Annotated in this window: 200 protein-coding genes, 1 tRNA gene, 1 rRNA gene, 1 other RNA gene, 3 pseudogenes and 3 riboswitches (2 of these 209 cut by a window edge); of the genes and pseudogenes, 153 read left to right on the top strand and 53 right to left on the bottom strand. The window is 59.6% G+C overall.

The features are described 5' to 3' along the window. From ACP26L_RS35355 to ACP26L_RS35335, 5 genes are all read left to right on the top strand, one after another. Positions 1 to 227, top strand: partial view of an ArsR/SmtB family transcription factor gene (locus tag ACP26L_RS35355; protein ID WP_426450276.1) — the 3' portion only. The gene continues 160 nt to the left of window position 1, outside the view; 227 of the gene's 387 nt are visible here — the last part of the coding sequence; its start codon lies beyond the left edge, outside the window; it ends in the stop codon at positions 225 to 227. Positions 228 to 449: 222 nt separating this feature from the next. After that, complete coding sequence (locus ACP26L_RS35350; protein WP_426450274.1) at positions 450 to 794, top strand: FlxA-like family protein; 345 nt, start codon at positions 450 to 452, stop codon at positions 792 to 794. 137 nt (positions 795 to 931) lie between these two features. Then, positions 932 to 2377, top strand: coding sequence for an S-layer homology domain-containing protein (locus ACP26L_RS35345; protein WP_426450273.1), 1446 nt, complete (start codon positions 932 to 934; stop codon positions 2375 to 2377). Positions 2378 to 2547: 170 nt separating this feature from the next. Further along, positions 2548 to 3492 (top strand): phosphotransferase family protein, encoded by a 945-nt coding sequence (locus ACP26L_RS35340; protein WP_426450272.1) that lies wholly within the window; start codon positions 2548 to 2550, stop codon positions 3490 to 3492. A 42-nt stretch (positions 3493 to 3534) separates the two neighbouring features. Then, a complete protein-coding gene (locus ACP26L_RS35335; protein WP_426450270.1) occupies positions 3535 to 4533 on the top strand; it encodes a glycosyltransferase in 999 nt (332 codons plus the stop codon). A gap of 133 nt (positions 4534 to 4666) precedes the next feature. Here ACP26L_RS35335 and ACP26L_RS35330 read toward each other — a convergent pair whose 3' ends face one another. Together ACP26L_RS35330 and ACP26L_RS35325 are read right to left on the bottom strand one after the other, a co-directional pair. Continuing rightward, complete coding sequence (locus ACP26L_RS35330) at positions 4667 to 5509, bottom strand: 1,4-dihydroxy-6-naphthoate synthase (RefSeq protein WP_426450269.1); 843 nt, start codon at positions 5507 to 5509, stop codon at positions 4667 to 4669. 1 nt (position 5510) lies between these two features. Further along, positions 5511 to 6191, bottom strand: a complete 681-nt coding sequence (locus tag ACP26L_RS35325) for a futalosine hydrolase (RefSeq protein ID WP_426450268.1) — start codon at positions 6189 to 6191, stop codon at positions 5511 to 5513. A 577-nt stretch (positions 6192 to 6768) separates the two neighbouring features. Between ACP26L_RS35325 and ACP26L_RS35320 the strand changes: the two genes are divergently transcribed. The 4 genes from ACP26L_RS35320 to ACP26L_RS35305 are packed head-to-tail and all read left to right on the top strand — an operon-like array spanning position 6769 to position 10253. Continuing rightward, on the top strand, positions 6769 to 7563 hold the full coding sequence (locus ACP26L_RS35320; protein WP_426450267.1) for an SGNH/GDSL hydrolase family protein: 795 nt from the start codon (positions 6769 to 6771) through the stop codon (positions 7561 to 7563). A 15-nt stretch (positions 7564 to 7578) separates the two neighbouring features. Then, positions 7579 to 8490 (top strand): ABC transporter ATP-binding protein, encoded by a 912-nt coding sequence (locus ACP26L_RS35315; protein ID WP_426450266.1) that lies wholly within the window; start codon positions 7579 to 7581, stop codon positions 8488 to 8490. After that, entirely contained in the window at positions 8483 to 9463 is a 981-nt protein-coding gene (locus ACP26L_RS35310; RefSeq protein ID WP_426450265.1) for an ABC transporter permease subunit, read from the top strand. Before ACP26L_RS35315 ends, ACP26L_RS35310 begins: the two co-directional genes overlap by 8 nt. Before the next feature lie 37 nt (positions 9464 to 9500). Continuing rightward, positions 9501 to 10253, top strand: a complete 753-nt coding sequence (locus ACP26L_RS35305; protein WP_426450264.1) for a uracil-DNA glycosylase family protein — start codon at positions 9501 to 9503, stop codon at positions 10251 to 10253. A 16-nt stretch (positions 10254 to 10269) separates the two neighbouring features. On the opposite strand, the gene ACP26L_RS35300 is transcribed toward ACP26L_RS35305, so the two are convergent. Beyond that, the gene (locus ACP26L_RS35300; protein ID WP_426450263.1) at positions 10270 to 10569 is read right to left on the bottom strand and encodes a hypothetical protein; all 300 of its coding nucleotides are present in this window, start codon (positions 10567 to 10569) and stop codon (positions 10270 to 10272) included. A 177-nt stretch (positions 10570 to 10746) separates the two neighbouring features. Between ACP26L_RS35300 and ACP26L_RS35295 the strand changes: the two genes are divergently transcribed. The 3 genes from ACP26L_RS35295 (at position 10747) to ACP26L_RS35285 (ending at position 14930) form a co-directional block, all read left to right on the top strand. After that, on the top strand, positions 10747 to 11523 hold the full coding sequence (locus ACP26L_RS35295) for an AAC(3) family N-acetyltransferase (protein ID WP_426450262.1): 777 nt from the start codon (positions 10747 to 10749) through the stop codon (positions 11521 to 11523). A 176-nt stretch (positions 11524 to 11699) separates the two neighbouring features. Then, a complete protein-coding gene (locus ACP26L_RS35290; protein ID WP_426450260.1) occupies positions 11700 to 13418 on the top strand; it encodes a methyl-accepting chemotaxis protein in 1719 nt (572 codons plus the stop codon). Between the two features lie 156 nt (positions 13419 to 13574). Next, a complete protein-coding gene (locus ACP26L_RS35285) occupies positions 13575 to 14930 on the top strand; it encodes a dicarboxylate/amino acid:cation symporter (protein ID WP_426450259.1) in 1356 nt (451 codons plus the stop codon). Positions 14931 to 15022: 92 nt separating this feature from the next. Here the strand turns inward: ACP26L_RS35285 and ACP26L_RS35280 are convergent, their stop codons facing one another. Continuing rightward, positions 15023 to 15928 carry an SDR family oxidoreductase gene (locus ACP26L_RS35280; RefSeq protein ID WP_426450258.1) on the bottom strand — a complete coding sequence of 302 codons (906 nt, stop codon included), beginning with the start codon at positions 15926 to 15928 and terminating at the stop codon, positions 15023 to 15025. Positions 15929 to 16168: 240 nt separating this feature from the next. Here ACP26L_RS35280 and ACP26L_RS35275 point away from each other — a divergent pair, with 240 nt between their 5' ends. From ACP26L_RS35275 to ACP26L_RS35260, 4 genes are all read left to right on the top strand, one after another. After that, complete coding sequence (locus tag ACP26L_RS35275) at positions 16169 to 16582, top strand: BlaI/MecI/CopY family transcriptional regulator (protein WP_426450257.1); 414 nt, start codon at positions 16169 to 16171, stop codon at positions 16580 to 16582. 54 nt (positions 16583 to 16636) lie between these two features. Further along, positions 16637 to 17440, top strand: coding sequence for a M56 family metallopeptidase (locus ACP26L_RS35270; protein WP_426455224.1), 804 nt, complete (start codon positions 16637 to 16639; stop codon positions 17438 to 17440). 79 nt (positions 17441 to 17519) lie between these two features. Then, on the top strand, positions 17520 to 18200 hold the full coding sequence (locus ACP26L_RS35265) for a YceI family protein (RefSeq protein WP_426450256.1): 681 nt from the start codon (positions 17520 to 17522) through the stop codon (positions 18198 to 18200). A gap of 261 nt (positions 18201 to 18461) precedes the next feature. After that, positions 18462 to 19982, top strand: coding sequence for an extracellular solute-binding protein (locus ACP26L_RS35260; RefSeq protein ID WP_426450255.1), 1521 nt, complete (start codon positions 18462 to 18464; stop codon positions 19980 to 19982). Positions 19983 to 20293: 311 nt separating this feature from the next. Here the strand turns inward: ACP26L_RS35260 and gluQRS are convergent, their stop codons facing one another. Together gluQRS and ACP26L_RS35250 are read right to left on the bottom strand one after the other, a co-directional pair. Continuing rightward, positions 20294 to 21259: a tRNA glutamyl-Q(34) synthetase GluQRS gene (gluQRS, locus tag ACP26L_RS35255; RefSeq protein WP_426450254.1), complete on the bottom strand. Its 966-nt coding sequence runs from the start codon at positions 21257 to 21259 to the stop codon at positions 20294 to 20296. Between the two features lie 146 nt (positions 21260 to 21405). Beyond that, a tRNA-Asp gene (locus ACP26L_RS35250) sits at positions 21406 to 21482 on the bottom strand. Positions 21483 to 21895: 413 nt separating this feature from the next. Here ACP26L_RS35250 and ACP26L_RS35245 point away from each other — a divergent pair. The 15 genes from ACP26L_RS35245 to ACP26L_RS35175 all read left to right on the top strand — a co-directional run bounded on the left by ACP26L_RS35245 (position 21896) and on the right by ACP26L_RS35175 (position 36428). Then, positions 21896 to 22342, top strand: coding sequence for a DUF1641 domain-containing protein (locus ACP26L_RS35245; RefSeq protein WP_426450253.1), 447 nt, complete (start codon positions 21896 to 21898; stop codon positions 22340 to 22342). 31 nt (positions 22343 to 22373) lie between these two features. Continuing rightward, positions 22374 to 23552, top strand: coding sequence for an NAD(P)/FAD-dependent oxidoreductase (locus tag ACP26L_RS35240; RefSeq protein WP_426450252.1), 1179 nt, complete (start codon positions 22374 to 22376; stop codon positions 23550 to 23552). A gap of 246 nt (positions 23553 to 23798) precedes the next feature. Further along, positions 23799 to 24749, top strand: coding sequence for an ABC transporter permease (locus ACP26L_RS35235; RefSeq protein WP_426450251.1), 951 nt, complete (start codon positions 23799 to 23801; stop codon positions 24747 to 24749). Continuing rightward, a complete protein-coding gene (locus ACP26L_RS35230; RefSeq protein WP_426450249.1) occupies positions 24742 to 25692 on the top strand; it encodes an iron chelate uptake ABC transporter family permease subunit in 951 nt (316 codons plus the stop codon). The genes ACP26L_RS35235 and ACP26L_RS35230 overlap by 8 nt, the downstream gene beginning before the upstream one ends. Then, positions 25686 to 26444: an ABC transporter ATP-binding protein gene (locus ACP26L_RS35225; RefSeq protein WP_426450247.1), complete on the top strand. Its 759-nt coding sequence runs from the start codon at positions 25686 to 25688 to the stop codon at positions 26442 to 26444. The genes ACP26L_RS35230 and ACP26L_RS35225 overlap by 7 nt, the downstream gene beginning before the upstream one ends. 78 nt (positions 26445 to 26522) lie before the next feature. Next, on the top strand, positions 26523 to 27488 hold the full coding sequence (locus ACP26L_RS35220; RefSeq protein WP_426450246.1) for a siderophore ABC transporter substrate-binding protein: 966 nt from the start codon (positions 26523 to 26525) through the stop codon (positions 27486 to 27488). A 124-nt stretch (positions 27489 to 27612) separates the two neighbouring features. Next, on the top strand, positions 27613 to 29076 hold the full coding sequence (locus ACP26L_RS35215) for an HD-GYP domain-containing protein (RefSeq protein WP_426450244.1): 1464 nt from the start codon (positions 27613 to 27615) through the stop codon (positions 29074 to 29076). Positions 29077 to 29144: 68 nt separating this feature from the next. Beyond that, positions 29145 to 29720: a glycerol-3-phosphate responsive antiterminator gene (locus tag ACP26L_RS35210; protein ID WP_426450242.1), complete on the top strand. Its 576-nt coding sequence runs from the start codon at positions 29145 to 29147 to the stop codon at positions 29718 to 29720. Between the two features lie 201 nt (positions 29721 to 29921). Continuing rightward, positions 29922 to 30743 (top strand): MIP/aquaporin family protein, encoded by an 822-nt coding sequence (locus ACP26L_RS35205; RefSeq protein ID WP_426450240.1) that lies wholly within the window; start codon positions 29922 to 29924, stop codon positions 30741 to 30743. A 62-nt stretch (positions 30744 to 30805) separates the two neighbouring features. Beyond that, positions 30806 to 32296 (top strand): glycerol kinase GlpK, encoded by a 1491-nt coding sequence (glpK, locus tag ACP26L_RS35200; RefSeq protein WP_426450239.1) that lies wholly within the window; start codon positions 30806 to 30808, stop codon positions 32294 to 32296. Between the two features lie 205 nt (positions 32297 to 32501). Beyond that, the gene (locus ACP26L_RS35195; RefSeq protein WP_426450238.1) at positions 32502 to 34142 is read left to right on the top strand and encodes a glycerol-3-phosphate dehydrogenase/oxidase; all 1641 of its coding nucleotides are present in this window, start codon (positions 32502 to 32504) and stop codon (positions 34140 to 34142) included. 130 nt (positions 34143 to 34272) lie between these two features. Continuing rightward, positions 34273 to 35109, top strand: a complete 837-nt coding sequence (locus ACP26L_RS35190) for a methyl-accepting chemotaxis protein (RefSeq protein ID WP_426450236.1) — start codon at positions 34273 to 34275, stop codon at positions 35107 to 35109. Continuing rightward, positions 35057 to 35734, top strand: a complete 678-nt coding sequence (locus ACP26L_RS35185) for a methyl-accepting chemotaxis protein (RefSeq protein ID WP_426450235.1) — start codon at positions 35057 to 35059, stop codon at positions 35732 to 35734. The genes ACP26L_RS35190 and ACP26L_RS35185 overlap by 53 nt, the downstream gene beginning before the upstream one ends. Before the next feature lie 124 nt (positions 35735 to 35858). Beyond that, positions 35859 to 36059 (top strand): cold-shock protein, encoded by a 201-nt coding sequence (locus tag ACP26L_RS35180; RefSeq protein ID WP_426450233.1) that lies wholly within the window; start codon positions 35859 to 35861, stop codon positions 36057 to 36059. Positions 36060 to 36203: 144 nt separating this feature from the next. Beyond that, complete coding sequence (locus ACP26L_RS35175; RefSeq protein WP_013921467.1) at positions 36204 to 36428, top strand: cold-shock protein; 225 nt, start codon at positions 36204 to 36206, stop codon at positions 36426 to 36428. 281 nt (positions 36429 to 36709) lie between these two features. On the opposite strand, the gene ACP26L_RS35170 is transcribed toward ACP26L_RS35175, so the two are convergent. After that, positions 36710 to 36967 carry a GlsB/YeaQ/YmgE family stress response membrane protein gene (locus ACP26L_RS35170; protein ID WP_013921466.1) on the bottom strand — a complete coding sequence of 86 codons (258 nt, stop codon included), beginning with the start codon at positions 36965 to 36967 and terminating at the stop codon, positions 36710 to 36712. 594 nt (positions 36968 to 37561) lie between these two features. Next, a riboswitch (cyclic di-GMP riboswitch) is annotated at positions 37562 to 37661 on the top strand. A 94-nt stretch (positions 37662 to 37755) separates the two neighbouring features. Between ACP26L_RS35170 and ACP26L_RS35165 the strand changes: the two genes are divergently transcribed. From ACP26L_RS35165 to ACP26L_RS35155, 3 genes are all read left to right on the top strand, one after another. Beyond that, the gene (locus ACP26L_RS35165; RefSeq protein ID WP_426450231.1) at positions 37756 to 43074 is read left to right on the top strand and encodes an OmpL47-type beta-barrel domain-containing protein; all 5319 of its coding nucleotides are present in this window, start codon (positions 37756 to 37758) and stop codon (positions 43072 to 43074) included. A gap of 174 nt (positions 43075 to 43248) precedes the next feature. Beyond that, positions 43249 to 45300 (top strand): methyl-accepting chemotaxis protein, encoded by a 2052-nt coding sequence (locus tag ACP26L_RS35160; protein WP_426450229.1) that lies wholly within the window; start codon positions 43249 to 43251, stop codon positions 45298 to 45300. Between the two features lie 360 nt (positions 45301 to 45660). Further along, a complete protein-coding gene (locus tag ACP26L_RS35155) occupies positions 45661 to 47862 on the top strand; it encodes a putative bifunctional diguanylate cyclase/phosphodiesterase (RefSeq protein WP_426450228.1) in 2202 nt (733 codons plus the stop codon). A gap of 85 nt (positions 47863 to 47947) precedes the next feature. Here ACP26L_RS35155 and ACP26L_RS35150 read toward each other — a convergent pair whose 3' ends face one another. Together ACP26L_RS35150 and ACP26L_RS35145 are read right to left on the bottom strand one after the other, a co-directional pair. Next, on the bottom strand, positions 47948 to 48805 hold the full coding sequence (locus ACP26L_RS35150; protein ID WP_426450227.1) for an ABC transporter ATP-binding protein: 858 nt from the start codon (positions 48803 to 48805) through the stop codon (positions 47948 to 47950). Between the two features lie 223 nt (positions 48806 to 49028). Next, positions 49029 to 49757 (bottom strand): helix-turn-helix domain-containing protein, encoded by a 729-nt coding sequence (locus ACP26L_RS35145; RefSeq protein WP_426450226.1) that lies wholly within the window; start codon positions 49755 to 49757, stop codon positions 49029 to 49031. Between the two features lie 273 nt (positions 49758 to 50030). On the opposite strand from ACP26L_RS35145, the gene ACP26L_RS35140 reads away from it, so the two are divergent. The 3 genes from ACP26L_RS35140 to ACP26L_RS35130 all read left to right on the top strand — a co-directional run bounded on the left by ACP26L_RS35140 (position 50031) and on the right by ACP26L_RS35130 (position 53249). Further along, positions 50031 to 50714, top strand: coding sequence for a response regulator transcription factor (locus tag ACP26L_RS35140; RefSeq protein ID WP_426450225.1), 684 nt, complete (start codon positions 50031 to 50033; stop codon positions 50712 to 50714). Beyond that, entirely contained in the window at positions 50711 to 52390 is a 1680-nt protein-coding gene (locus tag ACP26L_RS35135; RefSeq protein ID WP_426450224.1) for a sensor histidine kinase, read from the top strand. Before ACP26L_RS35140 ends, ACP26L_RS35135 begins: the two co-directional genes overlap by 4 nt. 241 nt (positions 52391 to 52631) lie before the next feature. Beyond that, on the top strand, positions 52632 to 53249 hold the full coding sequence (locus tag ACP26L_RS35130) for a hypothetical protein (protein WP_426450223.1): 618 nt from the start codon (positions 52632 to 52634) through the stop codon (positions 53247 to 53249). Between the two features lie 159 nt (positions 53250 to 53408). Here ACP26L_RS35130 and ACP26L_RS35125 read toward each other — a convergent pair whose 3' ends face one another. After that, a complete protein-coding gene (locus ACP26L_RS35125) occupies positions 53409 to 55721 on the bottom strand; it encodes a helix-turn-helix domain-containing protein (RefSeq protein WP_426450222.1) in 2313 nt (770 codons plus the stop codon). A 658-nt stretch (positions 55722 to 56379) separates the two neighbouring features. Between ACP26L_RS35125 and ACP26L_RS35120 the strand changes: the two genes are divergently transcribed. The 9 genes from ACP26L_RS35120 (at position 56380) to ACP26L_RS35080 (ending at position 65504) form a co-directional block, all read left to right on the top strand. After that, positions 56380 to 57336: an ABC transporter permease gene (locus ACP26L_RS35120; RefSeq protein WP_426450221.1), complete on the top strand. Its 957-nt coding sequence runs from the start codon at positions 56380 to 56382 to the stop codon at positions 57334 to 57336. Between the two features lie 29 nt (positions 57337 to 57365). Continuing rightward, positions 57366 to 58247 carry a carbohydrate ABC transporter permease gene (locus ACP26L_RS35115; protein ID WP_426450220.1) on the top strand — a complete coding sequence of 294 codons (882 nt, stop codon included), beginning with the start codon at positions 57366 to 57368 and terminating at the stop codon, positions 58245 to 58247. 22 nt (positions 58248 to 58269) lie between these two features. After that, positions 58270 to 59715 carry a family 43 glycosylhydrolase gene (locus ACP26L_RS35110; RefSeq protein WP_426450219.1) on the top strand — a complete coding sequence of 482 codons (1446 nt, stop codon included), beginning with the start codon at positions 58270 to 58272 and terminating at the stop codon, positions 59713 to 59715. An 84-nt stretch (positions 59716 to 59799) separates the two neighbouring features. Further along, entirely contained in the window at positions 59800 to 60918 is a 1119-nt protein-coding gene (locus tag ACP26L_RS35105) for a hypothetical protein (RefSeq protein WP_426450218.1), read from the top strand. 73 nt (positions 60919 to 60991) lie between these two features. After that, positions 60992 to 61129 carry a hypothetical protein gene (locus ACP26L_RS35100; protein WP_426450217.1) on the top strand — a complete coding sequence of 46 codons (138 nt, stop codon included), beginning with the start codon at positions 60992 to 60994 and terminating at the stop codon, positions 61127 to 61129. A gap of 63 nt (positions 61130 to 61192) precedes the next feature. Further along, the gene (locus ACP26L_RS35095; RefSeq protein ID WP_426450216.1) at positions 61193 to 62314 is read left to right on the top strand and encodes a glycoside hydrolase family 88/105 protein; all 1122 of its coding nucleotides are present in this window, start codon (positions 61193 to 61195) and stop codon (positions 62312 to 62314) included. 20 nt (positions 62315 to 62334) lie between these two features. Continuing rightward, positions 62335 to 63855 carry a glycoside hydrolase family 28 protein gene (locus tag ACP26L_RS35090; protein WP_426450215.1) on the top strand — a complete coding sequence of 507 codons (1521 nt, stop codon included), beginning with the start codon at positions 62335 to 62337 and terminating at the stop codon, positions 63853 to 63855. 224 nt (positions 63856 to 64079) lie between these two features. Next, positions 64080 to 65105, top strand: a complete 1026-nt coding sequence (locus ACP26L_RS35085; protein ID WP_426450214.1) for a dienelactone hydrolase family protein — start codon at positions 64080 to 64082, stop codon at positions 65103 to 65105. A 186-nt stretch (positions 65106 to 65291) separates the two neighbouring features. Beyond that, positions 65292 to 65504: a transcription initiation factor TFIIIB gene (locus tag ACP26L_RS35080; protein WP_426450213.1), complete on the top strand. Its 213-nt coding sequence runs from the start codon at positions 65292 to 65294 to the stop codon at positions 65502 to 65504. A 240-nt stretch (positions 65505 to 65744) separates the two neighbouring features. On the opposite strand, the gene ACP26L_RS35075 is transcribed toward ACP26L_RS35080, so the two are convergent. Further along, positions 65745 to 66338: a YdeI/OmpD-associated family protein gene (locus ACP26L_RS35075; RefSeq protein ID WP_426450212.1), complete on the bottom strand. Its 594-nt coding sequence runs from the start codon at positions 66336 to 66338 to the stop codon at positions 65745 to 65747. Positions 66339 to 66436: 98 nt separating this feature from the next. Here ACP26L_RS35075 and ACP26L_RS35070 point away from each other — a divergent pair, with 98 nt between their 5' ends. From ACP26L_RS35070 to ACP26L_RS35055, 4 genes are all read left to right on the top strand, one after another. After that, on the top strand, positions 66437 to 66829 hold the full coding sequence (locus tag ACP26L_RS35070) for a Fur family transcriptional regulator (protein WP_426450210.1): 393 nt from the start codon (positions 66437 to 66439) through the stop codon (positions 66827 to 66829). Then, positions 66799 to 67611, top strand: coding sequence for a winged helix-turn-helix transcriptional regulator (locus ACP26L_RS35065; protein ID WP_426450209.1), 813 nt, complete (start codon positions 66799 to 66801; stop codon positions 67609 to 67611). Before ACP26L_RS35070 ends, ACP26L_RS35065 begins: the two co-directional genes overlap by 31 nt. A gap of 276 nt (positions 67612 to 67887) precedes the next feature. Beyond that, positions 67888 to 68349 (top strand): Fur family transcriptional regulator, encoded by a 462-nt coding sequence (locus ACP26L_RS35060; protein ID WP_426450208.1) that lies wholly within the window; start codon positions 67888 to 67890, stop codon positions 68347 to 68349. A gap of 91 nt (positions 68350 to 68440) precedes the next feature. Then, on the top strand, positions 68441 to 68905 hold the full coding sequence (locus ACP26L_RS35055) for a Dps family protein (protein WP_426450206.1): 465 nt from the start codon (positions 68441 to 68443) through the stop codon (positions 68903 to 68905). A gap of 129 nt (positions 68906 to 69034) precedes the next feature. Here ACP26L_RS35055 and ACP26L_RS35050 read toward each other — a convergent pair whose 3' ends face one another. The 4 genes from ACP26L_RS35050 to ACP26L_RS35035 all read right to left on the bottom strand — a co-directional run bounded on the left by ACP26L_RS35050 (position 69035) and on the right by ACP26L_RS35035 (position 73615). Further along, a complete protein-coding gene (locus tag ACP26L_RS35050) occupies positions 69035 to 69277 on the bottom strand; it encodes a zinc ribbon domain-containing protein (protein ID WP_426450205.1) in 243 nt (80 codons plus the stop codon). Between the two features lie 222 nt (positions 69278 to 69499). After that, complete coding sequence (locus tag ACP26L_RS35045; protein ID WP_426450203.1) at positions 69500 to 71374, bottom strand: ABC transporter ATP-binding protein; 1875 nt, start codon at positions 71372 to 71374, stop codon at positions 69500 to 69502. After that, positions 71364 to 73106, bottom strand: coding sequence for an ABC transporter ATP-binding protein (locus ACP26L_RS35040; protein ID WP_426450202.1), 1743 nt, complete (start codon positions 73104 to 73106; stop codon positions 71364 to 71366). Before ACP26L_RS35040 ends, ACP26L_RS35045 begins: the two co-directional genes overlap by 11 nt. Positions 73107 to 73174: 68 nt before the next feature. Continuing rightward, a complete protein-coding gene (locus tag ACP26L_RS35035) occupies positions 73175 to 73615 on the bottom strand; it encodes a MarR family winged helix-turn-helix transcriptional regulator (protein WP_426450201.1) in 441 nt (146 codons plus the stop codon). 164 nt (positions 73616 to 73779) lie between these two features. Between ACP26L_RS35035 and ACP26L_RS35030 the strand changes: the two genes are divergently transcribed. The 9 genes and pseudogenes from ACP26L_RS35030 to ACP26L_RS34990 all read left to right on the top strand — a co-directional run bounded on the left by ACP26L_RS35030 (position 73780) and on the right by ACP26L_RS34990 (position 86293). Next, on the top strand, positions 73780 to 73908 hold the full coding sequence (locus ACP26L_RS35030) for a hypothetical protein (RefSeq protein ID WP_426450199.1): 129 nt from the start codon (positions 73780 to 73782) through the stop codon (positions 73906 to 73908). A gap of 202 nt (positions 73909 to 74110) precedes the next feature. After that, a pseudogene (locus tag ACP26L_RS35025) lies at positions 74111 to 76439 on the top strand (helicase C-terminal domain-containing protein). A gap of 1123 nt (positions 76440 to 77562) precedes the next feature. Beyond that, positions 77563 to 79140: a M4 family metallopeptidase gene (locus ACP26L_RS35020; RefSeq protein WP_426450198.1), complete on the top strand. Its 1578-nt coding sequence runs from the start codon at positions 77563 to 77565 to the stop codon at positions 79138 to 79140. A 190-nt stretch (positions 79141 to 79330) separates the two neighbouring features. Further along, a riboswitch (cyclic di-GMP riboswitch) is annotated at positions 79331 to 79427 on the top strand. Positions 79428 to 79855: 428 nt separating this feature from the next. After that, positions 79856 to 82531 carry a PAS domain S-box protein gene (locus ACP26L_RS35015; protein WP_426450196.1) on the top strand — a complete coding sequence of 892 codons (2676 nt, stop codon included), beginning with the start codon at positions 79856 to 79858 and terminating at the stop codon, positions 82529 to 82531. Positions 82532 to 82603: 72 nt separating this feature from the next. Beyond that, positions 82604 to 83170: a uracil-DNA glycosylase gene (locus tag ACP26L_RS35010; RefSeq protein ID WP_426455222.1), complete on the top strand. Its 567-nt coding sequence runs from the start codon at positions 82604 to 82606 to the stop codon at positions 83168 to 83170. Between the two features lie 472 nt (positions 83171 to 83642). Continuing rightward, on the top strand, positions 83643 to 84734 hold the full coding sequence (locus ACP26L_RS35005) for a nucleotidyltransferase family protein (RefSeq protein WP_426450194.1): 1092 nt from the start codon (positions 83643 to 83645) through the stop codon (positions 84732 to 84734). A gap of 15 nt (positions 84735 to 84749) precedes the next feature. After that, entirely contained in the window at positions 84750 to 85586 is an 837-nt protein-coding gene (locus ACP26L_RS35000; protein WP_426450193.1) for a hypothetical protein, read from the top strand. Further along, positions 85558 to 85842, top strand: coding sequence for a PqqD family protein (locus tag ACP26L_RS34995; RefSeq protein ID WP_426450192.1), 285 nt, complete (start codon positions 85558 to 85560; stop codon positions 85840 to 85842). The genes ACP26L_RS35000 and ACP26L_RS34995 overlap by 29 nt, the downstream gene beginning before the upstream one ends. After that, entirely contained in the window at positions 85829 to 86293 is a 465-nt protein-coding gene (locus tag ACP26L_RS34990) for a S24/S26 family peptidase (protein WP_426450191.1), read from the top strand. The genes ACP26L_RS34995 and ACP26L_RS34990 overlap by 14 nt, the downstream gene beginning before the upstream one ends. Before the next feature lie 160 nt (positions 86294 to 86453). Here ACP26L_RS34990 and ACP26L_RS34985 read toward each other — a convergent pair whose 3' ends face one another. Next, positions 86454 to 88253, bottom strand: coding sequence for an ABC transporter ATP-binding protein (locus tag ACP26L_RS34985; protein WP_426450189.1), 1800 nt, complete (start codon positions 88251 to 88253; stop codon positions 86454 to 86456). Between the two features lie 314 nt (positions 88254 to 88567). On the opposite strand from ACP26L_RS34985, the gene ACP26L_RS34980 reads away from it, so the two are divergent. Further along, positions 88568 to 88972 (top strand): VOC family protein, encoded by a 405-nt coding sequence (locus ACP26L_RS34980; protein ID WP_426450188.1) that lies wholly within the window; start codon positions 88568 to 88570, stop codon positions 88970 to 88972. 128 nt (positions 88973 to 89100) lie between these two features. Here the strand turns inward: ACP26L_RS34980 and ACP26L_RS34975 are convergent, their stop codons facing one another. Continuing rightward, positions 89101 to 89571, bottom strand: coding sequence for a hypothetical protein (locus tag ACP26L_RS34975; RefSeq protein WP_426450187.1), 471 nt, complete (start codon positions 89569 to 89571; stop codon positions 89101 to 89103). Positions 89572 to 89827: 256 nt separating this feature from the next. Here ACP26L_RS34975 and ACP26L_RS34970 point away from each other — a divergent pair, with 256 nt between their 5' ends. Then, entirely contained in the window at positions 89828 to 90373 is a 546-nt protein-coding gene (locus ACP26L_RS34970; protein WP_426450186.1) for a general stress protein, read from the top strand. A gap of 322 nt (positions 90374 to 90695) precedes the next feature. On the opposite strand, the gene ACP26L_RS34965 is transcribed toward ACP26L_RS34970, so the two are convergent. Then, on the bottom strand, positions 90696 to 91193 hold the full coding sequence (locus tag ACP26L_RS34965; protein ID WP_426450184.1) for a GNAT family N-acetyltransferase: 498 nt from the start codon (positions 91191 to 91193) through the stop codon (positions 90696 to 90698). A 286-nt stretch (positions 91194 to 91479) separates the two neighbouring features. Here ACP26L_RS34965 and ACP26L_RS34960 point away from each other — a divergent pair, with 286 nt between their 5' ends. The 3 genes from ACP26L_RS34960 to ACP26L_RS34950 all read left to right on the top strand — a co-directional run bounded on the left by ACP26L_RS34960 (position 91480) and on the right by ACP26L_RS34950 (position 93422). Further along, positions 91480 to 92070 carry a TVP38/TMEM64 family protein gene (locus ACP26L_RS34960; protein WP_426450183.1) on the top strand — a complete coding sequence of 197 codons (591 nt, stop codon included), beginning with the start codon at positions 91480 to 91482 and terminating at the stop codon, positions 92068 to 92070. Between the two features lie 238 nt (positions 92071 to 92308). Further along, positions 92309 to 92686: a PH domain-containing protein gene (locus ACP26L_RS34955; protein WP_426450182.1), complete on the top strand. Its 378-nt coding sequence runs from the start codon at positions 92309 to 92311 to the stop codon at positions 92684 to 92686. Between the two features lie 472 nt (positions 92687 to 93158). Then, positions 93159 to 93422, top strand: coding sequence for a hypothetical protein (locus ACP26L_RS34950; protein WP_426450181.1), 264 nt, complete (start codon positions 93159 to 93161; stop codon positions 93420 to 93422). Between the two features lie 303 nt (positions 93423 to 93725). On the opposite strand, the gene ACP26L_RS34945 is transcribed toward ACP26L_RS34950, so the two are convergent. Continuing rightward, the gene (locus ACP26L_RS34945) at positions 93726 to 95396 is read right to left on the bottom strand and encodes a sigma-54 interaction domain-containing protein (protein ID WP_426450180.1); all 1671 of its coding nucleotides are present in this window, start codon (positions 95394 to 95396) and stop codon (positions 93726 to 93728) included. Positions 95397 to 95780: 384 nt separating this feature from the next. Here ACP26L_RS34945 and ACP26L_RS34940 point away from each other — a divergent pair. The 3 genes and pseudogenes from ACP26L_RS34940 to pruA all read left to right on the top strand — a co-directional run bounded on the left by ACP26L_RS34940 (position 95781) and on the right by pruA (position 99972). Next, a pseudogene (locus ACP26L_RS34940) lies at positions 95781 to 97093 on the top strand (MFS transporter). Between the two features lie 368 nt (positions 97094 to 97461). Beyond that, a complete protein-coding gene (locus tag ACP26L_RS34935; protein WP_426450179.1) occupies positions 97462 to 98376 on the top strand; it encodes a proline dehydrogenase family protein in 915 nt (304 codons plus the stop codon). Between the two features lie 27 nt (positions 98377 to 98403). Further along, the gene (pruA, locus tag ACP26L_RS34930) at positions 98404 to 99972 is read left to right on the top strand and encodes an L-glutamate gamma-semialdehyde dehydrogenase (RefSeq protein ID WP_426450178.1); all 1569 of its coding nucleotides are present in this window, start codon (positions 98404 to 98406) and stop codon (positions 99970 to 99972) included. 156 nt (positions 99973 to 100128) lie between these two features. Here the strand turns inward: pruA and ACP26L_RS34925 are convergent, their stop codons facing one another. Next, positions 100129 to 100917: an MBL fold metallo-hydrolase gene (locus tag ACP26L_RS34925; RefSeq protein WP_426450176.1), complete on the bottom strand. Its 789-nt coding sequence runs from the start codon at positions 100915 to 100917 to the stop codon at positions 100129 to 100131. A 298-nt stretch (positions 100918 to 101215) separates the two neighbouring features. On the opposite strand from ACP26L_RS34925, the gene ACP26L_RS34920 reads away from it, so the two are divergent. The 3 genes from ACP26L_RS34920 to rsgA all read left to right on the top strand — a co-directional run bounded on the left by ACP26L_RS34920 (position 101216) and on the right by rsgA (position 103631). Continuing rightward, complete coding sequence (locus ACP26L_RS34920) at positions 101216 to 101635, top strand: MarR family winged helix-turn-helix transcriptional regulator (RefSeq protein WP_426450175.1); 420 nt, start codon at positions 101216 to 101218, stop codon at positions 101633 to 101635. A gap of 113 nt (positions 101636 to 101748) precedes the next feature. After that, complete coding sequence (locus ACP26L_RS34915) at positions 101749 to 102291, top strand: NAD(P)H-dependent oxidoreductase (protein ID WP_426450174.1); 543 nt, start codon at positions 101749 to 101751, stop codon at positions 102289 to 102291. 266 nt (positions 102292 to 102557) lie between these two features. Then, the gene (rsgA, locus tag ACP26L_RS34910) at positions 102558 to 103631 is read left to right on the top strand and encodes a ribosome small subunit-dependent GTPase A (protein ID WP_426450173.1); all 1074 of its coding nucleotides are present in this window, start codon (positions 102558 to 102560) and stop codon (positions 103629 to 103631) included. A gap of 199 nt (positions 103632 to 103830) precedes the next feature. Here rsgA and ACP26L_RS34905 read toward each other — a convergent pair whose 3' ends face one another. Next, a complete protein-coding gene (locus ACP26L_RS34905; RefSeq protein ID WP_426450171.1) occupies positions 103831 to 104028 on the bottom strand; it encodes a hypothetical protein in 198 nt (65 codons plus the stop codon). Positions 104029 to 104246: 218 nt separating this feature from the next. Here ACP26L_RS34905 and ACP26L_RS34900 point away from each other — a divergent pair, with 218 nt between their 5' ends. Next, the gene (locus tag ACP26L_RS34900; RefSeq protein WP_426450169.1) at positions 104247 to 105362 is read left to right on the top strand and encodes a hypothetical protein; all 1116 of its coding nucleotides are present in this window, start codon (positions 104247 to 104249) and stop codon (positions 105360 to 105362) included. A 372-nt stretch (positions 105363 to 105734) separates the two neighbouring features. On the opposite strand, the gene ACP26L_RS34895 is transcribed toward ACP26L_RS34900, so the two are convergent. Further along, positions 105735 to 107411, bottom strand: a complete 1677-nt coding sequence (locus ACP26L_RS34895; RefSeq protein WP_426450168.1) for a glutamine--tRNA ligase/YqeY domain fusion protein — start codon at positions 107409 to 107411, stop codon at positions 105735 to 105737. A gap of 445 nt (positions 107412 to 107856) precedes the next feature. Between ACP26L_RS34895 and ACP26L_RS34890 the strand changes: the two genes are divergently transcribed. Next, complete coding sequence (locus ACP26L_RS34890; protein WP_426450167.1) at positions 107857 to 108432, top strand: hypothetical protein; 576 nt, start codon at positions 107857 to 107859, stop codon at positions 108430 to 108432. Between the two features lie 110 nt (positions 108433 to 108542). On the opposite strand, the gene ACP26L_RS34885 is transcribed toward ACP26L_RS34890, so the two are convergent. Then, positions 108543 to 108875, bottom strand: a complete 333-nt coding sequence (locus ACP26L_RS34885; protein WP_426450166.1) for a hypothetical protein — start codon at positions 108873 to 108875, stop codon at positions 108543 to 108545. A gap of 398 nt (positions 108876 to 109273) precedes the next feature. Between ACP26L_RS34885 and ACP26L_RS34880 the strand changes: the two genes are divergently transcribed. After that, complete coding sequence (locus tag ACP26L_RS34880) at positions 109274 to 110617, top strand: DUF2252 domain-containing protein (protein ID WP_426450165.1); 1344 nt, start codon at positions 109274 to 109276, stop codon at positions 110615 to 110617. Positions 110618 to 111087: 470 nt separating this feature from the next. Here the strand turns inward: ACP26L_RS34880 and ACP26L_RS34875 are convergent, their stop codons facing one another. Beyond that, complete coding sequence (locus ACP26L_RS34875) at positions 111088 to 111957, bottom strand: EcsC family protein (protein ID WP_426450163.1); 870 nt, start codon at positions 111955 to 111957, stop codon at positions 111088 to 111090. Positions 111958 to 112488: 531 nt separating this feature from the next. Between ACP26L_RS34875 and ACP26L_RS34870 the strand changes: the two genes are divergently transcribed. The 5 genes from ACP26L_RS34870 (at position 112489) to ACP26L_RS34850 (ending at position 118378) form a co-directional block, all read left to right on the top strand. Beyond that, entirely contained in the window at positions 112489 to 114189 is a 1701-nt protein-coding gene (locus ACP26L_RS34870; protein ID WP_426450162.1) for a proline--tRNA ligase, read from the top strand. A 163-nt stretch (positions 114190 to 114352) separates the two neighbouring features. After that, complete coding sequence (locus tag ACP26L_RS34865; RefSeq protein ID WP_426450161.1) at positions 114353 to 115198, top strand: DUF72 domain-containing protein; 846 nt, start codon at positions 114353 to 114355, stop codon at positions 115196 to 115198. A gap of 166 nt (positions 115199 to 115364) precedes the next feature. Then, entirely contained in the window at positions 115365 to 115730 is a 366-nt protein-coding gene (locus ACP26L_RS34860) for a group I truncated hemoglobin (protein WP_426450160.1), read from the top strand. A 675-nt stretch (positions 115731 to 116405) separates the two neighbouring features. After that, positions 116406 to 117311: a cation diffusion facilitator family transporter gene (locus ACP26L_RS34855; protein WP_426455220.1), complete on the top strand. Its 906-nt coding sequence runs from the start codon at positions 116406 to 116408 to the stop codon at positions 117309 to 117311. 17 nt (positions 117312 to 117328) lie between these two features. After that, positions 117329 to 118378 (top strand): flavin-containing monooxygenase, encoded by a 1050-nt coding sequence (locus ACP26L_RS34850; protein WP_426450158.1) that lies wholly within the window; start codon positions 117329 to 117331, stop codon positions 118376 to 118378. Positions 118379 to 118589: 211 nt separating this feature from the next. Here ACP26L_RS34850 and ACP26L_RS34845 read toward each other — a convergent pair whose 3' ends face one another. Then, positions 118590 to 119345, bottom strand: coding sequence for a ZIP family metal transporter (locus ACP26L_RS34845; RefSeq protein WP_426450157.1), 756 nt, complete (start codon positions 119343 to 119345; stop codon positions 118590 to 118592). Positions 119346 to 119584: 239 nt separating this feature from the next. Between ACP26L_RS34845 and ACP26L_RS34840 the strand changes: the two genes are divergently transcribed. Further along, positions 119585 to 120220, top strand: coding sequence for a class I SAM-dependent methyltransferase (locus tag ACP26L_RS34840; RefSeq protein ID WP_426450156.1), 636 nt, complete (start codon positions 119585 to 119587; stop codon positions 120218 to 120220). Between the two features lie 222 nt (positions 120221 to 120442). Here the strand turns inward: ACP26L_RS34840 and ACP26L_RS34835 are convergent, their stop codons facing one another. After that, positions 120443 to 121000, bottom strand: a complete 558-nt coding sequence (locus ACP26L_RS34835) for a helix-turn-helix domain-containing protein (protein ID WP_426450155.1) — start codon at positions 120998 to 121000, stop codon at positions 120443 to 120445. 128 nt (positions 121001 to 121128) lie between these two features. On the opposite strand from ACP26L_RS34835, the gene ACP26L_RS34830 reads away from it, so the two are divergent. The 26 genes and pseudogenes from ACP26L_RS34830 to ACP26L_RS34705 all read left to right on the top strand — a co-directional run bounded on the left by ACP26L_RS34830 (position 121129) and on the right by ACP26L_RS34705 (position 150689). Next, positions 121129 to 121872, top strand: a complete 744-nt coding sequence (locus tag ACP26L_RS34830) for an AzlC family ABC transporter permease (protein ID WP_426450154.1) — start codon at positions 121129 to 121131, stop codon at positions 121870 to 121872. Next, a complete protein-coding gene (locus ACP26L_RS34825; protein ID WP_426450153.1) occupies positions 121857 to 122183 on the top strand; it encodes an AzlD domain-containing protein in 327 nt (108 codons plus the stop codon). Before ACP26L_RS34830 ends, ACP26L_RS34825 begins: the two co-directional genes overlap by 16 nt. Positions 122184 to 122295: 112 nt before the next feature. Then, complete coding sequence (locus ACP26L_RS34820) at positions 122296 to 122892, top strand: hypothetical protein (RefSeq protein ID WP_426450151.1); 597 nt, start codon at positions 122296 to 122298, stop codon at positions 122890 to 122892. A gap of 216 nt (positions 122893 to 123108) precedes the next feature. Then, complete coding sequence (locus ACP26L_RS34815) at positions 123109 to 124233, top strand: ArsR family transcriptional regulator (protein WP_426450150.1); 1125 nt, start codon at positions 123109 to 123111, stop codon at positions 124231 to 124233. Between the two features lie 310 nt (positions 124234 to 124543). Next, entirely contained in the window at positions 124544 to 126364 is a 1821-nt protein-coding gene (locus ACP26L_RS34810; RefSeq protein WP_426450149.1) for an adenine deaminase, read from the top strand. Between the two features lie 161 nt (positions 126365 to 126525). After that, positions 126526 to 126801, top strand: a complete 276-nt coding sequence (locus ACP26L_RS34805; RefSeq protein ID WP_426450148.1) for a hypothetical protein — start codon at positions 126526 to 126528, stop codon at positions 126799 to 126801. Between the two features lie 415 nt (positions 126802 to 127216). Next, on the top strand, positions 127217 to 128716 hold the full coding sequence (gene cls / locus ACP26L_RS34800; RefSeq protein ID WP_426450146.1) for a cardiolipin synthase: 1500 nt from the start codon (positions 127217 to 127219) through the stop codon (positions 128714 to 128716). 135 nt (positions 128717 to 128851) lie between these two features. Then, positions 128852 to 129742 carry an SMP-30/gluconolactonase/LRE family protein gene (locus ACP26L_RS34795; RefSeq protein WP_426450145.1) on the top strand — a complete coding sequence of 297 codons (891 nt, stop codon included), beginning with the start codon at positions 128852 to 128854 and terminating at the stop codon, positions 129740 to 129742. A 4-nt stretch (positions 129743 to 129746) separates the two neighbouring features. After that, positions 129747 to 130412, top strand: coding sequence for a serine/threonine protein kinase (locus tag ACP26L_RS34790; protein WP_426450143.1), 666 nt, complete (start codon positions 129747 to 129749; stop codon positions 130410 to 130412). Positions 130413 to 130495: 83 nt separating this feature from the next. Then, positions 130496 to 131269, top strand: a complete 774-nt coding sequence (locus ACP26L_RS34785; protein WP_426450142.1) for a sporulation protein — start codon at positions 130496 to 130498, stop codon at positions 131267 to 131269. Positions 131270 to 131635: 366 nt separating this feature from the next. After that, complete coding sequence (locus ACP26L_RS34780; protein WP_426450141.1) at positions 131636 to 132076, top strand: Dps family protein; 441 nt, start codon at positions 131636 to 131638, stop codon at positions 132074 to 132076. Positions 132077 to 132217: 141 nt separating this feature from the next. After that, entirely contained in the window at positions 132218 to 134119 is a 1902-nt protein-coding gene (locus ACP26L_RS34775) for a cache domain-containing sensor histidine kinase (protein WP_426450139.1), read from the top strand. Next, on the top strand, positions 134109 to 135638 hold the full coding sequence (locus ACP26L_RS34770) for an ABC transporter substrate-binding protein (RefSeq protein WP_426450138.1): 1530 nt from the start codon (positions 134109 to 134111) through the stop codon (positions 135636 to 135638). Before ACP26L_RS34775 ends, ACP26L_RS34770 begins: the two co-directional genes overlap by 11 nt. A 6-nt stretch (positions 135639 to 135644) precedes the next feature. After that, complete coding sequence (locus ACP26L_RS34765) at positions 135645 to 136823, top strand: response regulator transcription factor (RefSeq protein WP_426450137.1); 1179 nt, start codon at positions 135645 to 135647, stop codon at positions 136821 to 136823. A gap of 213 nt (positions 136824 to 137036) precedes the next feature. Continuing rightward, positions 137037 to 138353: an ABC transporter substrate-binding protein gene (locus ACP26L_RS34760; protein WP_426450136.1), complete on the top strand. Its 1317-nt coding sequence runs from the start codon at positions 137037 to 137039 to the stop codon at positions 138351 to 138353. A 149-nt stretch (positions 138354 to 138502) separates the two neighbouring features. Further along, entirely contained in the window at positions 138503 to 139384 is an 882-nt protein-coding gene (locus ACP26L_RS34755) for a carbohydrate ABC transporter permease (protein WP_426450134.1), read from the top strand. Continuing rightward, positions 139385 to 140269 carry a carbohydrate ABC transporter permease gene (locus ACP26L_RS34750; RefSeq protein WP_426450133.1) on the top strand — a complete coding sequence of 295 codons (885 nt, stop codon included), beginning with the start codon at positions 139385 to 139387 and terminating at the stop codon, positions 140267 to 140269. A 124-nt stretch (positions 140270 to 140393) separates the two neighbouring features. Beyond that, the gene (locus ACP26L_RS34745) at positions 140394 to 141581 is read left to right on the top strand and encodes a PQQ-dependent sugar dehydrogenase (protein ID WP_426450131.1); all 1188 of its coding nucleotides are present in this window, start codon (positions 140394 to 140396) and stop codon (positions 141579 to 141581) included. Between the two features lie 27 nt (positions 141582 to 141608). Continuing rightward, a pseudogene (locus tag ACP26L_RS34740) lies at positions 141609 to 141800 on the top strand (PQQ-dependent sugar dehydrogenase); the annotation flags it as partial. A 748-nt stretch (positions 141801 to 142548) separates the two neighbouring features. Beyond that, entirely contained in the window at positions 142549 to 143751 is a 1203-nt protein-coding gene (locus tag ACP26L_RS34735) for a class I SAM-dependent methyltransferase (RefSeq protein WP_426450130.1), read from the top strand. A gap of 546 nt (positions 143752 to 144297) precedes the next feature. Continuing rightward, entirely contained in the window at positions 144298 to 144738 is a 441-nt protein-coding gene (locus ACP26L_RS34730) for a MarR family winged helix-turn-helix transcriptional regulator (RefSeq protein WP_426450129.1), read from the top strand. 50 nt (positions 144739 to 144788) lie between these two features. Next, on the top strand, positions 144789 to 145229 hold the full coding sequence (locus ACP26L_RS34725) for a MarR family winged helix-turn-helix transcriptional regulator (RefSeq protein ID WP_426450128.1): 441 nt from the start codon (positions 144789 to 144791) through the stop codon (positions 145227 to 145229). Continuing rightward, positions 145226 to 145885, top strand: coding sequence for an HlyD family efflux transporter periplasmic adaptor subunit (locus tag ACP26L_RS34720; protein ID WP_426450127.1), 660 nt, complete (start codon positions 145226 to 145228; stop codon positions 145883 to 145885). Before ACP26L_RS34725 ends, ACP26L_RS34720 begins: the two co-directional genes overlap by 4 nt. Positions 145886 to 145923: 38 nt before the next feature. Beyond that, positions 145924 to 147240 (top strand): efflux RND transporter periplasmic adaptor subunit, encoded by a 1317-nt coding sequence (locus ACP26L_RS34715; RefSeq protein ID WP_426450126.1) that lies wholly within the window; start codon positions 145924 to 145926, stop codon positions 147238 to 147240. Positions 147241 to 147251: 11 nt separating this feature from the next. Further along, positions 147252 to 148895: a DHA2 family efflux MFS transporter permease subunit gene (locus ACP26L_RS34710; RefSeq protein WP_426450125.1), complete on the top strand. Its 1644-nt coding sequence runs from the start codon at positions 147252 to 147254 to the stop codon at positions 148893 to 148895. 69 nt (positions 148896 to 148964) lie between these two features. After that, positions 148965 to 150689, top strand: coding sequence for a hypothetical protein (locus ACP26L_RS34705; RefSeq protein WP_426450124.1), 1725 nt, complete (start codon positions 148965 to 148967; stop codon positions 150687 to 150689). Between the two features lie 293 nt (positions 150690 to 150982). On the opposite strand, the gene ACP26L_RS34700 is transcribed toward ACP26L_RS34705, so the two are convergent. Then, positions 150983 to 151201 carry a hypothetical protein gene (locus tag ACP26L_RS34700; protein ID WP_426450123.1) on the bottom strand — a complete coding sequence of 73 codons (219 nt, stop codon included), beginning with the start codon at positions 151199 to 151201 and terminating at the stop codon, positions 150983 to 150985. Between the two features lie 139 nt (positions 151202 to 151340). On the opposite strand from ACP26L_RS34700, the gene ACP26L_RS34695 reads away from it, so the two are divergent. The 8 genes from ACP26L_RS34695 to ACP26L_RS34660 all read left to right on the top strand — a co-directional run bounded on the left by ACP26L_RS34695 (position 151341) and on the right by ACP26L_RS34660 (position 157102). Beyond that, positions 151341 to 151871: a DNA-deoxyinosine glycosylase gene (locus ACP26L_RS34695; RefSeq protein ID WP_426450122.1), complete on the top strand. Its 531-nt coding sequence runs from the start codon at positions 151341 to 151343 to the stop codon at positions 151869 to 151871. Positions 151872 to 152155: 284 nt separating this feature from the next. Next, positions 152156 to 152851 carry a 5,6-dimethylbenzimidazole synthase gene (gene bluB, locus ACP26L_RS34690; RefSeq protein WP_426450121.1) on the top strand — a complete coding sequence of 232 codons (696 nt, stop codon included), beginning with the start codon at positions 152156 to 152158 and terminating at the stop codon, positions 152849 to 152851. Between the two features lie 33 nt (positions 152852 to 152884). Beyond that, positions 152885 to 153382, top strand: coding sequence for an HAD hydrolase-like protein (locus ACP26L_RS34685; RefSeq protein WP_426455218.1), 498 nt, complete (start codon positions 152885 to 152887; stop codon positions 153380 to 153382). A 284-nt stretch (positions 153383 to 153666) separates the two neighbouring features. Continuing rightward, positions 153667 to 154503: a stalk domain-containing protein gene (locus ACP26L_RS34680; protein ID WP_426450120.1), complete on the top strand. Its 837-nt coding sequence runs from the start codon at positions 153667 to 153669 to the stop codon at positions 154501 to 154503. A 180-nt stretch (positions 154504 to 154683) separates the two neighbouring features. After that, complete coding sequence (locus ACP26L_RS34675; protein ID WP_426450119.1) at positions 154684 to 155859, top strand: FtsW/RodA/SpoVE family cell cycle protein; 1176 nt, start codon at positions 154684 to 154686, stop codon at positions 155857 to 155859. 21 nt (positions 155860 to 155880) lie between these two features. Then, positions 155881 to 156375 carry a hypothetical protein gene (locus ACP26L_RS34670; protein ID WP_426450117.1) on the top strand — a complete coding sequence of 165 codons (495 nt, stop codon included), beginning with the start codon at positions 155881 to 155883 and terminating at the stop codon, positions 156373 to 156375. Positions 156376 to 156491: 116 nt separating this feature from the next. After that, positions 156492 to 156740, top strand: coding sequence for a hypothetical protein (locus ACP26L_RS34665; protein ID WP_426455216.1), 249 nt, complete (start codon positions 156492 to 156494; stop codon positions 156738 to 156740). Between the two features lie 62 nt (positions 156741 to 156802). Next, the gene (locus ACP26L_RS34660; RefSeq protein WP_426450116.1) at positions 156803 to 157102 is read left to right on the top strand and encodes a hypothetical protein; all 300 of its coding nucleotides are present in this window, start codon (positions 156803 to 156805) and stop codon (positions 157100 to 157102) included. 214 nt (positions 157103 to 157316) lie between these two features. Here ACP26L_RS34660 and ACP26L_RS34655 read toward each other — a convergent pair whose 3' ends face one another. Then, a complete protein-coding gene (locus ACP26L_RS34655; protein ID WP_426450115.1) occupies positions 157317 to 157466 on the bottom strand; it encodes a hypothetical protein in 150 nt (49 codons plus the stop codon). A gap of 274 nt (positions 157467 to 157740) precedes the next feature. Here ACP26L_RS34655 and ACP26L_RS34650 point away from each other — a divergent pair, with 274 nt between their 5' ends. The 3 genes from ACP26L_RS34650 (at position 157741) to ACP26L_RS34640 (ending at position 161345) form a co-directional block, all read left to right on the top strand. Beyond that, positions 157741 to 158268, top strand: coding sequence for a hypothetical protein (locus ACP26L_RS34650; protein ID WP_426450114.1), 528 nt, complete (start codon positions 157741 to 157743; stop codon positions 158266 to 158268). 150 nt (positions 158269 to 158418) lie between these two features. Then, entirely contained in the window at positions 158419 to 159498 is a 1080-nt protein-coding gene (locus tag ACP26L_RS34645) for a hypothetical protein (RefSeq protein WP_426450113.1), read from the top strand. Between the two features lie 311 nt (positions 159499 to 159809). Then, the gene (locus ACP26L_RS34640; protein WP_426450112.1) at positions 159810 to 161345 is read left to right on the top strand and encodes an MDR family MFS transporter; all 1536 of its coding nucleotides are present in this window, start codon (positions 159810 to 159812) and stop codon (positions 161343 to 161345) included. Between the two features lie 227 nt (positions 161346 to 161572). Here the strand turns inward: ACP26L_RS34640 and ACP26L_RS34635 are convergent, their stop codons facing one another. Next, complete coding sequence (locus ACP26L_RS34635) at positions 161573 to 161887, bottom strand: hypothetical protein (RefSeq protein WP_426455248.1); 315 nt, start codon at positions 161885 to 161887, stop codon at positions 161573 to 161575. Positions 161888 to 162125: 238 nt separating this feature from the next. Between ACP26L_RS34635 and ACP26L_RS34630 the strand changes: the two genes are divergently transcribed. Beyond that, positions 162126 to 163460 (top strand): MFS transporter, encoded by a 1335-nt coding sequence (locus tag ACP26L_RS34630; RefSeq protein ID WP_426450110.1) that lies wholly within the window; start codon positions 162126 to 162128, stop codon positions 163458 to 163460. 217 nt (positions 163461 to 163677) lie between these two features. Here the strand turns inward: ACP26L_RS34630 and ACP26L_RS34625 are convergent, their stop codons facing one another. Together ACP26L_RS34625 and ACP26L_RS34620 are read right to left on the bottom strand one after the other, a co-directional pair. Next, complete coding sequence (locus ACP26L_RS34625; RefSeq protein ID WP_426450108.1) at positions 163678 to 166116, bottom strand: transglycosylase domain-containing protein; 2439 nt, start codon at positions 166114 to 166116, stop codon at positions 163678 to 163680. 724 nt (positions 166117 to 166840) lie between these two features. Then, positions 166841 to 167299 carry a hypothetical protein gene (locus tag ACP26L_RS34620; RefSeq protein WP_426450107.1) on the bottom strand — a complete coding sequence of 153 codons (459 nt, stop codon included), beginning with the start codon at positions 167297 to 167299 and terminating at the stop codon, positions 166841 to 166843. A gap of 421 nt (positions 167300 to 167720) precedes the next feature. Between ACP26L_RS34620 and ACP26L_RS34615 the strand changes: the two genes are divergently transcribed. Further along, positions 167721 to 168470: an SDR family oxidoreductase gene (locus ACP26L_RS34615; RefSeq protein WP_426450105.1), complete on the top strand. Its 750-nt coding sequence runs from the start codon at positions 167721 to 167723 to the stop codon at positions 168468 to 168470. Between the two features lie 135 nt (positions 168471 to 168605). Next, a complete protein-coding gene (gene rluF, locus ACP26L_RS34610) occupies positions 168606 to 169310 on the top strand; it encodes a 23S rRNA pseudouridine(2604) synthase RluF (RefSeq protein WP_426450104.1) in 705 nt (234 codons plus the stop codon). A gap of 2 nt (positions 169311 to 169312) precedes the next feature. Here rluF and ACP26L_RS34605 read toward each other — a convergent pair whose 3' ends face one another. Further along, positions 169313 to 170005 carry a response regulator gene (locus ACP26L_RS34605; protein ID WP_426450102.1) on the bottom strand — a complete coding sequence of 231 codons (693 nt, stop codon included), beginning with the start codon at positions 170003 to 170005 and terminating at the stop codon, positions 169313 to 169315. Between the two features lie 236 nt (positions 170006 to 170241). Between ACP26L_RS34605 and ACP26L_RS34600 the strand changes: the two genes are divergently transcribed. Beyond that, positions 170242 to 172302, top strand: a complete 2061-nt coding sequence (locus tag ACP26L_RS34600; RefSeq protein ID WP_426450101.1) for an ATP-binding protein — start codon at positions 170242 to 170244, stop codon at positions 172300 to 172302. Positions 172303 to 172327: 25 nt separating this feature from the next. On the opposite strand, the gene ACP26L_RS34595 is transcribed toward ACP26L_RS34600, so the two are convergent. Then, positions 172328 to 173194, bottom strand: a complete 867-nt coding sequence (locus tag ACP26L_RS34595; protein WP_426450100.1) for an AraC family ligand binding domain-containing protein — start codon at positions 173192 to 173194, stop codon at positions 172328 to 172330. Positions 173195 to 173403: 209 nt separating this feature from the next. Here ACP26L_RS34595 and ACP26L_RS34590 point away from each other — a divergent pair, with 209 nt between their 5' ends. From ACP26L_RS34590 to ACP26L_RS34580, 3 genes are all read left to right on the top strand, one after another. Continuing rightward, positions 173404 to 174582: a galactokinase gene (locus ACP26L_RS34590; protein ID WP_426450099.1), complete on the top strand. Its 1179-nt coding sequence runs from the start codon at positions 173404 to 173406 to the stop codon at positions 174580 to 174582. A gap of 72 nt (positions 174583 to 174654) precedes the next feature. After that, positions 174655 to 175647, top strand: coding sequence for a UDP-glucose 4-epimerase GalE (galE, locus tag ACP26L_RS34585; protein ID WP_426450098.1), 993 nt, complete (start codon positions 174655 to 174657; stop codon positions 175645 to 175647). A gap of 88 nt (positions 175648 to 175735) precedes the next feature. After that, complete coding sequence (locus ACP26L_RS34580) at positions 175736 to 177325, top strand: UDP-glucose--hexose-1-phosphate uridylyltransferase (protein WP_426450096.1); 1590 nt, start codon at positions 175736 to 175738, stop codon at positions 177323 to 177325. 199 nt (positions 177326 to 177524) lie between these two features. On the opposite strand, the gene ACP26L_RS34575 is transcribed toward ACP26L_RS34580, so the two are convergent. Next, positions 177525 to 177695 (bottom strand): hypothetical protein, encoded by a 171-nt coding sequence (locus tag ACP26L_RS34575; protein WP_013921320.1) that lies wholly within the window; start codon positions 177693 to 177695, stop codon positions 177525 to 177527. A 272-nt stretch (positions 177696 to 177967) separates the two neighbouring features. Beyond that, entirely contained in the window at positions 177968 to 178177 is a 210-nt protein-coding gene (locus ACP26L_RS34570; protein WP_426450094.1) for a DUF1540 domain-containing protein, read from the bottom strand. 637 nt (positions 178178 to 178814) lie between these two features. On the opposite strand from ACP26L_RS34570, the gene ACP26L_RS34565 reads away from it, so the two are divergent. The 4 genes from ACP26L_RS34565 to ACP26L_RS34550 all read left to right on the top strand — a co-directional run bounded on the left by ACP26L_RS34565 (position 178815) and on the right by ACP26L_RS34550 (position 182523). Then, complete coding sequence (locus ACP26L_RS34565) at positions 178815 to 180281, top strand: circularly permuted type 2 ATP-grasp protein (RefSeq protein WP_426450093.1); 1467 nt, start codon at positions 178815 to 178817, stop codon at positions 180279 to 180281. A gap of 88 nt (positions 180282 to 180369) precedes the next feature. After that, positions 180370 to 181320: an alpha-E domain-containing protein gene (locus ACP26L_RS34560; RefSeq protein WP_426450092.1), complete on the top strand. Its 951-nt coding sequence runs from the start codon at positions 180370 to 180372 to the stop codon at positions 181318 to 181320. Beyond that, the gene (locus tag ACP26L_RS34555; RefSeq protein ID WP_426450091.1) at positions 181317 to 182180 is read left to right on the top strand and encodes a transglutaminase family protein; all 864 of its coding nucleotides are present in this window, start codon (positions 181317 to 181319) and stop codon (positions 182178 to 182180) included. The genes ACP26L_RS34560 and ACP26L_RS34555 overlap by 4 nt, the downstream gene beginning before the upstream one ends. 142 nt (positions 182181 to 182322) lie before the next feature. After that, positions 182323 to 182523 carry a hypothetical protein gene (locus ACP26L_RS34550; RefSeq protein WP_426450090.1) on the top strand — a complete coding sequence of 67 codons (201 nt, stop codon included), beginning with the start codon at positions 182323 to 182325 and terminating at the stop codon, positions 182521 to 182523. A 247-nt stretch (positions 182524 to 182770) separates the two neighbouring features. Here the strand turns inward: ACP26L_RS34550 and ACP26L_RS34545 are convergent, their stop codons facing one another. From ACP26L_RS34545 to ACP26L_RS34535, 3 genes are all read right to left on the bottom strand, one after another. Continuing rightward, positions 182771 to 185677 (bottom strand): ATP-binding protein, encoded by a 2907-nt coding sequence (locus ACP26L_RS34545; RefSeq protein ID WP_426450089.1) that lies wholly within the window; start codon positions 185675 to 185677, stop codon positions 182771 to 182773. A 212-nt stretch (positions 185678 to 185889) separates the two neighbouring features. Beyond that, positions 185890 to 188835, bottom strand: a complete 2946-nt coding sequence (locus ACP26L_RS34540) for a DEAD/DEAH box helicase (protein ID WP_426450088.1) — start codon at positions 188833 to 188835, stop codon at positions 185890 to 185892. Further along, entirely contained in the window at positions 188823 to 190427 is a 1605-nt protein-coding gene (locus tag ACP26L_RS34535) for a hypothetical protein (RefSeq protein ID WP_426450087.1), read from the bottom strand. Before ACP26L_RS34535 ends, ACP26L_RS34540 begins: the two co-directional genes overlap by 13 nt. Before the next feature lie 241 nt (positions 190428 to 190668). Between ACP26L_RS34535 and ACP26L_RS34530 the strand changes: the two genes are divergently transcribed. Next, positions 190669 to 190962 carry a hypothetical protein gene (locus tag ACP26L_RS34530; protein ID WP_426450086.1) on the top strand — a complete coding sequence of 98 codons (294 nt, stop codon included), beginning with the start codon at positions 190669 to 190671 and terminating at the stop codon, positions 190960 to 190962. A 15-nt stretch (positions 190963 to 190977) separates the two neighbouring features. Continuing rightward, entirely contained in the window at positions 190978 to 191304 is a 327-nt protein-coding gene (locus ACP26L_RS34525) for a 4a-hydroxytetrahydrobiopterin dehydratase (RefSeq protein ID WP_426450085.1), read from the top strand. A gap of 182 nt (positions 191305 to 191486) precedes the next feature. Here the strand turns inward: ACP26L_RS34525 and ACP26L_RS34520 are convergent, their stop codons facing one another. From ACP26L_RS34520 to ACP26L_RS34510, 3 genes are all read right to left on the bottom strand, one after another. Then, positions 191487 to 192974 (bottom strand): methyl-accepting chemotaxis protein, encoded by a 1488-nt coding sequence (locus tag ACP26L_RS34520; protein WP_426450083.1) that lies wholly within the window; start codon positions 192972 to 192974, stop codon positions 191487 to 191489. Positions 192975 to 193157: 183 nt separating this feature from the next. Next, positions 193158 to 194021 carry a hypothetical protein gene (locus ACP26L_RS34515; RefSeq protein WP_426450081.1) on the bottom strand — a complete coding sequence of 288 codons (864 nt, stop codon included), beginning with the start codon at positions 194019 to 194021 and terminating at the stop codon, positions 193158 to 193160. A gap of 24 nt (positions 194022 to 194045) precedes the next feature. Continuing rightward, complete coding sequence (locus ACP26L_RS34510) at positions 194046 to 194609, bottom strand: GNAT family N-acetyltransferase (RefSeq protein ID WP_426450079.1); 564 nt, start codon at positions 194607 to 194609, stop codon at positions 194046 to 194048. A gap of 154 nt (positions 194610 to 194763) precedes the next feature. On the opposite strand from ACP26L_RS34510, the gene ACP26L_RS34505 reads away from it, so the two are divergent. Continuing rightward, positions 194764 to 195600, top strand: a complete 837-nt coding sequence (locus ACP26L_RS34505; RefSeq protein ID WP_426450077.1) for a sulfurtransferase — start codon at positions 194764 to 194766, stop codon at positions 195598 to 195600. Positions 195601 to 195746: 146 nt separating this feature from the next. Here ACP26L_RS34505 and ACP26L_RS34500 read toward each other — a convergent pair whose 3' ends face one another. From ACP26L_RS34500 to ACP26L_RS34470, 7 genes are all read right to left on the bottom strand, one after another. Then, positions 195747 to 196085 carry an antibiotic biosynthesis monooxygenase gene (locus tag ACP26L_RS34500; protein WP_426450076.1) on the bottom strand — a complete coding sequence of 113 codons (339 nt, stop codon included), beginning with the start codon at positions 196083 to 196085 and terminating at the stop codon, positions 195747 to 195749. Between the two features lie 214 nt (positions 196086 to 196299). Next, positions 196300 to 196512, bottom strand: coding sequence for a PspC domain-containing protein (locus ACP26L_RS34495; protein ID WP_426450074.1), 213 nt, complete (start codon positions 196510 to 196512; stop codon positions 196300 to 196302). A gap of 246 nt (positions 196513 to 196758) precedes the next feature. After that, positions 196759 to 197301 (bottom strand): FAD-binding domain-containing protein, encoded by a 543-nt coding sequence (locus tag ACP26L_RS34490; RefSeq protein ID WP_426455214.1) that lies wholly within the window; start codon positions 197299 to 197301, stop codon positions 196759 to 196761. A 101-nt stretch (positions 197302 to 197402) separates the two neighbouring features. Next, positions 197403 to 198131, bottom strand: a complete 729-nt coding sequence (locus ACP26L_RS34485) for a deoxyribodipyrimidine photo-lyase (protein WP_426450073.1) — start codon at positions 198129 to 198131, stop codon at positions 197403 to 197405. Positions 198132 to 198278: 147 nt separating this feature from the next. Further along, entirely contained in the window at positions 198279 to 198752 is a 474-nt protein-coding gene (locus ACP26L_RS34480) for a C40 family peptidase (protein ID WP_426450072.1), read from the bottom strand. Between the two features lie 4 nt (positions 198753 to 198756). Beyond that, a riboswitch (cyclic di-AMP (ydaO/yuaA leader) is annotated at positions 198757 to 198891 on the bottom strand. A gap of 277 nt (positions 198892 to 199168) precedes the next feature. Then, a complete protein-coding gene (locus ACP26L_RS34475; RefSeq protein WP_426450071.1) occupies positions 199169 to 199990 on the bottom strand; it encodes a hypothetical protein in 822 nt (273 codons plus the stop codon). Between the two features lie 16 nt (positions 199991 to 200006). Next, positions 200007 to 202208, bottom strand: coding sequence for a M1 family metallopeptidase (locus ACP26L_RS34470; RefSeq protein WP_426450070.1), 2202 nt, complete (start codon positions 202206 to 202208; stop codon positions 200007 to 200009). A 139-nt stretch (positions 202209 to 202347) separates the two neighbouring features. Between ACP26L_RS34470 and ACP26L_RS34465 the strand changes: the two genes are divergently transcribed. Both ACP26L_RS34465 and ACP26L_RS34460 read left to right on the top strand, forming a co-directional pair. Continuing rightward, positions 202348 to 202863 (top strand): YwhD family protein, encoded by a 516-nt coding sequence (locus tag ACP26L_RS34465; RefSeq protein WP_426450069.1) that lies wholly within the window; start codon positions 202348 to 202350, stop codon positions 202861 to 202863. A gap of 263 nt (positions 202864 to 203126) precedes the next feature. After that, entirely contained in the window at positions 203127 to 204572 is a 1446-nt protein-coding gene (locus ACP26L_RS34460) for a PstS family phosphate ABC transporter substrate-binding protein (protein WP_426450068.1), read from the top strand. A gap of 558 nt (positions 204573 to 205130) precedes the next feature. Here ACP26L_RS34460 and ACP26L_RS34455 read toward each other — a convergent pair. Further along, positions 205131 to 206000, bottom strand: a complete 870-nt coding sequence (locus ACP26L_RS34455) for a CHAD domain-containing protein (protein WP_426450067.1) — start codon at positions 205998 to 206000, stop codon at positions 205131 to 205133. 585 nt (positions 206001 to 206585) lie between these two features. Beyond that, positions 206586 to 208649 carry a transglycosylase domain-containing protein gene (locus ACP26L_RS34450; protein WP_426450065.1) on the bottom strand — a complete coding sequence of 688 codons (2064 nt, stop codon included), beginning with the start codon at positions 208647 to 208649 and terminating at the stop codon, positions 206586 to 206588. A gap of 304 nt (positions 208650 to 208953) precedes the next feature. Here ACP26L_RS34450 and speE point away from each other — a divergent pair, with 304 nt between their 5' ends. The 3 genes from speE to ACP26L_RS34435 all read left to right on the top strand — a co-directional run bounded on the left by speE (position 208954) and on the right by ACP26L_RS34435 (position 211598). Continuing rightward, complete coding sequence (gene speE / locus ACP26L_RS34445) at positions 208954 to 209781, top strand: polyamine aminopropyltransferase (protein ID WP_426450064.1); 828 nt, start codon at positions 208954 to 208956, stop codon at positions 209779 to 209781. A gap of 46 nt (positions 209782 to 209827) precedes the next feature. Next, complete coding sequence (gene speB, locus ACP26L_RS34440; RefSeq protein ID WP_426450063.1) at positions 209828 to 210697, top strand: agmatinase; 870 nt, start codon at positions 209828 to 209830, stop codon at positions 210695 to 210697. 235 nt (positions 210698 to 210932) lie between these two features. Then, positions 210933 to 211598 (top strand): DUF2238 domain-containing protein, encoded by a 666-nt coding sequence (locus tag ACP26L_RS34435; RefSeq protein WP_426450062.1) that lies wholly within the window; start codon positions 210933 to 210935, stop codon positions 211596 to 211598. Here the strand turns inward: ACP26L_RS34435 and ACP26L_RS34430 are convergent. Both ACP26L_RS34430 and ACP26L_RS34425 read right to left on the bottom strand, forming a co-directional pair. Then, a complete protein-coding gene (locus ACP26L_RS34430; RefSeq protein WP_426450061.1) occupies positions 211579 to 212460 on the bottom strand; it encodes a metallophosphoesterase in 882 nt (293 codons plus the stop codon). The two genes, ACP26L_RS34435 and ACP26L_RS34430, sit on opposite strands and share 20 nt — an antisense overlap. A 127-nt stretch (positions 212461 to 212587) precedes the next feature. Next, positions 212588 to 213418, bottom strand: coding sequence for an AraC family transcriptional regulator (locus ACP26L_RS34425; RefSeq protein WP_426450059.1), 831 nt, complete (start codon positions 213416 to 213418; stop codon positions 212588 to 212590). Between the two features lie 282 nt (positions 213419 to 213700). On the opposite strand from ACP26L_RS34425, the gene ACP26L_RS34420 reads away from it, so the two are divergent. Beyond that, a complete protein-coding gene (locus ACP26L_RS34420) occupies positions 213701 to 214168 on the top strand; it encodes a DUF1934 domain-containing protein (protein WP_426450058.1) in 468 nt (155 codons plus the stop codon). Positions 214169 to 214180: 12 nt separating this feature from the next. Here ACP26L_RS34420 and ACP26L_RS34415 read toward each other — a convergent pair whose 3' ends face one another. Then, the gene (locus ACP26L_RS34415) at positions 214181 to 215353 is read right to left on the bottom strand and encodes a S8 family peptidase (protein WP_426450056.1); all 1173 of its coding nucleotides are present in this window, start codon (positions 215351 to 215353) and stop codon (positions 214181 to 214183) included. A gap of 470 nt (positions 215354 to 215823) precedes the next feature. Here ACP26L_RS34415 and rpoE point away from each other — a divergent pair, with 470 nt between their 5' ends. The 17 genes from rpoE to ACP26L_RS34330 form a co-directional block, all read left to right on the top strand. Further along, a complete protein-coding gene (gene rpoE / locus ACP26L_RS34410; protein WP_426450055.1) occupies positions 215824 to 216393 on the top strand; it encodes a DNA-directed RNA polymerase subunit delta in 570 nt (189 codons plus the stop codon). A 399-nt stretch (positions 216394 to 216792) separates the two neighbouring features. After that, positions 216793 to 218394: a CTP synthase gene (locus ACP26L_RS34405; protein ID WP_426450053.1), complete on the top strand. Its 1602-nt coding sequence runs from the start codon at positions 216793 to 216795 to the stop codon at positions 218392 to 218394. A 260-nt stretch (positions 218395 to 218654) separates the two neighbouring features. After that, on the top strand, positions 218655 to 219047 hold the full coding sequence (locus ACP26L_RS34400; RefSeq protein WP_013921280.1) for a response regulator: 393 nt from the start codon (positions 218655 to 218657) through the stop codon (positions 219045 to 219047). Positions 219048 to 219281: 234 nt separating this feature from the next. After that, a complete protein-coding gene (fba, locus tag ACP26L_RS34395; RefSeq protein WP_426450052.1) occupies positions 219282 to 220136 on the top strand; it encodes a class II fructose-1,6-bisphosphate aldolase in 855 nt (284 codons plus the stop codon). Between the two features lie 144 nt (positions 220137 to 220280). Continuing rightward, the gene (locus ACP26L_RS34390; RefSeq protein WP_426450050.1) at positions 220281 to 221534 is read left to right on the top strand and encodes a UDP-N-acetylglucosamine 1-carboxyvinyltransferase; all 1254 of its coding nucleotides are present in this window, start codon (positions 220281 to 220283) and stop codon (positions 221532 to 221534) included. An 87-nt stretch (positions 221535 to 221621) separates the two neighbouring features. Then, positions 221622 to 222926 (top strand): transcription termination factor Rho, encoded by a 1305-nt coding sequence (gene rho, locus ACP26L_RS34385; RefSeq protein ID WP_426450048.1) that lies wholly within the window; start codon positions 221622 to 221624, stop codon positions 222924 to 222926. Between the two features lie 13 nt (positions 222927 to 222939). After that, positions 222940 to 224226: a radical SAM protein gene (locus ACP26L_RS34380; RefSeq protein WP_426450047.1), complete on the top strand. Its 1287-nt coding sequence runs from the start codon at positions 222940 to 222942 to the stop codon at positions 224224 to 224226. Positions 224227 to 224296: 70 nt separating this feature from the next. After that, positions 224297 to 224494, top strand: coding sequence for a 50S ribosomal protein L31 (rpmE, locus tag ACP26L_RS34375; RefSeq protein WP_014372606.1), 198 nt, complete (start codon positions 224297 to 224299; stop codon positions 224492 to 224494). Between the two features lie 86 nt (positions 224495 to 224580). Beyond that, the gene (locus ACP26L_RS34370; protein WP_426450045.1) at positions 224581 to 224967 is read left to right on the top strand and encodes a hypothetical protein; all 387 of its coding nucleotides are present in this window, start codon (positions 224581 to 224583) and stop codon (positions 224965 to 224967) included. Between the two features lie 47 nt (positions 224968 to 225014). Beyond that, positions 225015 to 225278, top strand: an RNA gene (ffs, locus tag ACP26L_RS34365) — signal recognition particle sRNA large type. A gap of 167 nt (positions 225279 to 225445) precedes the next feature. After that, positions 225446 to 226549, top strand: coding sequence for an ATP-binding protein (locus ACP26L_RS34360; RefSeq protein WP_426450044.1), 1104 nt, complete (start codon positions 225446 to 225448; stop codon positions 226547 to 226549). Between the two features lie 100 nt (positions 226550 to 226649). Further along, a complete protein-coding gene (dnaX, locus tag ACP26L_RS34355; RefSeq protein ID WP_426450043.1) occupies positions 226650 to 228395 on the top strand; it encodes a DNA polymerase III subunit gamma/tau in 1746 nt (581 codons plus the stop codon). Between the two features lie 22 nt (positions 228396 to 228417). Further along, on the top strand, positions 228418 to 228729 hold the full coding sequence (locus ACP26L_RS34350) for a YbaB/EbfC family nucleoid-associated protein (protein WP_426450041.1): 312 nt from the start codon (positions 228418 to 228420) through the stop codon (positions 228727 to 228729). A 93-nt stretch (positions 228730 to 228822) separates the two neighbouring features. Then, positions 228823 to 229419 (top strand): recombination mediator RecR, encoded by a 597-nt coding sequence (gene recR / locus ACP26L_RS34345; protein ID WP_426450040.1) that lies wholly within the window; start codon positions 228823 to 228825, stop codon positions 229417 to 229419. Between the two features lie 207 nt (positions 229420 to 229626). Then, positions 229627 to 229932, top strand: coding sequence for a DUF2508 family protein (locus tag ACP26L_RS34340; protein WP_426450038.1), 306 nt, complete (start codon positions 229627 to 229629; stop codon positions 229930 to 229932). Continuing rightward, positions 229929 to 230195 (top strand): pro-sigmaK processing inhibitor BofA family protein, encoded by a 267-nt coding sequence (locus ACP26L_RS34335; RefSeq protein ID WP_426450037.1) that lies wholly within the window; start codon positions 229929 to 229931, stop codon positions 230193 to 230195. The genes ACP26L_RS34340 and ACP26L_RS34335 overlap by 4 nt, the downstream gene beginning before the upstream one ends. Positions 230196 to 230479: 284 nt before the next feature. Next, a 16S ribosomal RNA gene (locus tag ACP26L_RS34330) occupies positions 230480 to 230686 on the top strand (it continues 1330 nt past the right edge of the window).

Here is a 230686-nt window from a genome sequence, read left to right as displayed (position 1 = left end):
CGGAAGCGGGTCTGGTCAAGGAACGGAAGATCGGGCGGGAGACCCGCTACCGGATGGAGGCCGAGCCGCTGCTCGAGCTGAAGAAGTGGCTCGACTTCTACGAGCGGTTCTGGGAGAACAAGCTCGAGGCGCTCCGGCGGTACGTGGAGTCGGATGGGCAGGAGACGGGAAGCGCGGCCGGGCCGCTTGGGATCGCGGGTCCCGGCCGGACGGAAGAGCCGTCCTAGCCTGGAAGATGGGTGTGGCGGAAGGGAAAGAGCGTTTGCCTCGCGGCTGACGCTCTTTTTTTTATATTCTGTCAAATTTTGGGCGATGAAGGCATAGGTCGAATTCTCTGTCATCCCGTTGTTCTTTTAAACGAACATTCAACGGACATTCAGCGTTCTTTCAGTTTCGCGTTATATGATGGGGGCGCAGGACCTATTTTGATGACAAGGGAGAGCATGACCATGAACGTATCCTCCGTTTCAGGCACTTCTTACGCCGCAGTGGCGCGCGCCGGCGATACGAGTGATCTGGAGAAGCAGAAAGTCCGGCTGCAGGCCGAAATCAAGCAGTGGCAGGAGAGCAAGGAAGACGAGAAGACCAAGACGCTCAAAATCTCGCAGCTGGAGCTGCAGATCGAGCAGATTGAACGGCAGATCGCAGAAAGGAAGGCCAAGTCTCAGTCGGCTCAGAGCTCATCCGCATCCCCGTCCGAGGAGAGCGGGTCTTCTTCCCTTCTGAAAGGTTTGTACGGCGTGAACACAGGCTCCGCGACGAATCCGAACGGCAGCTTTGACGTGCGAATCTAGCTTGGACCTCTCTCTTTCAGGGAACGTTCAGCGAAGACTCATGAAGCCTTCAGCCGCTCCTCAGGGGAGATTCAGGCAGAGGAGCTATTCTGAGTCTTGTAAGAACAATTCCTTTCGGAGAGGTGGAATTCATAACAATGAAAGCACTCAACCGCAAAATACTTGCAGGAACCCTACTGACATCCGTCGTATTCGGATCCGCACCTGTCTTACATAATGAAGCGTTCGCCGCCACGGCTTCGGCCTCGGTACAAGCCGGGGCGAAGGCCGGGATGCCAAACAGCCAGCGCGGCCCGCAGGTCGGCTTCGGCGCAGCCGGCAGCGAGGTGGTGGCTGAGACGGCCGTTCTGCTTGACGTGGAAGAGAGTGTCATCACGGCCGCGCTCAAAGAAGGGCAGACGCTCGTGGAGATCGCCGCCGAATACGGACTTGGCGAGGAGGACTTCCTGGAGCAGCTGACCGCTGCGCTGACGGCAAAGATCAATGCCGAGCATACGGCAGGGACGATCACGGAAGACCAGGCGGAGAAGCAGAAGTCGGATCTGGCCTCACGGCTGAAGCGCCAGGCGGCAGGTGAATGGGACGGAGCCTCTCCGCTTGGGGAAGGCGGCCGTGGGATCGGCATGGGCTCGAACCTGGTTACCTATGCAGCCGAGGTGCTGGATGTGGAAGAGAGCGTAATCACGGCAGCGCTTGAGGAAGGCCAGACGCTGGCGGCCTTTGCCGAAGCGCAGGGCATGAGCGGGGAGGACTTCCAGGCGGCGGTCCTCGCGGCACTGACATCCGAGATTGACGCGAAGCTGGCGGCCGGCACGTTCACGCAGACGCAGGCCGAAGAGCAGAAGTCCGCTCTGTCGGACCGCGTGAAGCGGCAGATCGAAGGCCAGGCGGGTGTTCGGCCGGAAGGGGCCGGGGAAGTGAAGGAGCCCGGCACGGCGGCCGGACAAGGCAAGGGCAGCGGCGTGAAGCAGAACGGAACAGCACAGGCAGGCCAGGTAGAGCTGACGGATATCGGCAATCACTGGGCGGTCGGCAGCATCCGCAGCCTCGTGAAGAAGGGCATCCTGCAGGGGGATGACAACAAGCGCTTCAACCCGGATAACACCGTAACACGGGAAGAGCTCGCTTCGATGGTGACCCGCAGCTTTAACCTGAGCAGTGAAGCCTCCACCGAGAGCAGCGAGTATGCCGATGTGGATCAGAATCGCTGGTCATACAAGGATATCGAAGCTTCCCGAGAGTTCTTCGACGTGAAGAGCGATGCGTCGGGCAAGGCGAGCTTCCAGCCAAGCGCCGGGGCCAAGCGGGAGGATGTGGCTGTCACTCTGGTGAAGGTGCTGCTGAAGCAGAATCCTTCCATGAAGCTCCTGAGCGAAGACGAGGCTGACGAGCTGCTGCAGAGCCGGTTCAAGGATGCGGACAGCATCCCGGCGGCGCTGCGCCCGTACATCGCTACGGCCGTAGACTCGGAGCTGATCCAGGGCGATGACGAAGGGAACTTCGCTCCATCAAAGACCATTACGCGCGCGGAAGTGGCGGCGCTGCTCGACCGTCTGCTGGGCGATGAGGAAGCGGCGGAGTAAGTCAGAGACAATAGATGCGTTTTCCCGCTCCAAAGTTAAAGCGCAAGCCCGGAGCCGCGGCGGCTGGATGCCGCGGCTCTTTTTGGCGTACATCAAAAAAGATTAATATCAGGCGCAAAGTAGTTTATAATGGGATTTACTATATCTTTACATTCGGGTGGGATGGTGCAATGGGGCTGCCGATCGGCGATGTGGTATTGTCCGGCGGGATTCTGGATGACAGCCGGATCCTCCGGCGGGAGACGCTCTATACGGGGATGAACGGCAAGCGGGTGGAGCGCTTTTATGTGTCTCCGGCGGAGAGCTATGTGTTCAAGCCGCTGACCCACAACGGACAGAGCGGCCGGGAGAGCTGGGTGTACGATCAGGTGCTGCAGAGCCTGCCGCCGATCTATCCCCGCCTGCTGGCAAGGTCCGGGGACGGAGCGGAAGAAGACGGCTGGCTCATCTTCGAGGACATGGGCCCCATGGAGCATACCTTCGGCGAAGAGATTGTGCTCCGGGTTGCCGAGGAGATGGCGGTCTGGCATGCTTCGCCGGCCGACAGGTGGATCGAAGCCCCCCTGAAGGGACAAAAGCCTTCGATGGAGGAGATCACCGGCGAGCTGCTTCGCAGTCGGGACGCGATGGCGGAGCTGCTGCTGCCGCGGCCGGCCGCAGCGGAGCATCTGCAGGGATTGCTCCACCGGCTGGAGAGCTGGGCGTGGAGCCGCAAGCGGGTGCTCTCGCACGGGGACCTTCACCTGGGGAACTACGCGCTGATGAACGGCAGGTTGATTGTACTCGACTGGGAGCACGCGCATCTCAACACTCCCTTCTGGGACCTGTACCATCTTGTGGACTTGTCCCATCCTCTGTTCCCGAAGCAGGTAACGGAGGGAATCCGGGAGAAGGCGCTGGAGAGATATCTCGACTGCACGGGGGCCCCGCCTCTGGAGCGGACTGCGTTCAAGCGGGAGTACTATTTGTTCTCTGCCGCCTTCTCGCTGTGGATGCTGGGGCTGATTGCGGGCGATCTGCAGAGAGGGAGCGGCCCATGGACCCGGACCGAGCTGGAGCGGCAGCGGGAGGAGACGCAGGAGAATTTCATCCAATGCGTACGGCATACCGCCTAGCGCACGGAAATCTATACGGGCAGGACAGGAGTGAAGGCAGGCGTGACCAAAGTAGGCTTGGTAATGAGAAAAATCCAGTTCACCGAAGCGCAGGGCCCCCGGGTGTTCGCGGAGCGGCTTAAGAGGCTGGCGGGGGAGCTCGGCGTGGAGATCGTATTCATCTCGCCGGAGCGGCATGTAAGCGGCTATGATTGGCTTCCGGGGTACGAGCACGAGAAGGGCGATCTCGTGAACTACGATATCGTGCTCGACCAGATCTACCGGGAGAACATCGAGCATGTGATCTATACGGTGTCGGGCTTCACGTTCCTCAAGATGTTCCTGAAGAACAGCGTGCTCTTCCCGCACAGCTTCCCGGATCCCGTGCTGACCGGCTATGAGATGATGAAGCCGTTCTACTCCATCGTGGACAAAGCCGTCGTGTCGACGGAATTCCTGAAGCGGGAGCTCGCGCGCAATTTTGGCGTGACCGATGTGAATGTCATTCCGATCGGCTTCAGCGAGGAGCTCGCAGAGAAGCACTTCGATCCTTCGCAGGTCGTGGAGAACCGGGTGCTGTGGATCGGACGGGACGAGGAGAACCGGCGGCCGGATCTCGTGCTCGAGTATGCGAGGCAGAACCCGGACAAGGAAGTGTTCATGGTGTTCGGAGGCCGGCGGTACGAGGAGAGCATGAAGCGGTACAGCATCCCGAACAATGTGAAGCTGCAGTTCGCCCTGAGCCAGGACGAGATCTTCGCCCTGATGAACACCGCGAAGGTGTACTGGAGCTGTTCGAAGTTCGATACGTTCGCGATGCCGCTGACCGAAGCGCTCGCCATGGGGAAGATCGTCGTGAAGCCGGAGCATCCGTGCTACGATCACATCTCTTCGCGGCACTCGTTTGCCGGCAACGAGAAGAACTGGTTCGAGCTCGTCAATATGGCCGTGGCTTCTCCGATGAAGGCGTCGATGGACAACCGGGAGTATGCGTTCAGCCGGTTCTCGAGCAGGGTCATGAAGGAAGGCTACCGGGACTTTTTCTCGGCTTGGCTGAAGTAGAGCAAGCAGGCACGAAGCCGTACCGGTGGAACGGCGTTCGTTGAGACTGTGGGCCGAGCGTTCATCCAGGGATAAAAAGACAGCAAAGAGCCCCTTTCCGCTTCGATCTGCAGAAAGGGGCTTTGTTATGCGATTAGGACCGCAGCTTCGCAAGATCGAACTCGGGCACGAGGCCTTCCTTCGCCGCCCGGCCGAGCAGTGCTTCGATGGCGCCATAGCCGCTCTCGCCGAGATCCGCCGTGAACTCGTTCACGTAGAGGTCGATATGCGCCTGGGCCACTTGGGGATCCAGCTCCTGCGATTTGCTCAGCACGTAATCGCGGGAGACCTCCGGGTGGGCCCATGCATATTCGACCGAGGCACGGATCCAGCCGGCCAGGGCTTCCCGGTCCATGGACCGGCGGGCGATGATGGCCCCGAGAGGGATCGGCAGACCGGTATCCTGCTCCCACCAGCTGCCGAGGTCGGTCAGCAGGGTGAGGCCGTAGGACGGGTACGTGAAGCGGGCCTCGTGGATGACGAGCCCGGCATCGATCCGGCCGTCGCGGACCGCCGGCATGATCTCATGGAACGGCATGACGACGATCTCGCCTACGCCGCCCGGCACGTTCTGGGCCGCCCACAGCCGGAACAGCAGGTAGGCGGTCGAGCGCTCGCTCGGTACAGCCACCCGCTTGCCGGAGAGGGCTGGCGCCCCGAGTGCAGCCGCATCCGGGGAGGCAGCCAGCACGAGCGGGCCGCAGCCGCGGCCGAGTGCGCCTCCGCACGGCAGCAGGGCATACTCGTCCAGCACCCAGGGAAGCGCCGCATAGGAGAGCTTGATGACGTCCGGGCCTTCTCCGGAGGCGGCGAGCGCGTTGGTAATGTCAATATCGGCGTACAGCACCTCCGGTACCGGAGCGCCGGGCACGAGGCCGTGGACCCAGGCATGGAACACGAATGTATCGTTAGGGCAGGGACTAAAGGCAATCTGCATCTTACAGGACCTCCACGAAAAGGGTACTTGCTGATTCGAGCGCCTTCAGCGCTTCTGGGATGCGCCAGGCGGCGCGGTCCCGGGGACCGACCGCGTTCGAGATGGCGCGGACCTCCATCACGGGGAGTCCGTACTGCGCGGCGGCGGTGGCCACGCCGAAGCCCTCCATGGCCTCGGCGGCAGCTCCGGGCACCCGGGCGATAAGCGCCTCGGCCGTGGCGGCGGAGCCGGTCACCGTCGAGACGGTGAGCACCGGGCCGCTGACGGACGGCAGCCCGGCGGCGGCGAGCGCCTCGGCGAAGCGGGCTGTCCGCGTGCTGTCTACCGCGAGCCGGGAGCTGCCGAAGCCGAGCTCGTCCACGCTGCGGAAGCCCTCGGGCGTCTCCGCGCCGAGATCGGCCGCCACGACGGCCGTGGCGGCGACGATCGAGCCGACGGCCGCCCGGCCGGCGAAGCCTCCGCCGATGCCGGCGCTGATGACGAGGCGGAAGCCTCCGGCGGCAAGGGCCGCGGCCGTACCTGCCGCAGCTGCGGCGGGGCCGACGCCCGCGGCGATGACCTCGAAGCGGCCGGAGCCTCCAAGGCCCCGCAGGACCGCGTCCCGCTCGGCGTCGACGGCAGTAATGATGAGCACGCGTCCACCCTGATCGGCAGAATGGACGCCGCTGATGGAAGGATTCATATGTAAGCGCTCCTTTGCAGGAAGGGTATGCGTAGCGACAAGGTCAAGGATACGCCCTTTTTCGGTATGGGTCAACCGCAGCGGGGAAGCATGGAGCTGCCAGGGAGAGAAGCCTGGCAGGCCAACGGCGGAAGATCTGGGGGGCAGCGACGGCCATCATCTCTTTCTCGCGGGGGGCTCCAATCGACCGTGAACTCTCCTAAGTAACAGAAATAGAGCCGGTTCCAAGCTTCGGATGAAGCGGAACCGGCTCTTCGCATGAAGAGGGAGACTGCGTGGGGGGATGACGCGGGGAGTCGGCATGCGGGGGCATCGGCCTGGGGATGAGGGCGCTCCGGGATGGAGCGGGCCGGGTGCGGGGGCTTCCTGTCTGCTGTATCTCTAAGAAGTATCTTACAGGAAGTCCGGCGGCATTTCAGTTACATATACCACAAAGTTTCGATTTAGGTGAAAGACCCGGTTCCCAGGCGCTTCCGGAGGCTTGTCCGTGCCCTTCGCAGGATTTGGAATTGCATCCTCTTTTGCGGTACAGTTAAGGAAAGAGGAGAGTTACGGACCCACCGGAGGAGGAGCACCTTTGAGAGAGAAAACGTTGCCTTGGCTGATGGCGGTCTCTGCGCTGGCGGCAGCTGTGTGTCTGGCCGGATTGGCCTGGACCTTGTATGACTATTTCCGTGAAGTGACCCCCGTCCCGCTGGCGAAGCCTCCTGAGGCGGTACAGGAGGTGCCGACCGCCCCGGCACAGGATGACGGCAAGTTCCGCGTGCTTGCGCTGGGAGACTCTCTCACCCGGGGATATGGCGACCCGGAGGGCAAAGGCTACCCCGGCTACCTGGCCGACGCTCTGAAGGGGAAGGCGAAGCAGGAGGTTGTCCTAGAGAACCTGGGTGTCAACGGACAAACCTCGCCTCAGCTCGCGCAGATGCTCGGGCAGGAGGCGGTGCAGGGGCAGGTGAAGGCGGCGGACATCATTCTGGTCAGCATCGGCGGCAACGACTTGTTCCGAGGCGGCGAGACGCTGGCCTCGCTGGATCTGGCCGCCGTGGCGAAGATTCAGGAGGAGTACACGAAGCAGCTGCAGGGGATTCTCGGCCGTCTGCGGGAGCTGAACCCTGCGGCGAATATTTTTCTCATCGGGCTCTATAATCCGTTCATCGAGCTCAAGGACACGAATGTGACGAGCAAGATCGTGCGGGACTGGAACTATCAGGCGGCGGAGACGGCGGCTGCTTATCCGAAGACGGTGCTCGTGCCGACCTTCGACCTGTTCCAGCTCAAAGTCAGCGATTATCTGTATACGGACCAGTTCCATCCGAACGTGCAGGGGTACAAGCTCATTGCCGAACGGGTCGCGGCACTGGTGACCTGGTAGAGGGGGCGGAGGAAGATGAGTGAGATTACACTGGCGGTGCGCGGCCTCCGCAAAGTGATCGGCGGACGGGAGATTATCCGAGGCATCGATCTGGAGCTGCGGCGCGGCGAAGTGTTCGGCTTCCTCGGGCCGAACGGGGCGGGCAAGACGACGACGATCCGTATGCTCGTCGGGCTGATCCGGCCGACGGCCGGCACGATCGAGGTATGCGGCTATGATGTCGACAAGCAGTTCCCGCAGGCGATGAGCTGCCTCGGCTGCATTGTGGAGAATCCGGAGCTTTACGGCTATCTCAGCGGGTGGAGCAACCTGCAGTATTTTGCCCGGATGATGGATGGAGTGGATGAGGCCCGAATCCGCGAGGTGGTTGAGCTTGTGGGCCTCAGCGCACGGATTCACGACAAGGTGAAGACGTATTCGCTCGGCATGCGGCAGCGGGTCGGCATCGCGCAGGCCCTGCTCGGGCGGCCGAAGGTGCTTATCCTCGACGAGCCGACCAACGGACTCGACCCGTCGGGCATCCGGGAGATGCGGGAATTCATCCGCTACCTGGCGGAGAAGGAAGGGCTGACCGTCTTCGTCTCGAGCCATCTGCTCGGCGAGATTCAGCAACTGTGCGACCGTGTGGCGATCATCTCGAAGGGGGAGGTCGTCCGGGTGGATGCGGTGCATTCGCTGCTGGCCCGACAGGAGAGGGTGTTGTGGAAGCTCTCCTCCCCCGAGAAGGGCCGGCAGGTCCTCGAAGCGCTGACACCGGAGGTGGAGCTGCAGGGGGTGTATGTCGTAACCCCGTACCGGGAAGGGGAGATCGGCCGTTGGAACCGGGCGCTTGTGGAGGCGGGCGTGGATGTTCTGGAGATGAACCGGAAGCTGCCGTCGCTCGAAGACTTGTTCCTGGAACTGACAGGAGGGCAGAGCATTGATTAACCTGGTCTATAACGAAATGCTGAAGCTTACCGGCAAAAGAAAGCTGCTCGTCGTGACGCTGATCATCGCGGTACTCATCTCTCTCTTCACTTATGCGCAGTACCGGCAGGGGATGGAGAACCTCAAGCGGTTCGGGAATGTGGACTGGCGTACGGCCGTCCAGCAGCAGATCTCGAATTGGGAAAACCGGCTGAACTCCGGCCGGGTGCCGGAGGCCTCCCGCGCGGAGCTGCAGATCCGGATCGCACAGCAGCAGTATTATCTCGATGCCGATGTGAATCCGGCCCTGCCCGGGGCCCCGACGTTCGTCCGCAACTTCGTGGAGAACGCGACGACCCTGCTGCTACCGCTGATGATGATGGTCATCGCATCGGACCTCGTATCGTCGGAGCACAGCGCGGGCACCGTGAAGGTGCTGCTGACCCGGCCGGTGAGGCGCTGGCGCATCCTGCTCAGCAAGTATCTCGCACTGACGCTGGCGGTCTCTTTCATCGTCATGATGTTCGGGCTACTCTCGGCGCTGATCTCCGGGATCGTCTTCGGCTTCCAGGGCTGGGGCGCGCCGGTGCTTACCGGCTTCTCCGCCAGCGGGACAGAGCTTGACGCCTCCCGGGTGCATTCGCTGCCGCAGTGGCAGTACATCGCCATGGAGATGGGGCTCGCCTGGTTCGTATCGCTCGTGGTGGCGACGCTCTCGTTCATGCTGTCGGTGCTTATCCGCAGCACCGCCGCCGGCATGGGCATAATGCTGGCCTGTCTGATCGCCGGCGTCATCCTGAAGGAGATGGTAGCCTCGTGGGAGTCGGCGAAGTACCTCTTCATGGTGAATCTGGAGCTCATCGACTACCTGGAAGACGCGGCACCGCCGATCGAGGGGATGTCTCTTGGCTTCTCGCTTCTGGTGCTGCTGGCCTGGGGCGCGGCAGGGCTGCTGGTTTCGTTCATATCCTTTACCCGCAGGGACGTCTACTAGATCGGATGCCTGCCCGATCGAGAAGGGAGCTTGCCCCGTGCTGCTGACGAGCCGACTGGAGCAATACAGGGAAGCGATACTCTCGCTTCCGGGGGACCGCCCGCTGTCACGGGAAGAGCTGCTGACGGACACATTCCGGCTCCACCGGGAGGGACGGGTGGAGGTGTATTACGCACCGCACGGCGAGTATGTGAATCCCGCCGCCCGGCTCGTGATCATCGGGATCACGCCGGGCTGGACGCAGATGGAGCTCGCCTTCCGCACGGCCCGCCGGCTGCTTGGGGAAGGCGTCCCCCTGGAGGAGACGGCCCGGCTGGTGAAGCGGGAAGCCCGCTTCGCCGGGGGGATGCGGCGGAACCTGGAGGACATGCTGGAGGAGCTGGGCCTGCCCCGGCTGCTCGGAGTGCCGGAGGCCGGAGCCTTGTTCGGCGTGGGCGAGGGGGAAGCGCTGCTGCATACGACCTCCATGCTGCGCGACCCGGTCTTTGCGGGAGGCCGCAACTACACGGGCCACAGCCCGGCGCTGCCGGCCTCCCCGTTCCTGCTGGAGGCGGCGCGGGCCTCGCTCGCCCATGAACTGCCGCTGCTCCGACGTCCGCTGATCGTGCCGCTCGGCAGAACGGTAGAAGCCGTCCTCCAGCACATGGCGGAAGACGGCTTCTTGGACAGCGGTCAGGTCTTGTGGGGCTTTCCCCACCCGTCGGGGGCCAACGGCCACCGGCATGCGCAGTTCGCCGGGAACCGGGTGCAGATGCAGGCGGCGGCCGAAGTCTTCTTCGTCGGGGGCTAGTCCACAGCGTGGCGGCTTACTCCGAAGGAGGCTGCTGCCTCCGCTTCTTCTCGTAATGCCGCGCGGCATACCAGAGGCTTCCCGTGAACAGCGTGATGAGCAGGAGCACGGAGCCGAAGCGCCAGTCGCCGCGCAGGACGATCTGCAGCAGCGTGAGGCCGATGCCGATCTGGGTCCACATCTGGCAGCGCTTGCGCAGTGCCTCCAGGTCAGCGCTGGAGCGGCCGATCGCCCGGATCAGCATGGCTCCAAGCAGCAGAAGAACAACGGCGACGACGAGCAGGCCCATCGCGTCGCCGGAAGAGAACGTATTCAAGGGCGGTAACCTACTTTCCAGGATGATAGAGTCTGAGCTGAGCCCGAAAGCCGGGTTCTGCTTGCATTGTATCCCATGGGGGAGTGTCAAGGCAACCGGATGACGGGCTGCCGCCCTGGCTGCAGACGCAGCAGGCGGCGAATTGTACAGCAGCAGGGGGAGAATGGAGCTATGGGTATGGGATACACACAGGCAGAACTGACTGCCCAGCTTAAAGCTATGGGCATAGATGCCGGGGGAACGGTGCTGATGCACTCTTCCATGAAGAAGATCGGGGATGTGGAAGGAGGGGCGGACACGGTGCTGGACGCCTTGTCCGAATATATGAGCGACGGACTCCTCGTCCTTCCCACGCATACCTGGTCGTATATCAACGCGGAGAATCCGCGCTATCACGTCGCTTCGTCCCCGACCTGCGTCGGGATCCTGACCGAGCTCTTCCGGCAGCGGCCGGGGGTGGTGCGCTCCTGGCATCCAACACACTCGGTAGCAGCACTGGGCCGGGACGCCGCGGCGTTCACGGCAGGGGACGAGCGGTTCGATACGCCGTGCGCCCGCGGCTCCGCCTGGGGGAAGCTGCTTGACCGGGAGGCGGTGATCCTCCTGGCGGGCGTCGACTTCCGCCGGAACACGTATATCCACGGCATCGAGGAATGGGTGGACATTCCGGGCCGTATGACGGACGGTCATGAAGCGCTGATCACCGTACTGCCGGACGGGACGGAGATTCCCGTTCCCTCCCGGCGCCACTGCGGACTGAGCTGGTCCCAGCACTTTTGGAAGGTGGAGGAGGTGCTGGAGCGCCGCGGCGCCTGGTACCGGGGGCAGTTGGGGGATGCGCCGGTGTATGTGTGCAGCGCCGTACGCCTCTATGAAGAACTGAAGGCCATGCTGGAGAAGGACCCGCATCTCTTTTCGGACAATGAACCGCTGGTCCCCGGAGCCTGGGACTGATCGGCGGCGGCAGGATGAGCAGACTCTATCGGAAGATAGGGTCTTTTTGTGTTTGTCTCACTTCCAGGTGCCGGGCAATAAAGTAAACACGGACCTGAGCCGATATACTTCCTATGAGGTGATGCATGTCACAACCGAGTCTCATCACCCCCACTTAGACGAAGGAGAAAAGCGGCATGAAGAAGTTGAAACGCACGCCCGGCATCAAGGCCAAACTGATCCTGTTCATCACCTTTCTGATGTTCGCCGGCAGCGCGATCATGGGTACTTATGCGGTAGCGCATGCGAAAAAGGAGATTTTGGCCGCGGCGCAATCCAAGCTGCTCGGGGACCTGAAGAGCGGCAGTCTGCTGCTTGACAAGGTGTATCCGGGGGCCTGGTCCGTACGTGAGGGGAAGCTCTATAAAGGTGAGACGCTCATGGACGGCAATTTCGGGCTGATTGACGAATTCGGGGCGGATACGAGGGATACCGTTACGATTTTCCACGGGGACACCCGGGTGGCTACCAACGTCAAGAAAGCGGACGGTTCCCGCGCCGTAGGGACGAAGGTGTCGGATGCTGTTGCCGAGGTGACGCTCCGCAAGGGGGAGCTGTACCTCGGTGAGGCCAATGTGGTCGGCCAGATCAACCAGGCGGCCTACGAGCCGATCAAGAACGAAAAGGGCGAGATCATCGGGATCTGGTACGTGGGTGTTCCGAACAAACCTTATGAAGATGCTGTCGCCGCATTCCAGGGCAGGATGCAGTTCTTTGGCGTCATTCAAGTGCTCATCGCGGCGGCGGTGATCTGGTTCTTCGTGGCGCGCAGCACCCGTCCGCTGGTCGCCATCACCAAAGCGGCCGAAGAAGTGTCGCAGGGCAACCTGCGGGTCGAAGTGCAGGAAGTGCGTTCGCGCGATGAGATCGGTCGGCTGTCTGCTGCCGTTCGCGGCATGCTCGGCTCGCTGCAGCGGATGATCCGGGATATCAACGAGCATGTCTATCTCTCTGCGGATCAGGTCGCCGTCTCTACGGAGGGCATGTCCAAGGGGCTGGAGGACATGACGCGGGCCTACAACGAAGTCATCGAGCGCAACCGCAGCGTAACACGCGATGCGACAAGCGGCCATGCCTCCGTCCGGGAGTCCTCCGAGGTGCTGCATGAGTTGTCCGCCCTGATTCAGACCGCGCACAGCAAGGCGGCCGAGGCCCATCGGGACTCGAAGGAGACGCAGGCGATAGCGGAGAAGGGCAGGGAGACCGTGCAGCATACGGTGGACTGCATGTCTTCCATCGAAGCGCGCTCGGCCGAAACGGAGTCTCATATTCTGGAGCTGCATCAATACTCCACAAGAATTGCTTCGATCGCCTCAACCATCACGGAGATCGCCGCTTCGACCAATCTGCTGGCTCTGAACGCTTCGATCGAAGCGGCCCGCGCCGGTGAAGCGGGGCGGGGGTTCGCGGTGGTCGCCGGTGAGGTGCGGAAGCTGGCGGAGCAGTCCGACAGGGAAGCCGCGGAGGCGGGAGAGCTCATTAAGAAAATCACGGCCAGTATTGAGCTGGCCGTGCAGTCCAATGAGCAGGGCCGCGCCGAAGTGGCCAAAGGAAACGTATCGGCTGAAGCGGCCGGAAGGGCGCTCGAGCAGATTCTTGCCGCCATGAACGGTACGGTGAAGAACATTAACAGCATTACGGATGTGACGGCGGAAGAGGTCGCAAGCTCGGAGAAGATCATCGGACTGATCTCGGACGTATCCCATACGATCGAGAACACGCTGCGCAGCTCCGAGGCCGTGCTGGAGATTGCAGAAGGCATCTCCCGGGAGATCGAACAGCTGGCAGCCGGCTCCGAGGAACTGACGGCTATGGCGTCGGATCTGAAATCAACCGTAGGTAAAATCAGCGTCTAAAGAGAGGGCCGAAAGGCTCTCTTTTTATTCCAAAAAAATGGATTTGAAAAGAAAATGAAGGTTTCGTCTTGACAAAACTGGAATAAGAGGAGTACCTTAATGCATATAAATCACTTAATACAGATTAGTTAAGTCGGAATAAAAGGGGTGCTCCATATGCAAAACAATGTCTTCACGGCATTCCAGACGAATTGGATATCACTTCTGGTCTCGCTGGTCATTATCGGATTCCTGTACTTCCTCGCACGCAAGCGCGTGGGCTTCGGCACACGTGTCCTGCTCGCACTAGGCCTGGGGCTTGCGGCCGGGATCGTCTTCAATACCCTGAAGCTCGACTACAAGAGCGTTTCCACGATCGGGACGATCTATGTCAATCTGATCAAGATGCTGGTCATGCCGCTGGTCGTTGTCCTTGTCATTCACAGCATCACATCGCTGTCGAGCCTCGGCCAGCTGCGCAAGATCGGTGTGAAGACGATCTCGTGGTTCCTTCTTACGACCGGGATCGCCGCGGCGATCGGGCTGGCCGTCGCTCTGGCGGTCGATCCGGGCGCAGGAATCCAGCAGGCGGTGCCGAAGGACTTCAAGGCGCGCGAGATTCCGACCTTCTCGCAGGTTATCATTGACCTCGTTCCGTCGAACCCGATCAATGATATGGCGACGGGCAAAGTCGTACCGGTACTCATCTTTGCCATCTTCGTGGCCGTCGCCATCATCCATGTCGGATCGAAGAAGCCGGAAGCCGTTCAGCCGGTGAAGCAGGTCATTGCATCGCTTGCCGATATCCTGCACCAGGTGGTCAAATACGTGATCCGGCTGACGCCGTACGGGGTGTATGCCCTAGTCGGTGCCATGGCCGCCCGCTATGGCCTGGATACGCTGGCACCGCTGGCCAAGATCATCGTCGCATCCTATATCGCCCTCATCCTGCATTTTATCTTCGTGTTCGGCGGCCTGGTCGGCCTGGTGGCGAAGGTCAATCCGCTCACGTTCTTCCGCAAGGCTTACCCAACGGCGGCCGTTGCTTTCACGACCCGCAGCAGCTATGCCACGCTTCCGGTGAACCTTGAGGTGATCACGAAGCGCCTGCGTGTGTCGGACCGGATCGCCTCCTTCGTGGCTCCGCTTGGCGCGACAATGAATTTCAACGGCTGCGGCGGCGTATGGCCTGCCGTGGTGGCGGTGTTCGTGGCGAAGGTCTATAATATCCCGCTCGGCCCTTCGGAGTATATCGTGCTCATCCTGGTTGCGGTGATCTCCTCCATCGGGGTGGCCGGGGTGCCGGGACCGGCGACGATCTCGACTACCGTCGTCCTGACGGCGCTCGGGCTGCCGCTGGAGGGCATGGGGCTGGTCATCGCCGTGGAATCCGTGATCGACATGGGCCGCACGGCGGTCAATGCGACGGGAACCACCGTGACTTCCCTCCTTGTAGCGAATGCCGAGGGAGAGTTCGACCGGGAGTCCTTCGACCGCGGGGAAGAAGATCCGCTGGAGACGGCTACCGCCTAAGGAACAGGGTTGGCCTTGCCCGGCGGGCATAGGGTGAAGAAGGGAGCGGGGCGCATGCCCCGCTCCTTTTTTTACTGGGCTGCGTAGAACGGTCAGCCCCCAATAAAGTCCCCGCCGTTCACATGCATGGTCTCCCCCGTCACATAGCGGGAATCATCGCTGGCCAGGTACACGTAGGCCGGCGCGAGCTCGAACGGCTGGGCGGCCCGCTTCATCGGGGTATCCGTCCCGAAGACCGCCACACGGTCCGCCGCGAAGCTGGAAGGAATGAGCGGGGTCCAGACCGGGCCGGGGGCTACGGCATTCACGCGGATGCCCTGATCTACAAGATTCTGGGACAGGGCTCGTGTGAACCCGACAATCGCCGCTTTGGTAGCGGAGTAATCGAGCAGTGTTTTCTCGCCGCGGTATGCGGTGATGGAGGCCGTATTGATGATCGAGCTCCCGTCTTTGAGATAGGGGAGGGCGGCTTGGGTCATGTAGAAGTAAGAGTACACGTTCGTACGGAAGGTCTGCTCCAGCTGATCTTCCGTGATGCCGGTCAGATGCTCCTGCGGATACTGCACTGCGATATTGTTCACAAGCACATCCAGCCGGCCGAAGGTGTGCACCGTCTTCTCCACGACGGCGGTGCAGGCTGCCTTCATCCGAAGGTCGGTGGGAAGCGCGAGGCAGCGCCGTCCAAGCTGTTCGATACGTGCCTTCGTCTCCATCGCATCGCGGTGCTCCTGGAGGTAAGCGATGGCCACGTCGGCCCCCTCCTTGGCGAAGGCGATCGCCGCGGCCCGGCCGATGCCGCTGTCGCCTCCGGTGATCAAGGCAGTGCGGTTCTCCAGTCTGCGCCCGCCGGAATAAGCCGGATTCTCATAGATCGGCCTGGGCGACATCAGGTATTCCAGACCGGGCTGTTCCTCTTGCCTCTGCGGGGGAAAGGCGACCGGCTTTTCTTTGCATTCGGTAAAGGTGCCGTAGTAAGGGTACACAGGATAGGTGTTCATGAGGACCTCCAAGAGTTAGGGTAACTGCCTATGGCACAGGGTATTCCTCGCCGGGCGGTTGGGTGAGCGGATGGGAAGGAGGGCAGGGTCACCGCTCTGACCGGACTTTCCATTTTAAGCTAAAATTAAGGTTCGCTTCATCCACGCTTCAGGTTAGTGCTGTAGAATACGGAAAGGAAAGTAGGGGTTGACTTTTCCTGCCATTTATCACTACAATGTGTAGTGAAAGGTGTGTATCCTATGCGTACAGGAAAATCGGGTTATCATCAGCGAGGGCTGGAGCGTTTCTTCGGACCGCTCGAGGCGAAGATTATGGAGATCCTGTGGGCCCATCCCCACCAATCCATCAAGGATGTGCAGATCCGCCTGGAGAAAGAGAAGGATCTCAATTACAACACGGTGATGACCGTTATGAACCGCCTGCTGGAGAAAGGGATTCTGACCAAGACGATGGCCGGCCGCACCTCGATGTATTCCCCGGTGCAGTCCAAAGCGCATTTTCTGGAGAGCCAATCGAAGGAAATCTCGCATAGTCTCGTCGAGGATTTCGGTCCCCTGGTTGTCAACCATATGCTTGATGCGCTGGACGAGGCCGATCCGCAGCTGCTCGCCAAGCTGGAGCAGAAAATCAAAGAACTCAAAGAGGGGAAATAAGCGATGTGGGAACGGAGATCGAGGATTCTATTCCTGTTGAGTTTGTGCACCTCGATGTGTTTGCTGACTCAGATGGGACTCTATGTGGTTCAAGGGATTACCGGAAAGTCGGTCGGGTATAATCTGTTCCTGCACTGCACGGCTTTGGCCGCATCGCTCGGTCTCGCTTGGGTGGTCTATGTGCTTGATGGGGTGGTGGTGTTCACGATGCTGCTTCTCTTCTGGGGCGCCGCCAAACAGATCTTCTACTCGCTGCGGGCGAGCGGTAAGCTTGAGCGCCTGCACCATGAGGAGCTGACGGCGCTGCTCGCGGAGCGGTACGGTCTTGGTCCCGGGGAGCTTCAGGTGGTGGAGCATCCGGATGCCATTGCACTGACGATGGGGCTTCTTCGTCCGAGGATCGTGCTGTCCACGGGACTGCTGCAGATGCTGGAGCCGGGGGAGCTTGAGGCGATCGTGTACCATGAGCAGTTTCACATGAAGCACCGCGATCCGCTGAAGACGATGCTCATGACCGGATGTGCCGATATCTTATGGTATATCCCGATTCTGAGATGGAACGCCAGGCAGTACAGCGCCGCGAGAGAAGTATTGGCCGATGCCTCCGCCGTGCGGAAGACGGGCGAGCCAGTTCATCTGGGAAGCGCGCTGCTCAAGCTGCTCAAGCGCAAGCAGGTTCACTCCTATGCCTTTGCCTATGCATCATTCGCCGAAACATCCATCAACTATAGAATCCAACAGCTGATCGACCCGGAGGCCGTACAAGCCTTGTCTTTTCCGCTGAAACGGATGATGATTTCATTGAAGGTTACCGCCGCGCTGACGGCCATGTTTCTTTTCGAATTTCTTTATCTCTAATTTTTTTTAACCAATTACACTACATTGTGTAGTGATGATATGGGTGCTTCATCCAATCTCACTTTAGGAGGGAATAGTTATGAAACAAAAAATGATCGCTTTATCCGCAGGTGTTATCGTCGTACTGATCGGGGCCTATGCTGCTTATGATTACTTTGCCGGCAATCACGTCACGGTACAGGAGGTTATTCCTGCGAGTGCATCCGCTCAAGCTTCCGGCGGTGCGGTGGTGGAAGCGGGCAAGCTGAACGGACAGTGGAATATCCAGCCGGAGTCCAAGGTGTACTTCTCCGTTACGACGTCCAAAGAAACGGTCAACTTCGAAAGCGGCGAAGTGCAGGGACAGTGGACGCTGGATGTGGCCGATCCGTCGAAGAATGCCGCCAGCGCGTCGCTTGAGATCGCTAAGGTTCAATCGGGCAACGCTACGAGGGACAGCCACGTGGCCGGTGAGAAATTCCTGAATGCCGCGGCCTTCCCTAAGGCGGAGTTCAAGGCCAAGTCCTTCGAGGGGCTGCCGAAAGAGTGGAAGGACGGCGAGAAGGTCTCCTTTACTCTTCCCGGTACGCTGACCGTCAAAGGGGTATCGAAGGACGTAACGTTCAAAACCGATGCGTTGTACAGCGGCGGAACGATCAAGCTGGAAGGCAGCACGGTTGTGACCTTCGATGATTTTGGGCTCAAGAATCCCCACGCCGTTGTGGTGGATACAGAGAATAACATTACGCTGCAGCTGCGCCTCGTGCTGGCTCAGAGTTAAGAGAAACCGCGGAGCGCCGGACAACCTTCCGGCGCTTTTTTTGGCTGTGTATGCCATTATCATTTCATTGGAAAGCGGGGTGTATGCCGAGCGGCGCGCCCTCTTCCATGCGGCTCGATTCCTCCCGAAATGCCCCGAAAACCGCGCCCTGACAGGCCTTTGCCAATATCCAATCCCCTGATTATTTACGTAATCGCCCCGTCCCCCCTATAGTGAGGGTAAGTCAGACCACAGCCTATTCAGAGATCAGGGGGAATATCCATGAACCACCGTTTGAAAGCGCTTGTAGTGTCGTCCCTTGCCGTGTCGCTTGCTGCAGGGTGCTCCAATTCGGCCGGTACCCAGCAGCCGGCCGCATCGGGAGGCAGCGAAGCCAAGAAAGGCCCAACGCCGATCACCATCATGGCTAACCTTCATACAGCGGAGGTGCCGAACCCGGAGATCGAGAAGATGATCGAGGAAAAGACGGGAACGGACCTGACCCTTCAGTGGGTCCCGGACGGTAACTACGATGAGAAGCTGAATGCCGCGTTCGCAACGGGAACGCTTCCGCAGGCCGTCTTCCTTCGCAACCAGACATCGCTCATTACCTTCCGGGATGCGTTCCGCAATAATCAATTCTGGGAGATTGGGCCTTACCTGAAGGATTATCCGAATCTGAAGAACCTCGATTCCAAAATCCTGAACAATATGTCGGTTGATGGAAAAGTATACTCGCTCTATCAGGAAAGACCCTGGTCCCGTCAAGGTGTGATCTACCGTAAAGATTGGGCGGATGCACTGGGTTTGGCGGCTCCAAAGACCGTGGATGATTTGTTCAAAATGGCGAAAGCGTTTACGGAAAACGATCCGGACAAGAATGGCAAGAAAGACACGATGGGGATTACCGACCGGAACGACCTGGTCTACGGCGCCTTCAAAACGGTTTCCTCCTACTTCGGCACGCCAAACAACTGGGGTGTGAAGGATGGGGCGATCTATCCGGAATTCGAGGATCCGGCTTACCTTGAGACGATGAAGTGGTTCCAGCAGCTGTTCAAGGATGGCGCCATTAATAAGGATTTCCCGGTTACGAGCAAAAGCGATCAGCAGAACCTCTTCACGACGGGTAAGGCGGGGATTTACATTGGCTCACTGCCGGATGTGCTGACGCTTCATCAGAAGCTCTCTGCTGTGAACAAGGACGCGGTGCTTGATGTGGCCAACCACATCGAAGGTCCGAAGGGGCCGGGGATCTGGGCGCTGCCGGGCTTTGGCTCCGGGGTTATCTTCCCGAAATCAGCCGTGAAGACTGAAGCGGAGCTGAAGGATATTCTGGCTTACTTCGACAAGCTGATGGACCCGGAAACAGCGAATCTGCTGTTCTATGGTCAAGAGGGCAAGCACTACACGATCAAAGACGGCAAAGCACTGCTCACCGACGATGTGAAGCTGTGGGAGCGCGATGTGAAGCCTTATCAGGCGCTGCAGGTAGGCGGCGAGAGCACGATCAAGATGCTGACCTCCGGCTTCACGCTGCCGGTGCGTACGAAGGCAGAGGAGCAGGTGAAGGATAACGAGAAGTTCCTGATCCACGATCCGACACTGCCGCTCGATTCCAAGACGTATACGGAGAAGGGCGCCCGACTGCAGGAAATCATCAAGGATGCAAGCTACAAGTTCATGCTGGGCAGCATCGACGAAGCCGGCTTCCAGAAGGAAGTCGAGCGCTGGAAGAAAGAAGGCGGAGCAAAGATCATCGAAGAGTTCACTGCTTCCTACAAAGCCGTGAACCAGAAGTAATCTGCGGTTTGCGCCGCAAAACGATAGGGCAGCCGGAACTTAAGTTCCGGCTGCCCTATTGTTGCTGCCGCGCCCAGCCCGATGCACCCTGGCAGCTCGTTGTACCGCGCACTCGCCTTGTTCGGGCCTGGGCGACGACGAGAGGCCCAGCGAGGAGGACTGGCTTGGATGCAGAGTGCGGCCGACCGCGCGGCCCCAGAGCATGCCGGCTTCCCGGGAGACGTCCTGCCGCGGTACGCATTCCGTGGGCGCCTCCGAAGCATACTGGCTTACAGTCTGCAGCTGGAGGAGAGCTCCTCGCCGGCGGCGGATCAGGCGCCCGAAGGCAGCTCGGCCCACAGCTCCCGCGGAATGTGGACCGGCGTCCGCGGGATGCGCGCAGGCTCGAAGGAGCCGGCCAGCTCGTGCGCCTCGGCCGGCTCCGGGCGGACGAGCTGGCCGGCCAGATGGGCCAGCAGGCCGAGTACCCGCTGCGGCGGCACTCCTGCCGACCGCAGGGCGGCCAGCGTCAGGCTGCGGTCGCGCTTCGAGAGCCGGCTGCCGTCCGGTGCGCAGAGCAGCGGCACATGGTGGTAAGCCGGCGGACGCAGGCCGAGCGCCTCGCAGAGGAGCAGCTGCCGCGGTGTGGAGTCAAGCAGGTCCGCGCCGCGGAGGACGTCCGTGATGCCCATGGCGGCATCGTCCAGGACGACGGCCAGCTGGTAGCTGAACACGCCGTCGGCCCGCCTCACGACGAAGTCGCCGAGACTTCCTGCGGCCACCTGCTGCCTGCCCTGCAGCCCGTCGGTGAAGACCACCTCCCGCGGCGGGACGGCGAAGCGAAGCGCGGGCTCCTTGCGTGCCGCCCGCTGTGCCCGCTCTGCAGCCGTCAGGTGCCGGCAGAGCCCCGGGTAGGCGGCTCCTTCGGACGCCAGCCCATGAGGGGCCCGGGCAACGGCTTTCAGCTCGGCGCGGGAGCAGTAGCAGGGATACAGCCAGCCGTCCTCCCCGAGCCTTCGAACCGCGGAAGCATAGGCTTCCAGGCGGCTTCTTTGCTCATAAGAAGCATAGGGGCCCCCGATGTCCGGCCCTTCATCCCAGTCGAGACCGAGCCAGGCGAGGTCCTTCAGCAGCTGCTCGGTGTATTCGGGCCGGGACCGAGCGGTGTCGATGTCTTCGATGCGCAGCACGAAAGAGCCTGACGCGGCACGAATCTGCAGCCAGGCAAGCAGGGCAGTGAAGGCATTGCCGATATGGAGGAGCCCCGAAGGCGTCGGGGCAAAACGTCCGCGTCTCATCTATCGTCACCTCGGTCCGAAGTAAAGGCAGGGAGAAGCCGGTCCTGTGTCAGGGCTTCCGGATATAGCAAAAAGGCAGGAATAAATTCCTGCCCGATTCAGTCGGTAGTGATCTTGCCGGCATGAGGCCGGATGAAGTAAAAAAATGGCGGAGCCGACGGGATTCGAACCCGCGGTCTCCTGCGTGACAGGCAGGCATGTTAGGCCTCTACACCACGGCTCCGCGATACAAGGTTGTCCGGTTCATTCGGACAAACAGTATCATAGCACAAAGCGGGTGAGATGGCAATATCTTCTGGGAATGATGGAAGCGCATTCTGTTCGAAGCTGGAAAAAGGCTGGATTGCCGACACAATTTATTCATGCAATGTTCACATTTGTCGGAGAGAGAAGTTTCTCTCCTAAACTTTCCGGGAGTATAATAGGAGGTACATAGGGTTCGGTTCCGGCCTGCTCCCCTTGACATCCGCACGGATCGCAAGGGTATCCCTCCAATAGACATAATCTGACCAACGAGAAATGTTGGGATCGTATGTTTATCTTTGTGAAAAATGTAACAATTCTAACGGGTAGTAGGGAGAAATCAGGTAACGCGATACCGGGGGCTACTATTTCCATGCATAGGAGGACGTTACTATGTCAGAGACATCCAAACAAGCGGTGCTTGATAACCGAGGTGCCGAAGTTCAGCCGGTTGTACGCGAACAGCTCGACGTGCTGGATCAATTGATGAAGCCCGAGGTTCAAGAGTCCTTGACCGTACTGGTTGAGAACCTGCCGAAGCTCGCAGAAATGGTGACCCTGCTCACCAAAACGTACGACATTGTTCAAAATGTGGTTACGGATAAAGTGCTCATCGAAGACATCAAGGGCGGCGTTGAAGAATTCGTGAAGCCTATCGGTGAGAAGGCGAAGGGGCTGGCGGCTGCGGCGATCGAAGCCAGCGACCGTACCCAGGTTGAAGCTTCCACGGTGGGCCTGTTCGGCATCCTGAAGATGCTGAAGGATCCTCAGGTACAGAAGACCCTGCGCTTTGCACAGGCGTTCTTGGAAGTTGTCGGCGAGAAGAATCAGCAGCGCTAAGTTATCGTTGAAACGAGACGGGAGGATACGTATGTCAAAGCAAATTTTGATCCTGGGCGGCGGTTATGGCGGTCTGCTCAGCGCGACCACACTGCGTAAGTATATGTCGGCGGAAGAAGCATCCATCACGGTGGTCAACAAGACACCTTCGCATCAAATCATTACCGAACTGCACCGCCTTGCGGCAGGCAATCTCGTGGAGAAGAACGTGGCTCTTCCGCTCGAGAAGCTGCTGCGCGGCCAGGAAGTTGATCTTCGGGTCGATGTGGTAGAGAAGATTGAACTGGACCAAAAGCAGGTGCTCCTCGGAAGCGGCAAGACGCTTTCTTACGATATTCTGGTCATTGCTCTCGGCAGCGAGACCGCCTACTTCGGCATCCCGGGCCTGCAGGAGCACAGCTTCACGCTGAAGTCGGTTCAGGACGCTAACCGTGTGCGCGCCCATGTGGAAGCCCGTATCGACGCTTATGTCCAGTCGAAGGACAAAGCGGACGCGACATTCGTTGTCGGCGGCGGCGGTCTGACAGGCATCGAGCTCGTAGGCGAATTTGCCGATATGCTTCCTGAGCTGTGCCGCAAGAAAGGCGTAGACTTTAACGACATCTCCATCTACTGTGTTGAGGCAGGTCCGTCCATTCTGGCTGGATTTGCTCCGGAACTCGTTGAGCGTGCGCAGACTTCCCTGGCGAAACGCGGCGTACAGTTCCTGACCGGTGTTGCCATCACGGAGATGACGGCTACAACGGTACACCTGAAGGACGGCAGCACCATCGATACGAACACGCTCGTATGGACCGGCGGCGTGCAGGGCAACTCCGTTGTCGCGAACTGCGGTATCGAAGTCAACCGCGGCCGTGCGACGGTTACGGAAGGCCTCCAATCCACGTCCCACCCGGATGTGTTCCTGGCCGGCGACTCCGCTGTGGTATTCGCGCCAGAGGGACGTCCTTATCCTCCGACAGCTCAGCTCGCATGGCAGATGGGCGAGACGATCGGCTACAACATCTTCGCTTACCTGAACGGCGCTCCAATGGATCCGTTCACGCCGGTATTCTCCGGTACGCTGGCAAGCCTGGGCCGCAAGGATGGCATCGGAACGATCGGCGCCAACCAGACGCGTCTGAAGGGGCTTCCGGCTACGCTGATGAAGGAAGCGAGCAACATGCGCTACCTGTCGCACATTAACGGCCTGTTCACGCTGGCTTATTAAGAGAAGAACCACAGTACAGACAGCTTATCAGCTGTCTTAGGGTGCCCTTTGGGCACCCTTTTTTCATAGAATAGCCGCATTACCGTAACACAATTGTCATACTTTGTAATGGGATTGACAATTTGAAAGAGATCACGATACAATCGTACCTGTAAATGATAATGAATATCATTATTGACGAAATGAGAATACATATCAGTTGGCTGACAGTTTGACTATCAGGGAAGAAAAGGCAAAGGTAGAGTCATGAAACGAAGATATCTAGTGATCGCGTTGATCCTTCTATCACTGTGCTCCGTCTTTATCGGAGTGAAAGATATTTCCCCTCTGGATATCTTTACCTTAAGGGAAGATCAGCTTCAGATTCTGCTGGTAAGCAGACTGCCCCGGCTGCTGAGCATTCTGATGGCCGGTGTGAGCATGAGCATCATCGGACTGATCATGCAGCAGCTCAGCCGCAACAAGTTCGTCTCTCCGACCACCTCGGGTACGGAGGATTCGGCACGGTTCGGCATTATGGTGGCGATGCTCCTGTTCGCCTCCGCCTCGCCGATTGAGAAGATGCTGGTGGCCTTCGTCTTTGCCCTCGCCGGGACATTCATCTTCATGCGGATTCTTGACAAGGTGAAGTACAAGGATTCGGTCTTCATCCCGTTGGTGGGGCTGATGTTCGGCAATATCGTCTCCTCGATCACGACCTTCTTCGCCTACAAGTACGATCTCGTCCAGAGCATGTCTGCCTGGCTGATGGGGGATTTCTCGATGATCGTCAAGGGGAGGTACGAGATGCTGTACATCAGCATTCCCCTCGTGATTGCGGCTTACTTGTTCGCCGATAAGTTCACTGTTGCGGGCATGGGCGAGGACTTCGCCATGAATCTCGGGCTGAATTACAAGCAGGTCGTCAATCTCGGGCTGGTGCTGGTCTCTCTGGTATCAGCGGTCGTGATCCTGACGGTCGGCATGATTCCGTTCCTCGGGCTCATCGTACCGAACATCGTGACGATCATGCGGGGCGATCATCTGAGGAAGAGCCTGCCGGATACCGCTATGCTCGGCGCCGTGTTCGTTCTGTTCTGCGATGTGCTGGGGCGCATCATCATCTATCCGTACGAGATCTCGATCGGCCTGACGGTCGGAGTCATCGGCAGCGCGATCTTCCTGTACCTGCTAATGAGGAGAAAGGCATATGAATAACACCGCCAAGCTCACTGTGCTTGCCCTGCTGGCCTTGGGGGTTATCGGCCTGTTCCTGTTCTTCGACATCGGGAGCAACTGGGGATACGTGATGCCGCGAAGGGCGAAGAAGATTCTGGCCATTGCCCTGACGAGCGGAGCCATCGCCTTCTCGACCATGATCTTCCAGACGATTACGAACAACCGGATCTTGACGCCAAGCATTATCGGGCTCGATTCCCTCTACATGCTGCTCCAGACGTTCATCGTGTACGTGTTCGGTTCGACAACCTTAACGCTCATGAGCAAGAATGTGCATTTCGTACTCTCGGTAACGCTCATGGTGGTCTTTGCCGGCGTCCTGTTCAAGCTCCTGTTCCGGGGGGAAGGCCGCAATATTTATTACCTGCTTCTTGTGGGGCTGATCTTCGGAACCTTATTCCAGAGCTTCGCCTCCTTCATGCAGGTGCTCATTGATCCCAATGAATTCCTGATCCTGCAGGACCGGATGTTCGCCAGCTTCAATAACATCAATACGGATCTGCTCGTGCTCGGCAGCATCGGCATGGCGCTAATCGGCCTGTATTACACCCGGTTCGCCAAGTTTCTGGATGTGCTGTCGCTGGGCCGGGAGCATGCGGTGGGGCTCGGCATCCCGTACGATCATGTTGTAAAGAGACTGCTGATCATCGTGGCCGTGCTCATCTCGATCTCAACGGCCCTGGTAGGACCGATCACCTTCCTTGGTCTTCTGGTGGCCAATGTGACCTGCCAGTTCCTGCGTACCTACAAGCACAGCGTGCTGATCCCCGGTGCGATGCTCATCAGCATCATCGCCCTGGTCGGCGGGCAGTTCGTCGTCGAACGGGTATTCACCTTCTCGACGACGGTGAGCGTCATTGTCAATCTGGTCGGCGGAATTTATTTTATCTATCTGCTGTTGAAGGAGAATCGGTCGTGGTAGAAGTTCGGAGCGTATCCAAGAAATACGGGAACAAGAATGTCGTTGAGAACGTATCCGTCAACATTACACCCGGGAAGATCACCTCTTTCATCGGTCCGAACGGGGCGGGCAAGAGCACGCTGCTCTCCATGATGTGCAGGCTGCTGTCCAAGGATGGCGGAGAGGTGTTCATCGAAGGACGGGAGATCGGGCAGTGGAAGAGCAATGATCTTGCCAAGAAGATCTCGATTCTCAAGCAGACCAACCATATCAACATCCGTCTCACGATCCGTGAGCTCGTCGCCTTCGGCCGCTTTCCCTACTCGCAGGGGCGTCTGACGCCGGAGGATCAGCGGTACATCACCGAAGCGATCGATTATATGGAGCTCGGCCCCATGCAGGACAAATTCCTCGATCAGCTCAGCGGAGGGCAGCGCCAAAGGGCGTATCTGGCGATGGTGCTGGCCCAGGATACGGAGTACATCCTGCTCGACGAGCCGCTGAATAACCTGGACATGAAGCACAGCGTGCAGATCATGAAGGTGCTGCGGAGGCTGGCCGACGAGCTCGGCAAAACCGTTGTCATCGTCATCCATGACATCAACTTCGCTTCCTGCTATTCCGACTATATTGTCGCGCTGAAGGACGGCCGTGTGGTAGGCGATGGGGTTACGGAGGAGATTATCACCTCCGAGCTGCTCCAGGAAGTGTACGACATGGATATCCGGATCCAGGAGATCGACGGGAACCGGATCTGTATTTACTACAAGTGATCTAGGAACCACCCTATAGACGTTCATAGCACCGCTGCTCTCGTATGCCAGACCCATTAATTATAGAGGTGATCAACCATGAGAAAATTATCCGTTATGCTGCTGACCCTGATCATTGCCGTAATCGCATCGGCTTGCGGTACGAGCGCCCCTGCGAACAATGCCGCCGGCAGCGGAGCCGCTGCTCCGGAAGCAGCCAAGGCACCTGTGGAGCAGACCTTCAAGCATGAGCTCGGCGAAACCAAGATCAAAGGCGTTCCGTCCAAGGTTGTCGTATTTGACTTCGGCGCCCTCGATACCCTCGACCGGCTTGGAGTGGAAGTGCTCGGCGTGCCGCAGGCGAACATTCCGTCTTATCTCTCCAAGTACAAGGATGCGAAGTATAGGAATGCAGGCTCCCTGACCGAGCCGGATTTTGAGAAAATCAGCGCGATGAGCCCGGACTTCATTATCATCTCCGGCAGACAGTCCAAAGCTTATGAAGAGCTGAGCAAGATCGCTCCTACGCTGTACGTTGCCGTGGATACCAAGAACTACATGACTTCGTTCGAAAACAATACGAAGACGCTCGCGAAGATCTTCGGCAAGGAAGCGGCAGCCGAGCAGGAGCTGGCGAAAGTGAATGCAACGGTGAAGGCTGTCAAGGAAAAGGCAGCGGCCAGTGGCAAACAGGCCCTGATCGTGCTGAGCAACGGCGGCAAAGTGAGCGCTTATGGCGCAGGCTCGCGCTTCGGTCTTATTCATGACGTTCTCGGGTTCACTCCAGTAGACAAGAACATTGAAGTATCGACACACGGCCAGAGCGTTTCCTTCGAATATATTGCCGAGAAGAACCCGAACTACCTGTTCGTGGTAGACCGTGATGCCGTTGTCGGCAGTCAATCCAATGCGAAGCAGACGATCGAGAATGACCTGGTGAAGAACACGAAAGCCTTCAAGGAAGGTCACATCGTGTACCTTGATCCGAACTTCTGGTACCTTTCCGGAGGCGGTCTGGTATCCGTAGAAGGCATGGTCAAGGAAATAGAGGCTGCCGTGAAGTAAACCCAATACCTGTCCCTTAGAAGTGGGGGACAGGTTTTTTTCTGTTTCCTTTTGTGACTTTCTGACTTATGATGAGGAGAGAGTAGGCCTTAAGTCATAATTTGGGGAGAACGGAGATACTGCCATGATCGATCGGCTATGGTACAGACCGGTGGCAGCCGCAATGCTGCCTTACCTTTTGTTTGAAGCGATCCGCCGCATTCCTGTTCTTGATCATGAACTATCGATGCCCCGGGGGCATTTTTATATTGTTTCCTCCGTCTCACTGCTGGCCGGTTTGATTGCGCTGGCCGTATGGGCGGCGGGACTGCGCATGCGTAACATGCAGGTCAATTTCCTGGCTTTGTCCTTTCTGTCCCTGTCCGGCGTATTCTCCGTTCACGGACTGTCGACGCCGAGCTTCCTTCTCGGCGTAACGCAGCTGCCGGGAATCACTGCACCGCTCAGCGTCATGCTGGCTACCTTATGGCTGTTCATGTCCACGCTTCCTGGGGACCATGCCGCCGTCCGGTTCCTGTCCAGGTGCCAAGGCTGTCTTGTGCCGATCTGGGCGGTTCTGCTGCTGGTCTGCGGGGCGCTGAGTCTGATGCACCCCCACGTGATCGAAGTCCTTCCGCTTCACGTGCATCCGCTGAATATCCTGGTGTCCCTGTTGGTTACGCTCTTCAATGGCATCACGATGCTCCGCTATTACCGCTTCTATCTGTATTCCCGGTTCCCGCTTCAGCTTGCGATTGTGTACAGCTCCGGCTGGCTGATCGTATCCCAGTGGATCATGGTGCTCGGTACGGTCTGGCGGCTCAGCTGGTGGATGTATCACTTCCTGCTGCTGGCTTCGATGGTTATCATGGTCTGCGGGCTCGTGAAGCAGTATGCATCCAAGCTGTCATGGACCGGTGCGGTCCGTTCGCTGTTCACCAGTAATCCGGTCGAACGGATTACGTCGGCCCTCTCTCCAAGCGTCCGATCCCTCATGCTGGCTACGGAGAAGAAGGACAGCTACACGGCCGGGCATAATTTCCGAGTGACATTGTATGCGCTTCAGCTTGCCCGGGAGATGCGGCTCAGGCCTGAGCAGCTTCGTGCGGTGGCGCAGGGCACGATCATTCATGACGTAGGGAAGATTCACGTCCCGGATGAGATATTAGGGAAGCCGGGCCGGCTTACTCCGGAGGAGCGGACAGTAATCGAATCCCACCCGGTCAAAGGATATGAAATGTGCCGCAGCCTCGGATTCCGTCAGGAGGAGCTCGAGATTATCCGCTCGCATCATGAGCGGTGGGATGGCAACGGGTACCCGGATAAGCTTCAACGGGAGGAGATACCGCTGCTGGCCCGGATTGTCGCCGTAGCGGACGTCTACGACGCCCTGACCTCCCGCCGGGCTTACCGACAGGCGATGGGCCATACGGAGGCGATGGAGTACCTGAAGGCCAACCGTGGAACCCACTTTGATCCGCAGTGTGTTATCGCTTGGGAGAGGCTCTGTTCCCGGCATCCGGAGAGGTACCCCTATGCGTCCGAATTCCCATCCGAAGGAGCGGCCTCTGATGTTCGTTATAAAGAATATACCCGTACCGTCGGATGACCATTGCCAGAACGCTTGTCTTTGGGTATGGTAGGTAATACCCTGGAGAGAGCGAAGGAGGAGCAAAGGTGGCATTTCACGGACAGAAGATTCTGCCGGCAGCGAAGACGATGAAGCAGTTTGAGAAGATGCTGGAGAGCTCCTATGAATATGGAGTGTTCCTTGATACCCACGTCGGGCAGCTGAAGAGCATCTATGCGACGGCCCGCAGCCGGGGCAAGAAGATGTTCCTTCATGCGGATCTGATTCAGGGGCTGAAGAGCGATGAATATGCGGCTGAGTACCTATGCCAGGACATCAAGCCCTTCGGACTGATCTCGACGAAGACAAGCGTGATCCTGAAGGCCAAGCAGAAGGGCATTCAAGCCATTCAGCGGATCTTCCTGCTCGATACGATCGCACTGGAGAAGAGTTACACGCTGCTGGAGAAAACCAAGCCGGACTTCATCGAGGTGCTGCCGGGCGGCATGCCTTCGATCATAGCCGAGGTGCACCAGCGCAGCGGCATTCCGATCTTTGCCGGGGGATTGATCCGTACGGTGGAGGATGTGGAGCGGGCCTTGGAGGCGGGCGCCACGGCGGTGACGACTTCTAATGAAAGCTTGTTCAAGCATTACGACGGAGCAAGGGTTGAAGCTGACTGAAATGAGATTTCTCACATGTCATCAAAACTCCGCATTGACATCGCTTACATTTCTGTATTAGAATGACACTAAGTTAATAGCCGTGACGGAGACTTGGAGAGCCACAGCAATGATCCCCCTGCTTGCAGGGTGGGTCGCTTGTTGTGGCTCTCTTTTGCCTTGGCGCGGAACTTGACTGTTCTATAAAAGGAGGATGGGTTCATGGTACCATGGCTTGGAGAGCTGATCGGCACGATGATTCTGATCACATTGGGCGCAGGCGTTTGTGCAGGAGTGTCGCTCAAGAAGTCGTATGCGAATAACGGCGGATGGATCGTCATTACCATGGGGTGGGGGATGGCCGTGGCCTTCGCCGTGTATGCCGTAGGCAAGGTCAGCGGTGCGCATCTCAACCCCGCAGTGACCCTGGCTCTGGCTGTCAAAGGGGATTTTGACTGGGCGCTCGTGCCCGTATACGTGCTGGCCCAGCTGGCCGGCGCGATGCTCGGATCGGCCATCGTCTATCTGCAGTATCTGCCGCACTGGAGGGAGACGGAGGATGCCGGAACGAAGCTGGGGGTATTCGCTACAGGTCCAGCGGTGGACCATCCATTCTCGAACTTGCTGAGTGAGATGATGGGGACGTTCATCTTCATCGTGGCGCTGCTCGCCCTTGGGGCCAACACCTTCACCGAAGGGCTGAATCCCCTGCTTGTCGGCTTCCTCGTCGTCAGCATCGGCTTGTCGCTTGGCGGCACGACGGGGTATGCGATCAATCCGGCCCGTGACTTCGGCCCGCGCCTGGCTCACTTTCTCCTTCCGATTGCCGGCAAAGGGCCGTCGAACTGGCGTTATGCCTGGATTCCGGTAGCCGGCCCGCTCCTTGGCGGCATGCTCGGAAGCGTATTCTACCAAGCCTTCTTCGAAGGAACCATGCCGCCGCTGTTCTGGTATATTCTGGGCACCTGCCTGCTTGCCCTGCTGTTTACATATCGTATGGGACTTCGGCGTATGAGCCGGATGCCCAATAAGGCAGCTGCCTGACCTGCGAAAGTTCTGCCCCATTCATACCTTACATTAGAATGAACCCCTAGGAGGATGCAATCATGGAAAAATATATTCTTTCCTTAGATCAGGGTACCACCAGCTCACGGGCGATTCTGTTCAACAAGAACGGGGAGATCGTACATACGGCCCAGCATGAATTCACCCAATATTTCCCGCAGCCGGGCTGGGTTGAGCATAACCCGCAGGAGATCTGGAGCTCGATCCTGGCGGTCATCGCATCCTGCCTGTCCGAGTCGGGAGTGAAGCCGCAGCAGATCGCGGGCATCGGGATTACCAACCAGCGGGAGACGGCCGTCGTCTGGGAACGCGAGACGAGCAGACCGGTCTATAACGCTATCGTCTGGCAGTCCCGTCAGACGGCGGGCATCTGCGAGGAACTCAAGGCCAAGGGGCTGAATGATCTGTTCCATGACAAAACGGGCCTGCTCATCGACGCCTACTTCTCCGGCACGAAGGTGAAGTGGATTCTCGACCATGTCGAAGGGGCGAGAGAGAAGGCGGAACGCGGTGAGCTGCTGTTCGGGACGATCGACACCTGGCTGATCTGGAAGCTCACGGGCGGACGCGTGCATGTGACCGACTATTCGAATGCGTCTCGTACGCTGATGTACAACATTCACGAGCTTAAGTGGGACGATGAGCTTCTTGAGATCCTCACGGTGCCGAAGTCCATGCTTCCGGAGGTGCGTCCTTCGTCGGAGGTGTACGGGACCACCATCGATTACCATTTCTTCGGCTGCGAAGTGCCGATTGCCGGTGCCGCGGGTGACCAGCAGGCCGCCTTGTTCGGGCAGGCCTGCTATACGCAGGGCATGGTGAAGAACACCTACGGCACCGGATGCTTCATGCTCATGAACACCGGCGACAAGCTAGTGAACTCCTCGCATGGTCTGCTGACTACGATTGCCTGGGGGCTGAACGGCAAGGTGGACTATGCTTTGGAGGGCAGCATCTTCGTCGCGGGCTCGGCGATCCAGTGGCTGCGTGACGGGCTGCGGATGTTCCGCAGCGCGAAGGACAGCGAGACCTATGCGGCGCGTGTGGAGAGCACGGAGGGCGTCTATGTCGTTCCGGCCTTCGTCGGACTCGGCAGCCCGTATTGGGACAGCGATGTGCGGGGGGCGGTTTTCGGCCTTACCCGCGGCACCTCGAAGGAACAATTCATCCGTGCGACGCTGGAGTCGCTTGCATACCAGACGCGGGATGTTCTTACGGCGATGGAGGAGGATTCCGGCATTGTGCTGCAGACGCTCCGTGTGGACGGCGGTGCCGTCGCGAATAACTTCCTGATGCAGTTCCAGAGCGACATCGTCGGCATCGAAGTGGAGCGTCCGGTGATCAATGAGACGACGGCACTCGGTGCCGCTTACCTGGCGGGTCTTGCCGTGGGCTACTGGAGCAGCCAGGACGAGATCTGCGAGAAGTGGCAGGCGGACCGCCGGTTCGATCCTTCCATGGAGGAGGAGCGCAGGGAGAAGCTGTACGGCGGATGGAAAAAAGCCGTTTCTGCAGCAATGGCTTTCAAATAACGGTGATGTGTGATAAGATAAAGGCAAGTTAATACTCTGTCAGGAGAATCGGAGAGACTACGTTACAGCACGGCTGAATCATTTCAGCCCCCGTGCATGTTTCGTAGTCTCTTTTTTTGTACCCTTTTCTCCGGAACAAGACCTGGGAGGTTTTCACGTGGAACATTTCTTTTCGAGCAGGAGCAGAATAAGTCAATTGCAGGAGATGGGTCGGAACACCCTTGATATCCTTGTCATCGGAGGCGGCATTACCGGGTCGGGCATTGCGCTGGATGCCGTATCCCGCGGCATGAAGACGGGACTGGTGGAGATGCAGGACTTCGCGGCCGGCACGTCTTCCCGGTCAACGAAGCTGGTGCACGGGGGGCTCCGTTACCTGAAGCAGCTTGAGGTGAAAATGGTGGCCGAGGTGGGCAAGGAGCGGGCGATCGTGTACGAGAACGGGCCGCACGTGACGACACCGGAGTGGATGCTGCTTCCGATGCATAAGGGAGGCACCTTCGGCAAATTCACGACCTCCATCGCGCTACGGATGTACGACTATCTGGCAGGAGTAAAGCGCGGCGAACGCCGGAAGATGCTGACGGCGCTTGAGACGCTTCGCCGCGAGCCGCTGCTGAAGAGCACGGGGCTGAAGGGCGGAGGCTATTATGTGGAATACCGTACGGATGACGCGCGGCTGACGATCGAGGTGCTGAAGGAGGCGGTGAGCCGTGGAGCCCATGCGGTGAATTATGCCAAGGTCGAGCGGCTGCTGTATGATAAAGGCCGCATCGTCGGCGCTCACGTGGTCGATGTGGAGACGGGAACGGGATATGATGTATACGCCAAGAAAATCGTCAACGCCGCAGGTCCTTGGGTGGATACGATGAGGGAGATGGACGGCTCGAAGAAGGGCAAGACCTTACAGCTGACCAAGGGGGTCCACCTGGTCATCGACCAGAAGCGGTTCCCGCTGCGCCAGGCAGTGTACTTCGATACGCCGGACGGCCGGATGGTGTTCGCCATTCCGCGGGACGGCAAAACCTATGTCGGTACGACCGATACGGTGTATAAAGAGGAGATATCCCACCCGCGGATGACCTCGGCGGACCGCAAGTATATCATCGATGCGATCAATTATATGTTCCCGGACGTAGGTATTACGGTCCGAGACGTGGAATCGAGCTGGGCGGGGGTCCGGCCGCTGATTCACGAGGAAGGCAAGGATCCGTCCGAGATCTCGCGCAAGGACGAGATCTGGCAGTCGGAATCCGGCCTCATCACCATTGCGGGCGGCAAGCTGACAGGCTATCGCAAGATGGCGGAGATGGTCGTCGATCTGGTGGCCGAGCTGCTGTCCGCAGAAGGAGCGGGGGCGTTCGGGGCAAGCGTCACCAAGCACATGCCGATCTCCGGCGGTTCCGTCGGCGGCTCAGCGGGATTCCCGCAGTTCGTGAAGTCGAAGGCCGCGGAAGGCGTGCAGCTGGGCCTGCCCGGGGAGACCGTGGAGGCATGGGCGCGCATGTACGGCTCGAATGTCGACCGGCTCTTCGAGATGGCGCAGACCGGCCGCGCGGAGGCGGAAGCAAGCGGTCTGCCGCTTGAGGTGTTCGTGCCCCTGCTCTACGCGATCGAGGAGGAGATGGCCGCCCGGCCGGTGGACTTCTTCATCCGCCGCACGGGGGCTCTGTTCTTCAACATTGCCTGGGTAAGGGAGTGGAAGGCGCCGGCCGTGGAAGCGATGGCCCGCCGGCTGGGCTGGACATCCGAGCAGAAGGAGCGGTACGCAGCCGAGCTCGAGAAGCACCTTGGCGATGCCGTGGTGCCGGCGGATGAGGAGCAGCCGCGCCGGTTTGCGATCTGACCCGCGCCATCAATTAACCAAATTTTACTACAATTTGTCCGGCTTCTGTCCGATATATGGAAGTAGTCTCCATCTTGCAATCCACAGCAAGCTCAATGAAATTTCTGCTGTCTACCGTTCCGAGAGAGCTATGACCATCGAAATGACCCTTAGGGGCCAGGGGAAAGCCGCATTCGCCCAGTTCCAGGGCAAAGCGGGCCTGGCTTTGGATGAGCTGAACATGATCCTGGTGGACCTCGCGGAGTATAACTCCGGTCAGGCGGATCAGCTGCCTCTGCGGCAGGAGGCTGATTTTCAACGGGCGTCCATGCTCAATGTGAGCGGCATTCTCTGCGCCATGCTCCTCTCAGCAGGGATGGGGCTTTACATAACCCGCTCTGTCGTCCGGCCGGCACGTGAGCTTCAGCGCTTGACGGCTCAAGCGGCTTCCGGAGACCTTCGGGTTCGTTCAAACTACAGGTCAAGAGATGAGCTCGGTCAGCTGGCGGCTTCGTTCAATGCCATGTTGGAGGACCTCGGGCAGGTGATCCGCCAGGTGCATGTGACCTCGGAGCAGGTGGCTGCGTCTTCGGAGCAGCTGACCGCGAGCGCCGAGCAGACCGGCCGGGCCAGCGAAACGATCACCGCCGCCTCGCACGAAGTGGCGGAGGGGGCGGCTCATCAGACAAGCCAGGTTGCCGAGGGGCTGGACATCGCCAGTGGGATGGCGGAGAGCTCGCTGAAGGTGGCCGGCGATGCTGAGGATGCGGCGGAAACCGCCACCCAGGCTGCAGGAGCGGCGCGGGAAGGCAGCCGCAGCGTGCAGAATGCCGCCACCCGGATGGAGGACATCCATCGGACGGTGGACGGACTGGCCGAGGTTATGCACACGCTTGGCGGACAGTCCGAGCGGATTCAGCGGCATTGTCGGCCTGATGACGGACATGGCGGGCCAGACCAACCTGCTTGCACCCAACGCTTCCATTGAGGCTGCGAGAGCCGGCGAGCATGGGAAGGGCTTCGCCGTTGTGGCCAGTGAGGTACGCAAGCTGGCGGATCAGTCGATCGGTGCGGCACAGGAGGTGCACCTGCTTGTCACGGGGATCCAGGAGCAGACCCAGGCGGCGGTTCAGTCCACCCGCCGGACCGCCGCTCAGGTGCAGGAGGGCATGGGCAGCATGCAGGAAGCGGGCACCTCGTTCAGGGAGATCGAGAGCTCCGTTTCCGCCCTGGCGGAGCGGATCGCTGCGGTAACGGCAGGGGGCCGCGGGATGACGGCCGGCACACAGCGGATGACGGAGACGATCCGGGGGATCCTCCGGATTGCCGAGGAGGCCTCGTCGGGCACTCAGCAGGTTTCCGCGGCTACGGAGGAACAGCTTGCGACCATGGAGGGGAGATGTCCGCTTCTTCGCAGCACTTGGCACATATGGCCCGGGAGCTTCAGATGCTGGTCGGCCGGTTCAAAGCGTGATGGGGTGCAGGAAAAGGAGCCGCTGGAAGGCATCCGGCGGTCTCCTCTCTATTGTATAACTTATTTTCTTTTTTCTGGGCAATCGTCTTGCAATCCCTTTGGCGCTGTGGTAAGATGTAAACATATCATATATTTGTAACCTGAATTCACATATTGTAAAGGGTTATCATTTGTAAGATGGAACCTTTTGTAATGTGTGAATTTTTTATTTCAACCGAAGTAAAAAGAACATGTTACAAATCAAATTTTGGAGGTTTTCTCACATGCAAACAGGTACAGTGAAATGGTTCAACGCAGAAAAAGGTTTCGGCTTCATCGAAGTTGAAGGCGGCAGCGACGTATTCGTACACTTCTCCGCAATCCAAGGCGAAGGCTTCAAAACCCTCGACGAAGGTCAGCGCGTTGAGTTCAACGTAGTTCAAGGCAACCGTGGTCCACAAGCTGAGAACGTTGTAAAGCTGTAATACCCACAATGCAAAAGAAAAACTGCCCTTAACCGGTGTTAGGGGCAGTTTTTTATGGTCAAATGAAAGGGGTGCCTGCCTGTTCTTTACGGAAGAACGGGCCGGGGCACCCCTTTCCCAAGGGAAGTCATAAGGAGGAGAATCATGTATTTTCGAAGAAAACCTGCTCCCGCAGCGCCGCTGGAGAACACGGCGGTTTGGTCCTGCGAGCAGGAAGGCTGCCGAAGCTGGATGCGGGATCACTATGCGATGGAGCATGTACCGGCTTGCCCGCTGTGCAATGTCCCCATGGTTCGAAGCATGAAGATGGTTCCGCAGCTTGTCGTCCCCCAGCGTGAAACGAAGAAGAAAAGCGCTACGATGTCCTGATGTACCCGTCTGCTCCTACAGTATAACCCTATATGGCGGTACGGCTCTTCACCGGTTGGTGAGGGAGCCGTACCGCTTTTTTGCGTGAAACGGACGGACAAGGAGGCGGTACGCGGCGAGAGGAGGAAGCGGGCGTCTTTCGCCCTAAGTCCGATGCACCTTGGTAGATACCGAACAGCAAAGAGCGCCGAAGTATCCGTCTTCGGCGCTCTTTGCTGTGATATGGGTTGGGAGTGAAAGCGGAAGCTTCCACGTAGGAATCAGCGGCAGGTTCTTATTCGTTAAACCCTATTGCGTCCGATGGAGCGCAGGATCAGGCTTACGATAAAGACCAGCGCGATCGAACCGATCAACGCAGGGACGATATAGAAGCCGCCGACTTCCGGACCCCAGTCACCCAGGAGAAGACCACCGAGCCATGCACCTACAAAACCTGCGATGATGTTACCGATAATGCCGCCGGGGAGATCCTTCCCCATAATCATGCCAGCCAGCCAACCGATGATACCGCCGATAATCAAGGACCATAAGAAACCCATTTGAACTACCTCCTTTTTATTTTGTTTGAATCGTTGGATGCTTACTATTAACCTATCAACTCGCGGTAGAATCACGCCGATAAAAGAAGCAGCCCCGGTCGATACGAGGGCTTGTAGAAACGATAACTCCATAAGGAGTCGGAAAAGGAGGCATCAGTCGTTACACATTCCATCTGACATTTACTAGCGCAAAGGCATCCGTATGGGATTCGGCACCGTCTCGATTTACCTAGTACGACACATCGGCGTCATACGGCAGGCTTTCTGAAGTGCCGCGGGAAGATCGCCGGCTTTATTCGTTGACGGCCGCAGTCGCAGCAGAATCTTTTGATGGGGCGGCGGTTTTGCTCCTGCGCCTGCAGCACCCACGGATCTTCAGCTTGCGTACAGCCCGTAGGATCATGACGACGGCTCCTGCTGCGGAGGAACTACGAAGGGGAGCATCAGCAGCTTCCCTTGGAAAAGTCGAATGTCTTTTTCGATTAAATTCGACAAAAACCTATTTTTACAAGGTATTTATACCTACTTAAATCGTACTTATCTATAGACAGTTTGCCCTAAATCGAATATGATAGAAACGTACTCATCATATTCTAGTGAAAAGGGCAAAACGCAGGAAACTGCGTGACGCAAAGCCACAGGGCCTGAACCGGTAAGAGATATTTCTCTTAAAGGAAGGCAGCCGGTTGCCACAAGGAATCATAGCTTTATGCCTATGAACCTTGTCCGGGGTTCTTTTTTTATTGGACCAATGCCCCTCACACACCAAGAAAGGTAGGACTACATTCATGGGCAAACCGTATCGCTCGCAATTTTCTTTCTTTGTTTCCCTGCTGCTTCTTCTTCAGCTGGTTCTTCCCGGAGTAAGCGCTTTTGCTGCGGAAATCAACTCGTCTATCCTGCCGCCGAGCAATCTGGCATCGCAGTTTGTGACACCTGATGATGTAAAGCTCTCGTGGAGTTCGGTCTACGGGGCGACAGGCTATCAGATTTATGAGATTGGAGAGGGTCAGTTGAAGCCCCTCGCCAAGTCGACAACAACTTCCTACACGGCAAGCAACCTGGCTGAAGGCTCGTATACTTATGTCGTATCGACGCTGAGCGCTGAAGGCGAGTCGGGCCCAAGTGCACCGATCAACGTGGAAGTGGTTTATCCTGAGATGGCTGCACCGGCAACACTGACGTACACCATCCAGAACGGCAATGATATTGTACTGAGCTGGGGCTCATCTGCGAATGCCCAGACTTATAACGTTTACAGCATGGCAGCCGATGGCAGTGCCTCGCTGCTGACAAGCACGGCTAACCGGACGTTCTCTATTGCGAACAATCAAGCCGGCACATACACTTACGCCGTATCCGCTGTGAACTCGCTGTATGGCGAATCCCAGCGCGGCACTCCGCTGCAGGTTACGGTGGTTACTCCAGTCATGGCGGCACCGACCGGTCCATCCTACACGCTGTCGAACGGCAGCGATGTGACCCTTCGGTGGAATGCAGTGACTTATGCGGGTTCTTATAAAGTGTACCAGATTATCGATGGACAGCCTGTACTGCAGAAGACGGTCACGACGACAAGTGCCGCTTTTACCGCACTGCCGGCGGGAGACTATACTTACGAAATTCGTTCTTACAGCGACCGCTTCGGTGAGTCCGCTGAAGCTGCGAAGCTAGCCTTTACGGTAAGCAGCATTACCCTGCTTCCTCCAACCAATGCTGCAGCCCGGATCCAGAACGTGAACGACATCACCCTGTCCTGGACGGCTGCCGCTAATGCAACGGGTTACAAGGTATACCAAATCGTGGACGGACAGCCGGTGCTTAAAGGTACGGTTACCGGTACGGCAGTAACCTATACGAATCAACCGGCCGGCGATTACACCTATGAAATTCGCTCGACCAGCACACGTTACGGGGATTCCGCCGATGCGGCATCCGTCTCGATCACCGTGGGTTCGGTGACGATGAGCGCGCCTGGCGGACTGACAGCTAAGCTTCAGAATGTGAATGACATCGTGCTGGCTTGGACCTCTGCGGCCAACGCGACGGGCTACAAGGTATACCAGATCGTGGACGGCCAGCCGGTGCTGAAGAGCACGGTTAGCGCGCTGACGGTTACCTTTACTAACCAGCCGAGCGGCACTTATACGTACAAGGTGTACTCCACCTCTACTAAATTCGGTGATTCCGCCGAGGGCAGTGAGGCAGCAGTAACCGTTGAGGTACCAGTGATTCAGCCTCCGGCGAACTTGATCCAAACAGCCAAGAGCGCCACCGACTTCGTCCTTTCCTGGGATGCGGCGGCTAACGCCAACTCTTACAAAGTGTATCAGATCGTAAACGGCCAGCGGACGCTGAAGAATACGGTATCCGCAACGAACGTCACCTTCTACAATCAGTCGCCGGGCGAGTATACCTTCGAGGTTGCAAGCTATTCGAACCGCTTCGGCGAATCGGCACAGGCCACGCGGTTGACGTTCACCTTGAACGGCGAAACGATGGCTGCTCCAACAGGCCTGACACAAACCATTACGAGCGGCAATGATCTGACGCTGAAGTGGACTGCGGCTCCTTATGCCAACAGCTATAAGGTATACCAAATCATCGATGGTCAAAAAGTATTGAAGAGCACCGTTACCGGAACCACCGTGTATTACTCGAATCTGCCGGCCGGTGAATACAGCTATGCTGTTCACTCCGTATCGAATACACTGGGCGAATCCCCAAGCGGCGCGGAAATCACCGTTCCGATTGTCTTCCCGGTCATGGCAGCACCCGCCAATCTGGCGGTTAAACTTCAGAACGGCAACGATGCGGTCCTTTCCTGGACCGGCGCAACCTACGCGAACAGCTATAAAGTGTATGAGCTTGTGAACGGTGAGAAAGTCCTGAAAACGACGGTTACTTCTCTTACCACTACGTTTTCGAAATTAGCAAATGGTGATCACACGTATGTCGTTCATTCCGTAAGCACCCGTTTCGGGGAATCTCCGGAGGGCAGCCAAGTGTCCGTATCGGTGAACGAGCAGACGATGCTGCCGCCGACGAACCTGACGTACAGCCTCTCCAGCGGTAACGATGTTACGCTGAGATGGACGGCCTCCACTTATGCCACATCGTACAAGGTGTACCAGATGAAAGGTGCCGAGAAGGTGTTCGTGAAGACGGTCACCACCACTTCGGCCGTGATGGCGAACCAGCCGGAAGCCGACTACACTTATGTGGTGCACTCGGTGAGCGACCGCTTCGGCGAATCGCCGGAAGGCAGCACCGTGACGTTCCCGCTGGTCTTCCCGGTTATGCAGGCGCCGGCGAACTTCCGCTATGCCATCTCCTCGGGCAATGACATTGTCTTGTCCTGGAACAGCGTAACTTATGCCACAGCCTACCGTGTCTATGCGATCCAAGGCGGGCAGCGCGTGCTGAAGAAGACAGTCACCGGCGGTGGATTGTCCGCAGTGGAATCCAACATGCCGGAAGGCAGCTATGAATATGAGGTCGTGTCTTACAGCGACCGCTTCGGTGAATCACCGGCCGCCTCCAAAGTCACATTCACACTCGTATGGCCGGTAGTGCAGCCACCGGTGCTTAAGGGCTCCGTGTTCAATGCAAACAATATGACATTCACTTGGAATTCCGTAACTTGGGCGAATGAGTACCGTCTCTACGAAGTAACCGGCGGTACAAGACAGCTGCTCTACAAAGGTACGGCACTGACCTACAAAGTGTACAACCTGACGGAAACGACGCATCACTACGAAGTCACGGCAGTCAGCACCCGGTTCGGCGAGTCCGCACCATCGGCCCGCTGGAGCGAGAACATCATCTATCCGGAGATGCAGCCGCCAACGGCCAGTCTCAAGCTGACTGACAGCAAAACGGCCCAAATCCTGTGGACCTTCGCTACCTATGCGAATGGATACAACGTGTACCAAATCGTGGACGGCCAGCCGGTCGCTCTGACGAAGAATTTGAACAATCTGTCTTACACGGTAACGAATCTGCCTTACGCAAACCATGAGTTCTATGTAACATCCTACAGCAATTCCTTTGGCGAATCTGCACCGTCGAACGTGGTCACGGCCCGTCTGGTGACGGACACAGCCGCTCCGGTGACGTCGTCGGATGCTTCGGGCGCATGGACCAGCGGTTCGCCGGTCGTTACCCTGACAGCAACCGATACCGACAGTGGAGTAGCTGCAACCTACTACGCCATGGACGGCGGAGAATACCAGACAGGCACGGCAGTAACGTTCAACGAAGAGGGAGAACACACCCTCGCATTCTACTCGGTGGACCAAGCGGGCAACAAAGAAGAGCCGCGTACGGCTATGGTAAGAATCGACCGTACCGCACCGGTCACTGCGTCCCAGGTTTCCCCAGAAGGCGTGGTTACTCTGACAGCTGCTGATGCAGCCAGCGGTGTGGCGGCAACCTTCTATTCCGTGGACGGAGCGCCATATACTCAAGGTACATCGGTTGAAATCAGCGCGGATGGATCCCATCAAGTATCCTTCTACACGGTGGATGCCGCGGGGAACAAAGAAACAGCTCAAAGCATCGAAGTTGTGATGGACCGTACGGCTCCGGTAACGGAAGCAGCTGCACCGGAGGGCTGGACTGCAGGTGAGGTTACGGTTACCTTGGCAGCAGCCGATACGGGCAGCGGAGTCGCCGGTACGTTCTATTCCATCGGCGGCGGTGCATATACCGAAGGCACCTCTGCTGTGATCAGCAGCGAAGGAACAACGGAAGTATCGTTCTACTCTGTAGACAAGGCCGGCAACAAAGAGCAGGCCCGCAGTGTGAAAGTCCTTATTGACCGCACGGCACCTGTAACAACGGCACTCTCCGAAGACGGAAAAGTAAGCTTCACCGCGGTGGATCCAGCCAGCGGAACGGCAAAGACGTTCTACTCCGTAGACGGCGCAGCGTATGTTGAAGGCACATCCGTCCAAGTGGCGGAAGAAGGCAAGCACAGCGTATCGTTCTACTCTGTAGATTTGACAGGCAACGAAGAAAAAGCACAAACGGTTGAAGTCGTGATCGACCGCACGGCTCCGGTAACGAAAGCTGATGCGCCAAGCGGCTGGTCTGCAGGCGAAGCGGCTGTCACGCTGACGGCTGAAGACGCGCTCAGCGGCGTTGCAGGCACGTACTACTCCGTAGACGGCGCACCGTTTGTCCAAGGCACAAGCCTTGTGATCGGTACGGACGGTATTCATGAGATTGTTTTCTACTCCGTCGATGGAAAAGGCAACAAGGAGGAAGCAAACAAGGTATCCGTGCAGGTTGACCGCACGGCGCCTGTAACCGAAGCTTCCGTACCTGCAGGCTGGTCCAAAGAAGATGTAACCGCAGCGTTCACCGCTACCGATGCGGGCAGCGGCGCAGCCCAAACGTTCTACTCCGTGAATGGCGCGCCTTATGCCGAAGGTACCGCGGTGAAGGTAACTGCCGAAGGCGCGAACACCATTGCCTTCTACTCCAAGGATGCCGCAGGCAACGTAGAAGCAGCCAAGAGCATAACCGTGAACATTGACCGTACCGCTCCGGTGGTAGCGATGGATCTTAAAGAAGTGGCTACCCTGGGCGACACGGTGACCCTGTCTTACACAGCGAAGGACAGCCAATCCGGTATCGCTTCCGAAACGATGACGGTAACCGCTCCGAACGCAGCGGAAGGAACCGTCGTGGCGAACGGCACGGCGCTGAAGCTCAGTCAGCCGGGAACGTACACCGTTACGGTAACGGCGGTAGATGCAGCCGGACTGATGACGACCCTCACCAAGAAGGTATCGGTCGCCGTACCTGCTACGATCGAAGTAACGCCTGGCATTATCAAAGGCAACAATGGTGTATTCACGGTCCGCGTAAGCCTTCCATCGGGCTACAGCACACAGGGCTTTGATCTGAACACAGCCCGTGTGAACGGCGTGAAGGCGCTGACGAGCAATAACGGATACTACAACCAAGCGAAGAATGGACAGTTCAAGTTTGAACGCTCTGACTTCACATGGACGGGTTCCGAAGTGACATTGGTATTCCAAGGTTATGTTAACGGTATTCTTGTCATCGGCCAGACGACTGTGAAAGTACAGAAGTAACGGCTCCGTAATCCCTCCGCCCCTGGCGGGGGGATTTTTCTTTTACCATAAAGGAGGTCATTCTTACAGAAGTTACATCCCCCGGGGCATAAGCATTCTTGAAGATATTGTCGATATATCTAGAGTATTGAGCGTGACAGCTCAGAATCGATCATCCCAGGAGGGGATTTTACTGTGATTCAATTGAAAAGCATTCAAACCAAAACCATGCTGGCCATCATTCCCTTAATTACGATTACCTTGATCTCTATGATCACCTATGCATACAACAGCAGTGAAAGCCTGATCAACCGGGAGATCCAGGATAAGATGCAGCAGCAGCTGGGCAGCGTAGCCGGTGAGATTGACGCCAAGCTGCTGGCCCACCGCAAAACCGCGGAGATGCTGGCCAGGACGGTGGAGACCGCCCCGTCGCTGTGGAGCCTGGACCACTACGTGACAGCTACAGCCAAGGGGCTTGGCAGCAGCGCGGATACGTATGGGCTTGGCGTATTCTTTGAACCGTACCGGTATCAGCCGGGAACCCGCTATTTCTCAACCTACAGCTATAAAGACGGAAGCACGATGAAACACACGGAAGAGTACAATACGGATGCCTACGATTATCCGAATCAGCCTTGGTATAAGCTTGCAGCGAACACGAAAAGCAAGTTTGCCTATACAACACCTTATTATGATGATTTGACTAAGGTAACCATGGTGACAACCGCTGTTCCTTTCTATGACGATCAGGGTGGGCTGCTGGGTGTAACCACGGGAGATATCGATCTGGCGAATCTTCAGAAGCTTGTTCAGGAAACGAAGGCAGGGAAGACGGGCTGGGCTTTCCTGGTCGATGCGGATGGGAACTATTTGTCCGATCCTGCCGCGGACAAGATCATGAAGGTCAACCTTAAGAACGATCCGAATGCTTCTCTCGCCGCGCTGGGACAGAGCATACTCTCGGGTGATTCAGGCGAGGCCTCCTACCAGGATGCGAACGGCAGCAACCGTTTGTATTACAAGAAAGTGGCGGAGACCGGCTGGGTCACAGCGCTTGTCATCCCGGAGAAAGAGCTTCAAGAACCTACACGCAAACTCGTATTGTCTCTGGCCCTGTGCGGTGCCATAGCCATCGCGGTCATGGCCGCGATCATTGTATTCTTCAGCCGTTATCTCAAGAAGCAGATCGGCAAGGCCAATGAGATGGCAGGGTGGATTGCCGCCCTGGATCTGACGCACCGCATCGAGGTGCAAACCGCCGATGAGTTCGGCCATATGGGCCATAATCTCAATGGGATGACCGCCAAGCTGAAGGAGATCATCGGCGCGGTATCTATGCACACGCACCTGGTGGCCTCAACCTCCGAACAGCTGTCCGCTAGTGCCGAGGAGACTTCCAAAGCGACGGAGCAAATCGCCGACTCCGTAGGACAGGTGGCCAGCGGTACGGATACGCAGGCGGCACTCGTTGCCTCATCCAAAGAAGCGATTACCGGGATTACCCGGCAGATCCTATCGATTGCCGAAGGCATCGACGGAGTGAACGAGGGGGCTTCCCGTACGGCCGATAAGGCCAAACACGGCAGCCGGTCCGTCGAAGAGGTAACCGAGCATATGAAACGGATTCAATCGAACGTGCACCAGTCGACTGATATTGTGAATGAGCTCAGCACAAAGTCCCAGGAGATCGGGCAGATGATCTCCTTGATCACCACTATCTCGAGCCAGACGAACCTGCTTGCGCTGAATGCTTCGATTGAAGCATCGCGTGCCGGAGAACAGGGAAGAGGCTTCGCCGTAGTGGCTTCCGAAGTGCGCAAGCTCGCCGAGCAGTCGGCCCAGGCGGCAGACCATATCCGCCGTCTCATCAGTGAAGTCCAGAGCGAGATCAGCCGGGCCGTGCAGTCCATGAAGGAAGGCAACCAGGCCGTGAATGAAGGCACAGCCCTGGCAGAGAAGGTTTCTGCAGCCTTCGGCGATATCATTACAGCCGTAGAGGATACGTTCCAGCGCGTGCAGGAGGTATCCGGTTCCGCATCGGTCATTCGCAAGGACACGCAGACGATGGTGGATGCCGTAGAGCAGATCTCCGAGATTTCGGGCACGGCAACGGACAGCACGCAGAGCATTGCAGCAGCGGTGGAACAGCAGCTGGCTTCGATGCAGGAGGTCGGGGCGGCAGCACAGACGCTGTCCAAAATGGCCGAGGAGCTTCAAGAAATCGTTAACACGTTCCGTATGTAACCCCAAAGTTTTGATGGTATTACCTTGACCCTTTTGGGGTCGGAATATTCCTTGCGGTATATTCCCGTGTAGGCCTCCATGCAGCGCATTCTGTACCGTATACAGAGCGCTGCAGGGCTTCTCGGGGATTTTGTACGTTGGGATGCAGGGAGGTGCGTTCTATTGTCAGCTTTGGTATTTCTTCTGTCCCTACTGTGCCATTTGATCCCGATCGCCTATTTCTTCTACATAGCAGTAGAGATTCGGCTTCGTGCGCATGCGCTGCTTAACAGGCTTTCATCTTATTTGTTTTTTTCCATTATGGTCCTGTTTGCTTCCGGCTTCCTGACCAGTGTGTTTCCTGAGGAGCATGCTGAGGAAATGATCCTTTGGTTTAAGCTGATCCCGGCTTTATTCATCATGTCCTTCGGCCTGCACCTGACGATTCGTGTCAGCGGCTGCTTTGATCAGTGGTCTCGAGCCCGCGTGGCGGTGCTAAGCTACTGGCCGATGCTCTGCGCGTTGGTCTTGGTGATCCCTTCCCCTTACGTGTACGTCCACTTTACGGCGAGAGGGATATGGAGGGACGCCCAGCCAAGTATGCCGGTGTTTTTGTTAATCTTGTCGGCTGCGCTTTATACGCTGACGGCTTGCTCGTGGTTCCTGTACAAGGGAATGAAGTTTGTAGGCCGGTCGGAGAATATGCTGCAGAAGCGCAGGCAGGTGCGTTTTATCCTGCTGGCTTATCTCCTGGGGGGCGTGCTCTGTATCGGAGTTGCTTATTTCAATCACAAGCTCTATTTCACTGCAGCCTTCAGTTATCCGGAGCCGAGCACATTCGGTCTCATCCTGTTCGCCTTCCTGATCCGTTACGCGATGACCCGGTATGAATTTCTTCCGTCGATTGAGCGCAGGTACAAAATCTTGTATGACCGCTCGCCGATTGCCATTCTGCTAACCGACCGCCAGGAGCGGGTCATTGATGCGAATCCGGCGGCCCAGACGCTGTTCGGTGTGCCGACGATTTCTCTGCTTAAGGCGCAGTTTGCAGACCTGCTCCTGCCCTACGAGGGCAGAATGCGGAATACGGGAGCCAGAACAGAGATCCGGGTTACGGTTCCCCCCGATCCCGGGCTTGCCGCACGTATCGTACAAATCGAACGGGAGGGCATTGTCTCCGGCGGGGAACCGTATGAATATTTGCTGATCCGTGACATGACGGAAAGCATTCAGGCGGAGGAACGGATCACCTTTATGGCATACCATGACCCGCTGACGGGACTGGGCAACCGCCGCCGCCTTCAGGAGACGCTGCCGGAGCTGCTGGAGCTGGTAGAGGGGGGACAGGAGCCTTCAGCGGCTCTGCTGCTTATGGATCTGGACCGGTTCAAGCATGTGAACGATACGAAGGGCCACCATGTCGGCGATCTGCTGCTCCGGCATGTCGGCGGTCTGCTGCAGCAAAGGGCCATGCGTGCGGAACTGATCTGCCGCCTCGGCGGCGATGAATTTGCACTGCTTTTTCGGGGGAGCGAAGAGGAGACCGTACAGCTCTGCGAGGATATTCTGCGCGGCTTCCAGGAGCCGTTCGAATATGAAGGGGAAAGCTTGACGGTGTCTGCAAGCATCGGGGTGTGTCTCTCACCGGCGTACGGCACGAACTCGGAACAGCTCCTGCAGTATGCCGATATGGCTATGTACGATGCGAAGAAGGGCGGCCGCGGCCGGTATGCCCTGTTTACCGGCAAGTTGAAGGAAGCCCAGGAGGCGGCGCATTCCCTGGAGCTGCAGATGGCCGAGGCGATGAAAGAAGAGCGCTTCGTCCTGTATTATCAGCCTCAAATCGATCTAGGGAGCGGAGAGGTATGCGGAGTGGAGGCACTGATCCGCTGGGTTGAGAAGGACGGGACCGTCCGGCCGCCGGGAGAGTTCATCCGAATCGCCGAAGAGAATGGGGCGATCGTGCATCTCGGCCGTTGGGTCTTGGAGGAGGCCTGCCGGGCCGGCCGGGCATGGATGGAATTATCGGACGGCATCACCCGTCTGGAGCCTCATGAGGGGAAGGGGGAGTGGTCCATTTCCATCAATGTATCGAACCGGGAGCTCGCGGGGCGTGGTTATCTGGAGCACGTGGATTCCATTCTGGCGGAGACCGGCTTCCCGCCTAAGCATCTTCAGCTGGAAATGACCGAAAGCGTCACGATCACGGAGGAAGAGCATCAGCTGCACCTCTTCACCGAGATTGCCGGAAGGGGGATCCGGCTGGCCATGGATGACTTCGGGACAGGCTACTCTACGTTCTCTGTGATTCAGACGCTGCCCTTTCACATTTTCAAGCTTGATAAGTCGATGATTGATGATATCGTGACCGCCTCGCACACCCGGCATATCGTGAAGGCGATGATTATTATGGCCCACAGCCTGAATCAGCGGGTGGTGGCCGAAGGGGTGGAGACGGCCGAGCAGGTAGAGGTCCTTAGGGAGCTGGGCTGCGATGCGGTACAGGGCTATTATTACAGCCGCCCGCTGCCGGAGGAGGAGCTTCTCGCCTGGCTGAAGGCCAGACGGGAATCACAACGGTAAAAATGCACACTTGAACACGAAAACGTCCGGGGATTGGATCCGGACGTTTTTGTGCAGGCAGTGTTTGGGCGGCGTGATGCTCACACTATCTCGCCAGAGCCTTCTCGCGCTCCTCAGCCGGCCGGGGCACGCTGGACCCGGCGGCTGCTGCCGCGAAAGCATGGGCGAGCTCGAAGGGCAGGCAGAGCGGTACGCCGGTGCGGGGGTCAGGAATCAGGTCGGCTTCGATGCCGAACACTTCCCGCAGTACCTCCTGCGTCATCACTTCGGCCGGCGGGCCGCTGCTGACCACACGCCCACGCTTGATCGCCACCATATGCTGGGCATACCTCGAAGCATGATTGAGATCGTGCACCACCATGACGATGGTACGGTGCTCCTCGGCATTGAGCTTCTCGAGAAGCTTCAGGACCTCGAGCTGGTGGGCCATGTCGAGGAAGGTCGTCGGTTCGTCCAGGAACAAAATGTCCGTTCCCTGCGCGAGTGCCATGGCGATCCACGCCCGCTGGCGCTGGCCGCCCGACAACTGGTCGACGGGACGGTCGTGGAATTCGGCCATTCCGGTAAGCTCGATCGCCCGCCGGACCATGTCGCGGTCCTCGGCCGTAAGGGAGCCGAAGCCCTTCTGGTGCGGGAAGCGGCCGTACGTTACAAGCTCGGAGACGGTCAGCCCGTCAGGGGCGACAGGATTCTGGGGAAGGATGGCAAGCTGTTTGGCCACCTCCTTGGTGGACTGTCCGTGGATCGACTTTCCATCCAGGAAGACGCCGCCCTTCTGGGGCTTCATGATCCGTGCCATGGTCTTGAGAATCGTCGATTTGCCCGATCCGTTGGCTCCGACAAGTGCCGTAATGCGGCCCTGGGGCACAGGTAAATTCAAATTATCTACTATGGGATACTCCCCGTATGCAATGGTGAGTCCTTCCGTATACAAGCGTTCCAAGGATATGTCCTCCCAGCCTGAGAATGCGGAACCGCAGCCGCTCTGTTGATAGGTATGATTATAAGAACGATAATCATTATCATTAGATTTGATTATAACACGGCAGGGAGCGAATTCAAGGGGAGGGCATAAAAATAGGGGCCGATGGCCCCCTCTTCCATAGGAACGATACTAAAATGGATGGAACGGTATCGGCGGGAGGTAGATTTCCGCTTCGGTCAGCCTAAGGGTTTTCCGGCTGCACACCTGCACCGCTGCCGTGCCTTATGGCCATTTCATAGCCCTGCAGCAGGTCGGCCAGCCTTTGTTTGATATGCGGACCGAGGGGGATTCCGTTATAGAACAGAGGCTCCTCCAGCAGCCGGGACAGATCCGCTCCGGAGGTTGAGCCCACCTGGGGACAAGCCTCCTGGGGGGCGGGAGCCGGGGACGTGCCGGTCAGCAGCAGATGGGCCGAGACGTTATAAAACTGTACCAGCCCCAGGAAGGCCTTAAGCTCGGGGAGCCGGTAGCCGTTCTCATAAGAGGTGAGCTCCGAATAAGAGAATCCCATCTCGGCCGCGGCATCGGATCTGGATAAGCGCCGGGCGGTCCGCAGATAGGTCAGCCGGTCGGCCAGGGAGTTCATGCCTTGGGGCAGCCTGCCCGGTGCACGAGCTTGGCCGGACTGCTGCGGGTTGCCGAGCAGCAGCTCGTCCACGGATACGCTGAGCCCTTCGGCCAGCTGCAGCAGCTGGGTTAAGGTGGGGGCTGCTTCTCCCTGCTCCCAGGCTCTCAGCAGATCCGACGGGAGGGCCGTCCGGGAGGCGGCCTCCGCACAGCTCCAGCCTCTGCGTTCCCGGATGGAACGGATGCTCTGTCCGCTGCCCTGAAAGCCTGGCGGCGGGGCCGCCAGCGGCTGGATCCCGTCGATCGGGGGCTGGACCAGAGCCTGGATTTCTTCTGGGGTCAACAGATCATACAGCTGCATAGGGAACCTCACTCTACATGCATGGATGAGCCATGTGGCTACCCACAGGTTGCTTCTCCGGCGCGCTTTTTATTCCCTGCCGGCCTGTATTCGCTTCTCCAGGCTGGAGCTTGTCCTTTTGGTACAAGCCGGCATACTGGTACAATGAAGGGATAAGGCGGGTTTTTCATGGCTTTCTCAGGAGGCATTCAGCAACAATTCAGCCAGAACTGCGATACTATATCCATAAGGAAATGAAGAGGTGGTCTGACAGCCATGGGACAATTAAAAGGCATTCGCGTCATGCTGGTGGATGATGAACCGAATATTCTGCAGTTTCTTGAACTTGGACTGCTTAACGAAGGCTTCGAAGTAAGAACGGCCCCGGACGGGATGACCGCCATTACGGCAGCCAAGGAGTTTCAGCCGCACATCGCGATTCTGGATGTGATGATGCCGGGGATGGACGGCTTTGAGGTATGCCGGATGCTGAAGAAGACGGAGCACATCGCCGTCATTATGCTGACGGCCAAGGATGAGGTGGACGACCGGGTGAAGGGACTGAATCTCGGGGCAGACGATTATATGGTGAAGCCGTTCAGCTTCGAAGAACTGCTCGCACGCATCCAGGCCAGAGTCCGCAACCAGTTCCCGCACTTGTTCGGGGAGGTTGTGAAAGGGCCCTTTCGGATGGATGACCGCCGCAAGGAGATCCGGCTGAACGAACGGCTGCTGGAGCTGTCGCCGACCGAATACGAGCTTCTGAAGTTTCTGGTGACCAATCATGGGCTCGTGCTCAGCAAGTCCATGATTCTGGACAAGGTCTGGGGCTACGACTTCGGGGGAGAAGAGAATATCGTAGAGGTGTATATCCGGTCACTGCGGGAGAAGCTCCAGGATAAAGAACATACCCTGATCCGTACGCTCCGCGGCGCGGGCTACAGGCTGGATCTGTCATGAGGAGGGCGGGGAACATGAGACGAAGTTTGGTTCCCGAGCGCGGTTCCCTCCGTATCCAGCTCCTCTCGCGTTCCCTGCTCATTTTGGCGGTGCTGCTGACCTTGATCGGTCTGTTCCAGTATGTGGTGATGAAGAACTTCATCTACCGGAATAAGGCGGAGACGATGCAGCGCCAGGTGATGTCCATTCCGCGCGAATTCATGCAGCAGGGGGACATGCCGGTTCAGGACCGTCCCCAGCAGGGGAATGCCGGACAGGGCGCGAGTCAGACAGGCAGTGAGGGAGGAAGCGGCAGTCCATCGGGTGCCCCGGGAGCCGGAGGCGTTTCAGGCGGGAACGGACAGGGCGGTACAGGGCAGAGCGGTGTTCAAGAAGGAAACGTCGGGCAGGGCAGCGGGGGATCGGGCAGCTTCCCTCAAGGGGGAGGCGGCAGGCGGCAGCCTTGGGTATTCCCCGATTCGGCCATTGCCCATATTGACGCGCAGGGCCAATTCACGGTGCTGACCAACTGGCCGGGCAGCGCAGAGCCTCCGAAGCTCGATCAGCAGGTTTATTCTGAAGCACTGATCCATAAGGGGCTGGGCACCAAGTATTGGATCCTGCCCGACAGCGCAGGAGTGGAGCAGCTGGTCGTCGTGCAGGCTGTCCCTGCGGGTCCGGGCCGCTCGGAGACCTTGGTTCAGATCAGTACACCGACCGGAGCAATGAAGGATGTGCTCATCCGCCAGCTCCTCACTTTCCTGCTGCTGTCGGTGCTGGCGATGGCGGTCGGTCTGCTCGGCTTTCTTCCGGTGCTGCGACGCACGCTGGTACCGCTAAACAATATGGTAAGCACGGTGGAGCAGATTGATGCGGGGAATCTCGCCACCCGCTTCCCCGCGTTCCAGGGACAGCATGAGATTGACCGACTGGCCGAATCGTTCAACGGGATGCTGAAGCGCCTCGAGACTTCGTTTGAGGCGGAGAAGGAGCTCAAGGAAGGCATGCGCCGTTTCGTCGCAGATGCTTCCCATGAACTGCGGACACCGCTGACGTCGATTCACGGCTTCCTTGAGGTGCTGCTCCGCGGCGCCGCCCATCATCCCGAGCAGCTGGAAAAGGCACTGAAGAGTATGCACGGGGAGTCGGCGCGGATGAACAAGCTGGTCAACGACCTGCTTCAGCTGGCCAAGCTGGACCGCACACCGCATATCGAGCTCAAGGAGGGCAGCCTGGAAGGCGTTATCCGTGAGATGGAGCCACAGCTGCGGCTGCTGGCAGGCAGCCGGCAGCTGGATCTGCAGCTAGAGGCAGATACCCGGTGTGCCTACGATGCTGATAAGATCAAGCAGGTTATTCTGAATCTCTTCCACAATGCCGTGCAGCATACGGATGCGGAGCAGGGGCGGATCAAGGTTGCTGCAGGTCCCTCGAAGGACGGGGTTCAGCTGCTGGTGCAGGATAACGGGCCGGGGATTGGGGCGGCTCATCTGCCGCACCTGTTCGACCGGTTCTACCGCAGTGATTCCTCCCGTACCCGCAAGTACGGCGGAGCGGGCTTGGGCCTCGCCATCACGAAATCGATCGTAGATGCGCATGGCGGTACGATTGGGGTAAGCAGCGTGGAAGGGGAAGGCAGCACGTTCCAGGTGACTCTGCCGAGGCAGGCCCTGACCCTTCCGAGCGAAATCAGCTGAAGCAGCAGGAAGAAACGGTATCCGACGCACGGAGCAGGTGTGCGCGGGTGCCGTTTTTTTGTTGATATCGGGTACGGAGAGAGTCTCATGGAATTTGGAATTCAGGAAACCCAAAGCGGGCGCTCAGGAAGGATTCAGATTGGGAGAGTAAGATAGTTCTTGTAAGGCAGCAAGGACAACAAACAAAAACATCGATAATGAAAATTTAAAAAACAACTTTCACTTACAGGAGGAAATACACATGAAAAACTTCAATAAGAAAGTAATCGCGACAACACTGGGTGCCGTATTCGCGATCGGAGCCATGGGCTCGGCATTTGCCGCAGAAGCAGCAACCACGGCAGCGGATGCCGGCAGCCAGGCGGTAGTGAAGTCGATGACGTTCAAGAAAGACCGCGGCGGCAAGAACCTTGAAGCTCTGGCAGCGGAGAAGGGAATCACGGTGGACGAGCTGAAGTCACAGATGGAACAAGAGCGTGAAGCGAAGCTGACCGAGCTGGCAGCGGAGAAAGGCATCACAGTCGACGAGCTGAAAGCACAGATGGAGCAGGAGCGCGGCGAAGGCGGCCCACGCGGTGGCCACGGTAGGGTGGACCTGGAAGCCCTCGCTGCGGAGAAGGGTATTACGGTGGACGAGCTGAAGGCGCAGATGGACCAGGAGCGCGAAACGAAGCTGGCCGAGCTGGCAGCGGAGAAAGGCATCACAGTCGACGAGCTGAAAGCGCAGATGGAGCAGGAGCGTCAGGCGAAGCTGGAGAAGCGTGCCGCGGAGAAGGGCATCACCGTGGATGAGCTGAAGGCCCAAATGGAGCAGGAGCGTGCGGCACGTGAAGCCGGGCAGACAGGCGAAACCAATTAAATAAGGGTTTGTGTACACCCACAAATAGTAAAAGCGGATCTCCCTTTCGGAGGTCCGCTTTTTTGCCCTATTCGAGCTTCTTCAATATGGGGCATTCTGGTTATTTCCCGGGAAAATACGACACCAGGATTCGACTGGGCTGCACTTCCTTCAGATCAGCTACCCTTCTTTGCCCGCATATTTGGTCCGATATTGGCCGGGCGTCATATCCTCCAGCTTGCGGAAGGAACGGATAAAGTTCTGCGGGTTGTTATAGCCGAGCTTCTGCGCGATATCCTTGATCGGCATATCGGTTTCGACCAGCCATTGCTTCGCCATTTGGAACCGGTAAGTCGTCAGGTAATCACTGAACGACAGGTTCGTCTCCTTCTTGAACACGCTGCTGAGGTAAGACGCATTGTAATGCAGCTTGGCCGCGCACTCCTCCAGGGTCAAGTCCGTGTCGAAATGCTGGTGGATCAGATCGATAATCTCTTCGGACAAGCTTCGGAACTGCGAGTCGCTGCGATCCCGGAACACGCCGACCATCGGCACGATGATTCGCTTGCGGAACCACTTCTCGATATCCTTCGGCACATATAGCTCGAGCAGCTCCTCATACAGGGAACCGTCCTCCGGCTGAATGACGTTAAGTGCAATGCCCGATTCCTGCATGACGCCCATAAGATGGTTCAGCAGGCGGATGAGGGTGGTTTGGTACTCCTGCGGAGAACGCTCCTTGTGGAACACTTCACCCATCCATTGCTTGAGCAGTTCATCTGCGCGTTCCTCATCGGCCAGCTTGATGGAATCGATCAGCTCGTTCTCCACCTGCTGAGGGAACGGGGAAATCAGCGTATGCTTGCCGGAGTTCACGTTGGCATAGTGGATGATCACCCCTTCGCCCAGCTTGAGCCGGTGCTTCAGAGCTTCCATCCCCTCATGATAGGCCCGCGGCGCCTTGGACAAGGTGCGGAAGGGCAGGGAAATCCCGATGGACACGACGAGGTCCAGGAAGGACCGGATATGTGTCTGGATGGATTCTGTAACTTGATACAAATAAGCGTTGAACTCCTCCGGTGTCATGTTCCCTTGGCCGACCAGCGTGACCTGGGTCTGATCCACAATCACGGGGGTCAGGCGGTTTTGCGAAGGAATCAGATCCTCAATAATATTGTTGGCCGCGAACAGCAGCAGATCCAGATCCTTGGCGTCATAGCGGGTCTGCTCCAGCCGGTCGACCTGCAGTGTCAGGACGGCCAGATGCTCCCACGCGGCGATAGCCGGGGCATAGCCGTAGAGGGCCATCTTGTCTTCAAGCTCACCCTGCTTGACGTTGCCTTGGTACCAGCGGGTGAGAAAGAAGGTGCGTACCTGCTGGGTATTCTGGTGAAGCTCATGCTTTAAGCTTGTATTCGACCGGAACATGTCCTGGATATGCTCATGAATCAGCTGGAATTCATTCTGTTTCTTCAAGGCCGGATCCGGAAGCTTGTCGGAGATCGCACGCACGATACCCCGGATCGGCGTATACATGCGCCGGGAGCCCAGCCATACGACGCCTACGGACATGCCGGCCAGCACAAGACAGACGACGAGCGTAAACCAGCCGATCGAGCGGGCCTCTTCGGTAATGGCGCTGATCTCCGTGAAAGAAGCGTAGATCCAGCCGTTGAAATCCGATCGCACGTACGTAACCGAAGCCCGTCCGTCCGGAAGATCGGCCTCGAATTGGCCGACTTTTTCCTCCGTGAAGCGGGCCAGATCCTGCTCATGCATGTAACCGATTTCGGGTAAGCGTTTGCCGATCAGCGTTTCGTCCGGATGCACCATGATCCGGAAGTCTTTGTCGAAGATCATGACCTCCTGTTTCTCGGTGTCGTCCTTGATCATGGAAGCCAGGGAACAGGCAGGGATCGAGGCATACACGACGCCGCGCTTCTCCGAGCTGAGGAGCGGGAGCTTGCGGACCTGGGACAGCGTGTAGGCACAGCGGCCCGGCATCGTCTCACCGAGAATGCCGCTCTCGTGCAGCACCCAGGTGGAATTCAGCGGAAGCTTCTGATATTCGAGCAGCTTGTCCTTGGCCGGGTAATTGTCGAGGGAGAACAAACCGGAGTTGTTGATGACCCACCCGTTGGCCGAGTTCATTAATACGATATCGGTCACCTGCGTATCGATGGACTGCAACAGGCTCATCTCACGCCGCAGGTTGTTATAGATCTGAAAGTTGTAATAATCCAGGGGGCTGTACAGGGCATCCTGCATCAGCGTCGAGTTGCTGATATTGTTCAGGTTCTGATCGAGGCGCTTCAGCACCTGCTCCACGTTGCCGTTCGTCTGCTTCATGATCTGAATGTTGCCGAGGTTCACTTGGCTTTGGATCGATTCGGCGGATTTCAGGTAAGAGAAGAAGCCGAGTGCGAGTACGGGGAGGATGCTCAGCAGGCATCCGAACAAAATCATCTTGGTGTACCAACTGTACTTGCTCAAGTGTCGTCCTCCTTCTCCGTCGGGTACAAGACAGTTTCTCAAGTAACCATTGTAGGGATAACTGCGAAGAGCTTGCAATAATCATTTGCGGCAAAATAATCATTTGATTGGTTCCGCCTGCAAACAAGGGGGGATCCCCTGCCTGGGAAGGCCTTCTCCCTAGGGTGCCGCAGCTCCCAATCGCAGGATTATGTACGTACCGCCAATCCCCATTATATGCTGAGTGCAAGACAACGGCAAACCCGCAGTATCCCGGGGGAGCAGCCAGAAACCACGATCGCGAATACGATCCTGACTGGGAGGTCGACATTTCGATATGAACCATCTGCTCTGGTATTGAGAGATTAGCCTCTTATCCTACCGTTCGAACCGGATCAACGACCCCCACGCTCTGATGATTACCGAGGGGCGGATACGGGGAAGGGTATTCAGCTGAAGGCATCAAGGCGCCACATTCGAATCCACCTTGGACTCGATCGACGAAGCCGGTTTTCTCAGAGTAAGACATGAAGACGGCGGGCAGATCATCGAAGAGAACAGCGCTTCGTACAGCAGTTCAAGAGAAAAATAAAAAATTCAACCCTAGAGACCGTAGGACATGCCGGTTCCCTTCAGGATCCAAGGAGGCTTTCCTACTACCAGGAGAGGAGTGCGAGTCATGAATCAAGTTGCAGCCAAGTCAAGCGCCATCGCCAAGAAGCGGGGCAACGAATCCGGACTTTTCAAACGCATGCTCAAGAACCGCGCCATTTACCTCATGATTTTGCCGGGACTTCTGTTCTTCCTTATCTTCAAGTATGTCCCGATGTGGGGCCTGATCATCGCCTTCCAGGATTATAAGCCGTATCTCGGCATTACAGGGAGCCCCTTTGTAGGCTTCGAGCACTTCGAGCGGCTCTTCACGGAAGATATGTTCTTCACGATTCTGCGCAACACGCTGCTGCTCTTCGGGATGAACCTGCTGTTCTACTTCCCGGTGCCGATCATCATCGCGCTGATGCTTAATGAAGTGCGTCATGCCATGTTCAAGAAATGGGTGCAGACCCTTGTGTATGTTCCCCACTTCATGTCCTGGGTTATCATCGTCTCGATCACGTTCGTTATGCTCTCGATGGACCGCGGTCTCATCAATGAAATTCTAGTGATGATGGGCTTTGAGAAAATAAACTTCCTCATGAGCAACGACTGGTTCCGTCCGATGTACATTCTGCAGGTCATCTGGCGTGAAGCCGGATGGGGAACCATTATCTATCTTGCAGCCATGGCAGCGATCGACCCGGGCCTGTACGAAGCCGCCCGTATGGACGGCGCCGGCCGGTTCCGCCAAATCTGGCATATTACGCTTCCGTCCGTACGCAGCGTCATCATGACTCTTCTGATTCTGAAAATCGGGGACGTTCTGGAACTCGGCTTCGAGCATATCTACCTGCTCCTGAACTCGATGAACCGTGAAGTGGCTGAGATTTTCGATACGTACGTGTACACCGCAGGTCTGAAGCAGGGACAATACAGCTTCTCGACCGCCATCGGATTCTTCAAGTCGGTTGTCGGCCTTATGCTGGTCATGGCGGCGAACTGGCTCGCCAAGAAAGCCGGCGAAGACGGTATCTACTAAAATTATGAGAGAACGGAGGAGACACCTCTATGAATCAAGATAAATCCTTCGGCAGCCGCTTGTTCGATGCCGTCAACTATACGCTGCTGGCCCTGATCGGCCTGATCACCGTACTGCCCTTCGTCCATGTCATCGCAGGCTCTTTCACTACGGTGCAGGAGCTTGCGGAGAAGCAGTTCGTCCTGATCCCGACGGTCTTCTCACTTGATGCCTACCGCTACATTCTTTCGACGAACACGCTGTTCAAGGCCATGGGCGTCTCCATCCTGGTAACGGCGGTCGGTACCTTCGTCAGTATGTTCCTGACCTCTCTGATGGCTTACGGTCTCGCCCGGCGCGATCTGGACGGCCGCGGTCCAATTATGTTCATGGTCGTCTTCACGATGCTGTTCAGCGGCGGGATGATTCCGACGTTCCTCGTGGTCAAAGAAATGGGCCTGATCGACACTTACGCGTCGCTGATCATCCCTGGTGCGATTAACGCCTTCAACCTGATCATCATGCGCAACTTCTTCCAGAACCTGCCGGACGGACTCGAAGAGTCCGCGAAGATCGACGGCTGCAGCGATTGGGGTATCCTGTTCCGCATCGTGATTCCGCTCTCCATGGCGGCAATTGCAACGATCTCCCTGTTCTACGCGGTTACTTACTGGAACACGTATCAGCAGGCAATTCTGTATCTCAACGATTCCACCAAGTGGCCGGTGCAGGTCATTCTGCGCCAGATCGTCATCCTGGCCAGCGGTATGAGCGCGGACACTTCGGATCTCGGTGACGGATTCACCGCTCCTCCAGAGCAGACGGTTAAGATGGCGGTTATCGTGGTTGCCACACTCCCGATCCTGCTGGTCTATCCGTTCCTCCAGAAGCACTTCGCCAAAGGTGCCCTGCTCGGTTCGATCAAAGGTTAATGGCTGGGAGGCTGTCTGACTTATGAACGTTATAACCAAATCACTCTCCGCGGATCTCGGGAATGGGATGTATCTCAATCCCGTGCTCCGCGGCAACTATGCCGACCCGTCGATTGTGCGGGTCGGCACCGATTATTATATGACGCATACGTCGTATCACGCGCTGCCGGGCCTGATCATCTGGCATTCGAAGGATCTCATTCACTGGAATCCGATCGGTGCCGCCCTGCACGAGAATGTCGGGGATGTGTGGGCGCCGGAGTTCATCTACTACAATGGTTTGTTCTATATCTATTTCCCGGCGAACCGGACGAACTGGGTCATCACGGCTCCTACGCCTGAAGGACCTTGGAGCAGGCCTATCGACTTGAAGATCAAGGGGATAGACCCGGGGCATCTGGTGACGCCGGAAGGGGAGCGGTATCTCGTCATGTCAGGCGGGGAGCTGGTTCGCCTGGCGGATGACGGGCTGTCGGTCATCGGAGAACCGCAGCACGTATATGACGGATGGAAATACCCGGAGGAGTGGGAGGTCGAGGCTTACTCGCTCGAGGGACCCAAGATCACGTACCGTGACGGTTATTATTACCTGACCGTGGCCGTGGGCGGCACGGCCGGTCCGGCGACGGGCCATATGGTCGTCTCGTCCCGCGCCGTATCGCCCTTCGGCCCTTGGGAGCATTCGCCCTATAACCCCATCGTCCGTGCGGCCTCCAAGAAGGACCGCTGGTGGTCGAAGGGGCACGGCACCCTGGTCGATACGCCTGAGGGCGGCTGGTGGATGGTCTATCACGCCTATGAGAAGGGACTGCATACCCTGGGCCGGGTGACGATGCTGGAACCGGTGGAGTGGACGCCGGACGGCTGGTTCACGATCCAGCCGGGCATCGCTTCCCACCTCTCTATCGCCAAGCCGCCGGGGGCGGCAGGGCCTCACGGCTGGCCGGCCGAGGATGGGCTGCGCGGTGGGGAGCTCGGGCTGCTCTGGCAGTGCAGCGGGCATCTGCCGCAGAAGCGGTTCCATCCCGGAGCCGAAGGGCTGTCGGGTGACGGCCGGACCGAAGGCTCACCGCTGCTGTACATGGCCGGTCATGAGAGCTACGAGGTGCAGGTGAAGGTTACGGCGCAGGGCGATGCGGAAGGCCGGCTCATGCTCTACTATAACGACGCCCATTACCTCGGGATCGGTGCTTCGTCCAGGGGCGTGCGCCACTTCCGGTCGTTCAAGAACTACGGGGCGATGCCCTGCGGGGAGTCCTCCGTCTATCTCAAGATCCGCAACCGTGAGAACACCGTATCCTTCTATTTCAGCCCGGACGGTACAGCTTGGCGCAAGTATGACAAGGTGGTGGAAGCCTCCGGTCTTCATCACAACACCTTGGGCGGCTTCCTCAGCCTCCGTATCGGTCTGGACGCGGCGGGGGAAGGGAACGTCACGTTTACCGATTTTGTTTACAAACCGCTTTAAGACGGGTGCTCCTTTACGGGGCGCCGGCTTGCAGCGCACATCGGATTTACATACCAGAGCCTATGGGAAGGGGAACAAACGAAGATGAAGACTGCACGCGAGGAAACAACCCAGCTCTTGATGGAAATGGACGGCCAGTTCGAGGGATTCTTCGAGTGGCTGGGGGAGCAGTATGACCCGGCTGCGGGAGGCTTCTTCTATGCCCGCAGTTCCAAGGAGAGCGGCAAGTTCACGCCGGATATCGAATCCACCTCCCAGGCGATCAATATTATGGAACGGGTAGGCCTTCTGGAAGACTGGGATCCGGCGCTGAAAGCCGCCGCCATCCGGTTCTACCAGAGCAAGCAGGACCCGTCAGGCTATTTCTACGATGCGAATCCGAACATGAAGGAAGATGAAGTAATGGTCGGCCGCGCGATCGGGTACAGTTTGCACGCGCTGTCGAAGCTCGGTGCCGAGCCGCTCTACCCGCTGCCGGGCCGTTCAACGGCCGCGCCTGATTATATGGCGTCGCCCCAATCGTATGCCCGCTGGCTCGAGAGCATTGAGCTTGTCAACTCCTGGCGCGGCTGTGACCGGCTCTGCAACTCGGCGCCGTATATCTTCCAGATGGGCGAGACGGAGCGGGTGCCGTATCTGCAGGAGGCCTTCGGTTTCTTTGAGCGGATTCAAGACAAGGAAACGGGATTGTGGGGGGAAGGTTCGCTCTATGTGCGGATCTCCGGCACGTTCAAGCTGCATACGTTCTACAACCGGTTCGGGGTGCCGATGCCGAGAGTGAGGGAGATGTATGCCAGTATTCTCCACTGCCTGCGGACGGAAGAGGCGTTCGACATGTGCTATATCCGCAACCCGATTAATCTGCTTCACTCGATGAAGCTGGCGATCCCGCCGGAAGAAATGCGGGAGATTACCGAGATTACGCTTGCCAATATGAAGCGGCTGAAGCAGGCGGACGGGGGCTTCTCCCGCGAGCTCGGGCATTCACCGACCGCACCGAATGTCGCACAGGTGAAGGCGAACGAGTTTTATCCGGATATGCCGAAGGCAGTCCACCTGGGACTCGGGCTCGCAGAGGGCGACATGAACGCGGGGACACAGGCCATTCTGATTCGCTGGCTCTGCTATGAGCTGGCCGGCCTGCCGGTGCAGCCGCTCGATCTGCCGCAGGGACTCTTCGCGAAATATGGGGCTGTACGGTAAAGATCATGGACAAGGCGCAAAGCAGCGGGGTCGCCGGCAGCGGGGGCCTCTCCCAGGCAGGAGCGCGCTGGGCGTGCGGATCTTCATGATGTTCTCCGGTTCGCAGGCGCAGGTGTGGATCCCGTGGGTGCTGGTGGCCGTCATGGCTTCGCAGCTGTGGATCGCCCGGTTAACCGACCCTCCGGTACGGGTCTCGGCTGCCGGATCGTAGGGCCGAGGTACAGATGGAGCTGAGCATCGGGATTGAAAATCGAAGGGAAGGGGTATCCCATTCATGAATGGAATCGAATCGAATGCCACCGCTGCTGCACTGAAGAGCCCGATCGACTGGGCTCAGGCGTCCTGTGATGCGCTGATGGCCAAATACCGGCCGGAGCAGCTGCCGCCGGAGGGCCGCTGGCACTATCATCAGGGGATCTTCTTGTACGGCATGCTGAAGGTATGGGAAGCCACGGGTCATGAGGCTTACCTGGGCTATGCTAGGGAGTATGTCGACAAACTGGTCGACGAATACGGCAATTTCAAGTTTGCCCGTGACGAGCTCGACGCGATGATGCCGGGACTGCTGCTCTTCCCGCTGCATGCGGAGTTCGGCGAGGAGCGCTACCGGATCGCCGCGGCCAAGCTGCGCGGCATGTTCCATACCCTGAATCGCACCTCGGAGGGCGGATTCTGGCATAAGGACAAGTACCCGTACCAGATGTGGCTGGACGGCCTGTATATGGGCGGCGTCTTCGCCATGCAGTATGCGCGGTACTTCGGTGAAGCGGACCTCTTCGACATGGTTCTCTACCAGGAGAGCCTGATGCGCAAGCACATGACCGATGAGCGGACCGGGCTGCTGTTCCATGCGTGGGACGAGAGCCGGAACTTCCCCTGGGCGGATAAAGTGACGGGATGTTCACCGGAATTCTGGGGACGGTCCCTCGGCTGGTACGGAATGGCGCTCGCCGATTTCCTCGATGAGCTTCCGCCGGAGCATCCGGGCAGGGAAGTGGTGAAGGCGGCGCTGCGGCCGTTCGTGGAAGCGCTGGTCCGTTATCAGGACGAGGCGACCGGCCTGTGGTATCAGGTTGTCGACAAGGGCGCGGAAGCGGACAACTGGCTCGAGACCTCCTGCACTTCGCTGTTCGTCTACACGATCGCCAAGGCGATCCGCCACGGAGCCGCAGGCGAAGAGTGCCGGGCAGCGGCCGAGCGGGGCTACGAAGGCTTGATCCGGCGCACCCGTACGGATGAGTTCGGTCTGGTCGTGCCGGAGATCTGCATCGGCACGTCGGCCGGTGATTACACCAACTACGTGACACGGCCTGTCAGCGAGAATGATCTGCACGGCGTCGGCGCCTTCATTCTGGCGTGCGCCGAGATGCAGAAGCTGCAGGGTCCGCAGGAATAGAGAGGAGCAGGACGAAATCAATGGCCATTCATGATATTAGAAGCTACGGCGCACAGGGTGACGGCCTGCAGGATAACACGTCGGCCATTGCAGCGGCGATTGAAGCCTGCTCGGCAGGCGGAGGCGGGACGGTCTACGTGCCGGCCGGCGATTATGTAACGGGACCGATTGTGCTGAAGAGCCATATCACCCTGCAGCTGGAAGCGGGCTCGGTGCTGCGCTTCACACCGCGATTCGACGCGTATCCTCCGGTGCAGACCCGCTGGTCCGGCTACGAGATGTGGGGCTACTCCCCGCTGATCTACGGTAATGGGCTGAAGCAGGTGGCGATCAAGGGCGAAGGCGTGATCGAGGGCCAAGGCCAAGCCTGGTGGGACGCTTACCGCGTCATCCGTGCCGGCGGCGCGGCACCGGAGTCCGAGCACCTGCCGAAGCTCGTGGAGCTCAACCGGGTGCTGACCGATACGGTGAAAAGCAACATCGTCGAGTGGCAGACCCAGTTCCTGCGTCCGCCGCTCCTGCAACTCATGCACTGCGAAGAGGTGGTGCTGGAGGGCATCACCCTGCAGAACTCACCGTTCTGGAATACGCATCTCGTCTACTGCGAGGATGTGTCCCTGCGCGGCGTCAAATTCAAGAACCCGTCGACGACACCGAACGGGGACGGCCTGGATGTGGACTCCTGCTCCAATGTGCGGATCTCCGACTGCCACTTCGACGTAGGGGATGACTGCCTCTGCCTGAAGTCCGGCATCGACGAGGACGGACGCCGGGTCGGCCGGCCGACGGAGAATGTGGCCGTCACGAACTGCACGATGCTGCACGGCCACGGCGGCGTAGTGCTCGGCAGCGAGACGGCGGGCGGCATCCGCAACGTGACGATCTCCAACTGCATCTTCATCGGTACCGACCGGGGCATCCGGATCAAGACGAACCGGGCCCGGGGCGGCGGTGTGGAGAACGTGCGGATCAGCAACATCTATATGGAAGATGTGCTGTGCCCGCTGGCGATCAACGCCTTCTACAAGCACGGTATTGACGAGAGCAACCCGCTGCTGACGAGCCCTGAGGCCGTGCCGGTCACCGAAGGCACGCCGGTCATCCGCCACATCCAGATCAGCGATGTGACGGCGAAGAACGCGCGGGCAGCGGCCGGATTCATCTACGGCCTGCCGGAGATGCCGATCGAGGATGTGGCGCTGCGCCACGTGACCTTCGAGATGACCCTAGACCCGGCCGAAGAGGGAGGGGAGCCCGACATGGTGCGTGAAGAGCGGATCATGGCCGGCGACGGCATTCTGTGCCGTCACGTCCAAGGCCTCGAGCTCCATCACGTACGGGTGGAGACCCGGCAGGGACCGGCGCTGCTGCTTGAGGACAGCCGGGAGATCGAGATTGACGGGCTGCGTATGAAGAAGCGTCATGCGGATACGCCGGTTATCACGGTGAAGAACACCGACGAAGTGGAAGTATCCGGCTTCCGGGAGGAGAAGGGGCAGGCCCCTTATCTGGCTAAAGCCGCCCCGGCCGCCGCGAAGTAATGAGGGGCCGCCCGGCTGACGGGCGGGCCTTTTTTTGAACGATAAGAATTTATATCTCGCCTGAGCTCGATCCTGTCATTTATATTATTAATAAACGCGCCCGTCCATAAAGGACGGCGAAGCCGTTTATCTCATCCCGAAAGCCGCACCGCAGGCAGGCTGGAGAGCACCGCGGCGTATGGCGGCAGCGGGTGACGTTATGACCGATGAGGAGGAAGCGATTCATGTGGCATCCGGATGACTATTTGGAAAGACTCTACCGCAGGCTGGAAGAAAAGAGGAAGGAAGCCGCCTCCGGGGGACTGTCCGCAGCGGAGCGTGAGCGTCTGCGGGGCCGCCTGCAGGACTTGCTGGGCCGATTCGAAGAGGAGGAGGCACCGCTGCAGCCGAAGCTCCTTGAGAGCGAGGAGTGGGCTGACGGCATTACGCGGCAGCGGATCGAATACTCCACGGCGGAAGGGCTTCGGGTTCCGGCCTACCTGCTGCTGCCGAAGGAGCGTACCGGACGCCGGCCGGCGGTATTGGCCTGGCACGGTCATGGCTACGGCAGCCGGGAAGCGGTCGGGCTGCTCCCGGACGGCACGCCGAATCCGGGCCCGCCGGGCATTCACCGGAACTTCGCAGTGGAGCTGGCGCGGCGGGGGCTCATCGTGCTCGTGCCGGAGATCGTCGGCTTCGGCGATCGGCGCATCCGCGACGAAGCGGATGGAGAGCCGGGCTCGAACTCCTGTTTCCCGATCGGGGCCGCGCTGCTCCTGGCCGGCCGCACCATTGCCGGTCTGCGGGCGTGGGAAGCCCGCCGTGCAGCGGATTACCTGCTCTCCCGGGACGATGTGGACGTGCAGCGGATCGGCTGCTTCGGCTTCTCGGGCGGGGGGATGGTCGCCTCGCTCTCCGCGGCGCTTGATGACCGGATGAGAGCGACGGTCATCACAGGCTACAGCAATACGTACAAGACGAGCATACTGGCACGCCGCCACTGCCTCGACAACTACATTCCAGGCGTTCTGACGGAAGCGGAGATGCCGGATTTGCTGGCCCTGATCGCTCCGAGGGAGCTTTATCTTGAGGCGGGAACGGAAGATCACCTATTCCCTGTCGAACAGGTCAAGGAGGTCTACAGCCGGCTCACGGAGCTGTACCAATCGCTGGGGGCCGGGGAGTCCATCGGTCTTGATGTCTTCGAGGGCAAGCATGAAATCTGCGGACGCCGCTCCTTCGACTGGATCGCATCCCGTCTTAAAGCCTAGCGGAACGAGGGGGCTTGCTTGGCGGAAAGAGGCGTGCGGGGGCCTGAGCCCGCGTCCGGGCAGCTGCCGAATGTAAGCGTTCAAGAAGGGCCGAGGCCGCCACGCCCCGAACAGCAAGCAGCACACGTTCTGCAGGTCCGGGGTTTTCCGCGCAGCAGGCCGATTCGGCAGAGAGGGGGAAAGAACATGGCAATCGTAGAAGGCATGGCCTGTCCGGCCTGTGGAGGCACGGAGCTGGCAGAGGGAGAGCAGGCGGGATATTCACAGATGGGCCACCGAGGGAAGCCGCTGAAACCGGGTTCCCCGATCGTCCACGTCTTCTGTACCGACTGCGGCGTGATCATACAAAGCTATGTCAGCCAGCCTCAGCGGTTCAAGCGTACTTCCGTGAAGGTATAGCCGGTGGAAGCCGGCATCCATCCTTCCAGGGCTTGTTATCCTAACCAAGCAGCAGCTGCCTTCCGGGCGGTCTGCTGCTTTTTTGGCATGGTAACCGGACTCTGGACATCATCGGATAGTGGGCATGTCAGCAGGCTTTAACATATCAGCAGACCTTAACGTACGGCAGACTTTAACATATCATCGGCCCTTGGCATGTCTCTATCCCGGCATGCCCCGCTCCCGGGCCGGCGTATCTCTTCAAGAATCCGGCCGCCTCTTCTCCCAGGTCAGCTGAGGGATCCTGCGTCCCGCCGCCGAATCCTCTATGAGCTGGGCGAGGCGCCGCTGCTGCGTCTCTTCTTTCTTGGCGGAGAGCACCCACCAGACTGCCGACTTGCGGTAGCCTGGCGGCTGGGCTTGAAAGAACGCCCAGGCATCCGGACGGGAACGGAAGATCGCCACATATTCTGCTGTCAGCTCGGCGGTCTCCTTCTGCTCATAGGCGTAGACAGAGGACCTCGCCTGCGAGCGTGCTTCGAAGGCCTTCAGTCCGGCGGGGCGCATGCGTCCCTGTGCGGTCAGCTCTGCGACACGGGCGATGTTCACGGAGCTCCAGATGCTCCCCGGCCGCCGCGGGGTAAAGCGGATGGCATAGCTTTGCTCATCGATACGCTTGCGGATGCTGTCAATCCAGCCGAAGCTGAGGGCTTCGTCCACGGATTCAGGCCAGGTCATGCTGGGGCGGCCGGTTCCTTTTTTATAATACCCGACCCACAGCTCGTCTGCCTCCTCGTGATGAAGCTCCAGCCAGGAATGGAACCCGGCGGGTGAGGCGAAAAAGAGAGGATGCATAGGTCCATTCTCCTTCGAATCGTATTGTATATCTTGACTTTTGGCCCCATTAAATTTATACTAAGTCTAAATTGATACAGACAAGGAATGACGAATCCATGGCCAAAATCAACTGGACGACACAGCGCAGATCTGTGTATGAGGTGCTGCAGGAGTCGGAAGACCATCCTACGGCCTCCGAGGTCATCGAGCGCCTTCGGGCTAAGGGAGACCAGTTCGCCTACGGTACGGTATACAACTCGCTCCGGTATCTGACCGACATGGGTCTGATCCGCGAGCTCAAGCTTGGCGAGACGGCTTCCCGTTACGATGCGCGGACCGAAGATCATCATCATATCATCTGCCAGCGCTGCGGCCGGGTGGATGAAGTCATGAACGAAATTCCAGCCGTGTGGGTGAAAGAAGTGGAGCAGGTGACCGGATATGCCGTCAGCCATGCCCATGCGGTGTTAGAAGGGGTGTGTGCAGCTTGTTTAACAGTGAAGTCATGACGGCTCCTTCCCGCGCAGGCGCATTTGAGAGCTGGACGGGAAGCGGCATAACGCAGACGCAGACCAGCAGCCAGCCGGCGGCCGGAGACCGCTGCACCGCCCCGCGCAGGGTAGGCCTGCTGAGCCCGTCGCCCGACCGGCTGTATCCGCTGATCATGGAGCTGTACCGCGGCTGCTGCGATCTGTTCCTGATGCATCAGGCCGATGAAAGCCTGCTCGGAACGGGCCCGGTGGACCTGCTCATCGTGGATGAGACACTCTCGGAGGAAGCGGGCAGCACGTCCCGAATGGCCTCTTGGCTGCGCAATACAGGCCTCGATATTCCGGCGCTCATCCTGGTCAGAGACCGCCAGCAGCTTACGCGCATCCCGGCGGAGCTGCGCCAGCAGCAGGGAGTCTGGTTCGCCGTTCCGCAGGAAGCCTGGACAGCGGTACAGACTGCCGTCAGAGGACCGAGACGGGAGCGGGAGACCGGCATCCTGACCTTCAAGGATCTGGTCGTGGATGAGAAGCGGATGAGTGTCACCCGGGGCCAGATCCCCCTGTCGCTGACGAAGACGGAGTACGACCTGCTGCGGGCGCTTTTGGCGGCCGAGGGCGCCGTGCTTACCCGCGAAGAGCTCATTCACCGCATCTGGAGCAGTGATTTCTACGGGGGAAGCAACGTGGTCGATGCCCATATGAAGAGTCTTCGCAAGAAGCTGGGGGACAGCGCCGCTGCGCCGAAGTATATTCTGACCGTGCGCGGGGCCGGTTACCGGCTTGCTGATGATTCCTTGTAAACCGCCGCATCGTGGAGGAGCCGTACCGAATCTGTATCCCTGAGGACAGGGCGCAGGCTCGGTACGGTGTTCTTGCTAATTGTTTGTTCAGTCCGGCAGGATTAGCTGGCAGCAGCCGAACCGTCCGGACCGGACACGTTCATCTCATCTTCACGCCATCCTCACTAGAACTTCATGCGTCAAGCAGTGGAGGATGGTATGATATAGCTATGATTTAGATTAAGTCTAAAAACAAGTTCAAATTTAATGAAGGCAGTCCTAAGGAGGGCAGCGGTTATGACGATTCTCCTCAAAGAAGCCTCTCAGGCGATGGTGCGCTCGGGCACCCGCATGACGGCACAGCGGCAGCTCATTCTGGAATATTTGTTCGAGAAGCTCTCGCACCCGTCCGCTGAGGAAATTCACAAGGCGATCTATGCCGATTATCCCAAGGTGGTCAGCATCACGACGATTTATAACAACCTGCGCACGCTCAAGGAGCTGGGGCTGGTCCGCGAGTTTTATCTCCTGAACAGCGGGGTGGCCAGGTACGATACCCGCCTCGGACACCACCATCACCTGGTGTGCGGGGACTGCGGCCGGATCGAAGACTGGCTGGGGCCGGCTCCAACGCCGATCCAGCAGGGTGCGGCGCTCGGCGACAACGGCTTCCTGCCGGAGAGCTTCACGATGGAGATCCGGGGCACCTGCCAAAGCTGCGCGGTCAGCGGAGGCCAGGCCCGGTCCAGAGCTGTTTGAAAGGAAAGGGCCGGGCATCTTGGGGAGCAGCCCCAGGCTAACCGGCATCCTTACTCCCTCAGTCATTCCCATACCAAGGAGGAATAAAATCATGAGTACAATGGAACGAATGCAGGCCAAGGAGCAGTTAAACGAAGCGGTCAACAAACAGATTGCCAACTGGTTTGTGCTGTATGTGAAATTCTATAATTTCCACTGGTACGTCAAAGGGTCGCAGTTCTTTACGCTTCACACGAAATTCGAGGAGCTCTATACCGAAGCCGGCCTGCATATCGATACGCTGGCTGAGCGCCTGCTGTCGCTGGGCGGCCGGCCTGTGGCCGCGATGAGCGCCTGTCTCGAGCTGTCGTCCGTACGGGATGCGGCCGGCAGCGAGACAGCCGAGGAGATGGTCCGAAGCACAGTGAACGACTTCCGGACGCTGACCGGCGAGCTCAAGGTAGCGATGAGGCTGGCGGAGGCCGCCGATGACGAGACAACGGGCGACATGCTCCTCGGTATTCATTCGAGCCTGGAGAAGCACGCCTGGATGCTCGAAGCGTTCCTGGGCAGGTAACAGACCATAACTTCCGGCAGGTCCACTGACAACCCGGTTTCGCTGTCCATGAGGCGGCGGGGCCGGGTTTTGTGCTTGGCAGGGCGGGGTTCCGCCGTTAGGCGGTTCCTCCCGGCAGACGGCAGGCTATTATCCGAAGAGAAGATCGAGTACCGTGCCGAGCTGGCCTCTGGATTTGCCCTCCAGCACGCGGGGATTATAGACTTCGACGTAGCCGCAGTTCTGGCAGGAGACGAACAGGTAATGGTTGTTCTGGATGTCGAACAGCTTGCTCAGTCCCGTACCGGTCATGGCGACTTCCTTGATGTAGCATATATTGCCCGAGCATTTGACACATTTGAACTTCTCATGAATCGCATCTTCCAGTTTCAAGCCGGAACACCTCCGTTGAATGGGTACCGCACTGTCATAAGAGGCTCCGGACCGGAAGAGAGCCCACCTCATGACAAAAGGATATATAGAACAGACGAGACAGCACCTGCAAAAGTTTCCTCGAACTGGACGAAGGCAGGGAGCTGCTGGCGGAGTCTCGATCCAAGGTGCTTCTCCACACAGCAAAAAGGAGGCTGCCTAAGCAGCCCCCTTCCCCCTAAGTTATCCCACACGCTGAAACTGGCTGGTATAGAGTCCATAATAGAATCCCCGTGCCTCGAGCAGCTGCTCATGGGTGCCCCGCTCGATAATCTCTCCGCCATGCAGCACGAGAATCTGGTCCGCGCTGCGGATGGTGCTCAGGCGGTGGGCGATCACGAAGGAGGTGCGCCCCTGCATCAGCAGGTTCATCGCCTCCTGAATCTGCATCTCGGTACGGGTATCGATCGAGCTTGTCGCCTCGTCGAGCACCAGGATGGCCGGGTCGGCGAGGATGGCCCGCGCGATAGTCAGCAGCTGCCGCTGCCCGTGGCTCAGGTTCGCCCCTTCGGCGGACAGTACGCTGCCGTAGCCCTCGGGCAGCTTGCGGATGAAGCTGTCGGCCCCGGCGAGCTTCGCGGCCGCCTCGACCTCGGCATCGGTGGCGTCCAGCCGGCCGTAGCGGATGTTCTCGCGGATCGTGTCGCAGAACACGTAGGCGTCCTGCAGCACGATGCCGAGCTGGCTGCGGAGAGCATTCTTATCGAACTCCTGCAGTGGGCGGCCGTCGATCGTGATGGAGCCTCCGGTGATTTCATAGAAGCGCGTCAGAAGATTGACGATGGTCGTCTTGCCGGCGCCGGTGGGTCCAACGAGAGCGATCGTCTCGCCGGGTTTGGCCGTGAAGGTGATGTGCTTCAGGATCGGTTCGCCTTCCTTGTAGCCGAATGATACGTCCTGGAAGACGACCTCGCCTTTCAGTGTCTGATCCTGCACAGCCGGCGCACCCCGGTGCTCTACGCCGCCGTATTCGTCTTCGGCGTCAAGGATTTCGAAGGCCCGCTCCGCTCCTGCGACGCCCGCCTGGATCAGGTTGTACTGGTTGGCAAGCTCGTTGACCGGCCGGCCGAACTGCTTCGAATAGTTCAGAAAGGCGACGACCACGCCGATGGTCGTGAAGTCCCTCAGCACCATCCATCCGCCCACGGCGGCAACGAGAGCGAAGCCGAAGTTGTTGATGACGTTCATCACCGGCCCCATCATGCCCGAGAGCAGCTGGGCCCGGATTGATGCATCCCTCAGGCCGATGTTAATGCCCCGGAATTCTTCGGCGGCCCTGGCTTCCCGGTTATAGACGGTAACGACCTTCTGGCCGGATACCGTCTCCTCAATGAAGCCGTTAAGCTCCCCGAGCCGCTGCTGCTGTTCTTTGAAGTGGCCGCGGGTCCGCTTCGAGATCGCCCCGGTCACTAGCATGACCAGTGGGATCGTAACGAGCGAGACGAGCGTGAGCCAGACATTCAGGGCGAGCATCAGGGCCAGCGAGCCGACGATCGTCACCACACTTGTAATGAGCTGGGTGACGCTCTGATTGAAGGAGGTCGACACGTTCTCGATATCGTTGGTGGTCCGGCTCATGAGCTCCCCGTGGGCCTTACTGTCGAAAAAGCGGAGGGGGAGCAGCTGCAGCCGGGCGAAGACGTCGGTGCGCAGCTCCCGCACAGTGGACTGCGTCACCCCCGACATGATGTAGGTCTGAATCCAGTTCATCGCCCCGCTGATCAGGTATACTCCGAGCAGCAGCAGGCAGAGCCTGAGGAGCCCGGCGTAGTCGCGGGGCAGGATGTAATCGTCGATGGCCCGGCCGATGAGATAGGGACCGAGTAGCGCGAGGCCTGCACTGAGCAGGGTGAACAGGAAGACGAGGATCAGTCCCGTCCGCTGCCGGCTGAGATAGCGCCACATCCGGCGAAGTGTCGCTCCCGTATGCTTGGCCCGGACTTTGGGCATCGTACCGCGCCCGGGGCCGCCCATCGGGCCTCCGCCCATCGGACCGCCCATGCCCATGGGGGGGCCGCCAGGGGGACCCGGGCGTCTGCCTTGTGAATTATCGGCCATAGCTGACTTCCTCCTTTCCAAGCTGCGAACGGTAAATGTCCTGATATACGCGGCTGCTCTGCATAAGCTCCGCATGGGTGCCTTCCGCGGCGATCTCTCCGTCCTCAAGCACCAGAATGCGGTCGGCGTCGAGAACGGAGGAGATCCGCTGGGCGATCAGGATGCACGTGGTCTCGGCCATAAGCTCCTTGAGCGCCCGCTGAATCCGCGATTCCGTCCCCAGGTCGACGGCGCTGGTGCTGTCGTCGAGGATCAGGATCGCCGGACGGAGGAGCAGGGCGCGGGCGATGGAGATCCGCTGCTTCTGCCCTCCGGAGAGGTTGATCCCCCGCTGGCCGAGCACCGTGTCGTAGCCGTCCGGGAAGCTCATGATGAACTCATGGGCTTCCGCAGCCCGTGCAGCCGCCTCGACTTCCTCCTGGGAAGCGTCGGGCCGGCCGAACCGGATATTGTCGCGGATCGTTCCGCTGAAGAGAATGGCCTGCTGCAGCACCATCCCGATGCGTCCGCGAAGGTGATGCAGATCCATCTCCCGCACATCCGTGCCGTCGATGAGCACTTCGCCCTCCACCGGGTCGTAGAGCCGCGGGATGAGGCTGACCAGCGAGCTCTTGCCGGAGCCCGTTGGTCCGAGAATGGCCAGGGACTGACCGGCTTCGGCGGTAAAGGAGAGATGCTTCAGCACAAGCTCCCTGCGTGCATCGCCGTCGTAGGAGAAAGAGACGTTCCGGAACTCGACGCGTCCGGCCCGAACGGCATCGTTCCGGGCTTCAGCGGGGCTTTGGATGTCGGCTTCGGAGGCCATGACTTCATTGATCCGGTCGGCGGAAGCCTTGGCCCGGGAGATGAAGACCATCATCATGCCGACCATCAGCAGCGAGAAGAGGACCTGCGTCACGTAGTTGATGAAGGCGACGAGGTCGCCGACCGGCAGCGTCCCGCTCCAGGTCTGTGCCCCGCCGAACCAGAGGACGGCGACGATCGACACGTTCATGATCAGTGTCATGACGGGCATGTTGACGGCTACCGCACGCGAGGCCTTCAGCGCAATCGCCGTATAATCCTCGTTGGCGCGACCGAAGCGCGCTTCTTCGAAGGGACCACGAACGAAGGCCTTCACGACCCGGATGCCCGAGAAATTCTCCTGCAGCACCGTGTTCAGCCCGTCAAGCTTCTGCTGCACCTGCGAGAAGAGGGGGAACGAGTAGCGGATAAGCAGGTACAGCACGAGGAACAGCAGGGGGATGGCCACAGCCAGGATCAGGGCGAGCTTCGGCGAGATCGTCAGAGCCATGATCACGCTGCCCAGCGCGAGGAACGGCGCACGGACCAGGATACGCAGAGTCATCTGCACCAGGTTCTGCACCTGGACGATATCTCCCGTCAGCCGGGTGACGAGCGAGCCTTCCTTGAAGCGGTCCAGATTCTTGTAAGAGAAGGTCTGCACCTTGCGGAACAAGGCTTCCCGCAGATCGGTGCCGAAGTTCTGTGCGGCGGAGCTGGAGAAGACGGTACAGCCGATCCCGCCTATGAGGCCGATCAGCGCATAGCCGAGCATCAGCAGACCGGTGTCGCGCACATGGGCCAAATCCCCTTTCATGACGCCGTCGTTGACGATGCTGGCCATCAGCTTGGGCTGCAGGAGGTCCATATAGACCTCGAGGAGCATCAGCAGGGGAGCAAGCAGAACGGCCTTCCAATAAGGGCGAAGATAGGATGCGAGTGTTCTCAAGAAGATTCACCTCTTCATCTGTTAATAAGGGTTCATACCACATGCGAATTATTTAGTTGGCTAACTCACTAATCGGCATCGGGTTCCTGTAAATTCTCATACATCTGCAGCAGCAGACGCCGCAGCAGAAGCTTCTCCTCCTGGGAGATCCGGGCCATCGTCACCTGCTCGATCTCGCGCAGTGCCTGGTGCACCGCTTCCTGCATCAGGCGCCCCTTCTCCGTCAGATAGACGCGGGAGATGCGCTGATCCTGCGGATCCGGACGGCGTTCGAGGAGGCCCGTCTTCGCCATCCGGTTGATCATCACCGTCAGGGTAGCGGGTTTGACCCGCAGCTTATCGGCGAGCTCGCTCTGCCGCTGGCCATCCTGCTCGGCGAGATGATGAAGCAGCGGAGGCTGGCCCGGGTGGACCTCATAATCCTGGATCATCGACTGGACGCGGTGGCGGTGAAGCCGCATGACGCGGGCGAGAATGAAGGGAATGGAGTCCGATTCGTACACATTCATAATAAGAGGACCTCTTTCCGCCGGTACTGCTCAAGTATTCATGAATATTAGCCGGCTAATGAATAGTGTACTCTTTCCAGGGGGAGTTGGTCAATTGGGCAGCATACATTTTTTGTCATATGGGACACTACAAAAGAATGCGGCCGGGAGGAGGTGTGCAACCAATGAGCCTGGATGGAGGCGGAGCGGAGCAGGACTACACCGTCGAGCTGGAAGGGATGGAGGAGGAGGTCCCGGGGGCTGACGATGAGGAGGAAGACCACGTTCATGTGGAGTGGGCCGGGTATATTTGAGGCAGGGAGGGGCGGAAGCCCCTTCCTCTTTTTTTGGCCTTAGGGATCGGTACCTCCGGCGGCGAACCTTGGGCGGGGTGGGAAACGTTCCCTTGCCCCAAACTACCGGCGGCTCTGCGCATAGCCCCCTTTGGCACTACGTGATATACTGTATGTAAGGAACGAATGTTCGGGTGAATTCGGAGCGAAGGGAGCGGGTGGCATGCGGGGTGAGGTAAACCTGTCCGTCAGGGCACTGGTCGAATATGCTTACCGGAGCGGCAGCATCGAATCGGGGTTCCGGACGGCGGCCTCGCTCGCTGAGGGGACGAAAGCGCACAAGCAGGTGCAGAGCGGCTATGGCGAGGAAGACGAGAAGGAAGGAAGTGCATCTCGCTCTCGCACTGGAGCACGGGGGAGTCCGTTATGTGATTGAGGGACGCTGTGACGGACTGTTGAAGGAGAACGGCGGCGTTACGGTCGATGAGATCAAGTCGACATCGGGGCGGCTCAGCGACATCCTCGAGGACTCGTATCCCGTCCATTGGGCGCAGGCGCAGTGCTATGCTTATATGTATGCTTGCAAGTCGGGTCTGGAGCGCATGCACATTCGGCTGACCTACATTCAGGTGGACAGCGGAGAGCGGGTTTGCTTCACGAGGGAGCGGAGCCTGGCGGAGCTCACAGCCTTCATGGAAGAGACATTGGCCCGCTATACGCCGTATGCCTCCATGCAGCTGCAGCACGAAGAGGCGCGCACGGCAAGCATCCGGGCCATGCCGTTCCCATTCCCCTCCTACCGGGAAGGGCAGAGGAAGTTCGCCGGTGCCGTCTATAAGGCGATCGGGGAGGAGAAGCAGCTGCTCGTCCGCGCGCCGACGGGGACCGGGAAGACGATCTCGACCCTCTTTCCGGCGGTCAAGGCGATGGGCGAGGGACTGCTCTCCCGGATTTTCTATCTTACGGCCAAGACCATTACACGGACCGTGGCCGAGGAGGCATTGACACTCATGGAGCGGCACGGCCTGCGGCTGAAGAGCGTGACGATTACCGCCAAGGAGAAGGTATGCTTCAAGGACGAAGTCCGCTGCACGCGGGAGGCCTGCGAGTATGCCGACGGCTACTACGACCGGATCAATGGAGCGGTGCTCGATCTTCTCTCCAACGAGACCCGGATTACCCGGGAGGTGATCGCCCGGTATGCCGAGAAGCACCGGGTGTGCCCGTTCGAATTCTCGCTGGATGCAGCCTACGCCGCCGACAGTGTAATCTGCGATTATAACTACATCTTCGATCCGCGCGTGTCACTGAAGCGCACGTATGAGGAGGGGCGGCGGCGCACCGCACTCTTGGTTGACGAGGCCCATAATCTCGTGGACCGGGCGAGGGAAATGTTCTCGGCGGAACTGACGAAGTCCGCCTTCCTTGCCGTGCAGCGAGCCTACAAGGAGGTCAGCCCGGGGGTATCCGAGGCTGCCAAGACCGTCAGCGCCTGGTTCACGGCTTACCGGAAGGGGCATGGGGACCAGACGCGGACCGTGTCGCACGGACTGCCGGAAGACCTGCTCGGGCTGCTTGAGCTCTTCGACCGTGCGGCGGAGGAGGAGCTTCAGCAGCCTTCCGCGGCTGCTGGAGCCGAGGGGCAGCAGCTTCTTCTCGATACGTATTTTGCCGCCCACAGCTTCCTGCGCATTGCAGGCCTCTACGATCCCCTGCGCCACGTCACTTATGGGGAATGGGACCGCCGGGACGTGCGGCTCAAGCTGTTCTGCATCGATCCTTCGTCGCTGCTGCAGGGGATGGCCAAGGGCTACCGCTCGCTCATATATTTCTCGGCGACCTTGTCGCCGTTCTCTTACTATATGGAGATGCTCGGCGGCCGGCCGGACGATTATGCGGTCTCCATCCCTTCCCCCTTCTCTCCGGAGCAGTGGGAGATCTCGCTCTATCCCTGGTCCACCCGGTACCGGGACAGGGAACGGACGAAGGACGGGATTGTGGAGCTGATCCGCCGGCTGGCTGTACAAAGGCCGGGCAACCACCTCGTCTTCTTCCCGTCATACGAATATTTGAAGCTGATCGGCGATGCTCTCGGGGAAGCGGAGGGGGAGCTGGCCTCAAGGCTGCGGATTCAGCTTCCGGGTATGACGGAGGAAGACCGCGAGAGCTTTCTGAATGGATTCACTGCCGGGTGCGCCCAGGGGGTGATCGGCCTGGCCGTGCTCGGCGGCATATTCTCCGAAGGCATCGATCTGCGGGGGGACCGGCTGACGAGCGTGGTAATCGTGGGCGTAGGACTGCCCCAGGTCTCCTTCGAACGCAGCCTCATCCAGGAGCACTTCGACCGGAGCGGGGAGGGGCGCCGGGGGTTCGACTATGCCTACGTGATTCCGGGCATGAACAAAGTCCTGCAGGCCGGGGGCCGGCTTATACGCACCGAGTCGGACCGGGGCTCGCTGACGCTGATCGATGACCGGTTCCTGCAGGCGCCGTACAAGTACCTTCTGCCCAAAGAGTGGGCGCACGCGGCCGTGCACACGCCAGGAAGGTAGAGCGCCTGCGGGTCTCCTCCTCCCGATGGATCGACCCGGCCGGGCGGGAAGGAGTCCGGACTTCCGGACATACGAAAAGTAGGGGTTCTGCTTATGAGATCATAACCAGAACCCCTACGGTTTCATCTGACAACTATTCAATTGTTCCTTTACTCTCCATTCAAACAACTTGCGTTGCATTCAGATTTTTTGGATACTGCCGGTGATGCCGGCTTCTGCATCTTGCTTCCGGTCCGTCATACCGCTTTTGGTTCCCGCATGCCCCATCAGCTTGTACGAAAGTAACTCCTTTCCCTAGAGATAGAAGAAACATAGGCATGCTTCGCTTTCCTTACTCCAATGGACTATCCCCTTCCCTTGGGGAGCCGTATCTGAGACGCGCTCCGTCTGGATCTGGTTTCGTACCGTGGAAAGTCTTATCCGTCTTGGTGGAGCACGGTTAAGACTTGAGTTCATCATACGTTAATATTTAATTTTTGTAAATATTCAGAATATTTGATGAAATAGGCTCTTGGTCCGATTTTCATTGGATACCCCGTTTTTTCTGCGCTATTCTGCAACTTCCTTACTCGTTGATCCCTTGACAAGTAACCGCTTACTTGATCGAATGACGGCTTGTTTTTTATCCAGAGAGTTCCTGGGATCCTCTCTATCGGTTGAAGTTCACCCTTCTCCGCTATTCTTTGCTATAGAAACCACCAGTCGCATCCAGTTATTAGTCATCATCCGACAAACAATCATTTTCAGCGCTGATGACATAACATTACACATTATTTCCATGGGAATATAGGTGAATGGGATGGGCTGGATCTCTCCCCACGGCTCCTCCCTTTGGAAGACTGGCTTTGAGGTCCCGCCGCACCTCATCCTTTTAAGAAAAGGGGATGTTCGGGAGCGCACTCCTTCTAACGCCGAAGGGCAGCTTAGGATTGTTGACATAAATGTGAAAGGAGATTCGCCATCCCGATTTCAACCTATGGTCAATAGGGCGGGCTTACCCCTTTTTTTACAATTTATTTACCTGAAATTTTCTTACTATTCAGTCCTTTCGCTCTATTCTACTCCTGTGCCGGATCATTTACATTGAAAAGGCATTATATTCCAAATATTAGGAGTGAATGATGTGAAAAGAAAGCTTACTTCCGCTGTACTTATCGCTTCATTATCGACCACTGTTATTTCTGCAGCTGCGGCTGCAGGCCCGAGTGCAGAAGTCCAGTACTCCAAGGAATACAACACGCCGGAATTGATTTCCGGCCACTGGCAGGCGCCGCAGGGTCTTGGTAAAGCGGAAAAGGTATGGAATTATCTGGACTCGCAGAAGTCGCTGTTCGCCGTGAACGGAGATCCGAAAGAGAATTTTGAAATCGTAGAAGAAATATCCGACCCGGAGAAAGGTACATATCATGTCAGGCTCGCCCAAAAATTCAAGGGGCTGAGGGTATTTGGGGCGCAGCAAACGGTTCATCTGGACGACAATGGAGGAAGTGCCTCGTATTTGGGCCAGTTCGTCCCCGATCTCGACAAGAAGGAGAAGCTGAAGCAGAAGCCGAAGCTGTCCGCCCAGCAGGCAGTAGAGAAAGCCAAGCAGGATGCAAGCGAGGCGGTTGGCCCGCTGACCAAGTTCGAAATTCCGCCGCAGGCCGAACTGCAGATCTATGTGCAGGGCGAGGAAGCAACGCTAGCCTATATTCTCGAGTTGAACTTCCTCGAGCCGAAGCCTGGACGCTGGCAGTATGTCATTGATGCGGTAAGCGGCAAAATTGTCGCGAAGTGGAACAAGCTGGATGAGGTATCCGCTTCAGGCACGGGTGTCAACGGGGATACGAAGACGTTCCAGAGCACCGCGGCATCGGGCGGCTACACCCTGGTGGACAGCACCCGCAGGATCAGTACCTATACCGCCGGCAGCCGGACGAGCATTCCGGGCTCGATCGTTCGCGACACAGATAACTACTGGACCGACGGCGCGGCAGTAGATGCCCATGCGAATGCGGCTGCGACGTTCGATTATTACAAGAATGTACATGGCCGCAATTCCTTTGATAACGCGGGGGCTGCGCTCAACTCCACCGTCCACTATTCCGTAAGCTATAACAACGCGTTCTGGAACGGTGCCCAGATGGTCTACGGCGATGGGGACGGCAGCGTATTCAAGCCGCTCTCGGGCGCCCTGGACGTCGTGGCCCATGAGCTGACCCATGCCGTGACGGAATACTCGGCGGGTCTGATCTATCAGAATGAATCCGGTGCACTGAATGAGTCCATCTCCGACATCTTCGGGGCCATGCTCGATTCCGCGGACTGGCTGATGGGTGAGGATGTATATACACCGGGGACGCCGGGCGACGCGCTCCGTTCGCTTTCGAATCCTGCGGCGAATGGGGACCCGGATCACTACAGCAAGCGTTATACCGGCACGGCAGACAATGGCGGGGTACACACCAACAGCGGCATCAACAACAAAGCCGCCTACCTGCTGGCGCAAGGGGGAACCCATTACGGTGTCAGCGTGCAGGGCATCGGCCGGGCCAAGACGGGCAAGATCTACTACCGTGCCCTCACTGTCTATCTCACGTCCTCCTCTAACTTCCGGAATATGAGGCAGGCGGCCATCCAGGCGGCATCGGATCTGTACGGATCCACGGCCCCTGAGGTCGCCTCCGTTAAAGCCGCCTACACCGCTGTAGGTGTCAACTAGATAGGAGGACTGAGGCAGCCGCCCATGGGCCGGGCTGCCGGCATATGCAGCCTCTCTTCCGGCCTTCGGTAGGGAGGCTGTTCTGCATTCGCCACCAAATACAATAGTCGAATTATGTCGAATTAACGAATATTTTCCGTTTGACGGTTTCACGAAAAGTTCATAATATAAGATTCATAGAACAAAAGAAATAGGAATGAGGCAGCTTGATGAAAATCAAGGGCGCAAAGGTATGGGCCTAAAGTCTTGTTATCGTACATAAGATGATGGCGGCCGGGGCTGCATTCACCCATCACATCACAGAGAATAAAGGAGACATCTAGAACATGGTGAATTTCGCGGCGGTATTTCAAGGTATGGTGACGGTAGGCAAGGGCATCGGGTTTGCGATCATCGCGATCGGCACACTTCCGTTTCTGCTGATCAAGAGCTTCGAATAGAACAAGCGAAGCCCGTTTGGCCGCACCGCCGGTCCGGGAGTAAGGGAGGGGATCCGTCAGGATTCCCTTTTTTTGCGTAGGTGGACTCCCTTTCCGGCACCAGGGCCGGGATAGTATGAGAACGGTACGGCGGCACATACTAGGCAGGATTCCGCCAAAAATATCAATGGGACCCATCATACCGATATAGAGGCCATAAAAGGAAATGGAAGCGTCGGCTGCGGGAAGGACGTGCGGAAGTGACCCCGGTATTATTTATGAATATGGCGATTTTGATGGCTTTTTTATTTATATTCCGGCTGCTGTTCCATGACAGGCTGTCCGCTTGGCCCTGGACACTCCGCGGGAAGCTTGGGGCCGGGGTGCTGCATGGGGGATTAGGTGCTCTTCTCATGCTCTTTGGCGTCAAGCTGAACGGCAATGTCCTGATCGATCAGCGCATGATTGCCTTGATGATGGCCGCCCATGTTGGGGGGATGCCCTCTGCCCTGGCAGCCGGGGCGGTCATGATTGCAGGGCGGCTTGTGCTGCAGGGAAGCGGTGATATCGTCTTCCTGGCTTCCGCGGCGGGGATAGCGGCTGTGGCCGTGGGGACGGGGTGGATCGCAGAGCATGTGGTGTCGTACTGGAAGGGCTGGGCCGCCAAGCTGCTGCTGGTGTCCGTGGTGAAGGTCATTACCCTTACCTTCCTGCTCGGAACCGAGGCTTGGCAGATCCTGCCGATGTATATCGGTACGGTCACGGCTTCCGTTCTGTTCGTTGCCGCCTTCTTAAGACATATGAATGCGCTGGAACAGGAACGCAGGATGAATGCCTTCATTTCGGAGCTCATCGGCAAGTTCAATACGTCCTCCAGCACGTCGGATATCTACGAGATCACACTTCGGGAGCTGTCCCGGCTCTTTGCAAGCGATGCCGGCGGGGTAATTCTCATCGGAGAGCATCACGGCAAGGGGGCATATCTGATTAAGAACGGGACGTTTGCCGTTAGCGGCATCACGTATCCCTTGTCAGGCATTGGTGCAATGGAACACATCAAGGAAGGGCGGGTGGCCCTCTATACCGATTGGCGGCATCAGAGACCAGCCGGGGAGATCGACGATGTCCTGTACCGGCAAGGCGTTCTTTCTTCGCTGCATATCCCTTTGATCTATAGGGGACGTACGGTAGCGATTATCAACCTGGGATCAGGGCATGGAGGGCATTTTACGGACAAGGATGTCCGGGCGGCGGAGAAGCTCATCCCTGTGCTGAGTCTGATGCTGGCACTCAAGGATGCGGAGGGCATGTTCCATTCGATCACGCAGTCCGGCCAAGACGGAATTGTGCTTGCGGACGGTGAGTCGAACATTGTGCTGTGGAGCAAAGGAGCGGAGAACTTGTTCGGCTATACGGCGGAGGAGGCCGTCGGACGCCCGCTCTATCTCATCATCCCGGAGCGGTACCGGGAAGCGCACCGCCAGGGCATGGAGCGGCATCTGCGCACCGGGGAGAGCCGGGTCATCGGCAGGGCTGTAGAGCTGGAAGGGCTCCGCAAGGATGGGACGGTCATTCCGATCGAGATGACGCTGAACTCCTGGCAGACCGGAGGACTGGCTTATTACTCCTCCATCATCCGGGATATCACCAGACGCAAGCGGAACGAGCAGCAGATCCTGCACCTGAAGCAGGAGCTGGCCGATGCGATCCACAACCAGGAAGGACTCCTGCTGAAGTTCAAAAAGGTGGAGGCCCGCTTCATCTATACGATGGCCGACGGCACGCTGCTGTACCGGCTCGGATTGGAGCGGGAGAGCATTGTGGGCAGATCCCCGGAAGTCCTGGTCCCGGCCACCCAGCTCAGCCTCATTCTGCAGAAGTATGAGCAGGCTTGGCGGGGGGAGCGTCTCCAGTTCGAATTCAAGATGGGAGGCAGGACGTTCCTGGCCTCACTGAATCCGGTGATTTCCGGTGGAGAGGTGGTGGAGGTTGTTGCCATCGTCAGCGATATCTCACAGCGGGCTGCGGTGGAAGAGGAGCTCCAAGAGAGCGAGGAGCGTTACCGCAGGCTGATCGAGATGCTGCCGGACGGGATTCTCGTGTATGCCGAAGACCGGATTGTGCTCGTCAATCACAAGGCGGTGGAGCTGCTCGGCGGACGGCAGAGGGAGCAGCTCATCGGGCGGTGCGTACTTGATCTCGTGCCGGCCTATGCGCATGAGGCCGCCCGGGAACAGATCGCCCATATTTATGAGGAACGTACGGCGGTTCCGCCGAGAGAGAGAACGTACCTGCGGCTGGACGGCCGGGAGCTGGAGGTGGAGGCCTCCTCGGCTTGGATTGCCTACAAGGGCAGGGGAGCGGTGATGACCGTCTTCCGCGACAATACGGAACGCAAGCGGGTCCGCGAGCAGCTGCTCGAGGCCAACGAGCGTCTGAAGAAGCTATCTGCGCTGGACGGGCTTACCGGCATTGCGAACCGGCGGGCGTTCGACGAGGCCTTCGAGAGAGAATGGAAGAGTGCGGCCGAACAGTCCCTGCCGGTGTCCGTACTCCTGCTCGATATCGACTCGTTCAAAGCGTACAACGATACGTACGGCCACCAGAGCGGAGACGCCTGCCTGAGGCAGGTTGCGAAGACGCTGGAATCGCTCGCCGAGCCCCAGGGCTACCTGGCTGCCCGCTACGGAGGGGAGGAATTCGTGTGCCTGCTGCCGGGGGCTGGGCCGCAGGAGGCCCGCCGCTTCGGAGGCGTGGTGTGCGGGGCGGTGCGGGAGCTGGGCATCCCGCATATGAAGTCGCAGGCCCTTCCGGTGGTAACGGTCAGTGTCGGTGCGGCGTCGGCTATTGCCAACCCCCTCTCTACCGGGAGGGAGCTGATCGAGCAGGGGGACCGCGCCCTCTATGAAGCGAAGCTGACCGGCCGCAACCGGGTGGTTGCGGCCGGAGACAGGCGCGAGCGGCAGCCATGAAGGCCGGGACGTGTTCTATAAGTATAGAAGGAAAGGGGCGGGTCGGACTTGAGTCTATGGACGCCGCACATTCTGCCTGAAGAGGAAGCGCCGGAGGAGGCGAAGGGCTGCGAGCGCTGTGCGCTGGCGAAGCAGCGGACCCGGGTGGTCTGGGGCGAGGGCCATCCGCATGCCCCGCTCTTTATTCTGCTGGATAACCCGGGTGCAAGGGAGACCCGGGAGGGAGAGGCGTTTCTCTGCGGCACGAGAGAGACGCTGCAGGAAGGGCTGGCAGCTGCGGGTATTGGACGCGAGGAGTTCTACGTCAGCTACCTGCTGAAGTGCCGCCCTCTGCGCGCCTACGACAAGGAGGCTGCCCGCAGTGCCTGCCGGCCGCATCTGGAGCAGCAGCTGGGGGCAAGCCGGCCGCAGCTGCTGCTCGCTCTCGGCAATGTGGCCGTGCAGGGGTGGTTCGGCGATCCGGAGGCCGAAGTGAAGGCACTGCGGGGGCGGTGGCATACGGTGCAGGGCATTCCCACAGCGGTCGGGTACCACCCGCTTGCCGTGCGGCGCAGGCCGGTGCTGGGGCGGCTGCTCGCTGAGGATCTGGCTATGGTGGCCGCGCGGCTGGAGGAAGCACATAAGCGGGAGGGCGAATAAGGCGGAAGGTGAAACGGGCTTTCATGCGGAGGGCATGAAGGCTTTTTTTTGTTTTGGATTTTATGGCCGTATGTACCTCAGGCTGCTAAGAGAAATTCGACAGAAATCGAGATACAACGTGTATCAAATTATCTGTCCGTGTCGGTTGGTCCAATTTTTTGAGCCTTTACGTGATACGAATTGTATCTTATAGTATTGACTTAGGAGCTGGGCTCCGTCATTCTTACCAAAATGAGGTGATTCTATGAACAAGCAGCCGTACACCGCCCCACAAATCATGGAGCAGCAGGACATCACGTTCGAGACGATTCCTTCGCACGTTTGCAGCGGCCCTGCAGGCGACAAGAATCCTCACTGCGACTAAGACAGCACGAAGGCGGAGGATCTCCGCCGCTCACACTTGCTTACGCTTGCCAGAACACGGTCCGGCCGAAGGGCCGGGCTGGCGTTCCGGAAGGGGGCTGCCGATGCGATGTTAACCGAGTTTCTTCGTTCCCTATATACGGAAGATCTCTACTGGCCGGCAGAGAAAGCCGAGCAGCAGGCGCTGCTTGAGGATGCCGCCTTTTTTTCCTTGTCCGCTTACATCTACCACGAGCTCAAGCGCAGCGGGAAGTGGGCCCGGCTGCCTGCCGCCTCCCAAGAGGCACTGAAGGGCAAGGCTGACCGCGTCCTGTACCACAGCCTGCTGATCCGCAGAGAGCTTAGCGGGCTGCTGGCGCGCTTCGAGGAGGCGGGCGTGCGGGTCATTGCGCTGAAGGGGGTCCGGCTTGCCGAGCGGTATTTCGGCCATGCTGCGGCCCGGCAGACGAGCGACATTGACCTGCTTGTGCCTCCCGAAGAGATGGACCGCGCTGTGGCGCTTGCCAATGCTGCGGGCTTCCTGGAGAAGGATGAGCTGGAGATCCACCATATTTCTTATTATAAAAGTCTTGGGGGCCATAAGCTGGGGGTGGAGCTGCATCACAGTATCGGCTTCGAAACGACCGCCGAGATCGATATCTCCCGCCTGTGGGCCTGCTCGCAGCCGGCGGAGGGTTATGCCTTCGTCCGGGAGCTTCCGCTGCAGGAGACCTTCTACACCCTCTGCCTTCACGGCATCAAGGATAAGCTGACGTACAAGCATATGATCGATATGGCGCACCTGCTGGTGTATCACGGAGACGGCCTGCGCTGGGAAGAGCTGTGGCTCACGGCTTCCCGCGAAGGGACACGGGGACGGCTGCTGACCGCGCTGTCGGTCGTGTACCGCCTCTATCCGCAGCTGGCCGCAAGGTTCCCTCTGCCGGACCGGCCGCCTCCGGTGTTCTGGAGCGACCGTCTCGTGCGGGACTACATGCTCAAGCGGCAGAACGCGGGCTACTATGCCTATCTGCTGCTGTTCCCGCTGCTGTACATGGATACGAACCGCCAGCGGGCGGCACACCTGCGCCATGTGTTTTTTCCGCCCCGCACCGCCACCCCCGTACAGCATGCGGCCTACCAAGGGACCGGGCGGTTCCAAGGCATGCTGCACCTGTACAAATACCGTGTGAGCTCCCTGCTCAAACGGCGAAGCCCATAAGAAGGAGGAGGCCTTATGCTGATGCAGACCCTCTATTTTGAGATTGCCGAACACCGGCTCATCATGGAACTTCCCGCAGGCAGTCTGCTGGACTGGGCGGTACCCAAATTCTCCGCCTCCGTCATTCCCCCGGAATCCCCTGTGACGGAGCAGCCCGACCTGCATATTACGGTAAGCGCTCCTTACGGGCAGCCGTTCCAAAGCTATGACGTGGAGATTACGCAGGATGCAGAAAGCATACGCTACGACCGCGGTGATTACCTGCTGACGGTAAGCCGTGACTTCCGCCGCGCGCAGGTGGCGGTACATAACGATTTTGCCTTGAACCACGCCTTGATGCTGCTCTACAGCGGCTTTATCGCCCACCGCGGATGGGGGCTCATGACCCATTCCTCCTGTATTGCGCAGGGGGCCTCCGCTTATCTCTTCGCTGGACAGTCCGGCGCCGGCAAATCCACTGCCGCCCTGCTGTCCCGTCCCCGGCCTGTACTGTCCGACGAAGCGGCACTGATCCGCGTCGCACCGGACGGGGTCCGGGTATATAACTCCCCGTTCCGCAGCGATTCCGTGTGGAATGCGGACGAACGCACCCTGAACTGTGAGCTGAAGGGGTATCACCTGCTGCGTCAGTCGCTCGAGATCAAGCGTGAGGGCATCCGTTCCGCACAGGCGCTGATGTACCTCATGCGCACGATCTTCTACTGGCATTACGATCCGCAGGAAACGGCAAAGGTGATCTCCATGTGCCGGACTTTCGTGGAGAAGGTGCCGTTCTACGAGCTGTATTTTCAGAAAAACGACAAGTTCTGGAGGGAGATTACCCATGAGCAGCCTGCTGCAGAGTACGTATAAATGTGCCCCTCATCTTGAAGGGATGGAGATGGACGGCGAGTTCCTGATCATGGACAGCTCCTCGCTCCGCGTGACAAAGCTGAACCCGATGGGCGGCCGCATCTGGACCCTGATCGGGGAGGGGGCGCCGCTTGCGGCTATCGTGGAACGCATCGAAGCGGAATACGACGCCGGCGGCGCTGACGTGCGCGGCGATGTCGAGCGCTTCGTGGAAGGCCTGCTCGGCGCAGGGCTGATCGAACGTGCGGCGGGCTGATCCGGCCGCCCTCTCGATGATCGGGCGCCTGGTCGAAGCCGGCCGGGAGATCGAGCTGCCCTCGCGGGGCGACAGCATGTTCCCGCTGATCCGTGAAGGCAGCCGCTGCACGTTCAGCCCCGTTCGGCCCGGTGAGCTGCATCCCGGGGATATCGTCCTGTTCCGCGGGGCCGGCGGTGAACTGATCGGCCACCGGTACTACGGACGGGATGGGGCAGGCCTGCTGCTCTTCCGCGGCGATGCCAATGTGCGGTTCGACATCCCTGTACCGGAGGAGCACGTGCTTGGCCGCCTGACGTCGATCCGGCGCAGGAGCAGGCTCTATCGTCCGGATGAAGGCTTCTGCCGGATGTGGGGCGAGTGGGTGATGAACCTGCGCTGGATCCCTGTGCTCGTGCGGCGGATGCTGCGCACCAAGGAGGCTCTGCGCCGCCGGGTAACCCCTGGCTGACGAGGGCCTCTTCTTTGTAGGTTGGAGGAAGGTACGAAAGTGGGGATGGGGCTGCGCCGGAGACGGCTTGTCCTGGGTCGTGCATGTGCAGTGGATAAGGGGAATAGATGAAAGAACAAGGCCGCCCCACGGATGGGGCGGCCTGACTGTATTTGCGCGGCTAGGCGGTGGAAGCCTCCTCCAGGCCGCTGAAGGCCTCCGCCTTCATGGCCTGCAGCTGCTTCTCGTAGAGCTCCCGGTATAAGCCGGAGCGCTGGAGCAGCTCCTGGTGCGTTCCGCGGTCCACGATGCGGCCGTGGTTCATGACGAGAATGAGGTCGGCCCGCACGACGGTCGCGAGCCGGTGGGCGATGATGATCGTCGTACGGTCGCGCATCAGCTCTTCGAGCGCGCCGGTAACCAGCGCTTCCGATTCGGCATCCAGGGCGGAAGTCGCTTCGTCGAGAATGAGAATCCGCGGATCCTTGAGCAGCGCCCGGGCGATGGCGATCCGCTGCTTCTGGCCGCCGGAGAGGCGCAATCCCCGTTCGCCGACGAGGGTGTCGTAGCCGGCTTCCCATGCGGAGATGAAGCTGTGGGCATTGGCGGCCGCGGCGGCTGCCCGGATCTCCTCCATGGAGGCCTCCGGCCGGCCGTAGGCGATGTTCTCGTACACCGTCCCGGAGAACAGGGTGTTGTCCTGCAGGACGACGGCCATCTGCGCCCGGATGTCCTCGAGCCGGTAATCGCGGAGGTCTGTGCCGTCGATCAGGATGCGCCCGCGCAGCGGATCATAGAAGCGGGGCAGCAGCTGGACGAGCGTTGACTTGCCTGCCCCGCTGGGGCCGACCAGGGCGATGACTTGGCCCGGCCGCGCTTGGAAGGTAATGTCGTGCAGCACTTCGTGCAGCTCATCCTCCTCACCGCTGCGGTAGCCGAAGGCCACGTTCTCGAAGCGGATGTCCCCTTGACAAGAGGTCACCGGCAGGGCGTCGGGCTTCGAACGGATCTCGGGTTCGGTATCCAGCACCTCGAAGATCCGCTCGATGTGCGCAAGCGCCGTCTGGATCGTCACATTGAGCTCGGAGAACCGGTAGATCGGCCCGTAGAGCTGTCCGAGGTAGGCCTGGAAGGCGACCAGCCCCCCGATCGTGAGCTCTCCCTGCAGGACGAACAGCGCCCCGGCGAACCAGATGAGCCACTTGCCGGCTTCACTGTAGGCTTGGTTCATGCGGCCGAACACGTTCGAGAGGAAGAACGCCTTCCGCGCTTCCTCGGTGTGCCCGCCGGACTGCGCTTCGAACCGCAGCCGTTCGGCCTGCTCCCGGCCAAAGGCCTGTACGATCCGGACGCCGGCGAGGCGCTCCACGGCATCGCCGGACAGCTTCTCCATACGCGCGTGAACCTCCCGCCAGGCGGCGCGGATCCGGCCGTTGAACCGGCGGAAGGTCAGGTAATACAAGGGGAGGATGGCGAGGCAGAGCAGCGCCAGCTTCCACTGCAGATACAGGACCATGACGCCGGCGAAGAGGACGATGAGCCCATCGACGATGAGCTGCAGCGCCCCTCCGCTGATGAGCCGCTGGGCTCCCTCGACGTCCGAGGTGATCCGGGAAGCGATGGCCCCGGCCTGGCGGCTGTCATAATAGCCGGGCGGGAGGGTCTGCAGATGCCGGTACAGCCGGCTGCGCAGATCGCGGACCGTACGGACCCAGAGGCTTGCGGTGAACAGGCCCCTGATGAACTGCAGGACGATGCCGAGGGCGAAGGCGACGCCGAGCACGGTCATGGCCCCTCCGAGGCTCCAGGTGCCGTCACGCTGGACGAGGATGTGGTCGATGATGATTTTGGTCATCCAGGGAGTGGCGAGGGAGACGCCCAGCTGCAGGATGCCGATCCCGACAATGGCGCCGGTCAAGGGCAGATGGGGGCGGATAAAGGGAAGATATCGACGGGCCAGCGCCCATTGGTTTCGCTGCATATCGGAAGCCTCCGGAAGGAAATAAGTGCACTTGTTGCTTTTGATACATATTGTATCATATTATGTGGGAAGTTTCGACTGCCTCCCAGCAGGGGATAGACGGTGGTGTTGCTGCATGATACAGCATTCGCAAGCCGGACTGTTCTTGTGGCGGCAGGGGAGCAAGAGGGGTGGAAGCGGACGGCAGGAAAAGCGGCGGATGCGGGCGCCCGGAATATCCACGATGGGTCGCGGGAACGATGGAGTGGGAACAAGCTTGGCGGTAAGGAACGGCTTGGATGTTTTGAGAGAAGACTCCAAAGGAGGAGATAAGGATGGCGGTACTTCGCCCTTATATGTACGGAGAAGATGTACGGCGGCAGGCGGCTTTCTATGCGGAAGCGCTGGGCGGAAAGATTAACGCGGTGATGACTTATGGGGAAGGAGGCTTCGGCAGCGGCGAAGATCAGGAGAAGGCCATGCATCTGGAGCTGGAAGCCGCCGGGCTGCTCTTCTATCTGGCCGATGTGATACGGGGGCCGGTCGTGCGGGGCAGCGCCCTCGATCTGAACCTGGAGTTCCCGAAGGAAGACGAGGCCCGGCGGGCGTTTGAGGGTTTGGCGGCAGGAGGCGAGATTCTCATGCCTCTCGAGATGGTGTTCTGGGGGGCGCTCTTCGGGCGCGTCAGGGACCGCTATGGGGTGCAGTGGCAGATCTCTACACCACGGCAGGGGGCATAGAGTCCCTCCGGTGCGAAGGGATTCGCGCCCCAAGCACAGAAAAGCACGAAGCGGCTGCTTCGTGCTTTTCTGTGCTTGCGGGCAGGACGCTCTGTCAAGCCGGCGTATCCTCCGCTTGCGGAACTCGATCAGCGGCGGGAGAAGCCTTCTTCCTTGAGATACTCGACCGCTTCTTCATAAGTCTCGTATGCGGATTCCAGATTCAGTCCGGAGTAGACATACCACAGCTCATCCTCGAAGATGAGGGAGAGGGTCTGGCCCTCCGAATTCATCCACCGCTCGTCCTTGGAGCTGGCGCCCACTGCCTGTTCGGCCGCGGACCTCGGGGCCAGGGATTGGATCGAGCCCTTGATCAGGCTGCGCAGCGCATCCTCTTCGAAGTCCCGGATATTGACAAGGCCGCGCTCGTCCGTATCATAGCCTTCGATCGAACCGGCATAGACGAAGCCGTTGCCGTTCGGGTGCAGATGGTACACGACGACCTTCTTGTCCTGGGCGCTCTCATCGTAATGGAAGTTGATGCGTCCAAGAGAGACGTCTTTGCGTTTCAGTTCAGGGAAGCTCTCGATCACCGCGAGCTTTTGTTCAAAAGTCAGCATGGATTCCTCCGCGTGTAAGTGGGTTGGTGTGTACAGTTGAGTGCTGTTCCTTATTATAGCATATCCGCTTCCAGGTGCCTTAAAGCAGGGTTGTCCGTTTCGCTGGGCCGGGGCGAGGTTAATACAGTTATGCAGCGGCAAGACAAACCAGCGCTTGCGCCGGAGCAGCCAGACTTACTGGAGCTTCTGGTGTACAAGCCCTTACATGTTGAGGCGGCCCGCACACCGGGTCAGCTATACCAAGGAGGGAATCACCATGAGTGCAAAGAAACTGGTAGGCGTATTTCGTTCTGAACAAGAAGCAATTGCAGCGATTGAGGGGTTGAAGCGCCAAGGGTACAGCTCGAATGATATTTCGGTCATCGCCAGAGATAAAGAGGACGTCAGCGCGGTGTCCGAATCGACGGGCACGAAGGCGCCTGAGGGAGCGGCGACCGGTGCGGCGACGGGCGGTGCGCTCGGCGGAATCGCCGGCCTGCTGGCAGGGATCGGCGCGCTGGCCATCCCGGGCGTAGGCCCGATCATCGCGGCAGGTCCGATTGCAGCTGCGCTGACGGGTGCGGCTGTAGGCGCCGGTGCCGGCGGGGTCGTAGGCGGCCTGATCGGGATGGGGATACCGGAAGACGAGGCTAACACGTACAACAACTACGTGAAAGAAGGGAACATTCTCGTGCTGGTGGATTCCCGTCCGGATCTCGATAACGAGGTGTACGGCACCTTCCGTTCGAACAATTCGCTGAATGCGAATATGTACGATACGGACTATAACACCACCACGACGACAACGCAGCATCTGCGCTAAGAGGCAGGATCGGCGCGGAACCAGGAGGCACCCGTAAGGGTGCCTTTTTGCGTCTCTCCGGGGAGGGGGATAGAATGTTTGTATAAATGTTCCATAAATGTAAGTTTTGGTTTATCATGGAGATATATCATTCCGAAAAAGGAGGAGAGGAAGTTGACAGCCGCACAGACGTGGGTTGGCCGGGCTTCCATGAAGCTCTATGGCAAATATCTTCTAATTCCCCGTTCTATTCGGATCAGGGTTTTCTGGGGTTGTATGCTAAGAGGCCGGCGGCAGGTAATTCCCTCCGTTCCGGCCTTTTTCATTGAGCCGCCTGTCAATGCTACCCCTGCAGCTTCAGCAGCAGCGTCCAGGAGGTGCCTGACTCGCCCGCCCGCACGAAGCCGAGCCGCTCATACAGGCGCAGCGCGGCATTGGACGGATCGACGCTGAGGGAGAGTGCCGGATAACCGGCCTTGGACGCTTCCGATATCAGATGGTGCAGCAGCTGTGTGCCGATCCCCTGGCCTTCGAGGCCTGGCAGGACCGCGACGCTGAGCTCCGGCGTCCGCTCATCCACGAAGCCGTAGCCGGGCTGCTCTGCGGTATGAAGCCTGTACCAGGCTGCGCCCGCCGGCTTGCCCTCCGCGGTACGGACGATCCAGCCGCTGTCCCCCGGACGGCCCCAGCCGTCCAGACAGGCGCGGATGCCGGGCTCCGCGAGCAGCACCTCTTTCGGAGGCTTGTTCTCCGGAATATGAATCATGGCATAGAGCATATCCCAGAGGAAGGGCAGGTCCTCCGGCATGGCGGGAGTGATAGGCAGAACGGGAGTGGGCATGGGCAGGTCCCCTTTGTTGTTGGAATGATGGGCGCCCCCGCTTTGGGTGAATGCTGCTCGGGGCTCCGGGGGCCGCCCGTCCGGCCCCCGGGCAGGCAGGGGCGGGCAGTCACGGCCTTTCTGCTCTCATTGTACACGTGAATCTCCGGTGTTCCCAGGGAAGAGACGGTTGTTACTTAAACGTTCCTGCGATACCTCCCTTGAAGGGCTGCTGTAGAGAATTTGCGGCCGGCCATCCCGGTCAGGTATAGTGGAATTACTATAACCCCGAAGGTGATCCGAGCATATGAGTTGGAACGAAACCTTATCCCGTATGAATTGGCATCAAGTGGAGCATTGGCTGAAGCAGTATGAAGCCCTTGGGCCCCTGCCCGGCATCGTGGCACCGATGGTGGAGTCTTATATCCCGGTGCTGCCGCTGGTGGCCATTCTTGTTGCGAACGTCAATGCTTATGGTCTCGCCGAGGGCTTCCTGCTCTCCTGGATCGGTGTCGTTCTTGGCTCCATCAGCGTATTCGCCATTGTAAGACGGTTCGGCGGGCGGATCCGCGGCTGGATCGAACGGAAGCACCCGCGCTCCCAGCGGCTCATTCACTGGCTGGAGACGCACGGCTTCACGCCGATCTTCGTGCTGGCCTGCTTTCCCTTCACCCCCTCGTCGCTGGTGAATATCGTCGCGGGGCTGTCGCGGGTTCCCTTTCATACGTTTGCCGTGGCCACGGCGCTCGGCAAGGGCGTCATGATCTTCCTGGTGTCCTTTGCGGGCCACGATATCGACAGCCTGCTGCGTCAGCCCTGGAAGATCGCTCTGGTGCTCTGCGTCTTCGCCGTCATGTGGCTGATGGGACGCAGGCTGGAAGGGAAGTATTTCAAGTAAGCGCACCTGCCCCTTCTGTGCCGTGCTCCATGCCAACACCCCTGCATCCCCGCCGGAAGCCGTTCCGGTAGGAAGCAGGGGTGTTTTTTTGTGCGGGATGGATTCAGCACCGGAGGGCATGTCGGTCCGCGTGTGAGATGGCAGGCTCGTTGATTGCGCAGTTCCGCATCTTGACGTGGTAAACCAAGCGGCTGCATCGTATACTCATCGTAAACGACAATGGAAAGGCGGGGAACCTATGGGGCTGTTCGACGGACTGATGGGGAATGCGTCCGAGGTGCCGGCCGGGGAAGCGCAGCAGGAATTCGGAGCGCTGCTGACCCGGGAGGAGCGGGTGGAGAAAGCGTACAAACTGATCCGCGATATTTTTCTCTTCACGAACAAAAGGCTCATCCTCGTGGACAAACAGGGCGTGACCGGGCGGAAGATCGAATACTTGTCGGTGCCCTACCGCAGCATCACGCGGTTCAGCATCGAGACCGCCGGCACGTTCGATCTGGATGCGGAGCTGAAGATCTGGGTGTCCGGAACGGCGGAGCCGGTGCGCAAGCAGTTCAACAAGAGCCTTAATATCTATGCGCTGCAGGCGATATTGGCCGAATATGTTCTGAAATAGAGAAAACGGGCTGCCGGAAGGAGGGCAGTCCGTCTTTTCGCTTCGGCTTACGCTTGGGTCCCGGGGGCTGCGGTGGCCAACTATGCGACCAATATTCTCAACAAGCTGCAGGTACAGGACCGTGAAGAGGCGATCCGGCTGGCGCGTGAATCCCGGCTCGGGCCGGAGGATTTCGGAACGGGATGAGGCGGTTTCGCCTGAAGGACCGGTCCTGGCCGGAGCGGAGGAATAAGCGGGGAAGTGGCTCCTTTCCTTGTGGGGGCAGGCAAGCTTCTTTGGCAGGAGATCTGTGTTAGCTAAAGTAAATTTTAGACGTTTCGACAATTCCTCTACAAATTTCGATGGTTTCCCCGTGTAGTGCATGGTAATCTACAGGAATCGGCAAAGGATGCTGACCGGATCCGCCCTGCATGCACAGGAGGGTCCCCAAGAAACCTGCCGTCAGCAGGACAAAAGAGAAGGAGAAACGCGAATGGCGCTCAGCCTTCAATTCAAAGCCGCGCTGCTGAAGTCGCACGAGAACCTGGCCTACCGGATTGCCTATCATCTGCTCGGAACACCCGAGGAGGCGGCCGAAGCGGCCATGAAGTCGCTCCTCGAATTGTCGCAGGACCAGCGGTTCTTCTGGATTCCGGAGGAACTGCAGCGCAGGAAAGTCAAGGAAGCGGTAATCCATCACTCCCTGCACAGGAAGAAGCAGGAGGCGTGCAGGTGGCCCGCTGGGGCTGTCCACTGAGGAAGCCTCGCCCGCGGCGTGCAGAACGCCGTATAACCATCGTCCCACCAGGCAAGTCCCATAGACAAGGTCCACAAGACAATGCACCAAGATAACCCCTCCCATGCAGCGGAGGGAAAAGTCGGATAGCATGTCAACCCTAAAAAGCCGGCCCGGAAGGAAGTCTTCCGGAGCCGGCTTTTTAGGGTTTTTTGGGCTGGTAAAAAAGGAATGCTCCTCCCGCTCCTGCTGAATCGGCCCGAAGGAAAGCGCGAAGTGCTGGCAGCTCCACGTTGATTCAGGGGATTGGACGCGAATGGGGGGCTAATCCATCTGATATTCCTTGAGCTTATTGTACAGGGTGCCCCGGGAGACGCCGAGCAGCTTGGCGGCGGCGCTCTTGTTGCCGAGTGTCTTGGCTAAGGCTTCCCGGATCAATTGAAGCTCTTCGTTCTCGGAGATATTCGTCCGCAGCACCTTTTCCCGCCGAACGGTCGTGCCTTCGAAGAATTCCACATCGAGCGGCTGTTCGTCCTGAATGATTCTCGGCAAGTGCTCGTGCGTAATCTGATCTTCCTCGCTCAGGATGACACAGCGCTCGATGATATTCTTCAGCTCACGGATGTTGCCGGGCCAATCGTAATTCATCAGAGCGAGCATAACCTCCGGTGCGATATGCGGCAGAGGCTTTTGGTACTGAAGCGCATATTCCCGGAGATAGAGTTGAATCATGCCTGGGAGGTCCTCCTTACGCTCACGCAGAGGCGGCAGGACGATCGTGATGACATTCAGCGCATAATACAGGTCGGCCCGGAATTCGCCCCGCTCCACCAGCGGGAGCAGATCCTTATCGGCTGCGGCGATGATGCGTGTGCTGACGCTGACCGGGGTATGGCCTCCCGAGCGGATCACCGTGCGGTTCTGCATAGAGTGGTACAGCTTCGCCTGCGTATCGAGAGGAAGTTTGTCGATCTCTTCGATGAACAGGGTGCCGCCATCGGCAAGCTCCATCTTGCCGGCGCTGCCGGTCTCGTTGCCGGTGAAGGCTCCGCCCTGATAGCCGAACAGCTCGGTATCGAGCAGTCCGGCAGGTATGGCCCCGCAGTTTACGGCAAGACAGGGGGCTTGCGCCCGGCGGCTCGCGCCATGGATCGTGATGGCCAGCTGCTCCTTGCCTACGCCCGTCTCGCCGACGATGAGCAGGGGGTTATCCGCCGAGGCCACCTTGCGGGCCAGACGGATGGCTTGGCCCATGGCTTCCCCTTTACCGGAGAGAGAGACGAACGGATCCCCTTGGTCGGCGTTCACCTCCAGCCGGTTGGCTGTGGACAGTTCCTCGTTCAACCGGACGAGGTTCGTGATGTCCTGCTCCGTGGCGATGCCCCCGATGATGCGGCCGTCCTTGTCCAGAATCGGCGAAGCGTTGATGAGAACGTGAGTGCCCGGGCGGGGACGGTGATAGGTGCTGCGGATGCGCCGGCCCTCATCGAGAATCTTCATGATGATGAGAGACTCGGCATCGAAGTGTTCTCCGATGCGGCGTCCGAGGATGTCCGACTTCGGAATGCCGTATACCTCTTCCGCCGGAGAGTTCCAGCAGACGACCCGGCCGCTGCGGTCCACAACGGTGACGGCATCAGCCACCGTCTCGGCCAGGGAATAGAAGTAGGAGGCGTACTGCCGGTAGCCATTCAGCAGGAAGTGGAGCAGGTCGGCGGGCAGGCTGTAGCCAAGCACAGGGCCGGCAGGGCTGCGGAAGACGACCGGCCGGGAGCCGAAGGGCGGAGCATCCAGCAGGGCATCCGGCAGGGCGAGACTCTCGTCCAGGAGCCAGACCGCGGAAGCCAGGTCCGTGCCCGTCTTCAAATAGTCCTCCACAGTCAGGGAAGGCGTATCTGGAAAAAGGGCGATATCACTGGGCGTAAACAGAAAGACCGACGGCCCGATCTCCATACAGGCGCTCCCGGACTGCTGCAGATGCTCCTTCAGAGCCATGATCGGAAGAGATGGGGATAGCATGGCGTACGATGTATATATGGGAAATTGTTCAGAATTGAACATAGGGTGACCTCACGCATATAGGATACTTTTAAATTTATCATGAAAACTTCATCGAAACAATGAGACGGCCCTCTACAGGAAAACCCAGCCATTGGAAAAGTTGTTCAAAATTAAACATGTAAATCAATTTAGAACATTTCAACGAAAAACAGTGTACAAGGTGTTTATTTTTATTGTATAATTATACATGTAAGAAATCATGACATCGACGGATAGGAGGTTGTGAGGCCTTTTTTAGGTCTGGTTTATAAGAGCTGGAAACCGTTTTCCTGCATTCTTCCAAGCAAAGACACAGTACATAGGGAGGTTACTCTTCGCATGGCACAGACTCAAACGGCGGCACCCTTAGGAGCACCCAAGAAAACGGCGGTCCGGGCGCTGGTAGCGAGCTTGATCGGAAGCTCCATCGAAGGTTCGATTACTTTTTCTACGGCACCGTGGCATCCTTGGTCTTCAATAAATTGTTCTTTCCGAGCTTCGATCCTGTCGTAGGCCTGCTCTTATCGTATCTATCCTTCGCGCTTCCTTTCTTTATCCGCCCGCTCGGCGGGGTGATCTTCAGCCACATCGGCGATAAAATCGGCCGTAAAAAGACACTTGTGTTAACGCTTTCCCTTATGGGCGGGTCCACGGTTCTGATCGGTCTTCTGCCGGATTATAACGCGATCGGTGTCATGGCGCCGATCCTGCTCATTCTCATGCGCTGTATTCAAGGCCTTGGCATCGGCGGGGAGTGGGGCGGTGCGCTGCTTCTGGCCGTCGAGTATTCGGGCAAGAACAACCGCGGGTTTTTCGGAAGTATTCCGCAGATGGGCGTCACGATCGGGATGCTGATGGGAACGCTGTCCATCTCCCTGCTCAGTCTGCTGCCGGATGAGCAGTTCATGTCCTGGGGTTGGAGAATCCCGTTCCTCTTCAGCGCCCTTCTGGTGCTGGTAGGGCTGTGGATCCGGGGCGGCCTCGACGAAACGCCTGCGTTCAAGGAAGCGAAGGAAACCGGGAACATCGCCAAGGTGCCTATCGTCGATACCCTCCGCTACCACTGGAAGTCGGTGCTCATCGCCGTGGGGGCGAAAGTCGTGGAAACCGGACCGTTCTACATCTTCTCCACCTTCATTATCGCCTATGCAACCAAGTTCCTGGCTTATGACAGGGTGACCGCGCTCAATGCCGTGACGATCGCCACCCTGGTGACTACTATCATGATTCCGATCATGGGCAAGCTGTCCGACAAGATCGGCCGCAAGCCGCTGTATATCGGCGGAACGATTGCCATCATCCTGTTTGCCTTCCCTTACTTCTACCTGCTGTCGCTCAAGACAACGGCAGCCATCATCGCCGCAACCGTAATCGGTCTCGGTCTGCTGTGGGCTCCGATTACCGCGGTGCTCGGTACAATGTTCTCCGAAATTTTCAGCACGAACGTTCGTTATACCGGTGTGACACTGGGCTACCAGCTCGGTGCCGCCATCGCCGGGGGCACGGCGCCGCTGATTGCGACCTACCTGCTTGATGCCTACAACAATTCGTGGGTGCCGGTGGCCATCTATATCATCGTCACCGGCGTGATCTCGCTCGCTGCGCTCGCTGCGGCGCGGGAGTACAAGGGCAAGGAACTGGATAACAGCTAGATCAGTTTTACATGTACAAGGTTATACGGAGGCCGTTTTCGGGAGAGGCACGCCGCTCTCCCGGGAGGGCTTCTTTTTATTAGGTATAGGAGCAGATCCCCAGCCAAGTTGGAGCTTTCCTGCATCGTAAGAAAAGTCTCCGATCAACCACGGAAGTCCTTCATCGAAAGGACTTCCGTGGTTTTTCTTTATGGATGGGCGGGCACCTTCGTCTTCATCGGAATACAATAGATGAAAAATTGATTACTGTGTACAAAACGCGTGTTTAATTTATGGTGTTTAAAAGAATGATGTTGTACAAAATTAGAACGTGTTGTACAATTACGCTATACAATTTGAACACTGTCAACCAGGAGGCTGATCTGTACATGGAGATGCTGCTCAGAAACATGTTTCAGACGCTTGGAAAAAGCCGTTCAGCCAATAAGCTTGCCAAGAAATACGGATTGCGGTTCGGTGCCGGCCGCTTCGTTGCAGGGGAGACGATCAAGCAGTCGATCGAAGCCGTCCGCGGTCTGAACCGGGAGGGGCGGGTCGTGACGCTGGATCATCTCGGCGAATTCGTCAGTACGGAGGCGGAAGCGAGAGAATCGGCGCAAATGTGTCTGCTCACGCTGGATGCGATTGAGGAGGCGGGCGTGCAGTCGAACCTGTCCCTGAAGATGACGTCGCTCGGACTGGATATATCCAAGGATCTCTGCGTGTCGAATATGCGGCAGATTCTGGACCGGGCGCGGCAGTACGGCAACTTCGTGCGCATTGACATGGAGGATTACGCGCATTGTCAAATTTCCCTGGATATCTACCGCGAGCTCCGCAAGGAATACGACAATGTGGGGATCGTCATTCAAGCCTATCTGTACCGGACGGAGCAGGATATCCGGGACCTGGGGGAGCTGAAGGCGAACCTGCGGCTGGTCAAAGGGGCGTATAAGGAATCGACGAAGGTGGCGTTCCCCGAGAAAAGCGATGTCGACGAGAACTACAAGAGGATCATCCGGTCGCATCTGCTCGGCGGCCATTATACGGCTGTGGCAAGCCATGATGCGAAGATCATCGAGTATACGAAGAACCTTGTGAGGGAGCAGGGGATCCCGCTGGACCGATTCGAGTTCCAGATGCTGTACGGGATTTGTGAGGAGCTTCAGCAGGCGCTCGTCCGCGAGGGCTACAAGGTGCGGGTATACGTTCCTTATGGCGTCGACTGGTTCGGCTATTTTATGAGGCGTTTAGCGGAGCGGCCGGCCAATGTCTGGTTCGTTCTTAAGAATATATTCAAATAACAATCCGTTCTCGAAAGGGGTAATATCATGAGCACACTGACTACGATCACGCCATACGCCAACGAACCGTTTACCGATTTTTCCTTGCAGGAAAACCGCAAGGCTATGGAGGCGGCTATCGCCAAGGTGAAGAGCGAGCTCGGGCGGATGCATCCGCTGCACATCGGTGCAGAAAAAATCGTCACCGGAGCCAAGATCACCTCCATCAATCCGGGTAATGTGGATGAAGTCATCGGCTATGTCAGCAAGGCGGACCAGACGCTGGCCGAGAAAGCGATGAATGTCGCCCTCGAAACGTTCGAAAGCTGGAAGAAGGTGCCGGCACGGGAACGCGCCGAATACCTGTTCAAGGCGGCGAAGCTGATGCGCGAGCGCAAGCATGAATTCTCCGCGACGATGATCCTCGAGTCCGGCAAAAACTACGTCGAAGCGGACGTGGACACGGCCGAAGCGATCGACTTCATGGAGTTCTATGCGCGCGAGATCATCCGTCTCAGCCAGGTCAACGAGACCCAGCCGCTGACGAAGATCCCGGGCGAGGATAACAACATCTCTTACATCCCGCTCGGCGTAGGCGTGATTATTCCGCCATGGAACTTCCCGCTCGCGATCTGTGTGGGCATGACGACGGCGGCCGTCGTATCGGGGAACACGGTGCTGCTCAAGCCGGCTTCCACGACGCCGGTCATCGCGCACAAGTTCGTCTCTCTGATGGAAGAAGTCGGCCTGCCTGCCGGCGTCATCAACTTCATTCCCGGCAGCGGTGCCGAGGTGGGCGACTACCTGACGACGCACCCGAAGACCCGCTTCATCTCTTTCACGGGCTCCAAGGAAGTCGGCCTGCGCATCAACCGCCTCGCGGCAGAGACCGCTCCGGGCCAGATCTGGATCAAGCGTGTCGTAGCGGAGATGGGCGGCAAGGACGGCATCGTCGTCGACGAGACGGCAGATCTCGATGCCGCGGCACAGGGCATAGTAGCTTCCGCCTTCGGCTTCCAGGGCCAGAAGTGTTCGGCCGGCTCCCGCGCGTTCATCGTCGAATCGGTATACGATGAAGTCGTGGCAAAGGTGGAGAAGCTCGTGCAGGGGCTGAAGGTCGGCCTGCCGGAGCAGAACTTCGCTGCGGGTCCGGTCATCGACAAGAACTCCTATGAGAAGATTCTTGAATACATTGAGATCGGCAAGGGCGAAGGCCGGCTGATCGCAGGCGGAGGCAAGGCGGAAGGCAACGGCTACTACATCCAGCCTACGGTCTTCGTCGATGTGCCGGGTAAAGCCAGAATCATGCAGGAAGAAATATTCGGACCGGTGCTGGCCATCGGCAAAGCGAAGGATTACCAGGAAGCGATCGCCTTGTACAACGATACGGAATTCGGTCTGACGGGATCGTTCTACTCGACGAATGAAGAGCGCATTGCCGAAGCGCTGGACACTATGCACTGCGGCAACCTGTATGTGAACCGCAAATGTACGGGAGCCCTGGTCGGCGTGCATCCGTTTGGCGGATTCAACATGTCCGGTACGGACTCCAAGGCAGGCGGCTACGATTACCTGCTGCTCTTCACCCAAGCCAAGCTGACTTCCCGCAAGCTGTAGTTCTTCCTGATGGCTGCTGTCTTGGCAGTCTTGTCTGCGCGGTATTCGGTCCGTTTGGCGGAGGAGCTGCAGGAGACGGCAGCAGGCAAGTTCAAGGTGTAAAAAGAAGCCTTCCCGGAATGATTTCTCCGCGAGGGCTTCTTTGTCCTAAAGGTGTCAGCTCGTCTGAGTCGGCGATCCTTGGGGGGCTGCGGCAGTCGAGAGCTTCACCAGCTCCAGGAGCTGCGTCTGTGCGCCCTCTGAACACAAGCCGCCGTGATAGCAGATGATGCGGTCAATCTCTAAGGCCGTCAGCTTTTGCAGCGACCGCATGGCGGCATCCATATCGAGCGTGTTGTATGCGATTGGCCCGCGCAACTCGCCGTCTTGGCATACTAGGGCGTCGGCTGCCACGAGCGTCCGGCTCTTCTCGTGGAATAAGCTGATGTGCCCTTCCGTATGGCCGGGGGTATGGATCACGCGAATGCCCCCGCAGTAAGGAAGGAGCTGGCCGTCGTCTAGTGTGGCTTGGACCGGGGTGGACGGCGGATTCGCGCATAGAGCCAGTAACTGCTGCTTGGCCTCTTCCGGCATCTGGAGCTTGGACAGAAGGGGTGCCATGGCGGCAGGGGTGGTTTTGATGAGAGGGAGCTCTCCCTCGATATAAGGTTTATCGAGCGAATGTGCGTACACCCGCAGCGAATCGGGGGCTGCCCGGAGCACGTCGGGCGCGCTGCCGATATGATCGAGATCCTGATGGGTCAGGATCAGGGCGGTTAATCGCTCCAGCGGCACCCCGGCCTCCTGCATCGCATCGCGCAGCTTCGGCAGATCTCCGGGCATGCCTGTATCGATTAACACGGCGGATTCCTGATCCCAGATCAACGTGGGATACAGGCTCGATTTTCCCCCTCCTATACCCTCGGCCTCAATCTTAAGCATGGCAACTCCATTAGCTGCAAGCATTCCATCATTCCCCTTTCGTGAATCCATAATTTGGTTGGCCAAATTATATATACCATGCACGATTAGGTTGTTTCAAGAGATAAATTTTATATTATAACACAAAAATAAATATTTGTCAATGAGTCAGAAAGGGTGATTTCAAGCGCCCAAAAGCATATGCCCTGCTGCAGAAGAAGGAGAGCGGAGGTAGGGTGACGAGCGGAAAAAGGAAAGCAGCCATTTGTAAAAATGTCCCTTGACAATAATACCCATACACATTATTGTTGTATGTACAAACAACAACAAGGGATTGACGACCATGACCGAACCTAATTTTGACAAGTGCCTGTACTTCACGATCAGCAAGCTGAACCGGATCATCACGAAGATTGCGGAAGAGGAATTTGCCCGGATCGGTTTGTCGCCCACGTATGCCTTCCTGCTCATGCTGGTGAACAGCCGGCCCGGCATCACACCGACGGAGCTTAGCGAGAAGCTGTTCGTTACCCCGTCCACGATCACCCGCTTTCTCGACAAGCTGGAGGGGAAGGGACTGGTCCACCGGAGAGGGGAAGGCAAGCGGATCTGCGTTCAGCCTACGGAACAGAGCCTCGAGATACAGGAGAAGCTCGATACCGCATGGGACGGTCTTTGCCCGCGCTACTTCGAATTGTTTGGCGAAGAGATGTGCCGCGAGCTCTCCCGCGTGACGAAGGAAGCGGCAGAGAAGGCAAGATAGAAAGCGGGATAGAAGGATGGCCTGACAAAGGGTCAGGGATAGTGAGAGTCCGTCCATGACGGCCTTCTCTTGATATATATTTGTATGTACAACCAAACGAGGAGTGAGTAACGATGAAAACGTTAGTGCTTGTTGTCCACCCGAACCTGGCGGCATCCCGGGTGAACCGCCGCTGGGCGGAGGAGATCGGGAAGCAGGAGGGCGTCACCGTTCACCGTCTGTATGAAGCTTACCCGGATTGGCAGATCGACGTGGCCAAGGAACAGGCGCTCCTGGAAGCCCATGACCGGGTGGTACTGCAGTTTCCTTTCTACTGGTACAGCTCTCCTCCGCTCCTCAAAAAGTATCTGGACGACGTGCTGACGTACGGATGGGCTTACGGCTCGAGCGGCACCAAGCTGCGCGGCAAGGAGCTGCTTGTCGCGATCTCCCTGGGAGGAACACTGGAAGACTACCAGCCTGGCGGGAGAAACCAATTTACGATTCCGGAGCTGCTGAGGCCGATCCAGGCCACGAGCAATATGATCGGGACGAAGTACCTTCCGGTATTTGCCTACGGTGGAGTATTACAGCAGAGTGAAGAAGACCTGGACCGGAGCGCGGAGCTCTATGTACAGCATGCGCTCAGGACCGAATTCGCCGCCGTGCCTCTCTAAGTGGGAGAAGGGCCGGCAGGGGGCTGGAAGCGGTGGCATTCGACGCTTGTTTGAGGCCTTATCGTACACGAAGCTTGAGAGGCAGCCGGGTTTCCGTCGGGATACCGGCTGCTTTTTTTTTGCAGGGTTGATTGGATCCGCTTGGGCAGTTTGGTTCATAGCCATTCTTTCCATATCCTGTCTGCGGGACATACCATACAATAAGAATACATGATGACGCGGAGAGCGTCGGGTATTCGAGAATAGCAGTATGGAGGCTGGAACCATTGACGAAGACGGATATGGCCGATTGGGGCTGGGATACAAGATGGGACGAAGCGTTCGAAGGATTCTGCGAGGCCGGCTTGGTGCCGGGCAGGGTGACCTTGGAGCATAAGCACATCTACAGGGTGATGACCGAAGAAGGCGAGCTGCTGGGGGAGATCGCCGGACGGATGCGCCATGAAGCCTTCGGCCGTGCGGATTATCCGGCGGTGGGCGATTGGGTGGCCCTGCAGCCCCGGCCGGCGGACGGCCGGGCGACGATTCACGGCGTGCTGCCGCGCCGGAGCAAGTTCTCCCGCAAAGCGGCAGGCTCTACCGTCGCTGAGCAGATAGTCGCGGCGAACATCGATACGGTATTCCTGGTGCATGCGCTGAACCAGGACTTTAACATGCGCCGGCTGGAACGGTACTTGACCCTCGCCTATGAAAGCGGCGCCCTGCCGGTCGTGTTGCTCAGCAAAGCGGACCTGTGTGAGGACGTGCCGGCCCGGGTCGCCGATGTGGAGGGCGTGGCCCCCGGTGTCCCAATCCACGCGGTCTCTTCCCTGCACGTGGAGGGGCTAGAAGCGCTGCATCCTTATCTGGGCAGGGGGCGGACGGCGGCGCTGCTCGGCTCCTCCGGTGCCGGCAAATCGACACTGGCCAACCGCCTGTACGGCGAAGAGCTGCTGCTCACCGGCGGGATCCGCGAGGGCGATGACCGCGGCCGCCATACGACCACGCACCGCGAGCTGGTGAGGCTGCCGGAGGGCGGCCTGCTGATCGATACGCCGGGGATGCGGGAGCTGCAGCTGTGGGATGCGGACGCCGGGCTTGATCTTGCCTTCCGCGATATCGAGGCGCTGGCCGCGGACTGCCGCTTCGGCGACTGCAGCCATGCAGGCGAACCGGGCTGCGCGGTAAGGGCGGCCCTGACAGACGGCACGCTGCCGGAAGCCCGCTACCGCAGCTACGTTAAGCTGCAGAAGGAGCTGGCGTACGAGGCGCGACGGGAGGATCCGGCGCTGCAGCGGGCCCAGCGGGACCGGTGGAAGAAGATTCACATGCAGGTGCGCAAGGGACCGGGCCGGAAGTGAATGCGCGAAGCAAGTAAGATCAGCGGCCAATCGTGCCGGAATCCGAACAAGACGGAACTCCCAGGAGCCCCGTCTTGTTTTTGTTTATTGTATTCCTGTGAACGTGGGAAAGGGGAGCTGTGAGGATGAATAGGAAGGGCGGATTCCCTCCGGCACCTCCTGTAGTATTCGTATTACAAGCAGGGAAGCCGGAAGGACTTTAGTCCGCCGTTTCTTCCGAGGATTCCTTGACAGGCATAATCTTGAAGCCGAGCTTTGCCCCTGTTTCATAAGTGAAGGAGAACGATCCGGTCATGTCTTCATCGCTCATCCGGCCTTCCGTAACTTCCTGCATCAGCCAGTCATTGACGATCGCCAGCAGTCCGCTGAACCAAGGCTCGATAATCTCATTTTTCATCATTTGTACCCCCTTAGGTAATGGAATCGTGGCTATGTATGCAGCCCAGATTTGGTTGTGGTATGTAATTTTGTATAAACAATTCATCGGCTTGTGAAGGCTTTCAGTTTAGTGGTAATTGAATGGAAGCTTCAAACGGGCAGGCGGAGGGGTAATAAATCAGAAGTAGAAGCCCGGAAAGCTCAGTGGGGCGAAGCGGGCAAAAGGGGGCGGAAGCCATGTATCGGGCATTGGTCGTAGGCGGGGCGGTTACGGATCAGGAGCGCTTGAAGCCGCTCCTCGGACGGATGCGTTCCGGAGGGATGGAAGCCGAGTGGACGGAAAGCGGTGTGGTCGGCTGGAAGAAGGCGGCCGAGCTTCGGCCCGATTTGATCCTGCTGGCGGTCGCAGGCTCTGAAGAGGAAGCGGCGGAGGCGGTCACCGAGTGGAAGGTCCGGCAGCCGCAAGCGAAGCTTGCCGCCGTAAGGGTAGACGGCGGAGCGCTGCCGGCGGGGGAAGCGGGCTCGGGCTGCTGGGCAGCGGGGCCCCTGGGGCCTGGGGAGGCCGCCGTCCTGCTCGGGGAGCTGGCGGAACGTCTCGAAGCCGAGCGCCGGGAACGGGAAGCGGAGCTTCGGCTGGCAGAGAAGACGATGGAGCTTATGCCCCTCGCCGAGCAGGAGATCGTGCTATCGCTAATGCAGGAGGAGGAGCCTGGAGAGGAGATCGGCGAACTGCTCGCCGGTCTGGGGCTCTCAGGGGTCTATGGCCGGGCGGCCGTCATTGCCCTGCCGCAGACGCAGGGGGGACTGCAGCTCCCGGCAGGCATGGGCGCGGTCCAGCTGTACGAAGCGGTGCGCAGCCGGGCGAAGGCCGACGGCGAATTCGCTGTCGTGGGACCGGCGGTCGGCCGCTGGCTGGCCGTGCTGCGGTTGGGCACGCGGCCGCAGGCTGAGGCGGCCGGCTTTGAAGGAAGCTGCCGGTCCTGGGCTGAATCGCTGGCCGGCTTCCTGACGCTGCAGCTCGGCCTGCGCTGCCTGATCGGGCTCGGCCGTCTTGGGCAGGGCATCGCTGGCCTGCGGCAGTCGCTGCGGGAGGCGGCCGAGGCGATGGAGCCGGACGAGAGCCGCGCGGCGGAGGCCGCCGATGTGCCCTGGGCCGCGGACCGGGAGGCGATCCGTCAGGAGCTTCGGCAGCTGCGGGAAGAGCGGGAGCGGCGCCAGCGGCTGGGCGGACTGCCGGCAGCGGCGGGAGCCTCGCTGGCCGGGCCGCCAGCCGGGCTGCAGGAGGCGGGAGACGGCGAGGGGCCGGTGCTGCCCGGGGAGCTCGAAGCGCCGTTCGCGCCGACCGGCCGCTAGCGGGTGGAGGGGTCAGGAGCCCGCCGGGGCGGAATCCGAAGCAGGCGGGGGCGAGCTGGCGGAACGCTGGGAGTGGAACGGTATCAACCGGTGGCTGCACTGGTGTCATACCGGCTGCAAATGCTGCGGACCGTGCTGGTCGCAGATAGTGGAAAGGGACCGCCAGGCCGTCGAAGCGCTGCTCACGCAGTCGTCCGGCCTTGATGGCCACACAGCGCTTGTAAGGTCCCTCCCGCGGATCGTGCGGCCCTTAGACGTGCCGTACATATGTCGTCAAGGTATAGGCCTTATGCGAAAATTACATCACAAAAAGCCCCTATTCGTGACAAGCACGAAAGGGGCTTAGCTGTGTTTATTTTACGGGAAATACCGTTATTTCTTGGCGTCGAAGGAGCTCTTGAGCGAAACGATGCGGTTGAATACGAGCTTCTCGCCCGTCGTATCCTTCGGATCGACGTTGAAATAGCCGTGGCGGAAGAACTGGAACTTATCCTGCGCCTTCGCGTCCTTCATGTTGTTCTCTACGAAGCCCTGCAGCTTCTCGAGCGACTTCGGATTGATGTTGTCGAGGAAGGACTCGCTTTCCTCGCCTTCTTCTTCGAGGATGAGCGGCTCATACAGGCGGAATTCCGCTGCGCGGGCCTGGGTCGCTTCAATCCAGTGGATCGTTCCTTTGACTTTGCGTCCGGTGAAGCCGGTGCCGCTCTTCGTCTCCGGATCGTAGGTGCAGTGGAGCTCCGTCACGTTGCCCTCGGCATCCTTCACGAAGTTCTCGCACTTGATAAAATAGGCGTGCTTCAGACGGACTTCGTTGCCCGGGTAGAGGCGGTGGTAGCCCTTGATCGGCTCCTCCATGAAGTCGTCCCGCTCGATGTAGATCTCACGCGAGAACGGAATCTGGCGGGAGCCCATCGCTTCGTTCTCCGAGTTGTTCTCGGCCTCGAGCTGTTCGATCTGCCCTTCCGGATAGTTCGTGATGATCACCTTCAGCGGCTGCAGGACAGCCATCGTCCGCGGCGCCTTCAGCTTCAGGTCCTCGCGGATGAAGTGCTCGAGGAGCTTGTCATCTACGACGCTGTTGTTCGTCTTCACGACGCCGATCTCGCGGCAGAAATCGCGGATCGCCTCCGGCGTGAAGCCTTTGCGGCGCAGGCCGGAGATTGTCGGCATACGTGGATCGTCCCAGCCGTCCACGACCTTCTCGTCGACGAGGAGCTTCAGCTTTCTTTTGCTCATCACCGTATTCGTCAGGTTCAGCCGTCCGAATTCGTACTGGTGCGGGGTGCACTCCATCTCGCATTCGCGGACGACCCAGTCGTACAGCGGGCGCTGATCGGCGAACTCCAGCGTACAGATCGAGTGGGTTACGCCCTCGATGGCATCCTCCAGCGGGTGGGCGAAGGCATACATCGGGTAGATGCACCAGCCGTCGCCTGTATTGTGGTGATGCGCATGAGAGATCCGGTAGATCACCGGGTCGCGCAGGTTGATGTTCGGCGAAGCCATGTCGATCTTGGCGCGTAGCACCTTCTCGCCGTTGGCGAATTCGCCTGCCCGCATGCGAGTGAAGAGATCCAGGTTCTCCTCGACGCTGCGTCCGCGGTAAGGGCTCTCCTTGCCGGGCTCGGTCAGCGTGCCGCGGCTCTCGCGGATCTCGTCTGCGCTCTGGTCGTCGACGTAAGCGAGGCCTTTGCGGATGAGCAGCACGGCGCGGTCATACATTTCGCCGAAGAAGTCGGAGGCGAAGGTCAGCCGCTCCCACTCGAAGCCGAGCCAGGCGACGTCTTCCTTGATCGATTCGACGAACTCCGTATCTTCCTTCACCGGGTTCGTGTCGTCGAAGCGAAGATGCGTGCGGCCGCCGAACTCGTCCGCAATCTCGAAGTTGAGACAGATCGACTTGGCGTGTCCGATATGCAGGTAGCCGTTCGGCTCCGGAGGGAACCGGGTGACGACCTCTTTCACCTTGCCCGATTTGAGGTCTTCGGTGACGATGGTTTTGATAAAGTTGGTGGATGATGCCGGCGCAGCCGGTTTTGCTGTTTCCATGTCGGATAACCTCTTTTCAGGATAACGTGTAGAAATAACTGCCAGCAGGCGAACGATTATCTCTCTATAATACACAAAAAAAGCCACAAATATAATGGCCTTGCACACGAATCTATGAAAATGGACGGGCTGTTTGCAAAATGGGATGATAGGCGGGCGAAGAGAAGATCCCATACGCCCATGGAGAAACGTCCGGGCTAGCCAGCTTTCAGGTGAAAGTGGGAGGAGTAGGGCCGTAACACGGAAAAACCGTGCTAGGGTGCGCGAAGAAGGTCATGTGCGCCTCCTAACACGGAAAATCCGTGTTAGAGAGTGAGCCTCATGCTGAAAAGAGGCGCGCGATGAAGGCAGCATGTTTACCGTCAGACGCTGGGGGTAGGCTTGGCGTCCCACACCTTTGCCCGTTCCCCCACATAGGATGGAGCAAAGGAGAGGGAATGCAGCCATGAAGGCAAATCAGACATCAGGACGGTACATCACGACCGCCGTCCTCCAGAAGGTAGCCGGAGCGATGCTCCCGTTCTACCACCGGATCGCCACGAACCGGGCCTATGCCGCGGCTTGGACGAAGGGCGTGCGCAAGGGGGATCTTGCCGTGCTCGAACGGCTGCTTCGCGAGGTGCAGCTGTACCTGCCGCGGATTTCGTCCTTCTCGACGAACGGCATCGGTTACTTCGTAGATTTCCGGGCGCCCCGGCCTGTACTGCAGTACACGAACGGCACGTCACTCCGTCCGGGAACGACCCAGTTCTACTTCCACACGGGAGTGCACCGCTCCATCGCCCGGGTGGTGGTTCCGCTCTATCGTGAGATTGTGCGCAATAAGCCGTTCGCCCGTTTGATCGTGGCGGCCGTCCGTTCGGGCAACACGGCGCTGCTGACGAGGCTGATCCGCAGCAAGATCACGACCCGCGCGCTCAAGTCCATCACGATTGATTCCTCGGGCTTTAAGCTCGGGTTCCGGTATGCCGCCAGCCCGTACACGTTCTACAACCAATTCTTCCGCGAGCTGACCCCGTAAGTTGAACCGACGCCCCATGGTCCGGTTTGCCCGGTCTGCCAGTCCGCGTCGAACTGCCCAAAAACCCCTGAACCTTACCGGTCAGGGGTTTGTTTGTACGCTGCACTGGATTACCGGGTATCCCCGGCATGGGGTTCAGGGCCCTGCAGCAGCTGCAGGAGTTCGGACGCTTTGTTGATGTCCTGGGTATGCACATCAAGCTGAAGATGCTCGTTGTTATGCGGATCGACCGCGGCGGCCGCCGTCTGGATCGTACCGAGATGCGAATCGGCGTTGGACTTCAGGCGGCAGCGGATGCTTTTCGACTTAAGATAACGGTAATAGTCCTCAAGCCTGCGGGCATCGGGGCCGAGGCCGCTCGATACGGTGGTCCAGCCGGCATTGCGGCGGTACAGGAAGTAGCAGGCGGCCAGAAGCACGAGGAAGATAAGCAGAATGCCCATAGATTCACCACCTAGATCAGAATAGAAACCGTAAGAAGGACAAACAAATAAAGCGATTACAAACCAATATTTGTTAGATAGAATATCATAAGTGCGAAAAGCAAATCAAGCGGATAGTGAGCTTTTCGGGAAAAAGGGCGGGCTTATTGGGCTGGGGATTCGAACGAAGGGGACGTGAAAGGAACGGCGGCAGCCGGACGGTACCGCTTCATTACCCGTTTTTACGGAAGCTGAAACACGCTCGTGAAAGGTTTTTTGGGGGGCATTCTGCCGTGCATCCTTCGCGTTGACAGACCCCCGGGGGTAGGCTACGATGGGGGGAAACGTCCGGAGTAAGCCGGGCGGCAAGCACGTTCGAGGGAAGCGGTAACCCCTCCGGTAGCGGGAGGAGAAGGAGAATGAATACACAATCATTGACGGAACGCGTGCGGGTGACGCAAAAGCGCCTGCGCAAAGAAATGCTTCGGAGTGTGCTGAATGAGTTTGACGGAAGCCTGATGGCACTGCCGGAGGACAAGCGGAGCCAGAAGTACGCCAAGATGGCCGGCAGCCCGTTTTCCTTTTACCGGGGAAGCGCCTATTTGTTCTATTTTGACGTATCGCGGGAGTGGTTTCCGTATCATACGGCTCCAGAGAGGCCGACCTGGATCCAGGGGGATCTGCATTTCGAGAATTTCGGCGCCTTCCGCAGCGAGCACGGCCGGATGGTGTATGATGTGAATGATTTTGACGAGGGCTGTCTCGGTTCCTATCTGTATGATCTGCTGCGGATGTCGGTGAGCGTGTCTCTCGTATGCCGGACGCTCGGGATCGGCCCGGAGGGGCAAAGGGAGGCGATCGCGGGCTATCTGGGCTCGTACGCCAAGCAGATCCGCCGGTTCGCCAGGCGCAAGGAGGATCCGCGGACGCTCGTCTTTGACAAGGATCATACGGATGGGGCGGTCCGGCGTCTGCTCAAGAAGACGGAGAAGCGGCTGGCCTCGCATTTTCTCGAAGGGGTCACGACGCTGACCCGGGACACCCGCAAATTCACGAAGTCGGAGGAGATTCTGCCCCCGACGCTGGAGGAGAAGGGGGCGCTGGAGGCGGCCTGGCCGCAGTATCTGCTGACCCTGCAGGCCAAAGGGGTTAAGCCGGAGGGATACTACAGGATCAAAGACCTGGCTGTGAAGCACGGGTCGGGAACGGCCTCCATCGGCCTGGACCGCTTCTATGTGCTGATCGAGGGGGAAGCCGGCGAACAGGGACTCGACGATATCGTGCTCGAGGTCAAGGAGGTAAGGGCTCCGGTGCCGGCTTATTTTGTGGCGCATAACGAGGCGTTCTGGAAGCACATGGGCCATCAGGGCAAGCGAGTGATCCAGACTCAGCAGGCCATGCACCATGAGGCGGATCCGTTCCTAGGCTATCTTACGATGGACGGCCGGGATTTCTATGTGCGGGAGAGGTCCCCGTACAAAAAGCGGCTGAAGACGGACCGTCTGGAGGGGCCGGACGAGCTGCAAGGGGTACTGAAGACGATGGGCCGGATCACGGCAAAGCTGCATGCCCGGGCGGACGCCGATATGAACCAAGGCCTGATGGCCTACCACAGCGAAGATGAGATTGATGCGGCGATCGGCGCGGACCGGGAGGGCTTCTGCGAATATATCGCCCAGTGGGCGGTTGCCTATGCGTATCAGGTGGAGGATGATTATGCCCTTTTCCTGGAGTGGCTGGAAGAGCGCGGGAACAAGGCATAGGGGTGAGCCCCAAAAAGGGAAGGGGGAGTACGGCACAGCGCCGTACTCCCCTCTTTGATGCCGCTGGCTGTGGCTCAGCCGGCTGCCCGGGTGTGCGGGCTCCGGTGTCCGGCTCAAGGCGGCTGCGGCGGCCAACGGACGCCGTATCTTTGCCTGTGCTCGGCTGCCCCTGCACGGCTTACGGGGCCGCCTGTGCTTAGACTGGCGGCCTACGGAGGACGCACTGCGGTGACCTAGTCCCCGCATGGTGTGCGAGGTGGCAGCTAAGCCGGTGGCCTGGACAGGCTGCGTTCCTGGGCCGGCCTCCCTGCGGCCTGCATGCGGTGGCTGCCCGTGGCTCCGGCCTGCACAGGCCCGGCAGGTGCCCCGCAGGCAGCCTCCGCAGCTGGTCTGGCGGCTCCCCATGAAAGCGGCAGTGTTCGGGGGTGCCGGCCCCCTGCCGGACGCTGGGCCTATAGCACGTGTCCGCGCTATCTTGCTCCGGCGGCCTCCTCAAGCTCCCGCATCCGCTCCAGCACCCGGCGCTTCCGGTACAGCATCGTGCCGGCTTCGGCCACATCCTGCAGCGTGCTGCGGTTCAGGAAGGCGCCGAACACCATCCCGGCGATGGGCACCATCTGGAAGAGCTTCTTCCAGCCGAAGTTATCCCGGTAGGCGGCGATCACCTCGCGCCAGCCCTGGAGCTGGGAGAGGGCGTCTCGCTGCCGGCTCTCGCTGCCGAAGTCGGAGAGCTCGCCGAGCACGGCCTTTTTGCCTACGATGTCGGAGTTCACGAACTGCAGACACTTGATCACGAAGATGCGCTCACTTTTATCCTGGGGATCGAAGCCGTAGACGATCGCCAGCTCCTGCAGCACCTTCAGCGACAGGCCGAGGAGTGCGGGGATATCGATGGCGAGTGTAAAAATTCCACCAAACCCGGTGGTGGCCCCCTGGGCGGTAGCCAAGGTCACTCTGCTCTTGGCGAGCTCCGCAGCGGCCGCATCCATGACGGCCAGCGGCAGGCCGGCGGCGGTCTCCATGGTCAAGGGGCCTTCCAGCGCCCCTCCTCCGGCTTTGCGCCGCTCTTCTTCAAGCCGTTCCAGCATTCCCCGTTCGGATATCAAATAACGGCCTCCCGTCTGCACGAAGCTGCCCACCTCGTCCATGGCCAGGCCGATTTTATCCTGAATGAACTTCGGTGTGAGCTTGTCGAGGAGCTGGAACGGCAGCCGGCCGATTTTCTCCCAGAACCACAGGTCCTGCTGTCCCTTCTCCCAGACCTCGATTTCCCGCAGCGCGTTCTGCAGCTCCTGGACCGTCTCAGCCCGGGCGGCATTTCCTTGTCCGGGTGTTGTCATAGCGCTTCACTCCTCTGTTCCTTCGTCTTCTTACCCCTATTACGCAGCATGGAGGGGGGAGGGTGCATTTTCGGACCGAAAACCATATCAACTTCACCGGAAGGCGCAGGGGCTTGTGCCCCATCGAAGATGATCTGCAGGGGCTGATGGGGGGAGCCGGCAGGCACTTGCCAAGTGGAAGAAAGTGGTGTACATTGAACAGTAACATTTTGCACGCATATGCCAAAAAGCATTCGACCAAGGATACAGACCTGCGGCTTCACCGGTCCAGAGAGGGCGCCCCCCGCTGAGAAGCGCCTCCGGCTCCCGCACGGTCTCCCGCCTTGGAAGCTGCTGGGGGGAAAGGAAGAGGAGGGCTGCCTCTTCCCATTAACCGCAGCCGGGCCCATCCCGTTATCACGGAAGAGGAAACGCCGGCCATGCGGTCATTTGCGGGCCGGCGTTGACAAATTAGGGTGGTACCACGGCACGCTTTCGTCCCTGACGAGGCGTGCTTTTTGGTATGCTCCAGAACCGTAAGGAGGAATTGTCATGAAGCAAAGTACATTGTTCCTGCCTACGCTGCGGGAGGTGCCGGCGGAGGCGGAGACGGCGAGCCACCGGCTGATGCTCCGAGCCGGGCTGATCCGTCCGCTGGCGGCGGGGATCTACTCCTACCTGCCGCTGGGCCGGAAGGTGCTGCGGAAGGTGGAGGAGCTCATCCGGCGGGAGATGGAGGAGGCCGGCGCCCAGGAGGTGCTCCTGCCCGCGATGCAGCCCGCCGAGCTGTGGCGGGAATCGGGACGCTACGCGGTCTATGGCCCGGAGCTGATCCGGCTGACGGACCGGCACGGGCGGGAATTCGCTCTCGGGCCGACGCATGAAGAGGTCATCACGACACTGGTCCGCGATGAGATCGGCTCTTACCGCAGGCTCCCGCTGACCTTGTACCAGATCCAGACCAAGTTCCGCGACGAGCGCCGTCCGCGGTTCGGCCTCCTGAGGGGAAGGGAGTTCCTGATGAAGGATGCCTATTCCTTCGATACGGATGAAGCGGGTCTGGATCTGACCTACTGGCGGATGGAAGAAGCCTATCACCGGATCATGAAGGGCTGCGGGCTGCGCTACCGGGCCGTAGAAGCGGATTCAGGCTCCATCGGGGGCGAAGGCGGTACGCATGAATTCATGGCGCTGGCCGCCATCGGGGAGGATACCGTTATCAGCTGCACGGCCTGTGACTATGCGGCCAACCTGGAGAAAGCGGAGGCGGCCTGGACTGCCCCCGAAGCACCGGTGCGGGAAGTGCCGGCCGCAGAACGCTGGCACACGCCGGGCGTGCGGACGATTGCCGAGCTCACGGAGCGGCTCGGGGACGAAGCGAATCACCTGCTGAAGACGCTGATCTACCTGGCCGACGGGCAGCCTGCCGCCGTGGTGGTGCGCGGCATCCACGAAGTGAATGAAGCCAAAGTGCGGGCGGCGCTTGGCGCGGAGGTTCTGGAGCTGGCGGACGCCGAGACGACGCAGCGCGTGACCGGGGCCCCGGTCGGCTTCGCCGGACCTGTCGGGCTGCAGGTGCCGCTGCTCGTCGACCGCGAGGCGGCGGCCCTGGCCGAAGGCATCACAGGCGCGAACGAGGCCGACTGGCATCTGCGGCATGTCGTGCCCGGCCGTGACTTTACGCTGGAGCGCGCAGGCGATTACCGCAATGTGCGGGAGGACGACGCCTGCCCGCGCTGCGGCGGAGCGCTGGAAGGGCACCGGGGCATCGAGGTCGGGCACGTGTTCAAGCTCGGTACGAAGTACAGCGCGAAGCTCGGAGCCGTCTTCACCGATGAGACGGGCGAGGAACGGCCGATGATCATGGGCTGCTACGGCATCGGGGTGTCACGGATTCTCTCGGCGGTCGTCGAACAGCATCATGACGAGCAGGGCATCGTGTGGCCGCAGGGGCTGGCCCCCTTCGACGTGCACCTGATCCCGCTGGCGCAGGAGGGCGCGTCCGCCGAGCTGGCGTCCCGGCTGTATGCCGGACTGCGGAGCAAGGGGGCCGACGTGCTGCTCGATGACCGGGCTGAGCGCCCGGGAGTGAAGTTCAAGGACGCCGACCTGATCGGTCTGCCGGTGCGCATCGTGATCGGTCGGGACGCCGCCGAGGGTCTTGTCGAATACAAGGAGAGGTGCAGCAAGGATGCCGTGAAGCTGACGGTGGAGGAAGCGATGGAACGGGTTCTGGCACTTCTGGCTCAGTAGGCGGCCGGGGAGCGGGGGAGGACATGACCGGAAGGACCCCGCAGCCGGGTAGTCAAGAAGAGGCCCTGCGGGTAAATAGGGGCAAGTATAAAAGGGGCCGGTAAGCCATGGTGTCCTGCCGGCCCTGGGATTCCGAAGCAGCCAGAGGAAGGAGGGAGGGCGCATGATCCGGATCGGACTTGCGGGCTGGGGCGACCACGACAAGCTGTACGAGAAGGGGACGGCAGCCAGGGACAAGCTGAAGGTGTATGGAAGCTATTTTGACCTGGTGGAGGTTGACAGCTCGTTCTATGCCGTGCAGTCCCAAGCGAATTACGAGCGCTGGGCGGCCGATACTCCCACGGACTTCGGATTCGTGATCAAGGCGTATCAGGGCATGACCGGTCATCAGAGGGGGCGCAGTCCCTTTCCCGACGAAGAGACGATGTTCCGGGCCTTCCGGGAGTCGATCGGGCCCGTCCGGGAGGCGGGGAAGCTGAAGGCGGTGCTCTTCCAGTATCCGCCGTGGTTCGATTGCAAGAAGGCGCATGTCGAGGAGCTGCGCCGGACCCGGGAGCGGATGGACGGTCTGCCCCTGGCGCTCGAATTCCGCCACCAGAGCTGGTTCGCGGAGGGAATGCGGGAGAAGACGCTTTCGTTCATGGAGCGGGAAGGCTGGATCCACAGCATCTGCGACGAACCGCAGGCGGGCAGCGGGTCGGTTCCGACCGTGCTCCATCCTACGGACAAGCGGCTGACCATTGTACGGATGCACGGGCGCAATGCGGCCAACTGGAACGGCGGCGGGGGACCGAACTGGCGCGAGGTCCGTTATCTGTACGACTACAGCGAGGAGGAACTGCTGGAGTGGAAGACGAACTTATCTGTATTGGAGGAGCGGACAGAGGAGATCTGTCTCATCTTCAATAATAACTCGGGCGGTCATGCGGCCGGCAATGCGGCAGGGCTGATGGCCATGCTCGGTCAGCAGGTCAAGGCTTTCGCCCCCCAGCAGCTGGACCTGTTCTGAAGCTGCTTGGGCGCAGGATGATTTTGCCTGCCGAGGGATATGCTATGGGAGTGAAAAAACAACAGACGGGCCTTCCGCCCCGCACCTGCTGACGTAACGGAGTATATCATGTATCACGGCAGGCGGAGGGCAGGCGGAGGCCCACGCTACCGGGAGGAATTGAAAGATGAGTGAACCAACATCCCTTTATGAGAAATTGGGCGGGGAGGGCGCGATTGGAGCCGTCGTCGATATTTTTTATAAAAAAGTACTGGCGGACGACACGGTGAACGGGTTCTTCAAGGATACGGATATGGAGAAGCAGCGTAAGCACCAGACGAAGTTCCTGAGCTTTGCACTCGGGGGGCCGGCACAATACAGCGGAGCGAGTATGGCTAAAGCGCATGAGGGCATGAACCTGCAGCCCGTCCACTGGAACGCGATCGTGAACCATCTGACGGCATCGCTCCGGGAAGCCGGGGTCACGGAAAGCGATATCGATGCGATTGTAAGCCATGTGGCCACGCTGAAGGACGATATCCTGAACAAATAGTCGGAAGCGGCGGGAATGCCGGCATCCTGCCAGAGTGAGTTCGGAGCAGGGGCCGGTATTTTTGCTATGAGGGCGTGCGGATTCCGCGGCCCGGCGTCCATTCCCCATCACAATTGGGCTTGGGGAACGGTTGACAAGGCGGACTCCGAGAGGCATACTGAACATATGAATACATGCTCATATGTTTGGGGTGTTGGAACAGCTGTCCATACCCGGGCTGAAGAGGGAGGAATGGATATGAGCGGCGGCGGTAAGGACGAGGAAGCGGTGAAGAAACCCGGCCTGCATGCCGGGGGCAGTCAAGGGCAGGCAAGTTCCGACCGGGACCGGCATGAGGCCGACGAACGGCGGCGCCTTGAGAGTCCGGCGAGGGCGGACTCTGCCGGTACTGAAGACGATGGCCGGGGAGCGGGCGCGGCTCCCGGACATGATCACGAGAAGGACATGAGCCGCAGTCGTGAAGAAGCGGCTGCAGGGTATGCGGAGGCTGCGCGAGTCGAGAAATCGCAGGGCTGCGGGCACGAGCATGCACGGGACCACAGCAGCCATGGTCATAATCACGGCGGGCACGCTCATGATCATGGTGATCATGCAGGAGGACACAGCGGCCATCATAATCACGGCCATCACGGGCACGGCCATCACGGCCACGGGCATCATGGACATCATCACGGACTGCTCGGCCATCACCATCATGGTCACGATGCGGTTCGCGAAGGGAACAAGCGGGGGCTGTTGTTCGCCCTCCTGCTCACCGGAGGCATCCTCCTGCTCGAATTCGCCGGAGGCCTCTGGACGAACAGCCTGGCGCTGCTCTCCGACTCGGGGCATATGCTCAGCGATGCCGCCTCCCTGCTGCTCAGCCTGATTGCGGTTACCCTGGCGGCCCGTCCCGCTTCCGAGCAGCGGACCTACGGCTTTCACCGCTTTGAGATTCTGGCGGCGTTGTTCAACGGGCTGACGCTCTTCCTGATCGCCGGCTGGATCATCTATGAGGCGTACGGCCGGCTGCTGCATCCTCCCGAGGTGGCCAGCGGTGCGATGATGGGTATTGCCGCGGTTGGACTTGGGGTGAACCTTGTCAGCGCCTGGGCTCTGATGCGCCAAGGCGATGTCAAAGGCAACGTGAACCTGCGCAGCGCCTACCTTCACGTGCTGGGCGACGCGCTCGGCTCCCTGGGCGCCATCCTGGCCGGAGCCATCATGCTGCTCACCGGCTGGTACGCGGCGGACGGGATCATCTCCGTGCTGGTGGCGCTGCTGATCCTGCGGGGAGCCTGGGATCTCATCCGGCGCACGCTTCACATCCTGATGGAGGGCACGCCGGCGGGCTGCCAGCCCGGTGCTGTGAAGGCAGCGCTCGAAGAGCTCGACGGAGTGATCAACGTGCATGATCTGCATGTCTGGACGATCACCTCCGGACTCGATTCGCTAAGCTGCCATCTGCTGATGGAAGACGGCCGGGACAGCCAGGAGCTGCTCCAGCGGGCCATCCGGCTCATCGAAGACCGCTTCGGCATTGCCCATGCGACGATCCAGGTGGAGACTTCGGTGAACCGGCACGGCGAACTGCGCGTGTGACGGGGAGGGCACAGTCTATGTCTTGGGATGCACAGGTACTCATCATCGGCGGGGGGCAGGCGGGGCTCGCGTGCGCCCAGGCCCTCGCCAAGCTGGGCATAGAGGCGCTGGTCCTGGACGCCGGGGCGGAGTCGGGAGCCTCCTGGCGCAGCCGCTACGATTCGCTGCGGCTGTTCACCCCGCGCCGGCTGAGCGCGCTTCCGGGGCTGGCACTGCCCGGCGACCCGGAGGGCTTCCCGGGGAAGGACGAGCTGGCCGATTACCTGCTGCGCTATGCGCGGCATTTCGGCCTCTCCGTCCGCAGCGGGACGCGGGTCGACAGGCTCATACGCCGAGGTGCCGGCTTCGCGGCGGTGACGCCCGAAGGCGTCTACACGGCGCGCATCGCCATCGCTGCGGGAGGCGCCTTCGGACGGCCGCGGCTGCCGGACTTTGCCCCGGCGCTGGCGCCCCGTATCGTCCAGCTGCACTCGGCGGCTTACCGCAGCCCCGTTCAGCTGCCCCTGGGCCCTGTACTTGTCGCAGGCAGCGGCAACTCCGGCGCCCAGATCGCCGCCGAGCTTGCGGCGGACCGGCCGGTGCTGCTCGCTTCCCGCCATGCGGTCCGCTTCCTTCCGCTGACCTTGCTCGGCCGCAGCACGTTCGGCTGGATGAACACGCTCGGGCTGCTCTCCGCCCCGCGCGAATCGGCGGTGGGGCGGGTGATGCGCCGTCAGCCTGATCCGATCTTCGGCCTTGAGCTGCAGGGGCTCTCCCGGCAAGGCCGGGTGCGCTGGAAGCCGGGCGTGACGGGGGCCGCCGGAGACCGGGTCCGCTTCGCGGACGGCTCCGAGGAGCAGCCGGCCGCCGTCGTCTGGGCGACGGGCTTCCTCCCCGATTACGGCTGGATCGACGTGGAAGGGGCCCGGGATGGGCAGGGGCTTCCGCTGCACAAGCGGGGCGTCTCCCCGGTAGAGGGGCTCTACTATGCCGGCCTGCCGTGGCAGCATACGCGCAGCTCCGCCCTGATCTGCGGGGCCGGCCGGGATGCGGCGTACCTGGCGGAGCACATCGCTGCCCGCTTGTAGAAGCCGCACTCATGGTATGGCCTCATCGCTTCCTGACTGAACCAAAAAGCGTCAACCCAGCCATGTGGGTTGACGCTTTTTGGTTGGAACAGGCTCTGCAGCTGCAGATCGGGCGGCCCTAAGCCCTGCAGCCTCCATCGCTGCCGGTGCCCATTCAAGGGCGGGCACACCCGATCATACAACCGCTCGGCTGTGCCGGCCCGTAGCGGGCTCAGGAGAGATGGTCGAGGACGAGGGAAACGAGCAGCCCCAAAGACGCGATAAAGCCGATGACCGGGCCGCCCTCTTCATACGCCTCCGGCATCATGGTCGAGGCGATCATCGCAATGATGCCTCCGCCGGCGAAGGCTGCAATGAACGCCATGACCGCCTCCGACGCGTTCTCCATGAACGCAAAGCCGCCAAGCGAGCTCAGGGCCGAGATGAGCATGACGGAGGCCCACAGCATCAGAATCTTGCCCTTGGAATAGCCTCCTTTGCGCAGACCGGCGGTGGATGACAGCCCCTCGGGAATGTTGCTGAGGAAGATGGCGATCACGAGCAGCCAGCTCACGGAGCCCCCCTCCAGCAGGGAAGCCCCGATCATGATCGACTCGGGTATGGCATCCATGACGGTGCCCACGAAGATGGCGAGCCCGCTGCCGCCCGTGCCGGTGTCCTCCTCTTCACACGGCTGCTTGCCATGGTCGGAGCGTTTGCGTCCCCCGCCCCCTTTGCGGGAGATATAAACATCGAAGGCGGTAAATACCGCGGCGCCGACCAGGAAGCCGCCGGTCGTCGGCATCAGCCCCCCGTCCCTCACGGATTCGCCGAGGAGTTCATAGGCGGCTGCCCCAATGAGCACGCCCGTGCCGAAGGCCATGATATAGCCGATGATTTTCTTCGGAATCTTGAAGAGAATCGCTGCCAGGGCGCCAAGCAGAACGGCGGACCCGGAAACCGCTCCCCACATCGCCGCTTGCCACATGATCTCGCATCCCCCTTTTTGCCGTTTCGGTTCATTCCTCCTATTTTACCCAGAGAGCCTCCGAGAAAAACAAAGCCGTACAGGCAGCAGGCAGGGAAGCGCTTATCGCAGACGGGACGTCGAAAGCAGTTGTGAAGGATGATTCCACTGGGCCCGGCTGGAACTCGGGGGAGGCTTCTCGGGGAGATTGAAGTCCTTTATGATAATAAGGATGTGGATGATATTGGAAGGCGGAGAGAATGATGGCGGATAAGGATTGGAAGAGAGGGCTGGCAAGATCCTACGATGGGGATGCGGCCCGCCGAAACAGCAAAACATTGCCTGAGTGGAAGCTGAAGGAACGGGAGCGGTTCCTCACCCGGTTCCAGGAGAAGAAGTGCCGCACACTGCTCGAAATCGGCTCGGGAACGGGAATGGACGGCGTTTATTTTAAGGAGCGGGGCTTGGCGGTTACCTGTGTCGACTTGTCCCCCGCGATGGTTGACGCCTGTAAGGCGCGGGGACTGCATGCGCAGGTGATGGACTTTTATGCCCTGGAGCTCCCGGATGGCTCGTTCGATGCGCTTTATGCGATGAACTGTCTGCTGCACGTGCCGAAGGCCGACTTCGGGGCGGTGCTGAAGGAGTTGGCCCGTGTGCTGAAGCCGGGAGGCTTGTTCTACTTGGGCCTGTACGGGGGACGGGAATCCGAGGGACTGTGGGAGGGAGACTGGTGTGATCCCCCGAGGTTTTTCAGCTTCCATGGGGACAGGGAAATCGTTGGGCGTACGGGAGACAGCTTTGAGCTTGAAGGGTTCACGACCGTACCGCAGCAAGGGGAGGGGGAGCTTCATTTCCAGTCTCTGCTCCTCCGCAGGGCGCTGCGGAGCGGCTAGGCACAGGAATCATGCTGCGGCAGGCCCGGGTCAAGCCGGGTTAAGTCGCTGGAAGGCCGACCGATCAGGCGGGGTGGCCAAGGAACCTGATCTGCATCGTATGCTGGTGTTTAATAGCGAAAAACCGGTCGTGAATTTCTCCAGCAGCTCCGCGTTTATTGCTGGGATCTGCCGGCGGTCGGACCGTGCTGCCTTGATCGGGAACAAGCGGTGCATGGAAGATCACGCGGTCTCATAATACAGCACGTTCTGGAAGTAAACCGTCTCTCCGCCGGGATTGTGGTATACGTGCGGGCGGTCCGCCTTGAAGCAGAGCGCTTCGCCGGCCGAGAGGTCGTAGGACTGGCCGCCCGCCGTGAAGCGGAGGGTGCCGGAGGTCACGACGATATATTCCTTGAGCCCCTTCGGGTGGGCTTCGGCAAGATGGGTGCTGCCGGGCTCCAGCTCGACCCGGAACACTTCGAGCGGCGTACCGGGACGGTAGGGGAAGAGCGGATAGACGCGATAGCGTCCGTCCTCTTCGGTGACGGGCTGGGCATCACTGTTCCGGACCACGACGACGTCCTGAAGATCCTCTTCCATGAAGGAGGTAAACGAGACCTGAAGTCCCTGGGCAATCTTCCACAGAATGCCGACCGTCGGATTGGTCTCGCCCCGCTCGATCTGCCCGAGCATAGCTTTGCTGACCCCAGTAAGGGCGGCGGTTTTGTCGAGGCTGAGCTCTTTTTGCTTGCGGATGGCCTGTAGATTACGCCCCACGCGAAGATGAATCGGTTCCAAGAGGATATTCCTCCTTTTATGGGTTGTGCAATATAGCGCACGATTATATAATATAACATACAAATGTGTAGGATCACGTACATAGAATACATGGCAGCGGGTCCATTGTAGCATAGGGAGGAATCCGAATGGAATGCGGAAGTGTCTTGGAAGAGGGGAGCAAGGCGGGTAGAGCAGAGCGGTCAATGTTCCTGCAGGGAGTAAAGGACTGTGTCCCCACGCTGCTTGGTTATTTGAGTATCGGTCTGGCCTGCGGGGTGATCGGCACGACGTCCGGGCTCTACCCGTCCGAGATCCTGCTCCTGTCGACCCTGCTGTACGCGGGCTCAGCCCAATTCATTGTCGCCGGGATGGTGGCGGCAGGAGGTTCGGCTGCCGCCGTGATCATCACGGTGCTCTTCGTGAATCTGCGGCATCTGCTGCTGAGCGCGGCGCTGGCCCCGTATTTTCGTCGGTATGCCCCTTGGAAGAATGCCATCCTCGGCTCGCAGCTGACGGATGAGACGTTCGGTGTGGCCATCTCACGGCTCGGCTCCGGGATGAAAGGGCGTGCCCGCTGGATGCTCGGCCTGAACGTAACCGCCCACGTGAACTGGATCGCGGCGAACATGGTGGGCGCTTATGCCGGCGCCTGGATCCCCGATCCCGGCAAATACGGACTGCCGTATGCCCTGCCGGCCATGTTCGTGGGGCTGCTTGTGCTCGGCTTCGGCACCCGGCAGAAGAAGATCGTCGATGGGATCGTAGCGGTCAGCGCAGGCGCTGTGTGCGTGGCGGCGGGGACGTGGATCCCGGGGCATGCGGCCGTGCTGGCAGCGATTGTAGTGGCGGCTTTGATCGGAATGGGGGTGCAGTCTTGGACATCCGATTAGACATTCTATGGATCATCCTCGGTACGGCGCTGGTGACGCTGCTTCCGCGGGTGATTCCGCTCGTGGTGCTGAGCCGCTTCGAGCTGCCGCCGAAGGTGCTGCGTTTCCTGAATCAGGTGCCCATCGCCGTTATGTCCGCGCTGCTTGCCCAGGAGCTCTTTCTGGAGAACGGACGGGTGGTGCCTATTCTGGACAATGTGAAGCTGCTGGCGGCGCTGCCGACGTTTCTGGTCGCGATATGGACGAAGAGCCTGCTGGGAACGGTAGTCACGGGTGTGGTGACGATGGCTCTTCTGCAGCTGTGGTTGTAGGGAGGTCATAGCAGGCACTTATAGAGGGGGAGAGGAGGCTGGAGGATTGAATGAGATTCGAATCCGGACCTGGCTAGCTGTACCGGAGCGCAGGATAGGGAAGAGGGAACGCATGCTGCAGGGTCTGGGGCTCGAACAGCGGTCGGAGGGGGAAACCGTTCCCCTTCGCATGTATGCAGCACTGGATGATCCGGAGCTCGAGGGTAAGCTGGAGCGGGTTTCCAGGGAAACACCATTTTTCTCCATGTATCTGGAAGTAGTTCATGGAGGGGAGACGGTCATGGACTCCCGAATGGAGAGCCTGGAGCTCTGGGCGGATCTGGCGGGAGTGCTTGAGGGATTGAAGGACAGCGGTAGCGGAGAAACGCTTTGTGGGCATGGACCGCACTTCCTTAAGCTTCAGTCTCTTGACGGCGCCCGGCTGCTGTACGAAGTCGGCCCTCCTTCACAGGTAGATCCGCAGCTTCGGGAGTTGATACGGTCCGATCCTTCGACCGCGGAGCTGGCCCGAGACGAAGGGGCGCTTTACGCCCGCTTGTATGGCCGACAAGCCCCCATATACTCGAGAGTATTTCCAGAGGAGGCGTTTTTCCTGGAGGCAGTCAGGGAAGGCGAGCTTTATTTTGAACGGATGATGAAGCTGGGCTTTTATTCTGACGGCTATGGTGAGAGTAGTCTGCGCGTATTTCGTTCCATAGCGAGCAGATAGTGCAAGATCGGCGAGGAAAGACGGAGAGCACAGACGGAGAGCACAGGATAGGCTGCGGGAGCCTGGTCTGTGCTTTTTGTTTTTTTTCCGTAAGCAGTGCATGAGAGCGTCTAAGATCATGGAAAAATGTCCGTGACAACCCTTCGTCCATGTCTTATAATTTATCTAAATACGTAATTACGTATTTTAATAAGAAAGATGGGGTGAGCTCAACCGATGGTACGGGACGTGGAGGCGGAACTGGACGCATTGAAGCTTCAGCTGGAGGATCTGCAGCGGGTGGTTGGACAGATGGGAGCGGATCGGATCGCGCGGCGCACGGTGATTGAGCCGGACAGGGCGGCTTCCGGTGAAGGGCCGGAGGGGTTCCGGACCGCAGGGACCGACTCAGGATCGCTTCATTACTCGGGAGCCTACCGGAGCGGGGAAGAGTTCATCCGGTGGGAACCGCAGGAGCGGCGGGTGGAAGAGCTCTTCGGACTGGATGCCGAGAAGGCGGCCCGGATACTTGGAGCCATCGGGCACAAGCAGCGGCTCGACATTCTGCGGACGGTGCTGCAGGAGCCGAGAACTGGAGGGGAGCTTGTGGAGCGCCTGAATATGGGCACGACCGGTCAGCTCTACCACCACATCAAGGCGCTGCTGGGGGCGGATCTGCTCGTCCAGGAAGAGCGGGGCGGGCGGTATGCCGTACCCGCCCACCGGAGACTGCCGCTGCTTCTGCTGCTGGCGGCTTCCGCCGACCTGCTCGATGCGAGCCGCTATGTTGAGATGACCGAGGTTAGGGGCCAGGCCGGCCTTTATCTGGGCGGAATCCAGGCGGGACAAGGGCACGACCCGCATCCGCTGATCTGGGCGCTGCTTGAGAATTCAGCGGCGGAGCACCGCGCGGGCTACAGTACCGAAGTCCGGCTGTTCCTGCACGACGACGGCTCGGTTACCGTGGCGGATAACGGCCGAGGCATCCCGGTCCGTCCGCTGGGCACCGCCGGGCCGGCGGAAGTGCAGACGGTGCTGACCGAGCTGGGGCAGTCCTCCGGCTCCGCCGTTTATGAAGCGCCGGGAGCGGACAAAGGGATCTCCCCTGCGGTGGTCAACGCCCTGTCACAGCGGCTGACCGTAGAGATCCGCCGCGAGGGGAACATCTACCGCCAAGAGTACCGGCACGGCATTCCGCAGACGGGTCTGCTTACGGTAGGGGCTACGGGGGAGACCGGCACCTCGATCACGCTGCTGCCGGATCCGGAGCTGTTCGGCAGGCGTCTTCAGCGTGATCGGCTGGAGGAGCAGGCCAGGACACTCGCAGGCGTCTGCCCGGGCCTGAAGATTACCGTGGGCTAACAGCAGCCACGCGGGCAGCTGTCCGCGGCCTGCCGGCAGCTTCCCCGCGGCAAGCTGCTGCTGGGCCCGCTTCGGAGGCGAAGCTGCCGGCCCTGTGCAGGCCTCCATCCATGCCCCGGCAAGCGCTCCGGCGTCCCCTTTGTGCCGCCTGCCCAAAGGGGGCGCTTCCTTTTGGTTTCCCTCACAAAAAGAAACCAAGGATTAGAAAACAGGCAGCAGAACTCTTCCCGGCGGGAGGGGAAGTGTGGTATCTTATCTACCAATTTAACGAGGGCCAGAGTGAAAGCCAAAAACAAGGGAGTGAGCGGCAATGGACAGAAACAACCGCAGAAAACCGCTGGCGGATGTGCTGGCGGAGCTGGTGGCGACGGCCCGGGGAGACCGGAAGGCCAGCCTCGTCGTAGTCAACGCGAGGCTGGTAAACGTATGTACGGCCGAAATCCTGGAGGGGATGGCCGTGGGAGTGCAGGAAGGCCGGATCGCTTATGTGGGACGGAAGCCGGAGAAGCTGATCGGGCCGCACACCCGCATGGTCGATGCGGCCGGCCGCTATCTGGCGCCGGGCTTCCTGGACGGCCACTGCCACATCGAGAGCACGCAGCTGACGGTGACCCAGTTCGCCCGGGCGGTGCTGCCGCTCGGTACGACGGGCGGGTTCTTCGACGCCCATGAGATCTCGAACGTGCTTGGGCTGAAGGGCCTAAGGCTGATGCTCGAGGAGGCGCGGCGCACGCCGCTCGCGGCCTACATGCAGGTGGCCTCCTGCGTACCGTCGACCTCGCCGGAGCTGGAGACGAGCGGGGCCTCCTTCGGCCCGGAGGAGGTTGCAGAAGCCTTCGGCTGGGGGCCGGATATGATCGGCCTCGGCGAAGTGATGAACTTCCCGGGCGTTGTGTACGGCGACGCCGTCATGCTCGGCGAGATCGAGGCGGCGCTGCGGGCGGGGCGGGTGGCGGACGGCCACTTTACCTGGCCGTCCCACGATGAGCGTCTGATCGCGTATGCGGCAAGCGGTATCACGGGCGATCACGAATGCGTGACGAAGGAAGACGCGGCCGAACGCCTCCGCCTCGGCATGTACGCCAAGATGCGCCGCGGCTCGGCGTGGCATGACGTAGAGGAGACGATCAAGGCGCATACGGAGCTCGGGCTTGATTCGCGGCGGATGATGCTCGTGACCGACGACCGCAGCGTAGAATCGCTTGTGGACGAAGGGCATATGAACTTCGTCATCCGGAACGCGATCCGCCAGGGGGTGAAGCCGGTCACGGCCATCCAGATGGCGACGATCAACACGGCGGAGCGGTTCGGCGTCGTCCGGGATGTGGGCACGATCACGCCGGGCTCCTGCGCCGACATGGTGCTGCTGGACGGACACCTCGCGGACGTGAATGTCGCCATGACGATCTGTGCCGGGGAAGTGGTCGCCGAGAACGGCAGGATGGTCGTGGACCTGGAGCCTGCCGCCTATCCGGAGGAGGTCATCCGTTCGGTGCGCCTGGCGGATGTGCCGAAGCCGGAGGACTTCGTCATCGGGGCGCCGGCGGCCGAGGGCACCTTGACGGCCCGGGTCATCCGCGTGCAGGAGAACCACGTGGAGACGAAGGCGGAGCAGCGGCCGGTCGCGGTCCGCGGCGGGCAGGTCGATCTGTCCGCAACAGCCGGCGGGCTGTGCAAGATCGCCGTGCTGGAGCGCCACCACGGCACCGGGGGCCGGTCCGTCGCGCTGGTGGAAGGCATCGGCTTCAGCAAGCCGGCGGCGCTCGCGATGACCGTCGCACACGACAGCCATAACCTGCTCGTCATCGGCAATGACGATGCGCTGATGGCCCGTGCCGCGGCGCGCGCGGCGGAGCTGCAGGGCGGGGCGGTCATCGCACTGGAGGACGGCGGGGCCGAGCTGCCGCTGCCGATTGCGGGCCTGCTGTCGGACGCCCCGTTCGAAGACGTCGCGGAGCAGTCCCGCCGCCTCTCACAGGCGCTGCAGGACGCAGGCTGCCGGCTCAACTACGCCTTCATGACCCTGTCGCTGCTGGCGCTTGTCGTCATCCCCGAGCTGCGTCTCTCCGACAAAGGGCTCGTGCAGATCACGGCCGACGGCATCTCGCTCGTGCCGCTGTTCGTGGAGTAGTCCGCCGCTCGCACGCCTGCACGCCTGCACGCACAATCGAAGGACAGTCTTCAGTTGACCTGCCTTCAGGAAGGACCGGCCGCCGCTGTCCGCCCCGGCATAAACCTTCCCCATTCTTGCCATAGTAAGGGGGATGCCGAGAGGGAAAGGAGGAGAAGCCCATGTCCCGTTACGATTACGATTCCAGTCTGCAGTCGCAGAACCCGGTGTCGCAGGCGCAGAACTCGGAAGCGAAGGCGCATAATGCCGTGACACAGGCCCAGTCCCATCCGTCCGCCCAGCTGATTGAGCAGGCGCATGCGGCGGTGGACAAAGCCCACCGTTCGCTGGGCCAGGTGCCGGACGGTGTGAATCCGCAGGCGCTCGAGCTCACAAGCTCCCTGCTGGCCGAAGACGAAGAGGCGCTGAACAGCCTGACGCCGATGCAAGAAGAGTAGTCGGTTCCTTTGATTCGCGTGCATCCGGAAGGCATGCCGAAGCATCCGCCGAAGACCTGCGGGCAGCCTACGGGCTGCAGCGGGTCTTTTTGCTGTGGTGATCGCTCCCGCCCGTGCGGTACAGGGGGGCACTGGGTGCCGGACGACCGACTGGGGCCGGGCTTCCTTCGCTTGTTTCTCCGCCTTCCGTCTTCGCGCTCCTTCCGTCCCTTCTTCTCCCCACCGCCGCCTCCGTCCCGGAAGGTTTCGCCTCCCCCCGTCCTTAGGGTAAGTAAGGGAAGAGAGCTTTCCTCCGCCGTACGGACCGGCGTCCGTTCAGCCTGAGGGAATAAGGCGCCGGAGTGGGACAGACACTAACTTATCTTTCCTGCACGGGAAGCGGCGTCCATATCATAGAGGATCGGGGGAGATGCGCATGCTGTCACTGCCTGCCATGCCGACGCTGCCTGATTTTTGGAGCGGCGGCCTTTGGACTTTTTTTACGACATGGCTTCCTGTCATCAACTTCATACTCGCGTTCCCGATCATCTTCCTCGAGCGGCGGCATATCGGTGTGACCTGGGCCTGGCTGATGGTGCTCCTCTTCCTGCCGGTGCTCGGCTTCTTCCTGTATCTCCTATTCGGCCAGAATCTAGCCCGAAGGCAGCTCTATAAGATGAAACGCCGCTCGGAGAGGGTTGTGCGGGCGGTCGCCCATGAACAGGTGTACCGCATCGACAAGGGATCGATGGAATACCGCAATACGGCCGCGGAAGCTTATCAGCCGCTCATCCATCTCAATCTCAAGAGCGGCCACTCCATCCTTACGCAGAACAACGAGGTCACCGTGCTCACGGAAGGACAAGAGAAATTCGAAGCGCTGCTCGCACATCTGCGGGAGGCGAAGGAGCACATCCATCTGCTCTACTACAAAATCTCCTACGATAAAATCGGCTCCGACCTCCTGACCATCCTGGTGGACAAAGCGCAGAGCGGAGTTAAGGTGAGGCTGCTGTATGATGCGATCGGCTCGCCTGGCCTGCCCCGCAAGTGGGCCCGGAAGCTGACCCGCTCCGGTGCCGAGGTCTACCCGTTCTTCCCCTCGCTGGTGCCGTACCTCAACCTCAAGATCAACTACCGCAACCACCGCAAAGTCGCCGTCATCGACGGGAAGGTGGGCTTCATCGGGGGCTTCAATATCGGCAATGAATACCTGGGGCTCGACCCCCGGATCGGGCATTGGCGGGATACGCACCTGCTGCTGAGGGGAGGGGCGGTGTATGAGCTCCAGCGGTACTTCCTTATGGACTGGTCGCTGGCTTCGGGCCAGACCCTCACGGACAAGGAGCAGACCGCGTTCTTCCCGCCGATGGAACGGCAGCCGGGAGGGGCGGCCGTGCAGATCGTCACGAGCGGCCCGAATACGGACCGGCAGCAGATCAAGACGGCGCTGATCAAGCTCATTCACGAGGCCCGGGATCGGATATGGCTGCAGACGCCGTACTTCGTTCCGGACGAGAGTGTCATGACCGCGCTCAAAATCGCGGCGCTCTCCGGTGTCGACGTCCGCCTCATGGTCCCGTTCAAGGGCGATCACCGGCTTGTCCAGTGGGCGACGCAGGCTCATGTCGGCGAGCTGCTGCAGGTGGGGGCGCGCTGCTTCCAGTACCAGCGGGGCTTCCTTCATGCCAAAACGATGGTGGTGGACGGCAAAGCCGCCTCCGTCGGCACGGCGAATATGGATCACCGGAGCTTCGAGCTCAACTTCGAGATCAATGCCTTTCTCTACGATGAGCAGACCGCATGCAAGCTGGAGAGCGCCTTCGAGAAGGACCTTGCCTACTGCCGGGAGTTCACGGTGGAGCTCTACCGGAGAAGGGGCCTGCTGAGCCGGATCATCGAGTCGATGGCCAGGCTGCTGTCCCCGATTCTGTAGGGGAAACGGGGCACGGCAGGGGTTGATCGACTCCGGATTTCCGCCGGCACGCCGTCGCTTACCGGCTTATCCTATGCTACAATGGAAGCAAATGGGGATTGCCGGACGGCATCGGAAGAGGAGGACGCTGGAGCAATGGGGGAAACACAGGCGATGGCGGAATTGGTTTGGGATATACGGGCGGCTCTCGGGGAAGGGCCGGTGTGGGATCACCGCAGCGGCAGGCTTCTATGGGTCGACATTGAGGGCAGGCGGGTGCACTTCTATGATCCATCGGAGGCAGGCGGGCACCGGACGATCCAGCTCGACCGGCGGGTCGGAGCGGCCGTGCCGCGGACCGGGGACGGGCTTGTGCTGGCGATGCAGCAGGGGCTGTACCGGCTGGACTTGGAGACGGAGCAGCTCACGAAGCTGCATGATCCGGAAGAGGGGCTGGAAGGCAACCGCTTCAACGACGGCAAGTGCGATGAGGCCGGGCGGTTCTGGGCCGGCACGATGAATCTGCGGGAATCGGAGCCAACGGGCTCCCTGTACTGCCTGGAGGCGGACGGGAGCCTACGCCGCGTGCTGGAGGGGATTACGACCTCGAACGGGCTTGGCTGGAGCCCCGACAACTCCACGATGTATTACATCGATACGCCGACCCGGCGGGTGGATGCGTTCGATTATGATCTGGCGAGCGGAGAGCTGACGGGACGCCGCACCGTTGTTTCCTATGAGGGGGAGAAGGGGTTTCCCGACGGAATGACGGTGGATAACGAAGGCATGCTGTGGATCGCCGAGTGGGGGGGCTGGCAGGTATCCCGCTGGAATCCGCTGACGGGCGAGCGGATCGGGCGGATCCCGGTTCCGGCGGCCCAGGTGACCTCGTGCGCCTTCGGCGGGGAAGATTACGGCGAGCTCTACATCACGACGGCCCGGAGCTGGATCCCGGACGAGCAGCTGGCGGAGCAGCCGCTGGCCGGAGGGTTGTTCCGGGCCCGGCCCGGGGTGAAGGGACGGGCGGCCGGCTTCTATGGAGGATAAGTCCATGACCTATGGGGCGGACAGCCACTTCTCCGCTCTGATCGACCGGATCGAGAGCGAGCTGCTGCCCGGGCTGTCCGTCGCCAGTGAGCATCTGCATGAGCCGGTTGTCGTCCACCGGCTGCCGAAGCCGTGGAAGCTGGTCGGCGCCGGCAACTATGCCGTCGTGGTATCCCATCCGGACTACCCCCGTCTGGTCATCAAGATCTACGCTCCAGGCCGGCCAGGCCTCCAGGAAGAGGCGGAGGTGTACCGGCGGCTCGGCCGGCATCCGGCATACTCCGAATGCTACCATTACGGGGGGAACTACCTGGTGCTGCGGCGCCTGGAAGGCGTAACCCTTTATGACTGCGTACGCAGGGGAATCCCGATTCCCCGCAGGGTCATTGAAGACATCGACGAGGCCCTTGCCTATGCGTCGGCCCGGGGACTAAGGCCGCACGACGTGCACGGGAAGAACGTGATGATGAAAGAAGGCCGCGGGATGGTGGTCGATGTCTCCGATTTCCTCAAGACGGATGAATGCCGGATGTGGCCGGACCTGAAGAAGGCGTACGACCGCTTCTATCTGCGCGTGCCCCTGCTTCACCGCATCCCGGTCCCCGACTTCGTGATGAATGCGGTACGCCGGGGCTACCGGGCATTCAAGAAGCGGGGGGAACCCCGCTGACGGGGCTGAAACCGCCGGGGAAGCTCTGCGTAAGAAGGGATATGCGGCTCGAAGGAGCCTAGATGCTAAGGAGGCGGATGGGAATGTCGTTTTTCAAGAAAGTGCTGGCCAGTGTGGGAATCGGATCGGCGAAGGTGGATACCCAGCTGCATAACGCACAGGTGACGGTCGGCGGCGAGCTGAGCGGCGTCGTGGTGATTCAGGGCGGACAAACCGAGCAGCAGATCGATTCGATCTATATCTATATCAAAACGCAGTACATCAAGGAAGAGAACGACCAGAAAGTACGCAAGACGGCCGAAGTGGCCAAGATCCGCGTCACCGAGGGCTTCCTCGTCCAGGCGGGCGAGCGCCGCGAAATTCCGTTCTCCCTCATCATCCCGGACTACGCGCCGATCTCCCTGCGGGGGGCGAACGTCTGGATCGAGACGGGCCTCGATATCGCCAATGCCGTCGATCCGACAGACCGCGATCATATCGAGATTGTGCCTTACGAGCACATGCAGACCGTGCTGGATGCGCTCGATATCCTCGGCTTCCGTCTTCGCGAGGTCACGAACGATTATGCGCCGCGGCTCGGCGGCCGGCTGCCATTCGTACAGGAATTCGAATTCGTGCCGTCGACCCACTTCCGCGGCCAGCTCGATGAGCTTGAGGTGCTCTTCTTCAAGAAGGGCGACGATCTGGAGCTCTTCCTGCAGATCGACCGCAAGGCGCGCGGCCTGATGGGACTCTTCGCCGAAGCGATGGAAACCGACGAGAGTTTCGTGCGCTTCACGATTCCGGGCAGCGAGCTGCGCCGCGGCGCCCAGTCGGTCGCAGGCGAGCTGCGCGAGCTGATCTCGAGATACAGCTGATTTGGCGGCAAATGGAAGAAAGGCCTTCGTTTCTAAGGAAACGGGGGTCTTTTTTGTTGAAGCAGGGGGGTTCGGGCACTCGTAGATCGGTGGCGGCCATATCCCGACTTCGGGCGGATAAATCGAGGCGAATTTTGCCATAGTAAGAGGGTTCGGGAAGAATCATGCCGACGCATTGTTCCACGTGGAAACAAATATTCCCACTGTTCGACAGCTTCCGGGCCGGAAGGGAAGACATAATTCCCGGTATGGGAGAAAAGGGCGGCCGGACAAGGGGCGGAAGAACAATATACGCTCTTTCTGTTCTATGATATGCTTATTTTGAGGTGCGAATTTAGAAGAAAATGACGAGGAGGATGCTTTGCTATGTCCCAGAACCTGACCGAAGTGCTCAACACACAGATCGCCAACTGGAGTCTGCTGTACATCAAGCTGCATAATTTCCACTGGTACGTAAAAGGCCCTCAATTTTTCACCCTACATACGAAGTTCGAAGAACTTTACACGGAAGCGGCTCTGCACGTGGATAACCTGGCGGAAAGACTCCTGGCCCTCAAGGGCGAGCCGGTAGCCACGATGCGTGAGATTCTTGATAAAGCAAGCGTACGCGAGGCGGCAGGCGGAGAGAATGCGGAAGCGATGGTGGCATCGATCGTGTCGGACTTCGGCATCCTGATCGGAGAGCTGAAGGAGGGCATGGCGCTCGCGGAGAAGGTGAACGACGAGACGACAGGCGATATGCTGCTTGCCATCCACAGCTCGCTGGAGAAGCATGTCTGGATGCTGGAGTCGTTCCTCGGGAAGTAGCTTCGGGGATATTCGGGGCCGGGGGAGAAGTGTGCCTCCGGTTTTTTGAACCATACGAATGAAAGCGCATTCCTCTGGCTGCTGTCGAAGGGGCCTGGCGGATGCACAGATCCTTGGCCCATCTCCGCAGCCTCAAGGACCGTGGAACGAAAACCAACATATACCGGTAAGGGGCCTGAAGCGGATGCAGGCATTCCGGCCGGCAAAGAGGTGAGACTCATGCGGCTTCCGGGACGTCCCCTGCCGATCTTCGTGCAGCTGCTGGCCGGGATGTTCGTCATTGCGGTGCTCGTGATAGCCCTAACGAACATGTTCAACTACCGTCTGACCTCCCAGCTGGTTATGAACCGGACGGCAGGCTATACGCAGGAGTCGGTAGAGCAGCTCTCCGCCAAAATCGACGTGCTCCTGCGGCAGTACGACCAGTTCTCGCAGATGCTTGCATTCGATCCCCGGGTACAGGACGCGCTGACGGCACCGGGGAAGGGCGGTCCGCTTCCGGATCCTCTGGAGCTGGGCCGGTATATGGCCGAGAAGGCGCGTTATCTCGCCAACGATATGCTGGTGCATCTGTTCGACCGCGACGGCCGGGTGTACGCGTCGAGCGATGCTCTTCAGCTGTTCTGGAGGCAGCACGACGAGGTCTCCCTGACCCCGTGGTACGGAAGGATGTCGACGCAGGACGGGCGGATGCTGTGGGTGTATGGCCCGGCCTGGCGCGACGGCGAGATCCCGGCGATCATCGGGGCCCGGAAGGTGAAGGACCGCAGGAGCCTCGAGACGGTCGGCGACCAGTTCATCGTCTTCCCGGTAGAGAAGATCAACCGGATCATCGGAGAGACGGGGCAGCGGGTCGAGCGCAAAGTGCAGGTCATGGACCGCTCGGGCAATATCGTGTATTCGACGGAGCCCCGGGAGATCGGGACGGCAGCCGATGTCGCCTTGTACTCCCGGTTCGGCGGACCGGCTCCGCCCTTCTTCGAATGGAAGACGAGGGAGGACCAGCGGGAGGTGTACGTCACCTATGCGAAATCCGCTTACAGCGGGTGGACGGTCATTGCCTACTTCCCCAAGCAGGCGTTCTACGGAGACGCGCGTCAGATGTGGATGAATGTGCTCGTGGCCATGGCGGCGGGGGCGGGGATTGCGCTCGTCCTGACGGCTTTCTACAGCTGGACACTGACCAGGCCGATCCGCCGGCTGGCGGAAGGCCTGAACCGGGTTGGCCGGGGGCGGCTGCTGACGGTGAAGGGGCGGTTCGCCAGCCGGGAGCTTACACAGCTCTACGCCAATTATAACGGCATGGTCGCCCAGCTCGACGAGGTGGTCCAGCGTCTCTCCGAGCAGCAGATCAGCGAGCAGCGGGCGAGGCTGGTGGCGCTGAAGGCACAGTTCCGTCCGCATTTTCTCTACAACTCGCTTAACCTCATCTACTGGACGATCGAGGACGGCCGGCGGGAGGATGCGCAGGAGATGACGCTGGCACTGAGCGACCTGCTGCGCTACAGCGTGCATCCGTCCAGCGAGCTCGTGCCGCTGAGGGAGGATCTGGAGCAGCTGGAGCGGTACCTGCTCCTGCAGCGATCCAGGTACCGGGACCAGTTCACTGTGCTCATGGATGTCGATGAAGGCCTGGAAGACCAGCCGGTCCCGCGTCTGCTGCTGCAGCCGCTGGTCGAGAACGCTTTCCACCACGGGCTGGAGAACAAGGAGGATGGAGAGTGGCTGCTGCGGGTAGCCATCCGCGCGGAAGGAGTTACCCTCCACTGCTCCGTAGAGGACAATGGTTCTGGTCTGGGCGAGGCACAGCTTAGGGAGCTGGAGCAGCGGATCCGCACGGAGGCCGTGGCCGAAGAAGGCGGTCGGGGCATCGGGCTGCCGAACCTGCACCGCCAGATCGGCGCGTTCTTCGGCGAGCCGCACGGCCTGCGGCTCAGCCAGAGCCCGCTCGGCGGCCTGCGGGTGGAGCTCACGCTGCCGCTGAACGGCACGGCCGCGGGAGAGCGGACCGCGCAAGAGAGGAGGGATGGCGGTGCGGCTTGATCCGGCAGGGAAGAGAACGGCCGCAGGCTGCGGGAGACGGATGGAGCAGGCCGGGCCCGGGCAGTCCGTGGGGGATTGGCGGTCCAGGTGGCCGGCCCTATGGCAGCTGCTAGGCGCCTGTACGCCTTGGCGGTCTGGGGCCTGGCGGTTCCGGCAGCCGGCTGTATGGCCGCTGCTGCTCGTCAGCCTGCTTATGGGCGCCTGCACGCCGCAGGCGGTACAGCTGCCGGCGGTGGCTCCCCAAGCCCCGCAGGTCACGCTGCGCCTATGGGTGTGGGCCGGCAGCGGCTACGAGGGGCTCGTGAAGCGGTATGTCGCGGAGCACCCGGGAATTGACGTAGAGATTGTCACGACCCAGTATGACGACCTGCTGCCGAGCCTCCTGACGGCGTTCGCTACCCGCTCGGATGCGCCGGATGCGGTTCTGCTGGAGGCTTCGCAGCTGAATGAACTTAAGCGCTTTCCCCTTTATTTCCGCAACCTCTACGAGTTCGGCGACGAGCGGGTGCACTATCTCGACTGGAAGTGGCGGCATGGGGAGAGCCGGGACGGCGGCATGCTCTTCGCTATGCCGACGGACATCGGGCCGGTGGCGCTGGCCTACCGGCGGGACCTGTTCGCCGCAGCGGGGCTGCCCGTGGAACGGGAAGAGCTGGCAGAGCGGCTGGCCTCCTGGGAGAGCCTGGAGCAGGCGGGGCTGCAGCTCAAGGAGCGGACGGGGGCGGCATTGTTCGATAACCTGACGAATGTGTACACGACCTACCTGAACCAGTACGACGAGAACAGCGTCTCGGGCGGTTCCATCGGGACGGAGGCCGGATCGTCAGGAGGCAGTCCCGGGTGGAGCGGACTTCCGGTTACTGAAGGCGGCGCCGCTCTCGAGGTGGGGAGCAGCAGGCTCGACGAAGATCAGACGGACCGCATCCAGGAGGCTTGGAACATCGCGGTCCGCTTCCACCGGCTCGGGCTGAACGCCGGCCTCCCATCGCAGAGCCCGGCCTGGGCCGAAGGCGCGGTGAACAAGCGCTTCGCCGCCGTGCTGGCTCCTTCCTGGCTGCATGGGCTGATGAAGAAGAATGCGCCGGCCACGGCCGGCCAATGGGATCTGACCCGCGCGCCGGGCCAACCGTCGAGCTGGATGGGCTCGTTCCTGGCTGTGCCGGCGGCGTCGCGGTACCCGCAGGAAGCTTATGCGCTGGTGCGGTGGCTGACCGCCCCGGCCCAGCAGCTCGAGGGCTTCAAGAGCGGCGGAAACTTCCCCTCCACGCCGGAGTCTTACGCATCCACGGCCTTCCTGGACGTGCGGGACGGGTTCTTCAACAACGCCCCGGTCGGGCAGATCTACTCCCACGCCGCTCTCCGGTATAAGGGGGGCTATGAAGAGGCGGAGTTCGCGAGGCTGGACCGGATCGTCCGGGACGGCCTGCACCGGGTAGAGGCGGAGGGAGCCGACCCGGAGGCGGTGTGGCGCAGCATCGAAGAGCAGATGAGAGCAGCACATAGATCCGAAGAGGAGTGAGGCCTTGTGTTTACGATCATGGTAGCCGACGATGAAGCGAGCGTCAGGGAGCCGGTCTGCCGGCTGCTGGCGCGTATGGAAGGGGTGGACCGGGTGCTGGAGGCCGGGGACGGCCGCGAAGCCATGCAGCTGCTGCAGGGCCACCCGGTGCAGCTGGTCATCACGGATATCCGGATGCCGGCGGTAGACGGTCTCGAGCTCGCCGGTCATATTCGCAGCACCTACCCGGAGACGGAGGTCTACGTGCTGACCGGGCACGCCGAGTTCGATTATGCCCGCACAGCCGTACAGCATGGCGTGGCCGACTATCTCCTGAAGCCCCTCTCGAAGAAAAAGCTCGAGGAAATCTACAGCACCTCGTACGGCAGATACAGACAGCGCAGAGAGGTCCGGCAGGTGGATGCCATCCGCAACCGGGCCCTGCTCGAGAAGCGGATCCACGACCTGCTGCACGATGTGCCGCTGCCGGATTTCGACCGGGGGCTCATCCCCCCTTACGAGAAAATCGTGCTCGTCTCCTTCTCCACTAAGGATCTCCAGTCGCTCGGGGAAGCTTCGGTGCGGTATTTTATCCGGGGCTGCGCCGAGGAGGCGTTCAACCGGCTGGGGCCGGCCGTGGTATGCGTCGAAGACCGGCTCGTCACCATCGTGCTGTTCTCCCCGCAGGCGGATAAGTCAGGGTGGGAGCGGGAGGTGAAGGATACGGCCGTCTGGATGGAGGAGAAGCTGCGTGTCCCCGTCAAGACCGGCTACGGAGGATGCACCGTCGATATCAAGGATCTCAGCCTGATGTATATCCGCTCGATGGCCGCCCTCGGCTTCACGGAGCTCTCCCGCAGGGGGGATGCGGGCGCGAAGCTGGCACCGGTCGTGCGCGCCCTGCTCGGTTACGTTCACCGTGAATATGCCGGGGCGGCGCTGCTCACCGATTTTGCCCAGAATCACCAGATCAACCCGAACTACCTCAGTAATCTGTTCCATCAGGAGACCGGCATGACCTATTCCCAGTACCTGACCCAGCACCGGCTGAACGCTTCGAAGCGGCTGCTCCGGGAGACGCAGCTCAAGATCTATGAGGTGTGCGAGAGGGTGGGCTACAAGGATCCGGCCTACTTCAGCCGTCTGTTCAAGACCGTGGAGGGCCAGTCGCCGAACGACTACCGGGCTTCCGCCGGAGGAGCCTAGAGAGGACGAACAGGCTCACCAGGGCAGGTGCCGGGGTTCGAATTAGAATTCGGTCCAGGTTCCTGTGAAATCTCCAATAAATCGAAGATATGCCACATATACGGAATCCGGTCCCTTCCCTATACTAAATGTAAGGGCTTCCACACGAAACGTCGGGGGATCGAAGCAAGAAAATGGCGGGTCGGAGCTCTATACGGAAAGGAGCGTATGTAGATGAAGAGGATTCGTCGGTTCGGCAAGGCATCGGCTGCGGTGCTGCTCTCGTCCATGCTTGTACTCAGTGCCTGTGGGGGAGGCGACAGCACCCCGGCAGCGTCCGGAAACAACACCAGCGGAGGAGACAGCGGCAAGAAGGTGCAGCTGCAGATGTGGTTCTGGCAGGGGGCCTCATTCGAGAAAATCATTCCGGAATTCAACCGCACGCACCCGAACATCGAGATTGTGCCGCAGATCTACAAATGGGAGGATGCGCACAAGAAGCTTCTGACCGCCATGTCGGCCGGTTCCGGGGCACCGGATATCGCAATGGTCGATATCTCCCAGCTCGACCAGTTCACGAAATACCCCGACAAATTCTACGACCTGAACGAATTCGGGGCGAAGGACATCGCCAAAGATTATCTCGAGTGGAAATGGAAGCAGTCTATGGCGGGCGACAAGCAGCTCGGGCTGCCGACGGATATCGGGCCGATGGTGCTCTACTACCGGCAGGATCTGTTCCAGCAGGCGGGACTGCCGTTCGAACCGGACGACGTCGCAGCCAAGATCAAGACGTGGGACGATTTCCTCGCGGCAGGCAAGGTGCTCAAAGAGAAGACGGGTGCGGATATCCTCTCCAACCCGACCGAGCTCTACAATGCGATCCGCGACCAGGGCGACGAGCTCTACTTTGACAAGGACAACAACCTCATTATTGATAAAAACCCGCAGGTGAAGAAGGCGCTGGAGTACTACAAGAAGTCGCGCGAGATGGGCATTGCCGGCACGTATGACCAGAAGAATGCGCTGCAGGAATACTCGGCGGCTCTCAACTCCGGCAAGATAGCGACCTATATCTCCGCCGCTTGGGGCCGGGGGCATGTCGAGACGCGGGCACCGGACACGAAGGGCAAATGGCGTGCGGCAAAGATTCCGGAAGGCACAGGCAACATGGGCGGCTCGTTCCTCATGATTCCGAAGCAGGGCAAGAACAGCAAGGAAGCGTATGAAGCGATCTCCTGGCTCGTATCGCCGCAGCAGCAGCTGGAAATTTTCAAAATCTCGGGTAACTTCCCGTCCACTCCTTCGGTCTACGGCGACAAGGCGTTCACAGAGACCGGATATGAGTTCTGGGGCGGCCAGAAGCTCGGTGTGCTGTACTCCGAAGTGGCGAAGGCGGTCAAGGTCCAGCGCAAGGGACCGGATTACGCGACGGTGGATACGATCATCGGCGACGGTCTCCAGGCTATAGCCGTAGACAAGAACAAGGACGCCGAGAAAGAATTCTGGGCGCTCGTCGAGAAAGCCAAAGCCAAGCTCAAAAATAAATAAGGAAGGCCGGGAGGCCTTCCGGGAACCGGGTAGCGGAGCATGCGGGGATGGCCGGGGAGGCCGTCTTCCGCCCTCCTGCGCAGGTGCGGCTGATGAAGCCCCCGGCACCGGGTCCCAGCCTCCCGCCTCCGGAAAGGAGTGATCGCGTTATGAAAAGCCTGCGTCCGTATTTGGCGCCGTATCTCATGATTTCGCCGTTCTACCTGCTCTTTATCGTATTCGGCCTCTTCCCGATTCTCTTCTCGCTCTATCTCGCGTTCCATGCCTGGGATGGGCTCGGCGAGATGAAATTCGTCGGCCTGCGCAACTTCACGAACCTGATTACCGACGATCCCGACTTCTGGATCTCGGTCGGCAACACGTTCGCGATCTGGTTCATGTCGACGGTGCCGCAGCTGTTCGCCGCCCTGGTGGTAGCGTTCCTGCTCAACGCCGCGTTCCTGAAGTTCAAGGACGGGTTTCGGGCGATTTATTTTCTGCCGAACATCACCTCGATCGTGGCCGTAGCCATCATCTTCGGGTCGTTCTTCGGTACGGAATTCGGCCTGATCAACGGGCTGCTTGGAGTCGCGGGGTTGCCCCGCATCGACTGGCTCAACGACACGCTGTGGGTCAAAGCGGCGATATCTCTCATGGTCATCTGGCGCTGGACCGGCTATAACGCGATCATCTACCTGGCCGGCCTGCAGAGCATTCCGAACGACCTGTACGAAGCGGCGACGATCGACGGGGCGTCGAAGACGCAGCAGTTCCTCTCGATCACGCTGCCCCTCCTGAAGCCGATCATCCTCTTCACGGTCATTCTCTCGACGATCGGGGGCATGCAGCTGTTCACCGAACCGATGATCCTGACCGGCAATTCGGGCGGCGCCACCAAGGGCGGGCTGACGCTGGTGCTCTACCTGTATAACCAGGCGTTCGTCAACCAGATGTTCGGGTATGCTTCTGCCATTGCCTGGGTGCTGTTCATCCTCATCGGGGCCTTCTCGTTCATCAACTGGAAATTCGTGTCGAGAGGGGAGCGGGTATAGATGGCGGCCAATACGGTAGAGGTCAAACGAAATCTCGGTGTGGAGTCCGCGTCCCCGCGCCGCACGGCTTGGATCAGTTCGGCGCTCGTCTATACGGGCATGGGGCTTGGCGCGCTTGCTTCGCTCTTCCCGTTCTACTGGCTCTTCGTCATGTCGACGGCGACGACGGCGGATATGTTCCGCTTCCCGCCCCGGCTTCTGCCGGGGGACCAGCTGCTCGTCAACATCAACAAGGTGCTGGCCGGCGTGGGCTTCTTCCAGTCCTTCGGCAACTCGCTGATCGTGGCGGTGCTGCATACGGCGATGGTGCTGTTCTTCTGCTCGATGGCGGGGTTTGCGTTTGCAAAGTTCGATTTTCCGGCCAAAAAGCCCCTGTTCCTCTTCCTGCTCCTGACGATGATGGTGCCTCAGCAGCTCGGGCTGATCCCGCAGTTCATCATCATGCAGAAGCTCGGGTGGATCAATGAGCTCAAGGCGCTGATCATTCCGGGCGCCGCCAGCGCCTTCGGCATCTTCTGGATGCGGCAGTACACGGACTCGGTCATCCACGACGAGCTCATCAACGCAGGGCGGATTGACGGCTGCCGTTCGTTCGACCTGTACTGGCTGGTCGCCCTGCCGATCCTGAAGCCGGCGCTCGCCACGCTCGGGATCATCACGTTCCTCGGCTCGTGGAACGATTACCTGTGGCCGCTCGTCGTGATCTCCGTGCAGGAGAAGTTCACGCTGCAGATGCTCATCGCTTCGATGAACGGGGTGTACAGCACCGACTATTCGATGGTCATGGCGGCTACCCTGATGGCCACCGTCCCGCTGATCGTCGTCTTCACGATCTTCTCGCGCCAGTTCATTGCAGGGCTGATGCAGGGCTCGGTGAAGGACTGAGCCGGGAAGGAGAGGGGACGGAGGATAACCCCGCCGCTCGCGAACACAGTCGTTTTCCCTGGAGGGGAGACGGCTGTGTTTTTTTGGTATACTAAAAAGAAAAGCCAAGGAGGATCTCAGCCTGATGCTTTCCTTGAGATGGACGGGTATGCTGCTGGCCGGTGTGCTTGCACTCGGCGGGTGTGAAGCGCCGGGAACCAAGCCGGCTCCCGCGGCAGGTACCGCACCGGCACCCGGATCGGCAGCTGGAGTCGGCACGGCTGCCCCTCTCCCCTATACGCAGGAGGTTGTCGCCACTGGGCTGAATGTGCCTTGGGAGATTGCTTTCGCCCCGGACGGGCGGATCTTCTTCACCGAGCGGGGCGGTTCGCTCCGTGTGATCCGGGAGGGCAAGCTGGCGGCGGAGCCCGTGTTCACTTTTGACAAGACGCTGTATAAGGAAGGGGAGGCGGGGCTGCTGGGCTTCACGCTCGACCCCCGGTTCGCGGACAACGGCTATATCTATGTGTATCACACGTACACTTCCGGGGGGAAGCCGGTCAACCAGGTGGTCCGCCTCAAGGAGAGCGGGGGTCGGATCGCGATGGACAAGGTCATCCTGGACGGACTCCCTGGGGCGCGCACGCATGACGGCGGACGGGTCAAATTCGGGCCCGACGGGATGCTCTACGTCACGAACGGGGATGCAGGCACGCCGTCGAATGCCCAGGATCTGAAGGTGCTCGCGGGCAAAATCTTCCGGATTACCCCTGACGGCGGTATTCCGAAGGACAACCCGTTCCCGGGCTCTCCGGTGTACAGCCTTGGTCACCGCAACCCGCAGGGGCTCGCCTGGCACCCGGTGACAGGGCGGCTGTACAGCACGGAGCACGGCCAGACGGCGCACGACGAGCTGAACCTGATCGAGCCCGGGGCCAACTACGGCTGGCCGCTCCTGCAAGGCGACGAGACGGCTGTGAAGCCGGGCGACGAGAGCAAGGTGGGCCCCGGCCCGCTGAAGAAGCCGCTCTCGCACAGCGGCGAGGAGACCTGGGCGCCGTCGGGCATCACCTTCGTCACGAAGGGGCCGTGGGCGAACGCGCTCCTTGCCGCCAACCTCCGCGGCACGCAGGTGCTACGCTTTACACTGGCCGAAGATGGCAGCAGCGTGCACAGTATCGACGCACTGCTGAAGGATGAGCTCGGCCGGCTGCGGGCAGTAGCGGAAGGCCCGGATGGCTCGCTGTACGTGCTGACCAACAACCGCGACGGCCGCGGCAACCCTCAGAAGGATGATGACAAGATCATCAGGCTGAAGCCGGCCGGCGGATGAAGCAGGCGGTTGCCGGAGTGGGTGGCGCTGGCCGAAGACGGCAGCAGCGTGCACAGCATCGACACGCTGCTGAAGGATGAGCTCGGCCGGCTGCGGGCAGTAGCGGAAGGCCCGGACGGCTCGCTGTACGTGCTGACCAACAACCGCGATGGCCGCGGCAACCCTCAGAAGGATGATGACAAGATCATCAGGCTGAAGCCGGCCGGCGGGGTGAAGTAGGCGGTTGCCGAAGCGAGTGGCGTAGGGCAGGCGAAACGGTTGCAGCCAGGCGCGCTTGCGGAGGGTTTGCCTGCCGGTTGTTGCTTAGTCTGCTGGAAAGCGGTTGGCTGTATCGAGCCGTATGGCCAACGATCGACCCTCCGTGGTGCCGACGAATAGCTGAACCGCTGGGTATCGGCCTGTCACCACTCACTGATCTGCCTGCCCGTCAGGTTCACCGCATCAAAATAACGGAACTGTAGTGCCTTATTTGCCTTCCAAACAGGTCCCACGGCCAAATAGCGGAACTCAGGTATCTTATTGCCCCTAAAATTCCCCCAAATCGGGGAAAAGGGGAGAATAAGGCATCTCAGTTCCTCTATTTCCTGCGAAGGCCTGTTGGATGGGCGAATAGCGCATCACAGTTCCTCTATTCGAAAAATCGATCAGCCCGTCTCTATAGGAAGGGCTGATAACGAATACTGCGAGCAGGGGCTTGCGCGTGGAGTAGTGGCTGACCGTCGTATGAACGGGCATCCACCGAGAGTGGCGGATGCCCGAAGTGCGAACAGCATCTGCCGGGATGGCAGCGGCCGCAGCACGACTAGGCATCTGCCGAGATGGCGGTGACAGCAGCACGACGGGGTAACCGCCGAGAGTGGTGGCTGACCGAAGTGCGAACGTGCATCCGCCGCGCTGCCCATCCGGGCGCCTCCGACTAACCACCGCATTGCCCGCAGCTTGCCAACGAAAAGAGGAACAGACATCTATGCAGGACATTCAATTACCGCAGCTGCTCAGCCAAATCTTCGGCGAGCGCAGCCTCATCCAGGCGACACTGAGCCAGGTGAGGGGCATGGACCCGACCGGGCGCGGCTGCACCAAAGTGACGGTCAAGCCGGTGGAGCTGAAGGGCGTGCTGCGCTACCAGTTCAGCTCCTTCTGCGGCCCGAAAGTACTTCACGAGAACGTAGAGCCGGCGGAAGCCGAAGAGAAGCTCGGCGGCCTGCTGACCGAGCAGTTCCGCCAAGGGCTGCTGCAGACAGGCGAGGCCGACTACCAGGTACTCGTCAGCAAAAAGGGCAAGCTGGGCATTCTGCGCAAGCCGCCGACGAAGCAGGCGGCCTCCGTACAGCTGACCCATGACCGGCGGAAGAATTACACGCTCGAAGAGGGCGTGCCGGTACCGTTCCTGGTGGAGCTCGGCATTATGAATGCCGAGGGCAAGGTGCTGGCGAAGAAGTACGACAAGTTCCGCCAGATCAACCGTTTCGTCGAGATGATCGCCGACGTGCTCCCTCACCTGCCGAAGGGCCGGACGCTGAACATCATCGACTTCGGCTGCGGCAAATCGTATCTGACCTTCGCGATGTACTACTTCCTGAAGGTTATGCACGGCTTTGATCTCCGAATCATCGGGCTCGACCTCAAGGAAGACGTCATCCGCGACTGTTCGCTGCTCGCGCAGAAGCTGGGCTACGAGGAGCTGCGCTTCCTGGTCGGCGACATCGCGAAGTACGACGAGCTGCGTGAGGTCGACATGGTCGTCACGCTGCATGCCTGCGATACAGCGACAGACGCGGCGCTGGAGAAAGCGGTGCGCTGGGGCGCCTCCGTCATCCTCTCGGTACCGTGCTGCCAGCACGAGCTGTTCCGGCAGGTGCAGAGCGACGTGCTCACCCCGCTGCTGCAGCACGGCATCCTCAAGGAGCGCTTCTCCGCGCTTGCCACGGATGCGATCCGCGCCAAGCTCCTGGAGCTGCTCGGCTACAAGACGCAGATGCTCGAGTTCATCGATCTCGAGCATACGCCGAAGAACCTGCTCATCCGTGCCGTGCGTGCGGCCAAGCCTTTGACGCAGGCCGAAGCGGGCAAGCTGGCCGCGGAGTATACGGCGTTCCGGAGCTTCCTGCACGCGGAGCCGTACCTGGAGCGTGCAATGCGGGTGGAGCTGGCCCCGCTGCTCGGGTAGCACAGCACCCTGCCCTGCCCACATTGTACTGCCCGTACGGCATAGCCCGTACCGCACAGCCGTACTGCGCTGCTCGTACCGCGCCGCCGGGCCTCTTCTCCCAATAACAGCCGCTAGAACCTTACCGTTCCGGCGGCTGTTTTTTAATCTATCGCTGGGCCTGCCGCCCCCTCCGCAGATCTTCAGTCCGATCGCCGCTCGAACCCCAGCCTGCCGCCGCATTTTTCCCCGCAGGGTCAGGCAGCATGCGGGCTTCCCAAACATCCCCAAGCCTGCTTTTTCAAGACAGAATTCCTCTATTTCATGAAAACTCCCGTTTTCACGATTAACGGATAGCGTGCATTAGCATTGCCTGCTTTAGGGCGCTTTATTTAAGCATAACCTGATTTTTTAAGAGAATTCCGCCCTTTTTTGAAGTTCCCTAGAGAGCCTCTCATCTGGTATATTCGTTTAGTACTATTTATTTCGAAGCACAAAATATTTAGCTATCAATTAAACAAGAAGCAAACGAAAGGTTCTATGCACCATGGGCAGGGGGGAGAGGATATGGGGGAATCACAGACGCAAGGCGCGCTGCTGCAGCGGCTTGAGGAAGTACATCTGCAGCTTCAGCGGAAGATGATGGCCAAGTGGAATGAAGAGAGCCCAATGATGCTTACCCGCCCGCAGGCCAATCTGTTGCTTCATATGGAAGAGCGCGGACAGATGAGCATGTCCGATTTGACGGAGTATCTATGTGTGACTTCCGGCGCGGCCACCTTCGTATGCGACAAGCTGGTGGAAAAGGGTCTGATCGAGCGGGCTCGGCAGGCCGCGGACCGCAGGGTGGTGTCGCTGCAGCTGACCGAGGAGGGCAGGCGCACGACGGCATCGATCCGTGAGCTCAAGTGTTCATTCGGCGCACGGCTGTTTCGGGGCATTACGGATGAGGAACTGGCGTCCGTGGACCGGGCGCTGCACACAGCACTTTGCAACCTGTCGAAGTAGGGCTCCGTTCGCGTGTTTTACATATCTGCAGAAAAAAGGAGGAGGGAACGATGGAAGTCGAAGGGCGGTTCATCCGGATGATCCGGGAACTGACCACAAGAATGCATGCCGTCCGCAGCGAGAGGCTGAAAGAGGTCGGCATTACGCTGCCCCAGCTGCTGGTTATGATTCAGTTATACCAGGGTCCGAAGACCGTCGGCGGGATCGTGGAGGCCGTGCAGCTTTCTTACAGTACGGTTTCGGGAATTGTCGACCGGCTCGAGCGCGACGGCTGGGTGCAGCGTGTGGGAGATCTGCAGGACCGGCGGGTGATCTGGATTCATAAGACAGAGAAAATGGAGACAGCCAAGGAACGTTATGCCCTGTTCGAGGAGCACGCCTATGGGGAGCTGCTCAGCGGCCTGACCCCGGAAGAGCTGGACATTGTGTCCCAGTCGGTAAATCTGATTTTGAACCAAATGGAGAAGAAGGTTGAGGAGAAGAAAGCATGAAACGAAAAGGCGTTTTATACACCATTCTGGCAGCGATGGTTATTATCGGCGGCGGGATCGGCGGATACTTCTGGTATAACGGGCAGCATTATGTATCGACCGAGGATGCAAGACTGACGGCGGATATCTACAAAGTCATGCCGCGCGTGACGGGCAAAGTCACCTCGTTTTCCGTGAGCGAAGGGGATCAGGTGCTGGCGGATCAGATCATTGCACAGCAGGACAGCAGCAATCTGGCGGTACAAATGCTCGACCAGGCCGCGCTGCGTTCGCCGATCTCCGGCACAATCATCAAGACGCTCGTCCACACGGGCGAAGTCGCTTCCCCGGGTCAGACGGTAGCGATGGTGGTTGACAAGTCGAAGCTGTACATCTCGGCGAATATCGAGGAGACGTACATCAACCGCGTGCATGACGGCCAAAAAGTAGAGATCAAGGTCGACACCTATCCGGGCGTGACGCTGACAGGAACCGTGTCCGAGGTGGGTAAGGCAACGGCATCGACCTTCTCGCTGCTGCCTTCGACGAATACGAGCGGCAACTTCACAAAGGTAACCCAGCGGATCCCGGTCAAGATTGCGGTCGATGATCAGCAGGGGCTCGATCTGGCGCCCGGCATGAGCACGGTCATCAAGATCAACGTCAAAGGTAACTAATCCCATCGTGAGATAGAGATAAGTAGAGGAGTATAACCATGAATCGTAATCATAAACTTTGGGCTCCCGCGCTGCTGTCCCTTGCTTTGGCAGGGGTGCTTCCGGGATGCAGTACGGAACCGGGCCATGCAGCCGCCGGAGGCAAAGCCTCCTATCAACTGATGCAGCTGGCTCAGGGGGCGCAGGTCAGCCTCAGCGGCAAGATCATTCCGGATCAGGAAGTGAAAGTAGTATCCAAGGGCTCGGGCAAGGTGGCTGCCGTGAATGTGGAAGAGGGGGCGGCCGTGCATAAAGGCGATGTGCTCGTCCAACTCGAAACCGACGATCTGCTTCAGCAGGTAAGACAGGCGGAGTCGGGCGTGACCGGTGCACAGGCGAAGCTGGCCGATCTGCAGGCGGGGGCCCGTCCGCAGGAAATCGCGGCGCTGGAAAGTGCGCTGGCGGCAGCCAAGGCCGCGCAGGAGCAGGCAGGGGCGGCTGTGCAGCAGGCCAAAGCCGGATTCGACCTGGCGACGAGCTCGTATAACCGTCTGCGCAACCTGTATGACAGCTCCTCGCAGGTCACCAAAGAAGACCTCGATAAGGGCACGTTTGAATATGAAAAAGCCCGTACGGCCTACGAGCAGGCTCAAGCCGCCCACAAAGCGGCCGGTGCTCAGGTGGAAGCGGCGCAGGCGAAACTGGAGCTTGCGCGCAGCGGGGCGACCGATAATACGATCAAGGCGACGGAGGCCGAGGTGAACCGGCTGTCCGCAGCACTCGAGCTTGCGAATTCCTCGCTGACCAATGCGGCGGTAACCGCTCCGGTGGACGGCATCGTCGTGAAGCGGAATATTCAGCCCGGCGAGATGGCGCAGGCCGGAACGGCGCTGTTCTCCGTCGTGAAGATGGACCGCGTGCAGGTAGAAGTCAGTGCGGCTGACAATCAGATCTCCAAGATCAAGACAGGTGCCGAGGTGCAGGTGAAGGTGCCGACGGCCGGTGACCAGCCGTTCAAGGGTACGGTAACGTTCGTCTCCCCGGTGGCTACGCCGAATACGAGCTCGTTCCCGGTGAAAGTGACGGTAGACAATCCGGAAGGCAAGCTTTTTGCCGGTATGGTTGCGGAAGTCATCACAGGCGACCAGGCGCAGCAGAAGCTGGAAGCGCCCAAGTCCGCCGTACTGCAGCGGGATGGCAAGAGCTTCGTGGTTCTCTCGGATAACGGGAAGGCGAAGCTCACGGAAGTCCAAACGGAAGAGAAAAACGCCGAGTGGGTGTTCGTGCAGGAGAGCGACCAGCTCAAGGCCGGACAGTCCATCGTGGTAAACCCGGATCCTTCGATCACTGACGGTGCCGCCTTGAAGGCCGAGTAGGAGGTACGCGCATGGCCGACACTCCTGAAAGCAAGACAGCGCCCGAAGCTACCAGCGGCATGTGGTTTGCACTCATTGCCATCGTTATGGGCACCTTCGTTTCGGTACTGAACTCATCCCTTATGAACGTTGCTATGAATAAGTTCGTCGCGGTATTCGGTTCATCGGTCAACACGGTTCAATGGGTCATCACCGGCTACATGCTGGCTTCGGCCATGGTCATCCCGATGAGCGGCTTTCTCGGCGCCCGGTTCGGGGCGAAGAATATCTTCGTCTACTCCGTCGCCGGCTTTACGATCGGTTCGGTGCTCTGCGGACTGGCATGGAGCGACAGCTCGCTGATCTTCTTCCGGATCATCCAGGGCTTCGCGGGCGGCTTCATCATGCCGGTCGGGATGACGATCATCTACATGACCTTCCCGAGGGAAAAAACGGGCGCCGCGCTCGGTCTGTGGGGGGTAGCCGCAATGGTGGCCCCGGCACTTGGACCGACGCTCGGCGGTTATCTCATCCAGCATTACAGCTGGCGCGTTCTGTTCTTCATTAACATTCCGATCGGCATCCTGGCGGTCATTCTCGGACGCATTCTGCTGAAGGATTCGGTGCCGGTGAAAGGGCTCAAGTTCGATACGGCGGGGGCCCTGCTGTCGATGACCTTCTTCGGCTCCCTGCTGCTCGCCCTCAGTAAAGGGCAGTCCGAGGGCTGGACATCGCTCTATATCATCTCGCTGCTGTTCGTCTCGGTCTTCAGCCTGCTGCTGCTGATCTGGGTCGAGCTGAATGTGGAGAAGCCGGTGATGGATCTGCGGCTGTTCCTTAACATGAAGTTCACGATCTCCGTCATCGCTTCGTCTCTGGTCATGATGGGGATGATGGGCGGTACGTTCCTGACGCCGGTGTATCTTCAGAGCATCCAGTCGCTGAGTCCGATGCAGACCGGCCTCGTGCTGCTCCCGCAGTCGATTGCGATGGCGCTCATGATGCCGATCTCCGGCCGGTTGTTCGACCGCTTCGGCATTCTGCCGCTCGGGATTGCGGGACTGACGATTCTCGGTGCGACCACGCTTGAGCTGCACCATCTCACCGTGGATACGCCGAACCATTGGCTCAATGTGCTGCTGACGATCCGCGCGGTCGGCATCGGCCTCTGCATGATGCCGCTCTCTACAGCCGGGATGAACGCGATCCCAACGAGCCAGATCGGCAATGCCTCGCCGCTGTCCAACGTGTGCCGACAAGTGGCGGGGTCCATGGGCATCGCGCTGCTGACGGCGATCATGAGCAACCGGCAGACGATTCACTACCAGCACATCTCGGAGAGCGTCTCCGTCGATTCCTTCGTGGCCAATCAGACGATCTCGGGTCTTACCGGTATGGTCTACCAGTGGGGTGTCGATACGGCCACGGCTGCCGGCGCCGCTACCTCGGTCATCGCCGGCGTCATGCAGCTGGAGGCGCTGGCCCGATCAATCGCCGATACGTTCTTTATCTCGGCTATTCCGGCGATCGTGTGCATTCCGTTCGTTTTCCTGCTCGCCGGCAGGAAGAAACCGGCTGCTGTGCCCGCCGATCCGGCCGAAAAGCCGGCAGGCGAGGCTGCTGCGCCGCCGAAGGGGGCAAGTACCGGGGAGACGCCTGAGCTTGTGAAGGCTTAAGGGGTTTCTTTCGGAAAATACAGTCTTATCAAACATTCCAGCACTATACGATACTTGGGAGGCATCATCATGAAACTGCCATGGAAACAAGCGGCCGCCGGCCTGCTTCTCGTCTCCACCTTAACCCTGAGCGTTCCGCCCGTGTGGGCGGACGCTGCCGCCGCACCTGCCGGGCTTTCGGCTTCCTACGCCCTGAACGGGTCTACCAGCCTGCAGGTGAAGAGCATTCTTCAGGAGAAAACGGCTACCGGCTGGCGTATCGGCGCGGTCGTCAAGCTCTACAATAACTCCGCTGTCAACGTCCGCGTTCCGGATCACGAGCTGCGGGCCAAAGGAGCGGACGGCAATACCTTTACGCTGCAGCCTTCGGCAGCCAATGTCAAAACCATTCCGGCCTACGGCTTCGTGGAGCTGAGCTACATGCTCGAGATCGAGTCCCAGGCTCCGCTGTCCGTCACGGACCTGCTGTGTGTTTACGTCGACTGGAGCGTCTATCCGAAGGCGGAGACGGTCCTTGCTGACGTGCCTGCCGGCTCCCTCCTCTGGAGAGGAAAGGATGCCGCGATTGAAGACCCTGCCCTGCTCAAGGGCTGGGGCGAGGCCTTCACGATCCCGGGCACGACTTCGCCGCTCGAGTTCACGCCGGTCTCCATGTACAAACAATTTACCGGCCAGTCGCCGACCTATGTCGTGAAGCTTGCGGTCCGCAATCCGGGCAGCTACGCCGAGACGCTGCCGGAGTTCACGCTCAGCGGCCGGTCGGGCTCCCGCAGCACCCTCGGCACGAAGATCGAGGGTGCGCCGACGGAGGTCAATCCGGGCGAGACGAAGTATATCTCCTTCACAGTGACGCTGGAGCCGGAAGCGAATCTGGATTCCCTGTACGTCATGACGCCGGAGAGCTTCCTGAAGCAGGGCCAGACGGCTCCGCTGACGTACTGGACCGGACGCCTGGCCTTCCAGCCGCAGGCGAGCCAGAATTTCTCCGTTCTGCCGGTGCTCAAAGCCGGCGAGAGGATCGTTGTCGATCCGCACAGCCGGGCGGTCAACCCGGACCTCGGCGTGACGCTGCAGAGCCTGCAGTGGTTCGAGAACGAGGGCCAGCAGTTTAAGACGGCTGTGGCCAAGATCAAATTCGCAAACAGCAGCCAGAGTCCGGTGCCTCTGCCGCAGCTTGGCGCGGAGCTCGTCAGCGCGAGCGGTGTGCCTTTCAGCGGCACGCAGCTGACCTCCGCCGTTAGGGAAGTGCTGCCGGGCCTCGGCGCCGTGGGCACCTATACCTTCGCCGTACCGAAGTCCGAAGAAGGCAGCCGCTTCACCCTGCGTCTGCTGGAGCAGCAGGGCCAGCAGCTCTATAAGACGCCGATCGCCCAGCTGCAGACGGAAGTCACAGGCGATGAGCTAAGCACGGAGCTGCTGAAGTTCTATCCGTTCGAGATGAAGATCGACTCGTGGGGCATCTCCAATATGGCGATGCAGAACATCGTCACGAAGGCCTTCAGCTACACGTACAAGCTCAAGATGCAGCTGGATATCCGCACGTCGGACGAAGTCATTGCGGATGGGGCGCAGCCGAAGCTGTACATGCAGATTGAGAACCTCGAGGGCAAGATCCTGACGTCGAAGACGTATCCGCTGACCGGGGATAACCGGCTCGCGAACGGCATCCAGTCGATCTACTTCGAGAGCACGAACTCCGACCAGCTCGAGTATCCGATCACAGTGAAGATTTATGAACTGGTTCCTACGCCGCTGGGCGATGCCAAACGCCTCATCTCGGTCATGAAGCAGTAGGCTTCCATGGCTGTCGAGCAGGCCGCGTGGCTTGAACACCGCAAAGAGAGTAACTTGATCCTGCCTTGGGCAGGGTGGGTGCTCTCTTTTTTTATAGGTGCGAGGAGCAGGGGGATCCGGCCAAGCAGTCCATCTGCAGCCGGAAGGGCGGGAGGCAGTGGCTTCCCCTGCGGGAATGTCATACAATAGAAGAAAAGAGCGAAATCCGCTGTCTATTCCCGATTGGGTGCTGGAAGACGAGATAGAGAGCTTAACAAGCTGGCATGATGGAAGCCTGCTGTAAAGCTGCCCATCTAAGGGCGTGAGATGTTAGCGCTCGTTTCAGAGTCCGATCCGCCCGTGCCGCGTTCCTTGACAAGGGATTTGATTTCATTGAGATCCCGCCGGATCCGGCGGTAAGTGAAATAACCGGCCAGCGATTTGGCTCCGAAGAAGAGCACGGCTGCCAGTGCAATCAGCACGTAATTGTGACTGAGCGATCTCATCCATGCGTTGAGATTGTCGATGTTCATGGTTCAAGCCCTCCGCTCCATGGAACATAGGTCCTGTATTACTATATCCAGAATGCTGAAAGTTAGCCTGAAGAAGGGAAGCTCTGCGGCTTGTCTTGAGAGGACAGCACACTTAGTTAGCAGGTGAGGAGGAGCGGAAGTGGACAAAGAAGCAGGAGAAAAGCGGACCGGCCTGCCGCCGGTCGTCGACCGCAGCTGCCGGCTGCTCCTTCTCGGCTCGATGCCGGGGGAGGCGTCGCTGCAGGCGCAGCAGTACTACGGCCACCCGCGCAACGCGTTCTGGCCGCTGCTCTACCGGCTGCTGGACGGAGGTGAACCGTCCCCCGTGTACCCCGAGCGGCTGCAATTTGCGCTCTCGCGCGGCGTGGCGCTCTGGGATGTGCTGCGCGAGTGCGAGCGCAAGGGCAGCCTGGACGCCGCGATCCGCAAGGCCGAGGCGAACGATTTCCGTGCGTTCTTCGCCGCCTACCCGGGCATCACGCACGTCTTCTTCAACGGCAGCGCCGCAGCGCAGCTGTTCCGCCGCCAGGCGGCCCCGCAGGTCGAAGGCCTGCCGCTGAGCTTTGCGGTGCTGCCGTCCTCCTCGCCGGCCCGGGCGATCTCCCTGGAGGCGAAGCTGGAGGGCTGGCAGCCGGTGAGAGAGGCTTGGCTGGAGACGCAGCAGGATTGAGATATGCCAGCAGGGCAGAGTGATGCATTACTCTCGCAGGTCAGGCCGAAGCACAAGGCGAAATGGAATCTAGCTAATGGTACAGAGACGGCAATTTAGTGGAGGAAGAAAGCGGCTCTGTTTTTACGCTGGGGTTGACCGTATGAAGGGGGAGAGGGTCCTTTGGCTGCAAGCCATTCCTTCAGACTCTATTTTTGTAAACGGTTACTTTCCCGGTGCAGGGAAATGCGTCCCCCAGCACGAAATATACAGCATAAGCATGTACCATGATAGGGGTGAGGACCATGTTTTTTAGCGAAGAAGAGAAGAACGCGGTCTACAAAGCGATCTATACCCGCCGGGACGTCCGGACCTTCCGGCCGGATCCCATTGCGGACGATGTGGTCGTCCGGCTGCTGGAGGCAGCCCACCATGCGCCGTCCGTCGGTTTCATGCAGCCTTGGAACTTCGTCCTCGTCACGACGGGCGAGCTTAAGGCGAAGCTGGCCTGGGCCGCAGACAAGGAGCGCCGGGCTCTGGCCATCCATTACGAGAACGATCCGAGCCGCCAGGATCACTTCCTTGGCCTGAAGATTGAGGGCCTCAAGCAGGCGCCGCTGACGATCTGTATCACCTGCGATCCGACCCGGGGAGGCTCCCATGTGCTCGGACGCAATTCCATACCCGAGACCGATATGATGTCGGTGGCCTGCGCGATCCAGAACCTCTGGCTGGCTTCGTGCGCCGAGGGCCTCGCCATGGGCTGGGTGAGCTTCTACAAGCGCAACGATGTGCGCGATATCCTGGAGATCCCGCCGCACATCGATCCCGTGGCGCTGCTGTCCCTCGGCTACACCGATCAGTACCCGTCGGCGCCGATTCTCGAGACCTCCGGCTGGGCGAAGCGCCGGTCGCTGGAGGGGCTGGTATTTCAGGAGAAGTGGGGCGTGCGGCCGGGGGAAGAGAGTCATTTTGATGGCACGTCCGATGGAGCCAGCTGAATAAACCAATGAAGTCCGAGAGCCTTGAGCCCTGTGTGGTTCAGGGCTTTTATTGAAAATTGGGTTCCATTTATCGGGAATTTTGAAGAGATTCCCTACCTCAGCTCGATATCCCTTAAGGAACGCAGCCGTTACTTGGGCATCCCACTCTATTTCCTGCCGGTGGTAGGGATCACAATCAAGCATAGGTACCAACAGGAGATCAGCAGGCTGCCTGCCGTTCAAGGAATGCCGGAGATTCTTCGGATACTGAATGCTGAGGGCTGTGCATTGGGCCTCATGACGAGCAATAGTCGTTCCGTTACCCAGGACTTTTTGGATCTCAACGAAATCCATCTTTTTCAATCCGTCCATTATTCCCTGAGCCCGTTTAGCAAAGAGAGGAGCCTGGTGGCTTATCTGAAGCAGTGCCGCTTGGATTTCAGCAAAATCTACTATGTAGGTGATGAATTGAGAGACATGAGAGCAGGGAAGAAAGCGGGGGGGAGTACTGTTGCAGCCGCATGGGTTATGATTCGGTCGAACTCCTGAAGCAGGGAGAGCCGGGGGATATGGCTTACAACCCTTTCGATTTGATAGACATTCTTGTCAAAAAATGACCCAAGGATCGTACTCCTCCAGTTACCTTAAGATAGCCAATATGTTAAACTTATACTTGTACAGCAGCTCTGCTAGATAGCATCCCTAACTCTACCATCTATTTGACAACGCTATCACAATTTCATATGCTGGTATTTGGTGCCTATAGGGGATGACTGGAAGGCGCCGAAATGTAAGTCGTATAAATCATACATACGTGAGGTGCAAGTTCAGCTATGAAGGAATTATTCAGCAAGAAGGTATTATCCGTTCTTACCGTATCGTCTTTATCCCTGGCTGTTGGAGCCTGGGCTTACGCGGACGATGCATTGAAACAGATCAGCGCTTATCAGAATGCCGGTATCTCGATCAAGGTCAACGGCAGTTCTATCGATCTCTCCAGCGAAGATGGCATGATGTACCCGATCATATACGAAGGCCACAGCTATGTGCCGGCGAAGGCTTTGGCCGAAGCGATGGGCGGTACGGTGAAATGGAACAACGACGCGAAGGCCGTTGAAGTGACCTCGGGCGGGTCCCCATCCAGCAGCGCGGGGATTCCGAACAAGGACAACAGCACACCGGCTTCCAAGCCGGCCGCTTCGACCGGAAAAGCACCTGTGGCCTTCTACACGCCATCAACGCCTGCCAGCACCATGTATGAAGAGAACAAAAAGGCGGCCGCCGAAGTGCTTAAGCTTTATGCCGATGCCTTGAAGACCGGCAGCACCACGGCGTTGGAATCTTGGATGAAGAACAGCTTCCAGGAAAGCGAATGGGGCAGCACTTCGTACGAGACGGCCAGCAGCGGACTCTCCCGCACCATTGAAGCATACCGCGAGGAGTATGACGAGCAGGTCCTGGGGGCCTTTGCCGATAGCTTGGTATCCAAGGCTAATTCTTTATCCTTCAGCGAAGATTCGAAGTCCTCGGACGATACGTACAGCAAAGATCTTGAATATTTTATTGACGTAGAGGGTGCAGGATATAAAGGAAAGCTCGGTGTCTATTTCTTCTATAAGTTGAACCAGGATACGAATAAGTTCTATTTCGGCCAAGCTGCCTTCTATTAATAATCTCGAATGTGCCGCCGCCAGGCTTCCTGCTGTATTGGAAGCCTGGCGGCGATTTGTTATATGGCTGTGTTTTCTTTGTTTGCCTTCAGCATCCGACTTCTCCCGCCCTGAAACAAAACCCCTCCGGATGTCGTCTAACCGTATACATTGAATTTTCCAATTCCGGAGGTCCCTTCCATGCTCAAGACCCATTTCAAAACGCATGACTGGACGCTGACTACGGTCATGCTCCTGTTCTGTGCGGTCAGCATCACGGCCCTCTACAGCGCGACCTACGGTACGAAATTCGAGGGCTATCATGTCAGTATGGGCATGTACTACCTGCTTGGATTTCTGGCGATGTTCGCTGCAGGGATCGTCGATAACGCTTTCTTGAAGCGGATCACCCCGATCCTGTTCGGTGGGGGCCTGCTGCTCCTGGTGGTGGTCCTGGCCCTGGATACGACGATCAATAATGCCAAGGGGTGGATCCGGTTTGGAGGGCTCAGCTTCCAGCCGGCGGAGATCATGAAGCTGTTCCTCGTGCTCATGCTCGCCAGCTTTATTGCCGGGCGGCAGGTGGAGGATGGCCGGATGACGTTCTGGGGGGGCGTGATCCCCAGTGCCGTGATCGCCGGGGTTCCTTTTCTGCTCGTGCTGGTGCAGCCGGATCTAGGGAACGCGATGGCGTTCGTCTTCATTATTGTGTGCCTGATCTGGGTGGGCGGCATGAAGTACTGGCAGTTCCTGCTGATGATCGGGCTGGCCGCGGCGCTGATGATCACCTCGGTTCACTATTATAAGATCTATCACGAGCCGATCGAGCAGTACTTCAAGGCAAAGGAGAAGGAGCGCTGGGTGGAGCGCATCGACACCTTCCTGTATCCCGATAACGTGGATAAGGACAAAAAGTACCACATCGACAGCGCGGAGCTGGCCATCGGGTCTGGGAGCCTGGAGGGTGAGGGGTATATGCAGGGCACGGCGCGGCGGGGGTTCGTGCCGTATGTGTATGCGGACTCGATCATCGTGGTGATCGCCGAGGAGTTCGGGTTCCGGGGTACGGCGCTGCTTCTCATGCTCTACATGGTGCTCATTTACCGGATCGTCCTTGTGGCGATTACGGCGCCTGACTCCTTTTCCCGGCTGCTTGCCATAGGCATCGCATCCATGTTCCTGTTCCAGATCTTCCAGAATGTCGGCATGCACCTGAGGCTGATGCCGCTGACAGGCATAACGCTGCCCTTCATCTCGTACGGCGGTACGTCCCTGCTCACCAACATGATCGGAGTGGGCATCGTGCAGGGCATCCGGGCGCGTACGGCAGCAGCGTCGACGGGTGGGGAATGGACTCCGGTGGGGAAGGCGTTATAGCCGATCGAGGGGAGGACAGCAATGAATTCGTATGCCAAAATCACCCTTTTCCTGCTGACCGCGGTCTTCCTGCTTGGGACCGGATACTGGGCGGGGAACCGATACCCGCTGTCCGGTGCCCGACCGTGGATTCAGTCCAGCCAGCCTCCGCTGCCTGGAATTGAAATAGATGGGCAGGCGGTGAACGTGGTGCGAGGTGGGTTTTCCTGGTGCTCGGGCTCGATACTTTTTCATAACTCAGGAATTTGTTCCACCACCGACAGCCCGCCCATGATAACGATCCTGAAGGATCACAAGGAACCTCCCGCCCAAGTAAAGCCGAAGGCGAAGATCGAAACACAGGCGCCGCCCCGGATCAAGGAATTTACAATGACGAGGCTGGAAGGAAGCGCCGGAGACGATCCCTACGCAGTGCCGGAACAGCCGGGCGTGTATTACTACCGCATCTACTGCGAGTGGTTCTCGGATCAGGGGGATGCGGAGTTCGGTTTTGCCGTGGAAGTGAGGGAGGAGTAAAGCATGCGTACAGCTAGAGCCATCCGCTGCTTATCGCAGGGTGATCAGGAGGGTCGTACTGCTGCGAACCCCGATTGGTTTGGCAGTGGAGCTGAGGAGCGAAGGGAGTGAGCCCAATGACCGGGCAGCGTGAGCAGTGTGAAAGGAAGCATGAAACGGAGCCTACGATTGGGGTGAAGGCCCTGTCAGAGGGAATTCCCCTCATGGAGGAACTGGCCGAGATCCAGCGGATCGAGGGAGGAGGACCACCCAAGCCGGCGGATCTGTCGGCAATGCCTCGTCCTGTACGGTGGTTCGGGTACTTTTCTATGACTGCGGCGGCCGCGATGACTGTGGCAGGGCTCGTCCTGACCCTGTGGGATTGAAGTGGGCCGGGCAGATCAGGCTGGCAGACTGAACCGGCATCCGGAGGGGGGAATCGTATCGCATGGCAGCATCAAGACAAAAGCCCGTTCCTTCGATCGTTTGGGGACTGCTGCTGCTCGCTCTTCTATGGACGGGACTCTATTATTCGCAGATGCTGGACCTTACGTATGCAGGAGTCACCGTTGTATCCAAAGGGGAAAACCGGGTGGTGCTGCGCAGGGAAGACGGGTCGCTGCAGACCGTCAGCGCGGAGGAGAAAGAGCTGCGCTCTATGACGGTAGGTGAGAAGTATATTGTGACCTATGGGCACAATCGCCTGCGCAGACCGTTCCTTATGAAGGTGGAGCCGTATCCGGAGTGAGAGAGCAGAGCAAGCGCCGAAGGTCATCGCGGAAAGCCGGAGAGGCTGCGCTTTCGGTAACCGAATTCTTTGGCGGCAGGGGTAGTTAGGCATCCTGCCGTCCAAGGACGCCGTCTGCTGCTGAGAGTTCGGGAACGGCCTTGCCGTTTTTCCCACGTCCAAAAGACGCCGCAGGCTTTCAAAGCCCGGCGTCTTTTTTCCTATAGGCGGCTGCCTACTTTTTCTCTTTCTGCGTAGCTCCGACCAGGTTCTTCGTCGTCTTGGCGCCTTCCAGGGTATCGTTGACAAACTCCATATCCTGGTTCTCCGCGGACATCGAAGCGGTGCCTTCGTAGTTGCCCTTATGCTTTTTGTTCTCCGACATGCTGTTTCCCTCCCTTCGGCTGCGGGTTTTCATGCGTACTTCCTGTTTTACCATGCGCACCCCGAAGGCTGATTATTCCGATGCGGTGAAGGCGTAGCGGCTCTCCAAGAGAGCTTGCTGCTAGAACACGAGGCATGGCTGCCGGGCCGAAGGGAACAGGGGGTAATAGCCAGTACCGTGGGAGTGCGTTCATGCGGAGGTCGCTGCTGATTTGACTGGAATATGGCATACTATAAGGTAGTGAACGTTTTGGGAACGAAGGGGAGGAAGCACCATGGCCAAAAATAACATCAAAGTACCGTTCGGCTACGAGCCGCCGACAGGCAAGGGGACGCTGAAGGGAACCTTGTGGGTATACGATTCGTTCGAGGGCTACACGGAGCAGGAGCTGACCCGGCTGCTGGCGCTTTCGGATGAGCGCAGGCTGGCGCGCGTGATCTTCTACCCGCTGCATGAGGAGACGCTGCGGCGCATGGTGAAGGGCGAGCATACGCCTTACTATAAGCGCGTTCAGGCGCTGGAGGACATGCTGGAGCACACCGATACGGACGTGGATTACACCATAGAGAGCTTCGAGAACAAGCGCAAGAAGTACACGCCGGCGGATTATGCGTTCCGCTTCCTGGAGGAGAAGTACCAGGGGCCGTTCTTCTTGTATGTGACGGAGGAGACCGCCAATCTGCTGGCCGGGTACGAGAGCTTCGAGACATGGATCAAAAAGGTGCGGTTCTTCATCGACGGCGGCGGGGGCCCGCTCCATCCGAAGCTGCAGGAGTATGCCGGGCGCTGGGAACGGGTCTAAGCTCCGCCGCCTGCCGGAACGGCCTCCTCCAGAATCCCCCTCGCTCTTCGGCGCCCCCAAAACCCGCAGACCCTCCGAACCGTGTAGCACAACAAGATTACATGGAAGTCCCGAAGGATAGCATCCGCGGGCGAAAGGGGAAGCGGGAACATGGGAGCATATAAAAAGACAATCGGCATCGTACTGGGGGCGCTGCTGCTGACCGGTACCGCCTATGGTGCGTTATCCGTCGGGGGGACGGAAGTATCTGCGGAGGTATCACAGGAGGTGCACGGCACCTTTGCCGGTCTGTCGGGCAGCAACCTGAAGCTGGATACGGGCAGCGGCGTCACCTCCTACATGCTGGCGGCCAATGTATGGGTATACCGCAATTCGCAGAAGTCAGCAGCGGAGGACCTCAAGCCTGGGGATACGCTGGAGGTCATCCTCAACAGCAAGAATCAGGCGGCCTATATCAAGGCGACCGGCCAGACACCGGCTGCGGAGGCCGAAGTGCAGACCGAAGTGCAGACGCAGACCGCTGCTGAACAGACGGCAGCGCCGGCCGTAGAGACGGTGCCGGCTGCAGCGGCAGCATCGACGGAGACCGAAGCAGCTGCTGCAGCGGTGACTGCGGACAGCACGGCAGATACGGCGGCCGCTGCGGCTGTGGTGAGCGGCTGGGCGTGGGAGAAGCTGGAGCTGGAGCTGAAGAGCGGCGGGCTGCTGCTCAAGGTGAAGCATGAGCCGGGTGACAGCGACGAAGACGGTTCGGATATTCTGATCCAGACCAAGGACAAGGCTGTGGTGCATCTGACGGGAGCGGAAGCGGAGAAGCTGCTGAGCCTGGTGCTGCAGGGGCTGCCGAACGACCGTGCAGCGTGGGAAGAAGCCCTGAAGCAACGTCTGGCCGGCCAGTTCCGGATCGAAGCATCCGAGCTGAGCGAGTGGGAGCTTGAGGTCGATTGGAATGAGAACGGCCAGGGCGTGACACCTGTCCTTCCGCCGCAGAACCCGAAGGCCCAGGGCCGTCATGACAACGGCATCGGGCAGGAGAAGCAGGCCGCGAAGCTGCAGGCAGCCGTGCAGGCGTCACAGCCGGCGCTGGAGACCAAGCCGGTCCAGGAACAACCGGGCCAGCAAGGCAAAGCTTACGGCAAGGACAAGGATAAAGAGAAGGACAAGAACAAGAATCATGAGAAGAGCAAGGGCAAAGGCAAGAATGAAGAGCAGGAAGGCGAGGACGATTAATCGTCTCTGTCGCTGAACATCACCGCCGTGAGGCGCTGCGCTGCATGCGCAGGCTCAGACTGCTAAGAGGCAGGTCCCGTCAAAGGGATCTGCCTCTTTTGGCGTCTGCGCCGCATGAAGCAGCCGGGCGGATTGGGGCCTGTCAAGCCGCAGCCTGAATGAGCGCAGCCGTCTTGTGCGGCCGCAGGATGTCATGCGCGCAGGAGGCAGGCGGACGAACGGGCGGGCCAATCCTGACACTCTGTTGTCACTGTTAGGGGTTATAATCGGAGGTGTGAGATGAGATGGAAGTGGAAGGGAAGTTGAACGGTGTGAGTACTGGACAAAACAAAATAGGAGTCGTTGTCGCCGGACTCCTGCTCGCGATCCTGATGGCCTCGATGGATAATACGATCGTGGCTACCGCGATGGGGACCATTGTAGGCGAGCTGGGCGGACTCGACAAGTTCGTGTGGGTGACCTCCGCTTATATGGTGGCGGAGATGGCGGGCATGCCGGTCTTCGGCAAGCTCTCCGATATGTACGGGCGCAAACGCTTCTTCGTATTTGGGGCGATCGTATTCATGGCCGGGTCGATGCTGTGCGGCATCGCGGACTCCATCGTGGAGCTGAGCATCTACCGGGCGGTGCAGGGCATCGGGGGCGGGGCACTGGTCCCGATCGCTTTTACGATTATGCTTGATGCCGTGCCGCCGGAGAGCCGGGGCAAGCTGGGAGGACTGTTCGGTGCGGTGTTCGGGATGTCCAGCATCTTCGGTCCGCTGCTCGGGGCTTACATTACGGATTACATCAGCTGGCACTGGATCTTCTATATTAACCTGCCGCTGGGGCTGATCTCGTTTATCCTCATTGCGTTCTTCTACCAAGAGTCCCATGAGCACTCCAGGCAGCGTATCGATTGGACCGGTGCGGTGACACTGGTCGGTGCGGTCGTCTGCCTGATGTTCGCCCTGGAGCTGGGCGGCAAGCAGTATGCCTGGGGATCGGCGCCGATTCTCGGGATGTTCGCCGGATTCGCCATCCTGACGGCTGCCTTCCTGTACGCCGAAACGCGGGCGGAGGAGCCGATCATCTCGTTTCGTATGTTTCTCAGCCGCCTCTATGCGACAAGCAACCTGATCGGCATGCTGAGCGGCGCGGCTTTCATCACGGCTTCGGTGTACATTCCGATCTATATCCAGGGCGTGCTGGGCGGCAGCGCGACCAATTCGGGGTTGGTCCTGCTGCCGATGATGCTGGCCTCGGTCGTCACGGCCACCGGCGGCGGCTTCCTGATGAACAAGCTGCCGTACCGTTCGATCCTGCTGCCTACCCTGGCTGTTCTGGTCGGAGGCCTGGCACTGCTGACGACGGTCACGCCGGATACTTCCCGCTGGATGGTGACGGTGTACATGATCCTCGTGGGCCTTGGGATCGGCGCCTCTTTCTCGGTGCTCGGCAATGCGGCGATCCACCCCTTCTCGGCGAAGATGAGGGGGGCGGCGAGCTCCACGCTCAATTTCCTCCGTTCGCTCGGGATTACCGTGTTTGGGATTATTCAAAGCCATTCGCTCGCCGGCAAATTATCCGATGCCTTCAGCGCAGGCGGGGGCGGGGAAAGCGGGGCTGCCATGCCTGCGGGTCTAAACTTCAGCGACCCGCATGCGCTCCTGGATCCGGCTGCCCGTTCGGGGCTTCCGGCCGCGGTGCTGGGGCAGATCGCACAGGCGCTCTCGTCTTCGATTGCGCTGACCTTTGCCTTGTCACTGATTCCGGCCGTGCTGGCCTTGGTCACGGCCTTCGTGATGAGCAGGGAGCAGCTCGATCCGGAGGCTGAAGTGAAGGGAGCCGCGGCTTCCTCCCATTAGTGCAGTGGTTGGGCCGGCTCTGGTCCAGGGCCTCCAGCGCGAGGGCATAACGATGAAAGAGCCCGCTTCTACCCAGCGGGCTCTTTCATCGTTCGTAAGAAATACGTGTTCGATCTGACCGGTGTACCCGGAATGCCTCGCGTGCGCCGCACCGTTACTAAGGGCGGCGAAGCCGTGGATCCCTGATGGACCGGCTGCTCAGACCGCGGACAATGCCGGGGCTTAGTTCAATCCTGCGGCGTCTGGTCCAGGTACAGACGCGTCACCTGGGTGGAGTCTCCCTGGGAGACCTCGCTCTCCGAAGCCTTTTCCTCCAGCGGGTCATGCGTATTCATGCCCGGCGCGATGGTAGGCTCGTCCTCTTTGCGGGAGGTACTGTTATTGTTGGCATCCGTCTCTTCCCCCTTCTTGGAGTAGGCGATGAGGGTGATTTCGCTGCCGGTCATCCGGGCCAGCTTCGATTCCGCTTCCTGGATGATATCCACAACCTGGGACTGATTGGCCAAGGAAGCGATTTGATACGCATTCGTCTCGATTTTCATCTGTCATTCCTCCAGCTCTGGGATGGAATAAGCTGCATGCAGGCTGCCTCTGCGGGTATAGTGTCCCCTGGTGTACCACAGGGCATTCCAGCAAGAGGAAGGACGGCCCGGCCCTATTTTTGCTGGGAAACATATACAAGTGCATAGATAAAGGTAACATGGTGTGGTATATTCATCCTGTTATCTCGTGTAGGCTCGGACATGGAGCCTGCCAACCATAGGAGAGGGAGGGAATCCCATGCAATGGAACCGGTTGTCCGTCATGGCGAGTATCGTCATGGCGGTTTTGATCTCATCGATGGATACGACGATTATGAATACGACGATGCCCCTGATCGCGGCGGAGCTGGGCGATGAGAAGCTGTATGCGTGGAGCTTCGCTTCCTATATGATCTTGTGCACGATCGTCACACCGCTCAGCGGGCGTATCTCGGACAGCTTCGGGCGCAAGAAGGTGCTGTCCTTCGGCATTCTCGTCTTCCTGATGGGTTCGCTGCTCTGCGGGACGGCGGATTCGATGCTGGAGCTGGTGCTGTACCGCGGGCTGCAGGGTATCGGGGCCGGTGCAATGATCGCCTTCCCGGCGATAATTGCGGGTGACCTGTTCTCTGTGGAAGCCAGAGGACGCATCCAGGCGTTCTTCACCGGCATGTGGGGACTGTCGGCTGTACTGGCGCCATTGCTTGGCAGCCTGTTCATCGAGCAGCTGTCATGGCGCTGGATTTTCTATATCAATGTGCCGATCTGCCTGGCTTCTCTGCTGCTCCTTATTCCTTACAAGGAAAGCTACGAGCCGAAAAAAAGCACGATCAACTGGGGCGGCGCCCTGCTCTTCGGGCTGGCGATCGGACTGCTGCTCATGAACACGGTAGTTACGCACGGCTATTTGTTCTACACTGCAGCGGGTCTTTTGTTCCTGGCCCTATTCGTCTGGAACGAGCGGAGGCATCCGTCGCCGATCGTCCCGGTGGTGCTCCTCCAGAACCGCCCGGTGGCCTGGATGAATCTCAACGGATTCCTGACCTGCGCCGCCTTGTTCGGCACATCCAGCTACATCCCTTATTACCTGCAGCAGCATGGCTATTCCCTGTTCATCAGCGGTCTCGCACTGCTGGGCATGTCGGTGGGCTGGGTGCTTATGGGGGTCCCGGCGGGGAAGTGGATCCTGCGGTACGGCTACCGTCCGCTGCTGGTTACCGGCAACCTGATTCTTGTGCTCTCCGGGCTTCTGCTGCTGTTCCTGCCGGAGGAGGGCGGATTCTTCTACGTCAACATCATCATGGTGCTGCAGGGCCTGGCGTACGGCCTGCTGGCCACGGTGTCGGTCATCGGCGTACAGCAGCTGGTGGCCGCCGACCAGAAGGGGATCTCGACCTCCCTCCAGGTATTCGCCCGCAATATCGGCACAGCCGTCGGCGTCACGATCATGGGCGGCCTGCTGACCGGGGCGCCCGCCTTCATGACGGGGATTCACCGCTTGTTCCTCTACGGCTTCGTCGTTGCCCTGGTGGCCTTGGCTTCCACGGTATTCCTCTACAGGGGGAAAGAGCAAACCGCCGCCCAGGCCGGATAGCAGGCTGGGCTGCAGGAGGCTCGTGCCCGTATACAGAGAAAAAGGACTTCCGGCTTTCATCGGAAGTCCTTTTTGTGCGCTGCTGCGGGAGGGAATGCCGTGGTGTGAAACCTTTCCCTCAGGCCGGTGTCCGTGTCCTGCAGCAGGAGGGGATAAAAGAGAGACGATAGGGCGGAGGGGGCCGGTTGTCGTGGCATGGAGCATGCAGGCGAGGCGGCTAATCGCGATTGTGGCCGAGCCATTGGTCGATTTTCTTGCGGATTTCGCTCTGCTTCTCGGCTGCCTTGTCCCGGGCCTTTTCCTCCTTTTCCTTCTTCGCCTTCTCTTCACGTTCCTTGTCAGCCTTCTCCTGAGCGGCTTTCTCCTCGGCCGCCTTCTGCCGGGCCTCTTCCTCGGCGCGCCGGATTTCTTCGGGGACGGGGAAGCCGGAGACCGGAACACCTTGGAGCGAGCGGGTCATGATCTCGCGGAACAAGGTGGCGGGCACGCTGCTGCCGGTGGTCAGGTAATGCGTCTTGTCGGTCTTGTCATAGCCGACCCAGACGGCCGCCGTCAGCTCCGGCGTGAACCCGGCAAACCAGGCATCCTTGGATCCGTTCGAGCCGATGGCCTGGAACTCGGGGGTCGCCGGCAGCTGGGTGGTGCCGGTCTTGCCCGCCGTCGGCCGGCCCTCCACAGACGCGGCCTGCCCGGTCCCCGAAGGGGACAGTACGCCCTGCAGCAGGGTGGTCATCACATAGGCGTTGACAGGGGTTGTTACGGTCGTCTGCTGGGGTGCCGCCTCAACAAGCTTCTGCCCGTCCTTTGTTGTGATCTTGACGATGGCATGAGCCTGATGCAGGACGCCCTGATTGGCAATCGAGCCGTACGCCTGGGCCATTTGAAGAGGCGAGACCCCCTCGGACAGCCCGCCCAAGGCGAGGCTCAAGGTCCGGTCTGCCGGCGGCAGGGTGATCCCCGCACGCTTCACGAAATCCAGTCCGGCATCGATGCCGATCTCATTGAGCAGCCAGACGGCGGGAATATTCCAGGAGCGCATAACCGCTTCCTGCAGGGAGACCTGTCCCCGTGTCCGGCCGTCCCAGTCGCGCGGCTTGTACCCGCCGATGTCCAGTTCCCCGTCGAACAGAACGGACTGAGGCGTGTAGCCCCTCTCCAAAGCGGGGCCATAGACGGCCAGCGGCTTGAAGGAGGAGCCGGGCTGCCGTTTCAGCTCCGTGGCCCGGTTGAAGCCGCGGTATACGGCCTTGCCCCGCCCCCCGACAATACCCTTAATGAGGCCGGTTGTGTGGTCGATCACCACAGCGCCGCTCTGGACGGGCTGGTCGCCCTGGGTCGCAGGGAAGAGGGAATCGGTGGCGTATACCTGCTCCATCGCCTGCTGCACCTTGAGGTCCATGCCGGTATAGATGCGCAGGCCGAGGGTCAGCACCTGCTCTTCGGAGAAGCCGTACAGCCGCTGGGCTTCGTCCATGACGTAATCGACATAGTGAGCATGCCGTCCCTGCAGCGAGTCCTCGGCCTTCGGCGGCGAAAGCTTGATCGGCCTGGCCGCCGCTTCGGTATAGGCGGCTTCACTGATGAAGTTCTGCTCCTTCATCAGGGAGAGAACCAGGTTGCGCCGCTCAAGCGATTTGTCCGGATTCTTCATGGGAGAGTAGGTGGTAGGGGCCTTCGGCAGCCCCGCCAGCAGGGCGCACTCCTCCAGCGAGAGATCCTTCACGCTTTTGCCGAAGTACTGCTGCGCCGCGCCTTCGACGCCATAACGCCCTTCCCCCATATAGATGCTGTTGAGATACAGCTCCAGGATTTCGTCTTTGCTGTACGTAAAATTGATCTTAACCGCGTAGCCCAGCTCCTTTACCTTGCGGGTCAGTGTTTTGTCCGACTCAAGGAACAGGTTCTTCGCCAGCTGCTGGGTGATCGTACTGCCGCCTTCCTTCATGGAGCCGACCTGAAGGTCCCGCAGCAGCGCCCGGGAGATCGACCACAGGTCGAAGCCCTTGTGCTCATAGAAGCGCCGGTCCTCCACGGCAATCACCGCATTGCGCAGATGCTCGGGCACCTGGGTGAGCGGGACGGGGACCAGCTTCGAGGACGAAAGCTGCGCGACACGCTCGCCGTTGATGTCGAGCATATAGCCGGGCTCCGGCAGCGGGTGCGACAGCTTGGAGATGTCGAGCCCGCGCACCCAGGACACGGCGGCAGCGAGGCCGATCACGGCGGCGGCTGCCGCGCTGACCGATGCGACCAGCAGCAGGCGCCTGCGGCTCTTCGGCTTGGCTGCCGGCGCTGCGATGCCGGCGGCTGCCTCTGCGCGCGCCGCGCTCGCAGGCTCGCCGCCCGCGCGAGCGCCCGCCGCACCGGCGCGTGTCGCGCTCGCCGCCTCGGCTCGTTGCGCGCTCGCGGGCTCGCCGCCCGTGCGAGCGCCTGCAGCACTGGCGCGCGTCGCACTCGCGGGCTCGCCGCTGGTGCGAGCGCCCGCTGCCTCGGCACGCATCGCGCTCGCGGGCTCGCCGCTGGTGCGAGCGCCCGCTGCCTCGGCGCGCGCCGCGCTCGCCGGCTCGCCGCCGGTGCGAGCGCCCGCCGCCTCGGCGCGCATCGCGCTCGCGTGCTCGCCGCCCGCGTGAGCGCCCGCCGCACCGTCGCGGGCCACGCTCGCGGGCTCGCCGCCCGAGCGAGCGCTCGCTGCACCGACACGCGCCGCGCTCGCCGGCCCGTCGCCCGAGCGAGCGCTCGCTGCATCAGCGCGCGCCGCGCTCGCAGGCCCGCCGCCCGAGCGAGCGCCCGCGGGCTCGCCGCCCGAGCGAGCGCCCGCGGGCTCGCCGCCCGAGCGAGCGCTCGCTGCATCGGCGCGCGTCGCGCTAGCTCCTCCCATCTCCCGGTGTGCCGCTGTATCGCTCACACCCACGTCCTCACCGCGTGCCGTCCCTGCCTGATCGCCGTGCACTTTCATGGCTTCTCTTGTTACGCCTGCTTTTCCCCAGGCGGCCCGTGCCGCCTGAAGAGCCGCCCGGCCCTTTCCTCCCGGGCTTTTATCTTTAGAAGAGCTCACGCTCATCGACCCCTTTCCTATCTGCAGCCGGCCCCATTTCGGACCGGGCGTGAAGCCAACCATCTCTCTGGTAATCCTAATGAATTCGTTGCCGCTGCTTTTTTTGAGCTGGTGGACATGCCAAACGATGGTACAATATCCGCCCGAATGTGCGCAACCCGTAATCGGGAACTACTTTCCAAGGCATTAACATACAATCCCTTGAATCTTATAGGATGCAAGCCATCATACCTCCGGCAATAACGCCCGCCCCTGGCCGCCCGTGAACGCAAAAAAAGCCCGGACCGTCATCCGGCCGGGCATCTTGATCGATCGGCTTATCCGTTTACTGAATGGGATCGGGGATTAGGCCTGCCTGCAGCAGCTTCGAATTGGTCTGCACGCGGGCCATCGATTTCCCGAGCCGTTTGACTTCCTCCTCATTGGTGGCCATCATGCCGTTCAGCGCCCGGTCGATCGGTGTCAGCCGGGACCGGCCCGCCGTGCCTTCGAGGTACTGCACGACCTCGGACATCACCTGCTCGGCGGCCATCTCGACGGCCATGGGCACATCACCCGATGAGGCGAAGCCCGCTTCCCGGAGGTCGATCAGGGTCTGCCCGTTATCCTGCGTGTACGTGTACATGCGGTAAGGGTATTCCTTCAGCGAGGCATGGTCGCGGAACTTGATCTCATAGGCTGTGCCATCACGGAGGGAAACTTGCGAGAATCCAAGCGTCGTCAGCGTACGGTGGACTTGGGAGAACGGCTTCATGATCGTCGGCAGCGTCCGTTTGCGTGTCATGGTCAACACTCCTTCGATTGGTGTAAGGGTGTGCCCTGTGGGCACGGGTACCGGCCATCCGTCGTCGAGTGACTCCCGCCTCAGCGGGCCTTCAGTGAACTCCCCTAATCGCAGCAGCAGGGGCACCATCGTGTAAGCTTGATTGGAAAGCGCTTTCCGTTGGCGTCCTGCCTTTTTTGTCTGTACCCCTCTATTACCCGTCCCGGACAGGCCTGAAACACTCCGCCGACCGCGCGGACGACCGCCGGGTTCCATTTGCTTTCGACGGCACGCTTTTTATAGAATGAGGACGGAAGAGCGCTTGCATCCATTCGGCAGCAGGCATAAGCCGCAGCAGCTTGTTCCGAGATCTATCCTGTGTACTACATGCGCAGCCAAACCGGGTACTTTCTATCCATGAAGACGAAAGGGAGAATGGATCATGAACTTGTCGGGCAATACGGTACTGATTACGGGAGGAGCCTCCGGGATCGGACTGGCCTTCGCCGAGCGATTTATCCGGGCGGGCAGTACGGTCATCGCGGCCGGACGCCGGGAGGCGAAATTGCGGGAGGCGAAAGAGCGGCTGCCTGAGCTGCACACGCGGGTATGCGACGTTACGGATGAGGCTGACCGGAAGGCTCTCTACGACTGGACGGTGAGTGCGTTCCCGCAGATGAACGTGCTCGTGAATAACGCGGGCATCCAGCAGCGGGTCAACCTTCTGGATGCGCCGGAGGCGTGGAGCTATTATCGTCAAGAGATCACGGCGAACTTGGAGGCGCCGGTTCACCTGTCCATGCTGTTTGCCCCCCACCTCGATAAGGTGAACCGTCCGGCTGTTATCAACGTGACCTCGGGTCTCGCGTTTACGCCGATGGCGGGGGCGCCTGTCTACAGCGCGACCAAAGCGGCGCTCCACTCCTTCACGATGAGTCTCAGATATCAGCTGGCGCCGTCCGGCATTGAGGTCATCGAAGTGGCTCCGCCGGCGGTGAATACCGATCTCGGCGGCCCGGGGCTGCATACGTTCGGCGAGCCGGTGGATGCCTTTGCCGACGGGATTTTCCAAGGGCTGGCCGAGGGACGCGCCGAGATCGGCTACGGCTCTTCGGAGAGGTCGCTGCGGATGTCCCGCGATGAGATTGACGCTGCATTTCGGATGATGAATGACCGGATGTCCGGGCGCTAGAACCTTCCCCGGCAGCCTCGCAAGACAGAATCCCGGAACCGTCCCTGCGGTGTACCGGGATTTTTTGGTTTCCCGGGCCCCCATGCTATAATGTGGGGGAGAAAAAAGGCCTATTGGCAGTCGGAGTGAACTCATATGCGGATCAATAAATTCATAAGCGAAACGGGGCTGTGCTCGCGCCGGGAAGTGGACAAGCTGGTCGAGGCCGGAAGGGTGACGATCAACGGCCGGCCGGCCGAGCTCGGTTCCCAGGTGGAGGAAGGAGATGAAGTGCGGGTCGACGGAAAGCTCGTCAGCACGAAGAAGCCTCATGTTTATATCGCCCTGAACAAGCCGGTCGGCATCACCTCGACGACCGAGCGCCATATCCGCGGCAATATCGTGGATTTCGTGGGACATAAGGAGCGGATCTTCCCGATCGGCAGGCTCGACAAGGATTCGGAAGGCTTGATTCTGATGACCAACGACGGGGATATCGTCAATAAGGTGCTGCGCTCGGAGTTCGAGCATGAGAAGGAGTATATCGTGACGGTAGACAAACCGATCACACCGATGTTCGTGCAGGGGATGTCCGGCGGGGTGCATATTCTCGGCACGGTGACCAAGCCGTGCAAGGTCACGCGTGTGCAGGACCGCGTCTTCCGGATTGTGCTCACCCAGGGGCTTAACCGGCAGATCCGCCGCATGTGCGCCGCCTTCGGCTACGAGGTGCGGCGTCTGAAGCGGGTGCGCATCATGAATATCCATCTGGGGGATCTGCCGGCGGGCAAGTGGCGCGACCTGCAGCCGGATGAGCTGCAGGTGCTGATGCGCCGCATCGGGCATGAAGCGGATGTTTAATCTTACACGTTGAACTTGTAACCGATACCCCTGACCGTATGAATATACCTGGGGTCGGCCGGATTGTTCTCGATCTTCTTGCGCAGGTTGGAGATATGTACGAGCAGGGTGCGCGTATCGCCGTTGCTGTCGACACCCCAAGTCAGCTTGTAGAGCTGCTCGAGCGACAGGACCTTGCCGGGAGAGCGGGCGAGGTGAAGCAGCAGATCGAATTCTTTGGACGAGAGGGGAACGATGGTGCCGTCGACTCGGACGGTCCGGGAGAGCATGTCGATCTCAAGTCCGGGGAAGGTAAGGTGCTGGGACTCTTCCTTGTGCTGCTCCATCAGGTGGCTGCGCCGCAGATGGGCTTTGACCCGCGCCACGAGCTGTCCGGGTGAGAACGGCTTCGTAATGTAATCGTCCCCGCCGATGCTGAAGCCGAGAATAATGTCCATATCTTCGCTCTTACAGCTCAGGAAGAGGATAGGGGTGTTGGAACTCTTGCGCAGCTGCCGGCACACCTCGATTCCGTCCATCTCCGGCAGCAGGATATCGAGGACGACCAGATCGGGACGGTGCTCCAGCGCCATCGCCAGTGCGTCCGGGCCGTTAGAGGAGGTCAGCACCTCGTACCCTTCTTTTCTAAGGTAGAGGGTAATGAGCTCGAGAATTTCGGCTTCATCGTCTACAACTAATATTTTTTCTCCAGGCATGCGTTTCTCCTCCAAGTGGTTCTATATACTAGGCGCCCGGACCAGAGATGCTGCTTGCAATCCTGTACGGAAAAGGGCGGTCAAGATTCGATGAATATTGGTTATTTCCAAATCCTGATGAGTGCGATACGATAGGATTAGGCGGCGGAAGCCCCATGACGGCCAGAAGGAAAGTGGTACCGATCTTCAAAAACTACTTCTATTATAAAGGTTTTCTTAGCTTTTTTACCATAGTTTTGTTAATTGTACTCGGGACAGGCTGTGCCGCGGCCCAGCCGGAATCCCCGGCGGGGAAACCCCGTGCGGAGAACGGGATCCTCCGTCTGGACGGCCACCGCTTCGACAGGGACGGCAATGTGGTGCTGGAAGGGGAATGGTTCTTCTACTGGCGGAGGCTGCTGACGCCGCTCGAGCTCCTGTCGCCGAGCGCGGAAACGCTGAAGTCCGTACAGACCATGGAGCTGCCCGGATTCTGGAGCGGCCGGACCGTCAATGGGGAAAAGCTGGAAGGCAGCGGCTATGCGACCTACCGGCTCAAGGTCAAGGTGGATGATCCTGTGAATCATCTTGCCTTGTACGTGCCATCCATACGGACCGCCTACAAGGTATGGGTGAACGGGGAGCTGATGGCGGAGGTCGGCACGCTGGGCAAGGATCTGCAGTCGTCCGTGCCCCGCTACAAGTCGCAGGTAGTGAGAATCGACAAGGGCGGCATAGGCACGCTCGATATCGTTCTTCAGGTATCGAACTTCCATCACCGCCTCGGCGGGGTGCTGAAGCCGCTGGAGCTCGGCTCGGTCGACGGCATCAATGACCGCGTCTACAGCTCGCTGGCCTTGGAGATGATCATCATCGGCAGCCTGCTGTCGATGGGCCTCTACCATATCGGATTGTACGCGCTGCGCCGCAAGGAGCGGGGCGCGCTGTTCTTCGGCGTGTTCTGTGTATTGGTCGGCATCCGCGCGACCCTGACCGGCAGCGTCGTGCTGTATTACTTCCTCAAGGATCTCCCCTGGCTGACCGGCATCCGCATCGAGTATATCTGTTTTTTCATCGGGGTGCCGGCGATTCTGATGTTCGTGCGCTCGCTCTACCCGCTCGAAGTGAGGCGGGAGGCGGTACGGACCGCCCAGGGGCTCGGCCTCTTCTTCTCGGTCGCCGTCTTCTTCTTCCCCGCTCCCTGGTTCACCTACTTCATTCCGATCTACCAGGTGATCACGGTCATCGGCTGCATCTATATGATGATGTGCATCGGCCAGGCGCTGGTGCGCCGCAGGGAAGGCGCCGTGTTCGCCGTGGTGGGATCGGGCTCTTACATCACGAGCGTTGTGATCGACATTCTGTACTACAACCAGTGGATCCGCTTCGGCGAGGTGTCCTCGTACGGCCTGCTCTTCTGCGTATTCATGACTTCCTTCATTCTCAGCGCCAAGTCGGCGAAGGCGTACCGCTCCGTAGAGACCCTCTCCCGGCAGATGCGGGAGATGAACCAGGGGCTCGAGGAGAAGATCCGGGAACGTACCGCGGAGCTGCAGCAGATCAACCGGAGCCTGGAGAAAATGAACGAGGACCTCGCCCGGATGGAAACCTCGAGGCGCCACCTGCTCAGCAACATCTCGCACGATCTTGGCACGCCGATGACCCTGATCCAGGGCTATGTCGAGGCGCTGATCGACGGCGTGGTCACCCAGCCGGACCAGCAGCAGAAGTACCTGAAGCTGATCCACGGGCGCATCATCGGCCTCAGCCGCCTCATTGCGGACCTGTTCCAGCTCTCGAAGCTGGAGGCCCGGCAGCTGGACTTCGATATCCGGCCGGTGCCGGCCGATGACTTCATCCGCTACTTCGAGGAACGCTATGAGCTTGAGCTTGCGGGCGCTGGACTGCGCTTCGAGATGATCTCCCATGTCATGAAGCCGGCGGACAGCGATCCGGCCTGGATCCGGGTGGATCTGGACCGGATCGACCAGGTGCTCACGAACATTATCTATAATGCCGTGAAGCATACCCCGGCCGGCGGGCTGATCCAGCTGCTCTTCATCCTGGATGAGTATTCGCTCGTCGTGCAGGTACAGGACAACGGCACGGGCATCGATCCCGAGGACCTGCCTTACATCTTCGACCGCTTCTACAAAAAGGATAAATCCCGCAACACCGCCCGGGGCGGCAGCGGCCTGGGCCTTGCGATCGCCAAGGAGATCATCGACTACCACGGCGGACGCATCTGGGCCCAGAGCATGGTCGGCCAGGGAGCCTGCCTGGCGTTCATGCTGCCGCTCGTGAACCCGGCCGAATGAGAGGCCGGGCCGCCGGGGCGTGATTCTACAGCAGCGACTGGCGGTAATCCGTCGGCGAGACGCCGTACTGCCGCTTGAACTGCTTCGAGAAGTAGAGCGGGTCCTGGAACCCGACGGAGGACGCAGTCTGTTCTACCGTCAGCTCCGGCCGCTCCCGCAGCAGATGGCGCGCCTTGTCGAGCCGCAGCCGAAGCAGGAAGGTGACCGGGGTGACGCCGGTCTGCTGCTTGAAGAGCGTGGACAGGTACGCCCGGTTATAGCCGAGCGTCTCGGCCATGAGCTCGATGGTGATCGGCTCGGCATACTGCGCGGACAAGTAGTTCAGCGCCTGCTGTACCGTCTGTGCCGCCGGGCTGGTGTCCTCGGGCAGAGCCCGCCCTTCCCCCTGCAGGGCCTCCGCATAGTCGGCCAGGAGCAGCTGCAGCAGGCCGTTCGCCTTCAGGTTCGCCGAGAGGCTGCGGGAGCGGAAGGCGCTCTGCACCTGGTGGAACAGCACCCCGATGCTCCGGCGGCGGGGCGCATGGACCACCGGCTGGCGCGAGCTCAGCCCGATGCCCTCGAGCAGGACGCCGGCCTGCTCGCCTTCGAAGGCGATCCACCGGTAGTGCCACGGATCTTCAAGGTCGGCTGTGTAGGCGACGAGCTTCCCCGGCTCGATCAGGAAGCTGTCCCCGGGGCCTAGCTCGTACGTTTGGCCGAGGCAGGTGTAGGTGCCCCGGCCGGATAGAATGTGATGCAGCAGATAATAGTCGACCACCTTCGGCCCCGGCTTATGGCCGGGCTTCGTCTGGCTGTGACCGGAGAACAGAACGGTCAGGGGACTGGGCGGTGCCGGGGGATAAGGATTCGAGACGACGTAATAGCTCTCGGGACGGGGAGTGGAAGAATTCACGGCAGGCAGCTCCTTGCACACGGGTTTTTGGGGTCCATTGTATCACGAAGCAGAGGAGGGAGAATAGCGTAATCTAACATTTTTCCATGCGGGTCTGACATCGTTCCATACTCTCCGGCAGGCTTCCTGCGCTATACTGTAACCAATCAGGGAGAGGAATGCATCAGGGATTCCAGCTCTATCCATACTTATTGATGAGGTGATTGGCCATGAGTGAAGTACAGGTGCTGAAAGAACAGTTTATCGAATTGTACGGCAGCGAAAGCGCCCATGAGATCCACGTATTCCTGGCGCCGGGCCGGGTGAATCTGATCGGCGAGCATACGGACTATAACGGAGGCTACGTGTTTCCGGCCGCGCTGACGTTCGGCACGACCCTGCTGATCCGCCGCCGGGACGACGGGCAGCTTGGCTTTGCATCGACGAACTTCCCGCTGCGCAAACAAATTTCCATTAATGATATCGAATATCGTGCCGAGGACGACTGGACCAACTACCCCAAAGGGGTGATCAAGGAGCTGCAGGACCGCGGCGTCCGGGTAGGCGGATATGACCTGCTGTTCAGCGGCGCCATCCCGAACGGCTCGGGCCTCTCGTCCTCCGCTTCGATCGAAGTGGTGACCGCCTACGGCATATTGACGATGGAAGGGCAGCCGGTGGACACCGTGGACATCTCGCTGCTGGCGCAGAAGGCCGAGAATGAGTTCATCGGCGTGAAGTGCGGAATTATGGACCAGTTCGCCGTTGCCAACGGCAAGAAGGACCATGCGATCCTGCTCATGTGCGATACCCTCGAGTATAAGCACGTGCCGTTCAAGAGCGGCGCCTACAAACTCGTCATCGGCAACACGAACAAGAAGCGCGGCCTGGTCGACTCCGCGTATAATGAACGCCGTGCCCAGTGCGAGCAGGCGGTGAAGGATCTGCAGGTGAAGTACCCGGACTTAAGGCTGCTCGGCCAGCTGTCCCTGGAGCAGTTCACGGAATCCCAGGACCTGATCCAGGATCCGGTGGTCCGCAAGCGCGCCCAGCACGTGGTGGAAGAGATTCACCGCGTACTGCACTCCGTGCGCGTGCTGGAAGAGGATGATCTGGTCGGCTTCGGCGAGCTCATGATCGGCTCCCACAAGTCGCTGCGTGACCTCTACGAGGTAACGGGCTTCGAGCTCGACACGATGGTCGAGGCGGCGCTGGAGGTGCCGGGCGTGCTCGGTTCCCGGATGACGGGAGCAGGCTTCGGGGGCTGCACCGTGTCGCTCGTCCATGAGGAGAGCGTCGAGCGCTTCATCGAGGAAGTAGGCCAGGTGTACAAGAACAAGACCGGGCTCACCGCCGATTTCTATGTATGCAACATCGGAGACGGCGTTAAGGAGCTCGAGATCGGCTAAACGGCGGATACTCCAGGAATGACCACATAGATAAATAGAACAATAGAGGATAGTGAAGGGAGAGAGAGCATCATGGCAATCTTGGTAACTGGCGGAGCGGGATATATCGGCTCGCATACGGTAGCGGAGCTTCTGGCGAGAGGGGAAGAGGTCGTCATCGTCGACAATCTGCATCAAGGGCACCGCGAAGCGGTGCTTGGAGGCAAGCTGTACGTGGGCGATCTGCGTGATGGGGACTTCCTCGATACGGTATTCGGCGAGAACGAGATCGACGCGGTGATCCACTTCGCGGCCAGCTCGCTGGTGGGCGAGAGCATGCAGAATCCGGGCAAGTACTATCATAACAACGTGTACGGCACGCTCTGCCTGCTCGAGAAGATGAACCAGTACGGCGTGAAGAAGATCGTCTTCTCCTCCACGGCGGCCACCTACGGTGAGCCGGAGAACATTCCGATTCTGGAGACGGACCGCACCCTGCCGACCAACGCGTATGGCGAGACAAAGCTGGCGATGGAGAAAATGATGCGCTGGTTCGACACGGCCCACGGCATCAAATACGTGTCTCTCCGCTACTTCAACGCGGCCGGCGCCCATGAAGAGGGCAAGATCGGCGAAGACCATTCGCCGGAGACGCATCTGATCCCGATCATCCTCCAGGTGGCGCTCGGCAAGCGCGAGCACATCTCGATCTACGGCGACGATTACCCGACCGCGGACGGCACCTGCATCCGCGATTACATCCACGTCACCGACCTGGCGGATGCGCATATTCTCGCAGTGAAGAAGCTGCGTGAAGGCGGCGAGAGTGCCGTCTATAACCTCGGCAACGGCCAGGGCTTCTCGGTGAAGGAAGTCATCGATATCGCCCGCAGCGTGACCGGCCACAGCATTCCGGCCGTGGTGGAAGCTCGCCGCGCCGGTGATCCGGCCGTGCTGGTCGCCTCTTCCGACCGCGCGAGAAGCGAGCTGGGCTGGGAGCCGAAGCGCAACCAGCTCGAGCGCATCATCGCTTCCGCGTGGGCATGGCACCAGAGCCGGCCGGACGGCTACGGCCGCAACGCCTAAGGCAGCGTCTTACCAAGATGCCGATACAGCCGGGCGGGGCTGCGGGCCTGGAGCCCGCACCCTGCGGCGGCAAGGAGGGAAAAGAGCAATGGATACGACACAGAAGGCACCTCAGGGCAGCGCTCCCGCCGCTCAGGCGGCCTACCTGATCGAGCGGCTGCTGCAGTTCGCCTTGAAGCGCAGGCTGATCGAAGGCCTCGACGTATACGCCGCCCGCAACGGGCTGCTGGATCTGTTTGGCATTGCCGAGCCCTATGCGGGCGAGGTGGAGGAAGCGCCGGCCGAGAGTCCGGTAGGCATTCTGGAAGGGCTGCTTGACTATGCGGCACAGAGCGGTCTGCTCGAGGAGAACAACACGACGCTGCGTGATCTGCTCGACGCGCGCATCATGGGGCAGCTGATGCCTCGCCAGTCGGAGGTCGTAGGCCGGTTCTGGAATAAGGCGAGGAAGGAAGGGGTGGAGCAGGCGACTGATGAATTCTACCGTCTCTGCATCGACTCCAACTATATCCGCATGGACCGGATCGAGAAGAACCTGTACTGGCTGGCTCCGACAGAATATGGGGCGCTGGAGATGACGGTCAATCTCTCGAAGCCGGAGAAGGACCCGAAGGAGATTGCGATGCTGAAGAATGCGCCGCAGTCGCATTATCCGAAGTGTCTGCTCTGCGTGGAGAACGTCGGCTATGCCGGGCGCCTGAATCATCCGGCCCGTCAGAACCACCGGGTCATTCCGCTCGAGCTGAACGGTGATCCGTGGTTCTTCCAGTACTCCCCATATGTCTATTATAACGAACACAGCATCATCTTCGATAAACAGCACCGGCCGATGAAGATTTCGCATGGCACCTTCGAGCGGCTGCTCGATTTTGTGGACCAGTTCCCGCACTATTTTATCGGTTCGAATGCCGACCTGCCGATTGTCGGCGGCTCGATTCTGAATCATGACCACTTCCAGGGCGGCCGGCACAAGTTCCCGATGGAGATCGCGCCGGTTGAAGAGAGCTTCACCCACGCGGAGTATCCGGGCGTGAAGCTCGGCATCGTGAACTGGCCGATGTCGGTCATCCGCATCCAGAGCCATCACCGGGAGCTTGTGCTGAAGCTGGCCGGCACCATCCTGGATACCTGGAGAGACTACAGCGATCCGTCGCAGGAAGTGCTCGCTTATACGGAGCAGGACGGTGTGCGGACGCCGCACAATACCGTCACGCCGATCGCCCGCAACAATGCGAATGGCGAGTATGAGCTCGATCTCGTGCTGCGCAACAACCGTACGAGTGCAGAGCATCCGGACGGAATCTTCCACCCGCACCAGGAGCTGCATCATATCAAGAAGGAGAACATCGGCCTGATTGAAGTGATGGGGCTGGCCGTACTGCCCGGCCGTCTTAAGGATGAGCTGGAGCTGGCGGCGAAGCTGTTCACGGGCGGACTGCCGATGGACAGCAGCATCACGGAAGACGCTTCCCACCCGCTGCACAAGCATGCGGCCTGGCTGTCCGGAATGATGGAGGAGCACGGCACTTCGCTGACAGAGGAGCAGGCAGACCATCTGCTGAAGGAAGCGGTCGGCCGCAAATTCTCCGACGTGCTGCGGGATGCCGGAGTTTACAAGCGGGATGCGCACGGGCGCCAAGGGTTCCGGGCTTACCTGAAGAGCATCGGATTCGAATGAAGGAACGGATCGTCGGAATCGAAGGGGGCGGGGGACCGTCCCTTATCGATGAGGCGCCGGACCCGGGGGTCTCATGAACGCCCCTTAGCACGCCAAAAAGGGCTGAAGCATTTGCTTCAGCCCTTTTTCATGCTGCTGGTGCAGACGGGATACCGCGAGGAGGCGGAAGGCAACCGCCGGCATTCCTGACGCTCCGGAATTACACAATAATGCGCTGGCGGGGTTCGACCGCGGCAGGCGCCTCGGAAGTCACTTGGACGATCTGCAGGTTGTTCATGCAGAGGCTCAGTTTCTGCAGAGCGGCTTCCGCTTGTTCCCGGCTCATCGGGTGCCCGAGTAGTTTACCTTTGTAGCTGATGCTGAATTTCATATTCCGTCCTCCATTACTAATAAATTGGTTGATTGTATTAGGGAAAGGCCCGGCGATGACCGCCGTTCCTTTGGTTATCTTGAGGGCGATGTATGCATAGTGGAGGTATGATCATCCAGGAGCGTAAAAACGTCCATCCCAATAGATTCGCAGCAAAGGGGAGACTAAGGTCCATTCACTTCACCGCATCAAAAGAACAGACGGCCCGGGAGTGCCGGGTATCTGTTCTTCTGACGATTATTGTCATAAGGAACATGGTCGTATGGCCCACTTTAGTGGGATTTGCGCTCTTCGAAGGTCTGACAACAGGTGTCAATGACGCCGCTGGCTTGATCCTGATGGCGTGAGTCGTACTCCAGTCCGTCCTTACTCTGCGTACCCGGCTTGTCCGCGTGTGCATTGACCTCGATCATAATGACCTCTGCATTGCAGTTATTGCCGCTCTCCCAGTATTCACAGTTGGCAATACTGCATTTCACCATTGGATTTTCCATGTGGAATCACCTCCGCTTCTTATTAACCATCCGGGAGAGTTCTTAAACACCGATTCGGCATAAGGAATAAAGAGGAAAGTTATCGAACACTTGTTCCTATTATATAAGAGTGGTTCGCATACGCCAAGACCCAATTCGAAGCGGACTTCGCCGTCGAACGCAGTCGAAACGCTCCCCGTCCCTCGGGGATGACGGGCAGGCTTCCGCTCACGTTCAGAGTAGAGCGGAAGCCAAGCGGGAAGAGACGGGAATTGCGCCTCTGTCCGCAGCTCCCTCTACAGGCCTTTACCTACTAAACGTGAAAATAAGGGAAAGGGTTTCAGTCCAGTAGGGAGCGGAACGCCGTGGGAGCCTACCGGACAGCCTGCGGGGCACGGGAAAGACGCACATTCCACTCCTTTTGACAACAAGCTGCCGGGCCGCCCGAAGGGAGTGCCGGAACAGGCTGGAGGGAAGCCGCTCCAAGGATAAGAGATGGACAAAGTATATGTTAATTATATTGACACAAAATAAAGATAGGCATATGATTAAGGGTATAAAAAAGAGGATCATTCGGCTTTTCCCATCGAAAACCTATTAAATATGTAATGTATTCTAACATTTTAATAGAATAGGAGGTTTTTCGATGGCCCAGAAGAGAGCATCATCCTTCTCGCCTTATCCGCTGCACGACTTCTATGATGAGATGTTCGCCGGGGAGACAGGGCCTGTGGTGCGGGATCACTACAAGGAAGTATACCGGCGCTTCGCTGCCATGGGGGCCGGGGAGATGGCTCTCAAGCAGACGGCCATTGACCAGCGGATGATGGAGGAGGGCATTACCTTTACCCTCTATAACCCGGCCCAGTCCCAACCGCTGGAGCGCACGATCCCCTTCGACATGATCCCGCGGATTATCCCAGCCGGCGAGTGGGAACGGATTGAGGCCGGGCTGGTGCAGCGGGTGCGGGCGCTGAACCGGTTTCTGCACGATATTTATCATGAGGGGGATATCATCCGGGATGGCATCGTGCCGCGCCGGATGGTGGTCGCCAACCGGTATTACCGTCCGGAGATGATGCGTCTGCGCGTCCCGGGCAGTGCTTACATTACAACCTCAGGCATTGATCTGATACGCCATTCGGATGGTGAATATTATGTGCTGGAAGATAACCTCAGGTCGCCTTCCGGCTTTTCGTATCTCTTCCAGGGGCGCAATCTGATGAACCAGCTCTTCCCCGACTTGACCCTCAGCACCCGGGTGCGCGATGTGGAGATCGGCTTGAATCAATTCTTGTCCGTGCTGCGCAGCCTTGCGCCGGACCGTAAGGCGGATCCTGTGATCGCCCTGCTGACCCCGGGGGAATACAACTCCGCCTATTACGAACATGCTTTCCTGGCCCAGCAGATGGGGATTCATCTCGTAGAGGGACGGGATCTCACCGCCATTGATCACAAAATATATATCCGCAGCATGAAAGGACTGCAGCAGGTCGACGTGCTGTACCGCCGGATCGACGACGACTACCTGGACCCGCTGGCCTTCCATCCCGACTCGGTTCTAGGGGTGGCCGGCATCATGAACGCCTACCGGGCGGGCAATCTGGCGATTGCGAATGCGCCGGGTACCGGGGTAGCCGACGACAAGGCGGTGTACGCCTATGTGCCGAACATGATCCGCTACTATCTGAACGAAGAACCGCTGCTGAAGAATGTGCCGACCTATGTGCTGGAGCGGCCCGATGAACGGGAGTACGTCCTTGCCCATCTGCCGGAGCTGGTCGTCAAGGAGACCTCGCTCTCCGGCGGGTACGGAATGCTTATCGGTCCCTCGGCCACCGAGGAGGAGCTTGCCGCCTTCGCGCAGCGGATCGCGCAGGACCCGGGCCGCTACATCGCCCAGCCGACCATGCAGCTCTCCCGGGCTCCGGTGCTCATAGGGGGCCGGATGGTTCCGCGGCACCTGGACCTGCGGGCATTCCTGCTCATGGGGGCCGATGAACAGATGCACATCATCCCCGGAGGACTGACGCGCATGGCCATGAAGGAGGGATCGCTGGTCGTGAATTCATCGCAGGGGGGCGGCTGCAAGGATACGTGGGTGCTGGCTTGATGTTCGGTGTGTATACCCTGTGTGTCCGGGGTGGGGCGCCTGAGGTCCGCTCGGGCCGGGTCTTTATCCTTACAAGGGAGTGAGAAGCATGCTGAATCGCAATGCGGAGGCTTTGTTCTGGGTAGGGCGGTATATGGAGCGTGCGGAGAACCATGCGCGGCTGATCGATGTGCACTATCATATTCAGCATGAGGGCGATTTCTCTGATGAGGAGCACAAATGGGCCCGGCTGATCGATGCGCTCGGCGCCCGTTCGGATTACCTTCTGCAGTTCGATGCCTTCACGGAGCGGGATGTGCTCTCCTTCATCACGCTCGACCGGGGCTACATCAACTCGCTGTTCTCCTGCGTCAGCCGCGCGCGCACGAACCTGAGGACCCTGAGGGAGAAGCTGCCGGGAGAGCTGTGGGAGGTTATGAATTCGTTCTATCTGTGGCTCGGCGAGAAGAAGGTCGCCGACATCCTGTCGGAAGCCCCCTATCCGTTCTATAAGGGGATCAAGGAGCGGGCGGCCATGTTCCTTGGGATGGAGCAGTCGGTGATGCTGCGGGAGAACGAGTGGCATTTTATCGAAAGCGGCCGGTTCCTTGAACGTGCGGAGAATACGGTGCGGATTCTTCAATCGGTCGTCCATGCGATCCAGGGCGCCGGAGCTCCGCCGTATCCCTATCTGCAGGCTGTGCTGAAGTCGGTGAGCGCCCAGCAGTCGTTCCGCCGGCATTATGCCGATGCGGTCGCAGCGGAGCATATTATCCGCTTCCTGATCGAAAGCGACGCTTTCCCGCGTTCGGTCCGGTTCTCCTTCGCGAAGCTGGAGGAGCATCTGGCGGGGATTGAGCTCGATGCGGGGGAAGCCCAGCTGCCCCATGAGAAAGCCGTCCGGCAGGCGGCCAAGGTCCGGGCGGAGCTCGCCTGCCTGGACGAAGAGATGTCCATGGAGGACTCGGAGCGCCTGCTCCACTATCTCATGAACGCCTCCCAGAAGCTGGGGAAGGGGATGGCGGCCGCCTTCTTTCGCATCGAGGAGGCCTCCGCATGAAAATAGAGATCTCGCACATGACCAGATACATCTACGAAGAGCCGGTTACGGACAGTGTCAATGAGATTCGTCTGACGCCGCGGACGAATTACCGGCAGTCCTGCTTTCATCATGAGGTGCGGGTGGAGCCCGGCACCTCCCTGTTCACCTACGAGGATTATTTCGGCAACCGGGTGCATTCCTTCTCCGTGCATCAGCCGCACCGCGAGCTGGTGATCCAGGTGAGGGCGACCGTTACCACGATGGACCGGCACCAGGGTGACGAGCTCCCCTGTCTTCCGTTCGAAGAGCAGGCGGCGCTGCTGCAGGGGGAGGGGCTGCAGAACCGGTACATCGAATATCTGCTGCCGACCGGCTATACGGAGGAATCGCAGGAGCTGGCGGCCTATGCGGCCGCCTGTCCGTTCCGGGAGGATGGCATGTATCCCTGGGTCCAGCGGCTGACGGGGGCTATCCACAGCGAACTGACGTATGACCCCGAGGTGACCAGCGTGCATACCACCGCTCTGGAGACCTTGAAGCTGCGGCGAGGCGTATGCCAGGATTACGCCCACCTGATGATCGCGGTCTGCCGCAGCCGCGGCCTTCCGGCCCGGTACGTGAGCGGCTACCATTTCGTCGGGGACCTGACGGGGGGCAGCGCCGATTTTGAACAGGCGTCCCATGCTTGGGTCGAAGTGCATATTCCGGGCACGGGATGGCTTGGATTCGATCCCACCAATAACGCGGAGGTAGACGGGCGCTATGTGAAGCTTGGCCACGGCCGGGACTACCGCGATATCGTGCCGGTTAAGGGCGTCTACCGGGGGACAGGCCATCAGAAGCTTGAGGTGAAAGTGGATGTGCGCCGGCTGGATTAGGGACAGAGCTGTGGGGCTGGATTCCGGCATATTTTGCCGCTGTGCCTGAAGGGTACGGCGGTACCGGTACTAGGGGAAGTTAGTACTGTCCGGGCAGGGAAGGATGGATTACAATGATTACCAAGGAAGGTGATCGATCGTGATGAGCATAGGACTATTTCTTGCCGCCCTGCTGCTGTTTTATCTGCTGTTCGCGGGTACCGTCTCCCGGACGGCGGAGGGACACTCCGGCGACTCGCTGGGGGATGTGCTTCATATCGGGGCGTTGGTAGCGATCTGTCTGATGCTCGCGGGACTTGGCGCCGCAGTCTACCTCATGAGCGGCTTGGGCTGGTTGTCGTGAGACGGAGGCGGGGAATGAAGCAGGTTCGTATCCGGATCCACCATAACCAAAAAACCATCCGGTCTCTCCCCGCAGGGCAGAAGGGCACGGATGGTTTTTTGAATAGATAAGGACATCTTCCACAGGACCCCGATCAGGGGCTTTTCTTAAAATAATAGAATTTATATCTCGCCAGAGCTCGATCTGTTCTGCCTTGGCTGCGCAGATGCAGGCCTGCCGCCAGCGGAGCGGGTAGGAAGAATAAGAGCTAAGTCGTCAACCCGGGATCCTGCAGTCCCCCGGCCGGGCGGGGTTCAACTTCGATGTGATCATCCCGGCGCGTAATCTCTTGAATTTCGATACCGTTCTTCTCCAGGCTGGACGCCACAGCCAGCTCATCATGTCCCATGAAGACGTAAGCCGGATGGCGGCCCGTATGGGTCAGCAAATGCTCGGCCACCTGCAGCAGCTTCTCCATCGTGAAAGGCTTGCGGAGGAACTTCTCCCGTTCCTTCTCCCGGTAGCCCTGCGGCTGGTCAATCGACGTTGAGACGATCACCGGGGTGCGGTGATACTGCGGATGGCGATAGAGCTCCAGCAGGAAGTCCCAGCCACTCTTCGTGCCTTCGAGCAGGATGTCGACGACGCACAACCGCGGACCTTCGCCCTCGGTGCGGTCCAGCGCGAGGATGGCTTCCTCCGCCGAACGCACATGCGTGACGGGAAGCTCCAGCTTGGCGAGGGTATCGACGATAAGCTTGGCGAGGTTCTCGTCATCCTCGACCAGAAGAATGCGCCCTCCGGAAGGCAGCATCTCGATAGAAGGCAGGCAGAGGGTGAAGGTGGAGCCTTCGCCCATGGAAGACTCATAGGTGATTGTGCCATCATGCGCCTCGGCGATCTCTTTGACGATGGCCAGGCCGAGGCCCGTTCCCCCGATCTGGCGCCGGTCCGAGTTGTCGACGCGGTAGAACTTGTTGAAGAGCTTGTCCCTGGCGTCCTCGGGAATGCCGAGTCCATAATCCTGGATATCCAGACGGGCTTCACCCTGAATGCTCCGGAGGATGATATCCACCCGGTCGGCCCGGGGCGAATATTTGACCGCATTGCTTACCAGGTTGTGGACGATCTGCTTCAGGCGGTCCGCATCCCCGCGCACCCAGATTTCCTGGGAAGGCCGCTGCAGCACAATCTCATGCCCCTGCTTGGTCCTCCACTGCTCCGCAACCTCCTGCACGATGCCTCCGAGCTCTACGGGAACCAGGTGATACACCTGCTTGCCCGCTTCCATCCGCTGCAGATCCAGAAAATCGTTGATCAAGGTGGACAGCCGCGTGGCTTCCTTGTAGATCGTCTGCATATAACGCTGCTGCTTCTCAGCCGGCAGCTGACGGTGCAGGAGAATCTCGATGAACCCAAGCACACTGGCGAGCGGCGTGCGCAGCTCGTGCGAGACGATCGAGATGAACTCGTTTTTCATCTCGTCGACCTTCTCTTCCTCCGTACGGTCGCGGAAGACGAACAAGTACCCCTGCACCTCGCTGGTAAGCTTCTGCTCTACCTTGCTGGCGTACAGCTCGAAGTGGCGGAGCTGGCCGTCCTCGCCGTTCGGGAAGTGGAACCGCTCGATGAGATGATCTCTCTCCCCGCGAAGCATGGCCTGAATGGCCTCGTAGATCGTGGCGAGCTGCGGCGTAAGATCCACGGCGAACTTGTATACGTCCCCGATGTTATCCCCGATCCGGTGGCTCACATTCATCTTGGAATTGGCAAAAAGGATATTCCCCGACGCATCGGTCATCATCATGGACTCATGGGTCGATTCGAGAATGCTGCCGATGAGGTTATTCTGCTCTTCGATCAGCCGCTTCTCGTGCAGCAGCTGTTCATTGAGCTGTTCGAGATAGGAAGCCTGCCGCCTCCGGTCTTCATTGAACTGCTGCACTTGGAAGGCCAGCTCGAATTGGTGCAGCAGGCCCTTGGACAGACGGGTTTGCTGCTCGTCCGGTGTTCGCTGGTAACCGGTCAGAAGCAGGAAGCCCACCGCTTCCTTGCGGTCGTTCAGCAGCGGACAGTAACGGTCGACGGCGTAAGTCACGCCGTAGTGGAAGCCGCGCTCCGCTTCGGTGGCCTCGCGTTTGATTTCGAACGTCGTTTTCTCGGTGATCACCCGCCGGGCCGGACCGTGCAATTCGCTTTCACGAACAACCGCGCCGCTCTGAGGGTATCCGAGCGCATACTGGACGACGTACTGCGGTTCATCGGCGGGCAGCGGTCCGGCCGTCTTCATCACGAGCATGCCGGCTTCCAGCTTCAGCGAAGCGAGCAGGGCGGGGAGCGAAGCTTCCAGGAAGGTCTCCATATCCTTGGCACCCGTCAGCTTCTCCTGATAAGTGGAGATGGCTTCGAGCTCCTGCTCGCGCAGGGACAGCTTCTCGAGCGTGGCCTCCTGCTCCTCCTGCTGGGCGATGATTTCCTCGTTCTGCACCTCCAGACTCTCCGCCATGAACCGGTACGTTTCCTCGCTCCTGCGCAGGGCCGCTTCGGCGCGGTTCGCCCGGTGGAAGATGAAGGCCGAATAGAGGCCGACAATCACGGCTATGGCGCTTCCCAAGCTGATGATGAGGCGAGCGTTATTTCCCGCGGTGAGAGCGGACTTATGGGCTTCATCGGCGATGATGTTGATCTCGGTTTTCAGCTTGGTATGCAGCTGCCGGAAGCGGTCCATATAGGTTTTGCCTGTGCCCACCCGCTGGAAGGCCAGATCTTTCTGTCCTGAGCGGATCAGATTGATTTGGCTGGAGTAATGCTCCTGCAGCCGGCGGATCTGGGGCAGCAGATCGGCTTCCATAATGCTTCCCACGCGGGGATACAGCTTCTGGTATTCGGCCATGCGGTCCAGATCGAGCTGAAGCTCCGTCATGCCTTCATAATGCGGTTCAAGGTACCTCTCTTCTCCGGTAACCTCGAAGCCGCGCAGGCCGGTCTCCATATTGATGAGATCGACGAGCAGCTCGTCGGATAAGGAAGAGAGCGGCAGGACGCTGCCGATCACGCTGTTCAGCTTCGCCTCCGTATTGGTGGAGGCGATGAAGCTGGAAGCGCCTACGAGGACGAGCAGGGTAAAGATCGTAATGACGTAAACCAGAGGCATTTTGGAAGCGGATTTATTCATATGCTAACCACCCTAGGCGAAAGTGAGAACATTCCTTCCGGTACTATTCGGTCCCGGCGGGCCCGATTCCTGCCCGGCATTCGGATCGGCCCCCCCTCAGGTACAGCGGAGGGGGCCCGGCCGGAATATGTCGATACCAACTATATCGTCAGGGAGCTTGGTTTTTATGACGGTGATTGCCAAATTCATGCGCCGCGCCGTCCGTGTCCGCATCAAGAGCGTTCCACCCATTCGCTGCGCAGAGCGAACAGATCCTTGAGGTCATCCGTGGACAGCTCGGTGATCCATTGTTCTCCCGAACCGACAATCTGCTGGCTGAGCCCGAGCTTCTTGTCGATCATCTCGTCGATGCGTTCCTCCAGGGTGCCCAGCGTTACGAACTTATGCACCTGCACCTGGCGGGTCTGGCCGATCCGGAAGGCCCGGTCGGTCGCCTGGTTCTCCACCGCCGGATTCCACCAGCGGTCGAAGTGAAAGACGTGGTTGGCCGCCGTAAGGTTAAGACCGGTGCCGCCCGCCTTCAGCGACAGAAGGAAGATGCCCGGTTCCTCATCCGCAGAGCCCGGGGCTTCCCCCTGGAACACCTCGATCATCCGGTCGCGCTCCACCTTGGAGCTGCCCCCATGCAGGAAGGGAACCCGACGGGTGAACTCTTCCTGGAGCACCCGCTGCAGCAGGTGGCCCGTCTCCACGAACTGGGTGAAAATCAGGCACTTATCGCCTTCCTGGCGAAGCTCCTGCACCATCTCAAGCAGCCGCTCCACCTTGTTCGAGCGTCCCTGCCAAGGCGCCCTGGCGGAGTCCTTGGAGAGCAGGGACGGGTGGTTGCAGATCTGCTTCAGCTTCGTCAGCGCTGCGAGGATCAGGCCGCGGCGTTCCATGGGCGAGAGGGTATCGAGCTTGTCGAACATGTCGCGGATGTAATTTTCGTACAGCGTAGCCTGTTCGGCCGTAAGCGATACGTACGTCTTGTACTCGTACTTGTCCGGAAGGTCCAGCTGGATCGAAGGATCCTTCTTCACACGGCGGAGCAGGAACGGACGAATCAGCCGCTGGACCTTGCCGATGAGTTCGGCATCCTGGGTCCGTTCGATAGCGCTGACATACCGGTGGGTGAAGTCCCGGAGCGTGCCGAGATACCCGGGATTGAGGAAGTCGAAGATCGACCACAGCTCCGTCAGCCGGTTCTCGATCGGGGTGCCCGTCAGCGCGATGCGGTGCCTGCCGCTGAGCTTGCGGATGGACTGCGCCTGCTTCGTGTAGGCGTTCTTGATGTTCTGCGCTTCGTCAAGGCAGATCGACTCCCACTCGACGGTGGAGAGCTCGACCTCGTCGAGATGCGACAGGGTGTAGGTGGTCAGCATCAGGTCGCACTCCCGCAGGCTCTCCGCGAAGCGCTCCCCTTTGGGCCTCGCCGGACCGTAGTGCAGCTTCACGCGCAGGTCCGGGGCGAAGCGCTGGAGCTCCTTCTGCCAGTTGCCGAGCACCGAGGTCGGGCAGATGAGCAGGGAAGGGGCGCGGCCCTCCGGAGTCCCTTGGGCGCTGCCGCTGGCGGAAGTCAGCCCTTCTTCGCGGAGGTGCAGCAGGTACGTGATCATCTGGATCGTCTTCCCGAGACCCATGTCGTCGGCCAGGCAGCCGCCAAGGCCGCACTGCCGCAGGAAGACGAGCCAGGAGATGCCCTCGACCTGGTAGGGCCGGAGCGTGCCGCGGAAGCTGTCCGGCGGCTCGGTCAGGGGCGGCCGCTGGGCATGGTTGAGCAGGCCGACCAGCTCTTCGAGCTGCTCGCTGAGCTCGACCTCCATCTTCAGCGACCGGTGGAAGTCGAGGTCCTCCTCGCCTTCGCTTGAGCCGAGCAGATGAAGCTCGAGCACGTCGCGGAAGGAGAGGCCCTGCTTCTTCTCAACCTGGCTCATGACCTGCTGCAGCTGGGCGAGCTGCGAGGGATCGAGCTGGACCCACTGTCCTCGGATCTGCACGAGCCGCTTGTTCTGCTCGAGCAGCTCGCGGAATTCCGCTTCGGTCAGCTCGATGTCGCCGAGGGCGATCTTCCAGTCGAACTGCAGCAGCTGATTCAGGCCGAACATCGCCTGAGGGCCTGTGCCGACCGAAGACTTGATCTTCGCCTTGAGGCGCGGCTTCCACTTGCGGATGCGCTCCCACCAGGCGGGCAGGATGACAGAATAGCCCGCTTCCATGAGCCGGAGGCTGCCCTTCGTGAGCAGCTCCCAGGCTTCATGCTGCGGCAGGGCGTCCCGCAGGCTGTCGTCTCCCTCGGCCAGCCACGGCAGCATGCGCCGCCACTTGGCGGCATCCCGGGCTGCGCGCCCGAGGTGCGGCCGCCAGGAGGCGGGCAGCGCCTCCGCACCGCGCGGCGCGGGGGCGTCAGCGGCAGGTTCGCCTTCCTGCAGGCCGTCCCAGGACGCCGCATCGGCGGGAGGCACGGCGAACTGCACTTCCTTGTCGCTGCGGTCCTGCAGGATGACCTGCAGCGGCCACAGCACGCCCTGCTCGGCCGGCTCCTCGAGCCGCAGGCAGGTGCGGAAGGGCGTGCCGTCCGACTGCCAGCCGATGGAGACGAGCCAGTCCTCCTCGTCCATCCAGACATCGCCGGAGGCCTGCCCCCGCAGGAGCAGGGGGAACGCCCGCTCGAGCTGCTCCAGGCTCTGGCGCATGACGCCGTCCGCCCGCGTCCACTCGGGGATGAGGCGGTCCATCCAGGCCTCCGCCACCGGCAGGGCCGCCCAGGCGGCCGCCGACTCCGGCAGCTGGAGCTTCCAGCCGAGCTCGCCGCTCTTCCACTTGGCGAAGTCCGGCATGAAACGGCCGGCCGTGAGCGCCTCCTTCACATGCGGAGCGAGCTTCATCAGCTCCTGCAGCTCCCGGCTCAGCGTTAGCGGGTGGTGCTGCACCATCGCGGGTGCGGCCAGATAATCGAGCGCGTCCAGCGCCGGCAGCAGCAAGCCTTCGACATTCAGCGATTCGATTGCTTCGATGAAGGTGCCGTAGAAGGAGGGAGCGTGCCAGGCGAACAGCCAATCCCGCAGCTCGTAGGGATCGCATACGCCGCCGTTCCTTGTTCCCCACAGGAAGAGACCGCCCTGCGGGGCCCAGCGCACATTTACCTGGACCGCGGAAGTATCGGTTACGGAATCCATTGCCCTTGTTTCAGCTCCTCCTGCAGCGCGCGCAGGCGCGAATATTTGACCGCGAGGCGGTAGATGTAATCCTCCCATTCGGGAAGCCGGTGCAGCTTTTTGTAGAAGGCATGCAGCTTCTTCAGCAGCTTCGTGGCCGTGGCGTAGGCGGTCCGGTTCTTCTCCGCGATGGCCCGCTCCACCGCCTGATGGTACAGCGGCAGCACGAGCGCGGGGTCCTCCCGCTCCACGGTCTGCAGATCGACCGAGTAGAGGCTCATCGGCGAGACGCGGCTGGCCATCTGCAGGTCGATCCAGGCCTTGTGGCGCTTTGCTTTCAGCAGATAGGCGGTATAAAAAGGATACGTCCGCGGCAGCAGCCCTACCATGATGCCGATCCATTCCTCGTCGCTGGGCTGCCGCTGCACGGCCTCCATCCAGTAATGGCAGAACTGCCGCAGCTCATCCTGCTGGGACCGCTGGACGGCTGGCAGCAGCCAGCGCAGCCAGGCCAGCATGCGGTCCCATGCTTCCTCCTCATAACAGCGGTGCAGGTACAGGAAGAAATCCTTGGCCTCCCGCCGGCCGAGCTGCTCCATCCGCTGGCGCGCATGTTCGTCGTCGCCTTCGATAACCAGGAAGTGCGCCTCGGCCATGATCAGGGCGTCCCGGCGCCGCGGCATGAGGTCGGAGGCGGCGAGCAGTCCGGCGAGGCGGGAGCGCTCTGCGCTCATCCACGGTCCGTCCTGGGGCATCCGCCACCAGATGCTGCGGTATACGGTCGACCAGGAGAGCGGGGACTCCTTGCCTGAGAGGGCAGCCTCGGAGATCATCGCCAGCGTCTCCTTCCACTGGGCCGTATACTTGCGGGTGAGGGCTTCCATATCGAGCCTCGGCACCAGGGTCAGCAGCTCATCGTGGCACTGCCGGCCGACGGTGCGGCAGCCCGTCTCAATATAATAGGAAAGATAAGAAGTCTTGGTCTCTTGGTAGAACTGTTCGATCTTGCGCATGACGAACAGCAGCAGCTGCAGGGCGTACAGCTCCTTCAGCGGAGCCGGCCAGCCTTCCGCATGGCCGCTGAGCTTCTCCTTCACGGCGCCGTAGAACTGCTCGATCGAGCTCTGCTGATTAAGCGAGAAGCCGTAGAACTGCTGGTCGAAGAACCGCTGCCACAGCGAGGGGCTTTGGCCCGGTGCCGGCGCTTCGAGACGCTGCTCCTGCTTCTTCTCAGCCGTGCGCGTGCTGCCCTGGCGGGACTGGGCCTGCCGGTTCTTCACGAGAATGGCCTGCTTCAGCTGGGCCAGGAGAAGCTCCGGCCGGCCGTGCGGCACGAACAGTGCGAATACCACCGCAGCCTGGTGCTCGCAGTGCTCCCCGTGAGAGCAGCTGCACTCGCTTTTCGGGATCGTTTCGAGGTTCAGAATCACCTCGGCGGGCTTCGTGTCCCGGACAAGGGCATGTACCTCGAGCCCGTGCTTCAGCTCCATGTCCTGGGCCAGACCTTTGTGGAACAGCTCCCAGCCGCGCTCGAGCCTCTCCAATTCGAACTGGTCGCGCAGATGCCTGGCCAGCGCTTTGATTCGATTTTTCGGAATCTGCAGCTTGAGCATGTTTCGCCCTCCGCCCTTTTTGTCTATCCTTATAGTGTACCAGATTTTGCATGAGAATGCGCAGGGAATCCGCCGATTGTTCCCGAATTTTTCGGCAGAGGGGAGCACGGATACAGGGAGCCTCTGTGACCGGGCAGCACGAATGAATCCGTTTTCTTTGGAGAGAGGAACGGTTGCAGGCACCCTGCTTTGCGGGTACAATGAGGCAAAAGGATACTCAAGGTCCAAAGGAGGCATGTCCATGGGCATCAGGTTCGGAAGGGAATATAACGATATCATCAGCGACTTCACCGATGCGCTGCAGGGGATTGACGGCTGCCACGAGTTTCTGGAGATGACGGCGGAGGATTGGAATGTCATGGACAGTGTGGAGCAGAAGGAGTGCATGAAGACGCTGGCGGATGACCTCTTCTACGGGCTCGGCACCGAATCTCCGATGAGTGTCGGCGGCTGCACGGTGACGCATGACGCCAAGCGGCATCTGATCCGGATCGATCATGGTGAAGCGCTTACGAGAGTGATTCATCTTGTCTAATAAGGGGGCGCGGTTATGAGCGGGAGACTCCCGGAGCCGGAGGTCGAAGCGTTGCTGGCGCAAGCCGGCGACTGGAAGCGGCAGGAGGAACGATGGATCGTCCGCAAATACCGCTTTCCTTCGTTCCCCGAAGCTGTCGAATTCGTGAACCGGCTATCCGAAGCAGCCGAGGAGCTGAACCATCATCCGCTCATCGCGATAGACTATAAGCTTGTTACGCTGAGGCTGACGTCTTGGCATGCGGGTGGACTGACGGCACTCGATTTCTCCGCCGCGGCCCGTTTCGACGAGGCGTACCGGCCTTGGGAGAGGGCGGCGGACGGTTTACCGCATCAGGAATAAAAGAAAGAAGGGTGGTCCGCGCTGTGAGGCGGGGCCACCCTTCTTCTTGTATAGGTGCAGGTAAAAGGAGCTGCATCATTGATTTGATTTGGTATGCTGGTCAAACGCGAGGTGTCAGTTCGTATGGGCCATGCAGCCAATATCACCGTGCCGGCTTGGCTTCAAGATCCCCGCGGGAATGCTTACCCATGCTGCGTAAGCATCCGGCTGAGCTGCGAGGTGAGCCCCTCGAGCTCTCCTAGGCTGGAGGCGATCCGCCCGGTCCGGGCGCTCTGCTCGTCGAGGCTGGCGTTAATCTCTTCGACCGAGGCATTCGTCTGCTCGGTAACCGCCGAGACGCTGCCGGCTTCCTGTACCATCGCCTTCGTGCGTTCCTCGAGCTGCTCCAGCAGGGAAGCGACCGAGGCGGAGCGCTCCGATACCGACTGCGCTGCCTGCAGGAGCTGGGCGAAGAGCTCTCCGACTTCGCTGCCGGAGGAGCGGATGGTGCCGACCGCTTCCCGGCCCTGCAGGATCTGCCCGGATACGACGCCGGTCTGGTGCTGAATCCGCGTGAGGATGTCCGTGATCTGGGCCGTCGATTCCTCCGCACCGCTGGAGAGCTTGCGGATCTCCTGCGCCACGACGGCGAAGCCTCGGCCGTGCTCTCCCGCCCGTGCGGCTTCGATGCCTGCGTTGAGGGCGAGCAGGCTGGTCTGCCGTGCGATCGCCTGGATCGACTGCAGCACGGTGGAGATTTGCTCGCTCTGCATCCGCAGCGTTTCCATGGAAGCGTACGTGGTGTCCATCATGCCGCTGACCCGGGATACGTCGGACTGCAGGCTGGCCATGTGTCCCTTGCCTGCTTCAATGACAGCGGAGGTCCGTTCGGACACCCGCATCATGTCGGAGGTCGAGGTGCCGATCGAGGACACGAACGCGCCGGAGTCGTGAATGGACCCGTTGATGTCGGCGACGGAGGCCGCCTGGGATTCCATGCCCTTGGCGATCTCCCCGAAGCTCACCGCCAGCTCGCGGCCAATCCGATCGGTCTCTACGGCGTTGTCCTTGAGCTGCTGGCCGAAGGATTCGAGTCCCTGCACGGATACCTGCACGTCACGCAGAAGAGATGCCATACCCGCCTGTCCTTCCTGCAGCTCGCCGACCATCCGCCTGCCCATCATGCAGACCGTGATGCCGGCCAGACCGACCATAAGGAAGACGACGAACATCACGATCTTGTCGAAGACGGGTTGAGATGCGATATAAGGGTTGAACACGGTGTGGATGATGGCGATCCCTATGGCCGCAGAGGTCCCGACGATGCTTGTTCCCGTATGAAGATAGACGAGGGAGAGGGCCATATAAATGAGCAGAGCGCTCCAGGAACCGGCCGCCGGAATGAACCAGAGAATCACGAATCCGACGACGAACATGTAAACGGTCAGGACGGTCTTGCCCTGCGGCCGGGGGCCGTATGTCTTGTGGAGCCAGGGGATCAACGAAGCCAGAAGAGCGGCGGTTACCGTAAACGCTGCGGTCATCGGACCGCTGATGATCCCGATCAGCCACAGAAGCAGGTAAATCGGGAGACAGGACAGGAGCAGGGTCATCAGGGTGCCGGCAAGAAGCTTGGATCCAAACTGCTCGTGGGAGGTGGCGCGGGATGGTGCGGGATGCTGTGTATTCATGGATGCAGTTCTCCTTCTCTCCTGGAACAGGGACATGTAAGAGGTAGAAGAGACACGCCCGGGCAGGGACCGTGTCTCCGGTTACCGTTATATATCGTCCCGCGGCCGGGTTCTATGAAGGTGAGGCAAGAAAGAATATTACCGGCAAGAAAGGATATCCGTTTCCTTAAAGGAAGGTCGGACTCAGAGCGGATCGGTCCTGCCGTTCACGGTAAGGACGCGTTCGCGTACTTCCACGGGAAGCGGCTTCTCCAGTGCTTCGCGCAGTCGGTCCTTCTGCAGGGGACCGCCGTCCCTCCAGTACGCTTCGATCAGCGCGGCTTTGTCGGCCCGCCCGGGGAGCAGCAGGTACAGCACGTACCAGTCTTCGAGAGACGTGACGGGGATGCCGGCCGGGGTGCCGTACAGCGGCAGCCGCGGCAGGGCTTCCCCCTGCCGCCAGAGCAGGCGGTAGATCCCGGCGCCGTGCCGGATGCCGAAGCCTCCGATGAGGTCGGCGCTGCTCCTCCCGAGCGTAAAGCGGCGGAAGTGCAGCGTGCAGTAAGGCGCTTCGGGCGCGCGCAGCTCGGACGGGCCGAGAGCGCTCAGCAGCTCGAACGCCTGCGGCGCCTGCTCCTCGTCCACGAGCAGGTCGAGGTCGTTCGGGAAGCGGCCGGTGAGCCCCCGGACATAGAGCAGGGCGGAGCCGCCCAGGGCCCAGGGGATGCCGGCGGGGTCGAGTACGCCGGCGATCGCCCGCAGGGCCTCCAGCTGCTGCGGGGGCAGCTTGGCAAGGCCCGGGTCATCGGGTTCATGTGACATCAGGTGGACCTCCTTGGGAGAGGGATGTGTGCGGCGCTTTCGCCGGTAAGCGGCTGCGCCAAGCAATCCGGTGAGGAGCGCACAGCCGCCCTTGAGCATGCCGTACAGGAACTGCCCGAAGACTTCGCTGTCCTTCACGCCGCTGCCGACCGGTCCGATGGCCGGGCGGTAGGCCTCGAAGTAAAACACGATCGAACCAATGAGCAGGAAGGCAGCCCACAGGAGTGTCCCTATCCCTTTTCTCATAATCGGGGTATGCTCCTTCCCTCATCAGCCGACATGATCGGGCGGCACTGGGAGCTCGCTTGTCCACACCATACAGTGGAATTCAGCCGGCCCGTTCGGTGTCATCCGTTCGTACGTATCCGTGATGTCAAAGCCGGCCTTCTCGTAGGTCCGGATGGCCCGGGTGTTCCAGGTCAGCACCTCAAGGTCGATCTCGTGGCCGGGGTTCTGCCGAAGGGCTTCCTCAGCGATTGCACGGACGAATGGGGCTCCGAGCCCTGTGCCGCGCAGGTCCGGCCGAAGTCCGAGCCCCAGCCGCGTGACGCCGGCCATCGGAAACAGCTGGGCGAAGCCCGCCAGCCGGCCCTCTCCATCCAGGACGCTGCGGTACTGTTTTTCGCGAATCTCGGGATCCGCGAATTCTTCGCCACTCGCAAGCATGGTCTCCCAAGGCTTCCAGTTGTAGAGATCATAGGGCGGGGGATAAGTCCAGGCGCAGACGAGCCGGCCATGTTCCTCCGTGAACGGAGCCAGCCGGAAGGCGGCGCATTGCCGGGTGTTCCGTTTGGACAGATGCCGGGATTCTCCATCCGTTAAGCCGCTGGGCATGGTTTTTTGCCTCCTTTGGCGGAGCGGGCGCTCCGGAATGCCGCTGAGAACCGGGCGGTGGCGGTTCACTTTTCTCCTGCTTTCTCGCCGGTCCAACTGGGTGTATACTGGGTACTATACAGCATATCATCCCATGAGAGGAAGAGTGTGGCATATGAAGCATGTGGTTAGCGTGGACTGGCTGTTCGAGCACGGTACGGACGACCGGATGATTCTGGTGGACTGCCGTTTCGTCCTGGGACAGCCCGATGCGGGGCGGATCGCCTACGAGAAGGATCATATTCCCGGCGCGCATTATCTCGACTTGGAGAAGGACCTGTCCTCGGCGGTTATCGAGCATGGAGGCCGTCATCCGCTCCCTGATGCGGAGGCGCTCTCCCGTACCTTCGGCAGCATAGGCATTCACTCGGGTTCGGTCGTGATCGCCTACGACGATCAGGGCGGGGCGTATGCGTCCCGATTGTGGTGGCTGCTCACCTACTTGGGACATGAGCGGGTCTATGTACTCGACGGCGGGTACTCCAAATGGAAGGAAGCGGGCTACCCGGTGACGGAAGAGCCGCCGCTGGTCCATGAAGCGGAATTCGCAGCGAAGGTACGCGGCGAGCTGCTCGTGGACATGGAGGGCGTCCGGTCGCGCCAAGGGCGTCCCGGGACCGTGCTGATCGACTCGAGAGAGGCCAGGAGGTACCAGGGCATCGAGGAGCCGATCGACAAGGCCGCCGGACATATCCCCGGCGCGGTGAATTACTTCTGGAAGGACAGCCTGACGGCGGAGGGCGGTTGGAAGTCGCCGGAGGCGCAGAAGGAGCGCTTCAGTCCGCTGGCCGGGGCCGAGGAGATCATCGTATACTGCGGCTCCGGTGTGACCGCTTGCCCGAACGTGCTGGCCCTCAGCGAAGCGGGCCTGAAGAACGTGAAGCTGTACGCCGGCAGCTGGAGCGACTGGATCTCGTATAAGGACAACCCGGTGGCGGTAGGAGAAGAGTAGCAGCAAAAAGCCCGCGCTCAGGATTCAGGATGAGCGGGCTTTTTGCTTTGCACATGACACGCCGTGGCAGCTGCATTGAACCCCGCGGGTTTGGCATGCCGGATGGAGGTTGTCAGTTGAAGCTGCACGGAGGAGGAGCGCACTCCTTACTGCTCCTGCTTCGCGAACGTCCCTTCGCGGCGGGCCTTCACTTCGTACATGCTGACGGTCGAGCTGATCACATAATCGGGCGGGGTGTGGCCCTTCTTGTCGCGGTGGCCCTGGATATGGGCGGGGCTCTTCTCCCAATTCTTCCAGGCATCGACGGATTCCCAGCGGATCATGGCGACGACTTCTTCCGTGTCTTCTTTCTTCGAGCGGTTGACCATGACGCTGACATCGAGCAGGCCTTCCATCTCATCGATCGGGCCTCTTTGGCTGAAACGCTCGACTACAGCGTCGGCATGGCCTTTTTGAACAACAATCGTGCGGGTTTGAATTAACATGGGAATGATGCCTCCTATGGCGGATTCGGATTCGGCTGACGCTCGGATAATAGATCGGATAATAGATCGGATAATAGATCGGATAATAACCCAATTGTAATTGATAAAGATTATCATTGTCAAAACAAGCAGAGTCTCTTTAGCGTAAGCCCGGTGGGGGCGGGCAGGCGAAAAGAAATAGCCCCTTACCAAGACTGGCAAGGGGCCGGGCTCATCAGGAATGCGGGAAGGTGGAGCCGGAATACGGTTCTTTGGGTACCATGAGCGCCGCCAGGAAGTAGAAGAGGATCAGGCTGCCGCTGGAGGCGAAGGTCAGAATGACGACAAGCACCCGAAGCAGGGTAGGGTCAAGGTTCAGATACTGGGCCAATCCGCCGCACAAGCCGGTGATTTTGTTATCGGAAACCGAGCGGTACCAACGTTTCATAAGAGGAGTCCACCTTTCGATTCGGGAGGAGATTGCGTTCCCGTTTGGTATACCTCTATTGTAACGTCCTCGGGGTACCCCTGAAACGGACCCGCGGTGGGATCAGGGCTGGACCTTGGTCCAGCGGACCGCACAGTCTTCGGACCGGTCCCGCTTCGGCCCCACCGGGTTCCGTTGTGACCGGACGATACGGCCCCGCTGGCGATTCGGCACGCAGACCCGATGCAGCCTCCTCCTGACTGGAGGTTATTCCTGTCCGCGGCGTTCGGACCGCGAGGCTAAGATCCCTTTGTACACCTCGATGGCCCGGGCCCGCGAGGCCTTCAAGTCGACGACCGCATGCGGCCGGGGCAGGTGAATCTCCTTGTCGGACAAGCCGGAGAGCTCCGGGAGCCAGCGGCGGATGTATCCCCCGGACGGGTCATGGGTCTGCGACTGGGTCACGGGGTTCATCACACGGAAGTAGGGAGCCGCGTCGAAGCCGAGCGAGGCGCACCACAGCCAGCCGCCGCGGTTCAGCGCATTGTCGTAATCCGCCAGCTTGTACCGGAAGCAGCGCTCGCCGTAAGGGAAGGGGCAGAGCAGGTTCTTCGTCAGGAACATGGCGGTGATCATCCGCAGCCGGTTCGGCATCCAGCCGGTCACGTTCAGCTCGGTCATCGCCGCATCTACGATCGGGATGCCCGTGCGGGCTTCCGCCCAAGCCTGGAAGCCGTCTTCGGGCAGCACCGACAGATCGTACTCCTGCTCGTAGCGGTAGAACAGGGGGTCCAGCCTCGACTGGTACAAATAAAAGTCCCGCCAGGCGAGCTGGCGCAGCCACGGCTCAACACCGGCGCTGCAGTCCAGCAGCCGCTCGTAGACATGCCGGATCGAGAGGGCCCCGGTGTTCAGGTGCCTTGAGAGACGGCTGGTCTCCCCGCAGTCGAACCGGTCGCGCCCCTGCGCGTAGCCGGACAGCCGCTCGCTGAGAAAGTCCTCCAGCGCCGCTTCCGGTTCGCTGCCCTGCGGCTGTAGCCGGCAGGAGTCCAGCGTCTCCTCCAGTTCCCGCGGCAGCGGGAAACGCTCCGCGAAGCCCTCCGCCAGCGGCAGGGTCTGCAGCCTGCCCACGGTAACAGCGGAGGCCGGGCGGAAATGCTCCCGCAGGTACTCGCGCACCGGCGATAGTACGGCGTGAACACCTTGTACGGCTCGCTGCGGCCGGCATGACGGTGGAAATCGCGCAGGTCCGCCAGGGCCTGCTCGTCCAGAGCGGTGACACGCACGCCCCGCGGGGCCGCCGCTTCCCGCAGGAGGCGGTCCCGGGTCAACGCGTAAGGCGTATGGTCCTCGTGGAACACGAGCTCGCGGATCGCGTGGGCTTCGAGCAGCGCGCCGACCACGGAGGCCGGCTCGCCGCAGAGCAGGTGCAGCCGCTGCCCTTGGGCGGCATACAGGGACTGCAGCCGGGCGGCGCGGGCTAGGAAGCTGCGGCCGCTGTGCTCCCGGTGGCGGTCCCTGCGCAGGAGGAACGGGTCGAGCACGAGCACGTGCAGGGAGGGCGACCCGCAGGCATGGATATAATCGAAGGCGGGCAGGTCGGCAGTCCGCAGGTCTTTGCGGTGCAGGAAGAGAATCATGGGTCGAGGGCTCCTTTCTTGGACGGCGTGCTTGTACTTACCCACGCAACGACAGAAAGCCTCTTGGGCTTGTCCGGCCCGCGAACGGGAGGAGGCCCAAAAGGCTTTCTTCAATAAAAGTAGTAAGGATGGGTGACGCCGCAGATGTTACTTGTCGGTCATGAGCTGCTCGTAGGCAGCATCGGAGAGGACGCGACGGGCGGTAACATACCTTTTGGCGTAATAGCCGTCACTGAGGTTCGTGATTGTTACGCCTTGATTCGTGGCGGAGTGGTAGAACTTGCCTTCACCAACATACACGCCTACGTGGGAGATGCCTTTGCCGTCTGTGTTGAAGAACACGAGATCGCCGGCACGAAGATTGTTCTGGTCCACCCAAGTGCCCATAGCAGCTTGGCCCTTGGAGGTGTGAGGCAGGTCGACACCGAATTTGGCGAATACCCAGGCCGTGTAGCCGGAGCAGTCGAAGCCGCCGCTCTTGGTGGTGCCGGACCATTTGTACGACGCGCCCAAGCCATCGTTGACCGCTGCGCTTAATGGGGTTTCCGCGTAAGCGCTGCCGACGGAAATGCCGCAAAACAAAGATAATGCGAGTGTGAGTCCTACAAGCTGCTTTTTCAAAGAAGTTTCCCCTTCCAAGTGCCTACGAGGTTAGCTGAAGGGTTCGGTTGAAGGTTCCCTATGATCACTCTGAAGCGAGATCAATTCACCCAAAATGGATCCCCCGTTTTCTGAGACAGAAATTCGGCAAAATATTCATTTTTTATTACCGAGTAACTATATTCGAGTAAGTTCGAGTTTCTCCTGCTTGTGTCACAAAGTTGTCACAAACCCGGCGTTTAAAGTGAAACCTTTTGTTTATAGACAGAATAAGGATTGCAAGCGCATACATAAATTTCCGGAAAAGGGTGATTTTCCGGCGTTTACGGCATGTTTACATGGGGATGTCGAAAATACAAAAACACCGCTCCCCATGCAGCAGCATGGAAAGCGGCGTTTCAATTCGAGGCATAGGGGCTGTCCGGGCTTTTCGTTCATCAGGCTTTCTCGAGCCACAAGGCATATTGGGTGCCGATCGCCCATACTTTGAAGAACATTTGGATCAGCCGGTACGCCTGGTAGCCGATCAGGGCCAGGAAGCCGGCCCAGAGGTAGCTGGAGGCCATGACCGCCGCCGAGATCAGCAGGGCAAGGGCCGCCACGGCCGCTCCCGCGGCGACGATGGCGGGCAGATGACGGACGACGAAGATCAGAGCGTAGAGGGACGAGCGTCCGGCTGTCTTCGCAATCTGCAGGAAGAGGAAGAGCAGCTGCAGGAGAAAGATCCACAGGATGAAGAAGACCAGGGGAAGCAGCAGCGCCTTGCCGTAAGACAGGTAAGAAGAGTGCTTCGTATACTGGCCGGCCGCGTAGGGGAGCAGCCAGTACAAGGGAGCGAGCGTCATCAGCAGCTGCAGAACGTAGAGTGAGAAGAAGGGGACGCTGAGCCGGCGTACTCCCTCCACGAACCGGTAGCCTGCATTCAGATCGCGGTTATGCAGCGAGTAGAGTACCCCGGCGTTCAGCACCGGATGCAGCACCATCCGCAGGGCGAGCAGCCCCAGCGCCCACCAGAGGTAGGGCTGGAGAAGGTCGGTTTTCATCAGCTGGAACTGTCCCTCGATCCAGAACAGCTGAACGGCCTCCCGGGGAAGCACTTCCCCGGGGTAACGGTGCAGGAGGGGCAGAACGACCGACTGGATCAGCTTGTAGAGCAGCACGCCCCAGGCCAGATGATAGATGAAGAGGGCGATGACGGCAAAAGGCTGCTTCCAGGCGATCGACCAGCCGTGGGCGATCCGGCTTCGTAAGGCATTCATCTTCGGTCATCCTCCTTTACCATGCGATCCAGCCGGAGAGAACCTCCAGAATCTTAAGCACGCTGAGGTTCCAGCGGACGGACAGCTGCGGATCGACCTCGGTTTTCATGAACGAATTGATCCGTTTGTTCTCCAGCACGATCGTATACTGCGGGTCGATCGATACCCAGGCGAGAGGTGTGGGATGATTGAGCTTGATAAGCACCTCGCTGTCGCCGCCCCCCCAGGTCTTGTCGAGCTGCGTGCCGTCCGTGAAGTGGAAGCGGACCGGAACGCCTTGGACCGAACCGCCCTGGCGGCGGAGCAGGACGCTGTTCTCGTAGTAGGTTTGGCCGTTATCGGTCAGCTTCCGGGCGGTGATGGAGGCGACCGCATAGTCCACCATGGAGTCACCGTAGACGTACTGGTCGAAGAAGCTCTGCCAGCTCGTCTTCGTGACGTCCTCCGCGGCATGCTGGAAGTCGGCCGTCGTCGGATGCTTGAATTTCCAGCGCTGGAAGTACGTACGCATAATCTTGTTCATGGTCTCCGGGCCGGTCTGCCGCTCGATGGCTTTCAGAACGAGCTTTGCGCGCGTGTAGACATTCTCGGCATAATGGCCGTGCCCGTCATAGCTCCATGCGTTTTTCTTCAGGGCCTCGGGGCTGGTGATGTAGCTTGATTCCACGAGGGTATTCGGACGCACGCCGTATTCGGCCTCCATCAGCCGGTCTTCAATATAGGAAGTGAAGCCTTCGTCCAGCCAGGCTTCTTCGAATTCGTTGCTCGCGACCATCCCGTAGAAGAACTGGTGGCCGATCTCGTGCACGACGACCCGCTCAAGCTCCAGGCTCGGGTTCTCCTCGCCTGCTCCCCAGGCGGTGACGAGCGTCGGATACTCCATGCCTCCCGCCCCGTTCCCGTCCTCCGGAGGCACGACCACCGAGAGGGTGGAGTAAGGGTAAGACCCGTACCATTCGGAATAGCGGGCAAGCGCCTTTTTGGCGGCGGTCATATAGCGGGCCTTGAGGTGTTCGTGCTTCGGGTCGAGGTACAGCTTAATGCGTACGCCGGGCAGCTGGGGCGTGGCATAGGGCTCCTCATAATAGACAAAATGCGGGGAGGCCGACCAGGCAAAATCATGCACATCATCCGCATAAAAGGTATGAATCTTACTGGCGCCGTCGTCGACCGGCGGCTTGGTGGGAAAGCCGGTAGCCGCCACCTTATAGTCCGCAGGCAGCTTCAGCTTCACGTCGAAAATGCCGAAGTCGGCGTAGAACTCGGAGTTGCCGTGGTATTGGTGCAGGTTCCAGCCCTCATCGGTGCGCCCGCGGGTGCCTTGCGGCTCGTAGACGGCGACCTTCGGGAACCACTGTCCCGCCATGACGAAATCGCCGGCATACCCCATCCGGGCGAAGACCTGCGGCAGCTTGACCGTGAAGTCGGTGCGCAGGGTGATTTTGGCTCCGGGCTCCACGGGCTTTGGCAGCGGCACCCGCAGCAGGGTGCGGTCATCCTTGTTGCCGTCATCGGGCTGCACGTACTCGGCAGTTCCTCTGAGTTCGGCTTCCGACCCGTCGAGCATCTTAATGGAGGATACCGTCAGGCTGCCGTAGCTGCCATCCTTGGAAACGTCGCTGCGGAGCTTGCCGCCGGATTCCCGCATGAAGGTCGATTTCTTGGATTCGAAGGCGTTCGGGTACAGGTGAAAATACAGCTCGGACACTGGCACGCTGCCGGGATTGGTCCAGGTCAGTGAGGAGGTGCCTGTGATCATCTTGCCGGTGGCGTCGTATTCCGCGTTCAGGTGGTATTCCACGATCCGGCCGGAGAGCGGCTTCGGCGCGGGCTTCTCTGCCGGCTTGGCCGGCAGGCTCGGCGGCGCAGGCGTTGCCGGAGGGGCCGTCGGCGCTGTCGGCACCTCAGCCGCAGGTGCGGCACGGGCGGCAGCCGGACGGGCTTCCCCGTCAGCAGGCAGCCTCAGGCCTGTGGACGATCCGTCCGCCAGCCCTTGGGCGAGCGGCGGGGCCGGTGCGGCCATGACGCTGTGCGAGGCCGCGGGCCTGAGCATCGGCGGCCCGCCGCCGCTGTCCGCAGCCACCGCCCATGCGGTAGTCCGCTTGTCCCCCGCGGGATTGTCTGCGAGCAGCAGGGTATGGGTAAGCAGCACGGCGCCGCAGGCTGCGATCAGAACGGCGCCCCATGATGTGATGGAGGCAGGTAGTCGGTTTTTCATCTCATATTCACCCCGTTGACAAGCATCTACAGCATGTATATGTAAGTGGACAGGGGATTATTTCTCAGGGGGCCAAAATTGTGAAAAACGGGCTTTTGCATTATGATAAGAAAAAAGATGATGTGGAAGGTGGCGCCTCATGGAGAACAACGGAAGCGGACAGGAGAAGGAAAAGAAGCTCCCTACATTAAATATCATCTCGCAGAAGGAAACGAAGCACCGCGGCTATGGGCAGGGCTCCATCGACCTCAGCCAGCTGTCGGGCGTCATTATCGACGGGGACGAGGTGTATCTCGACGATGGCACGCTTCATGCGAAGAGCAAGATCGAGAAGGGCATCAAGTTCACGGTGAACGCCGACGAGGTGCCGAACGGGCGTCCCTGCTGGATCGTGTGGGTGGCTGTGGACTTCAAGGAAGAAGGCAAGTACTATGCCGGCGTGACGTCCTGCGCCATGACGGTGGATCCGGAAGCGCGCAAGGGCTGGAAGATTCTCGCCGATCACGTCAACCGGATGGACTATGCCCTGAAGCGCCGGGTGATGGTCGATAACCTGGGAGAGGCCGAAAAAATCAAGCTTCGCGACTTCCTCGCTGCCTGGGATCCGGGCATGTGGGAGCGCTCGGATGGGGCTCTGAAGGAAGCTTTATCCTAATTTTGTCGATTATGTGACGGTCTTGTGTCACCCCTTGTAACAATGTATACTAGTCCCTAGTATATACACCATATACTAGGACAGCAGAAAGGCAGGCCTTCGGGTCTGCCTTTTTGTGTTGTTTTGCCGTGGTTTGGGAGCGCTGTCTTGGTCGGTGGAAGGGATGAATGCATAGGTTTTGCAACCTATTTATTGGTAAATTCGTTACTACACATAGAACAGCGCGGCTGGTTGTAGAGGGGGAGAAGCACATCGAAAATGAAGTGAATCTGAAGCCTGGCCGGAAGGACAAACCAGGGATAGTTTTTGTGCTGCAGTGGGGCTTCCTGTACGGTGTCATGTACCTGCTGGGCCTGTTGATTGTGGGCTTTCTGACCGGTTCGGAGCCCGAATTGCTGCACCGGTCCTGGAAGAGAAGCGATGCGGGCGTCGGGGGGCTGATGCTGCTCTATTCCCTGGCGATCGCATGCCTGTTTGGCCTGTATGGGTATGGGTCAGGCCGGCAGGACGGGCTGAGGGTGGGCCGGCAGATCCTGGCCGTGCTGCCCGTCACCCTGCTAGGCACGGTGATCTGGACGCTTACGTTCACAGGGCGGACCGGTTCTGTAGCGGAGTTCACGGATATGAGCTGGCTGCCGTTCACATTGTTCACTTATTGGGCGGCGCCTCTGTACGAGACTTCCCGGTTTTATATACATCAGGGGACCCCTATGAAGGTAACGGCGCTCGTCTTGTCGCTGCTCCCGGGCGTGTCGGCGGTCCTTGGGACCTGGCTTCACCAAGCGGCGGCAGGTAACCCTCAGCGGCTTCGGCGGCTCCTCCTTCCGCTGATGATCCTGTCTGTGCTCACGGGGGCGATGGCTCTGACGCTGGAGCTGCTGCCGAAGCGGACACCGTTCACCCCGCAGACTTATCCCAAGGTGGATGGAGCCACCGCCGCTCTTCCCTTCGGGCGGCTGATGCTGGGTGAGCTTACAGGGGTCAACCGGGGGATGGCTTACGAGGGTGTGCAGTTCAACACCACGCATGAAGCCTACTTGAACCTCATCAAGCGGGAAGCGGATTTGATCCTGGTCGCAGGCCCCTCGGAGGAGGAACGGCAGCTGGCAGCGGCGGCCGGGGTGGAGCTGAAGCTGACCCCGCTGGGCCGGGATGCGTTCATTTTCCTCGTCCACCGGGAAAATAGATTGGAGGGCGTGAAGGCGGAGGACCTGCGCCGTATCTACAGCGGCGAGGTGACGAATTGGAAGGAGCTCGGCGGGGCGGATGAGCCCATCACGGCGTTCCAGCGGGAAGCGAATTCCGGTTCGCAGACGTACATGGAGAAGAACGTCATGAAGGGGCTGAGGATGGCGGAACCTCCGAAGGACCGGAAGCCGAGCGGCATGGGCGGCCTGATCGAAGCGGTGGCGGACTACCGCAATGCACGGAATGCGCTAGGCTACTCCTTCTATTATTATGCGAGCGAAATGAACCGCAGCGAGAACGTAAAGTTCCTGGCGGTAGACGGGGTGCAGCCGAACAGGGAGAACATCCGCAGCGGGGCTTATCCGTACACGGCCGTGCTGTACGCCGTGACCCGAGGGGATGAGCCGGCCGATAGTCCGGCGGGCCGCCTGCTGCAGTGGCTGCAGAGTGACGCGGGAACACAGGCGATTGAGCGCGGCGGCTTCGTCCCGGGGACCGGCACGGCTGCGGTGGAGGAGTAAGGCGGTGAGGCAGCGCCGGAGTGAAGGTCGGACCTTGGTTGGCGGAGGGCAGCACCGCCGGACTTCCTCCGGCATGGTGCCGCGATCAGGAGAAGAAAGCTGCGTTGGCGGGGAGGCTGCTGCATTGGGAGAACTGCGGAAGCTGGCTGGGGGCTTGCCCTGCGGAACGGTACAGATTCTCCATCCCACAGAAGCCTCCACCCGGACACTATCCGGATGGAGGCTTTGTTGTACGTGCGCTAGATCCACACTCCTTGGAGAGTGCGAGCCTGGTCGCGCCCGCGTTCTTCCGGCAGACACGGGTATGAGAGCCCCGCCGGAGGTGGCGGACAAGCCCATGGGGCACCCATTGTCGGGTTTGTCCAAGAACAAATCCCGCCTAAGGAGGCAGGTCAGAATACGATGCTGGAATGGTTCAACGGCCTCAAACTCCACGTGTGCGTATAAGCACTGTGAGGTGGTGGCCAGCAGGCCTGGCGCCCTTTTATCTGCAGGACTTCCGGAAGCCTAAGGGGATGTCACAAGCCTTCGATGCCGGCTGCCCGGTTGGGGCAGGCATCAATCCCGCTCGTCGAGATCCGCCAAGGATACCTCCCGGATGCGACGCTCCATCTCCCCGCGCAGCCGGTCGGTCATCCGCCGGTAGACATCCGGATCGATGCCGAGTGCCTCGGGGTTGGCGTCCTGCCACTGGGCCAGACGCACCCGGCTGTCGTTGAGCGCGCCGAGCTCCTCCTGCAGCGGTTTGACCGGCAGGAAGGACAGCGCGCCGCCCGGCAGCGGCTTCAAGGCAAAGTCCGCCTCCGAGGTAACGTAGCGGATCTCCTTGACGATCAGCCTCGCTTCGTGCAGCGTCTCGGCGAGATCGAGCCCGCTCGTGTCCGGCTGGGCGGCGAGCTCGCGCAGTTCGGCCTGCTTCGCCTCGAGCTTCGCTTCCAGCCGCCGGAGCTGGGCCGTGGCATCGACGGATAGCGCCTGCTTCGGCAGCGCACCGTCCAGGTAATCGTCCCAGCGGCGCCGGAACTTCCCCCGCAGGGCGGGGCGCAGCCGCTTCTCGAGCTTGGCGGCATAGCGCAGCCGCCGGTCCCGCAGCAGCTTGAGATACCGCTTGAGCATCTCGGCGGTGTCCCCGTCCGGTGCTTCCTCCTTACGCTGCACGAAGTCTGCGATGAGGACGTCGCTGTCGCGCACCCTGCCGAGTGCCTTGAAGGCACGTTTGAGCGGAACGCGCAGCGCTTCCCGGTCATCGGGATCGAGCAGCTTCAGCAGGGTGAGCAGCTTGCGGCAGTGCACCCGGGCCTGATGCACATCCTCCACGTCCTCGTAGCGGTAGGCTTCCTTCGCGAAGCCGGCGAACTTGCGGTAATGCCGTTTGAGCTGTTTTTTCCATTCCCGGTACGTTTCGGTCTTCTCCTGAAGGGTCTCCATCGCACATCTTCCTCTCCGTGTAAGCTGGTACATTCCGTTTATAGCGAAAGGTATGTACTTACCCATACACCTGCAGGAGAGGAGTGAAACAGCCCGGCGCCCCATCCGATGAAAATCATCACCTACCTGCCCCAAATTGGCGCTGCTCTTTGTTATATGATGGTTCACATCACATAACCGGAAAAGCGTCCATCCACTGCTGCGCACCTCACCATATGATGAAAATCACCACATACCCGCCCCCAAATGCCGCCTATCCTCGTTATATGATGTTCCACATCACATAACCGCTGGAAAAGCGCTCATCCACTGCTGCGCACCTCACCATATGATGAAAATCACCACATACCCGCCCCCAAATGCTGCTGATCCTCGATATACGATGTTCCACATCGCAAACTTGCCAACCCCCGCCAATCCCGCTGGCGCATCCATCTCGAACCCCCGCTTCACGGCCTCTGCAGGGCCCGCACTCCGCCTTTACTCGCGTATGCCCGACTTCCGTCGTCCGCACAGCGCAAAAAAGACGGACCGGCGATCCTGCCGCCAGTCCGTCCATCCGCCGTCTTCAAACGCATGGCGGCTTTACGAGCCCCACCACCGCTTGAGATCCTGCCACCACGTGCCGTTCTCCTTGCGGGCATCGGGCTTCGCAGCATCGTTCTTCGCCGGCTGCTCCGTGCAGTACTCCGTCGGCTCCGTCCCTTGAATGAAGGCCTCAAGCCGCGGATTCGGGCAGCTCTCGTTCGCCAGCTTCCCGGTCTTCGGGTCGATGTAGACGCTGCTCACGCCCTCCGGAATTGGGAACAGCTTGGGCGGCACCGCCTCAAGCGTCCGTTCGGTGAACTCCGCGAAGATCGGAGCCGCCAGGTGCGATTCGATCGTGCCGATGGTCTTGTCCTTATCGTAGCCGACCCATACGGCCGTCGACAGCTCCGGCGTGTAGCCGACGAGCCACGCGTCCGAGTTGGTCGTGCCGGTCTTGCCGGCCACCGGCCGCTTCAGCACGCTGGAGACGCGGCTGCCGGTGCCGCCCTGGTCGAACACGCTCTCCATGAGATGGGTGAGCACGTAGGTGTAGGCCGGCTCGATCACCGTCTCCTGCTGCGGCTGCGCTTCGTAGAGCACCCGGCCCCGCCGGTCCTCGATTCGCAGGATCGCTGTCGGTTCCGTGCGCACGCCCTGGTTCGCCAGGATGCTGAACGCGGACGCCATCTCGAACGGCGACACGGGGAACGTGCCGAGCGCAAGCGACGGCATCGGCTTCATCGGGCTGGTGATGCCCATCCGGCGGGCCATCTCGATCACCCGGTCAGGCCCGGCTTCAAGCACGGTGTGCACGGCGAAGATATTGTCGCTTTTGGCCAGCGCCGTCCGCAGGTCGATCCAATCGAAGAACTTGTTATCGAAGTTGCTCGGCGTATACGTTTTGCCGTCCTCGTAGGTGAAGGTCGTCGGCTCGCTCTTGAACCGGGTGACTGCCGTGAAGCCCTTCTCCTTCAGCGCCGTCAGGTAGACGATGGGCTTGAAGGACGAGCCCGGCTGGCGTGTGGCGCTCAGCGCCCGGTTGTACTGGCTCTTGGCATAGTCCCTGCCGCCGACCATCGCCTTGACATAGCCGGTCCGCGGATCGATGGACACGAGCGCCGTCTGCAGCTCCGGATAGCTCTTGAGCTGCTCCGCCACGACCTCTTCCGCCACTTTCTGCGCATTGAGATCGAGGGTCGTGTAGATGCGCAGGCCGCTTTCCTCGAACTCCTTCTCCTCGAGGCCGAGCAGCTCGGTAGCCGCTCCCCGCACATAGTCGCGGAAGTAGGGAGCTGTCACCGCCTTTTTGCTCTCGAGAGGGAGGATGTTCAGCTTCTCTCTTCCGGCTTCATCGGCCTGCCGCTGCGTGATGTATCCCGCCTCGACCATCGTCTGCAGCACCGTCTTCTGGCGCTCCAGCGACTTATCCATATCATAGTAAGGCGAATAGTAGCGGGGGCCCTTGGGCACACCGGCGAGCAGGGCGCTCTCGGCCAGCGTCAGGTCGGAAGCCGCTTTTCCGAAGAACAGGTGCGCGGCCGCCCCGATTCCGTAGGTGGCATGCCCGTAGTAAATCTGGTTGAGGTACTGCTCCAGAATCTGATCCTTGCTCATCTGAAGCTCCATTTGGACGGCGTAATACGTTTCCTTGGCTTTGCGGGCCCAGGTCCGCTCGTGGGTGAGATACAGGTTCCGCGCCAGCTGCTGCGTGATCGTGCCGGCGCCCTGCACCTTGCTCATATGCTGGAGATTCACCCAGGCCGCCCGGGCGATGCCCTTCGGATCGAAGCCGTAGTGCTCGTAGAACTTGCGGTCCTCGATGGCCAGCGTCGCCTGGATGAGGCTCGGCGCGATCTCCGGGAGCGTCACGGCCTGCTTGTTCTTCGTGCTGCCGTACGCTTCGATGAGCTCGCCGTGGATATCGTACATTTCGGAGGCGGCCGCCAGCTTGGAGACCGGAAGGGACTGGGACCGCATGAAGAGCAGGCCGACCACCGCTGCGGCGGCGCCGAGCATCAGGCAGGTGAAGACGAATGACATCCAGCCTCTCCAGCCGCGGGCTTTACGGTACACGGGCTCTTTTTCCGCGGGCGTCTGTTCCTTATAACGTGTGCTCCTCATGGCCTGTGATCCCTCCGTTTCCATTGCATCCCCTGCGGCGGACGCCCGGATTAGCAATAAGTTCCATTCACCAGTATGGAAAAAGAAAGGAGAGCCTATTCACCCTTGTGTTAACGCAGTGTAAAATTTTTGGGCAGCCCTGCGCATCGCAGCCATTCGGCTTGCAATTTCAGGGAGAAATACTATAATACAATGTGACATGCAAGAGGACAGGCTGAAAGCACGCGAAACCCCGGTGTAACTTACTTTCCGGCAAGGGTCCGGCCCAGGTCGAAGGCTCTATACGAAAGGTGGAATACTCAAAATGGAATTGTGGTATACGGAGAAGCAGACGGATAACTTCGGCATTACGGCCAAGATCACCGAGACGCACGTAACGGAGAAAACGGATTTTCAAGATCTGGCGATGATCGAAACGGCGGAGTGGGGCACGATGCTCGTGCTCGACGGCATGGTCATGACGACGGTGAAGGACGAATTCGTTTATCACGAAATGGTGGCGCATCCGGCGCTCAATACGCACCCGAATCCGAAGCACGTGCTCGTGGTGGGCGGCGGCGACGGCGGCGTGATCCGTGAAGTGCTGAAGCACCCGGAAGTAGAGAAGGCGGTACTGGTGGAGATCGACGGCAAGGTCATCGAATACTCCAAGAAGTATCTTCCGACGATCGCCGGCGAGCTGGAGAACCCGCGCGTGGAAGTTATCGTCAACGACGGCTATATGCACATCCACGACCACAAGAATACGTACGACGTCATTATGGTCGATTCCACCGAGCCGGTCGGCCCGGCCGTGAATTTGTTCACCCAGGGATTCTATAAAGGCATCTACGATGCATTGAAGGAAGACGGGATCTTCGTCGCCCAGACGGACAACCCTTGGTTCAAAGCGGAGCTGATCCAGACCGTCAACCGTGACGTGAAGGAGATCTTCCCGATCGTGCGCGTATACTGCGCGAACATTCCTACGTACCCGAGCGGTCTGTGGACCTTCACCCTCGGCAGCAAGAAGCATGATCCGCTGCAGGTGGACGAGACGGCGATTCCGGAGATCGACACGAAGTACTACACGCCGCGCCTGCACAAGGCCGCCTTCGCTCTGCCGAAGTTCGTGGAAGATCTGACGAAGTAAGCCGCGCGCACCCGAATCCGCTCATAGCGAAGGAGAACCTGATTTCATGAGACTCGACCAAAAATACTCCGGCAACGTGTTCATCTTGAGCTCGGACGACTATGCGGCATCCCGCGCGGTCATCTACGGCATGCCGATGGACTACACGGTATCGTTCCGTCCCGGCTCCCGCTTCGGCCCTACGCGCGTGCGCGAAGTGTCGATCGGCCTGGAAGAATACAGCCCTTATCTCGATAAAAGCCTGGAAGACATCACCTACTTCGATGCCGGCGATCTGCTTCTGCCTTTCGGCAACGCGGGGCGTTCGCTCGAGATCATCGGTGAGTATGTGAAAGGGCTGCTGGATGACAATAAGTTCCCGTTTGGCCTCGGCGGGGAGCACCTCGTCTCCTGGCCGGTCATTCAGCAGATGTACGCGAAGTATCCGGACCTGGCGATCATTCATTTTGACGCCCATGCGGATCTGCGCGAATCCTACGAGGGCGAGCCGCTCTCGCACTCGACGCCGCTGCGCAAAGCCGCCGGCCTTATGGGCGGCAAGAACATCTACCAGTTCGGGATCCGTTCCGGCTCCCGCGAAGAGTTCGCGTATGCACGCGAGAACATCAACTTCCACCCGTTCGAGGTACTCGAGCCGCTGAAGAAGCGTCTGCCGGAGCTCGCGGGCCGTCCGGTCTATCTCACGATCGACATCGACGTCCTCGATCCGTCCTGCGCACCGGGCACCGGTACCGCCGAGCCGGGCGGCATCACCTCGAAGGAGCTCCTGGATGCCATTCATGCGATGGCGGCCAGCGACATCAACTTCGTGGGTGCCGATATCGTGGAAGTGGCGCCGCATTACGACCACTCGGAGCAGACGCAGATCGTCGCATCCAAAGTGATGCGCGAGATTCTGCTCGGCCTCGTGAAATAAGCTTGCTGCAGGCGGATGGATCCGCCTCGGAAGCACAACCCCAAAAAGGCTTCCCGCCATTCAAGCGGGAAGCCTTTTTGTTGTTAGGGTCGGCGGGGCATCGACAAGAAGTTCCGTGCTCCCAAGCCTGGCTGCCTTGAGTCTCCCTTATCCACCCAGTACTAGAAAAAGTTAGTACTTCTGCTCCTGGCGGCGGACTCATACAATGGACCTCAAAAGAGAAGGGGGTCCTGCCATGCGTCACTTAGAGAAAAGGGAAGGCATCATCGTTTCGGAATATGAGGGAGCTTCGCCGCCCTTTGTCCTGCGGCTCGCCGGGGCCTACACGGCGTTCTGGCTGTGGATGGCCTACGCTCCGCACCACCGGTCCGACTGGCTGCTCGAGAATCTGCTCGTATTCGCCTGCGCCGGTCTGCTGGCCGGCACGTACCGGAGGCTGCCGTTAACGGCAGCCTCCTACGTCCAGCTGGCCTTGTTCCTGTCGCTGCACGCGTACGGCGCCGGGATCTCCTACGGCGCGACGCCGCTCGACCCGTGGCTGCAGGCGGTCTTCGGCGGCGGGCGCCTGCCGTATGACCGGCTGGTGCATCTCGCCTACGGGCTGCTGCTCGCCTGCCCGGTGGCGGAGGTGCTGGTGCGCACGCTGGGGCTCCGGCCGGCGGCGGCCCGCGTGGGTGCGGTCCTGCTCGTTCTCGCGACCGGCGCGTTCTACGAGCTCATCGAGATGTGGGTGGCCGGGGCGGTGGCACCCGAGCTGGGTACGCTCTTCATCGGTACGCAGGGCGATCCGTGGGACACCCAGCGCGATATGGAGCTGGAGCTGTACGGGGCCTCGGCGGCTGTGCTGGCCTCCGCCTGCCTTACGCGCTTCCCACGCAGGCCTAGGCTTTCCGCAGGGTGAAGACCGACAGCTCCGGCCGGCAGAGGAAGCGCACCTGGTGCTGCGAGACGCCGATGCCGCGGTTGACGTACAGCTGCAGCTTGCCCCCGCCCAGCTCGTAGCGACCGATGACGTACTTCTTGGAGAATTTCGGCGTGACGACATGCCCGTAGAGGGGCAGGCGTACCTGGCCGCCGTGACTGTGGCCGGACAGCTGCAGATCGACCGGGAACTTCAGCGTTTCGTCCGCGAAGTCCGGGCAGTGGGAGAGCAGCAGCGTGAACTCCTCGGGCGCCGCACCGTTCAGGGCCTTATCGAGGTTCGGCTTGCCGTGCCACTGGTCTTCGACCCCGGCCAGCCACATTGCGCCTCCGCTGCGCTCGACCCGGAGGCCAGCGTTGCGCAGGGTTTTGAAGCCGGCGCTGTTCAGCACCTTCTCGACGGCGTTCGGCCCGTTGAAGTAGTCGTGGTTGCCGAGCACGGCATACCGGCCGATCGAAGCCTGGATGAGCGAGAGGGCCTTCACATAGGCGCCCCCGGCCTGCCCGACGGCGTAGTCGACCAGGTCGCCGGTGAAGCAGACGATCTCGGGATTTAGCCCGTTGATCGTCTGGGCGAGCTGCTCGAGGGCCGGCGCATCATAATGAAAGCCGAGATGCACGTCGCTGAACTGCACGAGGCGCAGGCCGTCCAGCTCCTTCGGCAGCCGGGCGCTGGTCAGGGTGACCTCGTTGATGTCGAGCCACTTCGGCTCGGCATACCTGGCGTAGGTGTAGGCCGCCGGGGCCGCGATCAGGGCGCCGGCTGTGGTCACCGCGGCCCTCTTCAGGAAGGAGCGGCGCGACAGTTTTTTGGATGGCTGAGAGGGGATGTTCGGGTCCATGTTGCAGGTCCTCCATTATGTATGATTTTCCATAGTTGATGGATGGGGTGGGATAGATTCATAGGATAGTTTCATAGGATAGTTTCATATATTGGAATGCGCCGGGAATTCTCCTCGGAGATCGGTGCTATCTCGGGCTGTGAATTTTACGGAAGCGGCTTGGCGTAAGGCCTTCCTGCCCTTTGAACAGCTTGATGAAGTAGCTGCTGTCCTCATACCCGACCCGGGCGGCTACGGTTCGCACTTCAAGAGCGGGCTCCTGCAGGAGGAGCTCCTTGGCTTTGCGGAGCCGGTACAGGGTCAGGTAGGCGAAAGGGCGCATCCCGAGCGTCTGCTGGAACAGCAGGCAGGTATGCTGGGGCGTAACCCCGAGCTGCTCCGCCATATCCTGAAGCGAGACGGGCTCCGGATAATGCTCGGCAATATAGTGGAACACGGGTGCCAGCTGCTCGTAATGCTGCTCCTTCGAGCGTACTTCGGAAGGGGATGCGTACAAATATAAGTCCAGGATGAACTGGTAGGCGAGGGCGGAGCTCTCCAGCGCCGCGCGGGGGTCCTTGGAATCCGTGAGAAGCAGGATGGCATGCATGCGGCTCAGCAGAAGCTCCGGGCTCGTTAGATAGAGGCCCTGTGAGGCGTTCAGCCGGCTGGCTCCCAGCATTTCTTTGACATAGGCGCCGTCGAAGCTCACCCAGCGGACGGTCCACGGCTCTTTAACCGGGGCGTACCGGTGTGTCTCATGGGGATAGAGCAGCATCCCTTGGCCGGGTCCGACGCTGTGCGTACGTCCACCGGCCTCGAACCAGCCGGCCCCTTGTACGGTCTGGATCCACTGAAAGTGGGGAAAACCGTCCTCGCGCTCCATCGGCTCCTGGTGGTTCCATCCGCCGGCTCCGGTGACGTAGACGGGCAGCGCGCGGTCGGTTTCGGTAACGACGCGGAATACGTTGCAATCCATGGCAGGCTCCTTGGCGGTGTGGGAGTAGATTGAGGCTGCCTTCTTTATGCAGCGCTATGTACATCTTAACAAGAAACCGGCCGGAAAGGAACTTGGGCTCAGCGTGCTTCAGCTGCAGAGGGGGCGTGCATGCGGATTCGGGCTGATCCGTTCCGCAGCCGGCAGAGCCTGTTCGCATTCCGGACGAACTTCCGGTACAATGAGGCCATCAGAAGCCAACAAAGAAGTCGACAGAATCATCTCAGGTGCTGTCGGACGGCAGAGAACGGAGAGGATGGAACGATGAAGGAAAAGGAAACGCCAGGAGCCCCTGCGGGCCGGTGCCGCGTCCGGATTACGCTTCAGGGAAGCACGGGCGGCGGCTCGGTGGACCGCACGATGGAAGGGGAGCTGTTCCCCAAGGGAGGGGCGGTCTATCTCCGCTACGAGGAGCCTCCCGAGTCGGAGATGGGACGCACGATGACAACCGTGAAGGTGTCGCCGTCGGAGCTGCGGATCATCCGCCACGGCGAGACGCCGTTCGAGCAGGCCTTCGCACCGGGGGTACGCCATTACGGCTATCTGCAGACGCCTCAGGGCCGGATGGAGCTCGAGACATTCACGGAAAGCCTTGAAGTGCAGGGAGCAGGCGCGGAGCCGGAGCCTGGCCGTCCGCTGCTTACGGTCCGCTGGGCCTACCGGCTGGCCGTCATGGGCGAGCCTGCAGGTGAGTTCCGGCTGGTGCTGGTGGCCGAGCGCCTCTCCGGATAAGAAGTGGGGCTGCTATCGCCTCGATGACTTGGATACGGCGGATACGGCCCGCAGCGCATGAAGTTCTTTGATACCGCCGATCTTTTTGCCGGTGCTGACGATGAAGCGGGCGTGCCGCTTTAGCAGCGTTTTGACGCGCAGGGGCTTCATCCCGGGCCGCTTCGCGAGCATCAGCGCCACTACGCCGGAGACGTGCGATGTGGCCATGGAGGTGCCGCTGAGCTCATTGTATTTGCCCCGCAGCCACGTCGAATAGATCTTCTCGCCGGGTGCGTAGATGTCGATGCCGCTGCCGGCGTTGCTGAACGAAGCGATGCGCCCGCGGCGCGTGGTCGCCCCTACGGCGATCACCTGACGGAACCGGGCGGGGTAATCGATCTCCGCCTGCTTGCCTTCATTGCCGGAGGAGGCCACGATAATGAGTCCGGCGCGGTGGGCGCTGAGTACGGCGGCCTCCAGCGCTTTGCTGTACGTTTTCATGCCGAAGCTCATGTTGATGATGTCGATGCCGTTCGATACGCACCAGTCAATGCCCGCGATGATATCGGATACAAAAGCGCCGCCCTGGTGGTCGAACGCCTTGACGGGGTGGATGAGGGCCTGGGGCGCCACGCCGATAATCCCTTTTTGTCTCGCATGAGCCGCGATGGTGCCGGCGATATGTGTTCCATGTCCGTTGTCGTCATAGGGAAGCAGCTGGCGGTTCAGCACGTTGATGCCGCGGGCGAGGCAGTGGCGCAGATCGGGGTGCGCATAATCGACGCCGGTGTCGATGACGCCGATCCGGACCTGGTCGCCTTTGGACTTCGTCCAGGCCTGGGGAGCGCGGATGTGCCGGATGCCCCAGGGGATGACGGCGCCCTCCAGGGACCGGCCTCTGCCGGAGGCGGCGCCGCCTGCGCTGAGGTGCAGCGACAGCCGGCTGTCGGTTTCGACCGAGGAGATGAATGGAGCGGAAGCCAGCTTGCCTTCCGGCAGCAGCGGACAGGAGATCGCCCGGATCAGCCGCAGCGGCTGGATTCGGCCGAGCATGGGCTGGCTATTACGCTGGCGGGAGATATGCCGTGCCAGCAGGCTGAAATCCCGGTCGCTGCCGATCCGGATGATCTGCCTGCGGCCATCTTCCGCCGGAAGCTGACTGGCTTCCTGCAGCCAGGCTGCGAACGTCGAAGGATTCACTCTCATCCCCCCTCTCCTGATAGCACTACAGTTCCGATAAGCGGTACATTGCTCTATCGTATGTAGGGGAACGCAGAGGGGTATGAGCCATGGCCCCATTGAAAATAATTGGGTGATAGGCCGTGTCAATTGGCGGATGCGGACATACGATATCAGGAGAGGAGTGCCCCCTGCATTCCTCCGAATTACTTAAAGGGGCAAGGGCGGGCCAAGGGAGGCACGCCTCTTGCGGATACAGTCGGATGCGAAGGATCAGATTGCGGCCGGGCAGGGGCTCCCGAAGAGGAGCCGGCGGCGGCAGTGTGATCCTTCGTTTCTTTTTTGCCGCTTCCTGGCGCCATCTGCGGCTGCTGTGGCCTGAAGGGGCCTTGCGGCAGTTGCATTTTTACCGAAAATAAGGTTTACTTAAACTCAAGATGGCGGATGCTGGATATCTGCAGTTACATACACAATCATTTGGGAGGATGTGCCCTGAAATGAGCGCTCAATACACACTCAAAATCGGTGCGGAGCAGGCCAAGGAAATGCCGATGGTGGACCTCGCCTTCGAACTTCTGAAAGCGGCCAACACGCCGTTCTATTACCGGGATCTCATGAATGAAATCGCCAAAATCAAAGGGCTGTCCGATGAGCAGGTCATGAATGTCATCGCGCAGCTCTATACGGAAATTAATATTGACGGGCGCTTCGCCTGTGTCGGTACGAACCTGTGGGGGCTGAAGCGCTGGTATCCGGTGGAGAAATCCGAGGATGCGATGGGCACGGGCAAGCGTCCGCGGATCATCAACGACGAGGACGACGATCTCGACGACGAGGACCTGTTCGCCGAAGAAGAGGATACCTTCGCCGAAGAGGAAGACTACGATTCCTTCGATGCGCCGCGTGACGATTTCGAGGCTGAGGAAGAAGCCGAGGAAGAAACGGAATTCTTCGAAGACGAAGAGGCGGAGGAAGAAGAGATCGAGGATGCCGACCTGGAAGAAGAGGACGGTGAGCTGGAAGAGGAAGAGGCCGACGACATCGATGATGAGGACGATGAGAAGTAAGACGGCCGGGTAGTTTCGGCTTCCTTCCCGCCGTGCAGGGGAGTGTTCGAAGCTTAAGGATTCTCCTTGACAGGGAACCGGAGGCCGATGTAAACTATTTTTTGGGCTTTAGAAGATACGTTACGGACCACACCGGTCCTTACAATAAAAGTGCCCCGTCCGCAGGCGGGGCGCTTTTTCTTGTTGAGAACCAAATTTTGGGACAAACCTCTGTCCGGCTTGCTTTTCGGGCAGAAGTTTTTCATTTGGAGCAGTGGAAGGAATCCCCCCGGGGTAAGATAAGCCTATAACTTTAGGCGGGCCTGTTCTTTTTCTTCCGTTAGACGCTTTTATTTTTATGGTTGGATCGGTCGGGAATCAGTAGAGCATCACTCTGACAAACTTGGGAGGTATTACATAATGACAAAGTATATTTTCGTGACCGGCGGCGTGGTTTCCTCGCTGGGCAAAGGGATTACCGCCGCGTCGCTCGGACGCCTGCTGAAGAACCGCGGCCTGAAGGTGACGATTCAGAAGTTCGATCCGTACATTAACGTGGACCCGGGAACCATGAGCCCTTACCAGCACGGCGAAGTGTTCGTGACCGACGACGGCGCGGAGACGGACCTGGACCTCGGGCACTACGAGCGCTTTATCGATATTAACCTCTCGAAGAACAGCAACGTGACTACCGGTAAGATCTACTCCTCGGTAATTGCCAAAGAGCGCCGCGGCGAATATCTTGGCGGTACGGTGCAGGTGATTCCGCACATTACCAATGAGATCAAGGAGCGGGTGTTCCGCGCGGGCCGCGAAGCGCACTCCGATGTGGTCATCACCGAGATCGGCGGTACCGTCGGCGATATCGAGAGCCTGCCGTTCCTCGAAGCGATCCGCCAGATCAAGAGCGACATCGGCCGCGAGAACGTAATGTACATTCACTGTACGCTGATTCCTTACCTCAAAGCTGCAGGCGAAGCCAAGACGAAGCCGACCCAGCACAGCGTGAAGGAGCTGCGCAGTCTGGGCATCCAGCCGCACGTTGTCGTCTGCCGCACCGAGCAGCCGCTGGCCGAAGACATGAAGCGCAAGCTGGCGCTGTTCTGTGACATTGATGCAGGTGCCGTCATCGAATGCCGTGACGCCGAGACGCTGTATGAAGTGCCGATGATGCTCCGCGAGCAGGGGCTCGACGAGATCGTCGTCAACCACCTGAAGCTCAAAGCCGGCGAACCGGACATGGGCGAGTGGGAAGCGCTCGTTCAGCGCGTGAAGACCCTTAAGGATACGACGGAGATCGCGATTGTCGGGAAGTATGTCGCACTGCATGACGCTTACCTGTCCATCGTGGAGTCCCTTGGCCATGCGGGGATTGACTGCAACACCGAAGTGAAAATCCGCTGGGTCAATGCCGAAGAAGTGTTCGATCATAATGTGGAAGAGCTTCTCTCCGGCGTCCAGGGGATTCTCGTGCCGGGCGGCTTCGGAGACCGGGGGATTGAAGGGAAGGTCTCGGCCATCCGTTATGCCCGCGAGAACCGCATTCCGTTCTTCGGTATCTGCCTCGGGATGCAGGTGGCGGTCGTGGAATACGCTCGCTCGGTTGTCGGCCTGCAGGGTGCGAACTCATCCGAGATCAACCCGACCACCGCTTATCCTGTCATCGACCTGCTGCCGGAGCAGAAGGATATCGAGGATCTCGGCGGTACGATGCGTCTGGGCCTCTACCCTTGCAAGCTCAAGGAAGGCTCCCTGGCTATGCGCTGCTACGATGATGAACTCGTATACGAGCGTCACCGCCACCGGTATGAGTTCAACAACGAGTACCGCGACATGATCGAATCCGCAGGTCTGACGATTTCCGGGACGAGCCCGGACGGCAGACTGGTGGAAATTGTCGAGTGCCCGGATCATCCTTGGTTCCTCGCGGTGCAGTTCCATCCGGAATTCACCTCGCGTCCGAACCGTCCGCAGCCGCTCTTCAAGCATTTCGTACAGGCGGCTTACAGCACCAGCCGTTAATGATATTGCCGGATCCGGGCAGGGAAGCTGCTCCGGACCCGGTTTTTCTTTTGTGTCACCGAACGTACCGTTCACCTGCATAAGGCGGGGAAGGGAGCTCAAAGCGTGGATATTGGAGAAACCCTTCTACAATTGTCAAAAGTTTCAACTTTTTTTGCCGCCGCCGGCAGGAATCATTGTCTGGGTATCGAATATGTTTAAAAGCCGGCACCTGAGGACGGACATTCCAGCCTACGGGAGAAGGAACGGGAGGAAACTTAATGAAGAAGAAGCTGCTTATCGTGGACGATCAGAATGGGATCCGTATCTTGCTGATGGAAGTATTCAGCAGTGAAGGGTATGAAACATACCAGGCATCCAACGGCAAGCTTGCGCTTGAGATCGTGCGTAACGTTTCGCCGGATCTGGTTCTTCTGGATATGAAGATTCCCGGGATGGACGGCTTGGACATCCTAAAGCATATCAAGAGTATCGATTCCTCGATCAAGGTCATCATGATGACGGCCTACGGCGAGCTCGATATGATCAAAGAAGCGACGGACCTCGGCGCCATCATGCATTTCACGAAGCCGTTCGATATTGATGAACTTCGTCAGGCCGTGAACGGCCAGCTGCGCTCTCCTAATAATAGTTCCTATGCTGTGGGATCCTGAAAAGGGTCTCTTTTTTGTGTGTTCGTACCGCCGCGAACCGCCTGTATATGCCATTTTGTGCAGGGTTAGCCTGAAAGGGGCCTATGCCGGGCCTCCGATCGGCTTCAAAACCGGAAACCGAGACTTTTCATGTTTAACCTTTGTAAATGATTATGGTATAATGTCTCAGTATGACAGTAGAGCGGTCTATTACACTCTGCACGGTCCATTCAACTCTAGGAGGAGAGAAATACCATGCCACTCGTTTCAATGAACGAATTTTTCCCTAAGGCAAGAGAGAAGAAATTCGCCGTAGGCCAGTTCAACATGAACAACCTGGAGTTCGCGCAGGCTATCACCGATGCTGCTCAAGAGCTCAACTCGCCGTTCATCTTCGGCGTATCCGAAGGCGCCCTGAAATACATGGGCATCGAATACACGGTAGCTATCGCAGAAGCCGCGGCGAAGAAGTCCGGTCTGCCGATCGCACTGCACCTTGACCACGGCAGCTCGTTTGAAGTGGCAATGAAATGTATTCGTGCGGGCTTTAGCTCCGTTATGTTCGACGGTTCCCACTATTCCTTCGAGGAGAACATCCGCCTGACGAAAGAAGTCGTTAAAGCGGCTCACGCCATGGGCGTCTCCGTTGAAGGCGAACTCGGAACGATCGGCGGCGTTGAAGACGACATCTCCGTGGATGAGGCTGACGCAAGTTTGGCCAAGCCCGAAGAAGCGATCCGTTTCTATGAAGAGACCGGCGTAGACTGCCTGGCTATTGCTGTAGGTACCGCACACGGTATGTATGCAGGCGAGCCGAACATCCGTTTTGACATCATCGAGAAGGTATCTTCCCAGATTCCTGTTCCTGTCGTGCTTCACGGCGGTTCCGGCGTACCGGACGAGATGATCCGTCAATCGATCGCAGCTGGCGTTGGTAAGATCAACGTGAACACCGAGAACCAGGTAGCTTGCACCCAGGCGATCCGTGACGTGCTCGGCAAAGATGCGAAAGTGTACGACCCTCGCAAATACCTCACTCCTGCCCGCAAAGCCATGGTTGATGTGGTTAAATCCAAGATTGAACTGTTCGGCAGCGCCAACCAAGCTTAATTTTTATGTCATAGAGGAAAATACACCGGCAGACCGGTGTATTTTCCCTTCTCTTCTTCATGCGGAACTCTAGCACACATCTCAGATTCAAGATTTCATAGTTTGGTCATGCGTATAGCATCGAAGTGGGAGGAAAACAATCGAATGGAGAAATTGATGATCGCCGGCGGACGTCCGCTGCGGGGAACGGTTCAGATCAGCGGAGCCAAGAACAGCGCCATCGCGCTTATTCCGGCTGCCATCTTGTCGGAAAGTGCGGTGACACTCGATAATCTGCCGGTGCTGAGCGACGTGGCTATTTACACGGAGCTGCTCGGGGAGCTGGGCGCAGGTGTCCGGTGGGACCGGGATCAAATGATAATTGACTCAAGCCGCCTGGTATCGAAACCGATGCCGAACGGCAACGTAAAGAAATTAAGAGCATCGTATTACTTGATGGGGGCGCTCCTCGGACGGTTCGGCGAAGCAACCATCGGCATGCCGGGCGGCTGTAATTTCGAGCCGCGTCCGATCGATCAGCACATCAAGGGTTTTGAAGCCCTGGGGGCCAAGGTAACGACTGAGAACGGCGCTTTGCATATCAAAGCGAAAGAACTGCGTGGAGCCAAAATTTATCTGGATGTCGTCAGCGTAGGCGCGACGATCAATATCATGCTGGCGGCCTCACGGGCCAAAGGTGTCACGATCATCGAAAATGCGGCCAAAGAGCCTGAAATTATAGATGTAGCAACTCTGCTTAACTCCATGGGTGCCAGGATTAAAGGTGCCGGTACCGAAACAATCCGTATTGAAGGGGTTGACGGCATGAACGGCTGCCGCCACTCCATTATTCCCGACCGGATTCAGGCGGGTTCATATATGATTATGGCTGCGGCTACCCGCGGCGATGTGGTTGTCGACAATGTGATTCCGAAACATTTGGAAGCGGTCACGGCCAAGCTTCAAGAGATGGGAGTCCATATCTACGAGATGGACGAGTCTATCCGGGTCGTAGGTCAGCCGGAGTACGAAAGCGTGGATGTCAAAGCCTTGGTATACCCGGGGTTCGCGACCGATCTCCAGTCACCGATGAGCGCTCTGCTTACGCAGACCCGCGGTGTCAGCATCATGACGGACTATGTATACAGCAACCGCTTTAAGCATATTCCCGAGCTGAACCGGATGGGGGCCAAAGTGAAGGTCGAAGGCCGTTCCGCAATCATTGAAGGAGGAACGCTGAGCGCGGCCAAAGTCAAGGCGACGGATCTGCGCGCGGGTGCGGCTCTGGTGATCGCAGGACTTACCGTACCGGAAGGGGTCACCGAAATCACCGGGGTGGAGTATATTGACCGGGGGTACGACCACCTTGTGGCCAATCTATCAAGTTTAGGTGCGGAAGTTTGGCGGCAGAACGACTGAGTCCGTATAGGCGATACGGTTTTTGGGTAATGCTAGAGTGTATATTTCGCGCAGCTTGAAAATTTAATAGTTTGGTGGTTGGATACTATGGATATGCACTTGGCGCAACTCGAAGCGCTTAAGCTTACCGAGCTGTACAAGCTGGCCAAGAAGCACCAGATTCCGTATTACGGTCAGCTCAAGAAAAAGGAACTTATATTTGCAATATTGCGGGCGCAGGCAGAGCAGAGCGGTCTTATGTTTATGCAAGGCGTGCTTGATATTCTCCAGGAAGGCTTCGGTTTTCTCCGCCCGATCAATTACCTCCCCAGCACGGAAGACATTTACATTTCCGCTTCTCAGATCCGAAGATTTGATCTCAGATCCGGCGATATCGTATCGGGGAAGTGCCGGCCCCCCAAGGAAAACGAGCGTTACTTCGGTTTGCTGCACGTAGAGGCCGTCAACGGCGAGAATCCCGAAACGGCTGCGGAGCGACTTCACTTCGCGGCTTTGACTCCCCTTTACCCGCAAAAGAAACTGGTATTGGAAACTCCCTCCCCTTCCAAACTTTCCACTCGTCTGATGGATTTGCTTGCTCCTGTCGGTTTTGGACAGCGGGGACTCATCGTGGCTCCTCCCAAAGCAGGGAAGACGCTGCTCCTGAAAGAAATCGCCAACAGCATTTCAACCAATCATCCGGATGTTGAGCTCTTCGTCCTGTTGATCGACGAGCGGCCGGAAGAGGTTACGGATATGCAGCGCTCCGTTAAGGGCGAAGTGATTGCGTCCACCTTCGACGAGCTTCCGGAGAACCATATCAAGGTAGCGGAGCTGGTGCTGGAGAGAGCCCAGCGTCTTGTGGAGCACAAGAAGGACGTCGTGATTCTGCTCGACAGCATTACACGTCTGGCGCGTGCTTACAATCTCGTCGTCCCTCCGACCGGGCGCACCCTTTCCGGCGGTATTGACCCGGGGGCATTCCATCGCCCGAAGCGCTTCTTCGGCGCGGCCCGCAATATCGAAGAAGGCGGAAGCTTGACGATCCTGGCAACCGCACTTGTTGAAACCGGTTCGCGGATGGACGAGGTTATCTACGAGGAATTCAAGGGGACAGGGAATCACGAGATCCATCTGGACCGGAAGCTGGCGGAGCGCCGGATTTTCCCTGCGATCGATATCCGCCGATCGGGCACCCGGCGTGAGGAAATGCTCCTCACGAAGGAGGAGCTCGACAAGGTATGGGCAATCCGCAAGAATATGAACGAATCGCACGATTATGTGGAAGCCTTCCTGAAGAAGCTTGCGGACACGAAGACAAATCAGGAATTCCTGGATACGCTGGATACCGGCAGCAGCGCGCCCTCATCGGGCGGCAGCACTTCCCGTCGGGTGAAGCATTCCGTTTCCTAGGAGGAACATCACGATGAACTTGGTTTATGCCGACTTGAACGGTAATGTGTACGACCATCCCGATTATACGGCGGTAGGCCGAAGCGGCGAAGAGATTATGGAGCTGTTCGAAGAGGAGCTTATTCCTCTGCCTGAGGGGGCTACGCTGGTGTCGCTGCCGGATACGCGGCCGATCGGTATCCATACGGCAACCGGCGAGATGAAAGTGCTGCCGGGGGAGGTAACAGCCGTTGGAGCCCTGCTTCCACAGAGCTTCACCCGTCTCATGCTTCCTGGCTACGCCAAGGCGGACAAGACCAAAGTGCTCCCGCTCTTCGGTTATACCGCTGTAGTCTGGAAGGACGGTGGATTCTATGTCGCCGCGGAGTCCTGTGACGATCCCGAGCGCTGGAATCCGAAGAACTGTGACCCCGATGAACTCGAAGTGCAGGTCAAGCGGATTCTCGGAGAATACAGCGAGAACCGGCTGTACCAGCACTTGTCCAACTGTGCCCTTGGGTATGAGTGCCTGACCGCTTCCAATACGTTCCTTGGGCGTTGGGAAGGTGCCGTACCGGTCTCGTTTTCTTGTAATGCGGGCTGTTTTGGCTGTATTTCGGAACAGCCCGACGACAGCGGGTTCCCGGCTCCGCAGACCCGGATGAACTTCAAGCCGACGGTCGATGAAGTCGTTCAGGTCATGCTGGAGCATCTGAAGACCCCGCAGAGCATCATCTCCTTCGGTCAAGGATGCGAAGGGGAGCCTTCAACCCAGGCCAAAACGATTATCGAAGCAATGCGTGAAGTACGCAGCCGCACCGATATGGGCTATATTAATATCAATACGAATGCCGGATTGACCGATCATATTCGGGGGATTGTCGACGCCGGACTCGATCTCATGAGAGTCAGCACCATTAGCGCGCTGGACGATCATTACAATGCTTATTACAAGCCAAGAGGCTATACGCTGAAGAACGTGGAGAAGTCCCTCCGGTATGCGGCGGATCAAGGTGTGGTAACCTCGATCAACTATCTCATTTTCCCGGGCGTTACCGACCGTGAGGAAGAGATGGAGGCGATGATCGAATTCGTCCGCCGTACGGATCTTAAGCTGATCCAGCTGCGGAATTTGAACATCGATCCGGAGAGCTACCTGTCGCTCATTCCTCCTGCCCGCGGCGAGCGTTATGGAATGAAGCAGATGCTTCAAATCTTCCGTGAGGAACTGCCGGGCGTGGTCCTTGGCTCCTACACGCATATCCCGGAAGAACTGGCGAAGATCCGTAAGAAGGACTTGCACCCCGGTTCAAAGGCATGATATAATCGAGGCACTGCGTTTATTAACTCTGATCCACATGGTGGTTCAGGGCAAAAGAGGTGAAAGGTCAATGAAACAAGGAATCCATCCGAACTACCACCAGACGACGGTTACTTGCGCTTGCGGTAACGTGTTTGAGACAGGCTCCCTGAAGCAAAATCTGCGTGTTGAGATTTGCTCCAACTGCCACCCGTTCTTCACAGGGAAGCAGAAGTTCCTGGATGCTGGCGGTCGCGTCGATAAATTCAAAAAGAAATACGGCATCTAATTGTTTCTATATGCCGAAAGAGCATAAGTGCACCTCCTATGGTCATCCTAAGAGTAATCTTACGGATCGCAGGAGGTGTTTTTCTTATGTCTCGTTCAGTCGTGCTTACCTTGTTGGCGGCTGTGCTGATGCTGCCTGTGACGGCATGTCAAAGGCAGGATACGGTTCAGGTTAAACAGCATTCCCGGGACGGATTGCTCGGTATTACGGATACGAATCCTAACAACCCCATGAGCCGGACGTACCGGCATTATCCCGATGACCTGCGCGTGATGAAAGAGGCAATTGTCAGACGCTTTCCGCAGGTTCAGGATACCCGCATATCCCTAAACGGTACCAAAGCAAGGGTACGGTTGTTTGTTCCCGCGGGGATGACTGCTGAAGAGAGGGATCGGCTTCGCCAGGAAGCGGCGGCAGTGCTTGCCTATGAGGCTCCCCGCTATGATGCGGATGTAGAGGTGACTTCCAAGTAATTCCCCGAGGTTGCTATTTGGTCCCGAATCGACTATACTTAGTCTTACCGTGCTAGACGGGGAGGTAGCGGTGCCCTGTAACCCGCAATCCGCTGCAGCGGGGTCGAACGCCTATTCGCGGTATTGCGATGTAAGGGTTGGGTTTTAAAGTTGGTGTTGAGAGTCGGGTCCTCCGCAATGGAAGCTCGTGAACCCGGTCAGGTCCGGAAGGAAGCAGCCGTAAGCGAGATGTTCCATGTGCCGGAGGGCAGCCCGACTTGAGCTGACGATAAAAATTCCACTTGGATCGCAATATCAAGGTAGGTGCACGGTTCTACTTTTACATAACTGTATATGCGTAATCAGACAACACCAGTCCGAAGCCGGTAGATCAGGCAGAGCACTGGTGTTTTTTTGCAGATTCAGAAGGAAAATGGAAATATTGGGAGAATGAGTAGGGGAGCTGTAGCAGCTTGCCGGAGCAGCCGAGTGGACAACCATGGGGCTGTGCGGACAGAGAGACACGGAGGGAGGAACAGCGTTGCGGCATGAACTCAGCTTGCTCCAACGATTTGCGGATACATTCCTGAAAGATGTCAACTTGGGTGTTTTGCTAATCAATCCTTCGTTTGAATTAATGGATATCAGCGACATGGCCTGCCGTGTACTGGGACTCATGCGGGAAAGTGTGGTCGGGCAGCCGATGGAGCGGATCTTCACCGATCTTCCAGCGGAGCATCAGCTTGTAGACCGCAAGATTCTCGACGGGATCGTGGTCCGCAACCATGCGATGTCCTGGACCAACAATCGGGAACGCTATGAACTGCTGGTTGACTCCAATGTGCTCCGGGACGAGGCCAACCGGGTTGTAGGAGCCTATATCATTTTCAAGGATGTAACGAATCTCCGCTCCCTGGAGGAACAGGTCCAGCGCAGCGACCGGCTGGCGATGATCGGACAGATTGCTGCGGGAACCGCTCACGAGATTCGCAATCCGCTTACTTCCATCAAGGGTTTTCTGCAGGTTCTTCGCCGAACGTTCCAAGATCAGGGGATGAACCGGGAAAGCGGGTATACCGATGTGATGCTGAAGGAGATTGACCGGATCAACCAGCTTGTGAACGAGTTTCTTCTGCTCAGCAAGCCGAAGAACGTTACCTTTGAAGAAGTCGATGTGCCCAAAGTGCTTCGGGAGATCCTGCCGATCATTAATAACGAAGCGATTCTTCATCGGGTCGTCGTTCAATACGAAGCTATGTATGGGCTTCCAAACGTAGTGGCGGACCGTGAACTCCTCAAACAGGTGTTTTTGAATATATGCAAAAATGGGATCGAGGCGATGGGGGAAGGCGGATATCTAACGATAACCGAGAAGATCGACCGGGAAGAGCGCAAAGTACTGATCGAGATTCACGATACGGGTCCTGGAATTCCGTCCTTTGTGATCGATCGAATATTCGATCCGTTCTTCACTACGAAGTCGGAAGGCACCGGCCTGGGCCTGTCGGTATGTCAGCGGATCATCCATGACATCGGCGGGCACATTCGTGTGTCATCGAAGGGCTTTGGCACGACCTTCACGGTGAGCATTCCTTTTCCCTGAGTTGGTTCGCTTCGTTCATGAGGCGTTCAAAAGGGTCGCTTCAAACCTCTTCGCAAGTGTAGTATAATATAAGGATAACCAACAGTTGGAGAGGGCCAGAATGGCACATATTGCTTTATACCGCACATGGAGGCCGCAGTCCTTTCGGGATATGGTCGGCCAGAAGCATATTGTCCAGACGCTGCAGAACGCGCTTCGGGAAGGGCGCTTCAGCCATGCCTATTTGTTCAGCGGCCCCCGGGGAACGGGGAAGACGAGCGCGGCCAAAATCTTGGCCAAAGCGGTCAACTGTCTGAATGGGCCGTCGGTGGAGCCCTGCAACGAGTGTGAGGCTTGCATCCGGATTACCGAAGGCGCCGTGATGGACGTAGTCGAGATCGATGCTGCTTCCAACCGCGGCGTGGAAGAGATCCGCGACATTCGCGACAAGGTCAAGTATGCTCCGACCGAAGTGCGTCAGAAGGTGTATATTATTGACGAGGTGCACATGCTGACGACAGAGGCGTTCAATGCGCTGCTGAAGACGCTGGAGGAGCCGCCGGCTCACGTTATGTTCATCTTGGCGACGACAGAGCCTCACAAGCTGCCGGCCACTATTATTTCCAGGTGCCAGCGGTTCGACTTTCGGAGGGTCGCGCTGGAGGAACAGGTCGAGCGTCTGCGCGAGGTGTGCACGGAAGAGGGCATTGAGAGCGAAGAGGACGCGCTCGCCTTTATTGCTCGTCTGTCGGACGGAGGGATGCGCGACGCGCTCAGTCTCCTGGACCAGATTATCGCATTCTCCGGTCAGCGGGTTACTTATGATGACGTGCTGTCCATCACGGGAGGCATGGCATCCGATCAGTTCGAGAAGCTGGTGGCCGCCGTGCAGAACCGGGATGTGGGAGCGGCGCTCAAGCTGATCGAGTCGTTCATGCAGGAAGGCAAGAGTGCCGACAAGTGCATGGAAAGCCTGATCTACTACTTCCGGGACCTGCTTATGGTCAAAATGGTTCCGAATTCCCAGGCCGTAACGGAACGCATCCTGGATATCCGGCAGTTCAAGGAGGTCGCGGATCGGTTCAGCAGCGATGCGCTGATTGCGATGATCGATACGCTGAACTATTACCAAACCGAGATGAAATACTCGGTTCAGCCCCAGACGCTGCTTGAAGTGGCGCTGATGAAATTATGCAGCCAGGCCGGCGGAGTTCCCGCGGCGGCTTCAGCCTCCGCGCCTGCAGCGGCAGCACGGCCCGATGCCCAGGTAAGCCAGCTCATGAACCGGATCCAGAAGCTTGAAGAGCAGCTGAACCAGCTGCTGAAGCAGGGCGTGGCACCGGCGGCCGGCGGCGGTGCAGTCGGCGGAGGCGGGAGCGGCATTAGGCAGTCGGCTGCTCCTGTCGTGACCAAGCGCATCGAGAAGCTGGATGCTTACTTGGCCGGCCGCGACGATCCTGCATTTCGTACGGCTCTGCAGCAGTGGAGCCAGGTGCTTGCCCGGGTGAAGGAACTGAAGATCACCGTTCACGCCTGGCTGGTCGACGGGGAGCCGGTCTCCCTGCATGATGACAATCTGCTCGTTGCTTTCAAAAGTTCCATGCACCGTGAAACGACCGAGAAACCGGCTAATAAGCAGCTGATCGAGCAGGTGCTGGCTGAAGTGTATGGTGAGCCTCGCCGGTTGGTGACAGTCATGATGAAGGACTGGAAGGCCTCGGCCGATCAGGCGAAGCCGGCGGAGTCGGGCGAAGAGATGAAGCTGGTGCAGGAAGAAGAGCCGGGAGCCGGTGGGACGAAGGAAGAGTGGATTACCGAGGCGATTTCCATGTTCGGAGAGGATCTCGTTAAGATTAAGGAAGACTAATCATTAGAGGAGCGTGGGTTACATGAACAACATGAACCAGATGATGAAGCAAGTGAAGAAGATGCAGGAGCAAATGCTGAAAGCCCAGGAAGATCTGGCGAACCGCACATTTGAAGGTACGGCTGGCGGCGGTGTGGTCAGCGTTACAGTGAACGGCCACAAAAAGCTTACGGCGGTAACCATCAAGCCGGAAGCGGTAGATCCCGATGATGTCGAAATGCTGCAGGATTTGGTGCTGACTGCCGTGAACGATGCCATGACCAAGGCCGAAGAGACAGCCGGCAAGGAAATGTCCAAACTGACCGGCGGGATGAACATCCCAGGGTTGTTCTAAGCAGTAAGCTTGAGCGGAGGCCGAAGGCCTCCTCTTTTGTTTTGAATTTTGTATAGCGGCTGCCATTATTCTATGGGGTGAGGAGTTGTTCGATTGTATTATCCCGAACCGTTAGCCCGACTGATTGATTCGTTTTCACGCCTGCCCGGTATCGGGCCCAAAACGGCAGGCCGTCTTGCCTTCCATGTGCTCCGGATGAAGGAGGAGGATGTCATCGATTTCGCCAAAGCGCTGGTGAATGTGAAGCGGAATCTCCATTACTGTTCGGTATGCTGCAACATTACCGATACGGACCCGTGCCGGATCTGTCAGGATAAAACCCGTGATGGATCAGTGATCTGCGTCATTCAGGAGCCGAAGGATCTTGTGGCGATGGAGCGCACCAAGGAATTCAATGGATATTACCACGTGCTGCATGGCGCGATCTCTCCTATGGAGGGAATCGGCCCCGATGAGCTGCGGATTCCTGATCTGCTTCGCCGCCTGAGCGATGATAAGGTGCAGGAGCTGATACTTGCGACCAACCCGAATATCGAGGGGGAGGCGACAGCCATGTATTTGTCCCGGCTGGTCCGCCCGTTTGGTTTGAAGGTGACACGCATTGCCCACGGGCTCCCGGTTGGAGGCGATCTCGAGTATGCGGATGAAGTCACGCTGACCAAGGCACTGGAAGGAAGAAGAGAACTCTAATATCATCTAAGCCGCCCATACCGGCCTGGCCGTGCTGCTGAACGCAAGGGATTGTCCCTGATGTTCAGCAGTACGGCCTTTTTCAGTATATAAGAGAAAATGAACAATCTTTTATTCTCACAAAGCTGTTTATCCTCGGTTCTAAGGTGGCCTCCCAAGCGATATGTATTAACGTGGGGGACAAACTGTGGTACAGGGGGAATGGGAATGAAACGGCTGTGGCATGGGGTGAAGCGTTGGGCGACATGGTGGAAGCGCAAAGAAAGAGAGCGGCAGGAGGCCGTTGAGCTCGACAGGCTGCTGCTCGTCAGGGAAATTCAAAGGGCGCATAAAGAATGGGTAACCGCTCAGCATCGGTTTGAGTATGTGGTGGAGAAGGATCAAATTGACTATGCAGTCTTTGCGCTGGAGGCAGCCGAGAAGCGTTTTGAGATGCTTCTTAAGCAGGCTAAGGGTATGCAGATCACGCAGGCGGAAGTCTGCGCCGGCAGGGCCATGGAGGGTTCTTCATGAAAACCGTAATCTTATGGAGCGTGTTCATAGGTTCTGGCGTGCTTCTAAGTTTAGTTTTGCTGCGGAGCAGGGGGGCTTTTCAGTGGCTCGGCAAAATTTGTTTGCATCTTGCCTTCGCTTCGATCCTGTTATATATGATGAATTTGTTCAGCGGCTACACCCATATCGAGCTTCCGCTTAATGCGGTAACGGTAGGAACGGTTAGCATTCTGGGACTTCCCGGGCTCGCTGCACTGGCAGCCTTAAAGCTGTGGGTATTATAACCGCAGGAGGGCGATGATGTGATGCCGCGTTATCATTTTAAAATTAGGGCTTGCATCCCGATAGGCATTTATGCTATATTGATCAAGTCGCCGCTAAACAGGGTGACAAGTTACGACAAGAAATTGCCCTTTGAAAACTGAACAACGAGTGAGTGTTAAATATAGAGACTCAGCGATGAGTTTCTGCCAAGCTTCAAAATGAGTCATCAGCTTTTTCAATCCCGTATGGGGCCCCCGGAAAGTAATTGGAATAAGCTTCAGAGCTGTTCTTCACTTTTTGGGGTATATTGGAGAGTTTGATCCTGGCTCAGGACGAACGCTGGCGGCGTGCCTAATACATGCAAGTCGAGCGGAGCACTTCGGTGCTTAGCGGCGGACGGGTGAGTAACACGTAGGCAACCTGCCTGTAAGATCGGGATAACTACCGGAAACGGTAGCTAAGACCGGATAGCTGGTTTCGGTGCATGCCGGAATCATGAAACACGGGGCAA

The sequence above is a fragment of the Paenibacillus sp. S-38 genome, assembly GCF_049942825.1.
Lineage (GTDB): Bacteria > Bacillota > Bacilli > Paenibacillales > NBRC-103111 > Paenibacillus_G.
The sequence above is the reverse complement of the archived record's forward strand: the minus strand, read 5'-3'. Positions and strand labels throughout refer to the sequence as shown.

Excerpts from the sequence above, each read along its gene's own strand:
- ACP26L_RS35205 (WP_426450240.1), top strand. The coding sequence starts at position 29,922 with ATGGTACCATGGCTTGGAGAGCTGATCGGCACGATGATTCTGATCACA.
- ACP26L_RS34935 (WP_426450179.1), top strand. The coding sequence starts at position 97,462 with ATGGAGATGCTGCTCAGAAACATGTTTCAGACGCTTGGAAAAAGCCGT.
- ACP26L_RS35330 (WP_426450269.1), bottom strand. The coding sequence starts at position 5,509 with ATGCAGATTGCCTTTAGTCCCTGCCCTAACGATACATTCGTGTTCCAT.
- ACP26L_RS35220 (WP_426450246.1), top strand. The coding sequence starts at position 26,523 with ATGAGAAAATTATCCGTTATGCTGCTGACCCTGATCATTGCCGTAATC.
- ACP26L_RS34710 (WP_426450125.1), top strand. The coding sequence starts at position 147,252 with ATGGCCGACACTCCTGAAAGCAAGACAGCGCCCGAAGCTACCAGCGGC.
- ACP26L_RS34505 (WP_426450077.1), top strand. The coding sequence starts at position 194,764 with ATGAAGCATGTGGTTAGCGTGGACTGGCTGTTCGAGCACGGTACGGAC.
- ACP26L_RS34730 (WP_426450129.1), top strand. The coding sequence starts at position 144,298 with ATGGGGGAATCACAGACGCAAGGCGCGCTGCTGCAGCGGCTTGAGGAA.
- rpoE (WP_426450055.1), top strand. The coding sequence starts at position 215,824 with ATGAGCGCTCAATACACACTCAAAATCGGTGCGGAGCAGGCCAAGGAA.
- ACP26L_RS35245 (WP_426450253.1), top strand. The coding sequence starts at position 21,896 with ATGTCAGAGACATCCAAACAAGCGGTGCTTGATAACCGAGGTGCCGAA.
- ACP26L_RS34465 (WP_426450069.1), top strand. The coding sequence starts at position 202,348 with ATGGAGAACAACGGAAGCGGACAGGAGAAGGAAAAGAAGCTCCCTACA.
- ACP26L_RS34545 (WP_426450089.1), bottom strand. The coding sequence starts at position 185,677 with ATGAATAAATCCGCTTCCAAAATGCCTCTGGTTTACGTCATTACGATC.
- ACP26L_RS34540 (WP_426450088.1), bottom strand. The coding sequence starts at position 188,835 with ATGGATTCCGTAACCGATACTTCCGCGGTCCAGGTAAATGTGCGCTGG.
- ACP26L_RS34905 (WP_426450171.1), bottom strand. The coding sequence starts at position 104,028 with ATGAAAAATGAGATTATCGAGCCTTGGTTCAGCGGACTGCTGGCGATC.
- ACP26L_RS35275 (WP_426450257.1), top strand. The coding sequence starts at position 16,169 with ATGCGTACAGGAAAATCGGGTTATCATCAGCGAGGGCTGGAGCGTTTC.
- ACP26L_RS34615 (WP_426450105.1), top strand. The coding sequence starts at position 167,721 with ATGAACTTGTCGGGCAATACGGTACTGATTACGGGAGGAGCCTCCGGG.
- ACP26L_RS34810 (WP_426450149.1), top strand. The coding sequence starts at position 124,544 with ATGGACAGAAACAACCGCAGAAAACCGCTGGCGGATGTGCTGGCGGAG.
- ACP26L_RS35230 (WP_426450249.1), top strand. The coding sequence starts at position 24,742 with ATGAATAACACCGCCAAGCTCACTGTGCTTGCCCTGCTGGCCTTGGGG.
- ACP26L_RS34370 (WP_426450045.1), top strand. The coding sequence starts at position 224,581 with ATGTCTCGTTCAGTCGTGCTTACCTTGTTGGCGGCTGTGCTGATGCTG.
- ACP26L_RS34700 (WP_426450123.1), bottom strand. The coding sequence starts at position 151,201 with ATGAACATCGACAATCTCAACGCATGGATGAGATCGCTCAGTCACAAT.
- ACP26L_RS34590 (WP_426450099.1), top strand. The coding sequence starts at position 173,404 with ATGAGTGAAGTACAGGTGCTGAAAGAACAGTTTATCGAATTGTACGGC.
- ACP26L_RS34335 (WP_426450037.1), top strand. The coding sequence starts at position 229,929 with ATGAAAACCGTAATCTTATGGAGCGTGTTCATAGGTTCTGGCGTGCTT.
- ACP26L_RS34405 (WP_426450053.1), top strand. The coding sequence starts at position 216,793 with ATGACAAAGTATATTTTCGTGACCGGCGGCGTGGTTTCCTCGCTGGGC.
- ACP26L_RS35170 (WP_013921466.1), bottom strand. The coding sequence starts at position 36,967 with ATGGGTTTCTTATGGTCCTTGATTATCGGCGGTATCATCGGTTGGCTG.
- ACP26L_RS35120 (WP_426450221.1), top strand. The coding sequence starts at position 56,380 with ATGAATCAAGTTGCAGCCAAGTCAAGCGCCATCGCCAAGAAGCGGGGC.
- ACP26L_RS34715 (WP_426450126.1), top strand. The coding sequence starts at position 145,924 with ATGAATCGTAATCATAAACTTTGGGCTCCCGCGCTGCTGTCCCTTGCT.
- ACP26L_RS34575 (WP_013921320.1), bottom strand. The coding sequence starts at position 177,695 with ATGAAATTCAGCATCAGCTACAAAGGTAAACTACTCGGGCACCCGATG.
- ACP26L_RS35155 (WP_426450228.1), top strand. The coding sequence starts at position 45,661 with ATGATCCTTTGGTTTAAGCTGATCCCGGCTTTATTCATCATGTCCTTC.
- pruA (WP_426450178.1), top strand. The coding sequence starts at position 98,404 with ATGAGCACACTGACTACGATCACGCCATACGCCAACGAACCGTTTACC.
- ACP26L_RS34900 (WP_426450169.1), top strand. The coding sequence starts at position 104,247 with ATGTATCGGGCATTGGTCGTAGGCGGGGCGGTTACGGATCAGGAGCGC.
- ACP26L_RS34780 (WP_426450141.1), top strand. The coding sequence starts at position 131,636 with ATGTCCCAGAACCTGACCGAAGTGCTCAACACACAGATCGCCAACTGG.
- ACP26L_RS35130 (WP_426450223.1), top strand. The coding sequence starts at position 52,632 with ATGAAAAACTTCAATAAGAAAGTAATCGCGACAACACTGGGTGCCGTA.
- ACP26L_RS35315 (WP_426450266.1), top strand. The coding sequence starts at position 7,579 with ATGAGTGAGATTACACTGGCGGTGCGCGGCCTCCGCAAAGTGATCGGC.
- speE (WP_426450064.1), top strand. The coding sequence starts at position 208,954 with ATGGAATTGTGGTATACGGAGAAGCAGACGGATAACTTCGGCATTACG.
- galE (WP_426450098.1), top strand. The coding sequence starts at position 174,655 with ATGGCAATCTTGGTAACTGGCGGAGCGGGATATATCGGCTCGCATACG.
- ACP26L_RS34525 (WP_426450085.1), top strand. The coding sequence starts at position 190,978 with ATGAGCGGGAGACTCCCGGAGCCGGAGGTCGAAGCGTTGCTGGCGCAA.
- ACP26L_RS35105 (WP_426450218.1), top strand. The coding sequence starts at position 59,800 with ATGAAGACTGCACGCGAGGAAACAACCCAGCTCTTGATGGAAATGGAC.
- ACP26L_RS34485 (WP_426450073.1), bottom strand. The coding sequence starts at position 198,131 with ATGATTCTCTTCCTGCACCGCAAAGACCTGCGGACTGCCGACCTGCCC.
- ACP26L_RS35240 (WP_426450252.1), top strand. The coding sequence starts at position 22,374 with ATGTCAAAGCAAATTTTGATCCTGGGCGGCGGTTATGGCGGTCTGCTC.
- ACP26L_RS34380 (WP_426450047.1), top strand. The coding sequence starts at position 222,940 with ATGAACTTGGTTTATGCCGACTTGAACGGTAATGTGTACGACCATCCC.
- ACP26L_RS34760 (WP_426450136.1), top strand. The coding sequence starts at position 137,037 with ATGAAGAGGATTCGTCGGTTCGGCAAGGCATCGGCTGCGGTGCTGCTC.
- ACP26L_RS34945 (WP_426450180.1), bottom strand. The coding sequence starts at position 95,396 with ATGGCTCTGAAGGAGCATCTGCAGCAGTCCGGGAGCGCCTGTATGGAG.
- ACP26L_RS34475 (WP_426450071.1), bottom strand. The coding sequence starts at position 199,990 with ATGAATGCCTTACGAAGCCGGATCGCCCACGGCTGGTCGATCGCCTGG.
- ACP26L_RS35135 (WP_426450224.1), top strand. The coding sequence starts at position 50,711 with ATGAGGAGGGCGGGGAACATGAGACGAAGTTTGGTTCCCGAGCGCGGT.
- ACP26L_RS34965 (WP_426450184.1), bottom strand. The coding sequence starts at position 91,193 with ATGCCCACTCCCGTTCTGCCTATCACTCCCGCCATGCCGGAGGACCTG.
- cls (WP_426450146.1), top strand. The coding sequence starts at position 127,217 with ATGCTGTCACTGCCTGCCATGCCGACGCTGCCTGATTTTTGGAGCGGC.
- ACP26L_RS34650 (WP_426450114.1), top strand. The coding sequence starts at position 157,741 with ATGGCCAAAAATAACATCAAAGTACCGTTCGGCTACGAGCCGCCGACA.
- ACP26L_RS35110 (WP_426450219.1), top strand. The coding sequence starts at position 58,270 with ATGAACGTTATAACCAAATCACTCTCCGCGGATCTCGGGAATGGGATG.
- ACP26L_RS34705 (WP_426450124.1), top strand. The coding sequence starts at position 148,965 with ATGAAACTGCCATGGAAACAAGCGGCCGCCGGCCTGCTTCTCGTCTCC.
- ACP26L_RS34430 (WP_426450061.1), bottom strand. The coding sequence starts at position 212,460 with ATGGACCCGAACATCCCCTCTCAGCCATCCAAAAAACTGTCGCGCCGC.
- ACP26L_RS35295 (WP_426450262.1), top strand. The coding sequence starts at position 10,747 with ATGGGATACACACAGGCAGAACTGACTGCCCAGCTTAAAGCTATGGGC.
- ACP26L_RS35180 (WP_426450233.1), top strand. The coding sequence starts at position 35,859 with ATGCAAACAGGTACAGTGAAATGGTTCAACGCAGAAAAAGGTTTCGGC.
- ACP26L_RS35140 (WP_426450225.1), top strand. The coding sequence starts at position 50,031 with ATGGGACAATTAAAAGGCATTCGCGTCATGCTGGTGGATGATGAACCG.
- ACP26L_RS34570 (WP_426450094.1), bottom strand. The coding sequence starts at position 178,177 with ATGGTGAAATGCAGTATTGCCAACTGTGAATACTGGGAGAGCGGCAAT.
- ACP26L_RS35235 (WP_426450251.1), top strand. The coding sequence starts at position 23,799 with ATGAAACGAAGATATCTAGTGATCGCGTTGATCCTTCTATCACTGTGC.
- ACP26L_RS35005 (WP_426450194.1), top strand. The coding sequence starts at position 83,643 with ATGTTAACCGAGTTTCTTCGTTCCCTATATACGGAAGATCTCTACTGG.
- ACP26L_RS34885 (WP_426450166.1), bottom strand. The coding sequence starts at position 108,875 with ATGGGCATTCTGCTTATCTTCCTCGTGCTTCTGGCCGCCTGCTACTTC.
- gluQRS (WP_426450254.1), bottom strand. The coding sequence starts at position 21,259 with ATGAGACGCGGACGTTTTGCCCCGACGCCTTCGGGGCTCCTCCATATC.
- ACP26L_RS35165 (WP_426450231.1), top strand. The coding sequence starts at position 37,756 with ATGGGCAAACCGTATCGCTCGCAATTTTCTTTCTTTGTTTCCCTGCTG.
- ACP26L_RS34895 (WP_426450168.1), bottom strand. The coding sequence starts at position 107,411 with ATGGAAACAGCAAAACCGGCTGCGCCGGCATCATCCACCAACTTTATC.
- ACP26L_RS34550 (WP_426450090.1), top strand. The coding sequence starts at position 182,323 with ATGAGCATAGGACTATTTCTTGCCGCCCTGCTGCTGTTTTATCTGCTG.
- ACP26L_RS35350 (WP_426450274.1), top strand. The coding sequence starts at position 450 with ATGAACGTATCCTCCGTTTCAGGCACTTCTTACGCCGCAGTGGCGCGC.
- ACP26L_RS35070 (WP_426450210.1), top strand. The coding sequence starts at position 66,437 with ATGGCCAAAATCAACTGGACGACACAGCGCAGATCTGTGTATGAGGTG.
- ACP26L_RS34680 (WP_426450120.1), top strand. The coding sequence starts at position 153,667 with ATGAAGGAATTATTCAGCAAGAAGGTATTATCCGTTCTTACCGTATCG.
- ACP26L_RS34620 (WP_426450107.1), bottom strand. The coding sequence starts at position 167,299 with ATGACACGCAAACGGACGCTGCCGACGATCATGAAGCCGTTCTCCCAA.
- ACP26L_RS34915 (WP_426450174.1), top strand. The coding sequence starts at position 101,749 with ATGAAAACGTTAGTGCTTGTTGTCCACCCGAACCTGGCGGCATCCCGG.
- ACP26L_RS34670 (WP_426450117.1), top strand. The coding sequence starts at position 155,881 with ATGAATTCGTATGCCAAAATCACCCTTTTCCTGCTGACCGCGGTCTTC.
- ACP26L_RS34865 (WP_426450161.1), top strand. The coding sequence starts at position 114,353 with ATGATCCGGATCGGACTTGCGGGCTGGGGCGACCACGACAAGCTGTAC.
- fba (WP_426450052.1), top strand. The coding sequence starts at position 219,282 with ATGCCACTCGTTTCAATGAACGAATTTTTCCCTAAGGCAAGAGAGAAG.
- speB (WP_426450063.1), top strand. The coding sequence starts at position 209,828 with ATGAGACTCGACCAAAAATACTCCGGCAACGTGTTCATCTTGAGCTCG.
- ACP26L_RS34785 (WP_426450142.1), top strand. The coding sequence starts at position 130,496 with ATGTCGTTTTTCAAGAAAGTGCTGGCCAGTGTGGGAATCGGATCGGCG.
- ACP26L_RS35290 (WP_426450260.1), top strand. The coding sequence starts at position 11,700 with ATGAAGAAGTTGAAACGCACGCCCGGCATCAAGGCCAAACTGATCCTG.
- ACP26L_RS35090 (WP_426450215.1), top strand. The coding sequence starts at position 62,335 with ATGGCCATTCATGATATTAGAAGCTACGGCGCACAGGGTGACGGCCTG.
- ACP26L_RS34660 (WP_426450116.1), top strand. The coding sequence starts at position 156,803 with ATGGCAGCATCAAGACAAAAGCCCGTTCCTTCGATCGTTTGGGGACTG.
- ACP26L_RS34390 (WP_426450050.1), top strand. The coding sequence starts at position 220,281 with ATGGAGAAATTGATGATCGCCGGCGGACGTCCGCTGCGGGGAACGGTT.
- ACP26L_RS34920 (WP_426450175.1), top strand. The coding sequence starts at position 101,216 with ATGACCGAACCTAATTTTGACAAGTGCCTGTACTTCACGATCAGCAAG.
- ACP26L_RS35345 (WP_426450273.1), top strand. The coding sequence starts at position 932 with ATGAAAGCACTCAACCGCAAAATACTTGCAGGAACCCTACTGACATCC.
- ACP26L_RS34450 (WP_426450065.1), bottom strand. The coding sequence starts at position 208,649 with ATGAGGAGCACACGTTATAAGGAACAGACGCCCGCGGAAAAAGAGCCC.
- ACP26L_RS35340 (WP_426450272.1), top strand. The coding sequence starts at position 2,548 with ATGGGGCTGCCGATCGGCGATGTGGTATTGTCCGGCGGGATTCTGGAT.
- ACP26L_RS34850 (WP_426450158.1), top strand. The coding sequence starts at position 117,329 with ATGTCTTGGGATGCACAGGTACTCATCATCGGCGGGGGGCAGGCGGGG.
- ACP26L_RS34755 (WP_426450134.1), top strand. The coding sequence starts at position 138,503 with ATGAAAAGCCTGCGTCCGTATTTGGCGCCGTATCTCATGATTTCGCCG.
- ACP26L_RS34950 (WP_426450181.1), top strand. The coding sequence starts at position 93,159 with ATGGCGCTCAGCCTTCAATTCAAAGCCGCGCTGCTGAAGTCGCACGAG.
- ACP26L_RS35060 (WP_426450208.1), top strand. The coding sequence starts at position 67,888 with ATGACGATTCTCCTCAAAGAAGCCTCTCAGGCGATGGTGCGCTCGGGC.
- ACP26L_RS34415 (WP_426450056.1), bottom strand. The coding sequence starts at position 215,353 with ATGAGAGTGAATCCTTCGACGTTCGCAGCCTGGCTGCAGGAAGCCAGT.
- ACP26L_RS34580 (WP_426450096.1), top strand. The coding sequence starts at position 175,736 with ATGGATACGACACAGAAGGCACCTCAGGGCAGCGCTCCCGCCGCTCAG.
- ACP26L_RS35260 (WP_426450255.1), top strand. The coding sequence starts at position 18,462 with ATGAACCACCGTTTGAAAGCGCTTGTAGTGTCGTCCCTTGCCGTGTCG.
- ACP26L_RS35265 (WP_426450256.1), top strand. The coding sequence starts at position 17,520 with ATGAAACAAAAAATGATCGCTTTATCCGCAGGTGTTATCGTCGTACTG.
- ACP26L_RS35115 (WP_426450220.1), top strand. The coding sequence starts at position 57,366 with ATGAATCAAGATAAATCCTTCGGCAGCCGCTTGTTCGATGCCGTCAAC.
- ACP26L_RS34675 (WP_426450119.1), top strand. The coding sequence starts at position 154,684 with ATGCTCAAGACCCATTTCAAAACGCATGACTGGACGCTGACTACGGTC.
- ACP26L_RS34805 (WP_426450148.1), top strand. The coding sequence starts at position 126,526 with ATGTCCCGTTACGATTACGATTCCAGTCTGCAGTCGCAGAACCCGGTG.
- ACP26L_RS35215 (WP_426450244.1), top strand. The coding sequence starts at position 27,613 with ATGATCGATCGGCTATGGTACAGACCGGTGGCAGCCGCAATGCTGCCT.
- ACP26L_RS35035 (WP_426450201.1), bottom strand. The coding sequence starts at position 73,615 with ATGAATGTGTACGAATCGGACTCCATTCCCTTCATTCTCGCCCGCGTC.
- ACP26L_RS34790 (WP_426450143.1), top strand. The coding sequence starts at position 129,747 with ATGACCTATGGGGCGGACAGCCACTTCTCCGCTCTGATCGACCGGATC.
- ACP26L_RS34955 (WP_426450182.1), top strand. The coding sequence starts at position 92,309 with ATGGGGCTGTTCGACGGACTGATGGGGAATGCGTCCGAGGTGCCGGCC.
- ACP26L_RS34995 (WP_426450192.1), top strand. The coding sequence starts at position 85,558 with ATGAGCAGCCTGCTGCAGAGTACGTATAAATGTGCCCCTCATCTTGAA.
- dnaX (WP_426450043.1), top strand. The coding sequence starts at position 226,650 with ATGGCACATATTGCTTTATACCGCACATGGAGGCCGCAGTCCTTTCGG.
- ACP26L_RS34720 (WP_426450127.1), top strand. The coding sequence starts at position 145,226 with ATGAAACGAAAAGGCGTTTTATACACCATTCTGGCAGCGATGGTTATT.
- ACP26L_RS34960 (WP_426450183.1), top strand. The coding sequence starts at position 91,480 with ATGAGTTGGAACGAAACCTTATCCCGTATGAATTGGCATCAAGTGGAG.
- ACP26L_RS34510 (WP_426450079.1), bottom strand. The coding sequence starts at position 194,609 with ATGCCCAGCGGCTTAACGGATGGAGAATCCCGGCATCTGTCCAAACGG.
- ACP26L_RS34565 (WP_426450093.1), top strand. The coding sequence starts at position 178,815 with ATGGCCCAGAAGAGAGCATCATCCTTCTCGCCTTATCCGCTGCACGAC.
- ACP26L_RS35285 (WP_426450259.1), top strand. The coding sequence starts at position 13,575 with ATGCAAAACAATGTCTTCACGGCATTCCAGACGAATTGGATATCACTT.
- ACP26L_RS35015 (WP_426450196.1), top strand. The coding sequence starts at position 79,856 with ATGGCTTTTTTATTTATATTCCGGCTGCTGTTCCATGACAGGCTGTCC.
- ACP26L_RS34350 (WP_426450041.1), top strand. The coding sequence starts at position 228,418 with ATGAACAACATGAACCAGATGATGAAGCAAGTGAAGAAGATGCAGGAG.
- rluF (WP_426450104.1), top strand. The coding sequence starts at position 168,606 with ATGCGGATCAATAAATTCATAAGCGAAACGGGGCTGTGCTCGCGCCGG.
- ACP26L_RS35175 (WP_013921467.1), top strand. The coding sequence starts at position 36,204 with ATGTATTTTCGAAGAAAACCTGCTCCCGCAGCGCCGCTGGAGAACACG.
- ACP26L_RS34975 (WP_426450187.1), bottom strand. The coding sequence starts at position 89,571 with ATGCTGACTTTTGAACAAAAGCTCGCGGTGATCGAGAGCTTCCCTGAA.
- bluB (WP_426450121.1), top strand. The coding sequence starts at position 152,156 with ATGTTTTTTAGCGAAGAAGAGAAGAACGCGGTCTACAAAGCGATCTAT.
- ACP26L_RS34890 (WP_426450167.1), top strand. The coding sequence starts at position 107,857 with ATGAAGGCAAATCAGACATCAGGACGGTACATCACGACCGCCGTCCTC.
- ACP26L_RS34635 (WP_426455248.1), bottom strand. The coding sequence starts at position 161,887 with ATGAAAATCGAGACGAATGCGTATCAAATCGCTTCCTTGGCCAATCAG.
- ACP26L_RS34435 (WP_426450062.1), top strand. The coding sequence starts at position 210,933 with ATGCGTCACTTAGAGAAAAGGGAAGGCATCATCGTTTCGGAATATGAG.
- ACP26L_RS34555 (WP_426450091.1), top strand. The coding sequence starts at position 181,317 with ATGAAAATAGAGATCTCGCACATGACCAGATACATCTACGAAGAGCCG.
- ACP26L_RS35195 (WP_426450238.1), top strand. The coding sequence starts at position 32,502 with ATGGGTCGGAACACCCTTGATATCCTTGTCATCGGAGGCGGCATTACC.
- ACP26L_RS35085 (WP_426450214.1), top strand. The coding sequence starts at position 64,080 with ATGTGGCATCCGGATGACTATTTGGAAAGACTCTACCGCAGGCTGGAA.
- ACP26L_RS34725 (WP_426450128.1), top strand. The coding sequence starts at position 144,789 with ATGGAAGTCGAAGGGCGGTTCATCCGGATGATCCGGGAACTGACCACA.
- ACP26L_RS35280 (WP_426450258.1), bottom strand. The coding sequence starts at position 15,928 with ATGAACACCTATCCTGTGTACCCTTACTACGGCACCTTTACCGAATGC.
- ACP26L_RS35325 (WP_426450268.1), bottom strand. The coding sequence starts at position 6,191 with ATGAATCCTTCCATCAGCGGCGTCCATTCTGCCGATCAGGGTGGACGC.
- ACP26L_RS35185 (WP_426450235.1), top strand. The coding sequence starts at position 35,057 with ATGACGGACATGGCGGGCCAGACCAACCTGCTTGCACCCAACGCTTCC.
- ACP26L_RS34400 (WP_013921280.1), top strand. The coding sequence starts at position 218,655 with ATGAAGAAGAAGCTGCTTATCGTGGACGATCAGAATGGGATCCGTATC.
- ACP26L_RS34655 (WP_426450115.1), bottom strand. The coding sequence starts at position 157,466 with ATGTCGGAGAACAAAAAGCATAAGGGCAACTACGAAGGCACCGCTTCG.
- ACP26L_RS34605 (WP_426450102.1), bottom strand. The coding sequence starts at position 170,005 with ATGCCTGGAGAAAAAATATTAGTTGTAGACGATGAAGCCGAAATTCTC.
- ACP26L_RS35095 (WP_426450216.1), top strand. The coding sequence starts at position 61,193 with ATGAATGGAATCGAATCGAATGCCACCGCTGCTGCACTGAAGAGCCCG.
- ACP26L_RS34495 (WP_426450074.1), bottom strand. The coding sequence starts at position 196,512 with ATGAAACGTTGGTACCGCTCGGTTTCCGATAACAAAATCACCGGCTTG.
- ACP26L_RS34470 (WP_426450070.1), bottom strand. The coding sequence starts at position 202,208 with ATGAAAAACCGACTACCTGCCTCCATCACATCATGGGGCGCCGTTCTG.
- ACP26L_RS34795 (WP_426450145.1), top strand. The coding sequence starts at position 128,852 with ATGGGGGAAACACAGGCGATGGCGGAATTGGTTTGGGATATACGGGCG.
- ACP26L_RS34870 (WP_426450162.1), top strand. The coding sequence starts at position 112,489 with ATGAAGCAAAGTACATTGTTCCTGCCTACGCTGCGGGAGGTGCCGGCG.
- ACP26L_RS34880 (WP_426450165.1), top strand. The coding sequence starts at position 109,274 with ATGAATACACAATCATTGACGGAACGCGTGCGGGTGACGCAAAAGCGC.
- ACP26L_RS34985 (WP_426450189.1), bottom strand. The coding sequence starts at position 88,253 with ATGCAGCGAAACCAATGGGCGCTGGCCCGTCGATATCTTCCCTTTATC.
- ACP26L_RS35190 (WP_426450236.1), top strand. The coding sequence starts at position 34,273 with ATGACCATCGAAATGACCCTTAGGGGCCAGGGGAAAGCCGCATTCGCC.
- ACP26L_RS34875 (WP_426450163.1), bottom strand. The coding sequence starts at position 111,957 with ATGACAACACCCGGACAAGGAAATGCCGCCCGGGCTGAGACGGTCCAG.
- rho (WP_426450048.1), top strand. The coding sequence starts at position 221,622 with ATGGATATGCACTTGGCGCAACTCGAAGCGCTTAAGCTTACCGAGCTG.
- rpmE (WP_014372606.1), top strand. The coding sequence starts at position 224,297 with ATGAAACAAGGAATCCATCCGAACTACCACCAGACGACGGTTACTTGC.
- ACP26L_RS34425 (WP_426450059.1), bottom strand. The coding sequence starts at position 213,418 with ATGGATTGCAACGTATTCCGCGTCGTTACCGAAACCGACCGCGCGCTG.
- ACP26L_RS34745 (WP_426450131.1), top strand. The coding sequence starts at position 140,394 with ATGCTTTCCTTGAGATGGACGGGTATGCTGCTGGCCGGTGTGCTTGCA.
- ACP26L_RS34820 (WP_426450151.1), top strand. The coding sequence starts at position 122,296 with ATGCTGCAGGGTCTGGGGCTCGAACAGCGGTCGGAGGGGGAAACCGTT.
- ACP26L_RS34840 (WP_426450156.1), top strand. The coding sequence starts at position 119,585 with ATGATGGCGGATAAGGATTGGAAGAGAGGGCTGGCAAGATCCTACGAT.
- ACP26L_RS34970 (WP_426450186.1), top strand. The coding sequence starts at position 89,828 with ATGAGTGCAAAGAAACTGGTAGGCGTATTTCGTTCTGAACAAGAAGCA.
- ACP26L_RS34860 (WP_426450160.1), top strand. The coding sequence starts at position 115,365 with ATGAGTGAACCAACATCCCTTTATGAGAAATTGGGCGGGGAGGGCGCG.
- glpK (WP_426450239.1), top strand. The coding sequence starts at position 30,806 with ATGGAAAAATATATTCTTTCCTTAGATCAGGGTACCACCAGCTCACGG.
- ACP26L_RS34515 (WP_426450081.1), bottom strand. The coding sequence starts at position 194,021 with ATGAGAAAAGGGATAGGGACACTCCTGTGGGCTGCCTTCCTGCTCATT.
- ACP26L_RS34360 (WP_426450044.1), top strand. The coding sequence starts at position 225,446 with ATGGGGCTGTGCGGACAGAGAGACACGGAGGGAGGAACAGCGTTGCGG.
- ACP26L_RS35055 (WP_426450206.1), top strand. The coding sequence starts at position 68,441 with ATGAGTACAATGGAACGAATGCAGGCCAAGGAGCAGTTAAACGAAGCG.
- ACP26L_RS34340 (WP_426450038.1), top strand. The coding sequence starts at position 229,627 with ATGAAACGGCTGTGGCATGGGGTGAAGCGTTGGGCGACATGGTGGAAG.
- ACP26L_RS35080 (WP_426450213.1), top strand. The coding sequence starts at position 65,292 with ATGGCAATCGTAGAAGGCATGGCCTGTCCGGCCTGTGGAGGCACGGAG.
- ACP26L_RS34455 (WP_426450067.1), bottom strand. The coding sequence starts at position 206,000 with ATGGAGACCCTTCAGGAGAAGACCGAAACGTACCGGGAATGGAAAAAA.
- ACP26L_RS34750 (WP_426450133.1), top strand. The coding sequence starts at position 139,385 with ATGGCGGCCAATACGGTAGAGGTCAAACGAAATCTCGGTGTGGAGTCC.
- ACP26L_RS34420 (WP_426450058.1), top strand. The coding sequence starts at position 213,701 with ATGAAGGAAAAGGAAACGCCAGGAGCCCCTGCGGGCCGGTGCCGCGTC.
- ACP26L_RS34830 (WP_426450154.1), top strand. The coding sequence starts at position 121,129 with ATGGAATGCGGAAGTGTCTTGGAAGAGGGGAGCAAGGCGGGTAGAGCA.
- ACP26L_RS34815 (WP_426450150.1), top strand. The coding sequence starts at position 123,109 with ATGGTACGGGACGTGGAGGCGGAACTGGACGCATTGAAGCTTCAGCTG.
- ACP26L_RS34535 (WP_426450087.1), bottom strand. The coding sequence starts at position 190,427 with ATGCTCAAGCTGCAGATTCCGAAAAATCGAATCAAAGCGCTGGCCAGG.
- ACP26L_RS34845 (WP_426450157.1), bottom strand. The coding sequence starts at position 119,345 with ATGTGGCAAGCGGCGATGTGGGGAGCGGTTTCCGGGTCCGCCGTTCTG.
- ACP26L_RS34925 (WP_426450176.1), bottom strand. The coding sequence starts at position 100,917 with ATGCTTGCAGCTAATGGAGTTGCCATGCTTAAGATTGAGGCCGAGGGT.
- ACP26L_RS34500 (WP_426450076.1), bottom strand. The coding sequence starts at position 196,085 with ATGTTAATTCAAACCCGCACGATTGTTGTTCAAAAAGGCCATGCCGAC.
- ACP26L_RS34645 (WP_426450113.1), top strand. The coding sequence starts at position 158,419 with ATGGGAGCATATAAAAAGACAATCGGCATCGTACTGGGGGCGCTGCTG.
- ACP26L_RS34560 (WP_426450092.1), top strand. The coding sequence starts at position 180,370 with ATGCTGAATCGCAATGCGGAGGCTTTGTTCTGGGTAGGGCGGTATATG.
- ACP26L_RS35000 (WP_426450193.1), top strand. The coding sequence starts at position 84,750 with ATGCTGATGCAGACCCTCTATTTTGAGATTGCCGAACACCGGCTCATC.
- ACP26L_RS34735 (WP_426450130.1), top strand. The coding sequence starts at position 142,549 with ATGCAGGACATTCAATTACCGCAGCTGCTCAGCCAAATCTTCGGCGAG.
- ACP26L_RS35045 (WP_426450203.1), bottom strand. The coding sequence starts at position 71,374 with ATGGCCGATAATTCACAAGGCAGACGCCCGGGTCCCCCTGGCGGCCCC.
- ACP26L_RS35270 (WP_426455224.1), top strand. The coding sequence starts at position 16,637 with ATGTGTTTGCTGACTCAGATGGGACTCTATGTGGTTCAAGGGATTACC.
- ACP26L_RS35075 (WP_426450212.1), bottom strand. The coding sequence starts at position 66,338 with ATGCATCCTCTCTTTTTCGCCTCACCCGCCGGGTTCCATTCCTGGCTG.
- ACP26L_RS34630 (WP_426450110.1), top strand. The coding sequence starts at position 162,126 with ATGCAATGGAACCGGTTGTCCGTCATGGCGAGTATCGTCATGGCGGTT.
- ACP26L_RS34980 (WP_426450188.1), top strand. The coding sequence starts at position 88,568 with ATGGCGGTACTTCGCCCTTATATGTACGGAGAAGATGTACGGCGGCAG.
- ACP26L_RS34520 (WP_426450083.1), bottom strand. The coding sequence starts at position 192,974 with ATGAATACACAGCATCCCGCACCATCCCGCGCCACCTCCCACGAGCAG.
- ACP26L_RS34665 (WP_426455216.1), top strand. The coding sequence starts at position 156,492 with ATGACCGGGCAGCGTGAGCAGTGTGAAAGGAAGCATGAAACGGAGCCT.
- ACP26L_RS35030 (WP_426450199.1), top strand. The coding sequence starts at position 73,780 with ATGAGCCTGGATGGAGGCGGAGCGGAGCAGGACTACACCGTCGAGCTG.
- ACP26L_RS34530 (WP_426450086.1), top strand. The coding sequence starts at position 190,669 with ATGGGCATCAGGTTCGGAAGGGAATATAACGATATCATCAGCGACTTC.